At 60.5% G+C, this 228,917-nt stretch carries 221 protein-coding genes, 4 tRNA genes and 2 pseudogenes (1 of these 227 running past the window's edge); 115 read left to right on the top strand and 112 right to left on the bottom strand.

Annotated elements, in window-relative coordinates; all coding sequences use genetic code 11:
* The first annotated feature begins 308 nt into the window (after positions 1-308).
* Positions 309-1,160, top strand: a complete 852-nt coding sequence (locus GRI58_RS08550; RefSeq protein WP_160753183.1) for a GIY-YIG nuclease family protein — start codon at positions 309-311, stop codon at positions 1,158-1,160.
* A gap of 23 nt (positions 1,161-1,183) precedes the next feature.
* On the opposite strand, the gene GRI58_RS08555 is transcribed toward GRI58_RS08550, so the two are convergent.
* Positions 1,184-1,600: a hypothetical protein gene (locus tag GRI58_RS08555; RefSeq protein WP_160753184.1), complete on the bottom strand. Its 417-nt coding sequence runs from the start codon at positions 1,598-1,600 to the stop codon at positions 1,184-1,186.
* Between the two features lie 139 nt (positions 1,601-1,739).
* Between GRI58_RS08555 and GRI58_RS08560 the strand changes: the two genes are divergently transcribed.
* Together GRI58_RS08560 and GRI58_RS15435 are read left to right on the top strand one after the other, a co-directional pair.
* Positions 1,740-1,967 (top strand): hypothetical protein, encoded by a 228-nt coding sequence (locus tag GRI58_RS08560; RefSeq protein ID WP_160753185.1) that lies wholly within the window; start codon positions 1,740-1,742, stop codon positions 1,965-1,967.
* Positions 1,968-2,029: 62 nt separating this feature from the next.
* Entirely contained in the window at positions 2,030-2,353 is a 324-nt protein-coding gene (locus GRI58_RS15435) for a hypothetical protein (RefSeq protein WP_202386899.1), read from the top strand.
* Between the two features lie 164 nt (positions 2,354-2,517).
* On the opposite strand, the gene GRI58_RS08570 is transcribed toward GRI58_RS15435, so the two are convergent.
* The 7 genes from GRI58_RS08570 to GRI58_RS08600 form a co-directional block, all read right to left on the bottom strand.
* Positions 2,518-4,287: a bifunctional DNA primase/polymerase gene (locus GRI58_RS08570; protein ID WP_160753186.1), complete on the bottom strand. Its 1,770-nt coding sequence runs from the start codon at positions 4,285-4,287 to the stop codon at positions 2,518-2,520.
* Positions 4,284-4,604, bottom strand: coding sequence for a hypothetical protein (locus tag GRI58_RS08575; RefSeq protein ID WP_160753187.1), 321 nt, complete (start codon positions 4,602-4,604; stop codon positions 4,284-4,286). The genes GRI58_RS08570 and GRI58_RS08575 overlap by 4 nt, the downstream gene beginning before the upstream one ends.
* Positions 4,601-4,810 (bottom strand): helix-turn-helix transcriptional regulator, encoded by a 210-nt coding sequence (locus GRI58_RS08580; protein WP_160753188.1) that lies wholly within the window; start codon positions 4,808-4,810, stop codon positions 4,601-4,603. Before GRI58_RS08580 ends, GRI58_RS08575 begins: the two co-directional genes overlap by 4 nt.
* A 134-nt stretch (positions 4,811-4,944) precedes the next feature.
* A complete protein-coding gene (locus GRI58_RS08585) occupies positions 4,945-5,625 on the bottom strand; it encodes a hypothetical protein (RefSeq protein WP_160753189.1) in 681 nt (226 codons plus the stop codon).
* 25 nt (positions 5,626-5,650) lie between these two features.
* Positions 5,651-6,805, bottom strand: coding sequence for a tyrosine-type recombinase/integrase (locus tag GRI58_RS08590; protein WP_237452207.1), 1,155 nt, complete (start codon positions 6,803-6,805; stop codon positions 5,651-5,653).
* A gap of 246 nt (positions 6,806-7,051) precedes the next feature.
* On the bottom strand, positions 7,052-7,723 hold the full coding sequence (locus tag GRI58_RS08595) for a topoisomerase DNA-binding C4 zinc finger domain-containing protein (RefSeq protein WP_160753191.1): 672 nt from the start codon (positions 7,721-7,723) through the stop codon (positions 7,052-7,054).
* A 676-nt stretch (positions 7,724-8,399) separates the two neighbouring features.
* Positions 8,400-9,185, bottom strand: a complete 786-nt coding sequence (locus tag GRI58_RS08600; protein WP_160753192.1) for a hypothetical protein — start codon at positions 9,183-9,185, stop codon at positions 8,400-8,402.
* Between the two features lie 142 nt (positions 9,186-9,327).
* Between GRI58_RS08600 and GRI58_RS08605 the strand changes: the two genes are divergently transcribed.
* The 9 genes from GRI58_RS08605 (at position 9,328) to GRI58_RS08645 (ending at position 18,176) form a co-directional block, all read left to right on the top strand.
* Positions 9,328-10,035: a DUF4129 domain-containing protein gene (locus GRI58_RS08605; protein WP_160753193.1), complete on the top strand. Its 708-nt coding sequence runs from the start codon at positions 9,328-9,330 to the stop codon at positions 10,033-10,035.
* Entirely contained in the window at positions 10,032-11,306 is a 1,275-nt protein-coding gene (locus GRI58_RS08610) for a hypothetical protein (RefSeq protein WP_160753194.1), read from the top strand. Before GRI58_RS08605 ends, GRI58_RS08610 begins: the two co-directional genes overlap by 4 nt.
* Complete coding sequence (locus GRI58_RS08615; RefSeq protein WP_160753195.1) at positions 11,296-12,252, top strand: AAA family ATPase; 957 nt, start codon at positions 11,296-11,298, stop codon at positions 12,250-12,252. The genes GRI58_RS08610 and GRI58_RS08615 overlap by 11 nt, the downstream gene beginning before the upstream one ends.
* A 32-nt stretch (positions 12,253-12,284) precedes the next feature.
* A complete protein-coding gene (locus GRI58_RS08620) occupies positions 12,285-13,562 on the top strand; it encodes a DUF58 domain-containing protein (RefSeq protein WP_337190935.1) in 1,278 nt (425 codons plus the stop codon).
* Entirely contained in the window at positions 13,559-14,575 is a 1,017-nt protein-coding gene (locus GRI58_RS08625; RefSeq protein ID WP_160753197.1) for a stage II sporulation protein M, read from the top strand. The genes GRI58_RS08620 and GRI58_RS08625 overlap by 4 nt, the downstream gene beginning before the upstream one ends.
* A complete protein-coding gene (locus GRI58_RS08630; RefSeq protein WP_160753198.1) occupies positions 14,565-15,440 on the top strand; it encodes an RDD family protein in 876 nt (291 codons plus the stop codon). The genes GRI58_RS08625 and GRI58_RS08630 overlap by 11 nt, the downstream gene beginning before the upstream one ends.
* Before the next feature lie 168 nt (positions 15,441-15,608).
* Positions 15,609-16,826 carry a 3,4-dihydroxy-2-butanone-4-phosphate synthase gene (ribB, locus tag GRI58_RS08635; protein ID WP_419957038.1) on the top strand — a complete coding sequence of 406 codons (1,218 nt, stop codon included), beginning with the start codon at positions 15,609-15,611 and terminating at the stop codon, positions 16,824-16,826.
* A gap of 10 nt (positions 16,827-16,836) precedes the next feature.
* Positions 16,837-17,256, top strand: a complete 420-nt coding sequence (ribH, locus tag GRI58_RS08640) for a 6,7-dimethyl-8-ribityllumazine synthase (protein ID WP_160753200.1) — start codon at positions 16,837-16,839, stop codon at positions 17,254-17,256.
* A complete protein-coding gene (locus GRI58_RS08645) occupies positions 17,253-18,176 on the top strand; it encodes an aldo/keto reductase (protein ID WP_160753201.1) in 924 nt (307 codons plus the stop codon). The genes ribH and GRI58_RS08645 overlap by 4 nt, the downstream gene beginning before the upstream one ends.
* A gap of 174 nt (positions 18,177-18,350) precedes the next feature.
* Here GRI58_RS08645 and GRI58_RS08650 read toward each other — a convergent pair whose 3' ends face one another.
* Together GRI58_RS08650 and eno are read right to left on the bottom strand one after the other, a co-directional pair.
* Entirely contained in the window at positions 18,351-20,444 is a 2,094-nt protein-coding gene (locus GRI58_RS08650; protein ID WP_160753202.1) for a M13 family metallopeptidase, read from the bottom strand.
* Between the two features lie 99 nt (positions 20,445-20,543).
* The gene (gene eno / locus GRI58_RS08655; RefSeq protein ID WP_160753203.1) at positions 20,544-21,833 is read right to left on the bottom strand and encodes a phosphopyruvate hydratase; all 1,290 of its coding nucleotides are present in this window, start codon (positions 21,831-21,833) and stop codon (positions 20,544-20,546) included.
* A gap of 166 nt (positions 21,834-21,999) precedes the next feature.
* On the opposite strand from eno, the gene GRI58_RS08660 reads away from it, so the two are divergent.
* The 5 genes from GRI58_RS08660 (at position 22,000) to GRI58_RS08680 (ending at position 24,270) form a co-directional block, all read left to right on the top strand.
* Positions 22,000-22,626 carry a hypothetical protein gene (locus GRI58_RS08660; protein WP_160753204.1) on the top strand — a complete coding sequence of 209 codons (627 nt, stop codon included), beginning with the start codon at positions 22,000-22,002 and terminating at the stop codon, positions 22,624-22,626.
* 29 nt (positions 22,627-22,655) lie between these two features.
* The gene (locus GRI58_RS08665; RefSeq protein WP_160753205.1) at positions 22,656-23,072 is read left to right on the top strand and encodes a phage holin family protein; all 417 of its coding nucleotides are present in this window, start codon (positions 22,656-22,658) and stop codon (positions 23,070-23,072) included.
* The gene (locus GRI58_RS08670; RefSeq protein WP_160753206.1) at positions 23,072-23,392 is read left to right on the top strand and encodes a hypothetical protein; all 321 of its coding nucleotides are present in this window, start codon (positions 23,072-23,074) and stop codon (positions 23,390-23,392) included. Before GRI58_RS08665 ends, GRI58_RS08670 begins: the two co-directional genes overlap by 1 nt.
* 38 nt (positions 23,393-23,430) lie before the next feature.
* Positions 23,431-23,949 carry a hypothetical protein gene (locus tag GRI58_RS08675; protein ID WP_160753207.1) on the top strand — a complete coding sequence of 173 codons (519 nt, stop codon included), beginning with the start codon at positions 23,431-23,433 and terminating at the stop codon, positions 23,947-23,949.
* A gap of 96 nt (positions 23,950-24,045) precedes the next feature.
* Positions 24,046-24,270, top strand: coding sequence for a DUF4170 domain-containing protein (locus GRI58_RS08680; RefSeq protein ID WP_160753208.1), 225 nt, complete (start codon positions 24,046-24,048; stop codon positions 24,268-24,270).
* A gap of 53 nt (positions 24,271-24,323) precedes the next feature.
* On the opposite strand, the gene greA is transcribed toward GRI58_RS08680, so the two are convergent.
* The 4 genes from greA to carA all read right to left on the bottom strand — a co-directional run bounded on the left by greA (position 24,324) and on the right by carA (position 30,051).
* Positions 24,324-24,791, bottom strand: a complete 468-nt coding sequence (greA, locus tag GRI58_RS08685) for a transcription elongation factor GreA (RefSeq protein ID WP_160753209.1) — start codon at positions 24,789-24,791, stop codon at positions 24,324-24,326.
* Between the two features lie 111 nt (positions 24,792-24,902).
* Positions 24,903-28,238, bottom strand: a complete 3,336-nt coding sequence (gene carB / locus GRI58_RS08690; protein WP_160753210.1) for a carbamoyl-phosphate synthase large subunit — start codon at positions 28,236-28,238, stop codon at positions 24,903-24,905.
* Entirely contained in the window at positions 28,238-28,858 is a 621-nt protein-coding gene (locus GRI58_RS08695; RefSeq protein WP_160753211.1) for a carbamoyl-phosphate synthase large subunit, read from the bottom strand. The genes carB and GRI58_RS08695 overlap by 1 nt, the downstream gene beginning before the upstream one ends.
* Positions 28,855-30,051 carry a glutamine-hydrolyzing carbamoyl-phosphate synthase small subunit gene (gene carA / locus GRI58_RS08700; RefSeq protein ID WP_160753212.1) on the bottom strand — a complete coding sequence of 399 codons (1,197 nt, stop codon included), beginning with the start codon at positions 30,049-30,051 and terminating at the stop codon, positions 28,855-28,857. Before carA ends, GRI58_RS08695 begins: the two co-directional genes overlap by 4 nt.
* Before the next feature lie 187 nt (positions 30,052-30,238).
* Here carA and GRI58_RS08705 point away from each other — a divergent pair, with 187 nt between their 5' ends.
* The 10 genes from GRI58_RS08705 (at position 30,239) to GRI58_RS08750 (ending at position 39,350) form a co-directional block, all read left to right on the top strand.
* The gene (locus GRI58_RS08705; protein WP_160753213.1) at positions 30,239-30,691 is read left to right on the top strand and encodes a GatB/YqeY domain-containing protein; all 453 of its coding nucleotides are present in this window, start codon (positions 30,239-30,241) and stop codon (positions 30,689-30,691) included.
* Entirely contained in the window at positions 30,688-31,416 is a 729-nt protein-coding gene (locus GRI58_RS08710) for a hypothetical protein (protein WP_160753214.1), read from the top strand. The genes GRI58_RS08705 and GRI58_RS08710 overlap by 4 nt, the downstream gene beginning before the upstream one ends.
* Before the next feature lie 75 nt (positions 31,417-31,491).
* On the top strand, positions 31,492-33,381 hold the full coding sequence (gene dnaG / locus GRI58_RS08715) for a DNA primase (RefSeq protein WP_160753215.1): 1,890 nt from the start codon (positions 31,492-31,494) through the stop codon (positions 33,379-33,381).
* An 8-nt stretch (positions 33,382-33,389) separates the two neighbouring features.
* Positions 33,390-35,444, top strand: coding sequence for an RNA polymerase sigma factor RpoD (gene rpoD / locus GRI58_RS08720; RefSeq protein WP_160753216.1), 2,055 nt, complete (start codon positions 33,390-33,392; stop codon positions 35,442-35,444).
* 62 nt (positions 35,445-35,506) lie between these two features.
* Positions 35,507-36,097, top strand: coding sequence for a DUF2059 domain-containing protein (locus tag GRI58_RS08725; protein ID WP_160753217.1), 591 nt, complete (start codon positions 35,507-35,509; stop codon positions 36,095-36,097).
* Between the two features lie 63 nt (positions 36,098-36,160).
* Positions 36,161-36,625 (top strand): ribose 5-phosphate isomerase B, encoded by a 465-nt coding sequence (gene rpiB / locus GRI58_RS08730; RefSeq protein ID WP_160753404.1) that lies wholly within the window; start codon positions 36,161-36,163, stop codon positions 36,623-36,625.
* Positions 36,622-37,929: a serine hydroxymethyltransferase gene (glyA, locus tag GRI58_RS08735; RefSeq protein ID WP_160753218.1), complete on the top strand. Its 1,308-nt coding sequence runs from the start codon at positions 36,622-36,624 to the stop codon at positions 37,927-37,929. The genes rpiB and glyA overlap by 4 nt, the downstream gene beginning before the upstream one ends.
* Positions 37,930-37,934: 5 nt before the next feature.
* Entirely contained in the window at positions 37,935-38,153 is a 219-nt protein-coding gene (locus GRI58_RS08740) for a hypothetical protein (protein ID WP_160753219.1), read from the top strand.
* 8 nt (positions 38,154-38,161) lie between these two features.
* Entirely contained in the window at positions 38,162-38,626 is a 465-nt protein-coding gene (nrdR, locus tag GRI58_RS08745) for a transcriptional regulator NrdR (RefSeq protein ID WP_160753220.1), read from the top strand.
* The gene (locus GRI58_RS08750) at positions 38,619-39,350 is read left to right on the top strand and encodes an RNA methyltransferase (protein ID WP_160753221.1); all 732 of its coding nucleotides are present in this window, start codon (positions 38,619-38,621) and stop codon (positions 39,348-39,350) included. Before nrdR ends, GRI58_RS08750 begins: the two co-directional genes overlap by 8 nt.
* Here the strand turns inward: GRI58_RS08750 and GRI58_RS08755 are convergent.
* The gene (locus tag GRI58_RS08755) at positions 39,340-39,654 is read right to left on the bottom strand and encodes a chorismate mutase (RefSeq protein ID WP_160753222.1); all 315 of its coding nucleotides are present in this window, start codon (positions 39,652-39,654) and stop codon (positions 39,340-39,342) included. The genes GRI58_RS08750 and GRI58_RS08755 overlap by 11 nt on opposite strands.
* Before the next feature lie 202 nt (positions 39,655-39,856).
* Here GRI58_RS08755 and rpsD point away from each other — a divergent pair, with 202 nt between their 5' ends.
* Positions 39,857-40,471 carry a 30S ribosomal protein S4 gene (gene rpsD, locus GRI58_RS08760; RefSeq protein ID WP_160753223.1) on the top strand — a complete coding sequence of 205 codons (615 nt, stop codon included), beginning with the start codon at positions 39,857-39,859 and terminating at the stop codon, positions 40,469-40,471.
* Between the two features lie 122 nt (positions 40,472-40,593).
* The gene (locus GRI58_RS15440; protein WP_202386900.1) at positions 40,594-40,764 is read left to right on the top strand and encodes a hypothetical protein; all 171 of its coding nucleotides are present in this window, start codon (positions 40,594-40,596) and stop codon (positions 40,762-40,764) included.
* Between the two features lie 24 nt (positions 40,765-40,788).
* Here GRI58_RS15440 and GRI58_RS08765 read toward each other — a convergent pair whose 3' ends face one another.
* From GRI58_RS08765 to GRI58_RS08810, 10 genes are all read right to left on the bottom strand, one after another.
* Positions 40,789-41,769, bottom strand: a complete 981-nt coding sequence (locus GRI58_RS08765) for a c-type cytochrome (RefSeq protein ID WP_237452208.1) — start codon at positions 41,767-41,769, stop codon at positions 40,789-40,791.
* Between the two features lie 51 nt (positions 41,770-41,820).
* The gene (tgt, locus tag GRI58_RS08770) at positions 41,821-42,951 is read right to left on the bottom strand and encodes a tRNA guanosine(34) transglycosylase Tgt (protein ID WP_160753224.1); all 1,131 of its coding nucleotides are present in this window, start codon (positions 42,949-42,951) and stop codon (positions 41,821-41,823) included.
* Positions 42,951-43,982 carry a DUF481 domain-containing protein gene (locus GRI58_RS08775; RefSeq protein ID WP_337190936.1) on the bottom strand — a complete coding sequence of 344 codons (1,032 nt, stop codon included), beginning with the start codon at positions 43,980-43,982 and terminating at the stop codon, positions 42,951-42,953. The genes tgt and GRI58_RS08775 overlap by 1 nt, the downstream gene beginning before the upstream one ends.
* Positions 43,964-44,731 (bottom strand): ABC transporter permease, encoded by a 768-nt coding sequence (locus GRI58_RS08780; protein WP_160753225.1) that lies wholly within the window; start codon positions 44,729-44,731, stop codon positions 43,964-43,966. The genes GRI58_RS08775 and GRI58_RS08780 overlap by 19 nt, the downstream gene beginning before the upstream one ends.
* The gene (locus GRI58_RS08785; RefSeq protein WP_160753226.1) at positions 44,728-45,672 is read right to left on the bottom strand and encodes an ABC transporter ATP-binding protein; all 945 of its coding nucleotides are present in this window, start codon (positions 45,670-45,672) and stop codon (positions 44,728-44,730) included. Before GRI58_RS08785 ends, GRI58_RS08780 begins: the two co-directional genes overlap by 4 nt.
* Positions 45,673-45,779: 107 nt before the next feature.
* The gene (queA, locus tag GRI58_RS08790) at positions 45,780-46,811 is read right to left on the bottom strand and encodes a tRNA preQ1(34) S-adenosylmethionine ribosyltransferase-isomerase QueA (protein ID WP_160753227.1); all 1,032 of its coding nucleotides are present in this window, start codon (positions 46,809-46,811) and stop codon (positions 45,780-45,782) included.
* A gap of 45 nt (positions 46,812-46,856) precedes the next feature.
* Positions 46,857-47,612 (bottom strand): peptidylprolyl isomerase, encoded by a 756-nt coding sequence (locus tag GRI58_RS08795; RefSeq protein ID WP_160753407.1) that lies wholly within the window; start codon positions 47,610-47,612, stop codon positions 46,857-46,859.
* A gap of 114 nt (positions 47,613-47,726) precedes the next feature.
* Positions 47,727-48,239 carry a pantetheine-phosphate adenylyltransferase gene (gene coaD, locus GRI58_RS08800; protein ID WP_160753228.1) on the bottom strand — a complete coding sequence of 171 codons (513 nt, stop codon included), beginning with the start codon at positions 48,237-48,239 and terminating at the stop codon, positions 47,727-47,729.
* On the bottom strand, positions 48,236-49,141 hold the full coding sequence (locus GRI58_RS08805) for a polyprenyl synthetase family protein (protein ID WP_160753229.1): 906 nt from the start codon (positions 49,139-49,141) through the stop codon (positions 48,236-48,238). Before GRI58_RS08805 ends, coaD begins: the two co-directional genes overlap by 4 nt.
* 5 nt (positions 49,142-49,146) lie before the next feature.
* The gene (locus tag GRI58_RS08810; protein WP_160753230.1) at positions 49,147-49,398 is read right to left on the bottom strand and encodes an exodeoxyribonuclease VII small subunit; all 252 of its coding nucleotides are present in this window, start codon (positions 49,396-49,398) and stop codon (positions 49,147-49,149) included.
* A 161-nt stretch (positions 49,399-49,559) separates the two neighbouring features.
* On the opposite strand from GRI58_RS08810, the gene GRI58_RS08815 reads away from it, so the two are divergent.
* The 4 genes from GRI58_RS08815 to GRI58_RS08830 are packed head-to-tail and all read left to right on the top strand — an operon-like array spanning position 49,560 to position 53,557.
* Entirely contained in the window at positions 49,560-50,210 is a 651-nt protein-coding gene (locus GRI58_RS08815) for a metal-dependent hydrolase (RefSeq protein WP_337190937.1), read from the top strand.
* A 10-nt stretch (positions 50,211-50,220) separates the two neighbouring features.
* Positions 50,221-52,488: a phosphoribosylformylglycinamidine synthase subunit PurL gene (gene purL, locus GRI58_RS08820; protein ID WP_160753232.1), complete on the top strand. Its 2,268-nt coding sequence runs from the start codon at positions 50,221-50,223 to the stop codon at positions 52,486-52,488.
* Positions 52,488-52,895 carry a DUF3052 family protein gene (locus GRI58_RS08825; RefSeq protein WP_160753233.1) on the top strand — a complete coding sequence of 136 codons (408 nt, stop codon included), beginning with the start codon at positions 52,488-52,490 and terminating at the stop codon, positions 52,893-52,895. Before purL ends, GRI58_RS08825 begins: the two co-directional genes overlap by 1 nt.
* Positions 52,892-53,557: a nitroreductase family protein gene (locus GRI58_RS08830; RefSeq protein WP_160753234.1), complete on the top strand. Its 666-nt coding sequence runs from the start codon at positions 52,892-52,894 to the stop codon at positions 53,555-53,557. Before GRI58_RS08825 ends, GRI58_RS08830 begins: the two co-directional genes overlap by 4 nt.
* A 3-nt stretch (positions 53,558-53,560) precedes the next feature.
* On the opposite strand, the gene GRI58_RS08835 is transcribed toward GRI58_RS08830, so the two are convergent.
* Together GRI58_RS08835 and serB are read right to left on the bottom strand one after the other, a co-directional pair.
* Complete coding sequence (locus GRI58_RS08835) at positions 53,561-54,403, bottom strand: Coq4 family protein (protein WP_160753235.1); 843 nt, start codon at positions 54,401-54,403, stop codon at positions 53,561-53,563.
* A gap of 60 nt (positions 54,404-54,463) precedes the next feature.
* Positions 54,464-55,348, bottom strand: coding sequence for a phosphoserine phosphatase SerB (serB, locus tag GRI58_RS08840; RefSeq protein ID WP_160753236.1), 885 nt, complete (start codon positions 55,346-55,348; stop codon positions 54,464-54,466).
* Between serB and miaA the strand changes: the two genes are divergently transcribed.
* From miaA to GRI58_RS08885, 9 genes are all read left to right on the top strand, one after another.
* The gene (miaA, locus tag GRI58_RS08845) at positions 55,341-56,294 is read left to right on the top strand and encodes a tRNA (adenosine(37)-N6)-dimethylallyltransferase MiaA (protein WP_160753237.1); all 954 of its coding nucleotides are present in this window, start codon (positions 55,341-55,343) and stop codon (positions 56,292-56,294) included. The two genes, serB and miaA, sit on opposite strands and share 8 nt — an antisense overlap.
* 94 nt (positions 56,295-56,388) lie before the next feature.
* Positions 56,389-58,140, top strand: a complete 1,752-nt coding sequence (ilvB, locus tag GRI58_RS08850) for a biosynthetic-type acetolactate synthase large subunit (RefSeq protein WP_160753238.1) — start codon at positions 56,389-56,391, stop codon at positions 58,138-58,140.
* A complete protein-coding gene (ilvN, locus tag GRI58_RS08855; RefSeq protein ID WP_160753239.1) occupies positions 58,140-58,655 on the top strand; it encodes an acetolactate synthase small subunit in 516 nt (171 codons plus the stop codon). Before ilvB ends, ilvN begins: the two co-directional genes overlap by 1 nt.
* Positions 58,656-58,668: 13 nt before the next feature.
* Complete coding sequence (gene ilvC, locus GRI58_RS08860; RefSeq protein ID WP_160753240.1) at positions 58,669-59,703, top strand: ketol-acid reductoisomerase; 1,035 nt, start codon at positions 58,669-58,671, stop codon at positions 59,701-59,703.
* A 34-nt stretch (positions 59,704-59,737) separates the two neighbouring features.
* A complete protein-coding gene (locus GRI58_RS08865) occupies positions 59,738-60,847 on the top strand; it encodes a glycosyltransferase (RefSeq protein WP_160753241.1) in 1,110 nt (369 codons plus the stop codon).
* A 180-nt stretch (positions 60,848-61,027) separates the two neighbouring features.
* On the top strand, positions 61,028-62,710 hold the full coding sequence (gene leuA, locus GRI58_RS08870; protein ID WP_160753242.1) for a 2-isopropylmalate synthase: 1,683 nt from the start codon (positions 61,028-61,030) through the stop codon (positions 62,708-62,710).
* A 96-nt stretch (positions 62,711-62,806) separates the two neighbouring features.
* Positions 62,807-64,207, top strand: coding sequence for a PAS domain S-box protein (locus GRI58_RS08875; protein ID WP_160753243.1), 1,401 nt, complete (start codon positions 62,807-62,809; stop codon positions 64,205-64,207).
* A 97-nt stretch (positions 64,208-64,304) separates the two neighbouring features.
* Positions 64,305-65,351 carry an amidohydrolase family protein gene (locus GRI58_RS08880; RefSeq protein WP_160753244.1) on the top strand — a complete coding sequence of 349 codons (1,047 nt, stop codon included), beginning with the start codon at positions 64,305-64,307 and terminating at the stop codon, positions 65,349-65,351.
* A 69-nt stretch (positions 65,352-65,420) separates the two neighbouring features.
* On the top strand, positions 65,421-66,389 hold the full coding sequence (locus GRI58_RS08885; RefSeq protein WP_160753245.1) for an NAD(P)H-dependent flavin oxidoreductase: 969 nt from the start codon (positions 65,421-65,423) through the stop codon (positions 66,387-66,389).
* A gap of 10 nt (positions 66,390-66,399) precedes the next feature.
* Here GRI58_RS08885 and GRI58_RS08890 read toward each other — a convergent pair whose 3' ends face one another.
* The 4 genes from GRI58_RS08890 to GRI58_RS08905 form a co-directional block, all read right to left on the bottom strand.
* Positions 66,400-66,873, bottom strand: coding sequence for an AHH domain-containing protein (locus GRI58_RS08890; RefSeq protein WP_337190938.1), 474 nt, complete (start codon positions 66,871-66,873; stop codon positions 66,400-66,402).
* Complete coding sequence (locus tag GRI58_RS08895) at positions 66,845-67,243, bottom strand: hypothetical protein (protein ID WP_160753247.1); 399 nt, start codon at positions 67,241-67,243, stop codon at positions 66,845-66,847. The genes GRI58_RS08890 and GRI58_RS08895 overlap by 29 nt, the downstream gene beginning before the upstream one ends.
* 42 nt (positions 67,244-67,285) lie before the next feature.
* Positions 67,286-67,717 carry a hypothetical protein gene (locus GRI58_RS08900; protein ID WP_160753248.1) on the bottom strand — a complete coding sequence of 144 codons (432 nt, stop codon included), beginning with the start codon at positions 67,715-67,717 and terminating at the stop codon, positions 67,286-67,288.
* Between the two features lie 115 nt (positions 67,718-67,832).
* Entirely contained in the window at positions 67,833-68,318 is a 486-nt protein-coding gene (locus GRI58_RS08905) for a flavodoxin family protein (protein WP_160753249.1), read from the bottom strand.
* Between the two features lie 80 nt (positions 68,319-68,398).
* On the opposite strand from GRI58_RS08905, the gene recJ reads away from it, so the two are divergent.
* From recJ to GRI58_RS08940, 7 genes are all read left to right on the top strand, one after another.
* Positions 68,399-70,186 (top strand): single-stranded-DNA-specific exonuclease RecJ, encoded by a 1,788-nt coding sequence (gene recJ / locus GRI58_RS08910; RefSeq protein WP_160753250.1) that lies wholly within the window; start codon positions 68,399-68,401, stop codon positions 70,184-70,186.
* Between the two features lie 86 nt (positions 70,187-70,272).
* Positions 70,273-70,347: transfer RNA gene (locus tag GRI58_RS08915), tRNA-Glu, on the top strand.
* Positions 70,348-70,382: 35 nt separating this feature from the next.
* A tRNA-Glu gene (locus tag GRI58_RS08920) sits at positions 70,383-70,457 on the top strand.
* A gap of 102 nt (positions 70,458-70,559) precedes the next feature.
* Positions 70,560-71,732: a sensor histidine kinase gene (locus tag GRI58_RS08925; protein ID WP_160753251.1), complete on the top strand. Its 1,173-nt coding sequence runs from the start codon at positions 70,560-70,562 to the stop codon at positions 71,730-71,732.
* 177 nt (positions 71,733-71,909) lie between these two features.
* Positions 71,910-72,584, top strand: coding sequence for a phosphate signaling complex protein PhoU (gene phoU, locus GRI58_RS08930; protein ID WP_160753252.1), 675 nt, complete (start codon positions 71,910-71,912; stop codon positions 72,582-72,584).
* Positions 72,585-72,652: 68 nt separating this feature from the next.
* A complete protein-coding gene (gene phoB, locus GRI58_RS08935) occupies positions 72,653-73,339 on the top strand; it encodes a phosphate regulon transcriptional regulator PhoB (protein WP_160753253.1) in 687 nt (228 codons plus the stop codon).
* Positions 73,340-73,477: 138 nt separating this feature from the next.
* Positions 73,478-73,861 carry a PilZ domain-containing protein gene (locus GRI58_RS08940; protein WP_160753254.1) on the top strand — a complete coding sequence of 128 codons (384 nt, stop codon included), beginning with the start codon at positions 73,478-73,480 and terminating at the stop codon, positions 73,859-73,861.
* A 17-nt stretch (positions 73,862-73,878) separates the two neighbouring features.
* Here GRI58_RS08940 and GRI58_RS08945 read toward each other — a convergent pair whose 3' ends face one another.
* From GRI58_RS08945 to GRI58_RS08955, 3 genes are read right to left on the bottom strand one after another with little or no spacing between them, the layout of a single operon-like run.
* Positions 73,879-75,093 carry an ExeA family protein gene (locus GRI58_RS08945; protein ID WP_160753255.1) on the bottom strand — a complete coding sequence of 405 codons (1,215 nt, stop codon included), beginning with the start codon at positions 75,091-75,093 and terminating at the stop codon, positions 73,879-73,881.
* A 42-nt stretch (positions 75,094-75,135) separates the two neighbouring features.
* Positions 75,136-76,374: a pyridoxal-dependent decarboxylase, exosortase A system-associated gene (locus GRI58_RS08950; RefSeq protein WP_160753256.1), complete on the bottom strand. Its 1,239-nt coding sequence runs from the start codon at positions 76,372-76,374 to the stop codon at positions 75,136-75,138.
* Positions 76,371-77,885, bottom strand: coding sequence for an acyl-CoA ligase (AMP-forming), exosortase A system-associated (locus GRI58_RS08955; RefSeq protein WP_160753257.1), 1,515 nt, complete (start codon positions 77,883-77,885; stop codon positions 76,371-76,373). The genes GRI58_RS08950 and GRI58_RS08955 overlap by 4 nt, the downstream gene beginning before the upstream one ends.
* Positions 77,886-78,008: 123 nt before the next feature.
* Between GRI58_RS08955 and GRI58_RS08960 the strand changes: the two genes are divergently transcribed.
* On the top strand, positions 78,009-78,311 hold the full coding sequence (locus GRI58_RS08960; protein ID WP_160753408.1) for an acyl carrier protein: 303 nt from the start codon (positions 78,009-78,011) through the stop codon (positions 78,309-78,311).
* Here the strand turns inward: GRI58_RS08960 and GRI58_RS08965 are convergent.
* The 6 genes from GRI58_RS08965 to GRI58_RS08990 form a co-directional block, all read right to left on the bottom strand.
* Positions 78,308-79,534, bottom strand: coding sequence for a class I SAM-dependent RNA methyltransferase (locus GRI58_RS08965; RefSeq protein WP_202386902.1), 1,227 nt, complete (start codon positions 79,532-79,534; stop codon positions 78,308-78,310). The genes GRI58_RS08960 and GRI58_RS08965 overlap by 4 nt on opposite strands.
* Positions 79,501-80,889, bottom strand: a complete 1,389-nt coding sequence (locus GRI58_RS08970; RefSeq protein ID WP_160753259.1) for an NAD(P)H-hydrate dehydratase — start codon at positions 80,887-80,889, stop codon at positions 79,501-79,503. The genes GRI58_RS08965 and GRI58_RS08970 overlap by 34 nt, the downstream gene beginning before the upstream one ends.
* A 12-nt stretch (positions 80,890-80,901) precedes the next feature.
* A complete protein-coding gene (ilvD, locus tag GRI58_RS08975; protein ID WP_160753260.1) occupies positions 80,902-82,623 on the bottom strand; it encodes a dihydroxy-acid dehydratase in 1,722 nt (573 codons plus the stop codon).
* A gap of 74 nt (positions 82,624-82,697) precedes the next feature.
* Positions 82,698-83,432: an N-formylglutamate amidohydrolase gene (locus tag GRI58_RS08980; RefSeq protein WP_160753261.1), complete on the bottom strand. Its 735-nt coding sequence runs from the start codon at positions 83,430-83,432 to the stop codon at positions 82,698-82,700.
* A complete protein-coding gene (locus GRI58_RS08985) occupies positions 83,429-84,241 on the bottom strand; it encodes a 4-(cytidine 5'-diphospho)-2-C-methyl-D-erythritol kinase (protein ID WP_160753262.1) in 813 nt (270 codons plus the stop codon). Before GRI58_RS08985 ends, GRI58_RS08980 begins: the two co-directional genes overlap by 4 nt.
* Before the next feature lie 385 nt (positions 84,242-84,626).
* Positions 84,627-86,276 carry an electron transfer flavoprotein-ubiquinone oxidoreductase gene (locus GRI58_RS08990; protein ID WP_160753263.1) on the bottom strand — a complete coding sequence of 550 codons (1,650 nt, stop codon included), beginning with the start codon at positions 86,274-86,276 and terminating at the stop codon, positions 84,627-84,629.
* 84 nt (positions 86,277-86,360) lie between these two features.
* On the opposite strand from GRI58_RS08990, the gene GRI58_RS08995 reads away from it, so the two are divergent.
* From GRI58_RS08995 to moaB, 3 genes are read left to right on the top strand one after another with little or no spacing between them, the layout of a single operon-like run.
* Complete coding sequence (locus GRI58_RS08995) at positions 86,361-87,134, top strand: uracil-DNA glycosylase family protein (protein ID WP_160753264.1); 774 nt, start codon at positions 86,361-86,363, stop codon at positions 87,132-87,134.
* Positions 87,131-88,846, top strand: coding sequence for a lytic transglycosylase domain-containing protein (locus GRI58_RS09000; protein WP_160753265.1), 1,716 nt, complete (start codon positions 87,131-87,133; stop codon positions 88,844-88,846). Before GRI58_RS08995 ends, GRI58_RS09000 begins: the two co-directional genes overlap by 4 nt.
* A gap of 3 nt (positions 88,847-88,849) precedes the next feature.
* Positions 88,850-89,377, top strand: a complete 528-nt coding sequence (gene moaB / locus GRI58_RS09005) for a molybdenum cofactor biosynthesis protein B (RefSeq protein WP_160753266.1) — start codon at positions 88,850-88,852, stop codon at positions 89,375-89,377.
* A 4-nt stretch (positions 89,378-89,381) separates the two neighbouring features.
* On the opposite strand, the gene GRI58_RS09010 is transcribed toward moaB, so the two are convergent.
* The gene (locus GRI58_RS09010; RefSeq protein ID WP_160753267.1) at positions 89,382-89,894 is read right to left on the bottom strand and encodes a GNAT family N-acetyltransferase; all 513 of its coding nucleotides are present in this window, start codon (positions 89,892-89,894) and stop codon (positions 89,382-89,384) included.
* Between the two features lie 85 nt (positions 89,895-89,979).
* Here GRI58_RS09010 and GRI58_RS09015 point away from each other — a divergent pair, with 85 nt between their 5' ends.
* Positions 89,980-91,065, top strand: a complete 1,086-nt coding sequence (locus GRI58_RS09015) for a PA0069 family radical SAM protein (RefSeq protein WP_160753268.1) — start codon at positions 89,980-89,982, stop codon at positions 91,063-91,065.
* 36 nt (positions 91,066-91,101) lie between these two features.
* On the opposite strand, the gene GRI58_RS09020 is transcribed toward GRI58_RS09015, so the two are convergent.
* The 7 genes from GRI58_RS09020 to GRI58_RS09050 all read right to left on the bottom strand — a co-directional run bounded on the left by GRI58_RS09020 (position 91,102) and on the right by GRI58_RS09050 (position 100,228).
* Positions 91,102-91,389, bottom strand: a complete 288-nt coding sequence (locus GRI58_RS09020; RefSeq protein ID WP_160753269.1) for a GIY-YIG nuclease family protein — start codon at positions 91,387-91,389, stop codon at positions 91,102-91,104.
* Between the two features lie 72 nt (positions 91,390-91,461).
* Positions 91,462-91,896 (bottom strand): DUF1330 domain-containing protein, encoded by a 435-nt coding sequence (locus tag GRI58_RS09025; RefSeq protein WP_160753270.1) that lies wholly within the window; start codon positions 91,894-91,896, stop codon positions 91,462-91,464.
* Between the two features lie 4 nt (positions 91,897-91,900).
* Entirely contained in the window at positions 91,901-93,505 is a 1,605-nt protein-coding gene (locus GRI58_RS09030) for a long-chain fatty acid--CoA ligase (RefSeq protein ID WP_160753271.1), read from the bottom strand.
* A 46-nt stretch (positions 93,506-93,551) separates the two neighbouring features.
* Complete coding sequence (gene dnaE, locus GRI58_RS09035) at positions 93,552-97,022, bottom strand: DNA polymerase III subunit alpha (RefSeq protein ID WP_160753272.1); 3,471 nt, start codon at positions 97,020-97,022, stop codon at positions 93,552-93,554.
* A gap of 797 nt (positions 97,023-97,819) precedes the next feature.
* Positions 97,820-98,299, bottom strand: coding sequence for a glutathione peroxidase (locus GRI58_RS09040; protein ID WP_160753409.1), 480 nt, complete (start codon positions 98,297-98,299; stop codon positions 97,820-97,822).
* A 20-nt stretch (positions 98,300-98,319) separates the two neighbouring features.
* Positions 98,320-98,994, bottom strand: coding sequence for an ABC transporter ATP-binding protein (locus GRI58_RS09045; RefSeq protein WP_160753273.1), 675 nt, complete (start codon positions 98,992-98,994; stop codon positions 98,320-98,322).
* Complete coding sequence (locus GRI58_RS09050) at positions 98,987-100,228, bottom strand: lipoprotein-releasing ABC transporter permease subunit (RefSeq protein ID WP_160753274.1); 1,242 nt, start codon at positions 100,226-100,228, stop codon at positions 98,987-98,989. The genes GRI58_RS09045 and GRI58_RS09050 overlap by 8 nt, the downstream gene beginning before the upstream one ends.
* Before the next feature lie 164 nt (positions 100,229-100,392).
* Between GRI58_RS09050 and purF the strand changes: the two genes are divergently transcribed.
* From purF to GRI58_RS09065, 3 genes are all read left to right on the top strand, one after another.
* Positions 100,393-101,865 carry an amidophosphoribosyltransferase gene (purF, locus tag GRI58_RS09055; RefSeq protein ID WP_160753275.1) on the top strand — a complete coding sequence of 491 codons (1,473 nt, stop codon included), beginning with the start codon at positions 100,393-100,395 and terminating at the stop codon, positions 101,863-101,865.
* Complete coding sequence (locus GRI58_RS09060; protein ID WP_160753276.1) at positions 101,865-102,590, top strand: SDR family NAD(P)-dependent oxidoreductase; 726 nt, start codon at positions 101,865-101,867, stop codon at positions 102,588-102,590. Before purF ends, GRI58_RS09060 begins: the two co-directional genes overlap by 1 nt.
* Before the next feature lie 94 nt (positions 102,591-102,684).
* Entirely contained in the window at positions 102,685-103,029 is a 345-nt protein-coding gene (locus GRI58_RS09065) for a PilZ domain-containing protein (RefSeq protein ID WP_160753277.1), read from the top strand.
* A gap of 5 nt (positions 103,030-103,034) precedes the next feature.
* Here the strand turns inward: GRI58_RS09065 and GRI58_RS09070 are convergent, their stop codons facing one another.
* From GRI58_RS09070 to GRI58_RS09080, 3 genes are read right to left on the bottom strand one after another with little or no spacing between them, the layout of a single operon-like run.
* Positions 103,035-104,207, bottom strand: coding sequence for a serine hydrolase domain-containing protein (locus tag GRI58_RS09070; RefSeq protein ID WP_160753278.1), 1,173 nt, complete (start codon positions 104,205-104,207; stop codon positions 103,035-103,037).
* Positions 104,207-105,445: an SAM-dependent methyltransferase gene (locus GRI58_RS09075; protein WP_160753279.1), complete on the bottom strand. Its 1,239-nt coding sequence runs from the start codon at positions 105,443-105,445 to the stop codon at positions 104,207-104,209. Before GRI58_RS09075 ends, GRI58_RS09070 begins: the two co-directional genes overlap by 1 nt.
* A 38-nt stretch (positions 105,446-105,483) precedes the next feature.
* Entirely contained in the window at positions 105,484-106,878 is a 1,395-nt protein-coding gene (locus GRI58_RS09080) for a cryptochrome/photolyase family protein (protein ID WP_160753280.1), read from the bottom strand.
* A 41-nt stretch (positions 106,879-106,919) separates the two neighbouring features.
* On the opposite strand from GRI58_RS09080, the gene GRI58_RS09085 reads away from it, so the two are divergent.
* On the top strand, positions 106,920-107,693 hold the full coding sequence (locus GRI58_RS09085; RefSeq protein ID WP_160753281.1) for a phosphatase PAP2 family protein: 774 nt from the start codon (positions 106,920-106,922) through the stop codon (positions 107,691-107,693).
* On the opposite strand, the gene GRI58_RS09090 is transcribed toward GRI58_RS09085, so the two are convergent.
* On the bottom strand, positions 107,690-108,736 hold the full coding sequence (locus GRI58_RS09090) for a 2-oxoacid:ferredoxin oxidoreductase subunit beta (protein ID WP_160753282.1): 1,047 nt from the start codon (positions 108,734-108,736) through the stop codon (positions 107,690-107,692). The two genes, GRI58_RS09085 and GRI58_RS09090, sit on opposite strands and share 4 nt — an antisense overlap.
* The gene (locus GRI58_RS09095; RefSeq protein ID WP_160753283.1) at positions 108,733-110,673 is read right to left on the bottom strand and encodes a 2-oxoacid:acceptor oxidoreductase subunit alpha; all 1,941 of its coding nucleotides are present in this window, start codon (positions 110,671-110,673) and stop codon (positions 108,733-108,735) included. Before GRI58_RS09095 ends, GRI58_RS09090 begins: the two co-directional genes overlap by 4 nt.
* 175 nt (positions 110,674-110,848) lie before the next feature.
* Between GRI58_RS09095 and GRI58_RS09100 the strand changes: the two genes are divergently transcribed.
* Both GRI58_RS09100 and GRI58_RS09105 read left to right on the top strand, forming a co-directional pair.
* On the top strand, positions 110,849-111,799 hold the full coding sequence (locus GRI58_RS09100) for an alpha/beta hydrolase (RefSeq protein WP_160753284.1): 951 nt from the start codon (positions 110,849-110,851) through the stop codon (positions 111,797-111,799).
* A 19-nt stretch (positions 111,800-111,818) separates the two neighbouring features.
* The gene (locus GRI58_RS09105) at positions 111,819-112,292 is read left to right on the top strand and encodes an RNA pyrophosphohydrolase (protein WP_160753285.1); all 474 of its coding nucleotides are present in this window, start codon (positions 111,819-111,821) and stop codon (positions 112,290-112,292) included.
* Positions 112,293-112,307: 15 nt separating this feature from the next.
* Here the strand turns inward: GRI58_RS09105 and GRI58_RS09110 are convergent, their stop codons facing one another.
* The 4 genes from GRI58_RS09110 to GRI58_RS09125 form a co-directional block, all read right to left on the bottom strand.
* Positions 112,308-112,820 (bottom strand): hypothetical protein, encoded by a 513-nt coding sequence (locus GRI58_RS09110; protein ID WP_160753286.1) that lies wholly within the window; start codon positions 112,818-112,820, stop codon positions 112,308-112,310.
* A gap of 62 nt (positions 112,821-112,882) precedes the next feature.
* Positions 112,883-114,061 (bottom strand): RsmB/NOP family class I SAM-dependent RNA methyltransferase, encoded by a 1,179-nt coding sequence (locus tag GRI58_RS09115; protein WP_160753287.1) that lies wholly within the window; start codon positions 114,059-114,061, stop codon positions 112,883-112,885.
* The gene (gene guaB / locus GRI58_RS09120) at positions 114,058-115,509 is read right to left on the bottom strand and encodes an IMP dehydrogenase (RefSeq protein ID WP_160753288.1); all 1,452 of its coding nucleotides are present in this window, start codon (positions 115,507-115,509) and stop codon (positions 114,058-114,060) included. Before guaB ends, GRI58_RS09115 begins: the two co-directional genes overlap by 4 nt.
* A 94-nt stretch (positions 115,510-115,603) precedes the next feature.
* Positions 115,604-116,359 carry a 3-hydroxybutyrate dehydrogenase gene (locus GRI58_RS09125; RefSeq protein WP_160753289.1) on the bottom strand — a complete coding sequence of 252 codons (756 nt, stop codon included), beginning with the start codon at positions 116,357-116,359 and terminating at the stop codon, positions 115,604-115,606.
* Between the two features lie 81 nt (positions 116,360-116,440).
* Here GRI58_RS09125 and ypfJ point away from each other — a divergent pair, with 81 nt between their 5' ends.
* Positions 116,441-117,307: a KPN_02809 family neutral zinc metallopeptidase gene (gene ypfJ / locus GRI58_RS09130; protein ID WP_160753290.1), complete on the top strand. Its 867-nt coding sequence runs from the start codon at positions 116,441-116,443 to the stop codon at positions 117,305-117,307.
* A gap of 81 nt (positions 117,308-117,388) precedes the next feature.
* Here ypfJ and GRI58_RS09135 read toward each other — a convergent pair whose 3' ends face one another.
* The 5 genes from GRI58_RS09135 to sdhC form a co-directional block, all read right to left on the bottom strand.
* Positions 117,389-118,990, bottom strand: a complete 1,602-nt coding sequence (locus tag GRI58_RS09135) for a M56 family metallopeptidase (RefSeq protein WP_160753291.1) — start codon at positions 118,988-118,990, stop codon at positions 117,389-117,391.
* Positions 118,987-119,373 (bottom strand): BlaI/MecI/CopY family transcriptional regulator, encoded by a 387-nt coding sequence (locus GRI58_RS09140; RefSeq protein WP_337190939.1) that lies wholly within the window; start codon positions 119,371-119,373, stop codon positions 118,987-118,989. The genes GRI58_RS09135 and GRI58_RS09140 overlap by 4 nt, the downstream gene beginning before the upstream one ends.
* Positions 119,374-119,566: 193 nt before the next feature.
* Positions 119,567-121,399: a succinate dehydrogenase flavoprotein subunit gene (gene sdhA / locus GRI58_RS09145; protein ID WP_160753292.1), complete on the bottom strand. Its 1,833-nt coding sequence runs from the start codon at positions 121,397-121,399 to the stop codon at positions 119,567-119,569.
* A complete protein-coding gene (gene sdhD, locus GRI58_RS09150) occupies positions 121,399-121,785 on the bottom strand; it encodes a succinate dehydrogenase, hydrophobic membrane anchor protein (RefSeq protein WP_160753293.1) in 387 nt (128 codons plus the stop codon). Before sdhD ends, sdhA begins: the two co-directional genes overlap by 1 nt.
* Positions 121,786-121,796: 11 nt before the next feature.
* A complete protein-coding gene (gene sdhC / locus GRI58_RS09155; RefSeq protein WP_160753294.1) occupies positions 121,797-122,177 on the bottom strand; it encodes a succinate dehydrogenase, cytochrome b556 subunit in 381 nt (126 codons plus the stop codon).
* Between the two features lie 110 nt (positions 122,178-122,287).
* On the opposite strand from sdhC, the gene GRI58_RS09160 reads away from it, so the two are divergent.
* The 5 genes from GRI58_RS09160 to GRI58_RS09180 are packed head-to-tail and all read left to right on the top strand — an operon-like array spanning position 122,288 to position 126,685.
* On the top strand, positions 122,288-122,998 hold the full coding sequence (locus GRI58_RS09160) for an SDR family NAD(P)-dependent oxidoreductase (protein ID WP_160753295.1): 711 nt from the start codon (positions 122,288-122,290) through the stop codon (positions 122,996-122,998).
* Positions 122,988-123,872, top strand: a complete 885-nt coding sequence (bla, locus tag GRI58_RS09165; RefSeq protein WP_160753296.1) for a subclass B3 metallo-beta-lactamase — start codon at positions 122,988-122,990, stop codon at positions 123,870-123,872. Before GRI58_RS09160 ends, bla begins: the two co-directional genes overlap by 11 nt.
* Positions 123,862-124,761: a 50S ribosomal protein L11 methyltransferase gene (locus tag GRI58_RS09170; protein ID WP_160753297.1), complete on the top strand. Its 900-nt coding sequence runs from the start codon at positions 123,862-123,864 to the stop codon at positions 124,759-124,761. The genes bla and GRI58_RS09170 overlap by 11 nt, the downstream gene beginning before the upstream one ends.
* Positions 124,740-125,459 carry a DUF2459 domain-containing protein gene (locus GRI58_RS09175; protein ID WP_337190940.1) on the top strand — a complete coding sequence of 240 codons (720 nt, stop codon included), beginning with the start codon at positions 124,740-124,742 and terminating at the stop codon, positions 125,457-125,459. The genes GRI58_RS09170 and GRI58_RS09175 overlap by 22 nt, the downstream gene beginning before the upstream one ends.
* A 53-nt stretch (positions 125,460-125,512) precedes the next feature.
* Positions 125,513-126,685: a Gfo/Idh/MocA family protein gene (locus GRI58_RS09180; protein WP_160753298.1), complete on the top strand. Its 1,173-nt coding sequence runs from the start codon at positions 125,513-125,515 to the stop codon at positions 126,683-126,685.
* A gap of 31 nt (positions 126,686-126,716) precedes the next feature.
* On the opposite strand, the gene ligA is transcribed toward GRI58_RS09180, so the two are convergent.
* Entirely contained in the window at positions 126,717-128,741 is a 2,025-nt protein-coding gene (gene ligA, locus GRI58_RS09185; protein ID WP_237452218.1) for an NAD-dependent DNA ligase LigA, read from the bottom strand.
* A 175-nt stretch (positions 128,742-128,916) separates the two neighbouring features.
* Here ligA and GRI58_RS09190 point away from each other — a divergent pair, with 175 nt between their 5' ends.
* Positions 128,917-129,423: a DUF2165 family protein gene (locus GRI58_RS09190; RefSeq protein ID WP_160753299.1), complete on the top strand. Its 507-nt coding sequence runs from the start codon at positions 128,917-128,919 to the stop codon at positions 129,421-129,423.
* On the opposite strand, the gene recN is transcribed toward GRI58_RS09190, so the two are convergent.
* Entirely contained in the window at positions 129,420-131,084 is a 1,665-nt protein-coding gene (gene recN, locus GRI58_RS09195; RefSeq protein ID WP_160753300.1) for a DNA repair protein RecN, read from the bottom strand. The two genes, GRI58_RS09190 and recN, sit on opposite strands and share 4 nt — an antisense overlap.
* A 191-nt stretch (positions 131,085-131,275) precedes the next feature.
* On the opposite strand from recN, the gene GRI58_RS09200 reads away from it, so the two are divergent.
* Together GRI58_RS09200 and GRI58_RS09205 are read left to right on the top strand one after the other, a co-directional pair.
* Positions 131,276-133,543, top strand: coding sequence for a TonB-dependent siderophore receptor (locus GRI58_RS09200; RefSeq protein WP_160753301.1), 2,268 nt, complete (start codon positions 131,276-131,278; stop codon positions 133,541-133,543).
* Between the two features lie 14 nt (positions 133,544-133,557).
* The gene (locus tag GRI58_RS09205; RefSeq protein ID WP_160753302.1) at positions 133,558-134,241 is read left to right on the top strand and encodes a Fe2+-dependent dioxygenase; all 684 of its coding nucleotides are present in this window, start codon (positions 133,558-133,560) and stop codon (positions 134,239-134,241) included.
* Positions 134,242-134,275: 34 nt separating this feature from the next.
* Here GRI58_RS09205 and GRI58_RS09210 read toward each other — a convergent pair whose 3' ends face one another.
* Complete coding sequence (locus GRI58_RS09210) at positions 134,276-135,076, bottom strand: outer membrane protein assembly factor BamD (protein WP_160753303.1); 801 nt, start codon at positions 135,074-135,076, stop codon at positions 134,276-134,278.
* Positions 135,077-135,409: 333 nt separating this feature from the next.
* On the opposite strand from GRI58_RS09210, the gene GRI58_RS09215 reads away from it, so the two are divergent.
* The 4 genes from GRI58_RS09215 (at position 135,410) to GRI58_RS09230 (ending at position 137,576) form a co-directional block, all read left to right on the top strand.
* Positions 135,410-135,925 carry a DUF2975 domain-containing protein gene (locus tag GRI58_RS09215; RefSeq protein WP_160753304.1) on the top strand — a complete coding sequence of 172 codons (516 nt, stop codon included), beginning with the start codon at positions 135,410-135,412 and terminating at the stop codon, positions 135,923-135,925.
* Positions 135,925-136,155, top strand: a complete 231-nt coding sequence (locus GRI58_RS09220; protein WP_160753305.1) for a helix-turn-helix domain-containing protein — start codon at positions 135,925-135,927, stop codon at positions 136,153-136,155. Before GRI58_RS09215 ends, GRI58_RS09220 begins: the two co-directional genes overlap by 1 nt.
* A complete protein-coding gene (locus tag GRI58_RS09225) occupies positions 136,145-136,900 on the top strand; it encodes a hypothetical protein (protein ID WP_160753306.1) in 756 nt (251 codons plus the stop codon). Before GRI58_RS09220 ends, GRI58_RS09225 begins: the two co-directional genes overlap by 11 nt.
* 373 nt (positions 136,901-137,273) lie before the next feature.
* Positions 137,274-137,576, top strand: coding sequence for a hypothetical protein (locus tag GRI58_RS09230; protein WP_160753307.1), 303 nt, complete (start codon positions 137,274-137,276; stop codon positions 137,574-137,576).
* A 199-nt stretch (positions 137,577-137,775) separates the two neighbouring features.
* On the opposite strand, the gene proB is transcribed toward GRI58_RS09230, so the two are convergent.
* On the bottom strand, positions 137,776-138,939 hold the full coding sequence (gene proB, locus GRI58_RS09235) for a glutamate 5-kinase (protein WP_160753308.1): 1,164 nt from the start codon (positions 138,937-138,939) through the stop codon (positions 137,776-137,778).
* A gap of 111 nt (positions 138,940-139,050) precedes the next feature.
* Between proB and GRI58_RS09240 the strand changes: the two genes are divergently transcribed.
* Positions 139,051-139,929 (top strand): pyrroline-5-carboxylate reductase family protein, encoded by an 879-nt coding sequence (locus tag GRI58_RS09240; protein WP_337190941.1) that lies wholly within the window; start codon positions 139,051-139,053, stop codon positions 139,927-139,929.
* 59 nt (positions 139,930-139,988) lie between these two features.
* The gene (locus GRI58_RS09245) at positions 139,989-141,254 is read left to right on the top strand and encodes a glutamate-5-semialdehyde dehydrogenase (RefSeq protein ID WP_160753310.1); all 1,266 of its coding nucleotides are present in this window, start codon (positions 139,989-139,991) and stop codon (positions 141,252-141,254) included.
* Between the two features lie 546 nt (positions 141,255-141,800).
* On the opposite strand, the gene lepA is transcribed toward GRI58_RS09245, so the two are convergent.
* The 3 genes from lepA to GRI58_RS09260 all read right to left on the bottom strand — a co-directional run bounded on the left by lepA (position 141,801) and on the right by GRI58_RS09260 (position 148,236).
* Positions 141,801-143,618, bottom strand: a complete 1,818-nt coding sequence (lepA, locus tag GRI58_RS09250) for a translation elongation factor 4 (protein WP_160753311.1) — start codon at positions 143,616-143,618, stop codon at positions 141,801-141,803.
* Positions 143,619-143,716: 98 nt separating this feature from the next.
* A complete protein-coding gene (locus GRI58_RS09255; RefSeq protein ID WP_160753312.1) occupies positions 143,717-145,930 on the bottom strand; it encodes a putative bifunctional diguanylate cyclase/phosphodiesterase in 2,214 nt (737 codons plus the stop codon).
* Between the two features lie 53 nt (positions 145,931-145,983).
* Complete coding sequence (locus GRI58_RS09260) at positions 145,984-148,236, bottom strand: EAL domain-containing protein (protein ID WP_202386903.1); 2,253 nt, start codon at positions 148,234-148,236, stop codon at positions 145,984-145,986.
* Between the two features lie 161 nt (positions 148,237-148,397).
* Between GRI58_RS09260 and GRI58_RS09265 the strand changes: the two genes are divergently transcribed.
* The 6 genes from GRI58_RS09265 (at position 148,398) to GRI58_RS09290 (ending at position 155,523) form a co-directional block, all read left to right on the top strand.
* Complete coding sequence (locus GRI58_RS09265) at positions 148,398-149,708, top strand: FAD-dependent oxidoreductase (RefSeq protein WP_160753414.1); 1,311 nt, start codon at positions 148,398-148,400, stop codon at positions 149,706-149,708.
* Positions 149,709-149,804: 96 nt separating this feature from the next.
* Complete coding sequence (locus GRI58_RS09270; protein ID WP_160753313.1) at positions 149,805-151,490, top strand: PHA/PHB synthase family protein; 1,686 nt, start codon at positions 149,805-149,807, stop codon at positions 151,488-151,490.
* 35 nt (positions 151,491-151,525) lie between these two features.
* Positions 151,526-152,386, top strand: coding sequence for an alpha/beta fold hydrolase (locus tag GRI58_RS09275; RefSeq protein ID WP_337190942.1), 861 nt, complete (start codon positions 151,526-151,528; stop codon positions 152,384-152,386).
* Positions 152,387-152,538: 152 nt separating this feature from the next.
* Positions 152,539-154,293 (top strand): N-acyl-D-amino-acid deacylase family protein, encoded by a 1,755-nt coding sequence (locus GRI58_RS09280; RefSeq protein ID WP_160753314.1) that lies wholly within the window; start codon positions 152,539-152,541, stop codon positions 154,291-154,293.
* Positions 154,290-155,297 (top strand): zinc-dependent alcohol dehydrogenase family protein, encoded by a 1,008-nt coding sequence (locus GRI58_RS09285; protein WP_160753315.1) that lies wholly within the window; start codon positions 154,290-154,292, stop codon positions 155,295-155,297. Before GRI58_RS09280 ends, GRI58_RS09285 begins: the two co-directional genes overlap by 4 nt.
* 61 nt (positions 155,298-155,358) lie before the next feature.
* A complete protein-coding gene (locus GRI58_RS09290; RefSeq protein ID WP_160753316.1) occupies positions 155,359-155,523 on the top strand; it encodes a hypothetical protein in 165 nt (54 codons plus the stop codon).
* Positions 155,524-155,574: 51 nt separating this feature from the next.
* Here GRI58_RS09290 and dnaN read toward each other — a convergent pair whose 3' ends face one another.
* The 4 genes from dnaN to GRI58_RS09310 all read right to left on the bottom strand — a co-directional run bounded on the left by dnaN (position 155,575) and on the right by GRI58_RS09310 (position 159,395).
* The gene (dnaN, locus tag GRI58_RS09295) at positions 155,575-156,702 is read right to left on the bottom strand and encodes a DNA polymerase III subunit beta (RefSeq protein ID WP_160753317.1); all 1,128 of its coding nucleotides are present in this window, start codon (positions 156,700-156,702) and stop codon (positions 155,575-155,577) included.
* Positions 156,703-156,857: 155 nt separating this feature from the next.
* Entirely contained in the window at positions 156,858-157,610 is a 753-nt protein-coding gene (gene fabG, locus GRI58_RS09300) for a 3-oxoacyl-[acyl-carrier-protein] reductase (RefSeq protein ID WP_160753318.1), read from the bottom strand.
* A complete protein-coding gene (fabD, locus tag GRI58_RS09305) occupies positions 157,610-158,548 on the bottom strand; it encodes an ACP S-malonyltransferase (RefSeq protein ID WP_160753319.1) in 939 nt (312 codons plus the stop codon). Before fabD ends, fabG begins: the two co-directional genes overlap by 1 nt.
* A gap of 22 nt (positions 158,549-158,570) precedes the next feature.
* Positions 158,571-159,395, bottom strand: coding sequence for an LD-carboxypeptidase (locus GRI58_RS09310; RefSeq protein WP_160753320.1), 825 nt, complete (start codon positions 159,393-159,395; stop codon positions 158,571-158,573).
* A 53-nt stretch (positions 159,396-159,448) separates the two neighbouring features.
* On the opposite strand from GRI58_RS09310, the gene GRI58_RS09315 reads away from it, so the two are divergent.
* Positions 159,449-160,876, top strand: coding sequence for a Mur ligase family protein (locus GRI58_RS09315; protein ID WP_160753321.1), 1,428 nt, complete (start codon positions 159,449-159,451; stop codon positions 160,874-160,876).
* A 13-nt stretch (positions 160,877-160,889) separates the two neighbouring features.
* Here GRI58_RS09315 and GRI58_RS09320 read toward each other — a convergent pair whose 3' ends face one another.
* Positions 160,890-161,840, bottom strand: a complete 951-nt coding sequence (locus tag GRI58_RS09320) for a DUF808 domain-containing protein (RefSeq protein ID WP_160753322.1) — start codon at positions 161,838-161,840, stop codon at positions 160,890-160,892.
* A 206-nt stretch (positions 161,841-162,046) separates the two neighbouring features.
* Here GRI58_RS09320 and rpsF point away from each other — a divergent pair, with 206 nt between their 5' ends.
* From rpsF to GRI58_RS09345, 5 genes and pseudogenes are all read left to right on the top strand, one after another.
* Entirely contained in the window at positions 162,047-162,412 is a 366-nt protein-coding gene (gene rpsF / locus GRI58_RS09325; RefSeq protein WP_160753323.1) for a 30S ribosomal protein S6, read from the top strand.
* Positions 162,412-162,636 (top strand): 30S ribosomal protein S18, encoded by a 225-nt coding sequence (gene rpsR, locus GRI58_RS09330; protein WP_160753324.1) that lies wholly within the window; start codon positions 162,412-162,414, stop codon positions 162,634-162,636. The genes rpsF and rpsR overlap by 1 nt, the downstream gene beginning before the upstream one ends.
* 13 nt (positions 162,637-162,649) lie before the next feature.
* Positions 162,650-163,276: a 50S ribosomal protein L9 gene (rplI, locus tag GRI58_RS09335; RefSeq protein ID WP_160753325.1), complete on the top strand. Its 627-nt coding sequence runs from the start codon at positions 162,650-162,652 to the stop codon at positions 163,274-163,276.
* Between the two features lie 100 nt (positions 163,277-163,376).
* Positions 163,377-164,852: pseudogene (locus GRI58_RS09340) on the top strand (AMP nucleosidase); the annotation flags it as partial.
* A gap of 67 nt (positions 164,853-164,919) precedes the next feature.
* Positions 164,920-165,237, top strand: coding sequence for a PilZ domain-containing protein (locus GRI58_RS09345; protein WP_160753327.1), 318 nt, complete (start codon positions 164,920-164,922; stop codon positions 165,235-165,237).
* Positions 165,238-165,276: 39 nt separating this feature from the next.
* On the opposite strand, the gene GRI58_RS09350 is transcribed toward GRI58_RS09345, so the two are convergent.
* Complete coding sequence (locus tag GRI58_RS09350) at positions 165,277-165,999, bottom strand: response regulator transcription factor (RefSeq protein ID WP_160753328.1); 723 nt, start codon at positions 165,997-165,999, stop codon at positions 165,277-165,279.
* A 479-nt stretch (positions 166,000-166,478) separates the two neighbouring features.
* Between GRI58_RS09350 and GRI58_RS09355 the strand changes: the two genes are divergently transcribed.
* Entirely contained in the window at positions 166,479-166,928 is a 450-nt protein-coding gene (locus tag GRI58_RS09355; RefSeq protein WP_160753329.1) for a MarR family transcriptional regulator, read from the top strand.
* A gap of 19 nt (positions 166,929-166,947) precedes the next feature.
* Here GRI58_RS09355 and rimK read toward each other — a convergent pair whose 3' ends face one another.
* From rimK to GRI58_RS09415, 12 genes are all read right to left on the bottom strand, one after another.
* The gene (gene rimK / locus GRI58_RS09360; RefSeq protein WP_160753330.1) at positions 166,948-167,853 is read right to left on the bottom strand and encodes a 30S ribosomal protein S6--L-glutamate ligase; all 906 of its coding nucleotides are present in this window, start codon (positions 167,851-167,853) and stop codon (positions 166,948-166,950) included.
* The gene (locus tag GRI58_RS09365) at positions 167,850-168,308 is read right to left on the bottom strand and encodes an ATP-dependent zinc protease family protein (protein WP_337190943.1); all 459 of its coding nucleotides are present in this window, start codon (positions 168,306-168,308) and stop codon (positions 167,850-167,852) included. The genes rimK and GRI58_RS09365 overlap by 4 nt, the downstream gene beginning before the upstream one ends.
* Before the next feature lie 2 nt (positions 168,309-168,310).
* Positions 168,311-169,063 carry an alpha/beta fold hydrolase gene (locus GRI58_RS09370; protein ID WP_202386915.1) on the bottom strand — a complete coding sequence of 251 codons (753 nt, stop codon included), beginning with the start codon at positions 169,061-169,063 and terminating at the stop codon, positions 168,311-168,313.
* Positions 169,064-169,068: 5 nt separating this feature from the next.
* Entirely contained in the window at positions 169,069-169,515 is a 447-nt protein-coding gene (locus GRI58_RS09375; RefSeq protein ID WP_160753333.1) for a GFA family protein, read from the bottom strand.
* A complete protein-coding gene (locus GRI58_RS09380) occupies positions 169,512-170,159 on the bottom strand; it encodes a 2-hydroxychromene-2-carboxylate isomerase (RefSeq protein WP_160753334.1) in 648 nt (215 codons plus the stop codon). Before GRI58_RS09380 ends, GRI58_RS09375 begins: the two co-directional genes overlap by 4 nt.
* 84 nt (positions 170,160-170,243) lie before the next feature.
* Positions 170,244-170,879 carry a hypothetical protein gene (locus tag GRI58_RS09385; RefSeq protein ID WP_160753335.1) on the bottom strand — a complete coding sequence of 212 codons (636 nt, stop codon included), beginning with the start codon at positions 170,877-170,879 and terminating at the stop codon, positions 170,244-170,246.
* Positions 170,876-171,901, bottom strand: a complete 1,026-nt coding sequence (locus GRI58_RS09390; RefSeq protein ID WP_160753336.1) for an aspartate-semialdehyde dehydrogenase — start codon at positions 171,899-171,901, stop codon at positions 170,876-170,878. Before GRI58_RS09390 ends, GRI58_RS09385 begins: the two co-directional genes overlap by 4 nt.
* A 109-nt stretch (positions 171,902-172,010) precedes the next feature.
* On the bottom strand, positions 172,011-173,261 hold the full coding sequence (locus GRI58_RS09395; protein ID WP_272916336.1) for an APC family permease: 1,251 nt from the start codon (positions 173,259-173,261) through the stop codon (positions 172,011-172,013).
* Positions 173,258-175,408 (bottom strand): S9 family peptidase, encoded by a 2,151-nt coding sequence (locus GRI58_RS09400; RefSeq protein ID WP_160753338.1) that lies wholly within the window; start codon positions 175,406-175,408, stop codon positions 173,258-173,260. The genes GRI58_RS09395 and GRI58_RS09400 overlap by 4 nt, the downstream gene beginning before the upstream one ends.
* Positions 175,409-175,615: 207 nt before the next feature.
* On the bottom strand, positions 175,616-175,984 hold the full coding sequence (gene rplS, locus GRI58_RS09405) for a 50S ribosomal protein L19 (RefSeq protein ID WP_160753339.1): 369 nt from the start codon (positions 175,982-175,984) through the stop codon (positions 175,616-175,618).
* Positions 175,985-176,358: 374 nt separating this feature from the next.
* The gene (gene trmD, locus GRI58_RS09410) at positions 176,359-177,072 is read right to left on the bottom strand and encodes a tRNA (guanosine(37)-N1)-methyltransferase TrmD (RefSeq protein WP_160753340.1); all 714 of its coding nucleotides are present in this window, start codon (positions 177,070-177,072) and stop codon (positions 176,359-176,361) included.
* 38 nt (positions 177,073-177,110) lie between these two features.
* Positions 177,111-178,022 (bottom strand): LysR family transcriptional regulator, encoded by a 912-nt coding sequence (locus GRI58_RS09415; RefSeq protein ID WP_160753341.1) that lies wholly within the window; start codon positions 178,020-178,022, stop codon positions 177,111-177,113.
* A 96-nt stretch (positions 178,023-178,118) separates the two neighbouring features.
* On the opposite strand from GRI58_RS09415, the gene GRI58_RS09420 reads away from it, so the two are divergent.
* Positions 178,119-179,006: an oxidoreductase gene (locus tag GRI58_RS09420; RefSeq protein ID WP_160753342.1), complete on the top strand. Its 888-nt coding sequence runs from the start codon at positions 178,119-178,121 to the stop codon at positions 179,004-179,006.
* 23 nt (positions 179,007-179,029) lie between these two features.
* On the opposite strand, the gene GRI58_RS09425 is transcribed toward GRI58_RS09420, so the two are convergent.
* The 6 genes from GRI58_RS09425 to GRI58_RS09450 all read right to left on the bottom strand — a co-directional run bounded on the left by GRI58_RS09425 (position 179,030) and on the right by GRI58_RS09450 (position 182,418).
* Positions 179,030-179,314, bottom strand: a complete 285-nt coding sequence (locus GRI58_RS09425; RefSeq protein WP_160753343.1) for a hypothetical protein — start codon at positions 179,312-179,314, stop codon at positions 179,030-179,032.
* A gap of 3 nt (positions 179,315-179,317) precedes the next feature.
* Complete coding sequence (rimM, locus tag GRI58_RS09430) at positions 179,318-179,806, bottom strand: ribosome maturation factor RimM (protein ID WP_160753344.1); 489 nt, start codon at positions 179,804-179,806, stop codon at positions 179,318-179,320.
* Positions 179,807-179,815: 9 nt separating this feature from the next.
* Entirely contained in the window at positions 179,816-180,277 is a 462-nt protein-coding gene (rpsP, locus tag GRI58_RS09435) for a 30S ribosomal protein S16 (RefSeq protein WP_160753345.1), read from the bottom strand.
* Positions 180,278-180,310: 33 nt separating this feature from the next.
* The gene (gene ffh / locus GRI58_RS09440) at positions 180,311-181,756 is read right to left on the bottom strand and encodes a signal recognition particle protein (protein WP_160753346.1); all 1,446 of its coding nucleotides are present in this window, start codon (positions 181,754-181,756) and stop codon (positions 180,311-180,313) included.
* Between the two features lie 154 nt (positions 181,757-181,910).
* Positions 181,911-181,986 (bottom strand) — tRNA-Ala (locus tag GRI58_RS09445).
* A 99-nt stretch (positions 181,987-182,085) separates the two neighbouring features.
* Complete coding sequence (locus GRI58_RS09450; RefSeq protein WP_160753347.1) at positions 182,086-182,418, bottom strand: TIGR02300 family protein; 333 nt, start codon at positions 182,416-182,418, stop codon at positions 182,086-182,088.
* A 115-nt stretch (positions 182,419-182,533) separates the two neighbouring features.
* Between GRI58_RS09450 and aroA the strand changes: the two genes are divergently transcribed.
* The 6 genes from aroA to gloB all read left to right on the top strand — a co-directional run bounded on the left by aroA (position 182,534) and on the right by gloB (position 188,459).
* A complete protein-coding gene (gene aroA / locus GRI58_RS09455; protein ID WP_419957040.1) occupies positions 182,534-183,901 on the top strand; it encodes a 3-phosphoshikimate 1-carboxyvinyltransferase in 1,368 nt (455 codons plus the stop codon).
* Positions 183,898-184,152 carry a CBU_0592 family membrane protein gene (locus GRI58_RS09460; protein WP_160753349.1) on the top strand — a complete coding sequence of 85 codons (255 nt, stop codon included), beginning with the start codon at positions 183,898-183,900 and terminating at the stop codon, positions 184,150-184,152. Before aroA ends, GRI58_RS09460 begins: the two co-directional genes overlap by 4 nt.
* The gene (locus tag GRI58_RS09465; protein WP_160753350.1) at positions 184,149-184,781 is read left to right on the top strand and encodes a (d)CMP kinase; all 633 of its coding nucleotides are present in this window, start codon (positions 184,149-184,151) and stop codon (positions 184,779-184,781) included. The genes GRI58_RS09460 and GRI58_RS09465 overlap by 4 nt, the downstream gene beginning before the upstream one ends.
* Before the next feature lie 87 nt (positions 184,782-184,868).
* The gene (locus GRI58_RS09470; protein ID WP_160753351.1) at positions 184,869-185,501 is read left to right on the top strand and encodes a YSC84-related protein; all 633 of its coding nucleotides are present in this window, start codon (positions 184,869-184,871) and stop codon (positions 185,499-185,501) included.
* 362 nt (positions 185,502-185,863) lie between these two features.
* A complete protein-coding gene (gene rpsA / locus GRI58_RS09475; RefSeq protein WP_160753352.1) occupies positions 185,864-187,567 on the top strand; it encodes a 30S ribosomal protein S1 in 1,704 nt (567 codons plus the stop codon).
* Positions 187,568-187,703: 136 nt separating this feature from the next.
* Positions 187,704-188,459: a hydroxyacylglutathione hydrolase gene (gene gloB / locus GRI58_RS09480; RefSeq protein ID WP_160753353.1), complete on the top strand. Its 756-nt coding sequence runs from the start codon at positions 187,704-187,706 to the stop codon at positions 188,457-188,459.
* Here the strand turns inward: gloB and GRI58_RS09485 are convergent, their stop codons facing one another.
* The 9 genes from GRI58_RS09485 to GRI58_RS09525 all read right to left on the bottom strand — a co-directional run bounded on the left by GRI58_RS09485 (position 188,460) and on the right by GRI58_RS09525 (position 195,936).
* Positions 188,460-189,335, bottom strand: coding sequence for an alpha/beta hydrolase (locus GRI58_RS09485; protein ID WP_202386905.1), 876 nt, complete (start codon positions 189,333-189,335; stop codon positions 188,460-188,462).
* A gap of 81 nt (positions 189,336-189,416) precedes the next feature.
* Entirely contained in the window at positions 189,417-189,965 is a 549-nt protein-coding gene (locus GRI58_RS09490; RefSeq protein ID WP_160753354.1) for a F0F1 ATP synthase subunit B family protein, read from the bottom strand.
* Positions 189,966-189,988: 23 nt separating this feature from the next.
* Positions 189,989-190,474 carry a F0F1 ATP synthase subunit B family protein gene (locus GRI58_RS09495; protein ID WP_160753355.1) on the bottom strand — a complete coding sequence of 162 codons (486 nt, stop codon included), beginning with the start codon at positions 190,472-190,474 and terminating at the stop codon, positions 189,989-189,991.
* Positions 190,475-190,508: 34 nt separating this feature from the next.
* A complete protein-coding gene (gene atpE, locus GRI58_RS09500) occupies positions 190,509-190,736 on the bottom strand; it encodes an ATP synthase F0 subunit C (protein WP_160753356.1) in 228 nt (75 codons plus the stop codon).
* Positions 190,737-190,773: 37 nt separating this feature from the next.
* Positions 190,774-191,532 carry a F0F1 ATP synthase subunit A gene (locus GRI58_RS09505; RefSeq protein WP_202386906.1) on the bottom strand — a complete coding sequence of 253 codons (759 nt, stop codon included), beginning with the start codon at positions 191,530-191,532 and terminating at the stop codon, positions 190,774-190,776.
* A gap of 14 nt (positions 191,533-191,546) precedes the next feature.
* Positions 191,547-191,864, bottom strand: coding sequence for an AtpZ/AtpI family protein (locus GRI58_RS09510; RefSeq protein ID WP_202386907.1), 318 nt, complete (start codon positions 191,862-191,864; stop codon positions 191,547-191,549).
* 171 nt (positions 191,865-192,035) lie between these two features.
* Positions 192,036-192,428 carry a YdbL family probable chaperone protein gene (locus GRI58_RS09515; RefSeq protein WP_160753357.1) on the bottom strand — a complete coding sequence of 131 codons (393 nt, stop codon included), beginning with the start codon at positions 192,426-192,428 and terminating at the stop codon, positions 192,036-192,038.
* Positions 192,429-192,460: 32 nt separating this feature from the next.
* Positions 192,461-192,718 (bottom strand): YnbE family lipoprotein, encoded by a 258-nt coding sequence (locus GRI58_RS09520; protein ID WP_160753358.1) that lies wholly within the window; start codon positions 192,716-192,718, stop codon positions 192,461-192,463.
* 2 nt (positions 192,719-192,720) lie between these two features.
* The gene (locus tag GRI58_RS09525; RefSeq protein ID WP_160753359.1) at positions 192,721-195,936 is read right to left on the bottom strand and encodes an intermembrane phospholipid transport protein YdbH family protein; all 3,216 of its coding nucleotides are present in this window, start codon (positions 195,934-195,936) and stop codon (positions 192,721-192,723) included.
* A 70-nt stretch (positions 195,937-196,006) separates the two neighbouring features.
* Between GRI58_RS09525 and radC the strand changes: the two are divergent.
* Positions 196,007-196,716, top strand: a pseudogene (gene radC / locus GRI58_RS15665) (RadC family protein).
* A gap of 27 nt (positions 196,717-196,743) precedes the next feature.
* On the opposite strand, the gene GRI58_RS09535 reads toward radC, so the two are convergent.
* Positions 196,744-199,542 carry a DUF3857 domain-containing protein gene (locus GRI58_RS09535; protein ID WP_160753360.1) on the bottom strand — a complete coding sequence of 933 codons (2,799 nt, stop codon included), beginning with the start codon at positions 199,540-199,542 and terminating at the stop codon, positions 196,744-196,746.
* Between the two features lie 138 nt (positions 199,543-199,680).
* Between GRI58_RS09535 and purB the strand changes: the two genes are divergently transcribed.
* The 5 genes from purB to GRI58_RS09560 all read left to right on the top strand — a co-directional run bounded on the left by purB (position 199,681) and on the right by GRI58_RS09560 (position 203,263).
* The gene (purB, locus tag GRI58_RS09540; protein WP_160753361.1) at positions 199,681-201,003 is read left to right on the top strand and encodes an adenylosuccinate lyase; all 1,323 of its coding nucleotides are present in this window, start codon (positions 199,681-199,683) and stop codon (positions 201,001-201,003) included.
* Positions 201,004-201,087: 84 nt separating this feature from the next.
* Positions 201,088-201,408, top strand: coding sequence for a lipopolysaccharide assembly protein LapA domain-containing protein (locus tag GRI58_RS09545; protein WP_160753362.1), 321 nt, complete (start codon positions 201,088-201,090; stop codon positions 201,406-201,408).
* A gap of 13 nt (positions 201,409-201,421) precedes the next feature.
* On the top strand, positions 201,422-202,096 hold the full coding sequence (gene pyrF, locus GRI58_RS09550) for an orotidine-5'-phosphate decarboxylase (protein WP_160753363.1): 675 nt from the start codon (positions 201,422-201,424) through the stop codon (positions 202,094-202,096).
* Positions 202,097-202,104: 8 nt separating this feature from the next.
* A complete protein-coding gene (locus GRI58_RS09555) occupies positions 202,105-202,611 on the top strand; it encodes a GNAT family N-acetyltransferase (protein ID WP_160753364.1) in 507 nt (168 codons plus the stop codon).
* 16 nt (positions 202,612-202,627) lie between these two features.
* The gene (locus GRI58_RS09560; protein WP_160753365.1) at positions 202,628-203,263 is read left to right on the top strand and encodes a phosphoribosylanthranilate isomerase; all 636 of its coding nucleotides are present in this window, start codon (positions 202,628-202,630) and stop codon (positions 203,261-203,263) included.
* Positions 203,264-203,311: 48 nt separating this feature from the next.
* Here the strand turns inward: GRI58_RS09560 and GRI58_RS09565 are convergent, their stop codons facing one another.
* Positions 203,312-203,767 (bottom strand): outer membrane protein, encoded by a 456-nt coding sequence (locus tag GRI58_RS09565; RefSeq protein ID WP_160753366.1) that lies wholly within the window; start codon positions 203,765-203,767, stop codon positions 203,312-203,314.
* A gap of 248 nt (positions 203,768-204,015) precedes the next feature.
* Here GRI58_RS09565 and trpB point away from each other — a divergent pair, with 248 nt between their 5' ends.
* The 4 genes from trpB to GRI58_RS09585 all read left to right on the top strand — a co-directional run bounded on the left by trpB (position 204,016) and on the right by GRI58_RS09585 (position 208,409).
* Complete coding sequence (gene trpB, locus GRI58_RS09570; protein ID WP_160753367.1) at positions 204,016-205,254, top strand: tryptophan synthase subunit beta; 1,239 nt, start codon at positions 204,016-204,018, stop codon at positions 205,252-205,254.
* A gap of 211 nt (positions 205,255-205,465) precedes the next feature.
* Positions 205,466-206,257, top strand: coding sequence for a tryptophan synthase subunit alpha (gene trpA, locus GRI58_RS09575; RefSeq protein WP_160753368.1), 792 nt, complete (start codon positions 205,466-205,468; stop codon positions 206,255-206,257).
* Positions 206,254-207,102 (top strand): acetyl-CoA carboxylase, carboxyltransferase subunit beta, encoded by an 849-nt coding sequence (gene accD, locus GRI58_RS09580; RefSeq protein ID WP_160753369.1) that lies wholly within the window; start codon positions 206,254-206,256, stop codon positions 207,100-207,102. The genes trpA and accD overlap by 4 nt, the downstream gene beginning before the upstream one ends.
* A gap of 11 nt (positions 207,103-207,113) precedes the next feature.
* A complete protein-coding gene (locus tag GRI58_RS09585) occupies positions 207,114-208,409 on the top strand; it encodes a bifunctional folylpolyglutamate synthase/dihydrofolate synthase (protein ID WP_160753370.1) in 1,296 nt (431 codons plus the stop codon).
* 4 nt (positions 208,410-208,413) lie between these two features.
* Here the strand turns inward: GRI58_RS09585 and GRI58_RS09590 are convergent, their stop codons facing one another.
* Positions 208,414-210,129: an AmpG family muropeptide MFS transporter gene (locus GRI58_RS09590; protein ID WP_160753371.1), complete on the bottom strand. Its 1,716-nt coding sequence runs from the start codon at positions 210,127-210,129 to the stop codon at positions 208,414-208,416.
* A gap of 173 nt (positions 210,130-210,302) precedes the next feature.
* Here GRI58_RS09590 and GRI58_RS09595 point away from each other — a divergent pair, with 173 nt between their 5' ends.
* From GRI58_RS09595 to rsmD, 3 genes are read left to right on the top strand one after another with little or no spacing between them, the layout of a single operon-like run.
* A complete protein-coding gene (locus tag GRI58_RS09595) occupies positions 210,303-211,361 on the top strand; it encodes an aromatic ring-hydroxylating oxygenase subunit alpha (protein ID WP_237452209.1) in 1,059 nt (352 codons plus the stop codon).
* Between the two features lie 19 nt (positions 211,362-211,380).
* Positions 211,381-212,145, top strand: a complete 765-nt coding sequence (locus GRI58_RS09600) for a pseudouridine synthase (RefSeq protein ID WP_160753373.1) — start codon at positions 211,381-211,383, stop codon at positions 212,143-212,145.
* Positions 212,142-212,711 carry a 16S rRNA (guanine(966)-N(2))-methyltransferase RsmD gene (rsmD, locus tag GRI58_RS09605; protein WP_160753374.1) on the top strand — a complete coding sequence of 190 codons (570 nt, stop codon included), beginning with the start codon at positions 212,142-212,144 and terminating at the stop codon, positions 212,709-212,711. The genes GRI58_RS09600 and rsmD overlap by 4 nt, the downstream gene beginning before the upstream one ends.
* A gap of 636 nt (positions 212,712-213,347) precedes the next feature.
* Here rsmD and GRI58_RS09610 read toward each other — a convergent pair.
* Positions 213,348-213,944 carry a hypothetical protein gene (locus tag GRI58_RS09610; protein WP_160753375.1) on the bottom strand — a complete coding sequence of 199 codons (597 nt, stop codon included), beginning with the start codon at positions 213,942-213,944 and terminating at the stop codon, positions 213,348-213,350.
* A gap of 112 nt (positions 213,945-214,056) precedes the next feature.
* Here GRI58_RS09610 and GRI58_RS09615 point away from each other — a divergent pair, with 112 nt between their 5' ends.
* Positions 214,057-216,363: an ATP-dependent helicase gene (locus tag GRI58_RS09615; RefSeq protein WP_160753376.1), complete on the top strand. Its 2,307-nt coding sequence runs from the start codon at positions 214,057-214,059 to the stop codon at positions 216,361-216,363.
* Between the two features lie 108 nt (positions 216,364-216,471).
* Here GRI58_RS09615 and GRI58_RS15670 read toward each other — a convergent pair whose 3' ends face one another.
* The 4 genes from GRI58_RS15670 to GRI58_RS09635 form a co-directional block, all read right to left on the bottom strand.
* Positions 216,472-217,140, bottom strand: coding sequence for a PEPxxWA-CTERM sorting domain-containing protein (locus GRI58_RS15670; RefSeq protein WP_337190945.1), 669 nt, complete (start codon positions 217,138-217,140; stop codon positions 216,472-216,474).
* Positions 217,141-217,313: 173 nt separating this feature from the next.
* Entirely contained in the window at positions 217,314-218,135 is an 822-nt protein-coding gene (locus GRI58_RS09625) for a sterol desaturase family protein (RefSeq protein ID WP_160753377.1), read from the bottom strand.
* A 52-nt stretch (positions 218,136-218,187) separates the two neighbouring features.
* Entirely contained in the window at positions 218,188-219,609 is a 1,422-nt protein-coding gene (locus tag GRI58_RS09630) for a DEAD/DEAH box helicase (protein WP_160753378.1), read from the bottom strand.
* Positions 219,610-219,742: 133 nt separating this feature from the next.
* Positions 219,743-220,246 (bottom strand): hypothetical protein, encoded by a 504-nt coding sequence (locus GRI58_RS09635; protein WP_160753379.1) that lies wholly within the window; start codon positions 220,244-220,246, stop codon positions 219,743-219,745.
* 257 nt (positions 220,247-220,503) lie between these two features.
* Here GRI58_RS09635 and GRI58_RS09640 point away from each other — a divergent pair, with 257 nt between their 5' ends.
* Positions 220,504-221,943 (top strand): FAD-binding oxidoreductase, encoded by a 1,440-nt coding sequence (locus tag GRI58_RS09640; RefSeq protein ID WP_160753380.1) that lies wholly within the window; start codon positions 220,504-220,506, stop codon positions 221,941-221,943.
* Positions 221,944-222,057: 114 nt separating this feature from the next.
* Complete coding sequence (locus GRI58_RS09645; RefSeq protein WP_160753381.1) at positions 222,058-222,846, top strand: SapC family protein; 789 nt, start codon at positions 222,058-222,060, stop codon at positions 222,844-222,846.
* A 207-nt stretch (positions 222,847-223,053) separates the two neighbouring features.
* Here the strand turns inward: GRI58_RS09645 and GRI58_RS09650 are convergent, their stop codons facing one another.
* Positions 223,054-223,998, bottom strand: coding sequence for an N-formylglutamate amidohydrolase (locus tag GRI58_RS09650; RefSeq protein WP_160753382.1), 945 nt, complete (start codon positions 223,996-223,998; stop codon positions 223,054-223,056).
* Positions 223,999-224,127: 129 nt separating this feature from the next.
* Here GRI58_RS09650 and cpdR point away from each other — a divergent pair, with 129 nt between their 5' ends.
* The 4 genes from cpdR (at position 224,128) to GRI58_RS09670 (ending at position 227,786) form a co-directional block, all read left to right on the top strand.
* Entirely contained in the window at positions 224,128-224,517 is a 390-nt protein-coding gene (cpdR, locus tag GRI58_RS09655) for a cell cycle two-component system response regulator CpdR (RefSeq protein ID WP_160753383.1), read from the top strand.
* A gap of 78 nt (positions 224,518-224,595) precedes the next feature.
* Positions 224,596-224,670, top strand: a tRNA-Val gene (locus GRI58_RS09660).
* Positions 224,671-224,785: 115 nt separating this feature from the next.
* Positions 224,786-226,006 carry an NADP-dependent isocitrate dehydrogenase gene (locus GRI58_RS09665; RefSeq protein WP_160753384.1) on the top strand — a complete coding sequence of 407 codons (1,221 nt, stop codon included), beginning with the start codon at positions 224,786-224,788 and terminating at the stop codon, positions 226,004-226,006.
* A gap of 136 nt (positions 226,007-226,142) precedes the next feature.
* Positions 226,143-227,786, top strand: a complete 1,644-nt coding sequence (locus GRI58_RS09670) for a GNAT family N-acetyltransferase (protein WP_160753420.1) — start codon at positions 226,143-226,145, stop codon at positions 227,784-227,786.
* 24 nt (positions 227,787-227,810) lie between these two features.
* Here GRI58_RS09670 and GRI58_RS09675 read toward each other — a convergent pair whose 3' ends face one another.
* Positions 227,811-228,917 carry the 3' portion of an FAD-dependent oxidoreductase gene (locus GRI58_RS09675; protein ID WP_160753385.1) on the bottom strand. 102 nt of this gene lie beyond the right edge of the window, so the window shows 1,107 of its 1,209 coding nt (coding positions 103-1,209); its start codon lies off the right edge, out of view — the gene reads right to left on this strand; its stop codon occupies positions 227,811-227,813.

The following is a 228,917-nucleotide window of genomic DNA, read 5'->3' on the forward strand; positions in this document are numbered from 1 at the left end:
CGTTAACCGTTCGGAATTTCTTGCTGCCTACCCGTCGTCCGACGAAGCGCGCAGATTAACGCCCTCATCACCCATAAGCCGTCAGACGGGGGTAACCCTTTTCAGATGATTCGACGTGCACTACTTGCCCAAGTTCGTGGTCTGGTACCCATTGGGGACCCAGCGCGCCGACCAGAAGGCATAAAGGCACGCGATCTCGCGGTCTTCCCTCCCCGGATAGCCTCATTCGATATCAGCGGGTCCTATGGGTGCAAACTTCGCGCGACTTTGGCATGTTCGACCAGAGGTAAAAAGTCGTGGAGATGCCAATGCCGTTAAATTTCAACATGCTGCTACAAGACGAAGGCATTCATCCTGACCATGTTCGCCTGCTGCGCCATCAGACAGGAAAGGTTCCAGGTCGAACGCCGTATACGCTATGGCGAGACGATGTTGGGGCATTTCAACGGTATCAATCGACCCAAGACCCCACGCGACAAGCATATTTTGACGCACCCTTCTGGGCCGCCTTCGTGGCGCCTCCTAGCGGCGGAACCCTCTTTGTCGGACTTTATGAGGTTCAATTAATCGGGAAGGTCCCCGTGGGGCAAATCGACCCTCTTACACTTCGCGAGGTTGGTGCGGATAAAGGAATTGGCCCATACGATCAGTATGATTGTCGTCCAGTTCTGGAGCTTTCAGAATACGTCGGTCGACTTTTCGTGCATTGGGGCGACTCTACGAGCTCATTTCGCGCTTGGGTTCAGCGGGCCGAACGTCAAAACAAGGAAATCGTCGAACTAACGAAGGTATTCCAAGAAGAGTCATTCCCTGGGTTCACGAAGTTTATTCGTCCGCTTTCCGAAATCGAAACCATGCCAATTTCGTGGAAAGAAGTGCTGACAGCTAATCGTGGTGTCTATCTTCTAGCGTGCCCGAAAACCCGAGAGCATTACGTCGGTTCCGCATCGGGGGGAGGAGGTTTTCTCGGTCGCTGGCGGGATTATGTCGCGAACAACCACGGCGGAAACGCCGGACTGAAGAGCCGCGACCCGGCCGATCTCCAAGTTAGCATTCTAGAGGTATCGGGTTCCGCTGCGGCCCCTGAGGAAATATTGGCACTCGAAGATTCTTGGAAAGCCAAATTGCTCAGTCGGACGATAGGGCTGAACCGCAATTGATCACGGCTGAACCCCGGGTCCTTTCAGCGAGTCTTGCTCGTTTGGAGTTCCTCTTGTGCAAGAAGCGTTACGGATTTGATCGTATTCCGGACGGCAAACAAGCTGGCATCAAGATCTTCAAACCAGCTATCGTAGCGCGCAGACAGAGCCTTGTTTAATTCATCTGCGTATCCCTTGATGGCTGGATTCAGTAGCCAGAGCTCTCGTCCAACCACGCTCTGCATTCGCGCTCTTGCTTGCCGATAACGAACTCCCCTTTCTTCGCTTGACTCATCGGACGGTTCGCGTCGCAAAGCCTCATCACTCATCCAAGCGTCGAGCGAAGCTTCCATCTCATTAAGAGCCTGCAAGATTGTGCTGTAAGCATCTGCCTTTCTATCCCATACCTTTTCCGACTGGGTCCGCCTCCATGCGAAATGAGAAGTCAACCAAACGGCCATCAGTGTGGCAATTGGGGCAACAATTATAGCTGCTATCGAACTCCACTCAACCATATGCCCTCCATTGTGTTTGGGGTTTTTCCTGACTTCCCCGCACCCATGATCTTATTGGGAAGATGGTCAACGAAAGGAGGCCATCATGTCCGACGACGAACCACTCGACCGGTCGTACTTGTTATCCCATGCCAAGGCGATCTTCCCCGGCGCGGTCGTCGATGTGATCCACACGCTGGACGAAATTATCCATATAGATGTTGATGGACACCGATACACGTTCGAGATCGGCAGCGACGACGACGAATATCTATTCACCGATGGTCAGCGCTCCTTCGCTATCCCACTTATGGAAATCGACTTCGGTTTCTAGGATTTCACCTGACACGCCTTCCGAACCCATCTTACTGGAAATGTCGGTCCCAAACGAAGGAGATGACCGACATGACTATGACCGAACCCGCAAAGCCGACCATTGCGCCGAACGCTGCAAGCAAGTCTGATGCCGCGAAGACTGCAACTGGAAGCAAGACACCGGCGAAGCCCAACGTCAAAATGATCACACTCGACCAACTCGCCCGCGAAATGAAGATGCCTCCCCGCGATGCCCGGATGCTGCTGCGGCTCGCCGCGAAGCAGACCAAGGTATACCCGACATTAGGCAAGGAACATGTCGCAAGGCAGCCATGGTCGTGGGCACCGGGATCGAAGGCGTTGGACGAAGCCCGCAAGGCCCTTTCCTCCACGCCGACCGTTTGAGGGGTGGTGGCATCGGGCGACCGGTGCCTCCCCTCGCCTCTCTCGATCCAACTTTTCCGGTTTTCACGTTTTCAACGACCGGAGCATCATGAAAAGTGCCGGGAGTGAGCGTCATATGCCTCTCCCACCCCGGCGATGAAAACTTGGAAACTTGGAAAGTTAGGTCAATCTGGCGGAAGCGACCAGAACCAAATTTTGCCCTCCTTTGCTGTAATGATGCCGAGCTCCTTCCGCGCCCGGTCAAGGGTGGATGCACTTATCGCCCGCGCTTCAGCTTTCGACTTTAGGATAGCCGCCGCCTTAGGGCCGGCAGCCAGCACCTCAAGCAAGTACGCCTTAGCGACTTCTCGCTCATCCTGATCAGGTCCGCGCGTGGAAGCCTCGCCTGAAAAGAAGTCATCGGCGGAGATGTCGGTGAATTTCTCGAAGCCGATTACAGGCTGCTCTCCTTTGCGCCCATCCGCGTCCCCCATTGTGAACAGCATGGATTGACCTCGCTCGAAGTTGGTCTTCATGTGGAATACGATGAAGCCCCGGACGCCATCGTCGCGTCGGGCAAGGCCAAACTGGTTGCGCGAAATTCCCACGAAGTCGGTTGAGCCCAACCCCTTCTTCATAGCTTTGTCTTGAGCGCCCTTGCCGAAGTGGCGGACGCAGATAATCGCGCATTTTCGGTTCATCGCAATTTCGGCCAATCGTGCCATGAACTCGCGCACATCGATATTGCTGTTACCATCCACGCCAGACATGAAGGCCTGTATGGGGTCAAGAATGACGAGGCGCGGCCGCTTTTCTGCTATTTCGCCGTCCATCCACTCGACCATTTCCGACGTAAGCTGGAACTGGCGCGATTGAATGAAAACGCGCGATAGGTCCGCGCCGTTCGCTTCCAGCCGCTTCTTGATGACTGCGCCGGGAAGATCCTCGAAATTGAAGAGGAAGCAATTGCTAGGTGGAAATCGGTCGCCATTGGGTAACCTGTCGCCACGGCTTAAGCGCGAACAGAGCCACACCCCTAATTGGCTTTTGCCATCACCGGGATCACCATCCAGCAAGCCTAGCGTGCCAAGGCAGATGTAGGGATACCAGAGGAATTCTAGTTGCTCCTCCGGGATTTCCGAAAAAGGGACGATCCGAGGCGGTGCTTTCACCGGATATCGCGCAACGCTGCGCGCTATCTGCCTGACCTCGCGATCTGGCAATGGTGTCTCCGACATGGTGCGGTTCAACGTCTTTAAAGTCTCTAGGACTGCCGGTTGGGGTACGCCCTTGCCATGCATGTATCCCGCAAACTGCGTCATGGTCGAATTGCGTAACCCGACCGGGATCGGCCCACTTTCGCCGGTGGTTAGCGGCTCTTCGCGATGCGCGGTGATGCTCGCAATGGAGGACGGCAATCGGGCAATCGGTTCATCCTCCCAGAGCATATAGATTGTGCCCGAGGCGTGAACGGACGACGGCCCCACGACATAGCAGCCGGGACCGCTTTTCACGTCCAGCTTTGATCGAGCAGCGTTTCGGGCAGGCATTTCGCCAAGAAAGTAGAAGTGAAATCCTCTCTCTGTTTTTACGGTCAAAGTCGGTGGTGGATGATGACTGGATCGGAACGCTTTAAGGGCTTCCTTGCTGTCACAGTCGATCACAGCCAGCCCCTCGGTCGCCACGGCATAATTCATGTCTGGGTGCTTCCGATGCCAGCGCCGAATTGTCTTCAGGCTTGTTGTTGCGTCCTTGACGCCGTGGGGGACCAGAGAACTGATCGGGTGCTTCCCTACGCTCACGCATTCGTGATTGCCGCAAGTGCAACACCCATCAACAACGCCATGGATCGGCAGGACAGAAAAATCCTGCGCTGCAAACCATTTCATCATCGCTAGAACGCTCGCGCGCTGATCAAATTTCACGTCGATGATTTCGCTTGATAGAGTACTCACCGCTGGTCTCCCCTTCCACGCGACGATCGCTTCTTCGGCATGGCGGCCAGCGCATCCGATCTCCGCTCGAAGTGAAATTTGACCTCCCCTTCTCCGATGCTCTGCTCGATAAACTCCGCGATCAGCGCTGGGTGTATCCTTGCTTCTGCGACACTCAGCCCCAATCGATTGTCGAAATTGAATTCAGCCTCGTGTTCCGGCGAAGAGAAGTGAATCGAAACGTAGCTGGTTGTCACGTAGCCGACGATCTCGATGAAGAAATCGCCGTCCTCGCCTCGCTCTGTGAAAGTCGGGCCCATTGCTTTGTCGGACATCATGCCTCTCCCCGCTCTTCAGCAAGCTTGGCAATGTGCTCGTTAATTTCCGACGCGAGCCATGCGACCGAATGTGCGCCGATACGCAGCCGCTTGGGAAATTGACCCGCAGCTTCCAGCCGAAGCAGGGTGGATGGTGAAAGATTAAGGCCGAGGCGTGGCAAGTCCTCCCGCGTCAGCAAAATCTTGTTTGTATTCAACGCCGTCATTGTGAAGTCCTTTCCTTGTCGTCAGTGACGGCAAATTATTAGGACCACACAGCGAAGAGATTCTACCAAGTCGAATGAACGCGAGGTGGCAAAACACCATATGGTGTTCATGGCATGGCAGAGCGGCTCAATGTTCAGTCGGTGGCGTCATCCTCCGGCGGAAGACCGATCAATCCTCGCAGCATATCGGAATAGCTGAATTGTGGATCAGGGGGTGTCGGATTGCGACGTTCGTCCACCTGCTCTTTAATTAGGCGATCGAGCTGTTCGTCCTCCCCGGTGATCTCTTTATAGATCGCGCGAATGAGGTCTGGATAAACGCCATTAAACCCCTTCGTTTCCCTATCATACGTTCCGCGACGGGGTTTGAGGTCGGGTAGCGCCCGCTCCAACGCATCCACCGAAGCCGCCACGATATGATGCCGGATCAAAGCGCCGTGAGGCAGGTCCAATCGCCGGTAAGTTACAAGCATGAGAGCGACATGCTGAGCCAGCAATTGGAGGTGGTCGAGATGCCTCGCCACCTCATCGAGGTCAGGCATCAGGTCCGGGTTCACCTCCTGCGGCCATAATGACAGCATAGATCGGTTATCCGGATGCAGCGCGGCATTGAGTTTCATCAACGGGTTGAGAACCTGCGTATCGAGCCATTCAAGGCGCTGGGAGAGCGAGTCCTTAGACGGCGAGCGATCAAGTTCGGATGGAGTGATCGAGATTACGCGGCGATATTCCCGTCCAAGGGGAACAAGCACGACCTTGAGTCGGGCGACGGCATCAGCATCATTGGCAACGCCAGCGATCTCAGCGATCCGCATTATGGCGTCGTCACCGAATGGCGCTTCACTGTTCCCCGTTAAGTCGTTCAAGCGTTTGCCCCCAAACCTCCATCGCTTCTACTTTGTCCTTATCATAAGCATGGCGATTATATACGGCTGCAACGCCCGAAATAATGCCGCTGACGTGGTTGAGGATTTTTTCGACGACATGAGGCGCAACATCTTGACGAGCCATGCCCGAAGCGGCGGTCCGGCGCAGGTCATGCCAGCGCCAATTCGTCGTCTGCGAACCTTCTGACAGGCGGCGTAGAGCCTTCGAAAACCCGCTTATTGGCGACTTTCGCGTGGTGGTGAACACATAGTCGCAATCGAGGAAACGCGGCACATCTTCAAGGACTGCAAGGGCGAAGGCGCTCAGCGGTACGACATGCGCCTTGCCATTTTTCGATCTCTCGGATGGGATCACCCACGTTTTCGCGTCGAAATCGATTTCGCCCCACCGCATTTCTGCCAATTCACCCCGACGCTGGGCTGTCGCCAATAGCAAGGGCGCGAACTGCCGGAATGGATAAACATCGTTACGACATGCCCGCAATACACGGACAATCTCATCATCCTCTAAAATGCGCTCGCGTGAAATCTCCTTGGTCGGCGGCTTCAACCCAACAATTGGGCTCGCCTCGACAATGCCGCGCTCAACACACCAATTGAACAGCTTGCGAATGTGCGAAAGAATACGATTTGCCTGATAGTTCGAGCCGCGAGCGAGAGCCGCGTCCATCATCTCCAGGACATCAAACCGCTTGATTTCGCGGATATCGCGCTGTCCGAATGGGGCGATGAATTCCCGCTCCAAGATGCGGTCTGCCTCGCGCCAGCTTTTGTTGCGCGGTTGGGCATGCAGACGGATGAATTCCCGGCAAATGCACTCAACCTTCATGTCGGCCGTGCGCCTGCGCTTGGTTGGGTCGATACCTTCATCGACTTGACGAAGGATATCGATCGCCTTCTCGCGTGCCGTTGCCAGTGAAATGCGCGGATAGACACCAAGCTTCATGCGCTTTTGCGCGAGGCCATACCGAAACTTCACGGTGAAGACCTTTTGTCCATGCGCCGACACCCGCACACTCATACCGGGGCAGTAAATGTCGTGAACCTCGTAGCGCTTCGGCTTGGGTTTCAGAGCATCAAGTGACTTTGACGTAAGCGCTTGTCGCATGTGCCATCCTTTCGAATGGCAATTCAATAATCACGGAAATCAGCCAATCTCAAAGAAATTCCTCGCACATGATCGACCTAAATCAGCAAAGTGCAGCATGGTCCGAATTGACGAGGCCGCGCTACACCGGGGGTGCTTTGGATCGAGAGAAAGCACTCGCAGTCGGACCAGATGGCGCGACACTGATTCTGGGTTTTGGGGACGCATTCGATTTCGTGGAACCGGGTTTCGTGCCTGCTAATCGCGTTACACCGAGCAAGAATAACGGCACTTCGGGAACGTGGAGCAACCGAGGAACTCCCCGAACTTACCGTTTCGTTTGACCAAGTGGCCCGTGCAGCCCGATTGCGGACATGTTTGCACGGGTGATGACTGATCGAAGAGGTTAGGCTGTGGCCGCGGGCTCCGCGTCGGCTTTTTCTGGTACTTTTGGCGCTTGAATTCCCAAGGGTGAACATTGTCATCGTAGGCCCAAATGCCACGCCTGTAACGTTGAGCGTCATCGAGTGCATCGAAGTAGCTGGGATCAGGCTCGTACCGATCCAAGACCCAAGTCCAGCCATTGAGGATCATTTCAAGTTCAATGTTCCTCATCGCGCCAGTTCGTTGGTCGTCCGCAAGGTAAGGAACGCAAACGATGCGCCCATGCCTGTCGACAACACCCCCAGTGTCCATCTTAAGGAGCACGACCAACTCGACCCATCGGTCAGCGATCAACGAGGTCAGAAATTCCTTGGACTCTTTTCCGCCGGGCTGCTCAAGTTCAGGTGCATCAGTAAATCCGAGGCGAACAACAACCTCGCATGCCTTTTGTAGCTGCGTGTTCCAGAGCATGGTTTTGAAGCCGTCGCCGTCGAATACCTTCAGTACCGGCGCACGAATGGTTTCAGTACCGGGCTCTTCAAAAGCGAACAGCAATCACCCATCCCTTCGCAACTCGCTTGTGAATTTCTCACTTGCGACCGTTCTATGCAATGACGGAGGTTTAAGAACGCCCCCACGTCTTTTTCATACGAGCTTGAACCTGACAAACCCGACTTATGATGTTATGGATGCCGCTGTTCTCGTCTGCGCCTTGCCGAGAAAATTCGCCCAACAATCTGGTACCCAGAAATTCACCGGTCTTCCGTATGGGTATCGAGGGGGTATCGGGCGCCCAATCTTGCCTGCTTGGACATGAAGCAATTTGCTTGGGAATCAGCGGGTCTTAGATACGGTTTTGTGTTCCCCAAGACGCAAAGTGACGCAAATTGATAAGGTATAACAAGAGCTTAAGTCACGCTCTTAATCAGCGGGTCCTAGGTTCGAGCCCTAGTGCGTCCACCATTTTACAATAGTTCAGCTCAATCTTGCCGATTTCGAAACGAACAACTTTCGATATTAGGCGGATAGGATAGAATTTTCCCCTGGACGATTGAGCTTTAGCGTGCCGACTGCTCATCGCACCGGGCGCGTGCGTGACATCATAGCCTTGGCACGTAGTCCCCATAGTCATGATCGAGGTTGCGGCACGCGTTGTCAGAACTCGTATAATTAAGATCGTTGACAGGTAATCGCTTCGCAGATCGCAATCATGCTCAAAGAGTGCTGGGCGTCAGGCGAAGACATCCGCCAGCGCTGTGCCCGACGGCCCTTCCTTCCATGTCAACAACTCGACGTAGAGAGAGGTTTGAGCCGTGCTCCACACCGTCATAACAATTGTCGACATGAAGAGACTGAAGATGAGGAAGCTTATGGGGAGGTGACCCTGCTCCAATTGGGACAGGCCACTGAAACCGGCCAGCCCAAATGCGATCCCGGTGAAAATCCAGTACACGATGACTATGATAGCTTCGACCGCGAACACTTTCCAACGCGCCCCTTTGGTAAGCGCACGGCTTCTTGAAAAGGCACCGAACACACCGGTCTTTTCATGCACCAACGCCGGTGCAGCAATGGCCCACATACAATAGAGCATCACGCCTGGGACAATCAGCAAAATGAACCCCAGGCCCACACCCAAGCCCATGAGGATGGCCAACCCTATAAGTGGTAGAATAGCACCAAGGCCCGTCCGTATGCACTCACCGAAACTGGCCTTATGACCATGTGTGTGCGCGATGGTAGCCCGCACCAAAGCGCCTTGGACCAGAGATTGAAGCACGATCGAAACGATCGCCCCGATAATCGCTAGGCCGACCACGCCCAGTTGCTGATAGTGGGTTATGGCACCCCCACGCCAGGACATATTAAACCAGTTGAAAACGACCGAGGGGAGTCCGCCGAAAATCAGCGCTATTCCGAACATTACTACCGAATTGTCTGCCAAGACCGAGAAGGTCCGGCTGAATACGCGTCCGATTGAAACCTGCTGATTGTCTTCGATTGCCTGCGTTGCCATCCCTGCGCCCCTTTTTCCTTATTTGGATGGCAGATTAAGACCATTGCGATTTTTGTCCAGCGTCATTCTGCACCATTGCACATGACGGTAAACCGGTTAGTTTCATGCGCCTAAGGGGTCGTAACAGGGGTTGTCGATACACATGGCCGTGCCATCCGGTCTTGAGCTCTCGGGGGTGTCCGACCCGCGCTTCGCCGCAGCACACCATGCTCTGGTGAGTGATAACGCAGTGCAGTTCGATCTCCAGAAGGCGCTTCCTCCCCCACAACCTCCACAATGGTTGTCGACACTCGGTCATTGGGTCGAAGACATACTGAAGCCAATCGGTCGCTTCTTCGAATGGCTGACCAACTTCATGCCGAATGCTCCGGTCGCCCGCCTATTGTTGTGGCTTGTCATCATCGCGATCGTCAGTGCGGCCTTGTGGCTCATCATCAACCGTCTCCGAGGCAAACCGCTCTGGTCAAAACGTGCACACGCTCAGCACGATGAACCAGGAGTAGCGAATGAAAGCGATTGGGTGCCAGACCGGAATGCCGCAATCGACTGGCTTGCCGAAGCCGACCAATTGGCCGCAAACGGTGCCTTTGCCGAGGCGATACACCACCTTTTGTACCGAAGCATCGAGGATATCGAGCACCGCCGTCCTGAGCTTGTCCGACCGGCTTCAACGAGCCGTAATCTCGCGGCTGCAAGCGCGATCCCATCGGAAGCGCGAGCCGGTTTCGGGCAAATCGTCGCGCTTGTGGAATGCAGCCTGTTTGCAGCCAAATCGGTCAATGAGGCTGATTGGGTAACAGCACGCGATGCCTATCACGATTTCGCCATCGCACGAGCTTGGCAGGTATGAGCGATATTGGCCCAAACTCAGGCGACAGAGGAATCTTTTCGGTCGCCACTGTCGCCATCCTACTGGCGATCGGCATTGCAAGCTTTTTCGGAGCGCTGTTGCTAGGCGCTTACGCGCCCGTTCTTCGCCAGAGTGGAGGCGGCGGTGAACATGCCATGTCGCGTTCCGCAGTAGGCTTTGCCGGTATAGTCCGACTCGCCTCCGACATGGGTCGCAATCCAGAAATAATTCGGCAGCGATCCCGCTGGATGAATGCGCAGTTGGTGGTGGCCACGCCAGAATCCGCTTCCATTCCCATCGGCAACCTCCTGACAACGAGACAATACAAGACGACACTGCTGGTGTTGCCGAAATGGGAAACCGTTGCGGATGATGGTCATCGCGGCTGGGTTCGCATCAAAGGCCTGCTGCCGCGAAGCGAACCGGAAGGCGTTCTCGCGCCGGGGGACGATTACACCATCGCAAGGCGCGACAAGTCAGTGGGTCAACTGACGAATGCGGCTGATATACCGGGAAAGATCGTTTTTGCCGCACCCAAGCATCTTCAAGTCATTACGAGCTACAAACCTGGGGGAAGTTCTTCCACGTCATCCTCATCCAACGCCGATGATGATGCCCCGCTGCCGCAAAAGTTCGAACCATTGATCACAGACGGTAAGGGTGGAACTGTACTTGGAAGATTGGGTAATCTCTACATTCTGGCGGACCCGGACCTGATCGACAATGCCGGGCTGAAAGACGAGCGCAATGCAGCATCGGCGCTCATGTTGCTCGACTGGCTCAACCGGTTGCACCCACAGTCGATCGGGTTCGACGTTACGCTCAACGGCTTGGGCGGCAGTCGCAACTTGCTCGAGCTTGCTTTCGGGCCACCTTTCCTCGCGGTAACATTATCGCTGCTCGCTGTGGGCCTGCTGCTCGGTTGGCAGGCAATTTGGCGTTTCGGGGCCGCACAACAGCGTGAACGCGCAATTCCCTTCGGAAAGGCTGCATTGGTCGAGAACGGGGCGGCTCTGATCCGCAAGGCCCGGCGAGCCAGGCACTTCGGCGGCCGATATGCCACCGTGATTCAGGAACAGGCGGTGAAGGCGTTCGGAGTTCCCGCGCGCATAAACGGTGACGCGATCATCTCCTACCTCGACGAAATCGACGAACACAATCGCTTCTCGGATCTGGCCTTCGCGGCACAAGAAGCTGGGGACGAAACGGCAATGCTCGACGCCGCACAGGCGCTCTATAGATGGCAACAGGAGAAACTGGGTGACACTTGACGAAGTCAAACAACTGACGAGGGACATCCGGAAGGAAGTGGGCAAGGCAGTCGTCGGTCAGGAAAGGACTGTCGATCTCCTTCTGACCGCACTGCTATCGGGCGGACACGTGCTGCTCGAAGGGCCGCCCGGAACTGCCAAGACGTTACTGGCAAACAGTTTTGCCGAAGCGGTCGGAATGCGTTTCGGTCGCATCCAGTTCACACCCGACCTGATGCCAGGCGATATTATCGGCGCCAATCTTTTCAACTTCCAGACCTCGACGTTTACTCTCACCCGAGGGCCGATCTTCACCGAAATGCTGCTCGCGGACGAGATCAACCGCACACCGCCCAAGACACAGGCAGCATTGCTAGAGGCCATGCAGGAACGAACCGTCACAATCGACGGCGAGAGCCTGCCCTTGGGGGACCGCTTCACCGTCATCGCAACGCAGAACCCGATCGAGCAGCAAGGAGTCTACCCCCTGCCCGAGGCACAGCTCGATCGTTTCCTGTTCAAGCAATTGGTCGATTATCCTTCGCTCGAAGAGGAACAGCGGATCATTGCCGCACATGGCCATGTCGGTGATCGTATGCGTCCGGAGGCATGGGGTGTCGGGCAAATCACAAACGCGGAGTCTGTCGGACAAGCGATTGCCGCCGTTCGGGAGGTCAAGCTGGTCGATGAGGTGGTCCATTATATCGCAGCGCTAATTCGCGGCACCCGCAGCGTGGCTGAGCTTGAAAACGGCGCGAGTCCACGTGCTGGAGCCCTGCTTGCTGGCGCTGCGAGAGCATGGGCGGCAATGAATGGCAGGGATTTCGTCGTTCCCGACGATGTGCAGGCGCTCGCCCCCGCACTTCTGCGACATCGTTTGATCCTGTCCCCGGCCGCGGAGATTGATGGGCGACAGGTTGAGGACATCCTCGAAGCTATCATCGATTCCATTGAGGCGCCGCGTTGATATATCCCACCCGCCTAGCGATCCTGGCAGCATTGGCTGGAGCGCCAATCGCTCTGGCCATTGCCGGATTTCTTCCGGGGCTGTGGTATATCGGGCTTATCTGGTCCTGCGCGGTGGTGTTGCTCGTAGTCGCTGATGGCGCGCTGGGTCCTCGCCCCGCCGCGGCAACAGCCGAAATCGAATTGCCCGGGACTGTTTCGGTCGGTGCCGCTTTCGAGGCCCTCGCCAAAATGCATTTCGATGCCGAGCAAGCCCCATCTTCAGTAGAGATCGCACTTGGCATGGCGTCGATTCTAGAAGCCAACAAGAATGTAGAGATCGTCCAGATCAATGAACGCAACGGAACGGGTCATTTCGAACTCACTCCCTTGCGACGGGGTACGGCGCATTTTCCCCGTATATGGATAAGATGGAGGGGCCCCTTCGGCCTGACCTGGAAGCAGCGGGTGATTAACATAGATGCTGGGGTGGCGGTTCTGCCCGATATCGAGACGGCACATCGCCGCGCTGGCGAAATCTTCCGTCGCCATGCCCTCCAGGGGTTACTACTGCAAATTGATCGTGGTGACGGAACAGATTTCGATACGCTGACCGAATACAAGCCGGGCATGGACAAGCGCGCAATCGACTGGAAGCAATCGGCGCGTCACATCAAGTTGCACGCAAAGGAATTCCGTACCGAACGCAACAACCAGATCGTCTTTGCGATCGATGCCGGACGCCAGATGTCGGACCCGATCGCCGGGCTTCCGCGACTTGATCGTGCCGTTTCCGCAATGCTCCAGAATGCATGGATTTCTCTCAAGCTCGGTGATCGCGCAGCATTGTTTTCGTTCGATTCCCTCCCTCGTCTGGCAAGCGGCTTTGTTGCCGGAACCCGTGCCTTCGGCGAACTCCAACGGCTTGCTGCGCAAATCGACTACAGTAGCGAAGAACCCAACTACACGCTCGCCCTTGCGACCTTGTCACGGCGTCTCAAGCGCCGCTCGATGGTTGTGCTTATTACCGAATTCACCGATCTTACAGCTGCCGATTTCCTGATCGATGCAGTGTCCCGCTTGATGCACAAGCACCTTTTGATGATCGTGGTGCTGCGCGACGAGGACCTTGAAACATTCGCTACACACGAGCCTGTAAGCACTGATGACGTTACCCGGGCCGTGACCGCCGCCGCACTTTTGCGTGAACGGCTGCTGGTACTCACTCGTTTGCGCCATCTCGGAGTCAACGTCGTAGAAAGTGAACATGATCGCCTCGGTGATCGCATCACTGCCGCGTATCTCGATCTCAAACGGAGAAACCTGCTGTGAGCACTCCCGTCGGATCCGATGTTATATATCTCAACACCACACGGCTGCGGCTTGCTTGCGAGGCGGATTGGGACCGGCTGGATCACATTGTTAGCCTGCTGGAAAAGAAATCCGCCAAATCGCTCGACGACGACGATCTGCTGGCGTTGCCAGTGCTATATCGCGGGGCGCTATCTTCCCTGTCGGTGGCGCGCGAGACTTCACTCGATCGCTCGTTAGCCCGCTACCTCGAACAGCTGTGCACCCGTGCCTACTTCCAGATCTACGGGGTAAAGGTATCGGGCTGGCGACAAGTCGCGAACTTCTTTGCCGACGGATGGCCCGGTGCTGTACGCGATATATGGCGCGAAACACTGGTCGCCCTGTTGCTGACCGTGCTTGGAACCCTCTTGGGATATTTTCTCGTACGCGGTGATCCGAGCTGGTTCTTCGACCTCATGCCAGGAGGGATGGCACAGGGGCGCGATCCCACAGCCTCTGTGCAGGCACTCTCCAAAACGTTGTATGATCCGGGCAAGGAGGGGTTTCTCGGGATATTCGCCACAGCGCTATTCACACATAATTCGCAGACAGCGTTATTCGCCTTCGCACTGGGTTTCGCGTTCGGGCTACCGACCGCCATGCTGCTTATCTATAATGGCGTATTGCTGGGGGCGCTGTTCGCCGTTTTTGCCTCCAAGGGCCTTGGCGCGCCATTTGCATCCTGGATCATGATCCACGGAACCACTGAGCTGTTTGCCATCATGCTGGCAGGTGCGGCCGGATTTCGTATCGGCACTGCAGTGGCCTTTCCCGGCCCTCTCGCCCGTCTCGACGCGGCTGTGCAGGCAGGCAGGACCGCTGGCTTGGTCATGCTCGGTGTGGTCGCAATGCTACTCGTGGCGGGTATCCTCGAAGGTGTCGGTCGGCAGACGATCCTCGTCGACTGGCAACGCGCCGCAATCGGTTCCATCATGCTCTTTTGCTGGTTGACTTATTTCTATCTACCTCGGCGGCACAATCATGATCGGTAAGGCAAAATCCCCACGCCGAAAGCGAAGTACGCTGAAACGCAATTTCGTCACGCCTGAAGGTGTCGACCTCCAACTCACACTGGGTTCGGCGGGCGAACGCGCGGGTGCGTTTCTGATCGACCTGATAATTATGTTCGCAATCCTGATTGCAGCAAGTCTTATCACTGCCGCTCTCTTCAATGGCTTTGGTAGCGCTGCTGATCCGGTGTTCGCAATCATCTGGCTGCTCGGTTTCTTCATCCTGCGCAACTTCTGGTTCACTCTGTTTGAGATGGGCGGTCAAGGCGCTACGCCGGGCAAACGCCTTATGGGTTTGCGTGTGGTCGCACGCGATGGTGCGAGACTGAGCGGGGCGGCGGTCGTCACACGCAATGCCTTGCGCGAGATCGAGATTTTTCTGCCATTCTCGCTGCTGGCAGCAACCGGAGTAGAGGGAAGCAATACCGATGCCTATATCTGGGCAGCTCTCTTATGGAGCGGATTGTTCCTGTTCCTGCCACTGTTCAATCGCGACCGATTGCGGGCCGGCGACATGCTGGCCGGCACCTGGGTGGTCCAGGTTGTCAAAAACGATCTGGCGTTCGATCTCACCGCAGCCACGAGCGAACGGCAGCGCACCCACTTCACCGACCAAGCGCTCGATCTATATGGCGAATTCGAACTTCAGACTCTGGAAGACGTCCTGCGAAGGAACGATCCCGAAGCAATCCGTATCGTCGCCCAGACTATCCGCAGCAAACTTTCATTGCCGGATGACGGAGACGATTATAACTTCCTGTTCGACTATTATGCCGCCCTCTGCGCGCGCCTCGAAAAAGGCATGATGCTCGGGAAGCGTCGGGCTGACAAATTCAAAAATGCATGAGTAGGTCAGACGATACCACAGGAAGGAATGTTAGCGTCAAGTGTACACAAATCGTCGATTGCTGTGAGATTGATGTGACTTCAACCCTCGACATCACATTTCGATGTGATACACTTGGGTATGAGCACAGTAATTGAACGCGTTCGCGCATTGGTCGCGAATGAGACCATGACACGCAGCGGCCTCGCGCGCGCAGCAGGCCTCCACGCCAACACATTGCGCGACTGCACCGACGAGTCATGGAACCCGACGACAGAGACACTCGCCAAGCTCGGCCAGTTCCTCGAGCAGCATGACGACAGTCCCGTTCTCGTCGGGATCGAGGAGATTATCGACGAGGCACGCAATGGCCGAATGTACGTCCTTGTCGACGATGAAGATCGCGAGAATGAGGGTGACCTCATAATCCCCGCACAGATGGCCACGCCTAACGCCATCAACTTCATGGCCACTCATGGTCGCGGATTGATTTGTCTTGCGCTTGATCGCAAGCGTATCGATGCCCTCGATTTGCAGCCGATGAGCCGCAACAACGGCGAATCCATGCAGACGGCATTCACTGTTTCGATCGAAGCACGAGAAGGCGTGACGACAGGTATTTCCGCCGCGGACCGGGCTCGCACAATCGCCGTGGCGATCGATTCCGCTAAGGGTCCGCAGGACATCGTGTCGCCAGGACACGTATTTCCCCTTGCCGCACGTGATGGCGGCGTGCTGGTGCGCGCCGGTCATACGGAGGCAGCAGTCGATATCTCGCGCCTCGCCGGCCTTAACCCCTCGGGCGTGATCTGCGAGATCATGAACGAAGATGGCAGTATGGCGCGGCTCGAAGACCTTATCGCATTCGCGCGCCGCCACTCGCTCAAGATCGGGACGATCCGCGACCTGATTGCCTATCGGATGCGCAACGATCATCTTGTCGAACTGGTTAGCGAGAGCTCGCTGGCTTCCGACTATGGCGGTGACTGGCGCGCGATGAGTTATCGCAGCAAGGTTTCCGGTGCTACCCACGTGGTGCTGCAGAAGGGTCATGTCGATCCTACCGAACCAACGTTGGTGCGAATGCATGCGATTTCGATCTTCGACGACGTCCTGGGACAGACCGGTATACGTAAACGCCAGTTGCAACGCTCGATGGATGCGATCGGCGAAAACGGCACAGGGATCGTGGTCGTTATCATGGGTAACAGTCCTGAGGGAATCCATGCTGAAATAGGACGCCGCCCCCACCCGGATGGCGAATTACGCGATTACGGCATCGGCGCGCAGATATTGGTCGACCGGGGGGTCAGCGAGATGATCCTTCTCACCGACAGCGAGCGCACGGTCGTTGGCCTTGAAGGTTATGGCCTCAAGGTCGTAGGCCGCCAATCCATTCCAGCTTGAGGAGCCTGCCATGGCCCAGTTTCTTATCGTCGAAGCACGTTTCTATGCGCATCTCAACGACCAACTTATCGACGGGGCACGCAGAGCGCTTGAGGCGAAGGGACATTCGGTCGAGGTGTTGACCGTCCCGGGGGCGTTGGAAATACCCGGTGCCATTGCACTCGCTGCTGAAAGTGGTCGCTACGATGGCTTTGTCGGCATTGGCGCAGTGATCCGTGGGGAAACCTATCACTTCGAGATCGTTGCAGGGGAGAGCGCGCGTGGGATCATGGCGCTGACCATGGACGGCATCGCTATCGGCAATGGTATCCTTACTGTCGAAAACGAGGCGCAAGCCCAAGTCCGCGCCGATCCCGCGCAGAAGAACAAGGGTGGCGAAGCGGCCGAAGCGGCCATGGCGCTGCTCGCACTACGGGATAAATTTGCATGATGAACCACCCTGCCCTCGCCGGACTTCCCCTCGTCCTTGGCGGCAATGTATTTGGCTGGACCGCCGATAAGAATACCAGCTTTGCCGTACTCGACGCATTCTACGAAGCCGGAGGGCGGATGATCGACACCGCCGATGTCTATTCGGCCTGGGCCGATGGCCACAAGGGTGGAGAATCGGAACTCGTACTGGGCGAATGGCTGGAGAGCCGCGGCGTGCGCAAGGACATGCGTATCCACACCAAGACCGGGATGCTTGGCGACAAGGAGCTCTATGAGCCCGCCCGTGTGCTCCAATCGCTCGACGCCTCGCTCGAACGGCTGCGGACCGATTATGTCGATCTGTACTATGCACATCGAGATTATGAAGAACTTACGCCCGACGCTATCGTGTCCGCCTTTGACGGGGCGGCCAAAAGCAAGAAGGTGACATCGCTGGGCGCGTCGAACTTCAGCGCCGAGCGACTCAAGGCGATGCTTGATACCGCAACAGAGCTGGGTGCGGCCCCGTTCAGCGTTCTGCAAAACGAATATAACCTTGTCAGCCGCGACGGCTTCGGACCTGATTTACAGGATCTGTGCAAGACGCACTCCATCCCGATGCTACCCTATTTCGGTCTGGCGGCCGGGTTCCTGACGGGGAAATATCGCAAACCGGAAGACTTCGAGGAAGGTGCGCGAGGCTCCGGGGTCAAGAAATTCCAGGAAAAGGGCGCGAACGTGCTCAAGGCTATGGACGCGATTGCGGATGAAACGGGTGCGAGCCATGCGGCCATCGCGCTTGCATGGTTGCGTGAGCAGCCTGCAATCGGCGCGCCGATCGCCAGCGCGCGCAAGCCAGAACAGCTCACCGACCTGATCGCCTCGACCAAACTCGATCTCAACGATGCGCAGATCGGGAGGCTATCCGACGCGCTCTAGAGGCGTTCGAAAAACTGCGCGAAGGCAAAACAGGCGCCGCGACGGACCATTGGTCATGCGATGGCGCAGTTACCCAATTGTCACCGCCCACTTGAGCGATCCGCCCGGCAAAACATCACCATCTGTCAGTTCGTTGCAAGGGAGGCTGGATATCCCGCCTCCCTCGCCGCGCGATCAGTAAATCGTCACGCGCTTGTCTGGCGCGAGGTAAAGCTTGTCGCCTTTCTCCACGTTGAAGGCCTTGTACCACGCATCCATGTTGCGCACTGTCAGCGCGCGATACTGTCCCGGCGCGTGCTCATTGGTGACAACCTGCTTGCGCAGCGCGGCATCGCGCATCTTGGTGGCCCAAGTCTGCGCGAAAGCGAGGAAGAAGCGCTGGTCGCCGGTGAACCCATCGATCACCGGTGCGGGCTTTCCGTTCAGCGATGCGTGATAGGCTTCATAGGCGGCAGTCAGGCCAGCCAGATCCGCAATGTCCTCGCCCAGCGTCAGCTCGCCATTGACGTGCAGGCCGGGGAAAGGTTCGTACTGATCGAACTGCTTGGCCAGCGCCTGACCGTTCTCCTTGAACTTCTTCTTGTCGGCATCGGTCCACCAGTTGCGCATGGCGCCGGTGGAATCGAATGCCGCACCGTTATTGTCAAAGCTGTGGCTGATCTCGTGCCCGATCACCGCACCGATCGCGCCATAATTGTAGGCAGGGTCGGCCTTGGGATCGAAGAACGGCGGTTGCAGGATTGCTGCTGGGAAGTTCAGCGCATTCTGAACTGGCAGGTTCACCGCATTGACGAGCTGGGCATTCATCCACCACTCGCCCTTGTCCTGCGGCTTGCCGATCTTGGCGAGCTGCTGTTTGTAGCGAAGCATTTCGGCGGCCTGCTTGTTGGCATAGGCGCTGTCTGGGGAGACCTGGAGCGCGGAATAGTCCGTCCATTTGTCGGGATAACCTACTCCAACGGTCATGCCCGTGACCTTGGCCTTGGCTTCTTTCTTGGTCGCCGGGGCCATCCATTTGATCTGGTCGATATGGTTAGCGAAGGCCGTCTTGATATTCGCCACCATTCCCTGAATTTCAGCCTTTGCGGAGGCGGGAAAATACTTAGCGACATACAGCTTGCCGAGTGCATCACCCATGTCCGTATTGAGCGCGGCAATCGCACGCTTTGCGCGCGGACGCTGTTGCTCGGTGCCGGTCAGTTCCTTGCCGTAGAAGGCAAAGTGCAGCCGGTCGAGTGTACCGGGCAGCACGTCGGTGTTTGCGTCGATCTGGTGGAAGACGAGCCAGTCTTTCCACGCATCGAGCGGCTGCGAAGCCACCAGTGCGGCAAGCTTGGGAATGGCGGTCGGGTTATAGGCATCGAACTTGTCGACCTGACCGAGCTGCGCGGCATCGAAGAAGGTCTTCCAGTCGAGGCCCGGGGCCTTCTTGGCGAAATCCGCCTGCGTCCAGAGCTGTGAAGCCTTAGTCCAGTCGTTGCTTTCCTCGCGGCTTGCATGCGCCTGTGCGATTTTCACTTCCAGATCGTATATCTTCTGCGCCTTGGTGGCAGCATCGGTAATGTTCGCAGCCTTCAGCAGGTTTTCGATGTAGCTGCGATAGTCCTTGCGGTAACTCGCCATCTTGGAATCGGACGACAGATAGTATTCGCGATCCGGCATCCCCAGCCCGCCCTGCAGGATATAGGGCACAACGTCGCCGCCCTTGAGCGCCTGCGTCACAAACACGCCGAAGAGGTTTGGCGTCTGGAAGTTAACCGCATTGAGGGGATCCACATCCGCGCGGATCTGGCTACCGAGAACTTTCGCAAGCTGCGTCTTGTCGGTGATCGCATCGAATTTCGCGAGTGTCGGCTGAACCGGGGTCATGCCGGCGGTATCGATCGCCTGAGTGTTCATATAGGCATCGTAGAACGCCTTGACCTTCGCAGCGTCAGTGCCGGTCGCGGGTGTGGATTTCTCGATCTCGCCGATCAGGCTCGCAAGTTCCTTGTCGGTCTTCTCGCTGGCGATCCAGAACGCCCCAATGCCAGACCGGTCGGCCGGGATCTGGGTGTTCTTCATCCAGGTGCCATCGGCGTAACTGTACCAGTCGTTGCCCGGTTTGACCGACGTATCCATCCAGTCCTTGCGAATGCCAAGTTCAGTGCCGGGCTTCGCTTGCGTTGCTTCGGTTGAAGCGGACTGATCCTTGGGCTGGCTGCAAGCAACGGGACCAAGCAGAATGACGCTGCTCGCAAGCAGCGTGGCGGTAAGACGGCTTTTCATTTTATTCTCCCGAAGGGTCTCAAGCGGCAGGCACTAGTGCCTGTTCCTGCCGCTCAGATGAACGAAGTTGGCCAGAGTGCCAGTGTCAAACCAGGTGAATCAGGGGCGTTCGAGCGCGCCGAAGCAGGCTTTGCCGATATACAGCGCGCTGTCGCCCAGTTCTTCTTCGATACGGATCAGCTGGTTGTATTTCGCAAGCCGGTCTGAACGCGCAAGCGAACCGGTTTTGATCTGCCCGCAATTGGTTGCCACTGCGAGATCGGCGATCGTCGAATCCTCGGTCTCGCCCGACCGGTGGCTCATCACTGCCGTGTAACCGGCGCGTTGGGCGATGCTGACCGCATCCAGCGTTTCGCTGAGCGACCCGATCTGGTTGACCTTCACCAGCAGCGAATTGGCGATGCCTTTTTCAATGCCCGCCTTGAGGCGCTTGGGGTTGGTCACGAAATTGTCGTCACCGACAAGCTGGATGGTCGCACCGATGCGGGCCGTCAAAGCTTGCCAGCCTTCGACGTCATCTTCGGCCATACCATCCTCGATCGAGCGGATCGGGTAATCCCGGCACAGGCGGTCGAGGTATTCGGCCATTTCCTGCCCATTGAGCGTGAGGTTTTCCCCCGAGATAACGTATTTGCCGTCCTTGAAGAATTCCGTGGACGCACAATCGAGTGCCAGTGCGATATCCTCGCCGGGCTTGAACCCGGCTTGCTCGATCGCTGCCAGAATAACGTCGAGAGCGTCGCGAGTGCTGGCGATGTCTGGAGCAAATCCGCCCTCGTCGCCGACAGATGTCGACAAGCCCTTTTGCGCTAGGCCCTTCTTGAGCGTGTGGAAGACCTCCGAACCCCAGCGCACCGCATCGGCCAGCGTCGGCGCACCGACCGGCATGATCATGAATTCCTGAATATCGATCGGATTGTCGGCGTGTTCGCCTCCGTTGATGATGTTCATCATCGGCACCGGCAGGACATGGGCCGAAACGCCGCCGATGTAGCTATACAGCGGCAGTCCACGCGCATTGGCCGCCGCCTTGGCGACTGCAAGGCTGGTGCCGAGGATAGCGTTGGCGCCGAGCTTGCTCTTGTTGTCGGTTCCATCCAGCGCGATCATCGCAGAATCGATGTCGCGCTGATCTTCAGCATCGAGGCCGAGGATCTGGTCGGCGATCGCACCGTTTACCGCATCGACCGCCTTCAACACTCCCTTGCCGAGATAGCGGCTCTTGTCCCCGTCGCGCAGCTCCACGGCTTCGTGCGCGCCGGTCGACGCGCCGGAGGGCACCGCGGCACGACCGAAACTGCCATCGTCAAGCAGAACGTCGACCTCTACAGTGGGGTTTCCCCTGCTATCGAGAATTTCGCGAGCGTGGAGATCGATGATGGCGGTCATTGGGGGCTGCTCCTGGCGAGTGTTGTAATCATGTATAACACCCCTAAATTAGGTGTCGGCGGCCATCTATGCCGCGGAACATAGACGTGCAAGTTGCGTTGCAAACGATAAGGATGGAAAGCAGCGAACCTTGTGTGTGACATATCCGGGAAGGGACCAAATTCAAATGGCGGAAAAGACAGAGACCCCGAAACCGAAGAAGCGTACCGCGAGCACGCGCAAATCCGCAGCATCCAACACCCGGCCCAAGGCCAGCAAGGTAAAGGAAACAACTGCCATGACTGATACGATTACCCCACCAGCCCCCGTCACCGATCACAAGGCCGAGGCGAAGTCGCGCTTCAATGCAGCGCTGGAAGAAGCCAAGGCGGGTGCCGCCGCACTGAAGGCAGAGGCAGGCGATCGCGCCAGTGCCTATCGCAGCCAGGCGCGCGGGAAGAGCAAGGATTTGTCGAAGGACGCCAAGGCTTACGCAGACGAAGCGAAAGTGCGCGGCAAGGAACTCGCGACCCAGGGCAAGGGCAAGCTCAGCGAAGGGCTGACCGCGCTTGGCCAGACCGTGGCCGAGAACGCGCATGTCGTGGACGAGCGACTGGGCGCAAAATACGGCGATTATGCTCGGAGCGCATCACGCAGCTTGAAGGAAACCGCGACCAAGCTCGACGGCAAGAGCGTCGAGGAACTGGGTGAAGACGCCAGGGAGATGGTTCGCAAAAGCCCTGCCACGGCAGTCGGTATTGCTGCAGTGGTAGGCTTCATGCTGTCGCGCCTGTTCACCCGTTCGCGTCGCTGATTGCGCAGGATAGGGACAGGTTCGGGGGCGTGACACGACCGCAGGATTTAGACAGATCGGATGTCAGGCAGGTTCCGCGGGATCTTTCTGACGCACGCCAGGACAGCGATGGTTCGGAAGAGCCATCGCTGGCCGAAGACGTGTCGGCATTGTTCGATGATGGCAAAACCTATCTGGAAGCCGAGATCGCCTTCCAGAAAAGCCGGGCCGGATTTGTTGGCAACAGGCTCAAACGTGCCGGGGCGATCGGGTTGGTCGCACTCGGCCTTCTGCATCTGGCTGGGATCGCGTTGACCGTTGGCCTTGTCATCGCGTTGTCGACGTTGGTCGGACCATGGTTCGCGACGGCTATCGTGGTGATCGCCTTCGCCGGTCTGGCGATACTCCTGCTGGCGAGGCTGCGCGGTCTGTTTGCCGACATCGGCTCCGCTTTCGAGGAACAGTGATGACAGATTTGCGCCATCGCATGTTGGAAGACAGGCTGGTTCGCGATTCAGCCCGCGCGCTGGTCAAGGCCGATATCGAGAATCTGCGAAGCGACCTCGCTCAAAAGAGTATCGGAGAACGCGCATTTGGGCGCATCGCTGATGGTGCGATCGACGTTTATGACGAAGCCGTGGAAGTGGCAGCCGATCACAAGGGCGCACTCGCGGCCATTGTCGCAGCTCTCGCGATGTGGTTCGCCCGGCATCCCCTGATCGCCATGTTTTCTGACCCGGATGATGAAGAATTCGGCGAGTCAGGCACGGAACAAGATCACGCGTAAAGCCGTTCCGATAAAGAACCCGAACGCGGAGACTATTCATGAGCGAAGAAACTGGAACCAAGATCATCACTGACGAAGAACGTCGCGAGGCGCTTCGTCAGAAAATTGCCGCGAGCGAAGAACGCAATGCCCAGCGCACTTTTGCCGATCAGGCTAAGGAAGCTGCCAATACCGCGCTCGATTACGTTCGGGAAAACCCGCTCAAATCGGTTGCCGCTGTGGCACTGGGTGCTTTGGCCATCGGGGCGATGACCCGTCGTGGGCGCAATGTTGCAACCAATGCGGGCAAAAGGACGAGTAAGTTTGCGGCTCTCGCTAGCGATGCAGCTATTGCTTATACGATGAGCCTGCTCGACGCCGCCGGCGATGCGGTCGAAACCGGGCAACATAAAATGGCCGATTTCAGTGACACTGTGGGGGACAAGGCGCGCAAATTTCGGCGCTTTTCCGCCAAGGAAGCTCACGAGGTGAGCGACCAGGTGAACAAAGTGGCCCGCAAGACCGGCCGCTCGACGCGCAAGACGATCAAGGATCTGCGATCGCGCCTGACGCATTAATTGCGGCAATTGTCATATTTCGCGGCGCGATGGGGTTTTCCTGTCGCGCCGCGTTCCCTATGGGCCTGCTGATTCCTCCCCATTCAAGGTTCAATCATGCCCGAACAAAAACAATTGCTCCATCTGGTGATGGGCGGCCGTGTAACGGACCCGCGCAGCCTCGAATTCGAAGACCTCAAGGCGATCGATATCGTCGGAGTGTTTCCTAACTACTCAAGCGCTCTGGAAGCATGGCGCGGAGCGGCGCAGCGGACGGTCGACGATGCAGAGATGAAATACGTCATCGTGCATCTTCACAAGCTGCTCGAGCCGGACGAATAGTAATGGCGCAATTAGAGGCGGTCTTGTTCGGCCCGCCTCTAATTGCGTTCAGTTCAGATGAATTCGATCTTTTCGACGAGATAGAACTTGTCGCCCGACGGAACGGTCACCTCGATCTCGTCCTCGACCTGCTTGCCGATCAGTGCCCGCCCGAGCGGTGAGTTATAGCTGATCCGCCCATTGTTCGCGTCTGCTTCAGTCTGGCCGACAATCTGATAGCGCACCGGCTTGTCGTTCTCGTCTAGCAAGGTCACCGTTGCGCCAAACACAATGCGGTCGCCCGAAAGCGTCGTCGGATCGATGATTTGCGCACGACTTACCTTGTCTTCAATGTCAGAGATCTGCGCCTCGATCTGCCCCTGGCGTTCCTTGGCCGCGTGATATTCCGCGTTCTCGGAAAGATCGCCATGCGCGCGCGCTTCCTCGATCGCGTCGACCACCTTGGGGCGTTCCGCACGTAATAGCTTCAAATCAGCCGTCAGCTTTTCATAGCCCTCGGCCAGCATGGGCACCTTTTCCATGGGCGTATATATCCTTTTCTGTCCCCTCGCCTCCCGGGCAATTCGCCGCCGGGCCGCTTCACGAGCAGCGCCGATCAGGCAGAATGTCGGGAGTGAGTGTTAATCTGGTTGTCAGCTATAATAGTCTTGCAATGAACGCACTTCAAGCTGGCTTGGCGCAACGTCCACGATTGCCCTGGCTGCAGCGACCGATCCTGCAGCGGTTGTGTAGTAAGGCAACTTCTTTTCGAGCGCTGATGCCCGGATCGATTGCGAGTCGAGCAACGACTGCCAGCCCTCAGTGGTGTTGAAGATCAGCGCAATCTCGCCATCGATGATCGCATCGACGATGTGTGGACGCCCCTCGGCAACCTTGTTGACGCGCGTAACGGATAAGCCGCGCTCCTCAAGATATTTTGCCGTCCCCCCGGTCGCCACGACGGAGAAGCCATAGTCGATCAGTTGGCGCACGGCAGGTTCGATCACCGATTTGTCGCTGTCCTTGACCGATACAAACAACGTGCCTTCGCGCGGCAGTTCCATTCCTACCCCGATCTGAGATTTGAGAAAGGCGGCAGGGAAGCTGCGATCGATCCCCATCACCTCGCCCGTACTTTTCATTTCCGGCGACAGCACCGGATCGGCGCCGGGGAAGCGCGCAAACGGGAAAATCGCTTCCTTTACCGCCATATGATCGGCGGGGACGACGAACGGTTCGAATCCATCAAGCTTTTCGCCAGCCATTACGCGCGCAGCGATCTTGGCCACAGGGCGACCGATGGCTTTGGCCACGAACGGCACGGTGCGGCTCGCGCGCGGGTTAACCTCGATCAGATAGACCTCGGCGCCGTTCTCGCCTTGCTTGACCGCAAACTGGACATTCATCAGCCCGCGCACCTTGAGCGCCACGGCCAGCTCGCCCGCCTGCCGTTCCATCTCGGCCACGACATCATCGGGCAGGCTGTAGGGCGGCAGGGTACAGGCGCTGTCGCCTGAGTGCACACCGGCTTCCTCGATATGCTGCATTACCCCGGCAATGCGTACTTCGCTGCCATCGCTGATCACATCGACATCGCATTCGATCGCATCGCGCAGATACTGGTCGACCAGCACCGGGCTGTCGCCGGACACGTTGACGGCGGTGTTGATGTAATCGTCGAGCTGCGCCTCGCTGTCGACGATTTCCATTGCTCGCCCGCCCAGCACATAAGACGGACGGAGCAGAACCGGATAACCGATAGTGCGGGCCACCGCCGCAGCCTCGTCGCGGCTCTTGGCGATTCCGTTGTCCGGCTGCTTGAGGTTGAGCTGCCGCACCAGCTTGGCAAAGCGTTCCCGGTCCTCGGCCAGGTCGATCGCATCGGGGCTGGTGCCAAGGATCGGAATGCCTTCGCGTTCCAACGCGGCGGCAAGCTTGAGCGGTGTCTGTCCGCCAAGCTGGACGATCACGCCAACCAGCTCGCCTCGGGACTTCTCGACCCGCAGAATCTCGAGCACGTCCTCTTCCGTGAGCGGCTCGAAATACAGCCGGTCCGAGGTGTCGTAATCGGTCGACACAGTCTCCGGGTTGCAATTGACCATGATCGTCTCGAACCCGGCTTCACTCAGCGCGAAGCAGGCGTGCACGCAGCAATAGTCGAATTCGATGCCCTGCCCGATCCGGTTCGGGCCGCCGCCGAGGATCACGATCTTCCTACGGTCACTGGGTTCGGCCTCGTCCTCTGCCTCACCGAAGCTGGGCGCTTCATAGGTTGAATACATATACGGCGTCACCGCTTCGAATTCCGCGGCGCAGCTGTCGATGCGCTTGAAAACGGGCAGCACCCCGAGTTTGTGGCGTAGCTTGCGCACCTCTTCCTCGCTGGTCGCACCAGCCATCGCGCGCAGGGCATCGTGCAGCAGGCCAGAGCGGCGCGCCTGCGTTTCGGCAAGTCCGCCCGCCACACCGACCGAGCGCACCGCAAGCGTTGCGAGGCGTTTGTCGGAGAAACCCATTGCCTTCAGCCGCCGCATCTCTTCGGCCGTATTGGGCAGTCCGTGATGCGCGATCATGCTCTCTTCATAAACGATCGCCTCGATCTGGCGCAGGAACCAAGGGTCGAAGCCGGTGACCGCCTGAATGTCCTCGACGCTCAGCCCTTCCCGGAACGCCTGGGCGATGCGCAGAATGCGGTCGGGCGTCCGCTGCGACAGCGCGGCGGTGATGACATCGCGCGCCTTGCCTTCCAGCTCCGTTACGCGGTTGAACCCGTCAAGTCCGGTTTCCAGCCCGCGCAGCGCCTTCTGCACGCTTTCCTGGAAACAGCGACCGATGGCCATGACCTCGCCCACCGACTTCATCGCGGTGGACAGCTCCGCCTTGGCGCCCTTGAATTTCTCGAAGGCGAAACGCGGAATCTTGGTGACGACGTAATCGATGGTCGGCTCGAAGCTGGCGGGCGTTGCTCCCGTGATCTCATTGGTGATCTCGTCGAGCGTGTAGCCGACCGCCAGTTTCGCCGCGACGCGGGCGATTGGGAAACCCGTGGCCTTAGACGCCAGTGCGGATGAGCGCGACACGCGCGGGTTCATCTCGATCACGATCAGCCGCCCGGTCTTGGGATCGACCGCGAACTGGACATTGGAACCGCCGGTTTCCACCCCGATCTCGCGCAGCACGGCGATGCTGGCCGAGCGCATGATCTGGTATTCCTTGTCGGTCAGCGTCAGCGCCGGAGCGACCGTGATCGAATCCCCGGTGTGGACGCCCATCGGATCGACGTTCTCGATGGCGCAAATGATGATCGCGTTGTCCTTGCGGTCGCGCACCACCTCCATCTCGTATTCTTTCCACCCAAGCAGTGATTCCTCGATCAGAACTTCGGTGGTGGGGCTGGCATCGAGTCCGGAGCGGACGATGTGTTCGAATTCGGCCTTGTTATAGGCAATCCCCCCACCGGTTCCGCCGAGGGTAAAGCTTGGGCGGATAATTGCCGGAAGGCCCGTGTGCTCGAGCACCGCGAAAGCCTCGTCCACCGTGTTCGCGACACCGCTGCGTGCACTTTCCAGCCCGATGGCATCCATCGCCTTGCGGAAGCGCTGGCGGTTTTCGGCCTTGTCGATGGCATCGGCCTTGGCGCCGATCATCTCGACATTGAACTCGGCCAGAACGCCCATTTCTTCCAGCTTCAGCGCGCAGTTGAGCGCGGTCTGCCCGCCCATCGTCGGCAGCAAGGCGTCGGGCCGTTCTTTCTCGATGATCTTGGCGACGATGGCCGGAGTGATCGGTTCGATATAGGTCGCATCCGCCATCTCCGGGTCGGTCATGATCGTGGCCGGGTTGGAGTTGACGAGGATGACACGATAGCCTTCCTCCTTCAGCGCCTTGATCGCCTGCGTCCCGGAATAGTCGAACTCACAGGCCTGGCCGATGATGATCGGGCCGGCGCCGATGACGAGGATGGATTTAATGTCGGTGCGTTTGGGCATCAGGCGCCTTCACTATCGGTTGGATCGGCCATCTGGTCGAGGGGGATTGCGGGAGGGAGATTGATCGCCAACGCAGTATAGCGATGGACGTAGGAGAGGAAGTCGGGCTTGCCGGAAAGCTTGTCATGCACAAACCGGCACTGGCGGCGGATATCGACGATCTCGGCATTCGTGCGCACCGCAAGATAAGTCAGCACGTAATCCTGCGCACGGTCGCGCGTGTGGCCGATCAGGTCGATCCGGCGCACATCGTCACTCCATTGGCGATTGCGGTCGGTATCACGCTCACCCGCTTTGCGACGGCTGCGCTGCTCTTCCTTGACGATGGTATCGAGGTCGAACCCGGCGGTACTGTAAGGGCCGATGGCAGCAGTGACCTTGCAATCCATGCGGCCCGCGACGGGCTGCTTGTCGGTGCCGAACAGCACTGGCCGCCAGAAGCTGACGATTGGGAGGCCCTGCGCCGTCTCAGTTCGTGTCACAGAGCCATCGCCGACGAATACGACGCCGGGAATAAGCTCGGCGGTCTGGCGCTGCGGGGCTTGGGCGACGACTCCGGTTTCCGCGAGCAGAACTGCCCCGATAGCTAATAGATATTTGCCAAGTCGGGTGAGTGTCACCCCAACATCTCCACGAACTTCTCGAACAGGTAGAAGCTGTCCTGCGGGCCGGGGCTCGCTTCTGGGTGGTATTGCACGCCGAACGCCTTCTTGCCGCTGATCGCGATGCCGCAATTGCTACCGTCGAACAGCGAGACGTGGGTTTCCTCCACCCCCTGCGGCAGTCTTGCGTTGTCGATGGCGAAGCCGTGGTTCATGCTCGTGATCTCGACGAGACCGGTGCTCTCACCCCAACCCTCGCCCACCCGCTGGACCGGGTGGTTCGCGCCGCGGTGGCCCTGATGCATCTTGGCGGTGGTCGCGCCCGCGGCGAGACCGAGCATCTGGTGGCCAAGACAGATCCCGAACAGGGGAATATCGCGTTCGAGCAAACCCTTTATCACCGGCACCGCATAACTTCCCGTCGCCGCCGGATCGCCCGGCCCGTTAGAAAGGAACACACCGTCAGGTTTAAGCGCGAGGATATCATCCAGCGATGTCCGCGAAGGCACGACCGTCACCTTCGCCCCGGCCTGCACCAGATTGCGGAAGATATTGTCCTTTGCGCCATAATCGATCGCGACGACATGGGGCTTGTCCGCCCCGCCCTCGGTCTTCCACGAAGCGCGCGCGTACCCCTTGCCGAGCGTCCACTCGCCGCCGCCCCACTCCTCGGGTGCAGAGCGCGTAACCTCGGGCACCAGGTCGAGCCCTTCGAGCCCGCCCCAGCCTGCTGCCTCCAGCTGCAATGCCTTGAGGTCGAACTTCCCATGCGGATCATGCGCAACGACCACATTGGGCGCGCCTTCGAGCCGAACCTTGCGGGTCAGCGCGCGGGTATCGACACCCGAGATACCGATCTTGCCCTGTTCTTTCAGCCAGTCGGAAAACTCCGCCTCGGCACGGAAGTTGGAATGGCGGGTGATGTCCTGCCGCACCACACAGCCGACCGCGCCCAGCCCCTTGCTCTCGACATCCTCTGCATTGGCGCCGACATTGCCGATATGCGGAAAAGTGAAGCACACCACCTGCCCGGCATAGGACGGGTCGGTCATCACTTCCTGATAGCCGGTCATTGCGGTGTTGAAGCACAATTCACCCACCGCCTGACCGCTTGCGCCAAACCCCCTTCCCCAGACCACGCTACCATCGGCAAAGACGATACAACCAGTCGCGCCGGATGGTTGCGCGTGCGAAGAGGCGGACCGGGCCATTGGGCACTCCGTATCAAAAGGACTCAGCGATGTGTGCTAAGGCACGGCGGCTAGAGCGCAGAGGCCGCCGCGTCAACAGCGCAACAGGCGATCGGCACAGATCATGCGACGAACCCTTGGCTTTACGGCCCGTGTGTCTATTTAGGAGGCCAACGCCAAGTTCACTCTTTCTCCCAGCGGAAACATAATGATCAGGGATACAATCAAGACCGAAACCATCGCTGCCATGAAGGCAGGCGACAAGGACCGCACGGCAACGCTCAGGCTGATCGGTGCAAAAATCAAGGATCGCGATATCGAGCTGCGGACGACCGACGCAAAGCCGGAAGACGATGCGCTGGTCACCGATGTGCTGGTGAAGATGGCCAAGCAGCGCCGCGAGTCGATCACTATGTATGACGATGGCGGCCGCACCGAACTGGCCGATCAGGAACGGCGCGAGCTTGCTGTGATCGAGGAATTTCTCCCCAAGCAGATGAGTGAGGAGGAAACCCGCGCAGCGATCGCAGCGATCAAGGCCGACCTCGGCGCAGACGGCATGAAAGACATGGGCCGCGTGATGGGCGCACTCAAGGAAAAGCACGGCGCGAGCCTCGATATGAGCCGTGCCAGCGGTTGGGTGAAGGAGGCGCTCTCGTGAAGCGTCTGGCGCTCTTTGCGCCGCTGATCCTTGCCGGCTGCTCGTCCCAGCCTGCACCGACACAAACGCCGAGCGCGACACCAACGGTTGCGGCACCGCGCACACTGGTGGCTGCCGACTACGATCACAGCGCTCTGGGCGCGAAGATCGATCTCGGCATCGCACCCGATGAGGAACTTCCGATCAAGGATGCGCAGGGTAAGCAGATAGCGACCCTGCTCGCTTCTGTCGCATGTCCGCAGGATTCAACGCAGTGCGTGCCCAAGGATATGCCCAAGGGCACGGTCTACACCTATCTGTTGACGATCACTCCCACTCCGCCTTCGCTTGGTTCCCCAGAGCCGATCGCTCCTTTGGAAACGGGCGCTGCGAGCACCACACCGCGCGCAGAGAACCCACCGGTGCTGTTCCGCCTGACGCGCGCTGCCACTGGTTTCAACGGCGCGGTAGGCTATTCGCATAGCCAAGCGCTTGATGCTCTTGGCTCCGAGGACGCGATTACCGTCAATTACGATACCGACGAGATCATCTGGCGGGTGACCGATGGTTCTGGCTGGGAAGCGGGAATGCCGATCACATTCTGGTGGCAATCGACAGTGCCACCCACTGGCACAGCGAAGGCCTATCACCTCGAAATCGGCGGACATAGCGCCGTTGTCGATGCGCCATTCCCACCGCCACAGGCAGCGAGCGGTACAAAAAAGGACGCTGCCAAAAAGCAATAGGCTGGCTGGCGGGGTTCGAGGTAAACGAGCCAGCCCGACGCTTGCCCAATATGCTGCTTAGCGTAGACTGACGATATGGCGCTTTCTCCTCAATGGCTGGATCAGCTCAGGAGCCGTATCACCCTGTCGGCGGTGATCGGGCGGAACGTGCGCCTTCAGAAGGCAGGCCGGGAGTTCAAGGCATGCTGCCCGTTCCATGACGAAAAGTCCCCCAGCTTCACGGTCAACGACGCAAAGGGATTTTACCACTGCTTCGGTTGCGGGGCGCATGGCGATGCGATTCGCTGGCTGACCGATCACCAGGGCATGGGCTTCATGGATGCGGTGAAGGAACTCGCTGCCGAGGCGGGCCTGGACGTGCCTGCACCCGATCCGCGTGTCGCCCGCCAGGCGGAAAAGCGTGCGAGTCTGCATGATGTGACCGCCGCGGCGCAGGAATGGTTCGTCGGCAATCTGCGCTCCGCCGATGGCGCGACCGCGCGCTCCTATCTCGAACGGCGCGGCATCACGGATGCGACGATCCGCGAATTCGGCTTCGGCTTCGCACCTGACAATCGGCAAGCGCTCAAACCCGCTCTTTCGCAGTTCGAGGAGCCGATGCTGGTCGAATCCGGAATGCGGATCGCGGTTGACGACAAGGAGCCCTACGACCGCTTTCGTGGGCGGCTGATGCTGCCCATTCAGGATGCGCGCGGGCGAGTTATCGCTTTCGGCGGGCGTATCCTCGATGCCGATGGCAATGGCCCGAAATACCTCAATTCGCCCGACACGCCGTTGTTCGACAAGGGCCGCACTCTCTACAACCTCCATCGCGCTGCGCCTGCCGCGCGCAAGTCCGGCCGGATCGTGGTGGTTGAAGGCTATATGGACGTTGTCGCACTGGCGCAGGCGGGCATTGCCGAGGCCGTCGCACCGCTGGGGACTGCACTGACCGAACACCAGCTCGATCTGCTATGGCGGCAGGTCGAACGACCGATCCTGTGCTTCGATGGCGATGCAGCGGGCCAGCGCGCAGCCATGCGCGCGATCGAGCGGGCATTGCCGCTGCTACGCCCGGCCCATTCGCTCGGCATTGTACAGCTTCCAGCAGGCGTGGACCCTGACGATCTGATCCGTGAGCAAGGGGCAGTTGCGATCGAGCGCCTGCTCTCCGAACCGATGAGCCTGCTCGACGCGCTGTGGCATTTCGAGCGCGATGCACAACCGCTCGCTTCGCCCGAGGCCAAAGCTGGTTTGAAAGCACGCCTGATGGATCATACCGACACCATCGAACATCCCGATATCAAAGCCTTGTATCGCCGTGAATTGCTTGAGCGTTTTTCGGCCTTTGCATTTCCTCCTCGAGAACGAAAACCGTGGCAACCTTCTCAGCGACGTGGCGGCACCACAGCAGATATATCCGCTCTTTCCACCGATGCCGCTGCAAGGTTGCGACGCGCAATCGAAGGTGGTTCGCGTGACGGGTTTACCTTCGCGGTGCTGAGCGGACTTGCGCGACTGCCCGATCAGGTCGCGCGGCACGAGGAAGCTCTCATAAAGCTTGCAAGGCGAGACAGAAATATCGCACCGGCAATCGATTCGTTGATTGAAGCATCCGAATCGCTTGATTCACGCGACAGTTCGCCCATATCGATGGAATTCGGCCTTCCCGCCCCACCGGAGAAATCCCATTTCGCCTTCCTTGATGAAGGCACCGACCCGGGTGATGCGCGCGAGGAACTGGCTGAAGCCGTGTCGTTGCTGGTCGAAAGACCGGCGCTTGAGGCTGCGCTGGTTGCAGCCACAAAGCGTTTCGAGCGCGATCCGGAAGGCTCCATCGCTGAACAGGGCAGGTTGCGCGAGCGGCTTCTCGCCCTAAATGAAAGGGTGAAGCTTTTTGGACGCAGCCGTGCCGCCATGGCTCGCCCTGCAAATTTAACGCATACGGCGGATACTGTCCCCGCCGATGCCGCTGAAACGGAATGACTCGACTGATGGCCACCAATTCCAATACTGCCGAAACGGACGACGCGCCGCTGATCGACCTCAACGAGGCATCGGTCAAGAAGCTCATCGCCAAGGCAAAAAAGAAGGGGTACGTCACCTATGACGAGCTCAACAATGCCCTGCCGCAGGGCGAGATGAGCTCCGACCAGATCGAGGATATCCAGTCCGCGCTGTCCGACATGGGCGTGCAGATCGTCGAGAACGACGAGGAAGCCGAAGCTGAAAGCGAGCCCGACGGCGAAGTTGACGAGATCGGCGGCTCGAGCGACGACGATGATGGCTCGGGCAGCGAGAAGGCGTCCGCTCGCAAGCCCACTCCTACAGCTGCCAAGAAAACCTCAACCGGCGATAGGACCGACGACCCGGTTCGGATGTACCTGCGCGAAATGGGCGCGGTCGAATTGCTCAGCCGCGAAGGCGAAATCGCCATCGCCAAGCGGATCGAGGCCGGGCGCGACATGATGATCATGGGATTGTGCGAAAGCCCGATCACTTTTCATGCCATCATCCACTGGTCCGAGGCGCTCAACGACGGCGAGATGCAGCTGCGCGAGATTCTCGATCTCGACGCGATGCTTTCCAAGGAGCCTCCGGCCGACAAGCTTGCCGACGATGCCGAGGAGGATGACGATGACGGCGAGATCTCGGAAGAGACCGCCGGTCCGACCATTCGTGACGACGATGAGGACGAGGACGAGGATGACAGCTCGGACGACAACGAGGACGGCGAAGAGGGTAGCTCGCGGCGCCGCGATGATGACGAGGAAGAAGACAACACCATGTCGCTCGCGCAGATGGAGGCGGCACTCAAGCCCGACGCCATCGAACGCTTTGCGCGTATAACCGACCTGTTCGGCAAGTTCGAAAAGCAGCAGGCAGAGCGCGTGGACGTGCTGGGCCGTGGTGACGCTTATCCGGCAGCCAAGGAAAAGAAATACGAGGAGCTGCGCGAACAGCTCACCGCAGAGGTTGAAAGCGTCCAGTTCCATGCGACCAAGATCGAATTCCTGGTCGACAACCTCTATGCCTTCAACCGTCGCCTGACCGCTCTGGGCGGCCAGATGCTGCGCCTTGCCGAACGTCACAAGATCAAGCGGATGGATTTCCTCGATGCCTATATCGGCAACGAGATGGACGACAGCTGGCTGACTGATCGGGTGAAGAAGGACAAGAAGTGGGCTGCCTTCGCCGACAAGGAAGCTGACGCGATCGAACGCATCCGTCAGGAAATTTCCGACATCGGCGCGCAAACCGGCATGGCGCTCCCAGAGTTTCGCCGCATCGTCAACATGGTACAGAAGGGTGAGCGCGAAGCGCGCATCGCCAAGAAGGAAATGGTCGAGGCGAACCTGCGTCTGGTGATCTCTATCGCCAAGAAATACACCAATCGCGGCCTGCAATTCCTCGATCTGATCCAGGAAGGTAATATCGGCCTGATGAAGGCGGTCGACAAGTTCGAATACCGCCGCGGTTACAAGTTCAGCACCTATGCGACGTGGTGGATCCGGCAGGCGATCACCCGCTCGATCGCCGATCAGGCGCGCACCATCCGTATCCCGGTCCACATGATCGAAACGATCAACAAGCTGGTCCGCACGAGCCGCCAGTTCCTGCACGAGGAAGGCCGCGAACCGACGCCGGAAGAAATGGCCGCGCGTCTGTCCATGCCGCTCGAAAAGGTCCGCAAGGTGATGAAGATCGCCAAGGAGCCGATCTCTCTGGAAACGCCAATCGGCGACGAGGAAGATTCGCACCTCGGCGACTTTATTGAGGACAAAAATGCGATCATCCCAGTGGATGCAGCAATTCAGGCCAACCTGAAGGAAACCGTCACCCGCGTGCTCGCCAGCCTCACCCCGCGCGAGGAGCGCGTGCTGCGGATGCGCTTCGGCATCGGCATGAACACCGACCACACGCTGGAAGAAGTCGGCCAGCAGTTCTCGGTCACGCGCGAACGTATCCGCCAGATCGAAGCAAAGGCATTGCGCAAGCTCAAGCACCCGAGCCGCAGCCGCAAGATGCGGTCTTTCCTCGACCAATAGGCGAATTTCCCCTAGGGCGCGGGCGACACTGAAACTTTGGCCGCATCCCCCAGGAGGTAATATTGTTCCGTAAAACCATGCTCGCTGCCCTCATCGCAACGGCAGCGCCTGTTGCCGCGCACGCACAGGCGGCCCCTGCCACAGCAAATCAGTCCGCCAAGATGCAGGAAGCGAGCGCGATCATCGCGATCATGTTCCCACCTGCGGAGCGCGATCAAAAAATGCATGACATGCTGACCAACATTACCACCCAGATGAAGAACAGTATGGGGCAGTTGGAGAGCGTGGGTGATCCGGGCCTTAAGGCCATTATCGATCGCTTCGTCGATAACGTGCCGGACAAGCTGATGCCGACGGTCCAGAAGTATTTCCCATCCATGTTGGAAGCGCAGGCAGAAGCCTACACGCATGAATTCTCGCTCGAAGAGCTCAAGCAGATCCACGCCTTTGCGATGACTCCGGCGGGCAAGCATTATTTCAGCAAGATGACCGATTTGCTTAAGGATCCGGCGGTCGCAAAGGCGAATGAGAGGTATTTCGCAGCCCTGCAAGGTCTCCAGCAGCAGGAAGCGATGGAGCTGCGCAAGGAAATCATGGCGTATCTGAAGGCTCATCCAGACGTCGCAAAGAAGCTTGAGGCCGGTCGAAAGTAATCCGTCGCGGATGCTCATCAATGCGGGGTGGCGAGAATCGTCACCCTGCACTATGTGCGCGACATGCGTATTGCCATCGCCTCCGACCACGCCGCTATCGAGCTCAAATCCATCCTGCGCGAGTGGATGATCGAGGAGGGGCATGAAGTCGCCGATCTCGGACCGGACGGCAGCGAGAGCGTCGACTATCCCGATTATGGTTACAAGCTCGCGGAAGTGATCGCCGAAGGAACCGCTGAAGCAGGCGTCGCCCTGTGTGGCTCGGGGATAGGCATTTCCATGGCCGCCAATCGCAACCCCGCGGTGCGCTGCGCGCTGGTGTCGGAGCCGTTGTCCGCCGCACTCGCGCGTGAACACAATGATGCCAATGTTATAGCGATGGGTGCACGCCTCACCGGGCGCGACATGGCCATCGCCTGCCTCGAAGCCTTTCTCACCACCGAATTCGCCGGTGGTCGCCATCAACGTCGGGTCGACAAGCTCGGCACTCCCCCCATCCTCAGCGACAGGATCGAACCCCACCAATGAGCAGCAGGCCCGCAAACGATACCGCGCCGGACGGCTTCTGGACCGACAATCTCGAACAGGCCGACCCTGAAATCTTCGGCGCGATCCGCGATGAACTTGGTCGCCAGCGCAGCAAGATCGAACTGATCGCCAGCGAGAATATCGCCAGCACGGCCGTCCTCGAAGCGGCAGGCAGCGTCTTTACCAACAAATACGCCGAAGGTTATCCGGGCAAACGCTATTACGGCGGATGCGAATATGCCGATGTGGTCGAAACGCTGGCTATTGAGCGCGCCAAACAATTGTTCGGCTGCAACTTCGCCAATGTGCAGCCCAATTCGGGCAGCCAGATGAACCAGGCGGTGTTCCTTGCCCTGCTCCAACCGGGCGACACCTTCATGGGGCTCGACCTCAATTCGGGCGGACACCTGACCCACGGATCGCCTGTCAACATGAGTGGCAAGTGGTTCAATCCCGTCAGCTATGGCGTGCGACAGGACAATGAACTGATCGACATGGACGACGTCATGGCGATCGCCAAGGAACACAAGCCCAAGCTCATTATCGCTGGCGGTACGGCTTATTCGCGGGTGTGGGACTGGGCCGCCTTCCGTAAGGTTGCGGACGAGGTTGGCGCCACTCTGATGGTCGACATGAGCCATATTTCGGGGCTCGTGGCTGGCGGCGCGCACCCCTCGCCCTTCCCGCACGCGCATGTCGTTACCACCACCACGCACAAAAGCCTGCGTGGCCCGCGTTCGGGGGTGATCCTGTGGAACGACGAGCAACTGACCAAGCCGCTCAACATGGCTGTTTTTCCCGGCCTTCAGGGTGGCCCGCTGATGCACATCGTCGCTGCGAAGGCGGTAGCCTTCAAGGAAGCACTCGCGCCCGAATTCAAGCTCTATGCGAAGGCAGTGGTTGACAACGCGCGAACACTCGCTGCCAGCCTCGAGGAAAATGGCCTGCGCGTCGTTTCCGGCGGGACAGACAACCACTCGATGCTGGTGGATCTCTCTGCCAAGGACGTGACCGGCAAGGATGCCGAAAAGGGCCTCGATCGAGCATGGTTGACCTGCAACAAGAACGGCATCCCGTTCGACAAACGCAGCCCATTCGTCACCAGTGGCATTCGCCTCGGTACGCCCGCAGGCACAACGCGCGGTTTCGGCACAGCGGAATTCCGCACTATCGGCAAACTGATCGCCGAAGTCGTAGAAGGGCTTGCCAAGAACGGCGCTGAGGGCGATGGCCAGATCGAAGAAAGCGTGCGTAGTCGGGTCACTGAACTATGCGATCGTTTTCCGGTCTATCCGGGGATGTAAGGCAAATGGACGAGCGTAATCCAAAGCGCAACGACTGGGTCGAGGACGCCAAGGTGGAAATTTCCGGCATGGCCAAGGAGGGTATGAACCACCCTTCGACCAAGCCTGTTCTGGCTGGCGCCGCCATCGGAGCGCTTGCTGGCGCTTTGCTGCCCGTCATCAGCCTGCCTGTCGGCCTGGTGGCTGGCGCAGGCTTTGCGTTCTACAACCGGATCAAGAAGTAAAACCCTGAATGCGCTGCCCTTTCTGTGCCCATGACGATAGCCAGGTAAAGGACAGTCGCCCCACGGAGGACAATGCGGCGATCCGCCGCCGCCGCCAGTGCGGGCGTTGCGGCGCACGCTTTACCACCTTTGAGCGTGTCCAGCTCCGCGAGGTCACGATCATCAAGTCCGAAGGCCGACGAGAAACCTTCGAGCGCACCAAGTTGGAACATTCCGTCGCGCTCGCCTGCCGCAAGCGTGGAGTGAGCGCGGAACAGATCGACCAGCTCGTCAGCGGTATCCAGCGCCAGCTCGAAACGGGCGGCGATGTGGAAGTGCCGTCCAAGAAGATCGGCGAACTGGTGATGGGAGGGCTGCGCCAGCTCGACACCGTCGCCTACATCCGCTTCGCCTCGGTCTATCGGGACTTTAGCGAGGCGCGCGATTTCGAAGAATTCGCGAGCACCGTTCAGGATGCCGCGCGCGATGAGTGACGTAAGCGAGGACACCAAGCCGGTAATCGTGCTCGTGCGCCCGCAGTTGGGCGAAAATATCGGCAAGGCGGCGCGTGCCATGCTCAATTTCGGACTGACCGAAATGCGCTTGGTCGAACCGCGCGATGGCTGGCCCAATCCTGCCGCTGGGCCCGCAGCTTCGGGCGCCGACATCATTCTCGAGCGCGCGCAGGTCTGTTCCAGCACCGCCGAGGCTGTCGCCGATTGCGCTCATGTCTATGCGACAACGGTGCGCAAGCGCGGAGTGACCAAGCCGGTTCTGACGCCCGAGGAAGCTGCGCGGGAGATCCCTGCCCAACCTGGCCGCTCGGCAATCATCTTCGGCCCCGAGCGGTCGGGGTTGGAGACGGAGGATGTCGCGCTGGCACGGGCGATCGTTACCGTGCCGATCAATCCCGATTTCGGTTCGCTCAACCTCGCCCAAGCGGTGATCCTGCTGGCATACGAATGCTCGAAACATGCCGATCTTGTCCAGCCCACGCAGGAAGAGCTGTTACCCCCTGCCCCGCAGGAAGAGCTGGAAGGCTTGATCGCGCATCTCGAAAGTCTTCTGGAACCGCGCGGCTACTTCCGACCTGAAACGCGCCGCGAGGCCACGAGCCGTACCTTGCGCACCGTCCTGACAAAGCCGGCCTGGAATCACCTCGAAGTGCGCACCTTGCGCGGTGTGCTCTCTGCACTGGAACGTCAGATCAAGCCCTGATCCGTCCCCATTCGTCCATTTCATAGGCGATCGATGCTTCGACCAAATCATTCCATATTTGGGCCAACGCATCGGCAGGAAGGCCCCGCTTGTCGGCGTCTCGGCGCGCATTTTCGATGACTTCGGCCTTGCGCCCCTCATCCCGCACCGCGCCACGCTGTTGCTTGATCCTTGCAGCGGCGCGCATATAGCCGAACCGGCGGTCCAGCATCTCCATCAGTGCGCGATCGGTGGCATCCACACCTGCGCGAACCTCAGCCATCGTTGCACAATCGTCTGGAAGTCTGAAATCGGAATCGTTCATGCTGCGCTCCTGCCCGCACACGACGCTCAAGTCGAGCGCCTATCGCATGTCTTGACCTGAAGGCCGAACCTGCTAGGGCGCTCGCTCGCGAATTGGTCCCGCACCCCGGTGAAGCGGTGGCCGCGCATGGCAGTGCCATGCGGTGCGATGCCGGGTTGAATGGCGAACCATTGGGGTTCGTCCTGCAAATTGGAGAAGACTTATGTCGAAGCGCAAGAGCGCCAAGTACAAACTCGACCGCCGGATGGGTGAAAACATCTGGGGCCGTCCGAATTCCCCCGTCAACAAGCGTTCCTATGGCCCCGGCCAGCATGGTCAGCGCCGCAAGGGGAAGACCAGCGACTTCGGTCTCCAGCTGCGCGCCAAGCAGAAGCTCAAGGGCTATTATGGCGACGTGACGGAAAAGCAGTTCAAGCGCACCTACACCGAAGCGTCCAAGATGAAGGGCGACACCAGCCAGAACCTGATTGGCCTGCTCGAGCGTCGTCTCGACATGATCGTCTATCGCGCCAAGTTCGCGCCTACGATCTTCGCCGCTCGCCAGCTGGTGAGCCACGGTCACATCCGGGTGAACGGTGTGAAGTGCAACATCGCCAGCCGCCGCTGCGACGTGAACGACGTCATCAGCCTTGGTAGCAAGGCAAAAGAAATGGCGCTGGTGATCGAAGCGCAAGGCCTGCCCGAGCGTGAAATTCCCGACTATGTCGCACCCGACGGCACCGACAAGGTGAGCTTCACCCGCGTGCCGCAGCTCGACGAAGTGCCTTACCCGGTCACCATGGAACCGAACCTCGTGGTCGAGTTTTATTCGCGCTGATTTCAGCGGCTTAATAAGACAGAAAAAAGGGCGGTCCAGCGGGCCGCCCTTTTTTTATCCATTCGTCGCATAAGGCACTGCTTGGAAGGAACTTTTACCGTCCTGCGCGTTGCTCAAATAGTATGATCCAATATCGTTTCATCACCGCAAAACAGCGTGGCAAATGGTACAATACGCTGATCGAAGCGCAACGCTTCGCAAGCAGGATCGGCGCAGGCTTTCTCGACGCGGCCGGCAATTTCGTGGCCTACCGCGGAACGGTGCTGGAAATGCGCAGTGTTCCGCAACCTTGAGACCGATCGAACATACCAAAGAGGCTATGGCGTCCCATCACCCAGCAAATCGCCACCAATAGTTTGCCCGTAGTAATCTCCCGACGCATGAAACTTCGACCGCGTTTCTGCAACCGACATACCTTTCTGTCGTGGGTCGGCCGGGCGTTCGTGACTATCGAGAAAAGCGGCAACATTCCACGCTTGCTGGTCGGTTAGCGAATTGCCCATGCCGAAGGGCATATTGGCTTTGACGAAGCCGGCGGCGTTTGCGACTTTGGCCATGCCCGCTCCCCAGTTGAACGAACGATCGCCCCATAGCGGAGGATAGAGATAGCCGCCCCTGGGATCAGGCGTTCCCTGCCCATTGGCACCGTGGCAACTGGAGCATTGTTCATCGAACACTTTTGCGCCCCTTGCTGGATCATATTCAACCTTCGCCAGCTTGGGGTAACCCCTGCCCTTCATGTCCGCACCAGTCGGAGCGCCGGTCGCGAGCCAGGCGAAATAGGTTTCAAGATCGCGATAGATATCGTCGCCCGGCGGGGGAGGCGTGCCAGCTGGTGAAGCCTGCGCATTCATCGAGTAGATGAAGCACCCCCTGATGCGATCTTCCATTGTGTTGATCTTGCCATTCTTGTCTCGCCACGCCGGATATCGGACCCAGGCTGCCCACATCGGCGACGCGTCGGCCTTGCGACCACCTTCCAGGTGACAGTTAGTGCAATTGAGCCCGCTACCAGCATAGCGCCGCGTATATATCTGGGTCTGGCGAAAGATAGCCTCACCGCGGCGGACTGCATCTCCCTGCGGCCCGGACGGGATGGCGGTTTCGGGAGGCGGGGAGAACATACCCGCGCTTGCAGTGCCAGCGGTAACTTCGGGTGGAATGGTGACTGCCGCGTGAGGTTGATCCCGTTCGCTGGCTATCACGATCGCCCAGAAAAGCGCGAGTGTGCCTAGAAAAACTGTGGCGATCTGCCAGGTCGGGGCACCGTTTCGATCATGCTTGCCGTTTGTGACCATGGCACAGCCTCCTTTGATGGAGGCACTTTTGTCATCTCGGCTAGCTATGCCTCAAGCTGAAAAATAGCTGCGCCTGAAGTCGCTCGCAAAGACTGCAAAGTTATTGGCAGCAATTGCATCGCGCATAGCCTGCATCAGCTGCTGATAGAACGCGATGTTGTGTTCGCTCATCAACATTGCCCCAAGGATCTCGCCGGCTTTGATGAGATGGTGGAGATAGGCGCGCGAATAAGTTGCACAGACCGAACAGGAGCAGCGCGCATCGAGTGGTTCGGTGTCCTCGGCAAACCGTGCATTCCTCAGATTGAGCGGTCCCATCCAGGTAAACGCTTGCCCATTGCGCCCCGACCTGGTGGGCAGCACGCAATCGAACATATCCACGCCGCGCTCCACCGCGCCGACAAGATCATCGGGCTTGCCCACGCCCATCAGATAGCGCGGCGCGTCCTCTGGCAGCATATCCGGCGCGGAATCTAGCGTGGCGAACATCGCCTCTTGCCCCTCACCCACTGCCAACCCGCCGATCGCATAACCGTCGAAGCCGATTTCGCGCAGCGCATCTGCCGATCGTTGGCGTAGCGTCTCGTTGAGTGCTCCCTGCTGGATGCCGAACAGCGCGGAGTTTGCGGCGTGTTGCCCCCCGGCATTGAAGGCGTCGCGGCTGCGCTTCGCCCAACGCATCGACATCTCCATGCTTGCCTCGATCTCGGCCAGCGGTCGGTCGGCGCGCGGGCATTCGTCGAAGGCCATCACGATGTCACTACCGAGCAGCAGCTGGATCTCCATCGAACGCTCGGGCGAGAGCATGTGTTTCGACCCATCGATATGGCTGCGAAACTCCACCCCGTCTTCAGTCAGCTTGCGCAGTTCGGACAGGCTCATCACCTGATATCCGCCGCTGTCGGTCAGGATCGGACGATCCCAGTTCATGAATTTGTGCAATCCTCCAAGCCGTGCCACTCGCTCGGCCCCCGGGCGCAACATGAGGTGATAGGTGTTGCCGAGGATAATATCCGCTCCGGTCGCGCGCACCGTCTCGGGCTTCATCGCCTTCACACTGGCCGCCGTACCCACCGGCATGAAAGCTGGCGTGCGAATGTCACCGCGCCGCATGGCGATGCGCCCTGTCCGTGCGCGTCCGTCAGTCGCCGTGACGGTGAAATGAAACCGTGGAGCAGACATCAGAAGCCGTAAACGAGCGTCACTCGCGAAATGGTGTCGGTCTTTTCCGCTCCGACCGGCGGGTTGCTGTCGTAGTTTATCTGATAGGTGAACTGGGTGCTGAACTTGGGCGTGATCTTGGCTTCAAGGCCGGTGGTGAGCGCTACAGTTGTGGTCGAGGAATCGAAGATAACGGTTCCGCTGCTGGCAGAATCGGCAACCAGATTGGAATTTTGGGTAAACTTCAGTGAATCCGCCAGCTTCCAGTCGAAGTCATAGCCGATTAATCCGGCAAGTCGTGTCTCACCTCCGCCACCGGCAGTGTACTCGGTTCGCCGAAGTGCGGGCCCAGCCTTGATTGACAGATTCATGTTGTTCGACTCGATGAGCTGATAGCCGACACCCAAAGACGTTGAATATCGAGCGTCAAAACCCTGAAAGGTGTCCCGCTCGAATTGGGCGAGACCATAGGCGAAGAAATTGTCGCGAATATCGTAACGTGGTTCGTAAAGAGCATTGTAACGCTCGCGCGTCGTAACTCCGTCAGAACGTTGGTAGTCAACGCTCGCCGAAATGTGGTGAGTCCAGTCGATCCCGGTGCGCTTGAGATCGATCGCCGCACTGATACCGATCGTGTCACTATTGCCGGTGGAGCGCGATCCGCCGAGTTGTCCTCTCCCCTTCCAACGATCAAAAACACTGGCGTGGCGAATGAGCAGTTCCTTGCGCTTTTCAGCCAACTTCGCGGCGTGTTTCTGGTCGGCCAGAAAAGCTGCGTTTAGAGCATCGATCTCGTCCGCCTCGGTCGGATTTGTTTCTTTTGCCAGGTCGATCACGGTGGCGACCTTCTTCGCATCGCCGGTTGCGATCGCCGCATCTATCATTGCACGAACGGGTGCAGGAATTTCGGCGAGTGCGGGCGTTGACGCAGCAAAGGTGGCGGCGACCGCCAAAATTGTCGATTGAATGCGCATAGCCTTGCGATAGCGATTTGAGGTCAGCGGATAAAGACCGTTGCCGTTCAACTCGTCGATCAATCCCTCAATCGCCACCCGGTCTTGAAGATGATCGATATTACCGTCACGCAAACCGCAAGGAACACAAATGTAATTCCGAGCGATATTCCGAAATGAACATCGGCCTGTCCGTAGAACGTCCATCTTAGTCCGCTGACGAGATAAACGATCGGGTTGAACAGCGCCACCGTGCTCCAGGGTTTGGGCAACATGTCGATCGAATAAAATGTTCCGCCGAGGAACGTCAGGGGGGTGAGGAACAATACCGGGATGATCCCGAGCTTTTCAAAACTGTCGGCCCAAACGCCCAGAATGAATCCGAACAGCGAAAAGCTGGCTGCGACCAGCATGATGTAGACCACAGCCAGGAATGGATGAGCGATGTGATACGGGACGAACAGCCGCGCAGTCGTCAAGATAATCGCGGCGAGGATCAGGCTCTTGGCCGCAGCAGCACCGACAAAGCCGATCAGCGTTTCAGCAACGCCAACCGGTGCTGAAAGCAGTTCGTAGATCGTCCCGGTAAACCGCGGCATGTAGATCCCGAAACTGGCGTTGCTGGTCGTTTCGCCCAGCAAGGTAAGCATCACTAGTCCGGGTATGATGAAAGCGGCGTAATCGACCCCACCCAAGGCCGGCATCCGTCCGCCAATCGCGGCTCCGAAGACAATGAAATAAAGCGATGTCGTCAGCACCGGTGCCAGGACCGATTGGAAGGCGGTGCGCAGAAAGCGCATCAGTTCACGCGTGAAGATTGACCATGTGCCACGAAGGTTCAAGCTCATACCGCAGCCTCCTGCTTGCCGAGAAGCGAGACGAAAATATCCTCAAGGCTGCTTTCGTGGGTGTCGATGGCGACGTAATCGATTCCTGCCGTCGTCAATGTCTTGGTCAGCTCGGCAACTTCGGCCTTGCCCTTGCCGGTCCCATCGCCCCCACGATAGCATAGTGCCGTCCCCTCTCGTTCCAGTTCGACTGGAAAGCGCGCGATGATCGCAGGTATCTCGCTCATCGGTTTGGCAAGCGTAATATGAGCCTCGGTCCGACCGAGCCGCTTCATCATCGCGTCTTTTTCATCGACCATGAGCAAGTGGCCCTTGTTGATGATACCCACCCGGTCGGCCATTTCCTCGGCTTCTTCGATGTAGTGCGTGGTCAGAATTATGGTGACGCCCCTTGCGCGCATTGCGTCGATCTGGCGCCACATATCCTTGCGTAATTCAACATCGACACCGGCAGTCGGCTCGTCGAGGAATAAGAGATCCGGTTCGTGCGCAAGCGCCTTGGCGATCAGGACACGGCGCTTCATTCCACCCGACAAAGCGCGGATCTGCTCTTTGCGCTTGTCCCACAGGCTGAGCGAACGCAGGACTTCCTCAAGCCGCGCCTTGTCCGGCGGCAATCCAAACAGCCCGCGCGAATAGGCAATCGCGTGCTCGACCGGCTCGAACATGTCGGTCGCCAGTTCCTGTGGCACCAGCCCGATCCTGCGGCGCGCCTTGCGCCAATCTTTTGCCAGATCGTGCCCAAACGCTCGCATGGTGCCGGAGGTTGGGCGCACGAGCCCACACACTGCGCCGATCAAGGTCGTCTTGCCTGCCCCGTTTGGACCCAGCAGGGCGAAAATTTCGCCCTTGCGGATGTTGAGATCGACTGAATCGAGCGCCTTCAGCCCGCCGGAGTAGACCTTGGTTAGGCCTTCGAGTTCGAGAATGGGATCCGCCATAATGCCCAATTAGGTAGCTGATGGCGCTGAGTCACGATCGGAATGCGTTGCGAGCGAATAGCCACCCTACTTCGTGATCGCTGAGACCCGTAGGAAGCCGACAACGTTCAGGGGAGCAGCAACGAGGAATCACCATAAGAGTAGAAGCGATACTCATGCTCAATGGCGTGAGCGTAAACTTCCTGCATTCGCTCCCGCCCCATCAGGGCACTGACCAGCATGAACAAAGTCGATCGGGGCAGGTGGAAATTGGTCATCAGTCCGTCGATCGCGCGAAACCGATAGCCAGGTGTAATGAAGATATCCGTATCGCCGGCAAAAGGCTGGATCGTGCCGTCTTCACTGGCTGCACTTTCCAGCAGGCGGAGGCTGGTGGTGCCCACCGCAATCACGCGCCCGCCGTTGAGGCGCACGGCGTTGAGCCGATCAGCCACGCCGGAATCGATCCTACCCCATTCGGAATGCATGACATGGTCGTCGGTATCGTCGGCCTTGACGGGTAGAAATGTGCCCGCCCCTACGTGCAGCGTCAGTGTTTCGCGACCGATACCGGCTTCGTCCAGGGCAGCGACCAGTCCGGGTGTAAAGTGCAAGGCGGCTGTAGGCGCTGCCACCGCGCCATCCTCACGCGCGAAGTACGTCTGGTAGTCCTCTCGGTCAGCATCATCGGTCACTCGTTTGCCTGCGATATAGGGCGGCAGGGGCATGGTCCCGGCACGTTCCAGCAGGACTTCGACCGGTTCGTCACCAGCGAAAGAAAGTGTCCAGCTGCCGTCAGAATGGCGTATTTCCGCCACCGCTGCAACGCCGTGCCCGAAGTCGATCGCGTCACCGGTGTGCAATCGCTTGGCATTGCGGATAAAGGCCTGCCAGCGCCTGAGATCGATACGCTTGTGCAGAGTCGCGCCAATCTTCGCGTCGCCCCGCCGCCCTTCCAGCTGTGCGGGAATTACGCGTGTATCGTTGAACACCAGCACATCGCTGGGGTTCAGCAGGGCGGGCAAATCGTGGACATTGGCATCGACGAAGGGAGACGTGGCACCACGAGCCACCAGCATCTTCGCGGCGTCGCGCGGACGCACCGGACGCAGAGCGATACGTTCTTTCGGAAGCTCGAAATCAAACAGGTCGACGTTCATGGCGCCGCGCCTAGCGGTGCAGCACACCGATGAACAGAGCCCAAACTACTGCGGTGAGGAGTCCTCATCATCCGATTGCTGACCATCCGCCGCGCCGGACTGATCCGAAGCAATCGGCGCATTGAGATCGCTCGCGGTGATCGGCTTGGCGGTGCCGGGAGCCGGGGCCGGCGGCGGAGCCATGTTCTGATCGGCGAGCGAGGCCTGGACAATACGGGTCGGATCCGTCGGCGGCTCACCGCGATGAATCTCATCGACCGCAGCCATATTGTCGATCACGCGACCGAAAACCGTATAATGCTTGTCGAGAGCGAAACGCGGATAGAACATGATGTAGAACTGGCTGTTCGCGCTGTCATCGCTGGCAGCGCGCGCCATCGCCACCGTACCGCGCAGGTGTGGCTGCGGATTGAACTCGGCCTTGAGATCCGGAAGCTTCGATCCGCCTTGGCCGGTGCCGGTGGGATCGCCGGTCTGCGCCATGAAACCGTCAATCACGCGGTGGAAGATCACGCCATTGTAGAAACCTTGACGCGTCAGCGTCTTAATCCGCTCGACCGCATTGGGGGCCCATTGCGGCATCAGCCGGATGGCAACACGCTGGCCATTCGACAGGTCCAGCAGCAGGATATTGTCGCGATCGTCCTGCATGTTGTAGTCGATTGGCGCATATACGCCCTTGCCGTTTTCCGCAGTAGCAGTCGCAGCCGGAGCAGCGGCAGGCTTGTCTTTCGCGACAGCGGCGATCGGGGACAGCGTGAGCGCTGCAAGGGTAACGAAAGCGAACGAGGCCTTGAACATCGGGTATCCGTCGAAATTGGGGGGCTCAGTCACGAGCGTCTAGCCGTGAGGGGCTGTCACTGCAATGAATAGCTGTCGCTCGTCCCCAGCCATGCAAAAACTCCTGCACGACAATCAGTAGTCTCCCAATTGCCCTTTCGCGGCCACCCGGCGATTGACGTCGTCCTTTACAGCAGCACTGACGAAGGGGCTGATATCACCGCCGAACAGCGCGATTTCCTTGACCAGCTTGGACGCGATCGGCTGCAAGGAGACATCCGCCATCAGGAACATCGTCTCGATATTATGGTCGAGCTGCTGGTTCATACCCGCCATCTGATATTCATATTCGAAGTCCGCCACGGCGCGCAGCCCGCGGATCAGGACATTCGCTCCTGTCTTTCGGGCAAATTTCACCAGCAGCGCGTTGAACCCGACCACCTCGACATTGTCGAGCCCGAGACCTTGGACCTCTCGTTTAACCATCTGAAGGCGTTCGTCGGTCTCGAACATCGGATTTTTCGAAGGATTGGTCGTCACACCGATGATGAGCCGATCGACCAGTTTCGATCCGCGGCGGATTATGTCGGCATGGCCGAGAGTAATCGGGTCGAAAGTGCCCGGATAAATCCCGATGCGTTCACTCACCTGTCTCTCTCCACGATAAACCGCGCCAGCGCGGTCAGCAGACTGGCGTCCTCTCCATAGGAAGCCAAAATCCCGATCGCCTGCTCGACCAGCATATTCGCTTGCGAGCGCGCCTTGTCTGCACCCATCAGCGAAACGAAAGTCGCCTTGCCCTGCCCCTCGTCCTTGCGCAGCGCCTTGCCTGCCAGCGCTTCATCGCCCTCCACGTCGAGCAGGTCGTCGGCGATCTGAAAGGCCAGCCCGATATCGCGAGCATAGGCGCGCAGATGGGTGCGTCCTTCCGGCGCCACGCGTCCCAGGATCGCTCCCATCTCGACACTGGCTGCAAGTAGTGCCCCAGTCTTCAATTGCTGGAGCCGAGTAATCTGCCCCAGATCAAACTGTTCCTGTTCGGCGACGATATCCATCATCTGGCCACCCGCCATGCCGTCATGCCCGCTTGCTTTAGCAAGGGTTGCGACAAGTTCAGACCGAACGAAAGGATCGCTGCTGGTATCGCGGTGACAAAGAATATCGAACGCCAGCGCGTGGAGCGAATCTCCGGCCAGCACAGCGGTCGCCTCGTCGAATGCCTTGTGCACGCTGGGCTTGCCGTGGCGCATGGCATCATCGTCCATGCATGGCAGATCATCGTGGATCAACGAATAAGAATGGATCGCCTCTATCGCGCAGGCTGCGTTGATTGAACTGGTTCGCGAAACGCCGAACATATCCGCCGTCGCGATCAACAGCAGCGGCCGGACACGCTTTCCCCCACCGATCGTGGCATGGCGCATCGCCTCTACAAGACGGCGTCGCGCATCGTCGGGCACCGGGAGCCACGCGTCAAAAGCGCTATCGATATCGGACTGGACCCGCGCCAGCGCGTCTGTCAGCAAATTATCGACGAGCTCCCCCGACATGGAGTTCACGAAGCCGCGTCGAACGGTGTGGTGCCAGCTGGCTTGCCATCCGGGCCGGCAACGATCTTCTCGATCCGCGCCTGCGCCGCGTCGAGCCGTGCCTGACAATGCAAGCGAAAGTTCTCTCCACGCTCATACAGCGCGATGCTCTCATCGAGCGGCACCTCGCCGCTTTCCAGTCGCTTCACGATGCCTTCCAGCGCGCGCAGCGCATCTTCGAAACTCATCGTGGCGATATCGTCAACTGCGTCGGTCATCGGGATCAAGCATTGACCGGGCGCGTGCGCTGGGTCAAGTTGCGAGCTGTGTCGGGCGGGGCGATAATGGGGATTGAAGGTATTCTGATTGGTGGTTTCGACACCAGACGGCGGCCAACGGGACCGGGCCGTTGTTCATAGGTCATTTCGCCTCGGCTTTGGTGGCCCGCGGCCTCACCGAGGAAGCGCCCAAACTCGGCACATTGTTCGTCGCGGCGCAGCTGGTCGATATCGCGTTCTTCACTTTCGTGATCCTCGGCGTGGAACATATGCGCATCGTTCCGGGCATTACCGCGATGAACCCGATGGATCTTTATTCCATGCCTTTTACCCACAGTCTGCTTGCCAGCGCCTGGTGGGCGCTGGCCATGGCTGGATTTCTGATGCTGAAGCGTCGCAATGCCGTCGCCGCGCTATGGGCAGGAATTGTGGTGCTGTCGCATTGGGTGCTAGACCTGCTGGTTCATCGCCCCGATCTGACGCTGCTCGGCACACCGCCGAAGCTGGGGCTGGGCTTGTGGAACTATCCACTGATCGAAATGCCGCTGGAGATCGGCATCACCCTGCTTGCGTTCTGGTTCTACATGCGCCGCACGCGCGGGCCAGTTGGCCCACCGCTGATCCTGCTGTTTGTGATGTTCGTGCTTCAGGCGATCAACTGGTTCGCTCCCGAACCGACCGCCTACAGCATCGCGATCCCGCTCAGCGCGCTATTCGCCTATGCGGTGCTCATAGCGTTAGCGAGTTGGGTAAGCTCGACAAGATGGCATAGACGCGAAGTGGGACTGGCAGTGCCGACCATGCGCCGCTAAAGGCGCTTCCATGCTAGCTGAGTCCCCCACGATCACCCCGGATATCGTTGAACAGCACGGTCTGAATCCGGAAGAATACCAACGCGTGCTCAACGCCCTTGGTCGAGAGCCCAATCTGGTCGAGCTCGGTATCTTCTCGGTCATGTGGTCGGAGCATTGCAGCTATAAAAGCTCACGCTTCCATCTCAAGAAGCTACCGACCGAAGCGCCGTGGGTAATCTGTGGGCCGGGCGAGAACGCTGGCGTCATCGATATCGGCGATGGACAGGCGGCCATCTTCAAGATGGAGAGCCACAACCACCCGAGCTACATCGAACCCTATCAGGGCGCAGCCACAGGCGTCGGCGGCATCCTGCGCGATGTCTTCACCATGGGCGCGCGGCCCGTCGCCAACGCCAATGCGCTGCGTTTCGGGCGGCCAGACCATCCCAAGATGAAGCATCTCGTCAAGGGCGTGGTCGCGGGCATCGGCGGCTACGGCAATTGCGTGGGCGTGCCGACCGTGGCGGGCGAAACCAATTTTGACGCCGCTTACGATGGCAATATCCTCGTCAACGCGATGACCGTGGGCGTGGCCGATGCAGAGCGCATTTTCTATTCAGCGGCAACCGGGGTGGGCAACCCGATCGTCTATGTCGGCTCCAAGACAGGGCGCGACGGTATTCACGGCGCCACCATGGCCAGCGCCGATTTCGGCGAGGACAGCGAAGAGAAACGGCCCACCGTGCAGGTCGGCGACCCGTTCACAGAAAAGCTGCTGATCGAGGCGTGCCTCGAATTGATGGCAACCGATGCCATAGTCGCGATCCAGGACATGGGTGCGGCGGGCCTCACCTCTTCCAGCGTCGAGATGGCGAGCAAGGGCGGCGCCGGCATTCGGCTCGACATGAACGCCGTGCCCTGTCGCGAAGAAGGCATGACGCCGTACGATATGATGCTGAGCGAGAGCCAGGAGCGGATGCTCATGGTGTTAAAGCCCGGCCGTGAGGGCGAAGCGGAAGCGATCTTCCGCAAGTGGGAACTCGATTTCGCAGTAATCGGTGAAGTGACCGATACGGGTCGCATGGTGCTCGATTTTGACGGCGAGACGGTGTGCGACATTCCGCTTGGTCCGCTGGCCGACGATGCTCCGGAATACGAGCGCCCCTATCTCAGCCGTTCGGAATATAGGAACTGGGCCCAGATAAAGTCAGTCGAATCGCTCCCCAAGGACTGCGACATCGGGGCGGACCTGCTCAAGCTGATGCGCTCACCCGCCTTCGCCTCGCGCCGTTGGATATGGGAGCAATACGATCGGCAAGTCGGTGCGGACACCATGCAGACAGGCGGCGATGCCGGGATCGTGCGGGTCCATGGGACCGGCAAGGCGTTGGCAATCACCACCGATTGCACTCCGCGCTATTGCTATGCCGATCCGCTGGAAGGCGGCAAGCAGGCGATCGCCGAGGCTTATCGCAACCTGAGCGCGGTCGGTGCAAGGCCACTGGCGGTGACGAACTGCCTCAATTTCGCCAATCCCCAACGCCCAGAAATCATGAGCCAGCTGGTTCATGCACTTGAGGGCATGGGAGAGGCTTGCCGCGCGCTCGACTTCCCGATCGTGAGCGGCAATGTCAGCCTCTACAACGAGAGCAAGGCCACCGGAGGCGGATCGGCGATCCTGCCCACTCCTGCAATCGGTGGGGTCGGACTGATCGAGGATAGCAGCCGAACCGCAGGCATAGCCTTCGCGGGCGAAGCGCACCGCCTGCTGTTGATTGGTGCCGATCCGGACTCGGCTCCGGAGCTGGGGTGTTCGAGCTGGCTGGACATCTGCCATGGCCGCAGGGAAGGATTGCCGCCGAAGGTCAACCTTGACGCTGAGCGCAAACATGGCGAATTCGTCCGTGAACTGATCGGTCAGGGACTGGCATCTGCCGTGCACGACGTTTCGGACGGTGGAATTCTGGTTGCGGTGACCGAAATGGCACTCGCGTCCGGCATTGGTGCCCGCCTGCATACGACCGCGTTCGAAGACTATGTCGATGCGGAAAAGCTGCAACACGCGTGGTCGCTCTTTGCCGAAAATCAGGGACGTTACGTCGTCAGCGAACCGCTCGGCTCGGACGCAGTCACCACGCTGGCGAAAAAGCAGGGCATCGGGTGCTGCTTCATCGGCTGGACCGGTGGCGACAGCGTGGTGATAGCGCCCAATTGCGAAGAGACCATTGCCGAAGTTTCGCTCGACGAGCTGCGTGACGCCCATGACAGCTTCTTCCGTGACTGGATGGAGAACTGATGTCAGCGGGCTATTCCGGCACGCCGCTCGCCAGGAAGCTCGACCTGCGTGACGATCAGCGCGTTTGGTTTGCTGGAATGCCGGACGATGTCCGCGACGAAATCGACGAATACGCGCTTGATCTGATATTTGTCGCCGATCCGGCGGAAGGGATCGATGCCGCGCTTATCTTCATCACCGAGCGATCGCCTCTCGAGCGGCATCTCGCCAGCCTGCGCCATCAGATTGCAGCCGACGGGCTGGTATGGGTCAGCTGGCCCAAACAGGCAGCGAAGGTTGCGACCGACATTACCGAAGACACGATCCGCGAGATCGCGCTGCCGCTCGGGTTGGTCGACACCAAGGTTTGCGCCGTCAACGATATCTGGTCGGGCCTCAAGCTGGTGATCCGCAAGGAGTTGCGGTGAACGAGCAAGCCTTCCCCCCGTTGCCTCGCCATAGCGACGAAGAACGCATCGCTCGCGCCCGTGCCGCTTTTGAGCGCCTGTCCACTCGCCGCACCTGTCGGGCCTTCGCCGACACGCCCGTTCCCCGCGAGGTCATCGAATATGCAATCCGCACCGCCGGAACCGCCCCATCGGGCGCCAACCATCAGCCGTGGCATTTCACGGCTGTATCGTCACCGGAGATCAAACGCGCCATCCGTCTTGCCGCCGAAGAAGAGGAACGCGAGTTCTATGCGACCCGCGCGAGCGAGGAATGGCTCGCCGCCCTCGCCCCGCTCGGCACCGATCACGACAAGCCGTTCCTCGAAATCGCGCCCTGGCTGATCGTCTGCTTCGCGCAGCGCAAGGGCGGGATCGAGGAAGATGGCAAGGCGTCCAACTATTACGTCACGGAAAGCGTCGGGATCGCTTGCGGATTGCTGCTGGCGAGTTTGCAGGAGGCTGGGCTGGCGACTCTGACGCACACGCCCTCGCCCATGGGTTTCCTGCGAGATATTTGCGGGCGGCCTGCGCATGAAAAACCGCTGATGATCATTGTCGCCGGGCATCCTTCACCCGATGCCACGGTCACGGAACACGCAATGCGAAAGAAGCCTCTGGAGCAGATTTCCAGCTGGCTTTGACGCTCAGGCCGCTTGCAGTTCCGGGGGCGTAGCCAGCAAATCAAACGGATCGATCCCGCGGGCCTGCCAATATTCGTGGCACTTTTGGTAGGTTGCCGGCGGACGGATGTTGAACGTCCGACGCACTTCTTCGAGCGGACGCGCAAGCAGTTCTCGGATCGGCATCTCGGCGACGCGCGGGCAAGCCTTGCCCAGCTTCTGTCCCTCACGCACCGCCGCCACAACAGGCGCCCCATGCGCGTGGTGCTTGCGCATATGGAAAGCGCCGGCATAGGCGATGAAGATATTGCCCAGTCCGCCGTTCTGCCCGTGCGTGAAGGCCAGCACGCATTGTTCGCCAAGCGCATCGCGGCTGTAGCCGGTCAGCACATGCAGCAGGTCGTGCGTGTCACGATATCGGTTGATGTACCATTCGAACAAATCGCCATACTTCGGACGATCGCCGAGAAACTTGTCATACTCCGCGACCAGCCCGGCGGCAGTCAGCCCCTGACTTTCCATGAAATGGAGATAAGCATGGGCGACGCTGTTTTCGGGCAGCCTGCGCAACGCATCATGGTCATCGAGCAGATCGGGCAAGTAGGGCTCGCTAGCCCGGATGCGCTGCCCTTCTTCGCTGAGCGCGAAGCGGCGCGCACGCGGTTCGAGATCGCGTGATGGGAGCGACTCGAAAATGCGGAACACCTCCTCGGTGTTTTCCTTGTCCTTGAGCAGCTCGCGAAAATGATGCCACGCCTTGAGCGGACGCATTTTCAGATGTTGACGATCGGGATGGAACACCAGCGTTCCATCAGGCCCGGTTTCGACGGATTTTCCCGTGCTTCCTGCAAAACTGCTTTCGCTCATCACTGCCATCCTTACTGACAACGATGTCAGTATAGGTGCAGCTGAGCGACAAATCCAGTCCTAACTGGCGACCCACTCGCTCTTGGGGATGCCCAGCAGGCTCAGGACCGATGTGAGATCCCCGCGCTCGATCCAGCCATCGGCAGCCATGCGAGCCTTTGGCTTGGCTCGGTATGCCAAACCATAGTCGGCCGCCGCGATCATCGGAATGTCGTTCGCGCCGTCGCCCATTGCCAGCACACCTGCGGCAGGGCCGAGATTGTCGGCTTCCTCCCGCAGCGTCGCAAGCTTGGTCGACGCATCGCTGATCGGTCCGGCCAGTTCTCCTGTCAGACTGCCGCCCGCCACGCCAAGGCGATTGCCTACCACCCGCTCGAAACCGATCATTTCCGCCACAGGATCGGCAAAGTGATGGAAGCCGCCTGTGACCAGCACACACCGACACCCCTTGGACTTGAGCGTCTCTACCAACACCCTTGCACCGGCGACCGGTTCGATACGCTCGCTAAGGCACCGCCCTATTGCGGACTCATCCAGTCCGCGCAGCAACCCCACCCGCTCTGCCAGCGCCGTGGGAAAATCGATCTCGCCCTGCATCGCCCTTTCAGTAATTGCAGCGATCTGTGGTTTCAGATTGGCGAAATCCGCCAATTCGTCGATGCACTCCTGCCCGATCATGGTGGAATCCATGTCCGACACGAACAGTCGGGGAATTTCCACCGCATCCTGGGTTACCAGCAGGTCACTGGGCTTGAAATGCGCGTCGAGAACCTTGCGCAACACTGCGGCATCGCCATCCGGCAGCATGATCTGGAGAACGTCGCCGCAGAAATCGAGCATGGTGGCCGCGGCTACCCGCATACCCTTGACCTCCAGCGCTTCGCTCGCAGCGTCGAGCTTGCTTTCCAGTCCCTCCTTGTCTGCTATCAACCTTGCGATGAGCACCAGTAATTCTCCTGAGAAAGCGCCGCTCGCGCTCATCGCAGGGCCGACTGCGAGCGGCAAGAGCGATCTGGCGGTTGCGCTGGCGCAGCGGCTGGAAGCCGGTGGCCGACGGGCAGTGATACTGAACGCCGACAGCGCGCAGGTCTATGCCGACCTCTGCATCCTATCGGCACGCCCTACCCCAGAAGACATGGGCGGGATCGAACATCGCCTGTTCGGCACCTGGGATGGGGCTCAGCCGTGCTCGGCAGCAGATTGGGCGCAGGCTGCACGCACCGAGATTGCTGCGCTTCACAAGGAGGGCGCCGTTCCGATTCTGGTGGGAGGAACCGGGCTTTACCTGCGCACCTTGCTGGAAGGTATCGCGCCCGTGCCTCCCATCGATCCGGAAATCCGCGCTACGGTGCGCGCGATGGATCAGGGCAGCGCGCATGAAGCGCTTGGAAAAGAAGACCCGCTTGCGGCAAGCCGTATTGCGTGGGCCGATCAGGCCAGGACTATGCGGGCGCTGGAGGTCATCCGCTCGACAGGCCGCCCGCTCTCCGAATGGCAGAAACGCAAGAGCGGTGGGATCGGAGCCTTAGTGGCCCTTCATCCGCTGATCCTGCTGCCTCCACGCGCGTGGCTCTACGAAAGATGTGACCGGCGATTCGCGGCGATGCTGGATGGCGGTGCAGGGCAGGAGGTGTCTGACCTGCTCGATCGCAATCTCGATCCCGATCTGCCGGTGATGCGCGCCATAGGAGTGCGCGAGATCGCCGGATTGCTCGCGGGCAATCTGACCGCGGATGAAGCACTCGCCGCTGGCCAACAGGCGACGCGGCGTTATGCGAAAAGGCAATACACATGGTTCAGCCATCAACCGCCCAAGGAATGGTTGTGCAGCGAGTCTGAAAATTGTTCATTTCAAGACTATTTTGTATCTTTATTACGCCAAACGAGTTGACGAAGCAGTTTTACGCTGCCAATAGGGGCTGCAGATCGGCCCGCGCGTAACCCCCGCGCCGGGCCGATTTGATTGAAACGAAGGAGTATTTTCCGTGTCGAGTGAGCGCAGCGGCGCAGCCATCCTGATCGAGACCCTGGTCGAACAGGGCGTCGAAGTGGTTTTCGGCTATCCCGGTGGCGCTGTCCTGCCGATCTACGACGAGCTCTTCGCAGAGACGCGCATCCGCCACATCCTCGTCCGGCACGAAGCCGGTGCCGCCCATGCAGCCGAGGGTTACGCCCGCTCGACCGGCAGGCCGGGCGTCGTTCTGGTCACCAGCGGTCCGGGCGCGACCAACGCGGTCACGGGTATAGCCGATGCCTATATGGATTCGATCCCAATGGTGGTGCTCACCGGACAGGTCCCCACGGCACTCATCGGCACCGACGCATTTCAGGAAGCCGACACCGTCGGCATAACGCGGCACTGCACTAAGCACAATTATCTCGTGACCGATCCAGAGGATCTGCCCCGGATCATCCGCGAAGCCTTTCGCATTGCCACGAGCGGGCGGCCCGGCCCGGTGCTGGTCGATATTCCCAAGGACGTGCAGATCGCGCTTGCATCGGTTTCCGAAGAACGGGACGCAACTCCCCTTCCCTCGCACAGACATCAGCCTCGAATTGAGGGAGATGCCGACGAAATCTCGCAGGCGATCGCGATGCTTGCCGCTGCCGAAAGGCCCGTTTTCTACACAGGTGGCGGCGTTATCAATTCAGGACCCGAAGCGTCCGAGCGGCTGCGCCAGTTGCAGCATCTGACCGGCGCACCCGTCACCAGCACGCTGATGGGACTCGGAGCCTTCCCGGCGAACCATCCCGACTGGCTGGGGATGCTTGGAATGCACGGCACATATGAAGCCAATATGGCGATGAACCGCGCCGACCTGATCGTTGCCATCGGCGCGCGATTCGATGATCGTGTGACAGGTCGTCTCGACGCCTTCGCGCCCCACGCGAAGAAAATCCACATCGATATCGACCGCGCAAGCATCAACAAGATCGTGCCCGTCGACCTTGGCATCCAGGGTGATTGTGCGCGCGTTCTCGATCAGTTGATCGATGCGTGGGGATCGCGCAAGGCGCGCGATCTGGGCGAATGGAAAGCTCGTGTCATGGGTTGGCGTGCGCGCGAGTGCCTCGCTTATCCAGAAAACCGCGAAGCAATCATGCCCCAGAAGGCTATCGAGCGGTTGTTCGCGCTGACCAAGGATCGCAACCCGATCATCACCACGGAAGTCGGCCAGCATCAGATGTGGGCCGCGCAATATTTCGGCTTCTTCGCGCCCAACCGCTGGCTCACCAGCGGCGGTCTCGGGACGATGGGATACGGCCTGCCCGCCGCGATCGGCGCGCAGCTCGGCAATCCAGGCGATCTGGTGATCGACATCGCTGGCGAAGCGTCGATCCAGATGAACATTCAGGAACTCGGCACCGCCAGCCAGTATCGCCTGCCGGTCAAGGTGTTCATCCTCAATAATGAATATATGGGCATGGTCCGCCAGTGGCAGGAACTGACCTACGAAAGCCGCTATTCGAACAGCTATTCCGATAGCCTGCCCGATTTCGTGAAACTCGCCGAAGCCTATGGCTGGAAGGGTATCAGGATCGAGGACGAAGGCTCGCTCGACGCCGGAATTGAGGCGATGCTGGCGCATGACGGCCCGGTGATCGTCGATTGTCTGGTGGCCAAGGACGCCAATTGCCTTCCGATGATCCCGAGCGGCGCGGCGCATACTGAAATGCTGCTGCACGGCGATCTGGTCACCGGGGTCATGGAAGACGAAGCGAAGGCGCTGGTATAATGAAAATGACCCAGGCCGCAGGTGAGCGGCACGTTCTCACCATCGAGGTCGACAATGAGGCCGGGATTCTCGCCAAGATCGCAGGGCTGTTTACCGCTCGCGGATACAACATCGACAGCCTGACCGTGGCCGACATCAGTGAGGATCACGCGGTCAGCCGAATCACCATCGTCACCAACGGGCCACCCCCGGTGATCGACCAGATTCGCGCCCAGCTTGAACGGCTGGTGCCGGTCCATCAGGTGACCGACCTTACCGAGCAAGGCGCGCACGTCGAGCGCGAGCTGGCGCTGGTCAAGGTTGCCGGGACGGGTGACAAGCGGGTCGAAGCCTTGCGCATCGCGGAGCTGTTCCGCGCCAAGGTCGTAGACACCACCACATCGAGTTTCGTGTTCGAGATTACCGGGACGACCGAGAAGATCGGCAGCTTCCTCGCGCTGATGCGAGAGTTGGGGCTGGTCGAGGTCGGTCGCTCGGGAATCGTCGGAATGATGCGCGGCGTTCAGGACGCCTAACAGAGGAATGGAAATGCAGGTTTTTTACGACAGCGATTGCGACACCGATCTGGTCAAGGACAAGAAGGTCGCGATCGTCGGCTATGGAAGCCAGGGCCACGCCCATGCGCAGAATTTGCGCGATTCCGGAGTGAAGGATGTCGCCATTGCCCTTCGCGACGGATCGGCCAGCGCCAAGAAGGCCAAGGACGCCGGTTTCGAGGTCAAGAGCGTTTCCGACGCCGCCGAATGGGCCGACGTCCTGATGATCCTTGCCCCTGACGAGCATCAGGCGGCGATCTATGCCAATGAAGTTTCGGGCAAGATGAAGCCCGGATCCACCCTCGCCTTCGCGCACGGCCTCAACATCCATTTTGGCCTGATCGAGCCGCCAGCGGACGTCGATGTCATCATGATCGCACCCAAAGGCCCGGGGCATACTGTGCGCAGCGAATATCTGAAGGGTGGCGGCGTCCCCTGCCTCGTCGCGGTGCATCAGGAGAGCACTCAGTCGGGAGGCAACGGCTATGCAAAGGCGCTCGCCCTGTCCTACGCCAGTGGCGTCGGCGGCGGGCGTTCGGGCATCATCGAAACCACGTTCAAGGAAGAATGCGAAACCGACCTGTTCGGCGAGCAGGCGGTGCTGTGCGGCGGGATCACCCACTTAATCCAAGCCGGGTTCGAAACGCTGACCGAGGCGGGTTACGCTCCCGAGATGGCCTATTTCGAATGTCTCCACGAAACCAAGCTGATCGTCGATCTGCTTTATGAAGGCGGCATCGCCAACATGCGCTATTCGGTCAGCAACACTGCCGAATATGGTGACATCAAGACCGGGCCTCGGATTATCACGGACGAAACCAAGGCGGAGATGAAGCGCGTCCTGAACGACATCCAGTCGGGCCGGTTCGTGAAGGATTTCGTGCTCGACAATCAGGCCGGCCAGCCCGAGCTGAAGGCAAGCCGCAAGGCCGCAGCCGCACATCCGATCGAGCAGGTCGGCAGCCAGCTGCGTGCGATGATGCCGTGGATCGGCAAGAACAAGCTGGTGGACCGCGCGAAAAATTGACCCCTCGACCGGGTCGGGATAGGCGGGCCGGATCGTGCCAGCCCGCCATATCCTGATCCCGATCCACGATTTCTCCGCCGGCGGGACCGAGCTGATCGCCTTTCGTCTTGCGAGCCATTGGCTTGCCACCGGGCGTCAGGTCACCATTCTCGCAGGCGCGCGCGACGGCCCGATGATCGAGCGGGTGCCACAAGGTGCCGCCGTCCATGTTCTCGACCCTGAACGCTCGCGCTGGCGCTTTTCCCGCGTCAGGCTCGGTGCCCAGATGGCCCCCGATGTCGCACGGATTGCGCCCGACCTCGTGTTCATCCCCGGCAATTTCCATTTCGGCCTCGCCCGCGCGATCAAGGCAGCGGTCCCGCAGACCAAGATCATCGGCAAGATCAGCAACCCGCTGGTCGGCGCACCATTCGACCATGGCGCGCTTGCAGCCGTGGCCCGCCCCGTTCTCAAGACGATCACTGCCGGGATCGACTGGTTTGCAGCCATGTCGCCCGGTCTGGCGCAGGATCTGCAACGCCAGCTCGGCCATGCGCGCGTGTCGACACTTTATGATCCGAACATTCCCGACGGCCCCCTGCCCTTCATACCCCACCCGCCCCGCAATGGCAGCGAGCCACTGCGCCTGCTCGGGATCGGGCGGCTCGAACCGCAGAAGAACTGGCCGTTGGCATTCGAAGCCATTGCGAAAATCCGCCAGCAAACCCCGGTCACGCTGCGTATATTCGGGCAGGGTCCGGATCGTGCGCAGCTCGAACAGAGAATTGCTGCGATGGACCTCAGCGACGTGATCGATCTGGCCGGCTTCACCGACAGGCTTGCCGAGGAATTCGCCCACGCCCATGCGCTTCTCATCACCTCTCATTTCGAAGGTGGCCCAGCGGTCGCCGCCGAAGCACTGGCGCACGGACTGCCAGTCGTCGCCACCGATTGCTCGCACTTCCTGCGCGATCTGATCGACGATCCGACGTTGGGCACTCTGGTGTCCAAAGGCGATGCTGCCGCACTTGGCAAAGCCGCTATCGCGCAGACGTTGCGCAACGGGCCAACTGATGAGCTGGTCGCGCGCAAACTCGCACCCTTGCGCTTTGGCGCCACGGCAAAGGCCTATCTCGATTGCTTCGACCGTGTGTGCGAGGGATAATTTAGCAAAGCGGCGCTTGCACTGACGATAATTTTAGGCAATTGAGCAGGCCATGAAACGCAACGGACTACTTCTGCGACTTATCCGCCCTTGGGCGTGACCTGAGCGTGCCTGCGGGTGCGACGGGCGCATCCAAGGGCTAAACCGCCACGCCGCAGCCATTCCGTTTCGAGATAGCCCATGTCCATGCTCAGCAATCCCGCGCAGAAATACAGCGCTTTTCCGCAGGTCGATTTGCCCGACCGCCAGTGGCCCTCCCGCCGTATCACCACCCCGCCCCGCTGGCTGTCGACCGATCTGCGCGACGGCAATCAGGCGATTGTCGATCCGATGGATTCGGCCAAGAAGACGCGCTTTTTCGATTTGCTGGTCGAGGTCGGCCTGAAGGAAATCGAAGTCGGTTTTCCCAGCGCCGGCGAAACCGAGTTCGACTTCATATCCGGCCTTGTTCGCTCGGGCCGCGTTCCTGACGACGTGCTCGTACAGGTCCTCACCCAAAGCCGCGAGGATCTGATCCGCACCAGCTTCGCCAGCCTCGAAGGCGCGCGCGCGGCAATCGTCCACCTCTATAATGCGGTCAGTCCGGCATGGCGCGAGATCGTGTTCGGTATGACACCGAAGCAAGTGATCGGCGTCGCCGTCGCAGGAGCCAAGGTGATGCGCGACGAGGCTGCCAAGCGGCCTGAGACCGACTGGCATTTCCAGTACAGCCCGGAAACCTTCTCCACCGCCGAGCTCGATATAAGCCTCGCGGTCTGCGAGGCGGTGATGGATGTGCTCCAACCGACGCCAGTCCACCCGATAATCCTCAACCTGCCCGCAACTGTCGAGGCGGCAACGCCCAATATCTACGCCGACCAGATCGAATATTTCATCCGCAATTTGCCCAACCGCGAAAGTGCGGTCATCAGCCTGCACACGCATAATGATCGTGGCACGGGGGTCGCTGCTGCCGAACTGGGCCTGATGGCCGGGGCCGACCGTGTCGAAGGCTGCCTGTTCGGCAATGGCGAGCGCACCGGCAATTGCTGCCTCGTGACGATGGCGCTCAATCTTTACACGCAAGGGGTCAACCCTGCGCTCGACTTCTCCGATATCGATCGGGTCATCGAGACGGTGGAATATTGCAACGAACTGCCTGTGCATCAGCGCCACCCCTACGGCGGCGAACTGGTCTATACGGCGTTTTCAGGCAGCCATCAGGACGCGATAAAGAAGGGTTTCGCAGCCCGCGAAACGCAGAACGATACTGGCTGGCGCGTGCCCTACCTGCCGATCGACCCGGCTGACCTCGGGCGCAATTACGAAGCTGTGATCCGGGTCAACTCGCAAAGCGGCAAAGGCGGGTTCGCCTGGGTGCTCGAACAGGATCAGGGCCTCAAACTGCCCAAGGCGATGCAAGCCGATTTCAGCCCGCACGTCCAGCGGCTCGCCGATGAACTGGGGCGGGAGCTGACGGCAGAGGATATCTGGCAGGCGTTCCGCAAGGCCTATCACGTCAAGACCTATCCCAAGCATTTCCAGCTGCTCGACTACGAGGAGCGCCGCAGCACCGATGGCACAAGGTTGTTCAGCGGAACGATTGCGGTCGCCGGGCAGCAACAAAGTGTCAGCGGACGAGGCAATGGTACGATCTCCTCGGTCATCGCGACCTTGCGCGATTCCTTCGATCTGGCGCTCGAAATCGTCGATTATTCCGAACATGCCCTGTCGACCGGATCGGACGCACGGGCGGCGGCCTATGTGCTTGCCGCCTTGCCCGATGGTCGGCGTGTATGGGGCTGCGGCATCGACGAGGATGTTGCGACCGCTGGCGTGCGCGCGGTGCTGAGTGCCGCCAACGGGGCGGTCACCGTGGCTTGAGCGATGGCCAGGCGATGCTTCGGCGGTTTCGGTCTGCTCGGATTAAACTTTCGATATCCGCTCGTTGCCAAGAATAAAAAGTGCTAATCGGCGAATATGGACGCTTCGACCAGACCTCCCCTGAGCGCGGCACATCTGTCTGCGATCGTCGAAAATTCGTCGGACGCGATCATCTCCATCGATCTCGATGGCCGGATCGAAAGCTGGAACGCCGCTGCACAGCGCATCTATGGCTGGTCTGCCGATGAGATGGTCGGTCGCAACGTATGGCCGCTTATACCAGAGGATCGCCGCGATGAAGAAGCGGCAATACTGGAGCGTGTGCGCAACGGCGACCTGGTCAGTCGATTCGAAACCTTGCGTCTCGGCAAAGGCGGTATGGAAATTCCCGTCTCGGTGACGGTGTCCCCGATCCGCAATGCGGACGGCCTGGTAATCGGTGCCTCGAAGATCGCCAGCGATCTGCGCGAACAATATGATCTGAGGCAAGAATTGCTGCAGAGCCAGCGGCACTTCGCCGCACTCGCACAGAATATTCCGCAGCTTGCGTGGATGGCCGACAGCAAGGGATGGATATTCTGGTATAACCAACGCTGGTACGATTACACCGGCACCACGCTGGAACAGACGCAGGGTTGGGGCTGGCGTGATGTACACCACCCGGACCATGTCGACCGTGTGGCCCAAAAGGTCCAGCACTCGTGGGATACCGGCGAACCATGGGAGGACACTTTCCCCCTGCGCGGCAAGGACGGCAATTATCGCTGGTTCCTGTCACGTGCCCAGCCAATGCGCGACAAGGATGGCAAGTTGGTGCTGTGGTGCGGCACCAACACCGACATTACCGAGGAGCGCGAAGCAAACGAGCGCATCCGCATGTTAATGCGCGAGGTCAATCACCGGGCACGAAACATGCTGTCGACGATACAGGCGATCGTCCATCGTTCTACCAAAAGCGCCAATCCCGAGCTCGAAGCCTCGATCATCAATCGGATCGGAGCGCTGTCTGCCAATCTTGATGTCTTGTCCGAAAGCAGTTGGGCAGGTGCGGATGTTACCGCGGTCGTTCGGTCGCAAATCGAGCATCTCGCCGAGAAAAAAGCGCAAGTGACGATCAAAGGCAAGGATGGGATAGTCTTCAAGCCTGCCGTAGCGGAGGCCTTGGGGTTGGCGATCCACGAGCTCGCCACAAACGCCGAAAAGCACGGTTCGCTGTCTGTCGCCGGGGGCGGCGTCATCGTCGACTGGCGGACCGAATCAGGAGATGACGGCGATATGTTCGTCCTTGACTGGACCGAGCACGGGGGGCCGGAAGTGGTGCCCTCCGATCATGAAGGATTTGGGTCGATCATTCTGAATCGCTATCCGCGCATGGTCATGCAGGGCATGTCCAAGGTCGATTTTGCGCGCGACGGATTGCGTTACACACTTCGCGCTCCTTTGGCGCGAATGCTCGCCAATGGTCTCGATATCGCCGGGAATCCCGTGTCAGCCTGATCGAGGCGGCTTCGATCATCACCCGGCTCTAATCGCAAAAGACGCTTGCCCTCCTTCCCATCCCGATGACACAACGACCGGGAGAGGAGCGCTGACAATGCCTGAAGAGATACTCGAGCCCGACCTGCCGATCGTCGATCCGCATCATCATCTCTGGGACTTGCGCCCGATGATGCCGAGCTTTCCCGAGCCACGACACGACTTCATCGAAGCGCTGGTGGATGCATCCTACTATACTTTCGACGCGCTCCAGGCCGATACGCATTCAGGTCACAATATCGTCGCCACCGTATTCATGGAGTGCGGCGCATTCTACGACGCTGCTCGCGATGACGCGATGAAAACGGTCGGCGAAGTCGAATTCGTCAACGGTGTTGCAGCGCAGGGCGCGAGCGGGCTGTATGGCGAGTACCGTCCCTGCGCGGGCATAGTCGGCCATGCCGATCTGACGCTCGGCGATGCGGTCAAGCCGGTGATCGAGGCGCTGCTGGCTGCGGGGAATGGCCGTTTCAAAGGTATTCGACATTCCGGAGCCTGGGACGAGGATCCAACCGTGCTCGGACCGCCCTTTCATGCTCCGCAGGATCTCTACGGCGCGGACGATTTTCGCAAGGGCTTCGCCGCCTATGCCGAGTTCGGTTTGACCTTCGATGCCTGGGTGCTGGAACCGCAATTGCCCGATGTCATCGCACTGGCGCGTGCCTTTCCTGACCAGCAGATCATCCTCGATCATTGCGGAACGCCGCTCAACATCGCCAGCTATCGTGGGAAGCTCGACGAGCATTACGACCGCTGGCAGCGCAACCTGCGCGAGCTGGCGCAATGCGAAAACGTCAGCGTCAAGCTGGGTGGGCTGGCGATGGCGTTTTGCGGGATGCCGGAGAACGGCCCTGCCGCTGGCATTGGGTCTGAGGCGCTGGCCGCGATGTGGCGTCCCTATATCGAAACCTGCATCGAAGCGTTCGGCCCTCAACGCGCGATGTTTGAAAGCAATTATCCGGTCGATCGCTGGGGTGCGTCCTATCCGGTGCTGTGGAACGCGTTCAAGCGGCTGGCTGCGGGAGCGTCGACCGACGAAAAGCGCGCCTTGTTCGCGGCGACGGCGGCGCGGACTTACGACATCGAACATATCCTCCCATCATAATCGCGCTCGACAACGCTTCGGCAAGCCGATAGCGATCAGTCAAGTTTTATAATGAAACGGAGTTGACGGATGCCCTTGCCTGCACCTTTTGATCGCCTGCGCCTGCCCGTGATTGGGTCTCCCCTGTTCATCGTCTCGGGGCCGGAGCTGGTGATTGCGCAGTGCAAGGCGGGCATCGTCGGCAGCTTTCCCGCTCTCAATGCCCGGCCGCAGTCGGAGCTCGACGAGTGGCTGCATCGCATAACCGAAGAACTGAGCCAGCATAATCGCGACAACCCAGATCGCCCCGCCGCGCCTTTCGCGGTCAACCAGATCGTCCATCGTACCAATGATCGGCTGGATGCGGATATGGTGACCTGCGCCAAGTGGCAGGTGCCGATGCTGATCACATCGCTCGGCGCACGCGAGGAGATTTTCGAAGCCGCCCATGACTGGGGCGCGATTGTCCTGCACGATGTCATCAACAACCGCTTTGCCCATAAGGCCATCGAGAAAGGCGCGGACGGGCTGATCCCGGTTGCCGCTGGCGCTGGTGGCCATGCCGGAACCTTGTCACCCTTCGCGCTCATGCAGGAAATTCGCAGCTGGTTCGATGGTCTGGTGGCGCTGTCGGGCGCGATCGGACATGGGCGTTCGATCCTTGCTGCGCAGGCGCTTGGCGCCGATTTCGCCTACATCGGCTCGCCCTGGATCGCGACCGAGGAAGCCAATGCCGTGGAAGGCTACAAGAAGGGTATAGTCGAGGGTAGCGCGGACGGGATCGTCTACACCAACCTCTTCACCGGCGTACACGGCAATTACCTGCGCTCCAGCATCGAAGCCGCCGGAATGGACCCCGAAAACCTGCCGGTCAGCGATCCCAGCAAGATGAATTTCGGCAGCGGCGGCAACAGCAAGGCCAAGGCGTGGAAGGACATCTGGGGATCGGGACAGGGCATCGGCACGGTCGAACGGGTCGCTCCGGTCGAAGAAACCGTGGCGCGGCTGGAGAGCGAATACAACGCCGCCAGAGAGCATCTCAGGCAAGTCGCCTTCTAGATGCAGCGCATTAAGCTGCACATGCGGTCCACAACTCTTCGGCGAGAGCGTCAAGCAAGGTGAAGTCCTGCCCCGCCCCCAACGGCTGATGACGATTGAGTATCAACGGCACACGCTCGTCAAGCAAGCGTCGCCTCAAGGCCTGTTGCAACAGGGCGATCCGCATAACGGCCGTTTCATCCGCAAGCGTACGCCGCCGGCTGCGACAAACAGACCAGTTCCCCTCGATCGTCCCGAGCCGATCGAGGACCATGTCATTGTAGCTGCGATGCGGCCCGGGATGGAGTGGCAATCCGGTGCGCACGGCCGTAAGGTCGCACGCCGGAAGCAACACCCCGTTGCGTCGGAAATCGTCGAAGCCGATGCGTCGTTTACCGAGCGATGCGAACATCCGTTCAAGCCCCGCGTGACGCAGCGCCTGTCTCGGTATCAGATGGTGGCGCTGTAAAACCGGATCATGGCCCGGAGCGCCGCGCCGGTTCACCGCCCGGAAGGGCAGATGCATTGCCGTCTGTATCAATCCCGCTCAACGCGCCCGCCGGCACGTCACCCTCGATCTCCGAGACATGCAGCCGCCTGCCATCAGGTGTCGGCCTCAAGCACAAAGGCACATTGTCCGGCCAAAGAATATGTCGTTCGTGCTCGATCCCGTTCTGGTTGACCAGATAGTCGATCAACCTCACAGCCAGACGTGTCGCCCGGGGACGATCGCTGGACAGCGCGGGATCGATTTCGATCTCACGCCCGGTGAAGAACGCCAGTCCATCGCTTGCCAGCCCGCCATCTTCCGTCGCAACAACACCAGTCAGCCCAAGCGCGTGGAACGCGCTGCCCTCCAGCCATTGCCTGACCATCTGGCTGAAAATTCCTCGTCCGACGGCACTTGTGGAAGGCTGTCAGACCACCGCGACCGCCCCCTCGATCTGCTCCAGCAATGCCTCAGCCATGCCCATCATCGCCCGAACGACAGGTATCGCACTGGCCGCCCCGGATAGATGCGGGCCTGGCCCGATGACGATCGCCTCGCACGACGTGATATCATTCTCGCCGATGCCAAAATGATGGCGCAGGCCCGGCCAGCAGACGCTTTGCAGCGGAGCGAGCCCGAGCACGTCGAACGTCACTCCATCGACCAGCAGTTCGAGCCACGCCTCGCCTGGATCGTCCGGTGACAGGGATTCGCGCGGATCATGGCTGACGAAGCCATGTCCGGATCGGTCCACCGCCTGCTTTATCGCATCGCTCTCGGGCCTTGTCCCAGGGCGAAAAAGCGGGAACAGGCAAGCGCTGCTTGCCTGGCCAATACCAGTGTCCTGCGATCCAGCCATCGTGGTGATCGTCCATTCCCCCCCCAAGGCATGTAGGTTTGCAGATTCATGCGCTGCGAACAATAGGCTGCAATTCTATCCCATGCGTTTACGGCATGGTGACGGGTGCAAATCGTCAGAACAGATTGAGTTTCAAGCCTTCCGCCAAGGCAGCGCCCAATTCCCGGCAGCGATGCAATACGTCTTCACCGACCTTCTTGGGCGCAAGAATCGCGTCCTTGGTCTGGGCGTCGAAATTGACGATCATCGGATCGCTCACCCGTCTGAGCCGCCAACCGGTCGCGATTCGGTCGAGCTGACGTTGCGCACCCTCTCCATCCGATCCGGCAGCAATGATCGTGGCATAGGCCCGCCCCTCGATTTCGCCGAGCATTGGGTAGTAAAGCCGATCGAACATTTCCTTCATCGCCCCGCTGAGAGCAGCGAGATTTTCCGGTCCGACGAAGAGATAGCCCCGCGCTGCCAGCATCTGCTCCGCCTCAACCGCATCGACGGGCCGCAGCAGCGCCGAATGCCCCGCCCCGTCGCTGGCAGCGCGCGCCATCGCTTCGCTTGCGCCGGTGCGGCTATGCCAGGCGATAAGGAGTGGCGGCTTGTCCATTACCCAAGCATCCCTTCACCCTGTCGATTGTCAATGCTGCTGCGCTTTTAACCGGAGCCCCCTCGGGCTACGGTAATGTCATGGTTCCAGAACTGGTACAGGATGCCCTTGGCGTTGCCCGCTCGATCGGCGGCAAGCGCTGGCGATGGCGCGGCGGCAATATGGCGCTCGGTCAGAACGGGGCGACGCTCGATCACGATATCGTTACCCAATTGCTCCTGTCGCGAGGGGTGCCGGCCCATGATCTGGAGCGTCATCGCGAGCCGACTTTGCGCGGTTTCCTGCCAGATCCCGCATTGTTCGCCGATATGGAGGTCGCTGCCGAACGGATCGCGCAAGCGGTGCTGACCGGCGAGAAAGTTACGGTTTACGGCGATTATGATGTCGATGGAGCGACCAGCGCCGCATTGCTGATTCGCCTGCTTCGCATGTTGGGCCTCCCCGCAGACTATTACATTCCCGACCGACTGCTGGAGGGCTATGGCCCGTCGGGAGAAGCGCTGGTGGCTTTGGGCGAACGCGGATCGAGCCTCGTCATCACGGTCGATTGCGGTGCGATGGCGCATGAAGCGCTGGCGCAGGCAAGCGATGCCGGGATCGACGTAATCGTGGTCGACCATCACAAATGCCCTCCCGACCTTCCGCGGACGGTCGCCCTGGTTAACCCAAATCGGCTCGACGAAAGCGACGAGGCTGCCGCGCATGGTCATCTGGCGGCAGTCGGTGTCGCATTCCTGCTTGGCGTTGCCCTGGTGCGCAAATTGCGCGACCGTGGCTTTTTCAAGGGCCGGAGCGAACCGCAGTTGATCGGTCTACTCGATCTGGTTGCATTGGGGACTGTGGCGGACGTCGCCGCGCTCCACGGCCTCAACCGCGCATTCGTGTCGCAAGGGCTGAAGGTCATGGCGCGGCGGAACAATATCGGTCTGGCCGCACTGATCGACGCGAGCCGCCTGAAGCGGAGCCCGCAGTGCAGCGACCTCGGATTCGCGCTCGGCCCGCGTATCAATGCGGGCGGGCGCGTCGGTGAATCGACGCTCGGGGTGCGGCTGCTCACCACCGAAGATCCTGACGAAGCACGAACGATCGCCGAGCAGCTATCGGCGCTGAACGAGGAACGTCGCGCCGTAGAAGCCGAGGTACAGGAAGCAGCCGAAGCCCAGCTCGAATCGCAGCACAATCGATCAGTTCCGGTGCTCTGTGCGAGCGGCTGGCATCCCGGAGTAATTGGAATAGTCGCGGGGCGGATCAAGGAAAAGACGGGCAAACCCTCTCTGGTCGTCGCGCTGGATGCAGAAAGCGGCATCGGCAAGGGTTCGGGACGTTCGATCAGCGGCGTTGATCTTGGGGCGGCAATCATCGCCGCGCGCGAGCAAGGATTGCTGATGGCAGGCGGTGGCCATGCCATGGCTGCGGGAATCACTGTCGCTCGAGACAAGATCGACGATTTTGCCGAGTGGCTGGACGAGCGGCTGGCTTCGCAGGTTGCCCGCGCCTCTGCCGAGCAGGAGACGTTGCTCGATCTTTCCGTGACGCCCGGTGGCCTCACGCCTGAACTGGTGGCGGCTCTCGATGGCGCCGGACCCTATGGAGTGGGTTGGCCCGCTCCACGCGTTGCCGTTGGCCCGGTGCGGTTGGTGCAATGCGATATCGTCGGACACGATCACGTTCGCATCATCGCCGCCGGTGAGGACGGAGCAAGCTTCAAGGCGATTGCCTTCCGCGCGGCGGAAGGCGACCTTGGCCAAGCTCTGTTGCATAGCGCGCGCGGACGGCGGTTGTGGCTCAGCGGGCGGGCCAAGATCGACGATTGGGGCAACCGTCCCAAGGCCGAACTGCACGTCGAGGATGCCGCCTGGGCTGACTGAGCAATGCACCATGTTGCGGATGCAGGGTTGACGCGATCAGCACCGCAACCTAATGGGCGCGCCTTGCCAACGCCCGGCAACGGCATGGCCCCTTCGTCTAGCGGTTAGGACGCGGCCCTTTCACGGCTGAAACACGGGTTCGATTCCCGTAGGGGTCACCATCTTTATCCACGGGATGGTGGCAAAATTCTGGCAAGGCCCCTTCGTCTAGCGGTCAGGACGCGGCCCTCTCACGGCTGAAACACGGGTTCGATTCCCGTAGGGGTCACCACGAAATCCACAACTTCTTTCGATCCCGGCGGCCAGCTCATGCGGTTCCGCTTCGAGTCCGCACTGGAACTCCCCATCGTCTCGCTCTAGTCAGTTGGCGTATATGGAGCCAGAACCTCTCAGGTGGGTAGGAATCATCCTCGCGATCGGCGCAATCGTGGCTCTGCTTCACGCGGTAGGCACCCCAGTTTTCGTCATTGTGTTAGTGGGCCTGATCTGGATTCTCACATTGTGGCTGGCGAGGTCGCAGCCGGAGCAGATCGTGGTCAGGCGGCCTGCGGAATTCACCATAGATCGCCTGTCGGAGCTGTTTGAGGATTCAGAAACGCCGGTGCTGATTACGCGCCACAACCGCGTGATTTTCGCCAATGCATCGGCCAGAAACCTATTCGGCACACATTTGCTCGAACAGGATGCGCGAATGGCCTTGCGCCACCCTGAAGCCGTTCGGCTGATTGAAAGTAAGAAGAGTGGCAACGCCTTTGTCACCGGGCTGGTCCGCAGGCGCGATGTGTGGGCGATCAATCGCAAGGCACTCCAGGACGACATGGGCATTCTGGAGTTCATCAACCGCACGTCCGAAGCAGACATCAGCCGCGCCCATACCGATTTCGTTGCCAACGCCAGCCATGAGCTTCGCACGCCGCTGGCATCGATAATCGGCTATGTCGAAACTTTGCAGGAAGATGGCGGCAGCCTCGATACCAAGATCGCCACGCGTTTTCTCGACACCATATTGCGGGAAGCCCAGCGTCTCCAGAGCCTAGTCAGCGATCTCATGTCGCTTTCACGGATCGAAGCCGAAAAGCATGATCTGCCGGAAGATCGCATCGCGCTCGGGCCGCTGGTCGAACGGGCGACTCGCGATGCCGCAGGTGTCGACGGGGTCGAGCGGTTGACGATAGCTATCGAGGGTGACGCGAGCGTTCGCGGAGATACCCAACAGATTGAGCAACTGGTCCGCAATCTGGTCGATAATGCGCTGAAATATGGCGCATCCGGTGGCCCGGTGACTGTCAAGCTTCAGGTCCAGAAGCCCGGCCGTGCACGCCTGACGGTGAGCGACAGCGGCGATGGAATTCCCGCCGAACACATCCCGCACCTGACCCGGCGTTTCTATCGTACCGATCCGGGGCGCAGCCGCGCTTCAGGCGGGACCGGGCTGGGTCTGGCGATCGTCAAACATATCGTCGAACGGCATCGCGGTAGGCTGTCGATCGATAGTACGCCGGGTCACGGAACCAGTGTGCACGTAACCCTGCCAACAGATCTGTGATGCGCGTGCTATCGTTAGGGCTTGAAGGAGATAATATCTTCCGTCCGGACGATATGAAATCAGCTTCCCCACGGTCGCCATTCCGTCTTGTTCGCAGCCTTGGATAAACTCACCATCGCCTAATTCCGGCAATCGGGTTAAGGCGATGGCAAACGACATAGTAATGGGACTCAACGGATGAACATGGACCATACGATCAAGGCCTTCGATGAAGACATCACGCGACTGCGTGGCTTGATTGCGGAAATGGGTGGCCTTGCAGAAGTCGCGGTGCAGAATGCAATGGATGCGCTGGTTCGCGGCGACGATGAACTGGCTGAAAAGACCATGCGCGGCGACCGTAAGATCGACGCGCTGGAAAGCGAAGTCGACAAGCTGGCGATCCGCGTCATCGCACTACGAGCCCCGCTGGCGGACGATTTGCGCGAAGTGGTTGCTGCGCTCAAGATTGCGGGGGTTGTCGAGCGGATCGGTGATTATTCCAAGAATATTGCCCGCGCGAGCCGCGAGATCGGCCCGTTCCGGCGTCATTTCGAACCGCTGACGCTGCTCCCAGCGATGGCTGACGTCGCCAGTGAAATGGTCCATGACGTGCTTACCGCCTACGCTGCACGCGATGCGCAACTGGCACTTGAGGTGATCGCGACCGACCAGCGGGTCGATGCGTTCTACAATTCGATCTTCCGCAACCTCGTCAGCCACATGACGGAAAACCCATCCACCATTACCAGCGCTGCGCAATTGCTGTTCGTCGCGCGCAATCTGGAACGTATCGGCGATCACGCCACCAACGTCGCCGAAATGGTGCATTTCGCCGCGACCGGGCAATATCCGGTGGATCAGGACGACTGACATAAAAATGTAGCCGAGTAGTCATAATGCAGTCTCCATCGACCAATCGAAAGCACGAGGACTCCTCATTGGCTGCTGCGAAACTGCTTCTCGTCGAAGATGACCCGGCTCTGCTCGAGCTGCTCGAATATCGTTTTCGCAATGAAGGTTACGACGTCAGGGCCACCGCCGACGGCGATGAAGCGCTCATGCTCGCAAGCGAGGAGAGCCCAGACCTGGTGATTCTCGACTGGATGATCGAAGGCACCAGCGGAATCGAGGTCTGCCGTCGGTTACGGCGCGACAAGGCAACGGCTCATGTGCCGATCATCATGCTGACCGCCCGCGAATCGGAAGATGATCGGATTCGCGGACTGGATACCGGCGCCGACGACTACGTCACCAAGCCATTCTCTCCGCGCGAACTGATGGCACGGGTAGCGGCGGTAATGCGCCGTATCCGCCCGGCCCTGGCAGGCGAAATGCTGGAAGTCGGTGATATTGCGCTCGATCCGGTCGCGCACAAGGTCAAGCGACGTGGACGCGAATTGCAGCTTGGCCCGACCGAGTACCGCCTGCTCAAATTTTTCATGGAAAGCCCCGGGCGCGTGTTCAGCCGCAGCCAATTGCTCGATGGCGTATGGGGCACGGCGAGCGATATCGAATTGCGGACCGTGGACGTACATATCCGCCGCCTTCGCAAGGCGATCGATATTCCGGAGGCAAAAGATCCGGTAAGAACGGTGCGATCGGCCGGCTATTCCTTCGAATCCTGACCGCGCAGTGCTGCACATTCCCCTTCGCGATCAATCGCAGCGTGACCAATTATGGTTAAGCCACACCCCATCATGATCGGTCGGGTAATTTTAAGCCGATTCATCCATTGTTGCGAAGTAGCCAGGAGATGAAATCGCGTGGTTCTTGCGAATGCCGAAATTCAAGATCCCGTCGAGCGCCGTCGATTTCGGCGATACACGGTTGATCAGCCGGCCCAACTCAGGCTGACCGGCGGCGATCGCAGCGGCAGATTGAGCGACTTGTCCGAAACCGGTGCCCGGTTCGAAACCGCCAGCCCCCCGATCGAGGGTGTAAGCGGTCTGCTGGTGTGGAGAGATCAGGAACAGCGGTGCACTGTCATTTGGGCGAGCGAAGGACGTTGCGGGATACGCTTCGACCGCCCGATCCCCAAGCGCGTCGTCGATGAGAGCGTCCTGATAACGCCGGGCAAGCCCAGCAGCGATGCCAATTTCGGGAAAATCCCTTTCGACCAGAAACGGTCCGCTTTGAGACGGCGGTAGAGTTCCGACCTGAAAGCTCAGGCTTTCTCTTCTGGCTGCTCGCGCGTTTCGAAAACCTCGATCATGCGCTTGAGCAAATGGCGCAAAACCTGCTCCTGATCTTCCAGTCTCTGCTCGAGCCGATCGATTCTGGAAGCAACTTCCTGCGCAGGCGCTTGCTCGCGCAATTCATCAAATTCCCGGCGTAACTTGCTGAAAGTCTTGTCGCGCTGAACAAAGGCTTCTTCTATCGCTACCAGCTGCGCTTCGGCCAGACCCGATCCAACCCCATTCTCAGCAGGCGAGGATGAAACTTCTGCGACATCGCCTTGGCGTTCTTCGTTATCTGCCACGACTTCGCCCGGAACCCCCTTGTCCACGTCTCGATCCATTTCGTCCTCCACCGCCCCTTCGGTTGCCGCCAACATTTCGCCGTCCGGCGTAACGTCCGAAAATTCGTGCAAGACCACCTCAAGCAAATCGCTGTTCAGTATCTCCATTTCCCGATCTGCACCATGCTCAAGCAATCGCGTCATAATGCGATTGATGGCTTCGGGATTTCCGGCGGTCGCTTCATGCAGCTGTCCAGCTATCGAAGGCGCCAATACCGGCCCCCCTTCCCAGCCCGCCCACTTCAGGCGGCCATCGACATAGGGTTCGATCTCATCGACCATCAATCCGTCGAGCGTGTATTCGACCGTCAGCCGCTCGCGCAGTTCGCCAAGCCCCTCGATTTCGGCAATTGTCTCGGCAAAATCGAGGCCACCGGTCAAGACCATCTGCACCAGCGGCCGATCGCCCAAGCGCAGACGCCCCAGCTCTTGCAGTGCGAGCAGGCCGTCTTCTCCTGCTGCCTGCGCATCGTCGGCAAGCACCAATACACGCGAGCCCCGTCGCGCCTCGTCCTGACAAAACAGATCCAGCGCCGCAAACGGGCTTTCCGAATGTGTTTCCGGATCGTCGAGCGCAAATCCCTGTAGTACGCCTTCCAGCATCCCCTGAGCGCCCAGTTCGGCTACCGAAAGCATAGCCAGCGTCACCGCTTCGGCTTCGAGCTTGTCACGCAGGTGGAGGAGCAAGCTCGACTTGCCTGCTCCCTTCGAACCGGTGACGAGGACAACTCCCCCGCCCTTGTTCAGCCCATGGCCAATCGTCGTGATCGCCTTGCGGAAGGTCAGGCCGGGGAAATATTCAACTGCGTCGATATTTGCCTCGAAAGGGCGACACGACAGGCCATAGAATTGCTCATACATCAGTGGGCACCCTCTGATCGATCCGAACGCGGAAGGCCCGCATCATACCATCATTTCCGTGGCCGGTCCGTGGCCAAGAAAGGCGCTGGGCGACGCGCTCGCACCATAGGCCCCTGCGCAGAACACCGCCACGACATCGCCCACGTTTGCGCGCGGCAGTTCGGCGCGGTCGGCGAACCGGTCCAGCGGCGTGCACAGGCATCCAACGACATTGGCCACTTCTTCCGGCGCCGCAGAAAAACGGCTCGCAATCGCCAGCGGATAATTCCGCCGCACCACCGTCCCGAAATTACCCGATGCAGCGAGCTGGTGATGCAGGCCACCGTCGGTGACGAGGAATGTCTCGCCCCCACTTTCCTTGCAATCGACAATCCGGGTCAGATAGACGCCTGCCTCACCCACCAGGTAACGGCCGAGTTCGATATGGAATTCGGTTTGAACGAGATTTGGCAGCGGATTGTCCAGCTTCTCACCAAGTGCAGCACCTACGGCATCGATATCGAGCGGCCTATCACCGGCAAAATAGGGGATGCCGAAACCACCACCCAGATTGAGACGCGTCAGGCCGACTTGTGCATCGGTTGCAAGTCGGTCGGCAAGTGCAAGCGTGGCGGCTTGCGTTTCGATCACTGCTTCAGCGTCAAGCGCCTGACTTCCGGCAAAGATATGCAACCCGCGCCATTCGCAGCCCGCTTCCACGATACGCTTGATCAATGCCGGTGCTCTTACGGCATCGATCCCGAAAGGCTTGGCGCCGCCTCCCATTTTCATGCCCGACCCCTTGAGCTCGAAATCGGGATTGACGCGAACCGCAAGCCGCGGGGCCACGCCAAGCCTTTCGGCAATGGCCAATGCCCTGTCCGCCTCTCCCTCGCTCTCAAGGTTGAGCGTAACTCCGGCTGCAATCGCTGCTTCAAGTTCGTCTTTGCGCTTGCCCGGTCCGGCGAAGCTGACACGGCTCATGTCTATCCCGGTGGTCTGGACCATGCAAAGCTCGCCGCTCGAGGCGATATCGAGTCCATCCACGAGCTTCACCATAAGTTCAAGTATCGGCGAAAAGCTATTGGCTTTTATGGCATAATTTATCTTGAGTTGCTGCGGCATCGCCTCGCGCAAGCGTGCCATGCGAGTTTCTATCAGTTGGCGTGAATAGACGAAGAGCGGGGTTTCGCCCGCAGCTTCGACCAGCGCACTTGCGGTCTTTCCACCGACCGCAAGCTGCCCGTCGATGGTCTCGAATCCATCCGGGATCGGTCCAAGCGGCTTGGCATGGGTCGTCATGCGTCGATCTCTTTAGCCAGTGCTGCGCGATCGATCTTGCCATTGGGGTTCAAGGGCAGCTCCTCACGCCAGAAAATGGTGCGCGGCTGCATGAAGTTCGGCAGTTCGCTAGCCAGCGCCTTAGCCAGCGCGTCTTCGTCTGGCCGGATGCCGGGTGCACTTCTGACAAACAGCACCACCGCCTGTCCCAGTCTTTCGTCCGCGGCGCCGAGGGCCACAGCATCGGCGACCAGACCGGTCGCCACCGCAGCATCCTCTATTTCCTGCGGGCTGATGCGATTACCTGCACTCTTGATCATGGCGTCGCGTCGCCCGACGAAATATAGCAAACCGTCCTTGCCGCGGATCACCCGATCACCCGACCACACCGCTGTGCCTCCATACTTGCTGTGCGCTGGTGCGGGCCGGAACCGTTCAGCTGTCCGTACGGGATCCTGCCAGTATCCCTGCGCAACCAGTGGTCCACAGTGGACAAGCTCGCCTTCCTGTTCAGCTGGGACTGGACCACCCTGCTCATCAACGACCAATATCTCGGCAAAGGGGATCGCTCGCCCCATCGAGGTAGGATGCGCATCGACCAGAGCCGGGTCGAGATACGTCGATCGAAACGCTTCAGTCAGGCCGTACATCGGATAAAGGTCGACATGAGGAAATATCCGTCGGAGGTTGGTTACCAGCTCCGTGGTGAGAGCGCCCCCGCTATTGGTCAAGCGACGCAGGGCGCCACGTGCCTCGTCGGACCATTCGATCGCAACGAGTTGCCACCAGAGCGGCGGAACGGCAGCGAGCGTCGTCACCCTGTGCCGCGCGCAAGCTTTCGAGACGTCGCGCGGGAGCAGATAGTCGAGCGGAATAACCCTGCCGCCGGCGTACCAAGTGCTCAGCAACTGGTTCTGGCCGTAGTCGAAAGACAGCGGCAGCACGGCCAGCGTAACGTCATCGTCGGCAAGCTTGAGATACTGGGCCACGCTGACGGCCCCCAGCCACATGTTCGCATGGCTCAGCATCACGCCCTTGGGTTTGCCGGTCGAGCCTGAGGTGTAAAGGATCGCGGCGAGAGTTTCGGGGTCCCTGTCGGATGCACCTGGTCGCTGCGGACAGGCCCGCGACTGCGCGATGGCGTCCACTTCCGCAATCACCTCGCAGTTTTCAGGTATGTCGGCATTCTCCAGCGTCGCCAGACGCGCTTTCGTCCCCAGCAGCAGCCGCGCCCCGCTATCCGCCAGAATATAGGCGACCTGCGCACGCTTGAGCAGTGGGTTGATCGGCACATGCACGAGGCCCGCTCGCGCTGCCGCCAGCGGCAAGAGGCAGGTCAGCTCGCCTTTCGCGGCCCAGCTGGCAACCCGCTCGCCCTCCTCGCAGCGCGCCGCCAGCCAGCCAGCCAAACCCGCGACCCGCTCGTCGAGCATGGCATAGCTCAACACCTCTCCACGCAGCACCAATGCCGGTGCATCGGGGTGCCCCATCAGCGCAAGATGGTCGATCGGATGAGGTGTGGCATAATCCATCGGCTATGCGCTATCGAGCGCGCAGCGTGAAAGCGCAAGCGTCACCGCGACTTGCGCCGCATTGTTGCTGTGGTAAGGCGCGCTTCCCCATCAACTTGCGGGATCCGCCAAGAGACGATGCCGATGAATGCCGATACTGTCAGCCAGAACGCCACAGGGCCATCGCGCGCCGAAGTCGACCAAGCCCTGAGGGCAATTCTCGTTGACGTGCTCAGTCTCGATCCCGAGAACGTGGCGGACTTCACCGTGGATACCGGCCTGTTCGGCCACTTGCCCGAACTCGATTCCATGGCGGTAGCGACCCTGCTCACCGAAATGGAAGATCGCATGCGTATCACGATCGACGACGACGATGTCGAAGGCGAGATGCTGGAGACCTATGGCGGGTTGCTGGCGTTTGCAGAGGCCAAGTCGATCGCAGGCTAGCGCAGGAACAGGCTGGTCAGCTCGACATGCGTCGACCAGCGGAATTGGCCCACGGGCCGCAATTTCTCAAGCCGGAACCCTGCGTCCACCAGCACCTTGGCGTCACGCGCCCAGCTTGACGGGTTGCAGCTGATATAGGCCACACGGTCGAGGGTGCTGTCGGCAATGGCTGCGATCTGCTCGCGCGCACCAGCACGCGGGGGATCGAGCAGGACCGCACCGAAGCGATTCAACTCTTCCGGCTGGAGCGGATTGCGAAACAGATCGCGGTGCAGCGAGTGGACCTGCTTCGCTTGCGTGGCAGCCGCCACCTTGCAGGCGAGATGCGCATCGCGCCCAGCCTCAACTGCAAGAACCCGGTTCGATTGAGACAAGCCGAAAGCAAATGTACCCAGACCGGCAAACAGGTCGGCGACCACTTCGGCTGATCGGCAGAAGTCCTGCGCGTCGTGCAACAGCACTGCCTCCCCATCCGGCGTCGGCTGGAGGAAAGCTCCGGCGGGAAGCGGCGTCGCCACACCTGCCAAGGTCACCGTGACGGGCTGTGGTTCCCACAGAGTTTCCGGCCCATATCCTTGATCGACTCCGATCCGGGCAAGACCATGATCGCGCGCAAAATCGAGGAATGCCTCGGTCGGTCCCAGCCCATCGATCGCCATATTTTTCAAGGCGCAATCAATGCCCTGATCCGTCATCGTCAGAGCGATGTCGATGGGGTTCTTGCCGCCCCATTGCGCGAGCAAGGCGCGCAGCGGAGCAACGAGCGCGAAAAGGTCGCGATGGAGAATATGACATTCGGCCAGATCCACGATTCGGTGGGAACTCGCCGCGCGGAAACCAAGCACAGCTCCCTGAGCGGTCTTCAAACCATGCAGGGTCGCACGCCGCCTGCTGTTCGGCGGGGAAAGATGCGTCTCAAGCAGCTCTCCGACTGTGACGCCCTGCCCTTCGGCCGCGTGCACGACGCGCTCGGTGACGAACTGGCGTAGCGAAGCTTCATCGGCGTGCTGCAATTGGCATCCGCCGCACTCGGAAAAGTGGCGGCACGGCGGGGCGACGTGATGCGGGCCGGGTTGCAACTCGCCATTGTCGAGCAAGACGTCGCCGGGGGCGGCACGCGCAACATGGCGACCATCCGCCGTGACGCCATCGCCCTTGGCAGCGATGCGTTCGATCACTCCGGACGCCCTCACAGGAAATGCGCCAGCGCGCGGTTGACGCATGACGCCAGTCGACTGGCCGTGAACGACGGACCCGCCAGCGCAGCGGCATAGGAGTGAAGCCAAACGCCCTCCTCTGCCGCACGCGCGGGATCGCCATGTCCGGCAAGGCGCGAGGCGATGATGCCCGCCAACACGTCGCCGCTGCCAGCGACCGACAGCCAGCTCGACCCGCGCGGGAAGAACGTCAGCCGCCCGTCTGCGCATGCCAGTACCGTGTCAGGCCCCTTGGCGAGGATAGCCGTGCCGATGGCGTCACGCAGTCCCGTTGCCTGTTCGACCTTGCCTTCCGCCGTGACGTCGAATGCCTTGCACAGCGCTGCCAGTTCGCCTTCATGCGGCGTCAGGCAAATACGGGACGCATCGACGCCTTCGAACATGTCAGCGTCGAGCAGGTGCAACGCATCGGCGTCGATCACGGCGCAAGCCCTGGCGTCGAGCACCGTGGCAAGCCGCTCGCGCGCCGCATCGTCACGCCCGAGGCCGGGTCCGACGAGCATCGCCCCGATGCGCTCGTCCGACAAAGCCTCGCCAAGCGCGCTCGTCGACACCACCAGATCGGGTGGAGAGCAGGTCGGCGAAGAGTCGCTGAGCAACTTCACATAACCCGCTCCAGCGCGCATCGCGGCCTCGCACGCAAGCAGAGGAGCGCCCGGCATTGCTCCTGCAACCACGGCGAGCAGGCCGCGCCTGTACTTGTGGCTGTCAGGTGCGGGCGCTGACAGCAGAGGTCGGTCCGAAAGAGTGACGTCATCATGGTCAAGCGCCAGTCCGATATCGACGAGCCGCTTTTCGCCCATCGCCGCACAGCCGGGCATCAACCAATGCGCGCGTTTCCAAGCGCCGAGCGCCAGAGTCAGGTCGCATTGATAGGGCGCAGCCAGCCATTCGCCGCTGTCGCTCATCACACCACTCGGCACGTCTATTGCGATCTTGAATGAGGAAGACTTGCCAAACTGCTCTAATAATTCTGCAAATTGACCTTCGACTTTTCGAGAAAGCCCATATCCGAACAGGCAATCGACCAGAATTGGGTCGGTAAGCGTGGCAGCAACGTCGACAGGTCCGGCGTAGCTGGCGCGCGCCTTAGAAGCGGTCTCGGTGGTGGGATCGACCGGGGCAACCACCCTGACAGCAAGCCCGCTCTTACGCAGCGTCTCGGCGATCACATATCCATCGCCGCCGTTGTTACCGGGGCCGCACAGGACCGTCACCGCCCTGCCTCCAGCGACGCGTGCAACCCATTGCGCCGCGCCCTCGCCCGCGCGCTCCATCAACTCCCATTCGCTGACGCCAGAGGCCATCGCGGACTGTTCGGCGGCGCGCATCTGCGCGACGGTCAATACCGCCGTGCTCATGCCGGAACGCCCTCAGATATCGGCGAAGATATGCGTTTCCTTGGCCGCGCCCGGATGGGTAACCGCACCCTTGGAGGCAGGGCCGACATTCTGCGAGAAACGCCACAAGGCTCCGGACTGATAGTCATTCTGGCGCGGCTGCCACGCCTTGCGTCTTTCGTCCAGCACCGAAGGGGCGACATCGAGGTCAATCGTGCCCTGCTCGGCATCGATCACGATCATGTCGCCATCCTCGATCAACGCAATCGGCCCGCCATCGGCCGCTTCCGGCCCTACGTGACCGATGCAGAAACCTCGCGTGCCGCCCGAGAAACGCCCGTCGGTGATCAGCGCGACCTTTTCGCCCATGCCCTGCCCATAGAGCGCGGCGGTTGTGGCGAGCATTTCGCGCATTCCCGGGCCGCCCTTCGGCCCTTCGTAGCGGATCACGATCACGCAGCCTTCGGCGATGTTGCGCTCCTCGACCGCACGGAACGCGTCTTCCTCGCATTCAAACACGCGCGCCGGGCCGGAGAACGTCAATCGCTGCATCCCGGCGACCTTCACGATCGCGCCATCGGGGGCCAGCGTACCTTTCAGGCCCACCACTCCCCCGGTCGGGGTAATCGGCTTGGAAACATCGTAGAACACCTTCTGGTCGGGGTTCCAGGTGATCTCCTCGATATTCTCGCCCAGCGTCTTGCCGGTTACAGTCATCGGATTGGGATCGAGAAAGCCACCATCGAGCAGCGTCTTCATCCCCATGTAAACACCGCCCGCCTCGTGCATATCCTTGGCAACATAGCGCCCGCCGGGCTTCAGATCGGCGATATAAGGCGTCGACTTGAAGATCTCGGCAACATCGAACAGGTCGAACGCGATCCCCGCTTCATTGGCCATCGCGGGCAGATGGAGCGCGCCATTGGTCGATCCCCCGGTCGCCGCGACGACGCGCGCGGCATTTTCGAAAGCTGCCCGGGTGCAAATATCGCGCGGGCGGATGTTCTTCTCCAGCAGGGTCATCACCTGCCGTCCGGCAGCAAGCGCGATCTCCTCACGCGATTTGTAAGGAGCTGGTGCCATATTGCTGTTTGGAAGCGATAATCCGATTGCCTCGCCAACGCATGCCATGGTGTTGGCTGTAAACTGACCACCGCAAGCGCCATGGCCCGGACAGGCAACCTTCTCCAGCGCAGTCAATTCTGTGAGGGGGCAATTGCCTGCTGCATACTGCCCCACCGCCTCGAATACGTCGACCACTGTCACGTCTTCATCGTGGAACCGCCCGGGCAGGATCGAGCCGCCGTAGACAAAGATGCTCGGCACATTGAGGCGCAACATCGACATCATCATGCCCGGCAAGCTCTTGTCGCATCCTGCAAAGCCGACCAGTGCATCATAGCAGTGCCCACGCACCGACAGCTCGACCGAATCCGCAATCACCTCGCGGCTGACGAGCGAGCTTTTCATTCCCTGATGCCCCATGGCGATGCCATCGGTCACGGTGATCGTGTTGAAGCGGCGCGGCATACCGCCACTCTCCGTCACACCCGTCCGGCAAATGTCCGCCTGCGCGTTCAGTGTCGTGTTGCATGGGGCACTGTCATTGCCCGCGCTGGCGATCCCGACGAAGGGGCGCGCGATTTCTTCCTCGGTCAGCCCCATGGCGTAATAGTACGACCGGTGGGGTGCCTTTTCGGGGCCGACTGAAACGTGACGGCTGGGCAGGCGCGATTTATCGAAAGTCTTGGTCATTGGGGGCTTCTCCGTATCCGAAGCCCATTGCGCGCACGCGGTTTTGTTTCAACCCTTATCCGCAAAAGGAAATATTATTTTCCTTCAAGCGCGAGCAACACGCGCCCGGCAACATCAGCGATCATCGAGGCCCAACGCGCCTGCCCCGCTTCGTTGACGATGAGATCTTGCCGCACTTCAATGGTGCAGTAAGGTATGCCAGCCGCCTCGGCGTGGCGATCCATGGTGGCATTGAGTTCCTTGCCCGAATAGGGTTGGTTGTCGCCGACGTTCACTCCCTGCTCGCCGAACAGGCGGATGGCGTGGCGCGCAGCGCTATCGTCCTGATTGTAGAGCAGACCCACTTCCCACGGACGCTCCTCGTCGCTCGTGGCAAGGCTTGGGGTAAAGCTGTGCAGGGCGAGAATGAGACCCGGTTGGGTTTCCTTCAGGAATTCAGCAAACGCAGCATGATAGGGGCGATGGAAGCGGTCGAGCCGCATCTCCAGATCCGCCCCGATATTACCGGGAATAAGGTGGCCATCGCTGGTTGTCGGCACGACTGCACGATCGTCCTCATTTCGGTGGAGGTCGCAGACCAGGCGGCTGACGCAGGCGATGTGCGCAGGCATGTCGTGACGACGCGCGAGGCGTTCCGTCAGCCCCTCCACCCCGATATCGACTGCGATGTGCTCGTTCAGCAACGATGGATCGATGCCGAGCGGAATATCGTCGGGCACAGAGTTGGAAGCATGGTCGGCAACACACACGATGCCGCCGGGGCGGGCAAATTGGCGGGAGATCTGGCGAAAGACCACTTCCTCATTCATCGCAACGCTCCGCTCATCTGCCACCACCCTTTATATGTTTCCGCCAGCCGCTCAGCGGCGGCATCTCTCGCTTGTTCATCAGGGTATAAAGCAAAACATGTCGCCCCCGAACCGGACATACGCACGAGATCGGCCCCGGTTTCATCAAGTGCTGCCAGCACACCGGCAATCGGCGGGCACAGGCTGATCGCGGGCGCTTCGAGATCATTGCGTCCGGTCATCGCAACAGCGCGCGCATCGCCTTCCGGGAGCGGTCCAAGGTCGCGCCCATCCCAATGCTTGAACACTGGCCCGGTGGCCAGCGGGACACGCGGGTTGACCAGCAGCACCGGCGTTCCGGCGAGGCTGTCGTCGGCGGGTTCCAGTTCGGTCCCGGTCCCGCGTCCGATGCACGTCCGGCTTTCGACGCAGGCGGGAACATCCGCACCCAGCTTTGCCGCCCGATCGCGCCAGTCCTCCGGCAGACCGTGGCGGTCGCTGATCATGCGGAAAATCGCCCCGGCATCGGCCGAACCGCCGCCCAGACCAGCCGCGACGGGAAGGTTCTTCTCGAGCGTGATGTCTAGCCCATCGGGATGCGGTAATGCGGCCAGCGCAAGCGCGACAAGATTGCCGAAAGGATCGTCGAGACCGCCCGCGAACTCACCCAGGACCGTCAGACCGTCGTGGTCCGCCACCCGCGCGGACAGAACATCGCCCGCGTCGACGAACGCGAACAGGGTCTCTAACTCGTGATACCCGTCATCACGCCGCTTGCGGACATGCAACGCTAGGTTGATTTTGGCGAAGGCGGTTTCGGTTATCACCACTATTCCCTGAAGTTACAAATAGATGATTTTGGTTTTCGATCGGATTTGGGAAGACACCTCCAGTGAGGCTCGATTAATTTTTCGCGGCTGCAACATAATCGACAATCGATCGTTGTGAATGGTGCGGCGCGGTAGTGCTGCAAAACAGGACATTGACTGTGCAGACCTCAACTATAATCGGATATCTTTTCCTCGCCATGGCCGTGCTGATCCTCATCGGCACGTTTTACGCAGTTCGCAAATATGCTCCGAACCGAGTGTATGCCCGAAAAGTGCGGGACGACCGGATCAGGCAGCGCGCAGCCAGAGAGTCCCTGAAGTCGAGCTAGAGCCGGCCGGCTAGGTAGGCCGCAACAGACGTGAGTTGCAGCCTACCCGCGCCCAATCACATATTCGGATAGTTGGGTCCACCGCCGCCCTCAGGCGTGGTCCATTCGATATTCTGGTTGGGATCCTTGATGTCGCAGGTCTTGCAGTGGACGCAGTTCTGCGAGTTGATCTGGAACTTCATCTCGCCGGTATCCTCGTCCTTGAGCCACTCGTAGACACCCGCCGGGCAATAACGCTGCGAGGGGCCGGCATAGACCTCGTACTCGCTGGTATATTGCAGCTCGGGATCTTTCAGCTTCAGGTGACAAGGCTGATCTTCGGCGTGGTTGGTGAAGCTGAAGGCCACATTGGTGAGCCGGTCGAAGCTCAACACGCCGTCGGGCTTGGGATAGTCGATCGGCTTGTAGAGGTCCGCGCGTTGCAGCGCCTCGTAATCGCGGTGATGCTTCATCGAAATCGGCAGGCCGATCTTGAGATAGCGCATCCACATGTCGATCCCGGCGAGGATGGTGCCGAAATCGGCGCCATATTTGGCCACAGCCGGTTCGGCATTCTGAACCTGCTTCAACTCCTTGGCGACCCAGCTTGCGCGCAGCGACGTGTCGTAATCGGCCAGTTCGGTCTTTTCCTTGCCGTCGCCGATTGCCGCCGCCGCTGCTTCGGCCGCCAGCATACCGCTCTTCATCGCAGTGTGGCTGCCCTTGATCCGCGGGACGTTGACGAAACCTGCCGCGCAGCCGATCAGCGCGCCGCCCGGGAAGGCGAGCTGGGGTACGGATTGCCAACCACCCTCGTTGATCGCGCGTGCGCCATAGGCCACGCGCTTGCCGCCTTCGAGGATCGCAGCGATTTCAGGGTGGTGCTTCCAGCGCTGGAATTCCTGATAGGGCCGCACATAGGGGTTCTTGTAGTCGAGCGCGGTCACGAAGCCGAGCGCGACCTGATTGTTCGCCTGGTGGTAAAGGAAGCCCCCGCCCCAGGTGTCGCTTTCCGATAGCGGCCAGCCCTGTGTGTGGATCACTCTGCCCGGCACATGCTTTGCGGGATCGATGTCCCACAATTCCTTGATCCCGAGTCCATAGACCTGCGGCTGGCAATCGGCCTCCAGATCGAACTTGGCCTTCATCTGCTTGGTCAGGTTGCCGCGCGCACCCTCGGCGAAGAAAGTGTACTTCGCGAGGATTTCCATGCCCGGCTGGTAATCGGGCTTGTGGCTGCCATCGGCGGCAATGCCCATATCCTGCGTCACCACGCCGGACACAGCGCCATTCTCGTCGAACAGCACCTCGGCAGCGGGGAAGCCGGGGAATACCATGACCCCCAGCCCTTCGGCCTGTTCGGCCAGCCAGCGGGTGAGATTGCCGAGCGAGCCGGTATAGCAGCCGTGGTTCGACATGAATGGCGGCAGGAAAAACTCGGGCATCGAGCCCTTGCCGGTCTTGGTCAGCGTCCAGTGCTGGTTGTCGGTCACCGGCACTTCGGCCATCGGGCAATTCTGTTCGCGCCACTCGGGCAGCAACTCGTCGAGTGCCTTGGGATCGACCACTGCGCCGGACAGGATATGCGCACCGATCTCGCTGCCCTTTTCGAGCACGATCACTTCCAGCGCGTCGTTCAATTGCTTCAGGCGGATTGCTGCTGCCAGCCCCGCCACTCCCCCGCCGACAATGACGACATCGCAGGGCATCGATTCGCGTTCGCTCATTTCCGTCTCATTTCGTCGTTTTTGTCTGTAGCAATGCCTTGATTGCGCAGGCGCGACAGGTCAAGACCTGTGGTGGGATCGATAATGAGCGCACCAACCGCCTTGGACAGGGACAATCATGGGCTTGCCGCGGAATACGCGGCCGCTCTCGCGTGGTGGCGCGAGGCTGGTGTCGATCATGATTTCACCGACGAGCCGCAAGGCTGGTTGAGCGAAGAGGAACCGCCTGCGCCGGGGGTTCCCCCGCCCCGGACCGTTCCGCGCCAACCCGAAACCGACGCACTCGAACGCGCGCTTGCCCCTGCTCCGGCCCCTTCTATTGCTCCCTCGCGCGAGGCGTGGCCCGATACGCTGGAAGCTTTCGCGCAATTTTGGCTCCACGAACCGTCTATCGAGCCCGGTGCGCTGTCCGAACGCGTTGCGCCGCGCGGCGCTGCCGAAGCTCAGGTAATGGTGATCGTCGGTCAGCCCGAAGAGGGTGATCGCGAAGTCCTTCTGGCTGGCGCACAGGGTAAAATGCTTGCGGCAATCCTGCGCGCTATCGGCGTCGATGACAGCCAGAGCTACATTGCAAGCGCCCTGCCACGCATTACGCCGCTACCCGACTGGAGCATGCTGGCACAGGCGGGGTTGGGCGAGCTGACCCGCCATCACATCGGGCTGGTCGCGCCCGAGCGTGTGCTGGTCTTCGGGCGCAGCATGGCGCCGCTGTTCGGCGGTGAGGCAGGCCCGCAATTACTCGCTGTTAAGGATAATGAGATACCTCTCCTTATCGCACCCGCACTCGAAACGCTGGCCCGCTCGCCCGGGCAGCGGCAGAGATTCTGGACCCATTGGCTGAACTGGACGCGCCGATGAAAAAACGCACCTTCTTCGCCGGATTGCTGGCGGCGATTGCGCTCCCGGTAGGGGCCAATGCCAGCAGCCTGAGCGTCAACTATTTCACCCGCGCCACCTCGGCAGCGGTGCCGCAATTGCTCTCCGACAGCGACCGGACCTATTACACCTCTCTGTTCGGCGCGATTGATGCCAAGAACTGGGATCAGGTCGAAGTGCTGCTGGCCCAGCGGCAGGACGGGCCACTGCAGGGGTTTGCCCTCGCCAGCTATTTCCTCGACGCCAGCAGCCCGAAAATCCCGCTCGAGCGACTGACCGACTGGTTGCAGAAATATCCCAACCTGCCGCAGGCGGCGCAGATCGCACAGCTTGCCTACAAGCGCGGCCTCACCACATTCCCAGCCCTGCCCGTTGCGCAGCAATTGCAGAGCCAGCCCGGCCTGACCCGCCGTAGCCGACCGCCGAGCGTCAATGACGGCACAATGCCCGCTGATATCGCTTCCCAGATCACGCAGAAGATCGTTTCCGACGATCCCGATGGAGCGCGCCTGCTGCTCGATGGCGTGGATGCGACGCTGTCACCGCAGGCGCGCGCCGAATGGCGACAGAAGGTGGCGTGGAGCTATTACATCGAGAACCGCGACGCCGAGGCCTATGCGCTGGCTCGCACCGTAACCGATGGGTCCGGTCCGTGGGTGGCAGAAGGCGAATGGGTCGTCGGCCTGTCTGCATGGCGGCTCGATGATTGCCGGGATTCGGCGATCGGGTTCCAGCGCGCCGCCGCCTCCACCTCCGATCCTGAGCTGATTGCCGCCTCGCGCTATTGGGCATCGCGCGCGCTGATCCGTTGCCGCAAGCCGGACGAAGCAGCCAAGCAATTGCGCGACGCGGCCCGTTATGACGAGACCCTTTACGGTATGCTCGCCCTCGAACAGCTTGGCGTCCACTATTCGGGCGAGTTCCGCAAACCCGACCTCACCTCTGACGATTGGCGTCGGCTCTCCAACGACGAGAACGCCCGTGAAGCCGTGATGCTGGCCGAACTTGGCCGCACCGCAGATGCGGAAACCGCGATCAAATATCAGGCGCGTATCGGCAACCCTCGTGAATTCGACGCGCTTGCACGGCTTGCCCGCGCGCTCGGCCTTGCCGGGGCGCAACGCTTCATGGCCTATAATGTCCCGCGCGGGGCCAAGCCCGATCCCAGCCTGCGCTGGCCGATCGCCAGCGAAGCTCCGCGTGGCGGATGGCGCGTCGATCCTGCGCTCGCCTTCGCACATGCGCTCCAGGAATCGAGCTTCCGACCTGACGCCGTGAGCCAGGCCAATGCCATCGGCTTGATGCAAGTGCGCCCGATCGCCGCGCGCGAGCACGCCGGGGCGATCAATCTCGACGCGCGCTATGTCGACCTCAAGGACCCCTCGACCAATCTTGCGTTGGGTCAGCAGACGCTGCAATCGCTCGCCGATGCCAACGCCACGGGCGGCACGCTGCCCAAGGTCATGGCCGCCTACAACGCCGGCCTATCGCCGGTCACTCGCTGGAACCGCGAGGTCAATGACATGGGCGATCCGCTGCTGTGGATGGAATCGATCCCCTATTGGGAAACGCGCGGCTATGTGAACATCGTCATGCGCAACTACTGGATGTATTTGCGGCAGGCAGGCGCCCCTGCGCCGAGCCGGGTGACGCTGGCGGAAAACGCCTGGCCCCAATTCCCCAAGGAGCGCTGACCCATGGCGATCGACGAAAGCCGGACCTTCAAGCCGATCCGCATCGCGCTGCTGACCGTGTCCGACACACGCACCGCTGCGGACGACACATCGGGCGATATCCTTGCCGAACGCATTGAAAGCTCCGGGCACGAAATGGTCGCGCGCGAAATCAGCCGCGACAGCGTGGAGCAGATCGCCGCCCACCTCCACCGCTGGATCGATGACGAGAATGTCGATGCGGTCGTTACCACCGGCGGCACTGGCCTGACAGGCCGCGACGTAACGCCCGAGGCGCTCGACCGCGTCAAGAGCAAGGACATTCCCGGCTTCGGCGAATTGTTTCGGATGCTCAGCTATAAGACGATCGGCACCAGCACGATTCAGAGCCGCGCCTGCGCGGTGCTGGCGCGCGGCACCTATATCTTCGCTCTGCCCGGCTCGAACGGCGCAGTGAAGGACGGGTGGGACATGATTCTCGCCGAGCAGCTCGACAGCCGCAATCGGCCCTGCAATTTCGTTGAACTGATGCCGCGCCTGCGCGAACGCTGATCGGCTAGATATCCCGCGCGAGGATGATGTCCTCGTCCGCATGGTCGCCGACCATGAAGGCATAGGGTCCAATCTCGCGAAAGCCCTGCCTTGCGTAAAATGCCCGCGCGCGGTGGTTTTCGGTGAAGACCGAGAGGTACAGCGTTTCTGCCCCGCGAGCGCGCGCTTCGGCGAAGGTCCAGTCCATCAATGCGTCGGCAACTCCGGTCCCTCGCGCACTGGGCAAGAGATAGAGCTGGCACAACTCGGCCGCCGGTTTCTGCGCCTCGACCGGCAGTCTCAACGGTCCAAGCTTGGCGTAGCCGAGCAGCGCGCCTTTGAGCTCGGCCAGACGGATAGTGTAGTCGGGGTCCGCCATCTGCGCGGCGAATTTGCGCGCTGTGTGGTCAGCAAGAAAACTCGCCAGATCCTCGGGCCGGTAAAGATGCCCGAATATCTCGGTAAAGGTAGCGACAAACAGGTCGGCGATCCTGTCCGCATCATTGATTGCTGCGTCGCGATAGGTGATCGGTTCCATCGACCGCGGACATAATCGCAAGTGTGTCTCGTGGCCAGTACGATGGTCATTGAATCGCACCTATGTTCTATATATGTTCTCCACAATGGAACGCCGATTCGAACCTCCTGTCGACGGTCGTGGAGCGCAGTCTGTCTCTGTCCCGACGCGTTTTGGACTAGCCACGCGAGAGGCCGACGGGGACTGGCGAGACTATATGGAGATGCTGGAAGGGCCGCCGGTCAAATTGCGCACCAGCGTTGTTGAAGAGCATCCCAAGACCATCCTCACCTTCAACACCTCACCCGACATCGGGTTTGACCGCTCGATCAATGCCTATCGCGGGTGTGAGCATGGCTGCATCTACTGCTTCGCGCGCCCGAGCCACGCGTATCACGACCTCTCACCGGGTCTGGATTTCGAGACCAGGCTGTTTGCCAAGCCGAACGCCGCGCAATTGCTGCGCGCAACGCTGGCGAAGGCGAAATACACACCGCGCCCGATTGCGATGGGGACCAACACCGATCCCTACCAGCCGATCGAGAGCCGCTATCGCATCACCCGAAGCGTGCTCGAAGTGTGCCTCGAAGCGCGCCACCCGGTAACGATCACGACCAAGTCCGACCGGGTGCTGGCCGATCTCGACCTGCTGACCGAGCTTGCCGAACACAGCCTGGTGGCGGTGGCGGTTTCGGTAACGACATTCGATCCAAAGCTCTCGGGAAAGCTCGAACCGCGTGCAGCCGCGCCAGCCAAGCGGCTCGCAGCACTTGGGAAACTGGTCGAAGCTGGCGTGCCCGCGCATTGCTCGGTCGCGCCCGTAATCCCTGCGATTACCGACGAGTTCATGGAGGAGATAGTCGAACGCGCCGCCGCGCTGGGCGTCGGCTCATGCGGGTGGATTCCGCTCCGCCTGCCTCACGAAGTCGCCCCGCTGTTCCGCGAATGGCTCTCGGTCCATTTCCCCGAACGCGGCGACAAGGTGATGAGCATCGTCCGCTCGATCAGGGGTGGCCGTGACAATGATCCCGACTTCTTCACCCGCATGAAACCGAGCGGCGTCTGGGCCGACCTGTTCCGCGCGCGGTTCCGATTGGCGTGCAAGCGGGCGGGATTGGAGAAGCCGAATTTCGAGCTGGATTGCAGCCAGTTCAGGCGACCGAATGTGGGTGGGCAGCTGCGGTTGTTGTGAACCGAATCGTCATCCCAGCGAAAGCTGGGATCGCACTCAGGCTAGCACTACATCAAACAAGTCACGCCACTCACAGTTGTTTGCTTCGATCAATTCGATCTTCCAAGCACGCTTCCAGGCTTTCATTGCTTTTTCGCGAGCGATCGCACCAGTGATCGACGCATGATTTTCGATCAGAACAAGACGATCGAGGCCGTAACGACGACAAAATGCAGAGCCCTGACCTGCGCGATGTTGCGCCATTCTGGCCGAGAGATCCGCAGTGACGCCGATGTACAGAACCCCGTGAGGCTTGTTGGTAAGGATGTAGGTCCAAGCGCTCATGGCCGACGGTTACCTAATGGCCAGCGATCCCAGCTTTCGCTGGGATGACAGAAAAAGAAAGTGAGCCCATCCTCACCCAAACCCATCGCCACCCGCGCCCGGCTTGAACCGCACCAATCGGCTATCGACCAGCGCCGCGGTGCGGTTCACCACCGCCTGCTGGTACTCAGGGTCCTTGATCATTTCGAAGAACGCCGCCGCGTTGGGATACTCCGCCACAAAGCCATCGTCCCAGCGCATTTCCTCGGGACCGGTGACGACCGTCTGGAACGCGCCGCGCCACACGATCCGCCCGCCCACGCGGCGGAAGATCGGGCCGCTCGCCTTACCATATTCCTCGTAAGCGCGCCGTCCGGTCCAGCCCTTGTCGGCATTGGCGTGGCCCGCCGGATATTCCGCCAGCTCGCGATATTGCAGCAGGTTGAGCATGTGGATCGGCTCATCGCGGGGCAGATCCTTGAACGCCTCAAAATTGGCGCGGCTGGGATCGATATAGTGTTTTGTCATGGTTTCAGGCTTCCAGTCGATAATCGCTGAACTGTTCGCGCAGATCCTTCTTGCTGATCTTGCCGGTGGCGGTGTGGGGGATCTCGTCGACGAACTCCACCGCATCGGGCAGCCACCATTTGGCGACGAGTGGCTTGAGATGCTCGATGATCTCACCCCCGGTAACATCCGATCCGGATTTGCGGACCACAAACAGCACCGGGCGCTCGTCCCACTTGGGGTGCGGCATTCCCACAGCAGCCGCCTCGGCAACCGCGGGGTGCCCGACAGCGGCATTCTCCAGCTCGACCGAACTGATCCACTCGCCGCCGGACTTGATCACGTCCTTGGTCCGGTCGGTCAGTTGCAGCGTACCGTCGGGGTGGATGATGCCGACATCACCGGTGTCGAACCAGCCATCGGCATTGATCGCGTCCTGCTCCGCCTTGAAATAGCGCTTCACCACCCACGGTCCGCGGATTTGCAGTGCGCCGCTGCTCGCTCCATCACGGGGAAGCTCGCTGGTCATGTCGTCGAGGCTGACCGTGCGCAGCTCGACCCCGAACGGCGGGCGACCCTGCATCTGGATGACATCGACCTGCTCGACAAAGCTCTTGTCGTTCCAGTCGCACGTGGGCGAGCCTACGGTGCCGATCGGGCTGGTCTCGGTCATCCCCCAGGCATGGGCGACGCGGGTGCCGTTCTTCGTCAGCCGTTCGATCATGAAGCGCGGCGCAGCCGACCCGCCGATGATTGCCTGTTTGAGCTTGGGCAGTTCGCGCCCGGTCTCGTCGACATGCTGGAACATCGCCAGCCACACGGTGGGAACACCGGCGGAATGGGTCACGCCTTCGTTTTCGATCAGGTCGCACAGAACCTGCGGATCGTTGACCGCCGAATAGACGAATTTCACCCCGGTCATCGCGCCCGCCCAGGGGAGGCCCCAGCTCGCCGCATGGAACATCGGCACCACCGGCAGCATCACGCTTTGCGCGTCGAAGTCGAAACCGGACGGCTGGATCCCGGCCCATGCGTGCAGCATGGTCGAACGGTGCTCGTAGAGCACGCCCTTGGGATTGCCGGTGGTGCCGCTGGTATAGCACAACATGCACGGATCGCGCTCGTCGACCTCGGCCCATTCGGCCTTGCCATCATGCGCATCGATCCAGTCCTCGAACGCGATTGCGTCCGAACCTGCCGGGGGATCGAAGCAAATGTAATGCTCGACCGTCGGCCACGATTTGCGCATCTTGTCGATGATCGGCTGGAACGCCGCATCGTACAGCATCACGCGGTCTTCGGCGTGATTGACAATGTATTCGAGCTGGTCGTCGAACAGCCGCGGATTGATCGTGTGCAGCACGCCGCCAACGCCGGTTGCTCCGTACCAGCTCACCAGATGGCGCGAATGGTTCATTGCCAGCGTGGCGATGCGGTCGCCCTTGGCAATCCCGGCGGCTCGCAGTGCCTGCGTCATCTTCAGTGCATCGCGGCGAATGCCGGCCCAGTCGGTACGCGTCTCGCTGCCATCCGCCCAATGCGTCACATGCTCGCGCGCGCCATGTTCGCGCGCGGCATGATCGATCAGATGATGAACGACCAGGTCCCAATCCTGCATCGCACCAAGCATAGCCTTACTCTCCTCGTCCCCTCTCCCCCTCGTGAGGGAGCCCAAATCAGGCGACGAGTTTCAGGTGTGAGCCGCCTCGCCGCGTTGTAAGCTCCACTTTGGCAAGACCGGGCACGCTTGCCAAGCGCTCAGCGAGCTCGCCATCGAGTTTGAACGACCGGCCGAGGCGCATTGTCGGCTCGATGGCCGTGCCGGTACGCAAGGTCGCCAGCACTTCACCCGTGCCACCGCCATCGCCCAGCTCCAGTTTAAGCGCATCGAGCGCGGCAACATCCTCGATCTCGAGCGTCAGCAGCATCCGCGCGCTCGCCGTTACCTTGTCGAGCGGGGTACCCCCGCGCACAGTGATGCGCGGCGGTTCATCCGGGCTCGGGCTGTCGAGCTCGACCTGCAACAGGATGCAGGTCCCCTCCTCCGCCCAGCGGACGAAGCTTTCGACAAGGCTTTCTTCAAAACAGGCCGCGCTGAACTGACCCGAGGCATCGGAGAAATCGGCGCGAATGAACGGCTTGCCGCGCCGCGTGGTCCCCTTGTTCACCTTCTCGACCATGGCCGCCATCACCGCGCTCGACCGCCCGCCCGCAGGCGCACCGCCGGTCATCAGCGACGCATGGCTGCGCGCGCCATTGGCAGAAGCGACATCGCGATAGGCGGCGACCGGGTGGGCAGAGAAAAAGAAGCCGAAATTCTCGCGCTCCTTCGCCATCATATCGGATCGCGACCATGGCTCGACCTGCTTGAGGCGCAGCGTATCTTCCGCCTGATCCTCGCCACCGAACAAGCCATGCTGTCCGCTCGACCGCTCGCGCTCGGCGGCATCGGCCACCGCCAGCAGCAGGTCGGCATTGGCGTGGACGGTTGCACGGCATGGCTCGAACTCGTCGAGCGCACCCGAAGCCGCCAGTGCCTCCAGCCCCCGTGAATTGAGTGCACCCTTAGGCAAGCGAGAAAACAAATCTTCAAGGCTGGTGAACAGCCCGCGCGCCTCGCGTTCGGAGACGATCGCCTCCATGGCTTTCTCGCCGACATTGCGAATACCGGCCAGCGCGTAGCGCACGGCATAGCCTTCGTCGGTCTGCTCGACGGTGAACTCTGCCTCGGAATGGTTCATGCTCGGCGGTGCAATCGCGATCCCCGCGCGGCGCGCATCGTCGACGAAGACCGCCAGCTTTTCCGACTGGTGCATGTCGAAACACATCGCCGCGGCGTAAAATTCTTCCGGATAATGCGCCTTGAGCCACCCCGTCTGATAGGCGAGCAAAGCATAGGCGGCGGCGTGCGATTTGTTGAAGCCGTAGCCTGCGAATTTGTCGATCAAGTCGAACAGCTCGTTGGCCTGTTTCTTGTCGATACCGGACACGTCCTTGCAGCCATCGACGAAACGTTCGCGCTGGGCGTCCATCTCGGCCTGCACCTTCTTGCCCATCGCGCGGCGCAGCAAATCGGCATCGCCCAGCGAATAGCCCGCGAGGATCTGCGCGGCCTGCATCACCTGTTCCTGATAGACGAAGATGCCGTAAGTTTCGGCAAGGATACCTTCGAGCTTGGGGTGCGGGTATTCGATCGCAACCTCACCCGCCTTGCGCTTGCCGAACAGCGGGATGTTGTCCATCGGGCCAGGGCGATAGAGCGAGACGAGCGCGATGATGTCCCCGAAATTGGTGGGCTTCACCGCCGTCAGCGTGCGCCGCATCCCTTCCGATTCCAGCTGGAACACGCCGACCGTATTGCCCGCCTTCATCAGTTCGTAGACCGCCGGGTCGTCAAGCGGCAGCGCGCTGAGATCGATGGTGACGCCGCGCTTTTCGAGCAGGTCGACGGCCTTTTTCAGCACCGACAGCGTCTTCAGCCCGAGGAAGTCGAACTTCACCAACCCGCTCGATTCGACATGCTTCATGTCGAACTGCGTCACCGGCATATCCGAACGCGGATCGCGATAGAGCGGGACGAGTTGCGCCAATGGACGGTCACCAATCACCACGCCCGCCGCGTGGGTCGAGGAATTGCGCGGGAATCCCTCCAGCTGCATCGCCAGATCGACGAGCCGTTTTACCTCATTGTCGTTGTCGTATTCGTGCTTGAAATCCGCCGCCCCGTTGAGCGCACGCGGCAGGCTCCACGGATCGGTCGGGTGATTGGGCACCATCTTGCACAGCCGATCGACGTGGCCGTAACTCATCTGCAGGATGCGCCCCGTGTCGCGCAGCACGGCGCGGGCCTTCAGTTTTCCGAAAGTGATGATCTGCGCGACGTGATCGTGGCCGTATTTGGCCTGCACATAGCGGATCACCTCGCCGCGCCGGGTTTCGCAGAAGTCGATATCGAAGTCCGGCATCGAGACGCGTTCGGGGTTCAGGAAGCGTTCGAACAGTAGGCCGAGCTGGATCGGGTCCAGATCGGTGATGGTGAGCGCCCAGGCGACAAGGCTGCCTGCACCCGAACCACGGCCCGGCCCGACCGGAATATCGTGGTCCTTGGCCCATTTGATGAAGTCGGCAACGATCAGGAAGTAACCGGGAAAACCCATCTGGTTGATGATCCCGACTTCGAAATCGAGCCGGTCGAAATAGGTCTTGCGATCATCGTCAGAAAGATCGTCATAGCGCGACAGGCGCGCTTCGAGCCCCTTGCGCGCGTCTTCCTCCAGCATCCGCGCTTCGCCTTCCAGATCGCCCGCAAGGCTGGGGAGGATCGGCTTGCGATAGGGCGGCGCGAAGGCGCAGCGCTGGGCAATGACCAGAGTGTTGGCGGTGGCCTCGGGCAAATCGTCGAACAATTCGGCCATCAGGCTAGCGCTCTTGACCCAGCTTTCCGGGTTGGACCTTGCGCGCTCCTCCGCATCGATGTGCGTTGAACCGGCAATGCACAGCATGGCGTCATGCGCCTTGTACATATGCGGTTCGGCGAAGTTGGCGGGGTTTGTCGCCACCAGCGGAAGGTCGCGCGCACAGGCCAAGTCTATCAGCGCAGCTTCGGCTGCATCCTCCACCGGATTGCCGCGCCGAGCCAGTTCGACATAGAGCCGCTGCGGAAACAGCGCTTCCAGCCGGTCGAGCAAAGCTTGCGCATGGCTCGCCTGTCCCTCAGCAAGCAACCGGGTTACCGTACCCTCGCTCGCCCCGGTGAGCGCGACAAGGCCTTCGGTGTGTCCTGCGAGGTCGTCCAGCCTGACATGCGGTTCGAATTCGAGCGGACGGTCGAGATGCGCCTTGCTGACCAGGTGGCAAAGATTGTCATACCCCGCCTCGTCCTGCGCATAGAGCGGCAAGTAATCCACATGCCTGCCTTCTTCGTCCCGCGCGATGCCAAGCAGCGTCCCGATTATCGGCTGCACGCCTTCGTCCATGCAGGCCTTGGCAAACATGACCGCGCCATACAGCCCGTTGCGGTCGGCAATGGCGATAGCGGGAAAGCCCCGCTCCTTGGCGAGCTTCGCCATCGCCTTGGGCTCGATCGCGCCTTCGAGCATCGAATAGGCGGAGAGGACGCGCAGAGGAACGAAGGGCGAGAATGGCATGGTGCCAAGCTAGGTATTCTGGAACGATTCGTGGAGTTGTGGCGGCACGAATTTGTCCACAGGGGGCAACCTAATGGCGGTTTTCAACCTTGGGCATTTTTGACACGAATGTCTGGTGAGTTGGGGAAAGCGGAAGTGGGGGTCAAACAGCATCTGGAGCACGGTTCGACCAGCATCCTTTCAGCGATGTTTCTGATTCCCTCCACCAATCTACGAACGGCCCTTTGTAAGCTCTAACCTTCAGGCTTGCGCCGTATCCTGCCACATTCGTAGAAGGTCCACTCACCTCGACCAGTGGCGTGTCAGAGACAGTAGTCATGTGCATGTGCTTCGGATCGCCAAAGCCCTCTGGCCGAATAGTAGCCAACGCTTCCAGCGAGCGGAGCAGCGCGGGGCACGCCGCACCATCAATCCAGTCGTGAACAGTAGTGGCTGTCGCGACGCAACCTTTACCCGGCACAGTTCGTCCGCACCAATTGCTATCTCGCCTAATGCGTTCGGCCGTCCATAGGGGATGTTGAGCCGACACTGAAAAAGTGACTGTCTCGTCGACCCACATGCCCAGACCACCCCCGCGCTGCACCACTCGATAGGTCGAGACGACATCTTCACCACTCGCCACTGTCGAACTCAGCGTAGCCGTTGCAAATATGACCAAGAGATGTAGGCGCATTAGTTGGTCTCCACCGTCACTTAGCGAAGCTAATCGTGTCCACCTATGTCCGCAATGTTGTGATTAGCGGAATGTCGGCTTTCAGGGCTCCCATTGCGCTTCCTGCCGTTGCCGTTCGCGCAGCTTACAAAAGCTTCTCGATATCCTTGGCAATCGCCTCGGGCTTGTCGGTCGGGGCGTAGCGGCGTACCACATTCCCCTCGCGGTCGATCAGGAATTTGGTGAAATTCCATTTGATCGCCTTGGAACCCATCAAGCCCGGCGCCTCTTTCTTCATCCAGTCGTAGAGCGGGCTGGCATCGCCTCCGTTGACGTCCACCTTGGCCATCAGCGGGAAGGTCACGCCGAAATTGACCTTGCAGAATTGCGCGATTTCGTCGGCGTCGCCGGGTTCCTGATGGCCGAACTGGTTGCAGGGAAAGCCCAGCACCTCGAAACCGCGATCCTTGTAGCTCTCGTAGAGCTTTTCCAGCCCGTCATATTGCGGGGTGAAGCCGCATTTGCTGGCGGTGTTGACCACCAGCAGCACCTTGCCCTGCTTTTCGGCCAGATCGAGCGGCTCGCCGCGATTGGTGGTGACTTTGAAATCGGCAATCGTGGTCATCTTCATTTCCCCTCGCGGGACTATTCGAGCAGCCCCTCGTGCAACCGTACCACGCGGTCCATCTTGCGCGCCAGCCGTTCGTTGTGGGTCGCAACCAGCGCCGCACTGCCCTCGCCCCGCACCAATGCGAGGAACTGACCGAGGACCTTCTCCGAAGTGGCCTCGTCTAGGTTGCCGGTCGGCTCGTCGGCGAGCACGAGCTGCGGGCGGTTGGCGAGTGCGCGAGCGACGGCTACGCGCTGCTGTTCGCCGCCTGAGAGCTGGCTGGGCCGGTGGTCCAGCCTGTGCCCGAGCCCCAGCGCGGTGAGCAGTTCTTCCGACCGCAACTCCGCCTCTGGCCGTGGACGTCCTGCAATGAGCTGCGGCAGCACGACATTCTCGCGCGCGTCGAAATCCGGCAGCAAGTGGTGGAACTGGTAGACGAAGCCGAGATAATCGCGGCGCAGGCGAGTACGCTCGGCGCTATTCGCCGTTTCCGCCGCATTGCCGGCCAGCGCGATCTTGCCGCTGAACCCGCCTTCGAGCAGGCCGACCGCCTGCAGCATGGTCGATTTACCAGAACCGGACGGGCCGAGCAGCGCGACGATCTCCCCCGGCATGATGTCGAGATCGACACCGCGCAGCACCTCGATCGTCACCCCGCCCTGCTGGAAGCTACGGGTCAGGCTCTTGAGCGATACGACTGGCTCACTCATAGCGAAGCACCTCCACAGGATCGGTACCGGAGGCTTTCCATGCCGGGTAAAGCGTCGCGAGGAAGCTCAGGCCCAACGCCAGCAACACGATCATCGTGATTTCAACCGGATCGGCCTTTGACGGCACGCTCGACAGGAACCGCACCTGCGGATCCCACAGGTCCTGATGCGTGATATGGCCGATCAGTGTGACGATCCCCTCGCGGAAATACAGCACAACCGAACCAAGGATCAGCCCGGCAACCGTCCCAATCGCGCCCACGGTGAACCCGGTGGTGACGAAAATCTTGAGCAGATTGCGCCGTGTCGCGCCCATGGTGCGCATGATCGCGATGTCGCGCGTCTTGGCGCGGACCAGCATGACCAGGCTCGACAGGATATTGAAGGCTGCGACCAGCACCATGAAGCTGAGCGCAAATCCCATAGCCACCCGTTCGACCTTGAGCGCCTCGAACAGCGAGGAATTGATCGTCTTCCAGTCGGTCACCACCGCCTGCCCCGAAAGTTCGCGCTGAACAGGCGCCAGAATCTGGTCGACCTTGTCGGGATCGTCGACCTTGACCTCGATCGCGCCGACAGAATTGCCCATCATCGTCAATGTCTGCGCATCGGCCATCGGCATGATCACGAATTTCTCGTCGTAGTCGTAGATCCCGACCTCGAAGATCGCGGCGACTCTGTATCCGACCTGTCGCGGGACGGTGCCGAAAGGAGTCGTTCGGCCCAGCGGATTGATGATGGTAATGGTATCGCCCAACCGCAGCCCGAGATCCTGCGCGAGCCGAGAACCGATCGCGACATTGCCCGAATCCGGCGTGAGTTCGGAAATGTTGCCCGCGATCACCTTGTCCTTGAGCCTGGCAATGTCGGCCTGAGTGTTCCCCCGTACCAGCACGAAGCCAGCGCGGCCGTTATAGGTCGCGAACAGGGGTTGTTCTATCAGCGGCGTCGCCTGAGTGACGCCCGGTGTCGCCTTGACGTCCTTGAGCACCTGCTCCCAATCGGTCAGCTTCCCGCCATAGGCCTGCACGATAGCATGGCCGTTCAGACCAGTGATCTTGTCTAGCAATTCGGCACGAAAGCCGTTCATCACGCTCATCACGATCACCAGCATGGCGACCGACAGCATAACGACGCCAATCGAGATGCTGGCGACGAGGGCGATGAACGCCTCGCCTTTGCCCGGCAACAAATATCGTTTGGCGATCGTCCATTCGAAAGGGGAAAGGATCAAGGCGGTTTTGCTCGCTTTTCTCAGGGAATAGACTGTCGAAGTGGTGGGGCTTTAGGAAGGCTGAGCTTACCACGCAATGAAATTGCGCCGATCTCTCACCCTTGTAATCCGGCTGCAACATCGCCATTGGCAGCAATAGGCGATCGGGCGGCACCCGCGAGGACATGAACTACACACATCCTTTCTGCGACGCGGACGGCGACAAGCTGCGCGAAGAGTGCGGCGTATTCGGTGCGATCAACGCCACCGATGCAGCCGCTGCAACGGCTCTCGGCCTGCATGCGCTCCAGCATCGCGGGCAGGAAGCGGCAGGAATCACCAGCTACGACGGGCAGGAATTCTACACCCGCAAGGGCGTGGGCCATGTGGCGGAGAATTTCTCCAGCCAGGAAGCCATTGCCGAACTGCCAGGTTTCATGGCGATGGGCCATGTGCGCTATTCGACTACCGGCGGCTCCGGTGTCCGGAATGTCCAGCCGCTCTACGCCGATCTTGCGAGCGGCGGCTTTGCGGTGGCGCACAACGGCAATATCTCCAACGCCGCCACGCTGCGCGCCGATCTGGTGCGACGCGGGGCGATCTTCCAGTCGACCAGCGACACCGAGGTCATCATCCACCTCGTCGCCACGAGCCGGTATCCGACCATCGTCGACCGGCTTGTCGATGCGCTGCGCCTTCTGGAAGGCGCCTATGCGCTGATCGTGACGACGCCAGAAGGCATGATCGCCTGCCGCGACCCACTGGGTATTCGCCCGCTGGTGATGGGCAAGATCGGCGATGCCACTCTGTTCGCCTCCGAAACGGTCGCCTTCGATGTCGTAGGCGCGGAAACCGTGCGCGAGATCGAACCGGGCGAACTCGTAAAGGTCGATTTCGACGGCAATGTCGATTCGATCCATCCGTTCGGCAACCACAACGCGCGCCCCTGCATCTTCGAACACGTCTATTTCAGCCGCCCCGACAGCGTCTTTGCCGGACGGAGCGTCTATGACGCGCGCAAGGCCATCGGCGAGGAACTGGCGAGCGAGTCGCCGTGTGAGGCCGATCTGGTCGTCCCGGTTCCTGACAGCGGTGTGCCTGCCGCAATCGGCTTTGCCCATGCGTCAGGGATCCCCTTCGAACTGGGTATCATCCGCTCACACTATGTCGGGCGGACCTTCATCCAGCCATCGGACGGCGCGCGCCATGCCGGGGTCAAGCGCAAGCACAATGCCAATCGCTCGCTGGTCGAAGGCAAGCGGATCGTGCTGATCGACGATTCGATCGTGCGCGGAACCACCAGTATGCAGATCGTCGAAATGATGCGCGATGCGGGTGCAAAAGAAGTGCATTTCCGCGTTGCCAGCCCTCCGACCGCACATAGCTGTTTCTACGGCGTTGATACGCCCGAGAGGTCGAAACTCCTCGCCGCGCGCATGGAGCTGGAACCGATGCGCGAATTCATCAAGGCCGATAGCCTGGCCTTCATTTCGATCGACGGACTCTATCGCGCGGTCGGCGGAACGCAGCGCAACGGCAAGTGCCCGCAATTCTGCGATGCCTGCTTTACCGGTGACTATCCCACCTCGCTGACCGATCTCACTAATCGCGAAGCGAAGCTGGCACAGCTTTCACTGCCGGTCGACAAGGTCGCGTAATGACGGGCGAAACCGGAGCGCTCGCGGGCAAGACCGCGCTTGTGACCGGCGCCAGCAGGGGTATCGGCGCGGCTTGTGCGGAAGCCTTGGCCAAAGCGGGCGCCCATGTCATCCTGACCGGGCGCGAAGTGCGCGCGCTGGAAGCGGTCGAGGACCGTATCCATGAATTCGGCGGAACGGCAACTATCGCCCCAGTAGACCTGGCCGAAACCGATGGCATTGCCCGCCTCGCAAGCGCCATTGCAGGACGCTGGGATACGCTCGATATCCTTGTGATTTGTGCTGCTTACATGCCCCCTTTGACACCAGTTGCGCATATCGATGGCAAGCAATTTGGGCAGGCTATCACAGTCAACGTGCTTGCCACGCAGGCGCTTCTCGCTGTGTTCGATCCCCTGCTCAAGCGCTCCACCGGTGCGAAGGTGATCGGGTTGACGAGCAGCGTGGGTGCAACGCCACGCGCATACTGGAGTGCCTATGGCTCGACCAAGGCGGCGTTCGAGAACTTGCTCGATAGCTACGCCGAAGAAGTCGGCAACATCTCCCCGATCCGCGTTGCCATCGTCGATCCGGGCGCAACCCGCACCGCCATGCGCGCCAAGGCCTATCCAGGTGAGGATCCGCTGACGGTGAAGGAGCCGTCGGTTGTCGGAGCAAGGATTGCCGATCTGGCTGGCGAGGATTTCGCGAACCGCCATCGCGAGCGCGTCGAAACCGAATCTTAACCGATTCCGACTACTGAATTCTTACGCTAATGCGCGAAATAAGTTTCGCACAGGCGCATGAAGCGCACTGCGTCAACCTGTCGGGAATCTAATCATGAGCTACATGACCAGCGACCGTTACAGCTTCGCAGCACAGGAAGATCGTTGCGCGCCGCGCACCAAGCTGACCATTCCGGGGCAGCTTCGCGCTTCGGGCGGTCGCGCGTTTCAGACCGTGGTCAACGATTTGTCGATCTCCGGTTTTTCAGCCGCAGCGATCAACCGGATGCATGAAGGACAGGTCTGCTGGCTCACTCTTCCCGGCCTCGAATCGCTCCAGGCACAGGTCGTCTGGTGGGAAAACTGTCAGGTCGGTTGCGCCTTCACGGAAATGCTGAGCCCCATTGTCCACGATAATATCCTCGCCCGCTACTCGGGCGAAGGCGCTTACCGCAGCTGAGCAGTTCAACGCTTGGTCGCGTCGATCAGCGTTTTCCACAAGGCCCGGCGAGCGGCAGTCAGCCCATCGCCCGTTGCCGTCTTGTAGTCCGAGACAACTGCCACGACGAGCCGCTGGCTCGGCACGATGGTGATATATTGCCCAAAAATCCCGATCGCGCCGAAATTGCCGTCGGGATAGGTCCACCATTGATAGCCGTAGCCATAGCCATCATCGAAATGCACCTCGGGCGATCCGGCCTTCGCGAACCAGCCTTTCGGCACTGATGGCTGCCCGCCCTCCATCACCCATTGCCCCATCCGGGCATAGTCGGACAGGCGGATCGAGAGGCAACAGCCGCCGATATTGCTGCCGGTCAGGTCTGTCATCCAGAACAAGGGCCCTGCAAAACCTGCCGGATCGACGATCTTCTGCTTGGCATAAGCGGCGAGCGACTGGTGCGTGGCCGCCGAAACGATATCGCCCAGCAATCCCGTTTCGAGCGTCTTGTAGACCCATTTCGTTCCCGCCGGAGCCTCACGCTTCAGCGTTTTGGCATAAGTGATTTCCTGCGTTTCGCCCGGCACCGGCTTGGTCGCCAACATCTGCGCGACGTCGCTCTTGGGATCGGTGTAGTCCTCGTTCCATTTCACGCCCGATGTCATCGTCGCGATCTGCTCGATAGTGACGCCATCGTAGGCGCTGCCCTTGAGTTGTGGCAGGTATTTGGTCACCGGATCGGACAGGCTGGTAATATAGCCGTCCTTGATCGCCGCCCCTAGCAGGGTCGAAGTGAAGCTCTTGGCGACCGAAAAACTGGTCCAGCGCTGTTTCGGACCAAAGCCGAGCCGGTAATGCTCGTAGCGGACCTTGCCATCCTGAAGCACCATGATCCCGGCGGCGTTCATCTGCTCAAGATAGCCGTCGACCTTGGCAATCGTCGCGGCATCGAGTGGCTCACCCTTGGGCAGCTTGCGAACATGCGGCGCGGGCGCGACCTCCAGCCCGGCGTAGAAATCCTCCATGTGGCGGAAGCGATCGGTGCGGGTCGCCTGATTCCAGAACAGCACTCCAGCATCGGCCATATCAAGCTGTTTTGCCGGTTTGGTCGCGACGGTGAGGCTCGGACCCGCATCACCTTGCACGCTGGCGCAGGATGCCAGCGACAATGCCCCGAGCGTAGCAATAAATGTTTTCATTATCCGTCCTTTGTCAGCGTGACCTGATGGACATCGATACCTTTGCCCAGGAAGCCGCCTTCGCAATACATCAGGTAATAGCGCCATAGTTCGATAAAGGTCTGATCGAACCCGGCGGGAAGCCGTTGCTCCTCCACCGCAAGGTCGAAATTCTCGCGCCACTGCCTGAGCGTGCGGGCGTAATCTTCCCCGAAATCGCGTTGGTCGCCCCAGCTCAGTCCGTTCTGGCGCGCCATTTCGCGGAATTCGGAGGTGCGGATCAGCAAACCACCGGGAAAAACACAGGCCTGGATGAAATCGGCACTGTCGGCATAAGCGTCGAACAGGTCGTCGCGCATGGAGATATACTGGATCGCCGCGCGCCCGCCCGGTTTGAGGTTGCGGGCGATGCAATCCATGAAATCGGGCCAGTATTCGCGCCCCAGCGCCTCGACCATCTCCACGCTGACAATCGCGTCATACTGACCGAAGGTGTCGCGATAGTCCTGCTTGCGGAAATCCGGGCCGGGGTGATGTTCGCGCGCCCACGCAAGCTGCTCGTCCGACAAGCTGATGGCGTTGACCGCGCTGCCCCGGTAGTTGAGAAAGCCCGCCAAGCCGCCCCAACCGCAACCGATTTCCAGCACGCTTTCAGGCTCGCCCAGACGCTTTGCCAAAGCGTCCCATTTGCGACGTTGAGCCGCTTCCAGATCATCGCCCTCGCCCCAGATGGCTGAGGAATAGCTCATCGTCGGATCAAGCCAGGCGGCATAGAAGTCATTGCCGAGGTCGTAGTGTGCAGCGATGTTCTTCTGCGCGCCGGAATGCGTGTTGCGGTTGACCAGATGCGCCAGCTTCAGCGCCGTTTGGTACCGCCCCTTAGCCCGCGCCGTGTCCCCCAGCGCCGAAGCGTGCTGCATGAACAGCGCAAACAGCGGCACCGGGTCGGGGCTCGCCCATTCACCCGCCACCCATGCCTCATACCAGCCGACAGAACCTCCACTGGCAAGCCGCACCAGCGCGTTCCAGCTGTTCAGTTCAACCGTGCATTCGAATCCGGCCGCGCGTCCGCCAAGCGTCCGGTGCGATCCATCGGGCAGGCGTGCATGAAGCGCACCCGTCACCAGCGCGGCGTCGATCCGGTCGATAATCTTGCGAAATCCCGGCGCTGCGAGGCGTGATACAAGCCCTGTTCCGGAGGCAAACCTCCGACCGGCCTCGATCAGGCCTTGCCCCCTTTTTCTCGTCAGTACGTCCATTTCGTCGCGCTATGCGACGAGCGGCGACAGCTTTCAAGTCACCCCTGCTTGGCGTCGTTATAGGCAGACAAGGCCCGCTCACGCGCTTCCCTGTGCCCGATTATCTTTTTTGGGTATTTGCCTCGCTTGTGGTCGGGGGGGTCATGGATATCTTCATCGCCGAACTCCGCCAGTTCGGGCACATATTCGCGGATATAGTCGGCGGCATCGAACTTCTCGCTCTGGGAGAGCGGCGCCATGATTCGCACGAACATGTTCGAATCGACACCCGTCCCGCTGATCCATTGCCAATTGACGCCATTGTTGCCGTAGTCGGCATCGACCAGCGTATCCCAGAACCACTGTTCGCCGAAGGTCCAGTCGATCAGCAAGTGCTTCACCAGGAAGCTGGCCGCGATCATCCGCACACGGTTGTGCATCCAGCCTGTCTGCCACAATTGCCGCATCCCTGCATCGACGATCGGGTATCCGGTCATGCCGCGCTGCCACGCCTCCAGCTCCTCCTGAATGATATGCCCACGGTTGGGATTGCGCCACAGGCCGGAATAGCCATCGCGATAGCTCTTGCTCGGATAGTCCGGGAACTGGCAGATCAAGTTCTGCGCGTAATCGCGCCAGATCAGTTCCTTCTCAAAGGTGCGCCAGCCCTGCCCTCGCCGCCCGGAGAGCCGGTGCCAAACTTGCGCCGGACTGATCTCGCCGAAGTGGAGATGCGGAGAAAGGCGGCTCGAACCATCGCGCGAAGGGAGGTTCCTCTCGTCATCGTATTGGGCGACATCATCCGCCCATTCCGCAAGCCGCTCGTGCGCCGCCTGCTCGCCGACGTTCCAGAAATCCGCGATCCCGCCGGACCAGTCGGGTTTGCTCGGCAGCAGTCCCCAATCGCTCAAACTGTCGCTTTTCGGCCATTTATCTGGCGAGTGGATCGTCTCCGGTTCCGGCAGGCAATCGCGTGGGGGGAAGCGCTCCAGCATCGCCTTTGAGAAGGGCGTGTAGATTTTGTAGGGGTCGCCCGAACCCGTCGTCACAGCGCCGGGCGGCAGCAGATAGTTGCCGTCATGAAGGCACAATTCGCAGCCATCGGGCAGCGCCTCATCCAGCTTGCCCTGCGCTTGGCGCCACCAAGGCTCGTAATGGCGGATGGCGTGGACCGCGCCCGCGCCGCACTCGCGGGCGATTTCGCAAAGCTGCTCGACCGCATCGCCGCGCCGCAGCACGATTTGCGAATGACGCGAGCCAAGGCCTTTGGCGAGACTTTCGAGCGAATGATGCAGCCACCAGCGGCTCGCACCGCCATACGCGTGACTGCGCGCAGCCTCATCATCGAGAACGAACACGGGAATGACCGGCCCGGCGTGCGCCGCGGCATAGAGGGCGGGTTGATCGGCGAGGCGCAGATCGCGCCGAAGCCAGACAATTTGCGGTGAACTCATATCTTGCGGAACGTGGGCGATACCCACACAGTTCCTCTCCCATGCATCAGAAACACTCCGACTATGTAACGCCAACAGAGCCGCCGATACCAGCAGGCGAAATTCACTTGCCGGAACGCGGCTTTGCCATCGACCGGCGCAAGGCGCTGGCCGTGTCCCTCATCTGCTGGTGCGTCTGGGGCGCGATGGTGTCGCTGGTGACGCATCACCGGCTGGAGGCATTCGATGACGCGGGCCTGTTGTGGTTTCGCAGCGGCACCCAGCACCAGATACTGGGCAGCCCGCGTATTCAGGAGGCCGTGCGCGATATCACTGCGCTGGGCGGCGTCCTGCTGAGCACATTGACTACCCTGGCTGCCGTCATCGCCCTGCTGTTCCTGCGCTTGCGGCGCGAGGCATTCCTGTTCTCCATGACCGTCCTGCTCGGCTGGGGCATCAACAATGCGATGAAGGCGCTGGTCGGTCGCGCGCGGCCCGAACTGGTGCCGCACCTCGCCATCGCCGACGGGTTGAGCTTCCCCAGCGGGCACAGCTTCGCCTCCGCGATGATCTTTATTGGCATGGCGCTGGCCTTCGCGCCGATGAGCCGCCGCCATTCGGTGCGCTACACCATCATCGGCAGCGCCATGATAATCTCGCTGCTGATCGCGTTCAGCCGCGTGCTGCTGGGCGTGCATTACCCCAGCGACGTGATTGCCGGATGGTTCGGCGGCGCTGCATGGGCCTTCCTCGCCGAAGCAGTGCTCTACAAGCCGGCGCGTGCTGCAGCAGACAGCGACACGGCCGACAGGCTCGATCCTACGACCGCAGCCTAGACCGGATCGGCAGCGGTCCCGCTGACTGTCCAGGTCTGCCCACTGCCGAGCAGCTTGACCAGATCTGCGGTCTTGCCGGTGGTCGCCCGCTCGCGCTCCTCGATCACGCCGCTTTCGAATGTCGGGCGCAGATCGTCATAGAGTACGCCGAGCGCCATCGGGAACGGCCCGAACGGCATTTCGACCAGCATATGCGCGATTATGCGATTGGTGACGTCGTGGACGATGACGCCCGCCGCTTCCCAGTCGCCGTCGGCAACCTCGACCACCTTGAGGCAGAGCTCGTCGCGGTCGAGCGTGAGGCCTTGGCGGCCACCCGCGAACAGCATCGGCTCGCCATTTTCCAGCCAGAGCTGACGATCCTCGGCGCCCTTGGGGGCGGCAAAATCGTCGAATACGTCCTTGTTATAGACGATACAGTTCTGGAAAATCTCGATAAAGGCCGCGCCCTGGTGTGCGTGGGCAGCCATCAGCACTTCGGGCAGCTTCTTCGACACATCGAAGCCGCGCGCGACGAAACGAGCACCGGCGCCAAGCGCAAAGGCGGCCGGGCGCGCCGGATGGTCGACCGAGCCGAGCGGGGTCGAGGGCGAGCGCGTGCCTTCACGGCTGGTGGGCGAATATTGCCCCTTGGTGAGGCCGTAAATCTCGTTGTTGAACAGCATGATCTGCATGTTCACGTTCCGCCGCAACACATGCATCAGATGGTTGCCGCCGATGGACAGTCCATCGCCGTCGCCCGTCACCAGCCAGATGTCGAGTTCCGGATTGGCAAGTTTGGCGCCGGTCGCAAAGGCAGGTGCCCGGCCATGAATGGTGTGGAAGCCGTAGCTTTCGATGTAATAGGGAAAGCGGCTGGAACAGCCGATGCCGGAAATGAAGACCGTCTTTGCCGGATCAGCCCCCAATTGCGGGAGTGTGCGCTGCACTGCCTTGAGGATCGCATAATCGCCGCAACCGGGGCACCAGCGCACCTCCTGGTCGGTTTCCCAGTCCTTGAGGGTGGTCGTCACCATATCCTTGGGGGAGGTCATCTCGTTCATGGGTTCACCGCCTTCGGGCTGGGCAATTGCTGGTCATTGGCGTCGACTTCTTCGCCGCCCGCATCGCCGGGCTGGCCATCGAAGTAGCTCGCGATCGCGGCTTCGAGTTCCGCGATCTGGAACGGTTGGCCGCTGGTCTTGGTCAGCGGCTGGGCGTCGACGAGGAACTGGTCGCGCAGCACGGTCTTGAACTGGCCGGTGTTCATTTCCGGCACCAGCACATGGTCGAACCCGCGCAGCAGGTCACCGAGGTTGCCCGGTAGCGGCCAGATATGGCGGACGTGAATATGGCTGACGTCCAGTCCCTTCTCGCGCGACCGGCGCACCGCCTGATGGATCGGCCCATAGGTTGAGCCCCAGCCCACCACCGCCAGCTTGCCAGAGGTATCGCCGAGCGCGACGTCCTGATCGGGCACGGCGATCCGGTCGATCTTGGCCTTGCGCGCATCGGTCATCGCTTGGTGGTTGGCGGGCGAATAGTCGATATTGCCGGTCAGCTCGTGCTTCTCGATCCCGCCGATGCGGTGCATCAGTTCGGGCGTGCCGGGCTTGATCCAGGGGCGCGCGCCCTTGGCATCGCGCTTATAGGGCAGCAGATTGTCGCCATCGTTCTTCTGCTCGAGGAATTTGGCAGGAAACGGCGTGAAGCCTTTGGGATCGGGGACTTTCCATGGCTCGGCGGCATTGGCGATATAGCCATCGGTCAGCAGCATGACCGGGGTCATGTATTCGACCGCGATGCGGCACGCCTCGATCGCCACTTCGAAGGCATCGGACGGGCTGCGCGCGGCGATCACCGGCATCGGCGCATCGCCATTCCGACCATAAACCGCTTGGTAGAGATCGCTTTGCTCGGTCTTGGTCGGCAGGCCGGTCGAGGGGCCACCGCGTTGCGAATTGACGATCACCAGCGGCAATTCGGTCATGATCGCCAAGCCCATCGCCTCGCCCTTGAGCGCAATACCGGGACCGGATGAACTGGTGATGCCGAGGCTCCCTGCGTAACTCGCCCCGATGGCGGCGCAGATCGCAGCGATCTCGTCTTCCGCCTGGAATGTGGTGACGCCGAATTCCTTGAGCCGCACGAGGTGATGAAGGATCGCCGAGGCGGGCGTGATCGGATAGCCGCCGAAGAACATCGGCAGCTCGGCCAGCTGCGCACCGGCAACCAGCCCCAGCGAAACCGCCTCTGCGCCCGTCACCGTGCGATAGAGCCCCGGTGCGCTCGGCACAGGGGGCATGTGCAATTGCTTAAGCGGACCGGAAATTTCCGCCGTCTCGCCATAGGCGTGGCCCGCATCGAGCGCTGCGATGTTGGCGTCGGCGATATCGGGCTTGCTCTTGAACTTGGCCTTTAACCACTGGTGGATTGGCTCGCGCGGACGGTCGAACATCCACAGCGCAAGGCCCAGCGTCCACATGTTCTTGCAACGCAGCGCATCCTTGTTGCCGAGGCCAAACGGCTTCACCGCCTCGATCGTCTGTGCGCTGATGTCGAACGCCAACACATCGAACTTGGCGAGGCTGTCGTCCTCCAGCGGATTGACGTCGTATTTCGCCTTATCGAGATTGCGCTTGGAGAATTCGCCCGTGTCGGCGATCACCAAGCCACCCGGCTTCAGAGCGGGGAGGTTCACTTTCAGCGCCGCCGGATTCATCGCCACCAGCACATCGGGCGCATCGCCCGCAGTGTTGATCGCGCGGCTGCCGAAGTTGATCTGGAACGCCGAGACCCCGAACAGCGTGCCTTGCGGCGCGCGGATCTCGGCCGGGAAGTCCGGGAAAGTGGCGAGATCATTGCCCGCCAAGGCGGTGGACAGGGTAAACTGCCCGCCAGTGAGCTGCATTCCGTCGCCGGAATCGCCCGCAAACCGAACCACTACGGTTTCAGGAGTTTCTTCCGCTTCGAGCGGGGCTTCGACCTTCTGGGTCGCCATTGGCATTCCTCATCGCGCGCCCCTCAGGCGCATATGTCGCAACAGGTGAACGCGGCAGCTAGGCGTCACGCCAGCACGCTTCAATCAAGTTTTTTCTCGCTACGCCCAAAATCGCGCATGGAAAACCCCGCGCAGCACGCTAAGTTCGGGTTTGAAACCCATGGGAGAGAGAAAAATGGCCGCCACCGAACATTTCGTTCGCGAAGATGTCCGCGGATTCCTCAATATGCTGGAACAGCTTGGACGCCCCGGTGTCGAAGAACTACCCGTTGAAGAAGGACGCGAAGGGATGCGGGTCATGGGCCAGATGGCCGAAGCCGACCCGCGCGATCTCGCCGTCATCAAGGATGTGACCTGCCCCGGACCCGCCGGCGATATTCCGCTGCGCTTCTACGACAAGCGCGAAACGCGCGAACCCGGCCCCTGCGTGGTGTTCATCCACGGCGGCGGCTTCGTGATCGGCGATATCGGCGTTTATCATTCGCTGTGCACCGAAATCGCAGAGCAGCTCGACCTTCCGGTAGTATCAGTCGAATACCGGCTTGCCCCCGAACACCCCTTCCCCGCCGCGCCCGACGATTGCGAGGCCGCGGCTCGATGGATCGCATCCTCTCCAGCAGCGCTTGGGCGCGAGTTTACCGGACTTGTCATCACCGGCGACAGCGCGGGCGGCAACCTCACCATCGTCACCACCAACGCCTTGGCTAACGACCCGGCGGACGTTCCGGTCATCGTGCAGGCGCCGATCTATCCGGTTGCCGACGATATCACCAAGCACCAGAGCCTGCGCGATTTCGGCGAAGGCTTCCTGCTGACGTCGGCGACCATGGGCTGGTTCACCATGCAATATGCCGGCGATGCCACCGACCCGAGGCACACGCCGATGGTGGGCGATTGTTCGAACGCGCCGCCGACCGTGGTGTGCACCGCAGGGCTCGATCCGTTGCGCGATTCGGGTCGCAATTATGCCGCGCATCTCATCCAGCAGGGGACCGAGGTCTGCTATCTCGAATTCCCCGGTATCATCCACGGATTCACCACATTGCGCAAAGCCATCCCCAGCGGGCAGAAGGATCTCGACGCCTTCCTCGCTGCGGTCAAATTGATGCTGGAACGCGCGCGCTGAACCGGGCATTGGCATCAGTATGAAGGAACTCGGATATCGCCCCTGCGTGGGCATCATGCTGGTCAATGCCGACGGTCAGGTTTTCGTTGGACGCCGCATCGACAACAAGGAAGGCGACTGGTGGCAAATGCCCCAGGGCGGCGTCGACAAGGGCGAAGACCTTCGCGAAGCGATGTACCGCGAACTGGGCGAGGAAACCGGGATCGTGCCCGGCAAGGTTTCGATCATCGGCCAAATGGACGAGCCGATTCGCTATGACTTGCCCGACGAATTGATCGGCAAGCTATGGAACGGGAAATATCGCGGCCAGGAACAGGTGTGGTTCTGCGTTCGCTTCAACGGCACCGACAAGGACGTCGATCTGGAAGCGCACAACCCGCCCGAATTCTGCGACTGGAAATGGGTCGCGCCCGACCAGCTGCCCGAACTGATCGTGCCGTTCAAGAAGCGCGTTTATCGCAGCGTCGTCGAAGCGTTCACCGCCTTGATCTGAGAGGCAGCAGGCCGGTCAGTTGGTAGCCGGTTGCTTCTCGGCCTCCGGCGCTTTCGTATCATTCGCCGCGACGTATTTCACTGGACCCTTGGCAATCGCGGCGGCGAGCTGCTGCGCCGGGGCACAGGCATCCTTGCCGCAAGCCTTGCGGACTTCCGCCAGATTGCGCTGCGCTTTCTCGATCGCGCCCTTTTCCGCCAGTGCCTCGCCCTCGCCGGCCAGCGCTGCGACATTGTTGGGCTCGCGCGCCAGCGCCTGTCGGTAATAGCGAATGGCCTTGCCCTGAAGCCCATTGGCCCGCGCCGCCTCGCCCAGCTTGAGCAATGTCGGCGTATAGCCCGGATCGACGGTCAGCGCGGCTTCGAAAGCGCTGACCGCGCCTTCCTTGTCGCCTGCCTGCAAGGCCTGATCGCCTTGTGCGATGAGCGCTGCGGCTCCGGGTACTGGCGCTCGCGGCGAACCGAAACCGACACTGGCGGTGACGGCAAGGGCAAGCGAAAGAGCTGCGGCGGCAGGGGCGAAACGCATGAGTGTCTCCAAGCGATGCGAACGTGTTTGGTCAGCCGGATTGGCCATAATCGGCGTGGCTATCACGGTTGAACTGCACAGGCGATGAAAAAACCGTCGGTGCCGTCATGGAAGGGGGTCAGCCGAGTTCCGCTGTCGCGCGGCACACCAAGCGGCAGCGACAGGGCTTGCGGTTTGAAGGCAATGTTATCGCCGAGAAACCTGCCGAACTGGGCCGCCCCTTCCTCGTCCAGCAGCGAACACACGACATAAATCAACCGTCCGCCCGGCTTCAGCAGGTGCGCGCCTAACGTCAATAGTTCGCGTTGAGTCGAGCAAAGTCTGGCGAGACTGGCGTCGGTCAGACGCCAGCGCGCTTCGGGATTGCGGCGCCATGTGCCGGTGCCGGAACATGGGGCATCGATCAGCACGGCATCGGCCTGTCCTGCCACATCGGCCAAGGCCTCTGTCTCCTTGCCGGGATCGAGCAGGCGCGCTTCGATGATGTCCGCACCTGCCCTCTCGGCACGCGGAGCCAGCCGGGACAGCCGCGCCCGATCGGTGTCGCTGGCAATCAATCGTCCGCGATTTTCCATGGCAGCGGCAAGCGCGAGGGTCTTGCCGCCCCCTCCTGCGCACAGGTCGACGATGATTTCACCGGGTTGCGCGTGAACAGCATGGCAGGCGAGCTGCGAGCCTGTGTCCTGAATCTCGATTCTGCCATCGCGATAGGCATCCCATTGTTCCACCGGCGTGCCTGGTACGAGTCGCAAGCCATTGGGCGCATCCGTCTGGGTGGCAGCTTCCGGCAATTCCAGCCCTTCGCGCTGGACCTTGAGCGTGTTGACCCGCAAATCGAGCGGCGCACGGTCGAGCAGCGCCTCCGCCTCGGCCCCTGAAATGCCAGAGGCGGCCAGCCGATCGACCAGCCATTTGGGTGCGACACCCCCAGCAGCAGCCCGTTCGCCCGCATCGATCGGTCGCGGACCATAGGTCGATCCGTCGAACAAACCCGCCAGCTCGCGGTCTTCTTCCGCGACGCGAAGCATGGCCTCCCGGCCGGAAGATGGGATCGGCCCGCAAGCGCGGATAGCGCGATAGACCAGTTCGCGGATGGCACGACGGTCTTTCGAGCCAGCGAAACGATGCGACCGGAACCAGTCGGCAAGAATGCGATCGGCAGGCGCGGCTTGCGACCGTGCCGCCAGAACGATCAGGTCGAGCAGTTCGATGGACGACTGGACACGCGCCGCAGGTGTCATCGCGGGTAGTTGGGAGCCTCACGCGTGATCGCAACATCATGCACATGGCTCTCGGTCAGCCCGGCATTCGTGATCCGCACGAATTTCGCGTTCTTGCGCAGATCGTCGATCGATGCGCTCCCGGTGTATCCCATCGCCGCCTTGATCCCGCCGACAAGCTGGTGAACGACCGCCGAGGCCGGACCCTTGTACGGCACCTGCCCTTCGATCCCTTCTGGCACCAGCTTCTGCGCCGATACGTCCTGCTGGAAATAGCGATCGGCGCTGCCGCGCGCCATAGCGCCGACCGAGCCCATCCCGCGATAGCTCTTGTAGCTGCGCCCCTGGTAGATGAAGGTTTCGCCCGGCGCTTCGTCGGTCCCGGCGAGCATTGATCCGATCATCACGCAGCTCGCTCCGGCGGCCAGCGCTTTCGCGGCATCGCCGCTCGTGCGAAGACCACCGTCGCCGATCACCGGCACACCGGATTTTTCCGCTTCCGCCGCACATTCCATGATCGCGGTCAGCTGCGGCACTCCAACGCCTGCGACGACGCGGGTGGTGCAGATCGACCCCGGCCCGATCCCGACCTTGATCCCGTCCGCCCCGGCATCGATCAGCGCGCGGGTCGCTTCGGGTGTGGCGACATTGCCTGCGATCACCTGAACCGAATTGCTGAGCATCTTGACCCGCTCGACCGAGCGGGCGACGTCCTTGTTGTGACCGTGTGCAGTGTCGATCACGACCACATCCACTTCCGCGGCAATCAGCGCTTCGCTCCGTTCGAAACCCTTGTCTCCAACAGTCGTCGCAGCAGCCACGCGAAGGCGGCCATCCTCATCCTTGGTCGCAGACGGATAAGCGACCGCCTTCTCGATGTCCTTGACCGTGATCAGGCCGACACATTTGCCTGCACCATCAACAACCAGCAGCTTCTCGATCCGGCGCTGGTGCAGCAAACGCCGCGCTTCCTCCTGATTGGTGCCGAGCGGAACCGTCGCGAGATTCTCGGTGGTCATCAATTCGCGCACCGGCTGGCCAGGGTTCTCGGCAAAGCGGACGTCGCGATTGGTGAGGATACCTGCGAGCTTGCCTTCGCGGTCGGTGACCGGAATACCGCTGATGCGGTGCTGCAGCATCAGCGCCTGCGCCTCGCCCAGTGTTGCGTCGGGGTGGATGGTGATCGGGTTGACCACCATGCCGCTTTCATATCGTTTGACCGCGCGCACGGCGGCGACCTGTTCCTCGATCTCGAGATTGCGGTGAAGCACGCCGATCCCACCCAGTTGCGCCATGGCAATCGCCATGTCCGCCTCGGTCACCGTGTCCATGGCGCTGGAGATCACCGGAATATTGAGCTTGATAGCTCGCGTCAGCAGCGTCGACGTGTTCGCCATCGAAGGCACGATATCGCTTTCGGCGGGACGCAGCAGAACGTCGTCGAAGGTAAGGCCGAGAGGGATGTCCATGGGTGCCACTTTCTTGCGCGCGGGGAGATTCGTGGCGGCCCATGTAACCGCGGATTGTGCGATACGCTAGGGGGTGATGGCCCGAGCGGGTCGTTTACTCCGCCGTCCAGCCTCCGTCGACGCTCCAGTTGGCGCCGTTGACGTTCTGCGCCTCGTCGCGACACAGGAATACCGCGAGCGCACCGATATCCTCTGGCTGGACGAACTTCTTGGTCGGCTGCTTGGCCAGCAGGACGTCGTTGATGACCTCCTCGCGGCTCATCCCGCGCGCCTTCATCGTGTCGGGGATCTGGTTTTCGACCAGCTGGGTCCAGACATAGCCGGGGCTGATCGCGTTGACCGTCACACCGTATTCGGCAACCTCCAGGGCTGCGGTCTTGGTCAGGCCCGCAATACCATGCTTGGCAGCGACATAGGCGCTCTTGAACGGCGAGGCGACGAGCGAATGCGCACTGGCGGTGTTGATGATCCGCCCCCAGCCCGCCTGCTTCATATGCGGTATCGCGAGACGCATGGCATGGAATGCCGCAGACAGGTTCAGCGAGATGATCTTCTCCCAGGTAGCTGCGGGAAAATCCTCGATCGGTGCAACATGCTGCATCCCGGCATTGTTCACGAGGATATCGATCGGCCCGATATCCGCCATCATCTGCTCGATAGCGGCGATATCGGTGAGGTCGGCGCCTGAGTGATCCGCCCCGAGTTCGTCTTTCAGTTTCGCGATTTCCGCGTCGTCACCAAAGCCGTTGAGGACGATGGCCGCGCCATGCTCGTGGAGCGCGCGCGCAACCGCCAGACCGATGCCCGATGTGGAGCCGGTGACAAGTGCGCGTTTTCCGTTGAGAAACATTTAGACCTCCGAGCGTTTTGACTGCATTCTCGCAACGTCATCGCCAATGCACGGCGCGCGGTCAATCGAGAGGGGACTGACATGCGACTTAATCCGTTCAATACCGATAATATCCGTGTGCGCTCTGCCGGTGGCGGGGGAAGAATGCCGGGAGGCCGCGTTGGCGGCCTTGGCCTTGGCACCATCGTCATCGCCGCAATCGGCTATTTCGTCTTCGGCCTCGATCCCTCGCAGACCATCGGCGTGGTCGAGCAGGGACGACAGGGTGCGCAGACACAGCAACAGGCGACCAGCCCGCAGGACGAGCAGGCGCTGTGCACGGCCAACAAATACGCCACCGAGACCTGCAACGCGCTCCAATCGCTCAACCAGACATGGCAAGCTGTGTTCGAGCAGCAGGGTGTCGGCCAGCGCTTCCGCCAGCCCGAACTCGCGTTCGAACCGAACACGAGTTTCAGCACCGGATGCGGGCCGGGCAGCCCGGACATGGGTCCATTTTATTGTCCCGCCGACGAAACAATCTATATTGGCACGCAATTCTACGACCAACTCGCGAACCAGTTGGGCGCACCGGGTGAGTTCGCGCGCTATTATGTCGTCGCGCATGAATATGGGCATCACATCCAGGCTTTGACCGGAGTGGCCGAGGCCGTCGCCCGCGCGAAGCAACGCGATCCGCGCAATGCCAACCGCTATCAGGTGGCGATGGAATTGCAGGCCGATTGCTATGCCGGGGTCTGGGCGGGCAAGAACCGCCATCTGATCGAACCGGGCGACATTGAATCCGGGATGCGGGCAGCCAGCCAGATCGGTGACGATACGCTGACTCAAGGTCGGGTGAGCCCCGACAACTTCACCCATGGCACCAGCGCCCAGCGCAGCGCGGCGCTCAAGCTCGGCCTACAGGGTGACGACCGCAAATGCGACGCGATCCTCGATCAGGCATAGGCGCATGGAAAAGGCGGCGATCGGCTGGGGGTTCCGATCGCCGCCTGCCCATCCCGTCCGGACGGGGGTAACTGAAAACCGTCAGCTCTTTTCCTTCAGGCCCTTCATTGCCTCGTCGATCGAGCGCAGGGCTTCGGCGCGCTCGCTGTCGCTCATCGACTTGTGGCGCTTGATCTCGGCTCTTGCGGCGACCATCGCATCATGGGCCTTGGCGAGAGCGGCGGTCTGGCACACAAACATCCGGGTGCGACCATCGCTGGTGGTTTCGGTCTCTGCCACTTCGGTCTGGCCGGAGCGGCATTCGATCCTCACGTCCGGTGCGGCATCCTTGCTTTTGGCGAAGGCGATGCGGATCTCCTTCTGGACCCGCTTCTGCATCTCGCCGTTCTCCGCCATCTCGGCACGGATCTCGGCAGTCTTTGCACCGACCTCGGCCATCTTCACCTTGAGTTCGGCGCGATCGGCCTCGGTCATCGTATCCTTGGAGTGCCAGACCTGCTCTTCGACCTTGCGCTTGCCGTCCTTGTCGACGGTCACGGTACGCTCAACCCTCACCGTCTTGTGATCCTTTCCGTCATGCCATTCGGGTGCGGCAGGCGGTGCCGGAGGAGCGGGAGGCACCGGAGCAGTTGCGGCCGTTGGAGCCAGGGGAGCTTCGGGCGCCATCGGCGCTTCAGGAGCGGCGGGCGCTTCAGGCGCCGCCGGGGGTTGCGGCGCTTGCGGCGCGGCCTGGGCTTCGGCATAGCTGATCGAAGCGGTCAGCGGCAAAGCCAGCGCGGCCCCGCCAATCAGCACCCGGCCCAGCAGGCGGCGGCGTGGAGTGATATCGGACATGGACAAATTCCTCAGGCGTTGAACGATGGATTTGTCGCCCAGCACGGGGCACGCCATGGCGGCGGCCAGCGGCGGGCGGGATGAAAAGCTCTTCACTCCGGCATAACAGGCGATGACATTGGCATAGGCGGCGCGCTGGTCGGGCGAGCGATGCTCGACCACGCGGGCGTCGCAAGCCGATTCCTGATCGCGCCGCATCGCACGCCAGCCAAACCAGCCGAGCGGGTTGAACCAGTGCAGCGCAAACAGTGGCTGGACCAGGAAGTTGACCAGCAGATCGTGCCCGCGATGGTGCGAGAGTTCGTGATCGAGCGCGAGGTCGCGCGCCAGCCGATCCTCACCGGACATGAACCCGACCGGCAGGGCAATCACCTTGTCGAACACGCCGAACGCCACCGGACCTTCCGCAAGCGGTGTTTCGACCAGACGAACCTTGCCGATGTCCCCGACCGGGCGCGAATTGTTTAACATCTGGCGACGGAGCTGGAAATATTGCTGGAAACGGCGCGCAAGGAAGATCGCTGTGCCTGCGAGCCATAGCGCCACCAGCCAGAACCCGTAATCGAACGACGAAGTGGTGTGCACCTGAGTCGTCGGAACCTGCGCAGCCAGCGCCACCATGTCGCTCGGAGCGAGATTTTGCGGCATGGCCACCGCCTGCGCCGCCTCGGCTGGGCGGAGCCACGCCGGGAGCACGATGGGCGGCATCACCAGTCGCACGAACGGAATTGCCCAGAGCATATAAGCGTAGCGCGGGCCAAAACGCCGGGACACAGGACGTCGTATCAGAAGGACGAGCGCCATCAGCACTCCGGTCCACAGCAGTGTTTCGAGCAGAAATTCTCTCATGAGCGCAGCTCCCTCAGCAGCTTCTCGATTTCAGCCAGATCGTTATCGTCGAGCGCTTCGTTCTCGGCGAGTTGGGCGAACAGCGACGCGGGGCGACCGCCGAACAGGCGATCGACCAGGCGTTTCGATTCCTGACCGACATAGTCGGACCGTGCGATGGCGGGAGAATAGAGGAAGCGCCGACCATCGGGCTCGGTCGAGACGGCCCCCTTGTTGACGAGCCGCGACAGCAGCGTCTTGACCGTCGGCATGGTCCAGTCCCGCTCGCGGCAGACGCGGTCGAAGACATCAGATGCGCTCAGCGGGCTCTGGTCCCACAAAGCTTCCATGACGGCGTGTTCGGCTTCGCTGATTGCGCTGGAAGGTGCTGACTTGCGGCTCACGCGTAACTACTCCCGTAATCTTCTGACTACGTTTGTAGACTTATCGATTACGAGTGTAAACCGTCATTCCCGCCCTTCCTTGTCGTTGGACGGATCGCTCATGTCATTTGTCGAGTGAGAGTGCGGTGCAAACCGCTGTCGGCGATGGCGGGGGCGAACCGGCAGTTGTGCCAGCCCGCCCTCACCAGCCGGATCAATAAACCCGCTTCTTGGGCTTGATGTATTCCATGTCGTCGGTGAGCGTATATTCGTGCACCGGACGATAGTTGAGCGTTACCGCACCGCCGCTGCCGCCCCATCCGGTGAACCACGCGAGAGTGTGCTTCATCCAATTGGCGTCGTCGCGGTCGGGGAAATCCTCGTGCGCGTGGGCGCCGCGGCTTTCCTTTCGCGCTTCGGCGCTCGCCATGGTGACATTGGCCTGCGCCATCAGATTGTCGAGCTCGAGCGTTTCGATCAGATCCGAGTTCCAGATCAGCGACCGGTCGGAGACATGCACATCCTCCAGCCGCTTGTTGATCGTGGTCAGTTCCTTCACGCCTTCGGACAGACCTTCGCTGTCGCGGAAAACCGCAGCGTGCTTGGTCATCGCCTTCTGCATTTCTTCACGGATCTTGGCCGTCGAAGCCTTGCCGTCGGCCTTGCGGAAATGGTCGAGACGGGTGAGCGCGAAGTCGAGGCTGCCTTCCGGCAGTTCGTCATGCGCAATACCCGGCTTGATGATTTCCTTGAGACGATGCCCGGTCGCACGTCCGAACACGACGAGGTCGATCAGCGAGTTCGAGCCGAGCCGGTTGGCACCATGCACCGAAACGCAGGCCGCCTCGCCCACGGCGAACAGGCCGGGCACGGTCTTTTCCGGATCGCCCGCATCCCCGGCGATCACCTCGCCGTGATAGTTCGTCGGGATACCGCCCATGTTGTAATGCACTGTCGGCACCACCGGCAGCGGCTGGCGGGTCAGGTCGACACCGGCGAAGATCTTGCCACTCTCGGTAATTCCCGGGAGCCGCTCGGCGAGGATCTTGGGATCGATATGGTCGAGGTGGAGGAAGATGTGATCCTTCTCATCCCCGACGCCGCGGCCTTCGCGGATTTCGAGCGCCATCGAGCGGCTGACAACGTCGCGGCTGGCGAGATCCTTCGCGCTCGGCGCGTAACGCTCCATGAAGCGCTCGCCTTCGGAATTGGTGAGATAGCCGCCCTCGCCGCGCGCGCCTTCGGTAATCAGCACGCCCGCGCCGTAAATGCCGGTCGGGTGGAACTGCACGAATTCCATGTCCTGCAGCGGCAGGCCAGCACGAAGCACCATGCCGCCACCGTCGCCGGTACAGGTGTGAGCAGACGTAGCGGTATAATAGCAGCGGCCATAACCGCCGGTCGCCAGCACCACCGCATGGGCGCGGAAGCAGTGGATCGTGCCATCATCGAGGCACATCGCCACCACGCCGCGGCACTTGCCGTCTTCCATGATCAAATCGATGGCGAAATATTCGATGAAGAAGTCCGCGTCATACTTCAGGCTCTGCTGATAGAGCGCGTGGAGCATGGCATGGCCGGTGCGGTCGGCGGCGGCACAGGTGCGCTGGACCGGAGGCCCCTCACCCATGTTCTGCATGTGCCCACCGAAAGGGCGCTGGTAGATCGTGCCGTCCTCGTTGCGGCTGAACGGCACGCCCGCATGCTCCAGCTCGTACACCGCCTGCGGCGCTTCGCGGACCATATATTCGATTGCGTCCTGATCGCCGAGCCAGTCCGATCCCTTGACGGTATCGTACATGTGCCACGACCAGTGATCGGGCGTGTTGTTGCCCAGCGATGCAGCGATGCCGCCCTGCGCGGCGACGGTGTGGCTGCGCGTCGGGAACACCTTGGAAATGTTCGCGGTCCTCAGGCCTGCCTCGGCAGAACCCATGGTTGCGCGCAGGCCCGATCCGCCCGCACCCACGACCACTACGTCATAGGTGTGGTTGACGATCGTATAGTCCGACCACTTGTCGGAAGTATTGGCTTCGGTGTTCGCCATCAGGCGGCTCCTAGAAATGCGATGCGAGCGATGGAGATGAGACCGAAAGCGGCCCCTCCGAAAGCTGCGAAATTAAGCAGGACGATCAGCGCAAAGCGGCTACCGCTCTCGTGGACATAGTCCTCGATCAGCACCTGTAGCCCGAGCCGCGCGTGCCAGAAGACCGAGATCACGAGCAGCGCCAGCGCGGTCGCGGTCAGCGGGCTCGCCACCCATTGCGCCACCGTGCCCTGATCGTAAGCCGGCAGCAGCATCAGGCTGACCACCAGAAACAGCATGAGGATGAAATTGCCGATCGCGGTGAAGCGTTGCAGCAACCAGTGATGCGCGCCGTGATGGGCGCTGCCGAGGCCTCTGACGCGGCCGAGTTCGGTTCCGTTACCCATGAGCTACGCCCCTATTTGGTGAGGATGATCGCCCAGAAGGCGACGGTGAAAAGAACGCCCAGCACCGGCGCGGCGATGGACCAGGCGCGGTTGGCCTTGAGTTCGTAACCCGCACCGATGTCGAGCACGAAATGCCTGAGGCCGCTCATCAGGTGACTGAAGAACGCCCAACTCAACCCGACCAGCACGACCCAGCCGATGGGCGTCGTCATGACCCCGACAAATGTCTGGTAGGCTTCGACACCCGAAGCGAGCGCGCCGAGCCACCACAGCAGCACGGCCAGGCCGACGATCGCCAACCCGTCCCCGGTGACACGGTGAAGGATGGAAATGAACATTTGCGGTGCCCATTTCCAGATTTGCAGGTGAGGTGAGAGCGGTCTTTCGGCCATCGCGCAATCCGGTTCGTTTGTCTTACAGTGGCCCCCACTTAACGGGTCGTGCGCAAGAGGCAAGGAGCGCGGGGTCGACAAGTGACGCAAATTTGCGAATAGCACTTGCCATGACCTGCATTCTCCTGACCGGATCGAGCCGCGGAATCGGCGCTGCGGCGAAGCAATCGCTGACTGAACGCGGGGTGCGCGTCATCGGGCAGGCGACATCCGCAAGCGATGACGAAACGCTTGCCGCCGACTTCGGCGATCCGCTCGCGCCAAAGCAATTATGGGATGCGGCGATGGAATTGTCGGGTGGTGCTATCGACGTTCTGGTGAACAACGCAGGATTGTTCATAGAAAACCCGATCGACCAGTCCGACATCGAATGGCTCGACAAATGGGAGGATACGCTACGGATCAATCTGACTTCCGCTGCGCAACTCTCGCGCTTTGCTGTCCAGCACTGGCAAGAGCGCGGCTGCGGCGGACGGATCGTCCATGTCGCCAGCCGCGCGGGGCACCGCGGCGATTCCCCGGCGCATTGGCACTATGCGGCGAGCAAGGGCGGAATGCTGGCGCTGCACAAGACCATCGCGCGCGCCTATGCGAGTGAGGACATTCTCAGCTTCGCGATCACGCCCGGTTTCACCGACACGGCCATGGCGGGAGACTATCTTGAAAGCCGCGGCGGGGACGGGTTGCTGGCGGACATCCCGCTTGGCCGGGTGGCAACACCCGAAGAAATCGCGTCCATCGTCATCTTCTGCGCGCTCGACGCCCCGGCCAGCATGACCGGCGCGACCATCGATGCCAATGGAGCCAGCTATGTTCGTTAGTATCCTTGCCGCCGCTTTGGCCGCCACTGCGCCCGCGACAGGTGATGCAGGCACGCAGCAGCCGGTCGATCCCGCAAGCTGGGCCAACGTCTGCAAGCCTTGGGACGAGTGGAACAAGCCCGCCCCTCCCTATCGCATTTATGGCAATACCTATTACGTCGGCACCTGCGGCATATCCGCGATTCTCGTGGTCGGCGACAAGGGCGCGATCCTGATCGACGGCGGACCGTCCGATGCGGGCAAATTGGTCGCGAAGAATATCGAGGCGCTCGGGTTCAAGCTTTCCGACGTCAAGATCCTGCTCGAAACGCATGAGCATTTCGACCATGCGGGCGGACTTGCCGAGCTGAAACGGCTGACCGGTGCAAAAATGCTCGCATCGCCCGATGCGGCCAAGGCGCTCGAACAAGGCGGCCCCATTCCGGAAGATCCGCAATTTGAGGAACATGGCACTTTCCCAAAAGTCGCCGTCGACGGTCTCATCCGCGATGGGGAAGTGGTGCGGCTCGGCAATCTCGCCTTGCAAGCACATGCAACGCCCGGTCACACGACTGGCGCGCTGAGCTGGAGCTGGAAAGCCTGCGATGGCACGCGCTGCCATACGGTCGCCTATGTCGACAGCCTGTCCCCGGTCAGCAGCGATTCCTACCGTTTTTCGGACCACCCGGCCTATCTTGCTACATATCGCAAGAGCATCGCGACGGTAGCCAAGCTGCCATGCGATATCCTGCTGACCCCGCATCCCTCGCAAAGCGACATGGTCAAGCGTGCCGCAATTGGCTCCATGCTGGGAGGGTACACTTGTGCGCAACGCGCGAAAGATCTGACCAAGTCACTCGATGAACGCCTGGCGAAGGAAGCCCATGGCAGATAGCTGGAAAATCACCGGTTTTGCCTCCAAGGCGGAGGTGCAGGCCGCGCTGCTGGCGCATGACGAGGTCGAGGAATGGGACTTCGACATGGTCATTGCCGGGCGCGAAGTGGCCGAGGACCGTCTGCTCGAATGGGTCATCGAGGTCTGGCTCCCGCGCGAGCCGACCGCAGCTGACAAACGCGCCGTTGCAGCGCTGTTTGCCGATAGAGCGCCCGAGCTTTCGACCGAGAAACTGCCGCCGACCGACTGGGTGATCGAAAGCCAGAAGGGCGTCGATCCGATCAACGCGGGGCCATTTCATGTGCGCACACCCGAACATCCCGCCAGTGATGACGCCGTCAATCTGGTGATCCCCGCCAGCCAGGCTTTCGGAACCGGACAGCACGCGACCACCGCAGGATGTCTCGCGATGCTCGCGCTGATGCGGCGCGAGGGCGTGATGGTGCGCAATGCCGCAGATATCGGCACCGGCACCGGCCTGCTGGCGCTCGGCGCGCTGAGACTGTGGCCGAGAGCGTTGATGACGGTATCGGATATCGATCCGATCTGCGTCGGCGTGGTCGAGGATAATGCCGCGCTCAACGGTGCGACAATCGGCGCAGGTCGCGGAGAAATGCTGATGGTCGTCACCGATGGCATGGCGGACCCCGTGCTGAAGGCGCGCGGTCCCTACGACCTGCTGATCGCCAATATCCTCGCGCGCCCGCTGATCGAGCTGGCACCCGATTTCGGCAAAGCTGTGAGTGGAGGCGGACATATCGTCCTGGCGGGCCTGTTGGCGACGCAGGAACACGCCGTCCGAAGCGCCTATCGCCGAGCCGGATTCCGCCTCGCGCGGCGGCTGGTCAATGGAGACTGGTCGATCCTGTGGCTGCGCAAGCGGCGCTGAGGGTGCTTAAGCAGCGCATCGCGATCCAGCTGTTGGGATTTGCGCTCACCGTCTCCATTCTTGCCACACTCGTGTTTTTCGTCGGCGGTTGGATCGCCAGCAGCATTCCGCGCAATCCCGACTGGCGCGAGCCCGAGACCGGGATCACGATCCTCGTTGCAGACAACGGCCTCCATACTGAACTGGTCCTGCCCATCGTCACGCCGGAAGAGGATTGGCGGCAGACTTTTCCGGCGCTGTACCTGCCGCGCGACGACGGCCAGTATCCCACCCATGTCGCCATCGGTTGGGGGGAGAAAGATGTGTTCCTTCACACGCCGACCTGGTCCGATCTCAAACCCGCGACCGTCTGGCACATCGCCATTCACGGAGGTTCGGCCATCATTCGGCTGACGCCTTTCGTGCGCCCCGCGCCCGATCGCTGGTATCGCCCCCTGCGCCTTCGCCCCGACGAATACCGAAGGCTGGTGCGCAGTATCCTCGGCTCGCTTCCGCCCCTGCCGCTGGGAAGCCCACGCCAATCCTATCGCGGCTTCGACCCATCCGCCTTCAACTACGACGCGCTGGGTCGCTACACCTTTGCCAATAGCTGCAACCAGTGGACCTCGAACCAGCTTGCAGCAGCAGGCGTGCGCACAGGATACTGGACGCCCTTTTCGGGCGGCGTGATGAAGTGGGTGCCTCAAACGGATCCGTGACATCGCTTCGGAATCATGCATGATAACGCTACCAGAACAACAGGGAGGATGGGATGCGCAAGGAGGGAACGTCGGACCTCGATCGACGGAGTATTCTTGCCGGGTTGGGCGCTGCGGCATTTGCAGCATCCGCACAGCAGGCTTCGGCCCAGACAGCCAAGGGCCAGCCACTTATCGGCAATCCTGTTCTTCCTATTCCGATGGGCGAACGAATGCGCTGGGCGATCGTCGGTCTTGGCAGCTTCGGAGTCGGACAAGTCATTCCCGGTTTCGTGGATGCCAATGCCTCGCGCATGACGGCGTTCGTCTCCGGCAATCCCGATAAGGCGAAGATGCTCGGCGAGCGATACGGCGTTTCGCGCTTCTATGGGTATGACAACTTCGACGATATCGCCCGCGACCCAGAGATCGACTGCGTTTACATCGTCCTGCCGGTCGGGTTGCACGCCGAATATACGATCCGCGCGCTCAAGGCTGGCAAGCATGTGCTGTGCGAGAAGCCGATGGCTAGCACGGTCTCCGAATGCGAAGCCATGATCGCCGCCGCCAAGGCCGCCGGGAGGCAATTGGGGGTCGCCTATCGCGTGCATTTCGAGCCGACCAATATTGCAGCGAAGACTATCATCGATGCAGGTGAGATCGGCCCGATCCGCAACATCCGTGCCGACCACGGATTTCAGGCCGACCCTTCGTGGCCGCCTCATAAATGGCGCCTCACGAAAGAGCTGGGTGGTGGTGGATCAATGTACGATATCGGCATCTATGGTCTCAACACATCGCTCATGATGCTGAAGGGTGACGAGCCGGTTTCCGTCTCAGCGGTCTATGCCTATCCGCGAGAGGATCCGCGCTTTGCCGAAGTCGAGGGCGGCATCGAATGGCGGCTGATGATGGCGAGCGGCGCGGTGGTGAGCGGATCGAGTTCCTATTGCTATGCGCCGTATCAGAGCTTCCAGCACTACATGGCCGACAAGGGCGCGCTAGAGATGGAACCGGCTACCACCTACTATGACAATCGCCTCGTCCGGCAAAGCGGGGGACCGCCTAGCACGGTGGGGACCGGCAATCCGATCACGCAGTTCGCTGGCCAGATCGACGCTTTTTCTAGCGCCGCGCGCGCGAACAAGCCGCATCGAACACCCGGTGAAATGGGCCTGCGCGATATCCGCCTGATCGCCGCAATGTATCGCAGCGCTGACCGCAACGGGGAAGTGCTAGCGTTGTGAGAGCTAAGCCTGGGCTCATAATCGGGTCGCCCTAGCCCGCCGCCGCGACGATCTCCGCCCAGGCGGCTTCGTCGATCACCTCGATGCCCAGCTCGGCGGCCTTCTTGAGCTTGCTCCCCGCACCCGGCCCGGCGACTACGAGGTCGGTCTTGGCGCTAACCGAGCCAGCGGATTTCGCGCCCAGCCTTTCAGCCTGCGCCTTGGCCTCGTCACGGCTCATGGTTTCAAGCTTGCCGGTGAACACCACCGTCTTGCCGCTGACCGCGCTGGCCTGCGTTTCGACGACGTATGGGGGCGGAGAGACTTCGGAGAGCAAGTCGTCCCACACCTTTTTGTTGTGATCCTCGTGGAAGAAATCGCCCAGCGCCTCGATCACCGCCGGGCCGATCCCATCGATGCTTGCCAGTTCATTCTGCGCCGTCTCGTCCCCGTCCCGCGCCTGTTCCGCCATCTCTCTCAGGAGCGGTAATTCGTGAAAACGCTTCATCAGGTCGCGCGCAGTCACCGCGCCGACATGGCGAATGCCGAGCCCGAACAGCAGCCGCGCTGCATCAGGGGAGCGCTTCGCCTCGATGGCGGCGAAAAGATTGTCGACCGACTTCTCCTGCCAGCCATCTCGTCCGATCAACTCGTCGCGATGGGTGTGCAGGCGGAAGATGTCGCCCGGCCCATTCGCCAGCCAGCCCAGCTCCATGAATTCGGCGATGCTCTTCTCGCCCAGTCCCTCGATATCGAGTGCCCCTCTACTGACGAAATGGCGCAGGCGTTCGAACTGCTGCGCATGGCAGATCAGCCCGCCCTGGCAGCGGACATCGACTTCGCCTTCTTCGGCCACCGCCTCGCTGCCGCAAACCGGGCAATGGTCGGGAAACTCAAACGCCGGGCGATCCGCGTCGCGGGTGAGATTGTCGACCACTTGCGGGATAACATCACCCGCGCGTTGCACCACGATCCGGTCACCCGGACGCACGCCGAGCCGGGCGATCTCGTCGCGATTGTGCAGTGTCACATTGGTCACGGTAACCCCGCCCACCAGCACCGGGGCGAGCCTGCCGACCGGCGTCAGCTTGCCCGTTCGCCCGACCTGAATGTCGATCGCCTCCAGCGTCGTCTCGGCACGCTCGGCGGGGAATTTATGCGCCAGCGCCCAGCGCGGAGCCTTGGCGACGAAGCCGAGCCGCTGCTGGTAATCGAGCCGGTCGACCTTGTAGACCACGCCGTCGATTTCATACGGCAACCCCTCGCGCGCCTCGCCGATCGAACGATAGTGATCGAGCAGGCCCGCCACGCTTTCGACCCGCTGGAAGAGGCGGGACAGCGGGAAACCCCAGTGTGAGATTTGCTGCATCACCTCGAATTGGGTGTCGCCCGGAACCGCGCTCGCTGCGCCCCAGCCATGTGCCCAGAAGCGCAAGGGCCGCGCTGCCGTGACGCTTGCATCCTTCTGCCGCAAGGACCCCGCCGCCGCATTGCGCGGGTTCGCAAACAGCTTTCCGCCATGCTCCGATTGTGCAGCATTGAGTGCGGTAAAGGCCTGTTTTTCCATATAGACCTCGCCGCGCACCTCGAACACATCGGGATGGCCCGAGCCGTGCAATTGCTGCGGAATATCGGCGATATGCTGTACATTGGCGGTGACATTCTCACCTACCTGCCCATCTCCGCGCGTCGCGGCCTGCACCAGCTTGCCATGCTCGTAACGCAGCGAGCAGGAGAGCCCGTCGATCTTGTCTTCGGCGGTAAAGCCAAGCGGCGCATCCTCAGCGAGTGCAAGGAACCGCCTCACCCGCGCGACCCATTCCTCGACTTCCTCCGCTGCAAAGGCATTGTCGAGGCTCATCATGCGAACCTCGTGCGTCACCTTGCTCAGCGGCGAGGCGGAAATCTCGAACCCCACCCCCTTCGATGGACTATCCGCACGAACGAGGTGCGGATATGCCGCTTCGATCGCGGCATTGCGCCGGACCAGCGCATCGAATTCCTGATCGGTAATCTCCGGCGCGTCCTTGGCATGATAGAGCCGGTTATGGTGCGCAATTGCCTTCGCCAGACGCATCAGTTCATTGGCGGCTTCGGCTTCGGACAGATTGGCAAGATCGGCAGGCAGGTCGGACACGCAATTGGGCCTTTTTGGTAAAGCAGTTTGGATGCGCTATGCCCTAGCTGACCGGCGCCGCAAAGGGCCGACAGGACGGGTCGCAATCGCGGGGGATAGCAGGAGGGGCTTATCCATGATCGACCGTTATTTGAAATCGCTGTTTTCGCTGGCACTGGGGGTGATGGCACTCTTCTACGTCGCCCACAACATCGCCAATTGGGCGGCGGCAGAGCAGTTCTTCACCTACACCACAGGGCGCGTCGGGCATGAAGCCTATCCGGTGGATTTGCTGCCCGTACCTAGCGCGCCGATGATCTGGGTGGCGATGCTGCTGGTATTCGCGCTGGAACTAGGCGCCGGGGTGATGCTGGTGCTTGGCGCATTCACCCTGTGGCGCGCACGCACCCTCGACGATGCGAAATTCGAGAGGGCCAAGCTGTTTTCGAAAATCGGCATCGGCTGCGCGGTGCTGAACTGGTGGGGCCTGTTCCAGGGGCTGGCCGTCGCGGGTTTCCAGCTGTGGCAGGCGCCGCTGGGCGCAGGGCCGTTCTACGGATCGTTCTTCTTCGGCGCGATGAACATGATGCTGCTGATCTATCTCAGCCAGCGGGACAACGCATCCACGCCGTTTAGGGATTAAACTCCTTCGAGCAGCCGGTTCGCCTGCGCGCGCGCTTCGTCGGTGATATCCGCACCGGACAGCATCCTGGCGATTTCTTCCTTGCGCTCCGCATCGTCAAGTTGGCCGACCGAGGTGCGCGTCACCACGCCGTCGCTGCTCTTGGCGATCAGGTAATGGATGCGCCCGCGTGCGGCGACTTGCGGCGAGTGGGTGACGACCAGCAATTGGCCATCGTCCGCCAGTCGCGCCAGTCGTTCGCCGATGGCGTTGGCCACCGCCCCACCAACGCCGCGGTCGATTTCGTCGAAGATCACCGTGGCCGCCCCGCCCTGTTCGGCCAGCGCGACCTTGAGTGCGAGGATGAAGCGGCTCAACTCCCCGCCGCTGGCGATCTTGATGAGCGGGGCAAAATCGGCACCGGGGTTGGTGGCGATCAGGAATTCGACCGCGTCCATGCCATGCGCGCCCCAGCGGTCTTCCGGCAGCAGGGTAACGCTGGTGCTGAAGCGTGCGGCGTCGAGCTTGAGCGGCGCAAGCTCGCTTGCCACTGCCGCATCGAGCCTTTGGGCGGCTTCGACGCGCCTCTCGTGAAGCACTTTGGCCGACTTGCGATAGGCATCGCCCGCCTCTTTCGCGGCGGATTCCAGCGCATCGAGTTCCGCCTCGCTCCCCTCGATGCTTTCGAGCGTGCGACGGAATTCTCGCATCTTTTCGGGCAGTTCATCGACTTCGCAGCGGTGCTTGCGCGCCAGCGCGCGTAGTTCGAACAGGCGCGTTTCTGCCGCGTCGAGCGCCTGCGGATCGAATTCGAGCGCTTCGGCGGCCTGTTCCAGCTTGGCCTCGGCCTCGCTGGCCTCGATCACCGCGCGGTCGAGCGATTCGAGCGCTTCGGCCAGCAGCGGATGCTCCTCCCCGATCCGGTCGAGCCGCCTTGCCGCCACGCGGAGCGCGGCGAGCGGCGAATCCGAACCCTCCCACAAATGGCGCAGCTCCTCGAGATCGCCCGCCAGCTTCTCACCCTTCTGCATGGAGGCGCGCGTTTCGGCGAGACGTGCTTCCTCACCCGCCTTGGGTTCGAGCGCGGTCAGTTCGGCCAGATGCGCCAGCAGCAAATCCTGTTCGGCCTTGGCGGTTTCGACCGAGTTGCGCGCGTGATCGAGTTGCACCACGGTTTCCTGCCACCGGTCCCAAGCGGCATGAACCTTCTCGGTCTCGCTGCCAGCGTAGCGATCGAGCAGTGCGCGATGGCCGCGCGGATTGACCAGCCCGCGGTCGTCGTGCTGGCCATGCAGTTCCACCAGCAGTGGAGAGATTTCGCGCAGCAGGGCGACGCTGACCGGCTGGTCGTTGATCCAAGCCTTGCTGCCGCCGTCCGCCTTCAACTGTCGGCGGATCACCAGCGGCTCGCCGGGTTCGACGAGAATGCCCGCCTCGTCGAGCGTTTCGGCCATCATCGCGGGAAGCTGGGCGAATTCGAAACTGGCAGTGACGCTCGCGCGCTCCTCGCCGCTTCGCACCAGCGCGGTGTCTGCCCGGTTGCCCAGCACCAGCCCCAACGCATCGAGCAGGATCGATTTGCCCGCCCCGGTTTCGCCCGTCAGCACGCCCAGCCCACGGCGGAAATCGAGGTCGAGCGCCTCGATCAGCACGATATTCCGGATGGACAGGCGACTTAGCATCTTGCGCTGATCCCTAACCCAATTGTCCTGGTGCGTCACCCACATCGGATACGGATGTGAACCGAAACTTCGTGTCGCCGAAAGCCTGGCTCCATGACCTGCCATATTCTTTTTGCGAGTGATTATCACTTTCATTGACTCATCGCGAATCATTCGCAATAAGCGCGCCGACACCGAACAGAGGGATCGACGTGACACATCTGAATACCACCAAATCCACCGCCAAATCCGCGAACAAGCGCCGCATTGCTGCCGGTTGCCTGCTCGCGAGCGCCATGGGTGCTGCTTTCGTTCCCGGCGTTGCCCATGCGAAGGGTGCGGCAGCGGGCGACGGCCCCGATATCGTCGTCACCGCCCAGCGTCCCGGCGACGCCAATCCCAACGCCAACCCGCAAGCGCCCTACAAGGTCGACCGCTCGGCGGATTCGCGTTTCACCGAACCGGTGCGCGACACGCCCAAGAGCGTCACCATCATTCCCAAGGAAGTGATGCAGGACATTGGCGCAAACAGCTTTCGCGAGGTCGCTCGTTCCACCCCCGGCGTGACGCTCGGCACCGGCGAAGGCGGCAATGCCTTCGGCGACCGCATCTTCATTCGCGGGTTCGAGGCGCGCAACGACGTCTATATCGACGGGCAGCGCGATCCTGGCGTCTCCAGCCGCGAGATCTTCGCTGTCGAGCAGGTCGAAATCGTCAAGGGCCCCTCCTCTGCCTATCTCGGCCGGGGCACCACCGGCGGATCGGTCGGGCTGGAGTCCAAGCGCCCCAAGACCGGCGACAATTTTCTTGTCGCGGATGGCACGGTGGGGACCGACAACCTCTATCGCGCGACGCTCGACGGCAATGTCGAACTGGCCAACAGCCTCGCGGTGCGGGTCAATGCGCTCTACCACACCGCCGACACGCCGGGTCGCGACTACGTCTACAGCGACCGGCAGGGTCTGGCCGCCGCGATAGGCTGGCGCGCTTCATCCAAATTCTCGATCGGCGCCGATTATTACCACCTGCGCAGCAACGGGATGAGCGATTACGGCCTACCCTTCGATGTGACCACCAAGAAGCCGTTCGCGGTCAATCCGGACAATTTCTACGGCGCGGTGGGCCGCGACTTCCTCCACAACAGCGCCGATATCGGAACCGTTGTCGGTGAATGGAAACCGATCGAGAACCTCAGCATTCGCAGCCAGACGCGCTATGGCGAGGTCGGCAACGCCTATGTCGTATCGGTTCCGCGCGCGCCCGACACTTCGGCTGCCGATCCGGCGGACTGGACGGTGAGCACCGGCACGCCGCAGCGCAACGCCATGTCGCGCTACATCGGCAATATCACCACCGCGAATGCCGAATTCGCCACCGGCAGCGTGAAGCATGAGCTTTTGATGGGTGGCGAGTACAGCGACGAACGGATCACCAACCGCCGCTTCGCCTTCCCCGATTTCATCGAGGATGGGAACGGCAACCAGTCCCCCGTTCCCAACGGCTTCACCCTCAACCTGTTCAACCCGAATGCGGTTCTTGGCTACACCATTCCGGCAGTGATCGACGACAGTTCGCCGCCCGCAGTGACGCAGGTTGAAAGCTTCGCCGGCTTCCTGATCGACACGATCAAGTTCAGCCCCAAGCTGCAATTGTTGCTCGGCGGAAGGCTCGACATCTTCACCATCTCCAGCACCGGCACTGGCCGCAGCGGCCCCTATTCCGACAGCGCGAGCTACAGCTTCTTCAACAGCCAGGCGAGCCTGCTTTATAAGCCGATCGAACCCGTGAGCCTGTACGTCAGCTTCTCGACCTCCTCCAATCCGAGCGGCGAGCAGCTCGATTCGACCAGCCCGACCTATGGCGGCCTCGTCGGCGTCGCCAGCCTCGAACCGGAGCGCAACAAGGCGTGGGAAGCGGGCGCGAAATGGGAGGTATCGAACGGCCATCTGTTGCTGACCGCCGCCGCCTTCCGCATCGACAAGGACAACGCCCGCGAGAACCTTGGCGGTGGCAATTACGCGCTGGTCGGCAAGCTGCGCAGCCAGGGCTTCGAACTTGGCGCGAACGGCAACATCACGCCGCGCTGGTCGGTCTTCGGCGGCTATACCTATCTCGATGCGACCATTATCGACAGCGCCGATCCCGCCAACATCGGCCTGCCTTTCGCCAATGTGCCCAAGCACAGCTTCTCGCTGCTGTCGACCTATGCGGTCACCGACAAGTTCACGCTCGGCGGGCAGGCGTTCTACCGCAGCCGGATCTATGGCGGCACCGAGGGAGCGAACGAGAATTCGGTGCCCGGTTACTGGAAGTTCGATGCGGTCGCGCGCTACAAACTCAATGACCGGATCGAATTGCGCGCCAATGTGCTCAACATCTTCGACAAACGTTATTTCGATGCGATCTATCGTTCGAGCGCGCCTTTCGCCTATGTCGCGCCGGGACGCTCGGCAACCATGAGCGTCACGGTGACGATGTAGGAGCATTTGTTGCGATGATGCTGGTGATCCCCGATGTACTGCCCCGCGCGCAGGCGCTTGCCCTGCGAGAGGAGATCCTTGTCGCCGACTGGGTCGATGGCAATGTCACCAGCGGATCGGGGTCCGCCAGCGTCAAGCGCAACCGCCAGTTGCCAGAGGAAAGCGCCGTCACCCAGCGCGCGCAGGAGGTAGTCAGCGCCGCATTGGTGGCCAACGCGGTCTTTCTCTCCGCAGCCCTGCCCAAGACGATCTTCCCGCCGCTGTTCAATCGCTACGGCGGCGGAGAAGAATTCGGCCTGCATGTCGACAACGCCATCCGCGTCCACAACGCCAGCGGCACGCGCATTCGCACCGACCTGTCCTGCACGCTGTTCCTGACCGACCCGGACGATTACGATGGCGGCGAGCTGGAAATACAGGGCAGCCTCGGAACCATGCGGCACAAGCTGCCGGCCGGGCACGCCTTGCTCTACCCCTCCACCACGCTGCACCAGGTCACGCCGGTTACGCGCGGCGAGCGGGTGTCATGCTTTTTCTGGTTGCAATCGCTGGTGGGAAGCCATGCCGAGCGCGAAATGCTGTTCGAGCTCGACCAGAGCGTGCAGGCACTCAGCGCGGAACGCGGCAAGACCGACGCCGAGGTCCTGCGCCTGACTGCGCTCTATCACAATCTGGTGCGCCACTGGTCGCAGGCCTGACGCCCGCGACACCGGCAACGCAATCGAGCAGCGATCAGTTCGCCGCGACTTGCGGCGCGTGCTTCTGCATGAGGCCGTAAGCGCGCTCGTACCACTTGCTGCCGGGATAGTTGGCGCCCAGCACCGCGGCGTATTTCTTGGCCTCGACCGGAATGCCCATCGCCAAGCTCGTTTCGACCAGACGATACAGCGCTTCCGGCGTGTGGCTGGTGGTCTGGTAATTCTTCACGACATTATGGAAGCGGATGTCGGCGGCGATCCAGTCGCCAGTTTTCTCGTAGAAGCGCCCGATCTCCATTTCCTTGCCCGCAAGGTGATCCTGAACAAGGTCCATCTTGAGCCGCGCGTCGGTGGCGTATTTGGTGTTCGGGAAGCGCTTCTGCACTTCTTCGAGCGCATTCTTGGCCTGTAGCGTGATCTTCTGGTCGCGATCGACGTCGCTGATCTGCTCGTAATAGCACAGCGCGATCAGGTAATAGGCATAAGGCGCTTCCTTGTTGCCCGGATGCACCTGCAGGAAGCGCTGCGCCGCACCGATCGACTTGTTGTAATCGCGCGCGACGTAATAGCTGAACGCGCTCATCACCTGCGCACGACGCGCCCACGGCGAATAGGGGTGCTGGCGTTCGACCTCGTCGAACAGGGCCGCTGCGACCTTGGGCTGACCCGAATCGAGCTTGTCCTTGGCCGCCGAATACAACGTGTCCACATCGCGCGCGACATAGGCTGTGTCCTTGACCTTGCCGGAACCGGCGCAACCGGCGACCAGCAGGGGCAGAAAGCACAGGGCGAGATGGCGACGGGCGCTGGCCCAGCCGGATTTCGTGACGGTCATGGGGCGGCCTATAGCCATCGCTCCGCTGAACGCCAAGTGAAGTTGACGAGCGAGCTGTGCAGGAACGCGCCTTTTCCAGCGATGTTTGCGCGTGACGCGCTGACGGCAGGGATAACTGCCAATGAACACCCCGAACGCTTGCAGATTTGCGAAGCATCGGCTCGCTAGCCGAAAGTGGCGTGGTCGACGCCCAATATCCCACAGGAGTAACGTTCGATTCCGATGCACGATGATATTCGAAATCTAAGCAATATCGATATTCAATAAATTTCTTGACGCCAAGCTGAGAAGTTTTCATATCGATAAACAATATCTCAATCATCGAGAATCGATATGAAATTGAATGCCCTCAAATTGTCGCGTTACTTGGTTATCGTGTTGTACTGGCTCAACATCAACCTCGCGATCGCCTTTGTGGTTGCGCTGGCCTGGTTTGCGTTCAGTCCGCACTGGATCGAATCTGTCCTGACCCTGAAATACGGAGCAGTCAGGGCGACTGCCGCTTTGGATCTCATACGTGGCGCATTGGCGTATGGCGTGGTGACCGCGATTCCGGTTGGAATGCTACTCGGCATGCTCTTCCAGATGATCGAAACGGTGCGAGAAGGCACGCCATTCATCGCGATCAATGCTCGCCGTTTGCGCCTGATGGGCTGGCTCGTACTCGCCCTGCAGTTGGCCGACCTCGTGCTGCCGTGGATGAGCATTTATGCGCACAAGCTGAGCGTGGATTGGGTCGATTCGACACCAAACATCATGGGCTGGCTGATTGCGCTGCTGCTGTTCGTGCTCGCGCGGATCTTTGCCGAAGGAGTCGCCATGCGCGACGATCTGGAAGGCACCGTCTGATGCCGGTTCTGGTGCGGCTCGACGAGCAACTGCACAAGCAACGTATGACGCTTACCGAACTATCGGAACGCGTCGGCATCACGCTTGCCAATCTCTCAATCCTCAAGACCGGCAAGGCCAAGGCGGTCCGCTTCTCCACACTCGAGGCGATCTGCCGTGTTCTGCAATGCCAACCCGGCGACCTGCTGTTTTTCGAAGACGACGAAGGGGAAGCACACCATGTGGACTGATGTGAAATCGATCTATCGCAGCGCATGGGCGTTCATGCTGGCGTGCCCATTGCTGTTCCTAGTCCCGGTAGTGGTCGAAATGGCACAGCACCTCGCCGAGATACACACTGGTATGTATGACAGCATGGCAAGCGCCCGAGCGGTGGCGGATTCGCCGCTGAGGATGGGGTTTGCGGTGGCCAAGATCATCGGCGTTATGCTGCCCAGTTACTGGTTCATCCGCTACCTCGCTCATGGCAACGATCCGAAGGCCGCACGCACGATCCAACCGACAGGACTGGCACTTTGGGGGATAATCTTCGCGCTCAACATCGCGATATCGCTCTATTCCCTGTTCGGCCCTGCGCTTGGCACCATGCTCGGGCTATCGGGAAAGGTCGGGACATATTTCGGCACCGCCCTGTCGGCGGCATGGACGATTTTAGGCGTTTACCTCGTCGCATGGATAGTCGCATGGACGCTCGGCAATTTGGCAATCGGTCCGCTGCGTTCGCTCAGGATCATGCATGGATATTTCTGGCGCACGGTCTTCTATATGCTGGCCGGGGTCATGCCGCTGATGGTGGTGCATTACGCGCTCGGTTATGGCGCGATGGGGCGTCCCGCATGGCTTATGTGGCCGATGATGATCGTCGATGTCTGGGTGGTGGGGCTGCTGGCGCTTACCATGACCGCGCCCGCTTGGTACGGCGCATCGCGCGCTGCTGAGGCCAAGGGCGTCGCACTTATGCCCACAAAAGCATGATAGAGATGACTTTGGCGAATTCGTTGAATATTCCAACTGGAGGTGAAGTCAGGTGACCAGCCACGGCATAAATGCTGTGTGAAGCTGATATCTTGCATTCGTCATGCTGAACTTGTTTCAGCATCCATATTGCCCCCAATTCCGACACACCAAGCCGAAGAATGGACCCTGAAACAAGTTCAGGGTGACGCTCATCACAATTGTCCAAAAAGTTGTCGTGTCCCGAAATTCCAGTTTCTGGCTAAAATCGTGAAAAGCTGCCGTTCACGTGAACGACTGACCGCTATCGGCTATGCAACTGCATTGCAGGAACGGCAAGAATGTTGGGGGAAGCTGACATTGCCGAAGTGCGCTGCGTGAAATATCATAGGCCATGGCAATTCGAATGCAGATGGTTGGCAGGGGCGCGGCGACGCGCTTGTGTTTTCCTGATTATGAGGATGGCTCACGCCTCGAAGAACTGACCTCACACATTGCAGCCGCGCTCTGCACGAATGCCCTCTACTCGGGAAACAATCCGTTAGAACGTCTGATCGGCTTTCATGCTTACCCGGAAGAGTTTGCTCTGTGGTGGGACGGCTTCACCTGCGAACTGGGCTGCACCGTACCTTGTGGCGTCGCGATGGAAACTGTGGCCGATCATTTGATCGTCAGCGGCTCGTTCGAAGTGGTCTGATCGCGCCGAATACGATGTCGGCAATGTCGGCGTTACCTTACAGGCAGCTTTGCGGCCATGAATTGCAGATAGCAGTCGCTCAAACTTGACCAAGCCGTCGAAAGTTGTGCGACAATAATTCGCATCCCTATCGCCGCCCTGCGCCGTGGACACGAAGCGCGATAATGCTTATCGCGAGGAAACCTTCGGTTCGAAGCGACTAGCCCGCCGCCTTGACCTGCTCCTCCACGCCCTCAGGCGAATCCCATAGCAGGTGGCGGCTTTCCAGCATCACAAGGTTCTTCGCCCGGACCACTTCGCCCTTGGTGCGATAGCCCAGCAATTGTTCGGCTTCGAGATGCGGATTGACCGCGAGCACGCGCAATTCCTCGGATGAGAAATCGGTCAGGCCGCGCGCCCGCTCCACGTTTTCGCCATCGTAGATATGCAGCACGTCGCCGCGCGCGAAATCGCCGTCGATGGCGAGGATATCCTCGCGCATGATCGAGCGGTCGCGGTCGCTCAGCGCATCGGCAAGATCGTTCGAAATAGCGATGCTGCCGGCGCGTTGCAGGCGGTTGGCGATCCATCGTTCCCAACCCGATGTCGGCGCATCGTGTGCGATAAAGCGCGTGCAGCGCCGCTCGCCATCGAGAATGCTGGTCAGTGGGTTATCCGGCTCGCCATGCGCGATATAGGTGGTGCAACCGGCCTCCTGCGCCATGTTGGCGGCCATCAGCTTGGTGGTCATGCCGCCGGTGCCCAGCGCGCTCTTCCCCTTGGTCGCTTCCATGAAGGGCGCAACATCGGTGACCTCGGAGATGAACTTGGCGCCCGGTTCGTCAGGATGGCGATCGAACAGCCCATCGACTTCGGTCAGGATGATGAAATCCTTCGCGTCGACCATCTGGGCGACCTTGGCCGCCAGGCGGTCGTTATCGCCCACGCGAATTTCCTCGGTGGTGATCGAATCGTTCTCGTTCACGATGGGCATCACCCCCGCCTCGATCAGCCGGAAGACGGTGTTGCGGGTGTTGAGGAAGCGCCGGTGATGTTCGAAATCACCGAGCGTCAAGAGCACCTGCGCGATCTCAAAACCGAATTCATGGCCGATATGGCGATAGGCATTGAGTAGCAGCGGCATCCCGCAGGCGGCTGCCGCCTGCTTGTCACTGACCCCGGCGGTCTGCGGCGTCTCGCCAACAGTCTTGAGGCCGAGCGCGACCGCCCCGGAGCTGCACAGGATCACATTGATCCCGCGCGCGCGCAGCCGGTCGATATCCTCGAACAGGCGCTGCATGAAACCATAGCGCGGCGTCAATCGCTCGCCATTGGCGACGAGGCTGGAGCCGATTTTTACAACGATGTTATGCGGTTGGGACATAAGTGGAAACTTTGTCAGCTAAAATCATTGGTCTTGTATAGGGAGGGATGTTGCATTGCACAACCGTCTGGCCAAAATTGCCTGGTTGTGATATAAAAGAACAAATCAAGCGTGACGACACCTTGCGAAGCATTGAAACGCTCATCGGCAAACGTCAATGAACATCGGTGGAAAGCGCGACACAAATATTCAAGGGGAAAAAATATCTTTAAGAAAATTCTACTTATCGGATGCGGCAAGATGGGTGGAGCTTTGCTCGAGCACTGGCTGTCGGGCGATGAGAATTTTACTATTGTCGATCCTTTTCTCGAAAAGGCACCCAATGGCGTGCGGTCGGTGAGCGATCGGGCCGCGATCGCGGACGACACTTTCGATGTCGTCATTATCGCGATCAAGCCGCAGATGATCGACGAGGTTCTGCCCGATTACCGCCCGATGCTGGCGGAGGGTGGCTATGCCATGTCGATTGCGGCGGGCGCATCGATCGCGCGCATCGCCGCGCTGCTGGGTGGCGCATCCGTCATTCGCGTGATGCCCAACCTGCCCGCCGCCGTCGGCAAGGCGACCAGCGGGTTGTGCGCGGCGGACAACGCCACTGACGATCAGATTGCCCACGCCACCGACATGATGGAGCGCGCGGGAACGGCGGTGGCGGTCGACAGCGAGGATATGCTCGACCGTGTGACCGCCGTGGCCGGATCGGGACCGGGCTATGTTTTCGAAATCGCCCGTGCCTATATCGCCGCCGCGGAGGATCTGGGCTTCGATGCCCAGCAGGCGCGCACGCTGGTGCTCGGCACGATGGAGGGCACGATTGCAATGGCGCTCGCCCATTCCGATATGTCGCTCGAGGATCTGCGCAATTCCGTCACCAGCAAGGGCGGGACGACTGCGGCGGGTCTCGACGCGCTGAATGGCGATGGCACCGTTTCGGGCAAGCTGCGCGATACGGTCCGCGCCGCATACGACAGGGCGGTGGAGCTGCGCTGAAACGCCAGGCTCCCGCCCATGGACTGAACACACGACGGGCACAGTCCCGGAGGACAGATATGAACGACCAGACACTCGACCCGACCATCCACATCCATGAACTCGGCAGCCGCGCCAAGGCGGCGGCGCGCGGGCTCGCAACGGCATCGACCGAGGCGAAGAACACCGCGCTTGTCGAAGCCGCCAAGGCGCTGCGCGCTGCGATGCCGGAGTTGATCGCGGCCAACGAACAGGACGTCGCCAGCGTCGCGGGCAAGAAGGACGATGCGTTCATCGATCGCCTGCGGCTTACCGAAGACCGTATCGAAGGCATGGCAACGGCGTTGGAGGATATCGCGAAACTGCCCGATCCCGTCGGACGCAAGCTCGCCAGTTTCGACCGGCCCAACGGCCTGAAGATCGAGCGCGTCGCGGTGCCCATCGGGGTCATCGGCATGATCTATGAATCGCGCCCCAATGTCGGCGCGGACGCCAGCGCGCTGTGCCTCAAGAGCGGCAATGCGGTGATCCTGCGCGGCGGTTCGGAAAGCCGGAACTCGACCCGCGTGATCGTCAAGGCGATGCAGGCCGGGCTCAAGGCTGCGGGGCTTCCCGAGGATGCGGTGCAGACCGTCGGCACGACCGACCGCGCCGCCGTCGCCGCGCTGCTCAAGGCGGACGAATTCGTCGACCTCGTGATCCCGCGCGGCGGGCGCGGGCTGGTCGAGCTGGTGCGCGACCAGGCGAGCGTCCCCACCCTCCTCCATCTCGACGGCAATTGCCACAGCTACGTCCACGAAGCCGCCAACCTCGACAAGGCGGCGCAAGTCATCCGCAACGCCAAGCTGCGCCGTACCGGCGTGTGCGGCGCGACCGAAAGCATCGTGATCGACCGCGCGGTGGCCGATAAGGCCGTCCCGAAGATCGCCGAGGCGATGGGCGCGGATTGCGAGCTGCGCGGCGATGCCGAAGCGGTCGCAATCGACGCCCGTCTCAAACCCGCGAGCGAGGAAGACTGGGACACCGAATATCTCGGCCCGATTGCCAGCGTGAAGATCGTCGACGGGCTCGATGATGCGATCGACTGGGTGGACAGCCACTCCAGCCACCACACCGACGCCATCTTCACCGAGGACGCGGACGCGGCCCGCAAGTTCATGACCGGCATCGACAGCGCGATCCTGATGCACAACGCCTCCACCCAGTTTGCCGACGGCGGCGAGTTCGGCATGGGCGCCGAGATCGGCATCGCCACCGGCAAGATGCACGCGCGCGGGCCCGTCGGGCTGGAGCAGCTGACGAGCTTCAAGTACCTCGTGCACGGCGACGGGCAGATCCGGGAGTAGTTTTTGTTGCGCCCTCAAGCGCCGGGCGCGGGCCATCCGGCCCGCTTGGCCTTCCTCGCATAAGCTCGGGCGGCCGGTCGGCCTTGCACTCGCCTTCGGCTCGCGTTTGGTACTGAACCGGGCCGACGCCCAAGCGCCCCAATCTTTCGGTTCTACTTCGACGGGTTGATCGCTCACATCCACAAGGAAAGCAGTGAACGAGAAGTCGACGAACTCGGACCGATGTTCATTGGGAATCGGGAGGAGCTTGCAGTAATAACCGTGCCCTTCGAGAACTCTTGGCAGCGTGAGAACTTGGCCGAGCTTATGCGGGAAGCGGAAACCCGTTGGCCCGAGAGATTGGCGAGGATTCCTGGCTTCGATTCAAAGGTAATCTAATGACCTATGATAAGGTCCTAACATTCGTCACTCGGGAACCCGCCGCGGCAAAGCCGCGTCGTCGAAGGGCTCGGCTCGGCAGCGGCTCGCCGGCCCCCGGCCGGAATTACAGCCTCTCACTTCTAGCTTGCCGTTTGCTGCGCAAACGCCGGCGCTAAGCGCGGGGCTTCATTCCTCCCCCATCCGCAACGCGGCAATAAACGCTTCCTGCGGAATGCTCACATTCCCATACTCCCGCATCCGCGCCTTGCCCTTCTTCTGCTTCTCCAGCAGCTTCTTCTTGCGCGTGATGTCGCCACCGTAGCATTTCGCGGTCACGTCCTTGCGCAGTGCGCCGATGGTCTCGCGGGCGATCACCTTGCCGCCGATCGCGGCCTGGATCGGGATCTTGAACAGGTGGCGGGGGATGAGGTCTTTCAGGCGCTCGCACATGCCGCGCCCGCGCGCCTCGGCAACGCCGCGGTGGACGATCAGCGATAGCGCGTCGACCGGCTCGTTGTTGACGAGGATGTTCATCTTGACGAGGTCGCCCTCGCGCAGGCCGATCTGCTCGTAATCGAAGCTCGCATAGCCTCTGGAGATCGATTTGAGGCGGTCGTAGAAGTCGAACACCACCTCGTTCAGCGGCAATTCGTAGCTCACCTGCGCGCGGCCGCCGACGTATGTCAGGTCGGTCTGGATGCCGCGCCGGTCCTGGCACAGCTTGAGGATCGCGCCGAGATATTCGTCGGGCGTGTAGATGGTGGCCTTGATCCACGGCTCCTCCACGCTCTCAATCCGGTTGACGTCGGGCCAGTCGGCGGGGTTGTGGAGCATCAGCTCGCGCGCCTCGTCCGTCCGGCTCTTGCTGAGCTGGAGGCGGTATTCGACGCTGGGCGCGGTGGTGATGAGGTCGAGGTCGTATTCGCGGCTCAGGCGTTCCTGGATGATTTCCAGGTGCAGCAGGCCGAGGAAGCCGCAGCGAAAGCCGAAGCCCAGCGCGGCGGAGCTTTCCATCTCGTAAGAGAAGCTGGCGTCGTTGAGGCGCAGCTTGCCGATGCTCTCGCGCAGTTTCTCGAACTCGGCGGCGTCGACCGGGAACATGCCGCAGAACACCACCGGCTGGACTTCCTTGTACCCGGGCAGCGCCTTGACCGCCCCGCCCTTCGCGAGCGTGATGGTGTCGCCGACGCGGGCCTGTTCGACTTCCTTGATCTGCGCGGTGATGAAGCCGATCTCGCCCGGGCCGAGCTCGGGCAAATCGGTGCGCTTGGGGGTGAAGCAGCCCACGCGGTCGACGAGGTGCTCGGTCCCGCCTTGCATGAATTTGACCTGCAGGCCCTTCTTGATCGCGCCGTCGAGCACGCGCACGAGGATGACCACGCCGAGGTAGGGATCGTACCAGCTGTCGACCAGCAGGGCGCGCAAGGGGGCGTCGCGGTCGCCGGTGGGAGCGGGAATGCGGGCGACGACGGCTTCAAGCACGTCCTCGATCCCGATGCCGGACTTGGCGGAGGTAAGCACCGCGTCGCTGGCGTCGAGGCCGATGATGTCCTCGATCTCGGCCTTGACCTTGTCGGGTTCGGCGGCGGGGAGGTCGATCTTGTTGATGACGGGGACGATTTCGTGGTCGTGCTCGATCGACTGGTAGACATTGGCCAGCGTTTGCGCCTCCACGCCCTGTGCGGCGTCGACCACCAGCAGCGCCCCTTCGCAGGCGGCGAGGCTGCGCGAGACTTCATAGGCGAAGTCGACGTGTCCGGGGGTGTCCATGAGGTTGAGCTCATAGGTCTCGCCGTCCTTGGCAGTGTAATTGAGGCGGACGGTCTGGGCCTTGATGGTGATGCCGCGCTCGCGTTCTATGTCCATGTTATCAAGGACTTGCTCGCTCATCTCGCGCTCGGTCAGACCCCCCGTGGCTTGGATCAGCCGGTCCGCGAGCGTCGACTTGCCATGATCGATATGAGCTATAATACTGAAATTTCTAATATTTTTGAGGCTAGTCATACAACTTTTCGCGAGCGTTGGGATATAGGGCGCAGACGCGCGCCTTGACGCGCCGCCTTAGCGGCACGCGTGCGCTTCTCCAAGCTTTCGCTTTGCTGCTATCGTCCCGATTGCTTCGGCGCATTGGCCGAGAGCGAGAATTGCGGGAAGGTGACGGGCTGCTCCCCGGGTGCCGTCTGCCCTGTAAACTTGCCCGCTGATAGCGCCTGAAGCGGCACACCCGCAGCCGCCAGCGCGTATGGACTGACGCGGTGGCGTGTTACGAGGCCACCCGCACCATCATCGACCAGCTCCTGCTCGAACTCCACACCTTGGGTATCATCCATCACGCGTTTGACGGTGCATACTGCCAGCTGACCCTGTCCGAAATCGAGCACGAACTGGATGCCGACCGGAACACCCTCAAGTCCCTGGATCATCGCTCCGCTACGCGACAGATTGCGCAGGGTGACATCGTAATAGTGGTCCTCGTGGATCAGGCCGATCTTGCGGAATACAGTACGGCGTCCAGCTCTCTGGCTACCGTTATCGGTGGGCGGGATAATCCAGGTGCCGCCGTCGAGAGCGACGGTCACCTCGTCTACCGACAGTGCTTTGGAAAACACGAAGCCGGAGATCATATCCACATTGAGCTGCTTGAGCTTATCCAGAAGCGGCAAGGCGTGGACTCCGCTCGCGCAGGTTTCCATTCCCATGGCGCCGGCAAGCGTCGCAATCGCGCTGACCATCTCCATATCGCCCAACTCATCGCGCATCGTCGGATCGAAGAAATTGCCACTGATCCTCAACGCGCTGAGCGGCGCGCGCCGCAAATAGCTCAGTGAGGTAAACCCGCTGCCGAACTGATCGAGCGTGAGGCGCACGCCCAGCTTGAACAATGCCGCGAGCACCTTGTCCACTGCAGCTGTATCCGCCTGAAGGATCGATTCAGCCAGATAGAGCTCCAGCCTCGCAGGATCGAGACCGCTCTTTTCCAGCACTTCGGCGATAAAGTCGACGAAGCCATTGGCGAGAAACTGCACCGGCGAAATGCTGATCGAAACACGCAACGCCTCGGGCCAAGCCTGCGCATCCTCACACGCCCTGTGCAACGCCCACTCGCCGATCGGAATAATCAATCGGCTTCCCTCAGCCACGGGCAGGAACGTCTCCGGCTCGACCCGGCCACGCTCTTCTTCCTCCCAGCAGTAGCGCGCTTCAAGCGCGACAACGCGATTGTCCTGGGTCGCAACGATCGGCTTGTATTCCAGAGTAAACTGCCCGGTCTCGATCGCCTCGGCCAGATCCTCTTCCATCCGCTTGCGCAAATTGCCTTCGTGTTCGAGGTCTGCGCCATAGAAACGGAATTGACCGCGCCCGCCATTCTTCGATGCGTAAAGTGCAAGGTCCGCGGCGCGGGTCAGCTCGTCGCGCTCCACACCGTCGTAGGGTGCTATCGCGATGCCAACCGAACAGCCGATGATACAGCGCCCTTCCTCGACAGAATAAGGCTGCGAAAGCATCGTGATGATCTTTTTGGCGATCTCTCCCAGATCTCCGCGATCATCCATGTCAGGGATCAGAACCTGGAATTCGTCGCCGCCGAGCCGACCCACTTCTCCGCGCCCGGCAACTGCGCTCGTCAACCGCTCTGCGACTTGCTGCAGCAGCTGGTCACCCGCTGCGTGGCCAAGTGTGTCGTTGACCTGCTTGAATCGATCCAGATCGAGCATCATCAAGGTGCAGGCACGCTTTGCGCTGCGGAAAGCGGCCAGGGTGGAGTTTATCCGCTGTTCCATGCGGTGGCGGTTGGCTAGTCCGGTGAGCGAATCAAACTGTGCGAGACGTGATGCCTCTTCCTGGCTGCGGAACTCCTCCGTGACATCGATTGCGCCGCCTCGAAAGCCAACAAACTCATTCTGCTCATTGTAAAGCGGACGCCCGGAAAGCCGCAGCACGAGGTCGCTGTTTTCGTCGGCCGCTTCGACAGTCAGGTTCCAGAAGGCCTTTCGTGTTCCCAGCTTGAGCCCGAGGGAACGACCGTCCCCCTCGCCCTTGGCCAAACGCAAAAGGGTCTGTAGCGGCTTCCCATGGGCATCGCTGTTTCGTCCCAGCTGCTCCACGATTCCGGGGCTCAGATAGACGACGCGCCCCTGTGCATCGGTTCCCCAAAACCAGCTCAGACCACCACGTTCCAGCTCATCGAGAATCGCCAAACGATCCGTGTTGGACAACATCGGGCCGTCGTTGGCTTCCGCCGATTGCGGCTGTGCGACTTCATCCGTCGCCGCACGACGTGATTTGAACAGGTCAGAGAAGGGCATCGCCCCCATGCTGAAGTGACTCCGAGGCAATCGTTTGGTAAACCTTGGCTAAGCCCAAATGGTTATTTTTGGACTAATGTCTCATCGCAGAACTCTTCGGCGGCGGGTGCATTGATGGCATCCCCAAACCTACCCGCAGAACGATCGGTGTTTTGCACCTCAACGAACTGTCGCTTCATGGATGCCATAGGGCCAGCCAGCTGGCTGTAAGCATCTTGAGAGAGCGCCGCGAGTGGACGGCCTGCTGCTTCGATCGCATAGGGCGATACGCGGTGGCGAGTGCATAGCCCGTCTGCGCCATCGCTGACCAAAGGCGTTTCGAACTCCAGACCCTGAAAGGCACCTTTTGATCGCCTGACGACGCAAACGGCGAGCTGGCCGGCGCCCAAATCCAGAACCAGTTCCGTGCCTACTGGAACATCCAGCAGTCCTTCGATCGCGGCCCCGGTTTTGGAAAGGTTCTTCAGGACGGCTTTGTAGCGGCAATCATCGTGAATAACCCCGACGCGACGGAACTGCGAGCGACGATCGGCGCGGAAGCGCGGCGGCCCCTTGGCTTCGAACTCGATATGCTCCTTATCGAGCCGCTTCATTACATCGGTTTGACTCATAGCCGGCGAGAAGATGAAGCCCTGAACGTGGCTGGCTCCGCGCGATTTCACGAGTTCCAGCTCGTCGAGCGTTTCAACTCCCTCAGCAACCGTCTCCATTCCCAGCGCTTCGGCCAGATTAACGATGGCACTCAATATTTGAGGGTTGTTGTTGCCTGCCTCCGTCGCCCCGCGCACGAAACTCCGGTCGATCTTGATCTTGTCGAATGGGGCGCGCTGAAGATAGCTGAGCGACGAATAACCCGTCCCAAAGTCGTCCAGCGCTAATCGGACACCTAATCGCTTCAGCTCTTCGAACATCGCATGTGTGCGCTCGGCGTCGGCCAAAAACACACTTTCGGTGAGTTCGAGTTCCAGGCGCTCCGCCGCCAACCCGGTCGAGCGAAGCGTTCGAGCTACCAGCTCGCAAAAGTCATCGCGACCGAATTGCAATGCGGAAACATTCACCGCCACCCGCAGCGGCACCTTCCACAACGCGGCCTCTTTGCAGCAACGCTGGAGAATCCATTCCCCCAGCTGGTGGATCAACCCGAGATCTTCTGCGATCGGTATGAAGGTTTGCGGCGGGACCATCCCGCGTTCCGAATGGTTCCAGCGAATGAGCGATTCCATGCAGGTGACCTTGTGCGTGGCGCTGGCGATGATCGGCTGGTAATTCATTTCCAGCTCGCCCTTTGCCAAGGCGTCGCGCAAGTCTTCCTCAATCTGGCGGCGCATCTGTGCGCCGACCTTCAGGTCGGCGGAGTAAAAGCGATAATGCCCCCTGCCGCCACCCTTGGCGGCATAGAGCGCCATATCGGCTGCACTGATCAAAGCACCGGAGTCGATCCCATCATAGGGCGCCGTGGCTATGCCGACGGACGTGCCGATCACTGCCCGGTCCCCGCCCAACGAATAGGGCTGAGAAATCATCTGGATCACGCGCTGCGCCAGTTCGCCCAGATCGCCGCGATCCTCCATGTCAGGTAGAATGACGAGGAATTCGTCGCCACCTAGCCGCCCGATGGTCCCACGCTTTTCCAGAACGGTTTGTAGCCGCATCGCGACCTGTTTGAGCAATTCGTCGCCGGCAGGATGGCCTAGCGTATCGTTCACTTGTTTGAAGCGATCGAGATCGAGCATCATCACAGCACAGGCGCGTTTAGCGTCGCGATACGCCGTCAGCCTCGTCGATAGCTGCGATTCCAGGCGATGACGATTGGCAAGGCCGGTGAGCGAATCGAAATGCGCCAGTCTTTCTGCCGATAGCTGCATCTCGCGAGCTTCGGTTATGTCCTTGGCGCTGCCTCGATAGCCGGTGAATTCGCCATTGGGATTGAAGTAAGCTTTGCCGGAAATTTCCCACCAGACCTGCTTGTCGGTGTTACGCAGTTTTACCGGCAAAGCGTTGATCGAAGCATTTGCTGCCAACAGAAACGGCAGGGTACGCTGGGCTTTCCTGGAGCTTTCACCGGAGTCGGATTCGAAGATTTCGTTCAAAGGCTTGCCAAGCACGGCCTCGGATGCCCAGCCTGCTTCACTCAATGCACTTCCGGAAATATAATTCAGCTGGCCTTTGCCATCGGTAGCCCAGAAGCATCCAAGACCCAAGCCTTCGAAACTTTCCAGTAGTTCCACGCGCAACGCCAAATCGTCTCGCGCCCGCGGTGTCGTGGCGACAAAACGTTCAGACGTCTCCGCCGCTACGCGCGAAAAAAAACCCAAGATCGCACTCCAGACTTGCACGGCACGGAGCCGGGCGACTCAATCCTTTCCGCGTTAGCGGGAAATGGTTGTCGAATGGATAACCAAGGTTTTCTCGCAAAGTGGCAAGCTTGCGCGACTGATCGTGCTGACGCATGATCCGCTTGAAGGAGCGTGTAGCGATGCTGCAGATCGCAATAATCGGTTCCGGTCCGGCGGGGTACTACACTGCCGAGGCCGCACTCAAACAGTGGGGCGACGATGTTGCGGTAGACGTCATCGACTTCCTGCCCGTGCCGTTCGGCCTGATCCGCACTGGAGTGGCGCCCGATCACCAATCCATCAAGGGAGTGGCGCGGCGATACGAGAAGACGGCGCTGTCTTCCAATGTTCGGTTCGTCGGCAATATTCGCGTGGGCAAAGATGTGACGATCGGCGAATTGCAGGACCTCTACGATACCGTAATTCTGGCCACCGGAGCACCCCTTGATCGCGTGCTTGAAATTCCCGGCCACGATCTGGGAAATGTCTTCGGGAGTGCTGCTTTCGTCGGATGGTACAATGGTCATCCCGACTTTGCCGAGCTTGGTCCGGATCTGTCGGGTCGCCATGCCGTAGTCGTGGGAATGGGCAATGTCGCTCTGGATGTGGCACGGATCTTATCGAAGAACCGGTCCGAATTCGCTGGATCGGATATCGTCTCTCATGCGCTGGAGGCGCTGTCTTCATCGAACATAGAGACGATCACGGTGCTTGGTCGGCGTGGACCTCATCAGATCATGATGACACCAAAGGAATTAGGAGAGCTCCTGCGGCTTGAACGCGCCAGTCCACGCGTCGACCCCGCCGATCTGCCGCCAGCGGGCGACGATGCAATCCTCGAACCGGGGCTGCGCAAATCTGTCAATCTGTTGCGCGAGTTCGCTGGCATTCCGGAGGGAATCCGCGGCGAAAAGCCCATCGAAATCGACTTCGATTTTTATGCCAGTCCAAAGGCCCTCCTCGGCCAAGACGGAAGCGTTCATGCCGTCGAGGTGGAACGCACAACCGTGGCGGCGGGCCGCGCTGTGGCAACGGGCGAAGTGTATGAGGTGCCTGCTGATCTGGTTGTTACCTGCATAGGGTATCGCTCTTCACCTATCCCGGACGTTCCGTTCGATGGGCGGGCAGGGAAATATGCGAACGAAAGCGGGTTCATTCTGCCGGGTCTGTATTGCGTCGGTTGGGCCAGGCGGGGGCCGTCCGGCACAATCGGGACCAATCGACCGGACGGATTTTCCGTGATCGAGCGCATTGCCAACGAGGTTGCACCTGAAAGATCGAAGCAAGGCCGCGTTGGACTCGATAAATTGGCCAAGGAACGTGCTCTGGACATCGTCACCTTCCGGGATTGGCAAAAGATCGAAGCTGCCGAGGAAGCCGCCGCGCGCCAGGATGCGCCCCGTGAAAAGTTCATCGACATCGCCAGCATGATTGCCGCCGGCAGGAGTTGATCTTCAAGATCTGGTTGCGAGCTTGCCAGCGAGCCGTAGGCGTTCCATGATCCTCCCAAACTGCACAAAGGCAGTTCGCTTGGGAGATGGCGGCACATGCCGAAACTGGAAGACGAAGCCGTGCAGCACACGACCGCACTCGGACCGCTGATCGGTCTGACGCGCGAGGACATTTTCGGGGCTGTGGCCGTGCTATTGCGTGAGACCGCCAGCAATCCAGCCCGTCTGATGCGCCATGGACAGGACATGGGGTCGGAAATGATCAAGATCCTGTCCGGCAAAAGCGACCTTGCGCCCAACCCAAAGGACAAACGCTTCACCGATCCGGCATGGCGCTACAACCCGTTCATGCGGGCAGGCGCGCAATATTATCTGGCCGTACAGAAGGGTATGGCGGCGTGGTTGGATGAACTCGAACTCGACGAGTTAGAACGCGATCGGGCGAGGTTCATCTCGACCATCGTTATCGATTCGCTTGCCCCCACGAACACTCTGGCAGGCAATCCCACCGCGCAGAAGCGCCTGATCGACAGTGGTGGGCTGAGCCTGATCAAGGGACTGAAGAACGCTTATCAGGACATCGTCCACAACAAGGGCATGGTCAGCCAAGTGGACAAGCGTCCATTCAAGCTGGGCGAGAATATCGCGACCAGTCAGGGGGCTGTCGTGTTGCGAACAGAGATGATGGAATTGATCCATTATGGTCCGACGACCGAGAGTGTCCATGCGATCCCGCAGCTGACCATTCCGCCCCAGATCAACAAGATGTATATCAACGACCTCAGCCCGGAAAAGTCGGTCGTGAAATACCAGCTCGACAATGGCATCCAGACATTCGTCATCAGCTGGAAGAATCCGGTCAAGGATCAGGGCCATTGGGATATGGCGGATTACGTCCGTTCCTGTCGCGAAGCGATCGATGCGGTGGCAGAGATAACCAGATCGAAAAGCGTCAACATATCGGCTGGCTGTTCGGGTGGGCAGACCGCTGCCGTGCTCGCCAGCCAAATGGCCAGTGACAAAGACGTCAGGCTGGGCGCGCTGACGCTGATGGTATGCGTTTTACACCCCAAGCAGAACGATATCGAAGCTGGCAGCCTGATTTCGGCCAACGGCCTCGCGCTGGCCCGCAAACGCGCCGACAAGGCCGGAATTGTCAAGGGAGACGACCTTGCGCGTGGGTTCGCATGGTTGAGACCCAATGATCTTATCTGGAACTACGTCATCAACAATTACTTGCTCGGCGAAGATCCACCAGCATTCGATGTGCTGTTCTGGAATGCTGACGCAACCAATCTCTCAGCCAGTCTGATGGGCGATTTTCTTACCCTGTTCGAGACACTCGCCTTCACGAAACGCGGCGAAGTCGAGATGGCCGGCCACCAAATCGACCTGTCAAAGGTGAAAAGCGATCTTTTCATCCTTGGCGGGGTTACCGATCACATCACTCCCTGGAAGGCAACCTATCGATCGACGCAACTGTTCGGATCGAAAGACGTCACATACCTGCTCAGCCAATCCGGTCATATGCAAGCAATTCTCAACCCGCCAGGCAATCCCAAGGCGAAGTATTTCGTCCGCAAGGGTTCAAAGAAGCTTCCGCCCACCGCGGACGAATGGATTACCGGTGCCGAAGAAGTTGCAGGAAGTTGGTGGCCGTTCTGGATGGAATGGTTGCAGAAGCGTTCCGGTAATCTGGTGCCTGCACCAGTGGCAACCGGAAACGAGCAATATTCGCCGCTGGACCCTGCACCCGGCAGATACGTTATGGAACCATGCTGATACTTTCCTTCAGCGATCATTCCGAAAGGGTTTGAGTGACTTCGAAAGCTTCGCAAGCTGAAACGGCTACCTTCTCAATAGAGAAGATCGGCGGCCGGACATTGAGGGTCGCGCACTGGCGGCTCGACATGCCATCGGAGCACCCACCGATCCTGTTTTTCAATGGAATTGGGGCCAACATCGAAGCCGCCGCGCCGCTCGCGGAACGCTTGACCGAGCGCGGTTTCATCATGTTCGACATGCCCGGAACCGGCGAGAGTCCCGATCCGGTAATCCCATATAACCCGGTGACCATGGCTTGGACGACCAGCGAACTGCTCGATCATTACAGCATCGACCAAGTCGATGTCATGGGCGTCAGCTGGGGTGGTGCCATGGCGCAGCATTTCGCGCTTCAACATTCTGCGCGGACGCGCCGACTGGTGCTTGCCGCTACGACACCGGGAATGCTGATGGTGCCGGGAAATCCGGCTGCCCTCAGCAAAATGGCAGATCCCCGCCGCTACATCGATCCCGAATTCATGAGTGAACACTTCACTACGCTGTATGGCGGGATGGTCGAAGGTTCAGCCGCCAAACAAAGCCATATCGCACGGCTCAAGCCGCCATCGCCACGGGGGTATCTCTACCAGCTGATCGCCATGCTCGGCTGGACCAGTCTGCCCGCCCTGCCCTTCCTAAAGAAGGAAACGCTGGTGATGATGGGCTCGGACGACCAGATCGTGCCGATCATCAACGGCCGTATCCTGGCCGCCATGATACCCAATGCAATTTTGGAGATTTTTGACGGAGGCGGGCATCTGTTTTTGCTGACCCATACCGAGGAGAGCGTCGTCAAATTGCGCGCTTTTCTCGACGCTGCAGTGACAACCGACAAACAGCGTAAGGCGTCCTGAGCCAGCTATCACGGTCAATCGTTGCCGCGCAGGTAGCGATAGCGTCGGGCTCTCAATCTTCCCTATGAGCGGAAGACGGTTCTTGCGATTGCTCGCTGGACTCGTGAGTTGCATTATGAGACCTTCCTTGGCGGAGAGAGGAGACCAAAAAAATGGCTCATTATGACCTGATTGTTCGCGGCGGCACGATCGTCGATGGCACCGGTAATGAACGCTTCACTGGCGATGTTGCGATCAGGGACGGGTTGATCGTTCATGTCGGTGAAGTGTCAGGCGACGCGGCGGAAGAAATCGACGCCACTGGCAAGCTCGTGACTCCCGGTTTCGTGGACATCCACACGCATTACGACGGGCAGGCGACGTGGGATCAGGAAATGGCCCCTTCGAGTTGGCACGGCGTCACCACCGTCGTTATGGGCAATTGCGGGGTCGGCTTCGCCCCTGCCGCACCGGACCGACACGAGTGGCTGATCGGTCTGATGGAAGGCGTCGAAGATATTCCCGGCACCGCCCTTGCCGAAGGAATGAGCTGGGAATGGGAGACCTTCCCGGAATATCTCAATGCGCTGGAGAAACTGCCGCGTACCGTCGATGTTGGCACCCATGTTCCGCACGGCGCGGTGCGCGCCTACGTGCTGGGCGACCGCGAGCAGCCTGGCGCGGTTCCGACCGACGAGGATATCGAGGCGATGGGCAATATCGTCGAGGAAGGCGTGCGCGCCGGGGCGCTGGGCTTTTCGACCAGCCGCACCGTGATCCACAAGTCAGTCGATGGAGAACTCGTACCGGGCACCACCGCCACCGCCGAAGAATTGATTGCCATCGGTCGCGCCATGGCTCGTGCAGGTCACGGCGTCTTTGAGATGGCGAGCGACCTCAAGCGCGAGTGGGATGAATTCGGTTGGATGGGCAAGCTCAGCCGCGAAACCGGCCTTCCGGTGACGTTCGCCGCGCTGCAATCGATCGCCAAGGAGTTGTCGCTCGACGAGCAGATTTCGACCATGCGTGCCGAAAACGACAATGGTGCCAACATCGTCGCGCAAATCGCGCTGCGCGGGAATGGCATCGTCATGGCATGGCGCGGCACGGTCCACCCGTTCCGGTTTCGCCCCTGCTGGATGGCAATCGATGCACTGCCATGGGAGGAACAGAAGGCCAAACTCCTCGACCCCGCGTTCAAGGCGCAAATGCTTGCGGAAAGCAATGATTTCACCACCGCGCCGAAAGACATTGCACAACTGGTTTTCGCCATTTGTCTGGGCTGGAAGCTCCAGTTCGAAATGGACGAGGATTTCGATTACGAACCGGATGAGGATGCGAGCATTCAGTCACGCGCGGAAGCTGCTGGCATGGACCCGCAGGAATACGCCTACGACCTGCTCTGCCGTGACGATGGCAAGGGCTTCATCTACCTGCCTATCCTCAATTACGCCGACGGCAATCTCGACTTTCTCGAACCGCTTCAGAACGCGGACGATACGGTCAATTCGTTGAGCGATGGCGGCGCGCATTGCGGTACCATTTGCGATGCAGCCAGCCCCACTTTCATGCTCCAGCATTGGGTGCGTGATCGTAAGCGCGGTGGACGCATTAGCCTTGAAAACGCGATCAAGCGCCAATGTCAGGACACCGCTCGGTTGTATGGGCTTGAAGATCGCGGTGTGATCGCGCCGGGATATCTCGCCGATCTCAACGTAATCGACATGGAACAGCTCAAGCTCGGCAAGCCGTGGCTGGCCTTTGACCTGCCCGCAGGCGGCAAGCGCCTGCTACAGAAAGCTGAAGGCTATGTTGCGACAATCAAGACCGGCACCGTGACGTTTCGCGATGGCAAATGGACCGGAGCGACACCGGGTGGACTGATCCGCGGCCCTCAGCGCGCCGAACTGGCAGAGGCCGCCGAATGAAGGCTGTCCGGATCGGCCAGCCCGCGAAGCTCGATACGCTCCACGTCGTCGATATCGACGATGCGCCCGCGCCCGGCCCAGGCGAAATCCGGGTGGCTCTCAAGGCCAGTTCGCTGAACTATCACGATTATGCGGTGGTCACAGGAATGATCCCGGCGGCTGCCGACCGCATTCCGATGTCAGATGGTGCGGGCGTGGTGGAAGCGGTCGGCGACGGCGTCAGCGAGTTTGCGGTCGGCGACAGGGTCGTCAGCGCATTCTTCCCCGATTGGCACGACGGCGCGCCACCGCGAACCGCCTTTACCCGTGTGCCGGGCGATGGTCTCGACGGCTACGCGCGCGAGGCGATCACCGCGCCGAGCCATTGGTTTACCCGCGTCCCGCAAGACTATTCCCATGCCGAAGCGGCAACGCTGACCTGTGCAGGTTTGACGGCCTGGCGCGCGCTGTTTGTCGACGATGCAATAAAGCCAGGCGACACTGTGCTGGTGCAGGGCACAGGGGGCGTGTCGATCTTCGCACTGCAGTTCGCCAAGGCAGCGGGTGCGCAAGTGATCGCGACCAGTTCGAACGATGCCAAGCTGGAACGGCTCAAGCATTTGGGCGCGGACCACCTCATCAATTATCGCGATGAGGAGGCCTGGGGCGCGAAGGCGCTGGCGCTGACAGGCGGACGCGGGGTCGATTGCGTCGTCGAGATCGGCGGCGCGGGAACACTCGACCAGTCGATGATGGCAACCCGCGTCGGCGGCCACATCGCTCTGATAGGAGTGCTCGCGGGATTTGCCGGGCCAGTGCAGACGGGCTTGCTCATGGCGAAGAACCTGCGCGTTCAAGGCCTGACGGTTGGCAGCCGATCACAGCAACTGGCAATGATCGCCGGGATCGAAGCCAATGGCATCAAGCCGATCATCAGCGACAGCTTCCCGCTAGACAAGCTCGCCGACGCTTTCCGTCATCAGGAAAGTGGCCAGCATTTCGGGAAGATCGTGGTTGAGATTTGACCGAAAAGCCGGTTAAGGGGTCCGCGCTCTGGAGGGCAACAACAAATATAAGGATATCCTCTTGAGCAAAACTGCAAGCGCCACCTACGCAGCAGTCGTGATGGCCGTGATCGTGGCTGTCGACTACCTGTTCCTGCGGAACTTTTTCCTGGCGCGACTAGCGATCGACGTCACCATTGCCGCGATGTTTGCGGCGCTCTACTTCATCTTGTCGAACCGCAAATGATCCCTGGCAGATCTGTCGCCGGAGCCTTGCAACGCCCCGGCTCAGGTTCCATCACACCCGCATCGGCATCAGCACATATAGCGCCGGGGCATTCTCGTCCTTGCGGATCAGTGTCGGCGCTCCAGCGTCGGCGAGGTGCATTTCCACAATGTCGCTGTCGATCTGGCTGAGGATGTCCTTCAGGTAGCTCGCATTGAAGCCAATCTCGAAGCCATCGGCAGCGTAATCGGCGGCGATTTCTTCGCTGGCCGTGCCATTGTCGGGACTTGTGACGGTCAGCGTGACCTTGTCCTTGTCGAGGCCCATCTTCACCGCACGGGTCTTTTCCGTGGCGATCGTCGCCACGCGGTCGACACCGGCATAGAAGCTCTTAGGATCCAGCTTGAGCAGCTTGTCGTTACCCGTCGGGATGACCCGCGAGTAATCCGGGAAGGTGCCGTCGATCAGCTTGCTGGTCAGCACCACCCCGCCCTCGCCGCCAAGCGCAAAGCGGATCTTGCTCGCCGAAAGATCGACCTGGACATTGCCGTCGAGCGCTTCCTCGAGCAGCTTGCGCAGCTCCGCAACGGCTTTGCGCGGTACGATGACGTCGGGCATCCCTTCCGCGCCATCGGGACGCGGCAGGGTAAAGCGTGCGAGCCGGTGGCCATCGGTCGCAGCGGCCTTGAGCACCGGTCGGTCCTCATCCGAGACGTGCAGGAATATGCCGTTCAAATAATAACGCGTTTCCTCGGTCGAAATCGCAAAGCGCGTGCGGTCGATCAGCTCGGCCAGCGTGCGGGCAGGCAATTCGAAACTGGTCGGCAAATCGCCTTCCACGATCACAGGGAAATCGTCACGCGGCAATGTCGGCAGCTGGAACCGGCTGCGTCCGGCCTTCACCGTCATGCGATTGTCCGCCGTTTCTAGGCTGACCTGGCTACCATCCGGCAGCTTGCGCGCGATATCGAACAGCAGGTGCGCGGAAACGGTGATGGCACCGGGGCTCTCCACGCTGTCTGCGCTCATATGCTCGATCACCTGTAAATCGAGGTCGGTCGCCATGACTTTCAGCGCGCCGTCGGTGCTCGCCTCGATCAGGACGTTGGAAAGAATGGGAATGGTATTGCGGCGTTCGACCACCGACTGCACGTGGGAAAGACAGCGCAGCAGCGTCGCGCGTTCGATTGTGGCCTTCATGAGTGCGTCTCTGTCCTCCTGAGGCACCGAGAGGGCCGGAATCGCCCCCTAAGCGCCGGAATGTCGTGTTCGACCTTAACGGTGCAGCCCGAACGGGCAAGACTTGAACCTTCAGGTAATGGATTCCTTGGGGATAAGCCTGCCCAATCAGCCGATCAGGAGAACATAGCCATGCCACCGTTAACGTGGAGCGTCTGCCCGGTGACGTAGGATGCTTCCTTGCTGGCGAGATATGCGACGGCAGCGCCGATCTCTTCGCCCTCACCCATCCGGCCCATCGGAATGCGCGCATTGAGCACCTGCTTCTGGGCATCGGGCAAAACATCGGTCATCGCCGTGCGGATGAATCCCGGAGCGACGCAATTGACCGTCACTCCGCGGCTGGCGATTTCCTGCGCGAGGCTCTTGCTCATGCCGGTGAGACCAGCCTTGGCGGCCGCGTAATTCATCTGGCCGGGATTGCCGGTCGCCCCCACCACGCTGGTGATCGAGACGATGCGCCCAAAGCGCGCTTTCATCATCGGCTTCGCAGCGGAACGCATCAGCCGGAACGCGGCTTCGAGGTTGATCGCGATCACCTGCTCCCACTCATCGTCCTTCATGCGCATCGCAAGGTTATCACGCGTTATGCCAGCGTTGTTGACGAGTATATCGAGCTTGCCCAACGTATCGATCGCCGCCGGAACCAGTTCCTCGACCTGAGTGCTGTTCGACAGGTCGCAGGTGACCTCCACATGATCGCCACCGCTCTCGGCATTGAGCTGGTCGCGGAAAGCTCGCAATTTGTCGCTGTTCGATCCCGAAAGCGCGAGCCTTGCGCCCTGCGCGGCAAGCGCCTGGGCAATAGAGGAGCCAATCCCGCCGCTGGCCCCGGTAACGAGTGCGGTCATACCGGTAAGATCGAACATCAGCTGAGCTCCTTGGCGAAGACTTCCATGTCTTCCATGGTGACAAGGCTCGTGACGGAGGCATCGGCCACGGTCCGCCCGACCATCGGGCCGACGACCTTGCCGCCGATCTCGATGAATTGTTCGACACCATCGGCGGCCATTGCCAGCACACTCTCGCGCCAACGCACCCGACCGGTGACCTGCTCGACCAGCAGCTCGCGCTCGGCATCACCGTCTTCCACCTTGGCGGCAGTGACATTGGCGTAGAGTGGGACTGACAGCGCTCCCGGCGATGTCTGCCCCAACGCCACACCCATGCGCTGGGCGGCGGGCTTCATCAACGAACAATGGAACGGCGCCGATACCGACAGCTTGATGCCGCGCTTGATGCCATGATCCTTGGCCATCGCGATGGCGCGATCGATGGCCTGGGCGTGACCCGACAGCACGACCTGTCCAGGATCGTTGTCATTGGCAATCTCGCAAACCTGATCTTCGGCAGCGGCTGCGGCCAATGCCTGTGCCTTGTCGATATCCGCTCCCAGCAAGGCGGCCATCGCGCCGACGCCGATCGGAACCGCATCCTGCATCGCGATTCCGCGCAGGCGCAACAGCCGGGCGGTATCGGCAATCGAGAAGGCGCCCGCTGCGCAAAGCGCGCTGTATTCACCGAGTGAATGCCCAGCGACGCATCCCGCCACCTTGTCCAGCTTCACGCCGAATTCGCGGTCCAGCACCCGCAGCGCAGCCATGCAGTTGGCCATGATCGCCGGCTGCGCATTAGAGGTCAGCGTCAGTTCGGATTCAAGCCCTTCGAACATGATCGTTGAGAGCTTCTGCGACAGCGCATCGTCGATTTCCTCAAACACTGCGCGCGCACTGGCACTGTTTGCGGCGAGGTCGGCGCCCATGCCGACTTTCTGGCTCCCCTGCCCGGGGAAAATAAAAGCTTTCATCAAAATCTCCTCACGGGCGCGCTTATGCCCCGTGCGCAGTGTCCGCAAGACCGAAGGGGACAATCCGGTTGTTCGCATCGTGACCGATTTGTGCGCGACCAAGATACGGTATGCCCGACCGCTCACACCAGAACCGGACAATTTGCTCCGGCTCGGCGCCGAAAGAGCGGTCGTTTTCCGGCACCTCGCTGATCGCTCCAAGCCGCAATCCAGCGACCTCTGGCAGGTTCTGGGTGACGTGGAAAAACAGCCTGTCGACAGCATACAGATGCTCAGCAACCTCCTCGACCATTACCACATGTCCGGTCAGGTCGGGCATCAATTCGCTACCCTGCATCATGGCGAGCGTCATGAGATTGAATGCCACAGTCGGGTGGTTTCTAAGCGATGGCTCCAGCCCATCGTGCTTGCCCGCAAGCCAGTCGAGCGCGCGCATGATCGCGGCCTCGCCTCCCTCTCGACGGATATCGCCCACCAGCGGGCCGTGCGCCGGATGTCCAAACCCGTGCCGATAGAGAGCGCCGAGGAGGAAGCCCGTGTCCGAATATCCAAGATAGCGCTTTTTCTTGGCCGCCGCATTCATCCCGGCGATGGCGTCCGGTGCGATACGATTGGAACCGTAACCGCCCATCGCAAACCAGACCGCATCGAAGCCGGGATCGTTTGCGCAGTCGAGAAACGCCGCGAAGCGCATCGCATCGCTGCCCGCGAAATGCCCGTCGTTAGCGAAACACTGTGGATGAAAATGAAGCTCGACGTCGTCGCGGGATGCCGCAATTTTGCTGACTGCTTCAGCGCGTTCAGGCTCAAGTCGCTTACCCGGCGCGCAAATGGCGATTCTGGTCATTCATGCAGCTAGCGCGCTTGTCATCGCCTACACAACTGCATAGCGAACGAACCATGACGCATATGCCCTCGCCCGAAGAGCTGAATTCGCGCCCGTTTTTCTTTGTCGGCATTGGTGGATCCGGCATGCTGCCACTGGCGCAGATATTGCGCGGGCGCGGCATCAGCGTCTCTGGATCGGACCGCAGCAACGACCAAGGGCGGACACCGGAAAAGTTCGCAGCGCTGGAGGATGCCGGCTGTGCGCTGTTCCCGCAGGATGGCAGCGGTGTGACCAGTGCCGATCAGATCGTCGTCGCCTCCGCAGCAGTGGAAGACAGCGTTCCGGAAATCATCCGCGCCAACGAGCTCGGCTGCCTCAGGATGACGCGCGCCGAACTCAATTCCATCCTGTTCAACACCAGCGGCGCGGGCATTGCGGTGGCCGGAACCAGCGGGAAATCGACAGTGACGGCAATGCTGGGCTGGATCCTCGAAGCGACGGGACGCAAACCAACGATCATGAACGGCGCGGTGATGAAGAATTTCGTCACTGCCGAAGGCCCCTTCGCCAGCGCGGTGGTCGGAGGACAGAGCCTCTATCTGAGTGAAGTCGACGAAAGCGATGGCTCGATTGCGTTGTATCGTCCGGCAGTCGGAATATTGCTCAACGTCAGCCTCGATCACATGGGTATGGATCAACTGCGTGCATTGTTTGCAGCCTATCTCGAGCGAAGCCGTATCGCGGTTATCAATGCAGACGACGCCGAGGCGCTGGCGCTGCTCAAACACGCAAACAAAACAATTACGTTCGGCATCGAACAAGGCATGGCGCAGATTGGGATCATGAGCGGCTCGATTGCCGAGGGGCCGACGCAGCAGGCAGCAATGGTGGTCGATCGGCATGACGACTCCAAGCACGCGCTGCGCCTTCCACTGCCCGGTCGACACAATTTGTCGAACGCGTTGGCAGCGATTGCGGGTGCGGCCGCGAGCGGAGTACCGGTTGCGGATGCGGTGGCCGCCCTTACCGAGTTCAAGGGACTGGCACGCCGTTACGACATCGTCGGAACGACAGTCGGTTGCATAACAATAATCGACGATTTTGGACACAACCCGGAGAAATGCGCGGCGACATTGCGCACGCTGAAAGGCCATCCAGGTCGCGTGCTCGCCTTCTTCCAACCGCATGGCTACGGCCCACTGCGGCAGATGGGGGCAGAGCTTGCCCAGACCTTCGCCCGCGAACTCGGCGCCGACGATCTCACCATCATCTGCGACCCGGTCTATTTTGGCGGCACAGTCGATCGCAGCGAAGGCAGCGGACGGATCGTCCGCCTGATCGAGGAAGCAGGGGGCTCGGCAGAGTATATTTCCAACCGCAAGGCAGTGGGTGACAGGCTGGTGAATCTCGCCCTTCCCGGTGATCGTATCGTCATCATGGGCGCTCGAGACGACACTTTGAGCGCGTTTGCGCGGGATATCTTCGAACGGTTGAGCTGATACAGATGAACTCTCAGTGGGCTTCGCCGCCAATGCGCAGCAATTTGTGCAACACGAATACCAGCACGAACCCCACTGCGAGGCCGACAACCGCCGAAATTGCGGCATAACTCGCCCAGCCCAGAACGCCGGCGAGCGCGCCGGTCGCGTGTTCAACCGTGTGCTGAATGCCATGCGCCCAATGCGCCGGAGCAGCAACGCCGAGTACCTCGACCCCGTGCAGCAATATTCCGCCACCGACCCACAGCATGGCAATGGTCCCGACTAAGGAGATGGTCGTCAGCAGGCGTGGCATGGCGCGGAGCAGCCCCCGGCCAATCGCCTGCACAATACCCGACTTTCGCTCCGCCAGCGCAAGGCCGATATCGTCCATCTTCACGATCAGCGCCACCGCGCCATAGACGACCAGCGTGATCAGAATTCCAACGATCGCAAGCGCTACGGCGCGGACCCAGAAAACCTCCGTAATCGTGGCGATCTCGTTGAGCGAAATCGCCATGATTTCAGCCGAAAGGATCAGATCGGTACGGATCGCGCCTTGGGTGCGTTCCTTTTCGAACTTCTTCGGATCGCTGATCGGTTCCTCCAGAGTCTCTCCATGTTTGGCGCCTCCGAGTTTCTCGATGACCTTTTCCGCTCCCTCATAGGACAGGTAAGCGCCACCCAGCATCAGGATCGGCGTAATGGCTTGCGGCAACAGCCAGCTGAGCAGCAGGGCTCCGGGCAACAGGAACACGAGCTTGTTCTTCAGGCTACCGAGCGTGATCCGCGCGATGATCGGCAATTCGCGATCGGGAGTGATCCCGGTGACGTAGGACGGCGTCACCGCCGCATCATCGATCACCACGCCCGCCGCCTTGGCGCTGGCGCGGCTGGTGGCGACGCCGACATCGTCGATCGACGCGGCCGCTGCCTTGGCGATTACCGCCACATCGTCTAGCAGCGCAAGCAAGCCTGCGGACATTGAACAGCTCCCCATCCTGCCGCAAGATTGTCGGCAATCCCCGCACTGCCCGCTCTCTGGGAAAGGGACAAGGCTTGCTTTTCGCATGGATCGCGTTATGTGCACGCCTTCCCTGCCTTCCGGGCCGGGAAACGAAGAAGGCCGGAGGGGCTCCGCGATGGGCGCGGATCAGCCAGCGATCGGCAGAAAGTGAAAGGACCGGAAACATGGCTCTTTACGAGCATGTATTTCTGGCGCGTCAGGATCTGAGCCAGGCTCAGGTCGATCAGCTGGCCGCCACTGCAACCGAGATTATCGAGGCTAATGAAGGCAAGGTCACCAAAGTGGAGACCTGGGGCCTGAAGAACCTCGCCTACAAGATCGACCGCAATCGCAAGGCGCATTTCGTGATGCTCAACATCGACGGACCGGGTTCGGTCGTCGCCGAGCTCGAGCGCCAGACCCGCATCAACGAAGACGTGATCCGTTACCTGACCGTGCGCGTTGAAGAGCACGAGGGTGGCCCCAGCGTGATGATGCGCAAGAACGAGCGCGATCGCAAACGCCGTGAAACCCGAGAGGAGCGCGACTGATGGCCCGCCCGTTTTTCCGCCGCCGCAAGTCCTGCCCGTTCGCAGCCAAGGACGCGCCGAAGATCGATTACAAGGACGTACGTCTACTTCAGGGGTTCATCTCCGAGCGTGGCAAGATCGTACCTTCGCGTATCACCGCCGTCAGCGCTAAGAAGCAGCGTGAACTCGCCAAGGCGATCAAGCGCGCGCGCCACCTGGGCCTGCTGCCCTATCTCGTAAAGTAAGGGGAGAAGACCAATGGATATCATTCTCCTCGAACGCATCGAGAAGCTCGGCACCATCGGCGACGTCGTGTCGGTCAAGGACGGCTACGCGCGCAACTTCCTCCTGCCGCAGAAGAAGGCGCTGCGCGCCAACGATGCGAACAAGAAGGTCTTCGAAGCCAATCGCGAGCGGCTCGAAAAGGAAAACGCCGAGCGCCGTACCGAAGCCGAAAAGCAGGGTGGCAAGATCGACGGTGCCGAGATCGTGTTGATCCGCGCTTCGTCGAACGCAGGCCAGCTCTACGGTTCGGTCAACGTGCGTGACATCGTTTCCGGCCTTGCCGATCAGGGTCACGAAATCGACAAGAAGCAGGTCATCCTCGGCCACCCGATCAAGACCATCGGGATGCACGAAGTTACCGTGGCGCTGCACCCCGAGGTGCACGTCAAGGTGAAGGCCAATGTCGCCCGTTCGGACGACGAAGCCGAGCTGCAGAGCCAGGGTGTCGACGTCCTCGCGCAGATGTTCGAAGACGAGCAGAAGCAGATCGAGGAAATGGCTGCGACCAATCGGATCGATCCGACCCTCGAGCCCGGCGAAATTCCCGAGGAGCTGTTCGAAGGTTCCGATGAGGGTGCCAAGGAAGAAAGCGCCGAGTAACGACGACTTCCTCACCAAACGCTTAAGAAAGGGCGCGGGCGGCAGATGCTTCCCGCGCCCTTTTTACAAAGGCCCGCACGCGTGCCAATAGAGCGCGACACACCAGAACAGAGCTGAGAGAAAGGAACAACCAGCCGTGGAAACGATCGAAACAATCCTCGACAAGCTGGAATTAGTATATGACGCGGCGGTCGCTCGCCTGCGCGAGGATGTGATGGCATTTGGCCATGATCGATCGGTGCCGGCGCCCGAGCGTCGGCGCGACGGCTCCTATGCCTACCCTGAACTCAGACTTCGCTTCCGTGGTGGCGAACAACCAGAGGAACGCAGTCGCGCCTTCGGACGCCTGAACGCGCCAGGCCTTTATACCACGACCATCACGCGCCCCGCCCTGTTCCGCGACTATCTTTCCGAGCAGTTGCGCCTGATCGAAGCCAATTACGAAGTCGAAGTTGAGGTCGGTTCGAGCGCCCAGGAAATCCCTTTCCCCTACGTGCTCGACGGGGAGGCGGGAGCCGAACTGGCTGGCGTGGATCCCAATCAGATCGCCCGGCATTTCCCGTCGACCGAACTGGCCGACATCGGTGACGAATTGGCCGACGGGATTGACATCGCCGATCCCGAAAAGCCGATTCCGCTGTCGCTGTTCGACGGATTGCGTACCGATTTCAGCCTGGCGCGCCTCGCGCACTACACTGGCACCAGCCCCGACCACTTCCAACGCTTCGTGCTGTTCACCAACTATCATCGCTATGTCGATGAATTCGTCGATTGGGCGGGCCAGCAGCTCGGGAAGGACGGTTACTCGGCACTTGCGGGCGCAGGCGGCATGTGGCTGACCGAACGGCAGGACAATGCCCGTGGGCAATTGTCCGACACAGCCTGGCGCCGCCACCAGATGCCCGCCTATCACCTGATCGGCGAGAACCGCAGCGGCATCACCCTGGTCAACATCGGCGTCGGCCCGTCCAACGCCAAGACAATCTGCGATCACCTTGCCGTGCTGCGGCCCGAAGCCTGGCTGATGATCGGCCACTGCGGTGGCCTGCGCCCGAGCCAGAAGATTGGCGACTACGTGCTCGCCCACGCTTATCTACGCGACGATCATGTGCTCGACCCGGTATTGCCACCGGAAATTCCCTTGCCCGCAATTGCCGAAGTTCAGCAAGCACTCGCCAAGGCATCGGAAATGGTGTCAGGTGAGCATGGCAGCGATCTCAAGAAGCGCATGCGGACCGGGACGGTGGTAACCACCGACGATCGGAACTGGGAACTACGTTATACTCAGTCGGCGCGCCGTCTCTCGCTCAGCCGTGCCGTCGGCATCGACATGGAAAGTGCCACTATCGCCGCGCAGGGCTATCGCTTCCGCGTCCCCTACGGGACGCTGCTATGCGTCAGCGACAAACCCTTGCACGGCGAGATCAAGCTCCCCGGGCAGGCTAACAAGTTCTATGAGGAAGCAATTGCCGCCCATTTGCAGATCGGCGTGACAACCTGCCGCTTGCTGCGCGATGAAGGACCGCGACTTCATAGCCGCAAGCTGCGCGCATTCAACGAGCCACCCTTCCGCTGACATGGCCTCGGCCAATTACCCAGTTTCATGTTAGCCAAATGTCAATTCCGGCGAGATATCGGGAAGCATGAACCTGCGTCGCGAAGCACGATACACGCTCAAATCATACGGTCGTTACCGCCGCGGACACGGGCGCGCCTATAGTGTTCAGTTCGAAGATATCTCGGAATTCGGGTGCCGTTTTCACGATCTGATCGGGCGGCTGGCTCCAGGTGACCGACTCACTCTCCGGATCGGCGAATTCGGCCCGATTGGTGCGCACGTCAAATGGAACGACCGACGGATAATCGGCATCGAGTTCGATCAACCGCTTCATCCCGCCGTGCTCGACCATATTAATCAATTTAATCAGGCTGAAGAATCGCAAATTCTGCGCGCTGAATAAATAACAAACTTGTATAAACGGTGCCGCAAGTTGCCTTATTCAGGCGGCTACCTTGGGGCACATATTCTCATCCAGCTCACAGGTGTCGACCGTCACGTCACAGCTCAGCAGCCGGCTTTCCAGTGCAATTCTAATTGCTTCGGAAGTGCTGCGCGCGTCTAGCTTTAGCAGCATATTGGAACGATGAATGTCGACAGTTCTCGGACTGACACCGAGCAAACGAGCTATCTCCTTGCTGCTATGTCCTTCGGACACGCATTGCAGGACCTCTACCTCGCGTGGAGAAAGGCCTTTCATGCGCCTGGCAGCATGGGCCTGACGGACATGAAGATTGGAAAGAAGCGAGCGATATCCTTTTGCGCCCACTATCCCCTTCTCGATATGATCGTGCGTGAACGGCCACTTGAGATAATCCACAGCGCCGCTTCGCATTGCTGTCACTACACGCTCATGACAGACGTCAACAGCATAACCGATAACACAGAAGCTACCGGTTTCCATTGCAATGCGACTAACCTGCTCGATCAGGTCACCAGAATCGATCACGAAGACGAAATGCAGGTCGCTCAGCCTGAGTCGACGCAAATCATCTGCTGTTTCGCACGGCTCCACATGCTCAACTACGTCAGATAGAAAAAAGTTGATGGACGCGCGCCGACGAACGTCAGCATCGACCACCGCAATTCTCGATTGCGAAGGCAATTGGTTTCCCCCCAATAGCAGATACTCCACAGTAATATGTGGCGCTTCCAGAATCGGCAATCGAGATCGAATCCGTTTTCGTATCTGTCGCCAGAGGTTCCACCCGGTGCGAGACAGGAAAATGCACCCATATCGGATTTAGTCGCACCACTAATTCACGATCGCATGGGATACGGCGGAAACTATGCCCTGCCTCTATATATCGGGCACCATAGCCATCAACCCGCCCGGATCAGAAAATAAGCTAATTTCAACACAATTTTCGATCAAACCATTTCGTCCTTTGACTTTCCACCATGGCGCACATTAAAGATTTCACCGAAGCATGTGCATTTTCATTCAGATGAAACCATGTCTTTGAACGAAAATCTTGTTAGTGGATGTGGAAGACGGAGAGGGGGTTTTGAAGCGCAGTCGCTGCAGTCATAAGAATTAATAATATTTGACGCGCTGTAATGAATAATGGTCGCAAATAGGAGTTGGGGATGAAACGCGCAGGGGGTATCGAACCGCTCGAGCTTGCAACTATCGGAATACAGATGTTGCGGCTGGCGCGCGGCCTCGCGCTCGATGAGCAAACTGGCTCCGGGTCCGGCATCAACAAGTTGGGGGAGCTCTTTGCGAGCCTCGCGCGTGACGAAATCAATGAACGCCATGCGCGCAGAAAGCAGTTCGGTGTCGACCTGTTCGGGGAACCTGCATGGGAGATGCTCCTGAATCTGTATATTGCGAAGGTCGACGGTAAACCTCTCGCTACGAAGGCGGTGCTGGCCGCCTCTGGCTCGCCAACAACGACTGCTCTAAGGCATTTGAGCGTACTGGAGCTCAAGGGGTTGATTGCACGCAACACGTCTGAAGAGGATCAGCGCGTAGTTCTGATCGAACTGACGAAAAAAGCCTATTCGATGTTCCAGACCTATTTTCTCAACCGACTGGAGATGCAAGACAAAGCTCTAGTCGGACAGGACACGTCGAGCCAAATCTTGTGAACCTGTCACCGGGTTGAAATCAGCCCGCACCCTTGGTCTTGGTTTTGCCGACCTTGGCGTTGTTGGCGATAAAATCGATCACCATACCGGCAACATCCTTGCCGGTGGCCTGCTCGATTCCCTCGAGACCCGGTGAGGAATTGACTTCCATGATAACCGGGCCGTGATTGCTGCGCAGCATATCGACGCCGCACACATTCAATCCCATCCGCTTGGCCGCACGCACGGCGGTTGAGCGCTCTTCCGGGGTGATCTTGATCAACTGCGCGCTACCGCCGCGGTGAAGATTCGAACGAAAATCGTCCGGCGCGCCAGTCCGTTTCATTGCAGCGACGACTTTCCCGCCGATAACGAAGGCCCGGATGTCGGTACCGCCGGCTTCCTTAATGAATTCCTGTACGAGAATATTGACGTTGGCGCCCCGGAATGCCTCGATGACGGACTTCGCGCTCGCCTCGGTTTCCGCCAGCACCACGCCGATACCCTGCGTCCCTTCCAGAAGTTTTATCACCACAGGAGGGCCATTGACCGCCTTGATGATCTCCGATGTCTGTTTGGGGTCGTGAGCAAAAGCGGTCAGCGGCAGTCCGAGCCCGTGCTTGGCGAGAATCTGCATCGAGCGCAGCTTGTCCCGACTGCGACCGATTGCAACACTCTCGTTAAGCGGCCAGCAACCGCGCATCTCGAACTGCCGGAGGATCGCCAGGCCATATTGCGTGATCGACGCACCGATACGCGGAATGACGGCGTCATATCCGATTGCCGGTTCGCCGTTGTAGAACACCTGCGGCCGATGGCTGGCGATATGCACCGTGCAGCGCAGCGTGTTGAGAATATCGAGCTGATGCCCGCGTGTCTCGGCCGCTTCGACCAGACGGCGATGCGAATACAGCTGCGCATTGCGGGCCAGCATCGCGATTTTCATTTGAGCAACCTTTTGCGTTCCGCGGCATCCGACTGAAGATAGGAGCGGCCGCTATCTACCATGAATCGGCCCCTTAATGCGGTGCGTCCGACGAGGATAGGGAATTTCATGTCCGACCGGTCCGCCAGGCTGAATTCCGCGGCGAACTCCGTTTTGCCCAGACGCAGCCGGGTCTTGATGATGAAGCGATCCTGCCCCTCCCCGTTGGAGCTGACCACGGTCCGGCGCCCGACACGCGGCAATTCGCAGACGACGGGCTCGCTGAGTCCGAGTCCGATATCGAGCAGGAAGCGTAACCAATGTTGTCCGTCGCGCTGGAAGCGCTCGATCTCGGTCGCGTGCAGACTCGACGTGCGCGCACCGGTGTCGATCTTCGCCGGGATGCGATGCGTGGTCAGCTTTGGCAGGGCGATCATCTCGCGCCAACCGACTGCTTCGAGTGGACGCCGGACCACGCTCAGGCTGGACCAAGCCAGTCGGCAATGGCCCGACCGAGATCGGGTTTGGTGACCGAACCCATATGCGTGCCGGGTACTTCGGCATAGGTGGAATCTGGCAAAAGGTCGGCAAGCTCCTCGGCCGAACCATTGTCGCGGTCCTCGTCTCCGCAGACCACCAGTGTCGGCATGGCGACATTGGCAAGCTGCGCCAGATCGAGATCGGGCATGGTGTCGAGCAGCAGCCGCGCCGCGACCCGGTCGGTGCCCTGCGATTTGAGAAATTGCATCGAGAACCACGCCGGATCGGTATGAGGGATATTTTCGAACTCGTCTATGACCCGGCGGAAGTGCGCTGCGCGCTTCTCCCACTCGCCCAGCCCTGCCGTTCCCATCCCGCCCACGATCAGCCGCGCCGGAGCAAGTACACCCTGCGCAACAGCGTGCAGCGAAGTGCGCGCGCCCAGCGAAAATCCGCCCAAATCATAATCCTGAATACCGAAGTGTTCGATGAGAGCGGCCGCATCGCGCACCAGCACATTTTTCGGATAAGCGTCCGGTGCGTGGGGTGCCTCGCTTTCGCCATGCACCCGAAAGTCGAGCATCAGGACTTCATAGCCACGATCAGCGATAAGCTGCGCATGGCCCCATTTTATCCAGTTCATCTGAGCATTGGAAAACAACCCGTGGAGCAGCACCAGCGGCCGCCCTGCCCCCAGCCGGTGCAGTGCCAATCGCGTGCCATCAAAGCTGTCGAAATACTCCGTTTTCAATTCACTCACTTGGGAACCTCCAGCCCAGCCGCCTTCCAGCGCTTTGCAACGCTATCGGTGGAGGCGCTGTAGTGGCGCGGCAGATCGCGCGTGTCGAGCCATGCCTCGTGAATGCCTTCCGCTCCCGCATGGGCAACCGGGCGGAAGCCGGATGGATCGTCGAAGCTGCCCACGGTCAGGTCGAAACCGCCACCGCCGTCGCGAAACGCAAAGCCCAGCGGCGTGCCGCAATGCGAACAGAACGGACGACGAGCAATCGGTGAGCTGTCATACCAGTCGGGTTCGCTCAACCAAAGTATCTGGTCGGCCTTTACCTCGACAAATGCAGCCGCAATCCCACCAGTCGCCTTCTGGCACATCCGGCAATGGCACCAATAAGCATCATCGCTTGCCAGCTCGACCTCATAACGCACGCGTCCGCACTGGCAGCCGCCGGTCCTCTTATGCGTCACCTCGGTTCCAGCCCCTTCTGCTCCATGCGCCATTTGGCCACCGCAATGCGATCCTGTCCAAAAAACGGCTCGCCGTCGAATACCAGAGTCGGTACGCCCCAATGCCCCGCTTGCTCGAGCGCGTTCTGGTTCTCCGCAATCTCGGCATCGAGCGCTTCTGCCTGCTCGACAACCTCAGTGTCGAGCTCCGACAGATCGAGACCGGCGCGCTGTGCGGCTCCAGCAAGATGTTCGCCTTCATGCCAGCCGTGCGTTCCGCCCCAAATCAACCGAGCAGCTTCATGCGCGAATGCCAGCCCCTTCCCACGTCGTGCAGCCGCCTGTCCCAACCGAGTAATCCGGCGGATATAGGGCTGCTCTGCCGCAATCGCGCGCGTGGACATGTCCTGCACGATGGGATCGGGACGCGGAGGACCGAAAGCTATGCCTTCGAATTGCGCCACACGCAGCACATCGAGCAATGTGTAGCGCAGCCAATTCGGATGGTTCCGTTCGAAAAAGTCAGGCTCCCGGACCGCCAGGGGATAAACCGGGCGCAACGCAATCTCGATCCGGTAGTGACGGCTAAGCTCGCGATAGCGACCCATCGCGAGGTAACTGTAGGGCGAACGAAAACTGAAGAAGAGATTTGCGGACAGCATCATGGCGCAAATCGTACACCGGCCAGCTTCGGCAGGCCATAGCAAGCACGACGGCACTGCGATCGCGAAACAACGCGGCGCCTTACCTCACCGGAAAATGCAGTTGGTTCCGGCCCACAATGCCGCCACAGTCTGTGGCGGAGTCCCTGAATCGAACTTGCCGTGAATCTCGCCAAAGCTGAATTCGGGGATCGAACTGACTTTCGGAAAGCTCAACTTGTGGAGCTTTTCCAAGGCATCGCGGGTCATGCCGATACCAACCCCCCCAACCGTGGCGAATCCCGGCGCATCGTCGCTATCCGTTGGAAACACACCCCAACCGACGAACTTGCCGTTCTGGAAGTTGAGCGAGAGAGGCCCGTAGTTGCTGAAATCGATCTGCCCGGCGGGACACTCGTCATTGCTGTCCTGCGCGGTCGGCTGCCCCAGCACAGCGGTTACCGCCGCATCGGCCATCGCCCGCGGAACGCCGAAGGCGAGCAACGACACACTGCTGTTTCCGGGGCTGGCGAACTTCAGCCCCTTTGCATCCAGCGTGATCGAAACCGGTGGCGTGACATCTGTAGCGGCAGGGGCAGGCGTCGCCGTACTGGCCTGCGTTACGGGGGACGCACTGGCTTGTCCTGCCGGATTGCCCTGATCTGCAGAAGCATCCTTGTGCGACACCGAACAGGCAGCCAAGCCGCACGCGCAAAGGACCGCGACAAGATTACGCAAGCTCATCCCTTCTTAAGGCATTCACGACCGAGAAGTTCCGCAATCTGAACCGCATTCAATGCAGCACCCTTGCGCAGATTGTCCGACACGCACCAAAGCGAAAGGCCATTGTCGACGGTCGGGTCTTCACGCACGCGACTGATATAGGTTGCGCTGTCGCCAGCGGCCTCAACGGGGGTGATGTATCCGCCATCCTCACGCTTGTCGATGAGCATGCAGCCCGGTGCCTCGCGCAGGATATCCTGCGCCTGAGTGGCCGAAATCTCGTTCTCGAACTCGATATTCACCGCCTCGGAATGACCGACGAACACCGGCACGCGCACACAGGTGGCGCTCATCTTGATCTTGGGGTCGAGGATCTTCTTCGTTTCGACCACCATCTTCCATTCTTCCTTGGTCGAGCCATCATCTAGGAAGACATCGATGTGAGGAATCACGTTGAAAGCGATCTGCTTGGTAAACTTTACCGGCTCCAGCGGATCGCCGACGAAGATAGCGCGGCTCTGCTGGAACAGCTCGTCCATACCGGCTTTGCCTGCGCCGGAAACTGACTGATAGGTCGAGACAACCACGCGCTTTATCTTCGCCGCATCGTGCAGCGGTTTGAGCGCGACGACAAGCTGCGCAGTTGAACAGTTGGGATTGGCGATAATGTTGCGCTTTGAATATTCGTGGATCGCTTCCGGATTGACCTCGGGTACGATCAGCGGAATGTCCGGGTCCATGCGATAGAGCGAGCTGTTATCGATCACCACGCAGCCAGCCGCAGCCGCCTTGGGCGCGTATTCCCTGGCCGGGCCGGAGCCTGCCGCGAACAGCGCAATATCCCAACCCGTGAAGTCGAAATGCTCGATATTCTTGCATTTGAGCATCTTCCCGGTGTCACCGAATTCGACCTCAGAGCCTTGCGAACGACTGGAAGCAACAGCTGCAATCTCGTCGCAGGGAAATTCCCGCTCGGCGAGCACTTGCATCATTTCGCGCCCGACATTCCCGGTCGCGCCAACGATGACCACGCGATAACCCAATTGCATTCTCCTGCTACGTTTTGTGCTGCTGCCCTAGCGGCAGAGACGGGCCAAGCCGAGATAATTCCACTTCACTCGCATCAAGTCGCAGGTGCAGACACCGAAAACTTTAGATGATGCTTCCAAAGTGAAGCGCAAGGGTCGGCGCTGTGACAGCGTTGCCGACCGCCCCGACCAGATAAAGGACAAGCATAGTCGCGCCCGCGAGTGACCCGATCAGACCGACCAAAGCTATCCAGCGCGGCCCGGTTCCGCGGTGCCATGCAATGATATTCACCAGAGCGAAGATGGTCAGAAAAACAAAACTGCCACCTTCCACCAGCGCCTGAATTCCGCCCACCAAAGTAAGCACCATGGCCGCACCCGAAATCACCAATGTTCCAAACCACGGTACGCCGTCTTCGTCCTTGCGGGCGAATAGCGTCGGCATCGCACCTTCGCTCGCAGCATGTTCAGCGAGACGGGCGGTCGCGAAAATGGTCGCGTTGATCGCCGAACCTGCAGAAAAGGTCGCAGCAATCGATACCGCGACGAAGCCGGCTACGCCCAATGCCTCACGCCCGGCAACAGCCAGAGCAACCTCCTCATGCCGGACGATTGCGGGTGCCCCTGCGAGCATCACCGCCCCCAGTGCGACCATAATATAGGTCAGCGTCGTCACCACGATGGCCGCAGGCATGGCGATACGGATCGTGCGCGAGGGATGGACCATCTCGTCGTAATCGTAGCTCAGCAGTTGGAAACCTTCATAGGCCATGAACACCACACCCATGCCCACCAGCGCACCGCCCAGCCCCACTGGCTGGTCGCGATCAAGCACGAGTTGCTGTGGATTCCAATGCGCCAACCCGAAAACGGCCAGGCCAAGCAGGATCGCCAGCTTACCCCATACAGCCACCTTCTCCAGCACAGTCGCTTCATGCGCACCGATAAGGTTGATGCCAGCCAGCACTGCAATGGCGACAATACCTGAGGCCAGCTTTACCCATTCGGGCGCCCCGAAGACATAGGCGGCATACGACCCGAAGGTCACCGCATAAACCGAGACGGTGAAGATATAGCCGATCAGCAACGCCCATACGGTGATGCGCGCCGCCCGGTGCCAGCCGATTTCCTGAAGAAAGGTATAGGATCCACCCGGCTCGTCGAACTGCCGGGTCAGCGTAGAATAAGAATGACCTGAGGCAAGTGCGACCACCCCTCCGATCAGGAAGCTCAGCCAAGCCCATTCACCCGCGACCGAAATCACCACGCCGAGCGTAGAGAAAATTCCCCCACCGATCATTCCCCCAACAGCCATCGCCCAGGCTCCGCCGAGCCCGAGGGAGTGATTCTGGGATGGAGTCTCACCCTCGCTCATTCAGGTGGCGTCACTCCATGGGCGGCGAGGAAATTCATGATCGTGTGCCACAGATGCGGACTGACCTTGGGGCCGCCCACGCCATGGGTTTCGCCTGGATAGAACATCATTGAGAACGGCTTGTCGGCGTGCTGGAGCTTGGCCGCCAGTTCGGTCGAATTGGCGAACACAACATTGTCGTCGCTCATGCCGTGAAGCAGCAGCATCGGATCGTCGATCTTCTCCGCCGGGAGCAATGCGCTGGCCTTGCCATAGGCAGCCTGATCCGTCTTCGGATTACCCATGTAGCGTTCGGTGTAAGCAGTGTCATAAAGCTCCCACCGCGTTACAGGAGCGCCAGCAATCCCTGCAGCATATAGGCCCGGATCGGCCTCAAGCATTCTCAAGGTCATGTAGCCGCCATACGACCAGCCATAGATCGCGATCTTGTCCGGATCGACGAATGGCAAAGTCTTGAGATATTCGGCGCCGACCTTCTGATCGGCGACTTCAGGCGTACCCATGTCGTGATAGATCGGCTTTTCGAACGCCACACCGCGATTGTAACTTCCGCGGTTGTCGATCTCGAACACGATATAACCCTTGGCGACTATCGCCTGCTCAAGCGGGTTGTTCCAGCCCTTGGTGACGGTCTGCACATGCGGGCCGCCGTAGTGCATGAAGAACACCGGATAGCGCTTGCCCTTCTCCATCACCGGTTTGATCATCCGCCAATGAAGTGTCTGCCCGTCCTCCGCCTTGAGCGTGCCGAATTCCTCAGGCCGCTGCTCGTCCTTGTACGGCGCATAGGGGTGGTCGCCCGTCACCGCGTTTTCGGAAATCCATGTCAACCGATTGCCGGACTCGTCGGCGAGATATGACTGCGGTGGCTGCGTCTCGGATGAGCGCGAGACCAGCAGAGTGCGTGCCTGCTTGTCCATGCTGGCATTGTTGACGAAGGCTGGATCGGTCAGGCGTTTTGGCGCGTCGGGATGCGCAAGATCAATCTCGTAAACCTGCGTTGCCAGCACATCGTCCTTGTTGGCGGTGAAAAACACGCGTCCGTCCTTCTGATCGACTCCGTCGAGCGATGTCACCACCCACGGCCCCCTTGTAAGCTGGATGAACTTGCCATTCTTGAAGTGATAAAGGTGGCCAAATCCATCACGTTCCGACCACCACACCAGGCTGCCATCGTTCAGCCACTTGTAGTTGCTGGTAAGGTTGATCCAGTGCCCCTTCGCGGCATTCTCGGTGAACAGCACCGTAGCCTTGCCGGTCGCGGGATCGACACTGAGCATGTCGAGCCGGTCCTGCACCCGGTTGAGACGCTGGACGTACAGAGTCTTGCCGTCCTTGGCCCAGTCGACACGGGCGAGGTAGAAGTCCTTGTCACTGCCGAGATCGACTTCGACCTTGTTGCTCCCGTCCGGGTCCATCACCCACAAAGAAACGAGCGCATTGGGCGTCCCTGCCGCCGGATAGCGTTGATGTGTGACCGTCGACGCATCGGCACCAATGGCAAGGCGCGTCACCACATCGACAGGAGCCTCGTCGAACCTTTCGACCGCGATCCGCTTGTCCTGCGGTGACCACCAATAGCCGGCCAGTCGATCCAGTTCTTCCTGCGCGACGAATTCAGCTTCGCCCCAGTGAACCGTATCGGAAGCTTCCTCTGGCGTCACCGGTTTCGCTTCTGCGCCACCTACCGCTCCGATCCACAATCGGCGATCGCGCACGAAAGAGAGGAACTTGCCGGTCTGCGACAGAGCAGGATTGAGTTCGCTCTCCGGCGTATTGGTCAGACGATGGACGGTGCCGTTGAGCCCAGCGAGATAAAGATCCCCATCGATCGGGACGAGAATCGATTTGCTGTCCGGACTCCAGAAATACGTCACGATCCCCTTGAGCTTGCCGATGCGCAGACGCTCGCGTTGCATCTTCTCCGCCTCGGACAGGGCCTGCCCGGTGCCGACCTTCTGGCTGTCGACCAGCATCGACCATTGCCCGTTCTCGCGGTTGTAACCCCATAAGTCGTAGCGATCCTTGTCGTCCGCGCGATTGCGCAGGACAGTCAGCCACTTGCCGTCGGGCGAAAGCTTCACCCCGCGCGGTGCTTCGCCGCTGAGGCTGGGGCTGGCAAAGACGCGTTCGAAAGTAAGCTTCATGGGTGCGCGATCCTGTGCGTGGAGCGGAGCGGTCAATGCAACGGCGGCAACGGCTAGGGTGAAACGACGCAAGACTTTGAACTCCCCGGATTTGAATTTCCGGGAGCAATGCCGCCTTGAACCAATGCTCGCAAGTAGGATGGGAAAAAGAAAAGGGCGGCGCTCCCTTCGGAGGCCGCCCTTCCCTATATCTCGGTCGTGCAAGCTTTACGCCTTGGGCGCATTCTCGCGACGCTCGGCGATACGCGCCGATTTACCCGTGCGGCCACGCAGATAGTACAGCTTGGCACGCCGCACGATACCACGACGCACCACGGTGATGCTGTCGACGATCGGCGAGTAAAGCGGGAAGACGCGCTCGACGCCCTCGCCGAAGCTCATCTTGCGGACGGTGAAGTTCGAACCCATGCCGCGGTTCGAACGGGCGATCACCACGCCTTCGAAATTCTGGACGCGCTCACGGGTGCCTTCGACAACCTTCACGCCTACGCGCACCGTATCACCGGCACGAAATTCGGGGATGTCCTTCCCCAGGTTCTCGATAGCCTCAGCCTCGAGCTGTTGAATCAGGTTCATCTGCCTGTCCTCAAATATCCACCGCGCGCCAGAGGCAGGTCAGACCCGAGCGTTCCTGTAACGCCCCCAAAGGTCTGGCCTGCATAACCGTATATCGTCTTCGCCGCGTTGCTTGCGCTACGCAGCGATTTCCGCGTGATCCCCCGATCGCAGCAATTCAGGGATAACGCCCCTTCCAAATTGAATGGCAGGGTTATGACCTGCCCGGAATCCGGACCGTCATGAGTCGCGCGCCCTAGTGCGAAACATCTGCATTTGCAAGGTGAAATGAGTTCCGATCGAAGACCGGGTCGTCGACCGACCATTACCCCTTTTCGTTCAGATCGAAAACGGAGGAAATTGGCGAATTCCGATATTGCCTAGCCTGCACCGACTCAGTCATCAAAACCATCCGTATCACTGCCACCAAAATAAGCCTTCCAAAGGTCCGGGCGGCGTTCGAGGGTGTCCGCCTGCGCTCGCTCCCGGCGCCAGTTTGCAATTCTGGCATGATCTCCCGATCGCAGGACTTCGGGTATCTCGCGCCCATTCCACAGCGGCGGACGAGTGAATTGCGGGTGTTCCAGGAGACCATCCTCGAAGGACTCCTCAATTCCGCTGGCCGATGCCCCCATCACGCCGGGCAGCAGGCGAATGCAAGCGTCGAGAATTGCCAGAGCAGCCGGTTCGCCGCCCGACAGCACGATGTCTGCGAGACTGACTTGCTCGATTTCGGGCCGCGCATCGAAGAAGCGTTCGTCAAAACCTTCAAAGCGACCGCATACGAATATGGCGCCCGGTCCTTGGGCGAGGTTCCGAATGCGTGCCTGCGAGATCGGCTTGCCACGCGGTGTCATCGCAAGCGCGGGCCGACCATCGGCGACGCTGTCATAGGCAGCGGCCAGCACATCGGCCTTCAACACCATACCTGCGCCGCCACCAGCTGGCGTATCGTCGACCGTGCGATGTTTGTCGGTGGCAAAATCGCGAATCTGCACTGTTTGACAGTTCCAGTCGCCGCGTTCGAGAGCTCGCCCGGCGAGTGATATGCCGAGTGGTCCGGGAAACATTTCCGGATATAGCGTCAGGATGGTGGCTGCGAATGTCATGCTTCGGCACATGCGGTCCGTTCGGCCAATTGGCAAGATCAGGCCTTGGGATGCGGCCTGCGCCGAACGAAATCGATGAATGCCCGTAGCGGCGGTGGGACAAGGCGGCGCCCCGGATAATACAGGAATGGACCTGAAAACTCCGGCCACCAATCTGCCAGCACCGGTTCGAGTTCGCCCGATTTGAACAGCGGCTGTAACCAGTCCTCGAAGAGATAAACGATCCCCCCACCGGCAACCGCAGTTTGCACAACAAGCTCAATCCCTGCCCCTATAGTAACTATCATCGGTCCATCAGGGTCAACGAACAAGGTCTGACCGTCCTTTTCGAACTCCCACGTCGGCATGGACCCGCTGGCAAACCGTCCGCGCAGGCATGAATGGCGCAGCAGGTCGGCAGGAACTTGCGGTAGTCCCTTTCTATCAAGATAGGATGGTGAAGCGGCAGCGGCGAAGCGTTGGCGACGCGGGCCAATCGGAATCGCGATCATATCCTGCTCGAGCCGTTCCTCATACCGGATCCCGGCATCGCAGCCTGCAGCTACAACATCGACGAAGCTTTCGTCGATGTTGAGATCCAGCGTGATATCGGGGTGTGATGCAAGAAATTCCGGTACAATGTCCATCAGCGCCGAGCGAACGACACTGAGCGGGACATTGAGCGTCAGCTTTCCAGCAGGTCTCCCGCGCATATCTTCCAGCACGTCGAGGGCCGCGCTGACTTCGCCAAGCGCAGGGTCGAGCCGCTCGAACAGGCGACGCCCTGCCTCGGTCGTAGCCACCTTGCGAGTGGTACGGTTGAGCAATCGCATACCGACGCTTTCTTCCAGCCGCTTCACGGCATCGCTCAGCACCGATGCGCTTTGCTGACCGCTGACCGCCGCAGCCCGAAAGCCACCAGCCCTTACAACCGCAGCGAAGGCCGCAAGATCACTATAGTTCGCTCTCATTGTTCGATAATCCGTACAGGGTGTAAGACAAAGAGGCAATTATCGAACGCTAGCTTCTGCCCATATTGTGGTTCGCAGATCTACAGGAGCATCGCCATGAACAACGTGACCATAACGCCATCGTCATCCATCGTTGCCAGCGGAACATACACGCTGGGCGACCGCAAAGTGCACCGCATGGGATATGGCGCGATGCAGCTTGCCGGACCGCATGTCTTCGGTCCGCCGAAGGATCGCACTGCCGCACAGGCGGTTCTGCAAGAAGCCATCGCAGTGGGCATCGATCATATCGATACCAGCGACTATTATGGCCCCCATGTCGTTAACGGACTGATCCGCGAGACCCTCGCCCCCTACCCCACACAGCTCACTATCGTGACCAAGCTTGGAGCCCGCAGGGACGACCACGGCAATTGGCTACCATGGAACGATGCAGAGTCGCTTGAACGGGGGCTGATGGACAACCTGGAGCATCTTGGCGTCGATCAAATCGAAATCGCAAATCTGAGGCTGATGTTCGGAGAATCGCCGACCGAAGGCGATTTCATACCGATGCTGGAGACATTGATTAAGCTGCGCGACAAAGGTCTCTTGCGCCATATCGGTATAAGCAACGCCTTGCCCGTTCAGGTGCGGGAGGCGCGTGAAAGAACCGAAATCGCCTGCGTCCAGAATCATTACAATCTCGCGCACCGCGAAGACGATGAACTGATCGACGAGCTCGCGCAGGCAGGCGTGGCCTATGTCCCATTTTTCCCTCTGGGAGGTTTTACCCCTCTCCAGTCGGACGCACTGCATGAGGTCGCAAGGGATTTGGATGTCAGTCCGATGCAAACGGCGCTCGCCTGGTTGCTACAGAGAAGCGAAAATATCCTGCTGATACCGGGCACGTCCTCGGTGGCACATTTGCATGAGAATATCGCCGCAGCCGACATTGATCTGCCAGATGCTGCGCTTGAAAAGCTTAACGCCATCGCAGGATGAGAGACCGGGGGGCTACGCCGGATCTATTTCTTACGTGGCCCCTCGAACCATCGAACCGCCGGTATGCCGCCGATTATTGCGAGCACGACTGCAATCGCCAGCACCCATACCAGTGCCGCCACACCCGCCATATGCGACGCTTTTGCGAAGGCCGGACTCATCACGGCGAACGCTCCGACAAACGGTGCAAGGCGTCTACGCCAACCTTCAACCATCGCCGGAGCATAGCGCTTCATCAGCATGGCTGCGCAGGCTGCCAGCGTGCCGGACAGCAACGTCAGAACGACAAAGCCGATGAGATAGATCACCGCCTATTCCTCGGCAAAGTCGGCGCTGACCACCAGCAGAGTGTCATCCCATTCGGGCACCGCAACCGGCGTCAGCGGCACCATGAATTTCTTGCCGTTGGGCCTTTCGATCTCGACAACATCGGTTGCGCCGAAATTTTCGACGGCGCACACCCGTCCGACCGTCTCGCCGTCGTCGGTGACTGCGGTCAGACCGATGAGATCGGAATGGTAGAATTCGCCATCGGCCAGCGGCGGAAGCGTGTCGCGCGAAACAGCCAGGAGCGTACCGCGCAGCGCCTCGGCTGCATTGCGGTCGACAACCTCGGTAAGGCGCGCGATTGCGCCTCCTTTGTTGTCGCTGCGTATCTTGGCGAGCGACAACGCGCCGTTATTGAAGCTCTTTTGCGATTTGAGACTGTCCAGCCCATCGCCGAACAGCTTCAGGCGCACCTCGCCCGTCACACCATGCGCGCCGGTAATGACGGCCAGCGTGACGGGCTTGGTGGACATGGAAGGTGCTTAGCCTTCGGTCTTTTCTTCGGTGCTCTCTTCAGCGGGAGCCTCTGCCGGAGCTTCCTCAGCGGCAGCTTCTTCAGCAGGTGCTGCGGCTTCGGCTTCAGCAGCCTTCTTGGCCTCTTCTGCCTCTGCCTGCTTGGCGGCACGCTCTTCAGCGCGCTCCTTGGCCTTCTCGCCCGGTTCCGCCTTCTTCGGGTTGCTGCGCGCAGCGCGTTCCTTGATGCCGGCCGCGTCGAGGAAGCGGGCAACGCGGTCGGACGGCTGAGCGCCGACGCCGAGCCAGTAACGCGCACGATCCTCGTTGATCTTCACGCGCTCGCCGCTGTCCTTGGCGAGCAGCGGGTTGTAGGTCCCGATCTGCTCGAGATACTTGCCGTCGCGCGGGCTGCGCGTGTCCGAAACTACGATACGGTAATAAGGACGCTTCTTGGCGCCACCGCGCGAAAGACGAATTGCAATTGCCATGTGAACTTACCTTTCCAATCTAAAAAACTGAAATCACTTCTTTTTCATTAAATCTTGCATATTCGGCGGGATTGCTCCGCCGCCAAGGCCGGGCAATGAAGGCGGTGCACCGCCTCCGCCACCAGCGCCGCCCATTCCGCCACCGCCAAGCAGCGCGCCGAGCCCCTTGAGCCCGCCCATCTTCTTGATCTGCTTCATCGCTCGGGACATTTCCTGATGCATCTTGAGCAGCTTGTTGACGTCCTGCACCTGCGTGCCCGACCCTGCCGCCACGCGCTTCTTACGCTTGGCATTGAGCAGAGCGGGATTGGCGCGTTCCTTGACCGTCATCGAACCGATGATCGCATCCATGTGGACGAGCACCTTGTCATCCATGCCGCTGGCCGCCATCGCCGCCTTGGCCTTCTTCATGCCCGGGATCATCCCGGCGAGCATCCCCAGCCCGCCCATCTGCTGCATCTGCTTGAGCTGCGTGCGCAAATCGTTGAGGTCGAACTGCCCTTTCGCCATGCGCTTGGCGAGGCGTTCGGCGTCCTCTTCCTTAATCGTCTCGGCGGCGCGCTCGACCAAGCTGACGACGTCGCCCATGCCAAGAATGCGACCCGCAACGCGCTTGGGATCGAAGGTTTCCAGCGCATCGAGCTTCTCGCCAGTACCCGCAAACTTGATCGGTTTGCCGGTGACATAGCGCATGGACAGCGCCGCACCGCCGCGCGCATCGCCGTCCATCCGGGTCAGCACCACGCCGGTGAGCGGGACTTCGCCGCTGAAGCTTTGCGCGACATTGACCGCGTCCTGCCCGGTCAGGCTGTCGACCACCAGCAGCACCTCGGTCGGCGCGGAAACGGAGGCGACGGCCTTCATCTCGGCCATCAGCGCTTCGTCGACATGCAGGCGACCGGCGGTGTCGAGCAGCAGCACGTCGCTCGATTGCAGCTTCGCCGCTTCCATTGCGCGGCGAGCGATATCGACAGGCTGCTGCCCCTGGATGATCGGGAGCGTGGCGACTTCGACCTGCTCGCCCAGCACCGCGAGCTGTTCCTGTGCCGCCGGACGATTGACGTCGAGCGATGCCATCAGCGCCTTCTTGCCATGCTTCTGCTTGAGGAAGCGCGCGATCTTGGCGGTGCTGGTGGTCTTACCTGAGCCCTGCAGACCGACCATCATGATGACGACCGGCGGCTTGGCGTTGAGGTTCAGCCCTTCGGTTTCCTCACCGCCGAGCATTTCGACCAGCTCGTCATTGACGATTTTGACCACCTGCTGACCCGGTGTGACCGAGCGCAAGACGTCATGGCCGATGGCCTTTTCGGTGACCGCATCGATGAACCGACGCACGACCGGCAGCGCGACATCGGCTTCGAGCAAGGCGATGCGAATCTCGCGCATGGCATCGCGCACATCCTGTTCGGACAGCGCACCCCGGCCGCGAAGGCGGTCGAACACATTGCCGAGCCGATCGGACAGATTGTCGAACATCGCGTTCTACTCCTCGCCATCTTCGAGAAATGGCGCCAAATGCCAAAAACGCCGGCGGACGAAACCTCGTCGGCCAGCGTGCGAATTCCGAATCAGAATCCGACTTTGTCTTTTTCCGCCCGGCAGGCCCAAAGCGGCCCGATAGACGGTGAAATGGTGGAGCCGAGGGGGATCGAACCCCTGACCTCTACAATGCCATTGTAGCGCTCTCCCAGCTGAGCTACGGCCCCGTTCCATTTTTTGACCAACCGGGTTGGGCCCCGACCGACCTCGCCTTGCAGCAAGGCTGCGCGCCTTATGAGCAGCGCGCAGCGATGGCAAGAATTAAATCAATGATCGTCGTCGTCGTCGTCACCCGAAGTGGTCACGCCCAGATCGTCATCACCGCCCAGATCGACGTCGTTATCGGGGGAATCGTCGTCATCGTCGACGTCGATGTCCTCCAGATCGTCATCGGCAAGGTCGCTATCCGCCTCGCCTTCCTTCTTTTTCTTCTTGTCGTCTTCCTCGAAGGGAATCGGCTGCTTCGACTTGAGCACCGGCTCTGGGTACCATTCCTCACCGCATTCGATGCAGGTGACGGGTTCGTCCTTCGTCAGATCGTAGAAACGGGTGCCGCATTTCGGGCAGGTCCGCTTGGTGCCCCATTCAGGTTTGACCATTTGTAATCCTTGGCTTGTTGCCCCCGGCAGTGCGCCGCGGGGCCGTGAATTCGTAAAAGACTTGATGGGAACCTGCAGGGCAGGATTCAACAGCGCGCGCGCCTTGCCAGAAGCGATTGCCACTGTCAAAGCGCCGCACGCATCGCAACCCTTCGATACAAGAGATCGTGTGACCTCCTTTCGCTTTCAACCCTCGCGCCCGCTGACCGGCCATATTCGTGTGCCCGGCGACAAGTCGATCAGCCATCGCTCGCTGATGTTCGGTGCGCTCGCCCTCGGCCGCAGCCGCATTTCCGGCCTGCTTGAAGGTGAAGATGTGCTTGCCACCGCTGCCGCCTTGCGCGCGATGGGCGCAACGATCGAACGCGATGGCGATGACTGGCTGGTCGATGGCGTGGGCGTCGGCGGGTTGCTGCAACCGTCCGCCGCCCTGGACATGGGCAATTCGGGCACCTCCACGCGGCTGCTGATGGGCCTTGTCGCGAGCCACGCGATCACTGCGGTATTCACCGGCGACGCGAGCCTCTCACGCCGTCCGATGAACCGCGTGATCGACCCCATCAGCCTGATGGGCGCGCGCTTTGAACCTAGTCCGGGTGGAACGCTGCCGCTGCTGTTGGAAGGCATCGAACCTGCCGTTCCGGTGACCTATCGCCTGCCGGTCGCCAGCGCGCAGGTGAAGAGCGCGGTTTTACTGGCTGGGCTGAATACTCCAGGCGTCACCACAGTGATTGAGCCTGTCCCTACCCGCGACCATACCGAGCGGATGCTGCGCGGGTTCGGCGCGAGGATCGAGGTCGGTAAGGAAGACGGCGAACGCGTTATTCGCGTCCATGGCCGCAGCGATCTCAAGCCCTGCGATGTGATTGTACCGGGCGATCCGTCCTCCGCGGCGTTCTTTGTCGTTGCTGCGCTGCTCGTGCCGGGCAGCGATCTCGTGATCGAAAATGTCGGCCTCAATCCCACCCGAGCCGGTCTGATCGAGGTGCTGCGCGCGATGGGCGGCAATATCAAGGAACTGGATCAGCGCGAAGTCGGTGGCGAACCCGTGGCCGATCTCAGGGTCCGCCATTCGGTTCTCACCGGAATCAGCGTCGACCCCGCCCTCGCCCCCAGCATGATCGATGAATTCCCTGTGCTTTTCGTCGCTGCCGCCATGGCCGAGGGTCGCACCGTCACCAGTGGGCTCGAGGAACTGCGGGTCAAGGAAAGCGATCGCCTTGCCGCGATGGCCGCTGCGCTCACCGGAGCAGGTGCCCAGATCGAGGAACGCGAAGACGGGCTGGTTATCGATGGCACCGGAGGCGCGCCCCTGCGCGGCAGCGCCAACAGTCGAACCAAGACCCATCTCGACCATCGCATCGCCATGGCGATGGCAGTCGCGGGCCTTGCCAGTAGTAACGGCGTAGAGGTGGACGACACCGCTCCCATCGCCACCAGCTTCCCCAATTTCATGACTTTGATCGAAGAGGCCTGCACATGACTGACTGGGCGACATTTGTGGGTTTCGGCGGCATGATCTGCATTATCGCCGCCTATGCCTATCTCACCTGGCGTGACACGCCGAACCCGTTCGTACTGCACTTCACCAATTTGGCCGGTGCAGCACTGCTGACCGTTTCCCTGCTGGTGCACATGAATTGGCCAAGCCTCGTGCTGGAAGGTTTCTGGGCAGCAATTGCACTTTGGGGAATCGGTAAGGCACTTCGCGAGCGCAAGGCAAAAAGCACGTGATTGTTGCCGTCGACGGGCCCACCGCATCGGGCAAAGGCACTATCGCCGCGGCGCTTGCAGCCTATTTTGGCTTGCCCCACCTCGACACCGGGTTGCTGTATCGCGCCGTCGGGCGACAAGTGTACCTCGACGGGGGCAATCCCGACGAACCCGACGATGCGTTGGCCGCCACACGCTTTCCCGAAAGCTTGCTCGACGATCCGCAACTCCGCAACGAGGAATGCGGCGGCCTCGCGAGCCGGGTGTCAATTCATCCTGCAGTACGAAAGGCGTTGTTCGAGCGCCAACGCGCCTTCGCCACCGAGTCCGGTGGCGCGGTGCTTGACGGGCGCGATATCGGAACGGTCATCGCACCCGATGCCGATGTGAAGCTGTTTATCACAGCCAGCGTGGATGCGCGCGCGCAGCGTCGCTATCGCGAAATGCAGCAACGCGGCATCGCGACAACGCTCGCCGAAATTGCCGAAGATTTGCGCCGTCGGGACGAACGCGATTCCTCGCGCGACACTGCCCCGCTAACGATCGCGGGGGACGCCATCGTCATCGATACCAGCAAGCTCGACCGCGCTCAGGCAATCGACAACGCGATCAAGGCAGTGAACCGCAAAATTGGCGGCCAGCTGAAATAGTATTGAAATTGTGGCGGAACTTTGTCCGCCCTTCACGGGTTGTCCTCCCAGCATCCGATAGTGTTTGCTCGCAATGGAGACCCTGAAATGAAACGCGTAAGTATTCTTGCTCTCGTCAGCGTCGGCGCACTCGCCGCCTGTTCGCAGCAGCCCAACAACACATCGCCCTCACCCACCCCAACCGTAGCCAGCACCGATCAGACCGACAACTTGTCGCTCGACCAAAAGGTCACCGCGACCCTCGACAAGTGCAAGCAGGTCCAGGCAAGCTGCGGCACCGGTGACGTGGCCGGCTATTTCGTATTTCCCGACGTAACCAATATCGCACTGGGCGTTGGTGGCGCTGGCGGTGAAGGCGCGCTGGTCGAAAACGGCAAGATCACCGGCCATTACAAGATGGGCGAAGGCAGCGTCGGTCTGCAGGCAGGCGTGACCGCCGCGTCCTACGTCTTCAAGATCAAGGACAAGACTGCGCTCGACAAGTACAAGAAGGATGGTCAGTGGAGCATCGGTGCCGGTGCTGGCGTGACAGTGGCCAAGGCTGATGCGAATGGTCAGGGCCAGGCCGACAATGCCAAATCCGTGCTTTATGTCTTCAATTCGGAAGGCCTGATGGGCGATGCCAAGGTCGACGCAATGAAGATCTGGCGCTCCGACGATGGCGATATGAAGGGTTCGGACACCATGGCTACGGACAGTTCGACCGGTTCTCACAACTGACACGTGTAGCGACGATCAATGTCTCAAGACGGCCGGCCCCCTTCGGGTCGGCCGTTTTCACACCAGGCTTGCGTGGGAGGCGCTCGACGACCGTCCTCTCTCCAATGCTTGCTTTTTGGAACCTGATAGACTAATTGCGCGCCCGTCCGATGGACCGGCAATAGGTTCCAGGGCAGGCTTTCGGCACGGTCGTCTTTTTGACAAGGGGCATTTTCGTCCCACGTTGCCGCACTCTTCTGCCTCCCGTTCCCGCCAGTTCTGAAGATGCCCGCGATGGCATTCGGCTCCGCGGGCAGTCTGGCCACAAGACCCCGGGAAACAACCCGGTGGCCGGAAAAACGTGAAGTAGGATTACCAACCACATGGCAACTGCAGCCAATCCGACGCGCGACGATTTCGAAGCGCTTCTCAACGAACAACTCGGCGATGCAGCCGACGGCGGCTTCGAAGGCCGTGTCGTCAAGGGCACCATCACCGCAATCGAAAACGGCTTTGCCGTCATCGATGTAGGCCTCAAGAGCGAAGGCCGCATCGATCTCAAGGAATTCATGCGCGGCGAAGACGAGCACGGCCTGTCGGTCGGCGACGAAGTCGAAGTGTTCGTCGACCGCGTCGAAAACGCCGACGGCGAAGCGATGCTCAGTCGCGACCGCGCGCGCCGCGAAGCCGCCTGGGATAAGCTCGAAAGCGAGTTTGGCGAAGGCAAGCGCGTCGAAGGCCGCATCTTCGGTCGCGTCAAGGGCGGCTTTACCGTCGATCTCGATGGCGCCGTGGCCTTCCTCCCCGGCTCACAGGTCGATATCCGCCCCGTGCGTGACGTCACCCCGCTGATGGATGTGCCGCAGCCGTTCCAGATCCTCAAGATGGACCGCCGCCGCGGCAATATCGTCGTTTCGCGCCGCGCCGTTCTGGAAGAAACGCGCGCCGAACAGCGCAGCGAACTGATCGACAAGCTGACCGAGAATCAGGTGATCGACGGTGTCGTCAAGAACATCACCGACTACGGTGCCTTCGTTGACCTGGGCGGTATCGACGGCCTGCTGCATGTCACCGACATGAGCTACAAGCGCGTCAACCACCCCAGCGAAATGATCGAGATCGGCCAGACCGTAACCGTCCAGATCATCCGCATCAACGAAGACACCCAGCGCATCAGCCTCGGCATGAAGCAACTCGAGAGCGATCCGTGGGATGGCGTCGCCGCCAAGTATCCGGTCGGCATGAAGCTGTCGGGTCAGGTGACCAACATCACCGAATACGGCGCCTTCGTCGAAATCGAACCGGGCATCGAAGGCCTGGTCCACGTTTCGGAAATGAGCTGGACCAAGAAGAACGTCCATCCGGGCAAGATTGTCTCGACCAGCCAGGAAGTCGAAGTGATGGTGCTGGAAGTCGATTCCGAGAAGCGCCGCATCTCGCTCGGCCTCAAGCAGGCCCAGCGCAACCCGTGGGAAGAGTTCGCCGAGAAGCATCCGGTGGGTGCCAAGGTCGAAGGCGAAGTCAAGAACGCCACCGAATTCGGCCTCTTCATCGGGCTCGACGGCGACGTCGACGGCATGGTCCACATGTCCGACATCGCATGGGGCATTTCGGGCGAAGATGCGCTGGCGCTGCACCGCAAGGGTGAACAGGTCGAAGCGGTCGTGCTCGATGTCGATATCGAGAAGGAGCGCATCAGCCTCGGCATGAAGCAGCTCGAAAAGGGCGCTCCGACCGAAGCGGGCGCATCGGGCGCGCTGCGCAAGAACCAGGTCGTCACCGTCACCGTTCTCGAAGTGCGCGACGGTGGGCTTGAGGTTCAGGTTGGCGAAGACGGCGCGACCGGCTTCATCAAGCGTTCGGACCTCGGCCGCGACCGCGACGAGCAGCGTCCCGACCGCTTCCAGGTCGGCCAGAAGCTCGACGCCATGGTAATCGGTTTCGACCGCTCCAAGAAGCCCAACTTCTCGGTCAAGGCGCGTCAGATCGCCGAAGAGAAGGAAGCGGTGGCACAGTTCGGTTCGTCCGACTCGGGTGCGTCGCTGGGCGACATCCTCGGCGAAGCGCTGAAGAAGAAGGGCGAATAAGCCACTCGATCGTTATCGATCACAGATACACGAAAGGCCCGCTTGCTCTTCGGAGCAGGCGGGCCTTTTCCTTTGCGCGACCGACGCGTAGGTTCTTGCGGAACAAGTGCCAAAGGCCCGGTGTTGAGGAGATACCATGCTTGAAGTCCACCAGTTCCCCTGCCTGTCGGATAATTACGGTTATCTCCTGCACGATACCGAGAGCTGCCAAACCGCTGCAATCGATACGCCCGACGCGAGCGAATATCTCAAGCAGGCGGCAATGAAGGGCTGGGAGATCACCCATATCTGGAACACCCACTGGCACCCCGATCATGCCGGTGGGAACAAGGATATCGTGGCTGCCACAGGAGCGGTGGTTGTCGCCCCGAAAGAGGTCGAAAAGCTGTCCGCGATAGATCGCGTTGTCGCGCACGGGGATGTTGTCATGCTGGGCGAGTACGAAGCGCATGTTATCGACGTATCGGGCCATACCGATGGCCATATCGCCTACCATCTCCCCGAAGCCGATATGGCTTTCGTTGGCGACAGCATCTTCGCGCTGGGGTGCGGACGGATGTTTGAAGGCGAGCCGGAGCAGTTCTGGAACAGCCTGCTGCGCATTCGTGCACTGCCGCCCTATACTATGCTCTACTGCGCGCACGAATACACGCAGGCGAACGCCAGATTTGCGCTCCACGCCGATCCCGACAACACCGAACTAAAGCTCTACGCCGGGCAGATAGACCAGCAGCGTGAGAAAGGCCTGCCGACCGTTCCGACTGTCCTTGATCGCGAAATGGCAACCAATCCCTTCCTGCGCGCCGACGATCCCGCGCTGCGGGACCGCTGGGGTGGATCGTCACCTGTCGAAACCTTTGCCGCCCTGCGCGCGGCCAAGGACCATTTCTGACTATTTGCCCCTGCGATGAAGCAATCCACGATCGGTCATCCAATCCGTGATCCTGTCCGGCCAGTTACGTAGCGAGACCATCGGCGTTGATTCGCCCATATTGTAGGCGTGCCCACCGGCCGCATACAGGTGCAGTTCGGCGGACGCATTCGCCTTGCGATAGGCTTCCATCAAGTCGATCACGGGCTGCGAACAGCAGGTGTCATCGCTTGCAGCGGATAACAGAAGTGGTGGCGAACTGCTGGTGATATGCTCATCAGCCTTCATCGGTCCGGGAAAGACCAATATTCCAAAGTCCGGGCGCGCTGAAAGTGCGTCCACCGCATCGCCATTGCCGGGAGGGGGCACTGGCGCGCTAAGCAATGTCATCCGCGCCAGCTCCCCACCGGCCGAAAATCCAATGATCCCTACTCTATGTGGATCGATACCAAATTCTTGCGCACGAGACCGGACCAATCGGACCGCGCGTTCCGTATCCTGCCTACTGTTATCGATCGTCCACGGCTGATCCTTTTGGCGCGATAGCCGATAACGCAACACAAACGCGGCTACGCCGCGTTGGGTGAACCATCTTGCGACGTCGGCCCCCTCGGTTGTCGTGACGAGGAACTCATGTGCCCCACCCGGCACAACGATTACCGCTGTACCGGTCTCCCGTCCTGGCCAAGGCGCGAAATAGGTGATCGAGGGATTGTTGACCGACTTGGTCCAGTAGCTCGCGCTTTCCTCGGGAATTGCAGCGCGGTTCTCGAAACCAGGCACACCGCCGTCCCATAGGTTGATCCGTTTTCCGGGATCATCTGGCGCCTGGCTCAGTGCAGCAGAGCCCAATATGCCGGCAAGAGCCAGCATGACAATCGCACACCACCGAAGCATCCCGAACTCCCTGTTGTCTGACAACTAGGTGACTCGGAAAGACTTTGCGGTCAAGTTTGCTTTGTTGGGGCAATCCCCGGCTCAAATGCCGGAAATGATTTCCTCGGACAGCTTGCGATCCGATGCCTCGTCATAGGTATCGGCGATCACCTGGCGCGAAGCGCTTGTCGCGGCATGGGCGGCCTCGTGACGCAACGCATCGAGCGCAGCGCGTTCGGAAGCGGCGATTTTCTCTTCTGCCATATGCGCACGGCGCTGGATCATCGCGCTGGTGTCAGCCTCAGCGCGGGAAATGATTTCCTCTGCTTCCATGCGGGCGTGCTCGAGCATCTTCTCGGCATCCTTGGCACTCGCGGCCAACTTGCCTTTCGCTTCCTCAAGCATGGCCTGCGCTTCTGCTCGGATTACCGCTGCTTCGTCAAGCACGCGGCGCTTGTCCGCGATCTGCTTGTCGAGCGCCTCACCGATCCGCTTCGGGAGTTTTCCCAGCACAAAGGCCAGGACAAGGAAGATCGTGATCGAGGCATAGACCCAGCCTTCGACGCTCAGGCCGAGCAGAGTCGGACCATGTTCGCCATGTTCGGCTGCGCCACCGGCGGGGTGTTCGACCGTTGCGGTGAGTTCGCTCATAATGCGGTCCTCTTGCTATCCGATCAGCGGGCCATGGCGGCATCGACCGCCTTGGTCACCGCACTTTCGGACGGCTGTTTGCCGGTCAACCTGGTAACGATTGCCTGAGCACTCTCGCTTGCGACCTTGCGCAGCTCACTGCGCGCGTCTTCGCATGCCTTGGCAATACGTGCCTCGGCGGCATCGGTCTTACCTGTCGCCTCAGCCTCTGCCGCGGCCAGACGGGATTCACTCGAATTGGCCGCCTCAGCCTTGGCCTCCCCGATCCGGGCGAGAGCTGCCTCGCGATTGCGTTGCAGCTCCGCCTTGATCTGCTCGGCCAGCGCGTCAGCCTCGTCCTTGGCTTTGCGGGCCGCGGCGAGATCGCTGTCGACCTTGGCCTTGCGCTGGTCGATAACCCGCGCCAACCGCGGCAAGGTCGACTGCACGATCACGAAATACAGGATCGCGAAGGCAACCACGAGCCACACCATTTGTGGCAGGAAATTGGCCGGTTCAAATTGAGGCATGGGTCAGGCTCTCTCGGAGTCTCGAGCGGTCGGCTCAGCCCGCGAAAGCGAGGTAAAGCGCGACAACGGCGGCGATCAGGCCGAGCGCCTCGACCACGGCGAAGCCGAGGAACAGGCGGCCCGAGATACGCGGTTCGGCTTCGGGATTGCGGAACGCACCGAGGAGGTGCGAACCGAAGATGTAGCCCACACCGATACCGGCGAGACCGGCACCCATGGCGGCAAGACCGGCACCGATGAATTTTGCTGCTTCTGCGTCCATTTTGAAAAACCCTTTAGTCGAGAATGGTGGAAAATAATCAGTGAAGGTTGATCGCGTCGTTCAAATAGATCGATGCGAGCAGTGCGAAAACATAGGCCTGGATCAGCGCGATCAGCAGTTCGAGCGCGGACAGCGCAACGTTCACTGCGAGCGGCACGATGCCGAACACATAAGGGATGAGATCGAAGGAACCGAGCGCCACGACGAAGGTCGCAAACACCTTTAGCAGCACGTGTCCGGCCGTCATATTGGCAAACAGCCGGATCGCGAGCGTGAACGGACGCACGAAGAAGCTGACAACCTCGATCGGCATGATGAACAGCGCAAGCGGCCACGCCATCCCCTTGGGCCAGAAGAAGGTGAAGAAGTGGAAGCCGTGGTTGATGAGCCCGACGAGCAATACGACGACGAACACGATCAGCGCCAGCGCCAATGTCACCGCGATATGGCTGGTCGGGGTGAAAGAACCCACCCACGGGATCAGACCCAAGAGGTTACAGGCGAGGACGAACACAAAGACCGAGAAAATCAGTGGGACATAGGCCTTGCCCTTGGGACCGACGTTCTCATCGACCACACCCACGACAAAGTCGTAAACGTATTCAAGCGCAGCCTGCCAGCGGCCCGGGATCACTTCCGGCTTCATCGTTCCGATGATTAGGAAGATGGCGATGCCGCCGAGCGCTACGAGCATCCACAGCGCGGAATTGGTGAAAGACACGTCGAAACCCGACACGCTGAGAGGTTTCAGCGTGTGGATCGCGAACTGTTCCATCGGATTGTTGGACGCTGCCATGGTCGCTTACCGGCCTATTGCTTGTCGTTGGTGAAATCGGTGTCGAACTGATTCGACGTGGTGATTGCCCGGCGCAAGCCGGCAGCAAAGCCAAGACCGATAAATACGATCATCAGCCAGGGAGCGGTTTCGAGCCACTTATCGAGCAACAGCCCGATCAACGCGCCGACAATAACCGACCCGACAAATTCGATGCCAACCGCCCAGCCGCGCGTTTCCGCGCGCCCTTCGGCCGCCGTATGCGACTGATAGGCACTGCGCTGACGCTCTTCAGCTTCGGCGATGCGGCGATCGAGATCGTCGCCGGAATGCTGATCGTTACTATCGGCCAAGACCCATCCCGCTCCGGTTAAAATGCAAATCAGGGTGATTGATATGCACAACCGGCCCTACCCGCTGAAGGGGCCGAGCCGGTGCGGTGCTCCCTTAGTCGTAGGGGTGGTTGCGAGTCAACCGCAAGAGGAGTGATTTCGCGCGCTTGTTACAGGCTTGCCACGTGTCAATCACGCAGGACAGCGCGGGTCACGCTCGGGCGCGGCGCTGGTGCGCGTTTTCCAGCTTCCGTCGGGTGCCTGATACTTTTCCCCCGGCGAGGTCGCGAGAATCGCCTGGCATCCGGCGGCGAAGGCATATTCCTCGATCGTCGCATTCGCTGCCTGAGCCTTCTGCGTATAAAGAGCACGACGCTTGATGTTGATATCGTTGACAATTGCCGTGAGTGCAGGCGTCGACGAACCGACCACTCCGAGATAGCCGTCCATCTTTTCGCCAACTTCGCCAGAGGACCGAGCCTTGGCATAGGCCGGATCGCGCTGCGCCATGGCCGGAGCTGCAAGGCCTGCCACGCCAATAGCCATCGCAATGCCCGCGAGAAGAGGTTTGCTGGTCCTGATCATGTCAATTACCTTATCCTTGATCATCGTCTGTTTCAGAAGATGTCCTTGTTCTGCTCCACGGTGTTACCCGCATCCTTCGCCAGACGGTAAATCACTTCCTGGCGAATATTCACGTTCAATTCGATCACGATCGGCTTATCCGGCGCCTTGACCGTGATACATCCCGACAGGGCGAGCGTCGCGAGGCCCGTTGCCGCTGCTACCGCCCCCCTGCCTGTGAGAGCGGCGCGGCGGGGCTTGCTCCACCCGCCAGCGCCACTCTCGCAGCTCGTCGAAACCTGCCCTGTCATAGTTATTTCTCGCTTTCCTTGTGCTGAATGGTCCCTTTATCCGGGATTATGTCAGACGGAGCCACTTTCGGCTTCACATCGTCACCGCGTGTCGATTCTTTCAACCGTGTTCCATCATCGGTTACCAACCCGAGTTCGCGGGGATCGCGTACCGCAGCAGGATCGCGCAGTGATTTGAGCGAGGTGATGAGCTGATAGAACGGCGCACGGACATTGATGCGGAATTGCAGCGGTAATTTGGCCAGCTGGCGCGTGATGAAATTGTTTTTGGTGCCCTGGCCCTGATGAACGCCGTCGAAGCGCACCCTGGTGACGATCTCACCCGTCAGCGGCCCATCCATTTCGACCTCCATCTTGTCGTAATTGAGGCTGCGCAGCGCATTGAATGCGAAATTGGCGATGGGCGAGAGGTCCTTATAGGTCAGGTCGCCAACATAGGCGACGTTGCCTCCCGGTTTGCGCGAGGTCAGCAGGCCGCCTTCGATCCGCCCGTTACCCGACGCGTCAAAGACGATCGGTATCGTGCCATCGAAGGTCCCGGTTGCGCCTATGTTGCCCAGATTCATGTAGTTCACGAAAACCCCGGCATCGAGCGCGGCGACATCGAAGATGTAGCGGCGTTCTTCCTTCACACCGAAGTTCAGATCGACCTTGCGCAGGGTCAGCCTGCCGCCCATGAATGGCCAGCTTCCCCCTTCGACCGCCAATTGCTTTGCATCGGTAAGGTGGAAGCGCACCACCCCATCCTTCACCTCGATCCCCGGATTGACCGTGGCGATATGGATCGTCTGGTCGGGCGCTGTCGTAAGTTGCAGCAGATCCGTGAAATGGATCGTGCCGCTGGCGCCGGTGACCGGACCGAAAGCGGCGGCGAAATTGAGATCATCGGAGGAAAACTCGCCGCTGCTGGTAATCTTCCCATCCCGCCAGGCGATCTTGCCGCTGCCGGTGATCTTCCCATCGACATTGGCCACCAGACCCTTCGCCAGCGGGGTAATGGTATCGGGCTGCAATTTGTCATCGAATGTCAGTCCGGCGAGCGTCAGATCGGCGTGCCCGATCCCGTTCGACAAATTGTGGCCGATGGCTAAGCCCGTCACCACTCTCCCGGTGCCAGGATCGCGCAAATCGGCGTGGGCTTCGATTCTGTTGTCCGCCAATACGAGATTGGCATCGCGTGCTACCAGTGTTTCGAAACGGCGGGGTTTCTGGCGATCGTCGAGCTTGAAGCCGGCGCCGGACAGCGTCAGCCGCCCGTCATGGTATCGCCACTCGCCGCTGGCATCGGAAAGATCGAATGGGACCGCATTCAATTTAACCTCGGTACCCGCAAAATGGCCCGTGAGGTCCGTCCCCAGCTGAGCGTCGACATGGTCAATATCGAAGCGACTCGCCGTGCCCTCCGGACCCAGCGTCACTGCAATCTGGCTGGCAGTCATCGTGCCGGGATAGGCAAAGCCGATCGGACCGCTGGCGAGCTGAATAGGCGTTTCGCCAAGCTTGCCGCCCAGATCGAGGCGCGGCGTTCCCGCAGCAATGGTTGTCTGGCCATTTGCCCGCTCGAGAATAGCGCGTCCCGGCTCGGGGCACAGGCGCAGATCATGCCGGTCCAGTTCAAGTGTGGCCAGTTCGAGCCTGTCGAACGAAGCGTCGATACACTTGGTCCACATCGACAGCCGCCCGCCGCTGACATAGCGACCATCGACAGGAAGTGAGAGATTGCGTGCCGATCCCCCCGGCAGTGCACCAGTCATCGACACTCGACCTACAAATCCAAGCGCACCGCCCTTGCCACGCGCCAGCGTCAGGGTCGGAATAGCCAACGAAGCATCGCCGGCAGAGTACGGTTGCATGGTCATGCGGAACGCGCGGTGGCCGTTCGACAACTGCTCCATCCGACCGTTGATGTGCGGGATTTCACGTCCGTCGGTCACCAGATTGCCGCTCAATTGCAGCGGTGAAGAGCCATTCACGGACATCTGCACGCGCGACAATGCCATGAGCCGCTCGCCGCTGCGACCACGCATTTCCGCTTTCGGCACGATCAGCGTGGTGCCGCCATGCGAACGGCGCAAGGTCAGATCGGCCACCAGTGCGCTGCCACGCGATTCGCGCATCAGCCCTTGGGCGAACTTTCGCATGATCGGTGCCAGCAGCGTCCCCTGTCCGGTCTGCGCAAGATCGGACAGGCCACGCTGCATGGCCGCGCCCGGCCGCAGGCTGTTGCCCTCCAGCGTGCTGTGCATTGTCAGACGCGAAAGATCGGTCGACGCCTGCGACGAACCATCCAGCGTCACGAGAGCGGCCTTCGCCTGGGGCATAGAAACGCCGTGCAGGGCTACGGTATGTTTGAGTTCCAGCGCATCGCCGCGCCATGCCAGCCGCAGGCCGAATTCCGCGCCATTGGCATGGACGTCGGCGTATTTGAGGTCGTCGGCGGTGATCGATGCCTGGCCATTGACGGCAGCGAAGGTTTCATCGCTGGAAAGCTCGAGATTGGTGTCGCTGTTCCCGATCGCAATGTGCGAAGCAGCACACGCAAACGACGCCATTCTCAGCGGCCCGGAAAACTGCGGAGCGCCGGATTTGGTCGAAACAGCGCCAAACAGGCTGACGTTCTGCGCCGCACAGTCGCGGAACTTGAGCTGCGGCGCGGCGATCGCAAGCGTCCCCTGAAAGCCGTTCGACAGCTTCCCTGCCCCTTCGAGCTTGATCCCCAACGGGCCATAGTCGGTCACGACCAGAGCCCGGCCATCCTTTACGACGAGGTCGAGATCGGGAAAACCCGGCGGCTTTCCGGTCTTGCGGTAGATTGCCTTGTCGAGGCTGCCAAAGCTGATTCGTCCCCCCTTCTGGACGCCGTAGAGCCGTGGCTTGATGAGCGTGATCGAACCGATTGTCGGTGCGCCGAGACGGTAACGCAGCCGAACCTGCACCTGCTCGACCGTGAGGTCAGGTCGCGCCGGATCGCCGATCACCAGATGGTCGATTATCTGCAGTCCGGGGGTAACCTGGCGCAGATCGTAGCGCCCCGTGAGGCCATAGCTCCTGAGCTGGCTCGCTATGGTGTTGTCGGCAATACGGTTGCGCTCGATCCACGCCCCGCCCAGCGCCGCTACCAGCACGAGCGCGATTCCGGTGGGCAACAGCACCCGCTTGCGCCGCCAGCGCCTGCGAGCCTCGGTCGGCTGCGGTTCGTATTCTTCGACCCCGGTCATCCATCCCCGCTTGCGTGCCAATCGTTGGAAAGGCAAGGCAATCGCATTCAACGCGGCAGGGGGATTTAGGTTGCCGACAGCAAAATCGAGCGGGCAGGCAGTTACTGGCCTCAAACCCGGCACGGGCCACCGCGCGCGACTGAGGCAAAGATTGCTGGCGGGAGGTTCCGAAGCGCTGGCGGATTACGAGTTGCTCGAATTCCTGCTGTTCGCCGGAGTTCGCCAAGGGGACACCAAACCGACCGCCAAGGCGCTGATCGCGCGGTTCGGTTCGCTCGCTGCGGTGCTGGACGCCGATCCGGCAGCATTAATGCAGGTGAAGGGAGCGGCGAAGCGGGTGCCGCTGCACTCAAGAGCGTTTCCCACGCTGCCCGGCGCATTGCGCGTGGCAAGGTTCAGGATCAGCCGATGCTGTCGAGTTGGCAGGCCCTGCTCGACTATCTCGCGATCGATATGGGCAACGTCAACCACGAGCGGGTGCGCGTGCTATACCTCAATGCCCAGAACCGCCTGATTCTGGACCATGCTGCCGCCGAGGGCACGGTCGACGAAGCCGCGATCCATCCTCGCGAGGTGATCCGCAAGGCGTTCGATCTCGGTGCGACCGCGCTGATCCTCGTCCACAATCATCCGAGCGGCACCGCCGAGCCGAGCCGCGCGGATATTGCAATCACCAATCGCATTGCCGAAGCGGGGCGACTGCTGGGCGTGACCGTGCATGACCACGTCATCGCCGCAGGATCGCACCATGTGTCGCTGCGGGCGAAGGGACTGCTCTGACGCCCCTCGCCCGCGACGTCACGCAAATCAGGCCTTGGGCTTGATCCCGAAGCGCTCGAAATAGGGGCCGATCGCTCCGTAAAGCCGCTTTGCCGCTTCGATGTCGCGCTCCCCCGACACCTTTTGGCCCTGTTCGGTTGCGATCACCCCGCGCAGATAAAGACTGGTCGATTGCGACGGCGTACTGATGAGCGCCGCCTGGAGATCGGCCAGCGCCGCATCGGTCTTGCCCAGGCGATAGTTGACCAGAGCGCGGCTATCGAGCACGCCAGACGCGTAATCCGCCGCCTTGACCGCGCGATCGCAGGTCGCGCCGGCGTCTTTCAGTCGATAGTCCCAATTGCCCATGTACCAGCATTCGGCATTGAGGACGCTTGAATCGCCGGGTCTCGCCGTTTCAGCTTCATCCAGCAGCGCCCATCCCTCATCCTTTCGTCCTGCTTCTCCAAGGATGTTTGCGCGTGCAATCAGCAGCTTGATCCGGTCATCTCCCGACAGGTCGAGGTCTGAGAGCATGGCCAGCGCCTCATCGGATTTGCCCTGCCACGACAGAATATCGGCAACCGCTTCGGCATACACGGGCGTGCCCTCAACGGCGTAGGCCTTGCGCGCGTCAGCCAGCGCACCCGCCACATCACCCATTTGCTGGCGAAGCGACGAGCGCTTGGAATAATTATCTGCGCTTGGTTCCAGTTCGATCGCCTTGTCGTAATCCGCCAGCGCAAGCTTGAGGTCCGGCCCGTCGGTATAAAGCCCCCCACGCATGACCCAGCGCCATGCCTCGGTCGGGTCCTGTGCGATGACCTCGTCATAAGCCGGTTTGAGCATGGCGATACGGCGCCGCGCATCCTCCGGCGAGCGTTCCCAGTATCGCACCGGGTTTTCGCCCGTCCGCAGCACAGGGTCGCCACCCGCCAGACGCGATGCCTTGGCCCGTTCCTGCGCAAGCTGACTGACCGGTATTTCCGTGGGAATGGTGACGGTGGAATCTTCCACTCGCAGAGTGTCGCCGGAAAGCTTGCTTTGGCGATGGACCCGCGTTCCAGCCACCACCTCGTCTACCGTGCCGAGGCCGGTAAGTTCATATTTGGTCTTGTCGGCTGGAAGCAGATAGGTGACATCGTAGGCGATGCCAAAAGGTCCACCGACGGCATAAGGTATATCCTGCCACGCCGCGCGCGCGCGATCGGGCGCGAAATCGGAACCGGTGCTGGGCAGATTCAAAGCCAGCTTTCCGCGGCTGCGCTCGAAATCGAAATCGGAATTGAGCAGCCCCTTGGCATGGATCGTGGCGATCCCGGACTTGTCGTCGTATGAAAGGCTGGCATCATATACGAGCCCATCGCCGATCAGGTTCTTGACGTAGCTCTGCACATATTTGATACGTCCGCGGGGATCGGTTTCCTTCACGTGCGGGCGGACGCCAGCGCCCATTTGCCCGCGAACCTCGATCGTCGCGTCATAAAGCATGGGCAGGTCGATGCCGGGACGGTAATCATAGGTGACCTTGACCGTCTGGTCCTTCGCCGTCGGCCATCTTTCGGTCATCTTGACAAGATCAGCCCCGCCATCGCGGATCGGCAAGGCATAGGCGAAGGGCGGCACCTCTGCGATTGTCGCCAGACGAGTGCCCGCGTTGGTCCCGTCGAGCCAGTAATCCTCACCTCCGATGACTGCGTGAACGATCATGTGATCGAAATCGCCGGGCATCGGCAGCATGACCGAAACCGCATCGCCATTCTTGCTGCGAACCAGCACCGCCTCTGCCTCGATCCCCATCTGGCGCAGCATGGCGAGCAGGAGATAGGACTTCGCCTTGCAATCGCCGTAGCGATCATCCCACGTCTGTTCGGGCGATTGCGGCAGGTAGTTGCCGCCGTTCATGCCGTTCATCAGATAGCCGGTCTGATCCTGCACCAACTGCAACGCATCGGCAGCCCGCGCCAGCGGATCGCTGCTGTGCTGCTCGATCAGGGTGACTTGCTTGGCGAGCGCACTGCCCGGTGCGATCGTTCCCTCGGTACGAAAATGGGGCGCCATCGCCCGGGACACGTCCTTCCAATCGGTGAAGCTGGTCGCCTGGATCAATGGCGGAAGGGTGAAGCGCGCCGGGGCATTCTTGGGCTGATCTTCTCGCTTGGGGATTGGCAAGGGAATGTCGATGATCTTGTAGCCATCGGCATCGACCAGAGGTGGCGCATCGAAATTCGGCCCGGTACGCCACTGCATCTTGGCGTCCTTCGGCCAGGAAATCCTGATTCGACCGAAACCGACCTTGGCCGGCTTGGGAATCAGGACATTGGCGAATTGCATCTCGTCACCCAGCGCCTGATCGCGCTTGGTGATCGTCTGGCTGAACCTCAGGACATCGCCCACTTTCAGCCCCGGCACCGCCAGCGACGCCGTGAGCGAGCCATCGAGGCTGCGCTTTTCCAGCTCCTTCTCCCGCCGCAGAACGTCAAAGCGGGTGCCTTGCGCCAGCAAATCGATGATCTGGCCATGGCGATATATCTCGAGCCGGTGAACGATAAGGTCGCCCTTGTCCGGCAGCCAGCTCAATTGCAGCGAGCCAAGCTTGGTCAGCGCTTCGGGGTTTTCGATCTTGTAGGCGATATCGCTGTAATTGCTGACCACCCCGCCTTCCATGCGGACCTGCTCGTCGAACACCACCAACGGCTCGTGCGAGGCGACCGCCTTGTCGAAATCGACCGGTGCAACCCATTTTTCGACTGGCTGATAAAGCACCTTGTCGCCTGCCTGCGCCGCAGATGGACACACAAGCGCAATGGCCGCCAGACCGGCGCCGAAAAGCAATTCAGATTTCAAGAGATTTCCCCCGACCGCATTTGCCCCACAACCTACCGTTGTGCGTCGGCTTTGCAAGCGCACTTGGGCAGTGGCCTTGCCAATTCTTCCCGCGCCGCTTAGCCGCGCTGCAACCATCTCTTCCCATCGGAGTATTCAATGGTCCCGCGCTATGCCCGTCCTGCAATGACAGCCCTGTGGGAGCCGGAAGCGAAATTCCGCATCTGGTTCGAAATCGAGGCCCACGCGACACAGAAGCTGGCGGATCTGGGCGTAGTGCCGCAAAGCGCACCCAAGGCTTTGTGGGACTGGTGGGCGACGAATCCCAAGATCGATGTTGCCGCGATCGACGCAATCGAAGCGGTCACCAAGCACGACGTAATCGCCTTCCTTACATGGGTTGCCGAACAGGTCGGCGAGCAGGCGCGCTTCATGCACCAGGGCATGACCAGCTCCGACGTGCTCGACACGACACTGGCCGTGCAACTTGTACGAGCGAGCGACATGCTGCTCGAAGACCTCGACGGCCTGCTGGCGGCGTTGAAGACTCGTGCTGTGGAGCACAAGCATACGCCCACCATCGGTCGCAGCCATGGCATCCACGCCGAGCCGGTGACGTTCGGGCTGAAGCTGGCGCAGGCCTATGCCGAATTCGACCGCTGTCGTACGCGGCTGGTGGCCGCGCGCGCCGAAATCGCAACTTGCGCGATTTCGGGCGCGGTGGGCACTTTTGCCAATATCGACCCCGAGGTCGAAGCCTATGTCGCCGAGAAATTGGGCCTGACACCCGATCCAGTCTCCACGCAGGTCATCCCACGCGATCGGCACGCGATGTATTTTGCAACGCTGGCAGTGATAGCCGGGTCGATCGAGCGCCTCGCGGTAGAAATCCGCCATCTCCAGCGCACCGAGGTGCTCGAGGCAGAGGAATATTTCTCGCCCGGGCAGAAGGGCTCAAGCGCCATGCCGCACAAACGCAACCCCGTGCTCACCGAAAACCTCACCGGACAGGCGCGCATGATCCGCGCCTATGCCCTGCCTGCGCTCGAGAATGTCGCGCTGTGGCACGAGCGCGATATCAGCCATTCCTCGGTCGAACGCTTTATCGGACCGGATGCCACGATCACACTCGACTTCGCACTCGCGCGGCTGACCGGCGTGGTCGAAAAGCTGCTTGTCTATCCGGAACGGATGCTGGCGAATATGGATCGCATGGGCGGGCTGGTGCATTCGCAACGCGTGCTGCTCGCATTGACGCAGGCTGGCGTGAGCCGCGAGGATGCCTACCGGCTCGTGCAGCGCAACGCGATGAAGGTCTGGGATTCGGACGGCAAGCTGCAATTGCTCGATCTGCTCAAGGCCGATCCCGAGGTTACCGCCGCTCTGTCGGAAAGCGAGATCGAGGCCAAGTTCGATCTCGATTATCATTACAAGCACGTCGATACGATCTTCGCCCGCGTGTTCGGGCAGGATGCCGCTTAGCGCACTGGACGCGGAACGCGGCCACGCCTAGCGTCGCGTCGCAATCTGGAGAGATCGGTAAGATCGAGGGAAAGGACCGTATCGATGCAATTTGTAAGAATGCTCTTCTGGGTGCTGGTGCTTGCGGCGCTGATCATTTTTACCGCGTTCAACTGGACCTCGGTCGAAGTGCGAATCTGGACCAATCTGGTGCTCGAAACCAAGGTTCCCGCGCTTGTCATCATCGCTTTCCTGCTCGGGCTTGTGCCGACTTGGCTGCTCCATCGGGGCACCCGCTGGCGGCTCAAGCGCCGCATTTCGGCGCTGGAAACGGCGGCGCGTACCAATGCCGCCAATGCCGCCACGAACACGCCTCCCCCGCCCGTCGAAACGATCCGCGCGGAAGACAAGCCCAACTTCAACTGATGATGAGCCGCCCATGAGCAATCCTGTCTATCTCGCCCTCGATCTCCCCCAGCTGCGCGACGCGCAAGAGCTTGCCGGGAAGGTCAAGGCGCATATTGGCGGTATCAAGCTGGGGCTGGAGTTCTTCTGCGCCCATGGTGCGCATGGCATCCATACGATGGCGAGCGTCGGCCTGCCGATCTTCCTCGACTTGAAACTGCACGACATTCCTAACACCGTCGCCCGCGCGATGCAGGCGATCCATGTGCTCGAACCGGCCATCGTCACGGTTCATGCCAGCGGCGGGCGCGCGATGATGGAAGATGCCAAGGCAGCGGCGGGCGAACACACCCGTGTGGTCGGCGTCACGACACTCACCAGCCTCGACGACCGCGATCTTGAACGCACAGGCGTGAGCGGGAGCACTCACGATCAGGTGCTGCGCCTGGCGGAACTGGCTCAGGCCGCCGGGCTCGACGGGATCGTATGCTCGGGGCAGGAGGTGAAGTCCGTTCACGATCAATGGCATGACGGGTTCTTCGTGGTGCCCGGCCTCCGGCCTGCCGGTACTGCCAGCGGGGACCAGAAGCGCGTGGTCACGCCGCGTCAGGCGCGCGACGACGGGGCCAGCGTGCTGGTGATCGGACGGCCGATCAGCCGCGCCGAAAACCCGCTCGCAGCAGCGCTCGAGATCGAATCAACGCTCTAGGGGCTGTCATGAGCCTGGAGTTCCGGCCTGCCCGCGCGGACGATCTGATCCTCCTCCACCCGCTGATCGAGCGTGCCTATCGCGGAGACACCGCGCGGCAGGGCTGGACGCACGAAGCCGACCTGCTGAGCGATTCGCGTACAGATCGCGCCACGCTCGAGGCGATCCTCCGCGATCCTGCGCAAGTGTTGCTGATGGCGCTTGAAAATGAAGCGCCGGTCGGCTGCGTCAACATTGCCGACCGGGGCGACCGCCTCGCCTATCTCGGTTTACTGTGCATCGAGCCGCTGCGACAGGCCGAGGGGTTCGGGCGCCAGCTTATCGCAGCCGGAGAGGATCACGCACGCAACGTCTTCGGCTGCACGACGATCGAAATGACCGTGATCGAACAGCGCCGCGAACTGATCGCCTATTACCAGCGGCGTGGCTGGCAGATCACTGGCGAGCGGCGCGACTTTCCGATTTCCCTCGATCCGCCCTATTTCATGACGGTGCTGGCCAAACCGCTCGGCTAGCCTCTATGGGATCGCCATGCCTGACCAGCTGATCAAGATATGCGGGCTTTCGACGCCCGAAACCATCAACGCCGCCGTTGAAGCAGGGGCGAGCCATATCGGCTTTATCCATTTCGAGAAGAGCCCGCGCCACCTTTCGCTGGACGACGCCGCGCGGCTGCGGCGTCATATTCCCAGCGGCGTCAAGCTGGTGCTGGTGACCGTCGCGATGCAGCCCGAACCGCTCGAACGCGCGATCAACGCGATCAAGCCCGATGTGCTGCAATTCCATGGCGGGGAAACCGCGCAGTGGATCAAGCTGGTCAAACAGATGATCGGCATCGAATGCTGGAAAAGCTTCGGACTGCGCGACAAGGACACTTTCGTCGAAGCGAAGACCTTCGATGGCATCGCCGACAGGCTGCTGTTCGACGCACCTGCGCATGAACTGCCCGGTGGCAATGGCCTGGCATTTCAATGGGATCTGCTCGACAGTTGGGAACCCTTCATGCCCTGGGCACTGGCCGGTGGACTGAACCCCGACAATGTGGCCGAAGCGATTCAGCGCACCGGAGCGCCGCTGGTTGATGCATCATCCGGCCTCGAAACTGAGCCGGGCGTCAAAAGCATCGAGAAGATCGAGGCATTCTGCAAAGCTGCGTTGGCGGCATAGAAAAAGGGCGGCCTCCAACGGAAGCCGCCCCGATATTCTGAGATTGGATCAGAAGTGGATGCCGACGCCAACGGTTGCGGCATTGGTATCGATCGCACCATCATTGTTGAAAAAGTGCTTGTACTCGACGCGCCCGTAAATCGGGCCATAGCTCTTCTCGACGCCCGCGCCGATGTCGGTCCCATCGGGACCCTGGCCATAGTTGTAGCCGCCGGTGGCATAGACCTTGAAGCCGGGCGACACCTGCGTACCAATGCGAGCGGAAGTGCCCCAACGCGCATCGGAATCGCTGATCAGAACCTTGTCGATCGATTGTTCGACGCCGATGAAAACCGGACCCTTGTTCCAGTCGTAACCGACCGATCCGCCAGCCAGCGCCTTGCTCGGCAGACCATCGCTCCAGCCAAGGCCGGTGTGAATGTCGATATGGCCTTCACCCGCCCATGCTGGGGCAGAACCCAGAAGCGCAATCGCGGCGGCGGTGGCGGCAAATGCTACACGCATAATTTATTCCTTTAACAATAGTATGTTACCGATCTTTCGGTCGCGTCGAGCTAGGTCTTCCTTTCTGTCGATGCGCTGAACGAGGGCGGGTGGCGTGACACCACTTCGATTGATTTCTAGAACGAAAACAATGCCTCAGTACCTCGCATGACATTGTCGCAAGCGGTCGTGATCAAATTTCATACCGCTCGTGCCAACCCCGGAAACACTGGACACTTCCAAGTGCCAATGCCAATCGCTTTGCCAAGATGAGCACCTCGACACCGACCACTGCCGCAATCGGCACCAACAGCTATCGCCAGATGCCCGACGCGCGCGGACATTTTGGCGATTACGGCGGACGCTATGTCGCCGAAACGCTGATGCCGCTGATCCTCGAACTGGAAAAGGAATACCGCAAGGCGCAGGCCGACCCGGCGTTCAAGGCGCAGTTCGACGATCTGCTGGAACATTACGTAGGCCGCCCCTCCCCGCTCTATTTTGCAGAGCGGTTGACCGAGGCGCTGGGCGGCGCGCAGGTGTGGTTCAAGCGTGACGAGCTCAATCACACCGGCGCACACAAGATCAACAATTGCATCGGGCAGATCCTGCTCGCCATGCGGATGGGCAAGACGCGCATCATCGCGGAAACCGGTGCGGGCCAGCACGGCGTAGCCACGGCCACCGTCTGCGCGCGCTTCGGCCTGCCTTGCGTGATCTACATGGGCGCGACCGATGTTGCGCGGCAGCAGCCGAACGTGTTCCGCATGAAGCTGCTCGGCGCAGAGGTGGTGCCCGTCACCAGTGGCGCGGCGACGCTCAAGGACGCGATGAACGAAGGGCTGCGTGACTGGGTCGCGAACGTCCATGACACCTTTTACATCATCGGCACGGCGGCTGGCCCGCATCCCTACCCGGAACTGGTGCGCGACTTCCAGAGCGTGATCGGCAAGGAAGCCCGCGCGCAGATGCTTTCCCGCATAAACCGCCTGCCCGATTTGCTGGTGGCGGCGATCGGCGGCGGGTCCAACGCACTCGGACTGTTCCACCCCTTCCTCGACGATCCCGAGGTGAAGATGCTGGGCGTGGAAGCGGCGGGATACGGCCTCGACGGCGACCAGCACGCCGCCAGCCTGCTCGGCGGCTTTCCCGGCATCCTCCACGGCAACAAGACCTATCTGTTGCAGGACGAGGACGGCCAGATCACCGAGGGCCACTCGATTAGCGCCGGACTCGACTACCCCGGCATCGGCCCCGAACACGCGTGGCTGAAAGACATGGGCCGGGTCGAATACACCGCCGTCACCGACGACGAGGCCCTCGACGCCTTCCAGTTGCTCTGCCGCACCGAGGGCATCATCCCGGCGCTCGAACCCAGCCACGCCATCGCGGCAGTGGCGAAGCGGGCAAAGGAAATGGATCGCGACCAGATCATCCTCGCGAACCTGTGCGGGCGCGGCGACAAGGACATCTTCACCGTGGCCGAGAAGCTGGGAGTGGAGATGTGAAAACGTCTCTCGCCAAAGGCTTCTGTATCGCTTTCTCAGCGTACTTTGCATTCCTTCTATTGTTTTCGACATTGGTTGATCGAGTTTGGCCGGGCGATTCCGTGGGCGATCGATCATTCCTCGAATCGCTGATTCAGCACACGCCCTTCACTTTAGGAATCGCGCTGGTCATCGCCGCTTTCGCCACACTAAGACGTTGGGCTCTTATGAAATGACCCGCCTCTCCAACGCTTTTGCCAAGCGTCACCCCGCCCTCGTCTGCTTCCTCACCGCGGGCGATGGCGACACTTCAGCCAATCTCGACGCGCTGGTCGCAGGCGGTGCGGATGTGATCGAGCTGGGGATGCCTTTCACCGATCCAATGGCCGATGGTCCTGCAATCCAGGCGGCGAATCTGCGCTCGCTCGGCGTCAGCACGACGACGGCGGACGTGTTCGCCATCGCCAGCGCCTTCCGCGAACGCCACAAGGACGTTCCGCTGGTGCTGATGGGCTATGCCAACCCGATGGTGCGGCGCGGGCCGGAATGGTTCGCGGACCAGTGCAAGGCGGCTGGCGTTGACGGCGTGATCTGCGTCGACATTCCGCCTGAGGAAGACGAAGCACTCGGCCCCGCCCTGCGCGCAGCCGGGATCGCGCCTATTCGGCTCGCAACCCCCACCACCGATGACAAGCGGCTGCCCGCCGTGGTCGCGGGGAGCGAGGGCTTCCTCTATTACGTAGCGGTCGCGGGCATCACCGGAATGCAGCAGGCGGCAATCGAATCGATCCGCGCCAATGTCGCGCGCATCAAAGCCGCCACCGAAACCCCGGTCGCGGTGGGATTTGGTGTGAGAACCCCCGAACAAGCCGCGGAAATCGCAGAAGTTGCGGACGGCGTAGTGGTCGGCTCCGCGCTGGTCGAGCTGGTTGAGAAATACGGGCACGATGCTCCGCAGCACCTGCGCGCGCTCACGGCAAGTCTTGCCAAGGCGGTGCATTCGGCGGCAAAGGCAGCGGCATGAACTGGTTTACCCGCGTCCGCAATTCGCTGCCCTTCGTCCCCAAGCGTACCACCGACGATACGCTGTGGATCAAGTGCCCTTCCTGCCAGGAGATGATCTTTGCGCAGGAATATCACGAGAACCTCGACGTGTGCCCGCGTTGCGAACATCACGGGCGCATCTCCGCCGACACGCGGCTGGCGCAATTGTTCGATCCCGGCTTCAAGATCCTCCCTGCCCCGGTTGTGAAGGAAGACCCGCTTAAGTTCCGCGACACCAAGAAATATACCGACCGGCTGAAACAGGCGCGGGCCAAGAACCCGCATAACGACGCTTTCACCGTCGCCGAGGGCAAAGTCGATTCGATCCCCGCCGTCATAGGGGTGCAGGATTTCGGATTCATGGGCGGCAGCATGGGCATGGCGGTCGGCACCGCCTTCTGTCAGGGCGCGGAAAAGGCGCTGAAGAAGAAATGCCCCTATGTCGTGGTCACCGCGGCCGGTGGCGCGCGGATGCAGGAAGGCATTCTCAGCCTGATGCAGATGCCCAAGGCGACCGTGATGACCCGGCGTCTGAAGCAGGCGGGCCTGCCCTATATCGTGATCCTGACCGATCCGACCACGGGCGGCGTCACGGCGAGTTATGCCATGCTCGGCGACGTTCAGATCGCGGAGCCCGGTGCCTTGATCGGCTTCGCCGGACAACGTGTGATCCAGGACACGATCCGCGAGCAATTGCCTGATGGCTTCCAGCGCGCCGAGTATCTGCACAAGCACGGCATGATCGACATGGTGGTCCATCGCAGCGAACTGAAAGCGACGCTGGCGACCGTGCTCGATTATCTCGCGCCCAAGAAGGCGGCCTAAGAGGCACTGAGATGCGGGATTTCGCCCGCTCCGACGACGCGCAGGTACAGCGCCAGCTCGATCGGCTTGGCTCGCTCAGCGTGCCCGAGGGGCGGCTTGGCCTTACCACCATCCGCGCAATGCTCGAACGGTTGGGCAATCCGCAGGATCGGCTGCCTCCCGTGTTTCATGTCGCCGGGACCAATGGCAAGGGATCGACCTGCGCCTTCCTACGCGCGATGCTGGAGGCGGATGGCAAGCGCGTCCACGTCACCACCAGCCCGCATCTGGTCCGCTACAACGAGCGTATCCGCGTTGCGGGGGAGTTGATCTCTGACGCACGGTTGGCGGAATTGCTCTCCGACGTGCTCGATCTGGGTGGGGACCTGTCGCCCAGCTTCTTCGAAGTGACCATCGCCGCAGCCCTCACCGAATTCGCCCGCATTCCCGCCGATGCCTGCGTGGTAGAGGTCGGCCTGGGCGGACGCTTCGATGCGACCAATGTGCTGGCCCCTGACGTCCTTGCCGCCTGCGGAATTGCCGCATTGGGAATCGACCACGAAAGGTTCCTGCTCGCGCCCGAGGCTGGCACGCCATCCGACCCACTCGCCCGCATAGCGTTCGAGAAAGCCGGGATCGCCAAGCGCGGTGTACCGCTCGCTACCCTTGCCTATCCACCCGCACCGGCGCAGGAAATCGAACGCGCCGCCGACACGGTGGGCGCCGAACTGCTCATGCGCGCTCGCGACTGGGACGTTCACGCAACCGCGGTCGGCATGGAATATCGGGACTGCCATGGCACACTGGTGCTTCCACACCCGACTCTGCCCGGATCACATCAGGTGGAAAACGCCGGACTGGCTCTGGCGATGCTGCGCCACCAATCGCGTATCACCATGGACGGCGGAGCCTTTTCCGAAGGCCTCATATCCGCCCGCTGGCCTGCCCGACTTCAGCGCCTCGCTACCGGGCCGCTGATCGACAATCGCGAGGTCTGGCTCGATGGCGGCCATAATCCGAGCGCTGGTGAAATGCTCGCCCAACATTTCGCGGGACAGCGCTTGCATCTCATCGTCGGGATGCTCGCCAACAAGAACCCGCTGGCTCTGATCGAGTTTTTGCAGCCAAGCCTGGCCAGCATAACGGTCGTGCCAGTGCCGGGGCACGAGCATCATGCCGTTGAAGCGTTCGGTCCATATGCTCGAGCCGCCGATGGTGTGTACGAAGCCTTGTCTGCGTTACATGACGACCGGCAACCCATACTCATTGCAGGATCGCTCTACCTTGCGGGAGAGGTCCTGCGATTGAACGGCGAAATGCCCGACTGATCGCTCAGTCCTGATGGACGACGTCGGGCGTAACCGTCCCGCTCGATGCACCCATCTTGACCTGCCGCCACCATTCCAGCGCGACGAGGCCGACTGCGCCGATGCCGATCCAGGTAGTGAAGATGAACACCGCATAATAGCCTTGCTGCTGGATCATCTGCCCCAATGCACCGCGCCCCAGCGTGCCGATCAGCAGCGTCAGAGACGACAGCAGAGCATATTGCACCGCGCTGTATTTCTTCGACACGATCGAGGACATCCACGCGATATAGGCCGCGCCCGCGATGCCGATCGCAAGGTTTTCGCCACCGATCGTCACCATCAGCTTAGCCAGTTTCTCGTCTCCACCGAATTGCGTGACCAGCCAGCTGAAGCCGCTGTTGTCTGCCACCAACCCTATGAAATGGCCGCCAATTGCAAGGTCGGCGTAGAGCAGATTGGTCACAGCCGCGAGAATGCCACCGATCATCAACGTAAACATTCGCCCAAGGGCCGTCAGCATCCAGCCACCCAGCGCCAGTCCCAGGATGATGGCCCCAATTCCGAAGATCTTGGACGCAACCGCCACCTGATCGTTGGTATAGTGAAGATAGCCGAGATAGAACGGGTAGGCGAAGCTACCCCAGATGGCGTCGCAGATGCGATAGGTCAGCACCACTGACAGGATCAGCACCAGGGACCAGCCCAGCCGCCCCACAAATTCAACCAGCGGCAGCACCAGCGCGCGATAGAGGTGGTCCATGAAATAGGCGCCCCCCTTTGCCGCCGGCGCATCCTCGGTGAGCAGATTGACACCCTTCTTTTGCTGTGCGGCAAGCCAGCCGGCAATCAGGGCTGGCAGAACGATGGTCGCCACAATGATCCATGGCCCCCAGTTGAGCGTAAACGCCGTTGGGTCGGGTCGGTCCGCAGGCGGCTGGGTCAGCGAGAGCACCATGAACACCAGCACTGCACCGATTGCCAACGCCCACAAGACACCGACAACCGCCAGCGCACGATAGCGTACTGCAGGGACGATCTCGCCTGTCTTGCGCAAGGCGCGGACCTGCTCGTCGCCCTCGCCCGCTGCATCGCCCATCGCCGAATCAGCGATTGGTGCAAACAGCCCGATGGCACCGATCCCGAGCAGGATTGCGCCCATGATCAAATAGGTTTGCGGCCAACCGATCCGCTCGGCAATGATCAGCCCGATCGCACCGCCGACCAGAGACGCAAGGCGGTAACCCATTTGGTAGATTGTCGAGAGAATATCGAGCGGCGCTTTCTCGTCCGCCACGTCGATACGCCACGCGTTGATCGCGATATCCTGCGACGCCGAAGCGAACGCCCCAATCCCAGCGAGCAGCGAGAACCAGCCAAGCTGCGTTTTGGGTTCGAGCAGGCTCAATGTGACGAGAATTGCACCGAGCAACAATTGCATCGGCACGATCCATTGCTTGCGTTTGCCCAGTTTGCGGAGGCCGGGAATATCCACCTTGTCGATCAGCGGCGACCACAGGAACTGGAAAGCATAAGCAAGCCCGATAAGCGAGAAGACGCCCATCGTTTCCAGATCTACATTCGCCGTCGTCAGCCAGGCGAACAGCGTTCCGAGGAACAAAGCGAAAGGCAGGCCGCTGGCGAAGCCGAACAGCAGCATGAAGCCCGTCTTGCGATTGGTCAGCGCCTGACCAAGCACGCGCCAGCTACTTGGACCCTTTTTCGCTTTTGTTCCGGCCATTCCCTAGCGTCCTTTTCTAAGACCCGATTTTTTGCGACACTAGCGGCCTAAGCTGAACGGGAACAGTCGGCATGAGAGAGGCTTCCACGATATCACCACAGGCCCTGCCAACCGCAGGACAGCACGCTTTAGCGCGGCTTGTCGCGTCTGGCGGCGAAGGGCGCAGCGCACAAATGAATAGCGTCCCAGCCTCGGTCTATACCGATCCAGAGCATTTCCAGCGCGAACGGCGCGCTCTCTACGATCGATTGCCGCAGATTCTAGTCCCCTCCGCACTGTTGCCGGATAATGGCATGGCTCTGCCGCATGACGCCACCGGACGACCGCTGCTCATCACGCGCGATGCCGAAGGCAAGGCGCATGTGTTCCTCAATGTCTGCCGCCATCGTGGAACGCGGCTGGTCGAGGGTGCAGAAACGCAATGCACCAAGAAGCTGGTATGTCCTTACCACGCGTGGACCTATGCGGTGGATGGACGTCTACTCGCACTACCCCGACCTGACACATTCCCGGGCCTCGACAAGAACACCATGGGTCTGATCGAACTGCCCTCGCTCGAAGCTGGCGGGCTGATCTGGTTCGCTCCGCAAGAAGTTGCGGACTTCACCTATGCACGCGCGCTGGGCGAGGACATGGACGCCTTTGGTACACCGCACCACGTGTTGTTCCGGCGCAAGACGCATGAGGTTCGGGCGAACTGGAAGCTCATCATGGATGCCTTCCTCGAAAGCTACCACGTCACCCGCCTACATGCGAAAACCATCGGGCCGTTCTTCAAGGACGGGGTGACGGCGGGGGACATGATCGGGCCTTTCGCGCGCTCGGCTGTCGGTCGCCTTGAGGAGATGGAGGGCGTCGACCTCACTGATATGGCGGCGCTGCGCCGGGTCGTGACATTCGCTTATCAGCTCGTCCCCGGCGCGCTCATCATCCCCAGCCCGGACTATATCAACGTCATGGTCATGATGCCTCAAGCGCATGATTTTACGCTGGTCGAGGATTTCATGCTGATCCCGGAACAGCCTGCGACCGACAAGGCGCGCGATCATTGGGAGCGCAGTTGGGCGCTGCTCGACGGAGGTGTGTTCGCGAGCGAGGATTTCCGGGCAGCCGAACTGGGGCAACAGGGATTGTCGACTGGCGCAATCCCCGAATTGACGCTCGGAACGCTGGAAGGAGGCATACGGCGCTTTCACGAGACGATCGAGGAGGCCTTGCGCGCCGCCGATTGAGCGCCTAGCCGCTCGCTCCATGTCCGACAGACTTCCTCCCGAAGGCGATCGCATTGCCAAGCTGCTCGCGCGCGCGGGCATCGCCAGCCGCCGCGAAGTCGAGCGGATGATCGCGGACGGTCGCGTAGCGCTCGATGGCAAGGTGCTCGACACACCTGCCGTAAAAATGGGTAACCTCAAGGGAGTGACGGTGGACGGCAAGCCCGTCGCTCAGGCCGAGGCGGCACGTCTATTCGCCTTCCACAAGCCATCCGGCCTCATTACTGCCGAGCGCGACCCGAGAGGGCGCCCGACAATCTACACCGCGCTGCGCAATGCCCTGCCGCGCGGAGCGCCACGACTGATGCCCGTCGGGCGTCTCGACTTCAACACCGAAGGCCTGCTGCTGCTGACCAACGACGGCGAATTGAAACGCGCGATGGAATTGCCCTCCAGCGGCATTCCGAGGACCTACCGCGCCCGCGCTTTCGGCGAAATCGCCCAATTGCATCTCGACGAACTGATCGAGGGCGTGACGATAGAAGGCGTGCGCTATGGCAGTATAGAGGCCGATCTCGAACGCTCGACCGGGCGCAACCGGTGGATCACACTGACTTTGACCGAAGGTAAGAACCGCGAGGTGCGGCGGGTACTCGAACATCTCGGCCTCAAGGTGAATCGGCTGATGCGAATCGCTTATGGACCCTTCGAACTGGCTGACCTGCAGCGTGGACAAGCGATCGAAATTCGCCAGCTTGAAGTCGAACGCTTCCGCAAGTCGCTAGGTCGGAATCCACGCGGATGAGGATTATCGCAGGCGAATGGCGGGGCCGGACGATTGCGGCACCGCCGGGCGATGCTACTCGCCCAACATCCGACCGGACACGCGAAACACTGTTCAATATGCTCGCCAGCCGTCTGGGTACGTTCGAGGGCCTAAGCGTCGTCGACCTGTTTGCGGGATCGGGCGCGTTGGGGCTGGAAGCGCTTTCCCGAGGCGCAGAGAGCTGTCTGTTCGTTGAGCAGGAGAGTGCTGCGGTGAAGGCGATCAGGAACAATATTGAAAAGCTGGGCGCCGCAAGGCATTCGATCGTGCAAACCGGATCGGTCTTCAGCCTCGGTCCGGCAAAACTGCCGCATGACTTGATCCTGCTCGATCCACCGTATGGTTCGGGAGCGGGCTCGGTGGCGCTCGACCGGCTTGCGAGACTTGGCTGGATCGGTTCGGGGAGCTGGATTGCTCTGGAAACGGGGCGCAGCGAGGCCATCGACCTTACACAATTCGAAACGATCGCCGAACGAACTATCGGCAAGGCGAAGCTCAACTTGCTGCGCCTTGCCGATCGGACTGCGTCCACGGCCCTCGATTAACGCCTTGGCGGTGAGCCCGGCTCATCGGACGGCTTATGTTTCTTGTGAGTCATCGGCTTGTCCGGTGGAGTTTGTGTGTCTGGACTCATCGCGTCGGGCGTGGGCGACGCTTCAGGTGCCGGTGACGCGTCGGGTGCCGGCGTGGCGTCCATAGGCGTAGCGTCTGGAATTGTCGCATCCGGCTGAGCCGCGTCAGGCGGGGTCGCCGGTGTCGAAGATTGCGGGGAGTCCGGCGGCTGCGATGCAGTGACCGGCTGAGGTGCGATCTGTGCAATCGCCGGTGTCGCCAAAAGAACTACTGCTGAAATCGGGAATAAAAACTTACGCTGCATGGTTGGTCTCCTTCAATTCAAACCATGCGCGACGAACTGCCTGCCATTTATCAATGCCCCACAGACACATATCGATGTGGGCCGCTGATGCGATTCCTACAATCAATTCGCTATTTCATCGCCGCTACAAAAAGGCGTTCGGACGGAAAATGTGCTCAAAATAAGGCAGATCGCTTTGCCGCATAAGACTCACGAAGTTGCGGGGCGCTGATTGTCGAAGGGCGGAGCAACCATGGTAGCCCCGCCCCCGATCCTGGCGCTGCGAACAAACCGCGACGGCCTGCGCGCACCGGATGAGACCGTATCAATCGCCCGGAGTAGTATCGCTGGCAGGCTTGCCCGGCCAGTAGTCGAGAGGCTTGGTGCCCTTGTGACCTTTCTGCCATCCATTGATGCAACCGTCCTGTTGACCCTTCTTGCAAATCGGCAGGTCCCCACTTTCCATGGCCGACGAGTTGGCACTGCTATTGGCGGGCGTCGGTTGAACAACCTCGCTCTTGACGAATTGCATATTGCCCGAGGTGGATGCAGCGGTGCTTGCGCTCATTGTATCCGTTGCAGCGGTTGCTCGCGCACCCATCTGCGCTTCGATCGCATTCCAGGCGGCCTGCTGCTGGGCGGGGGTCAGGGACACGATCTTCGTACGCTGCCCATCCGTTAGAACCCACCAGCCCTTTTGCTGAGAGGGAGTAAGTGTCCAGTAGTAGGTCTGAACCTCGACTGGCCAAGCATCATATGCAGCCTGCTGATCGGCCGGCCATGAATCATGGGCAGCCTGCTGATCAGAGGTCATTGCGGAAGTGGATGCTGTAGCCGTCATATCGGTATTCGTGTCCTGCGCCATCGCAGGGAAAGTGGCGAGTGTCAGCGCAGCGGCGCCGGCGAGTAGAAGGGTACGCATAGATTTCGTCTCCATCGTGTATTCCAAAGCGCATAACGCAGATGACTTGGCGATTGTTCCGAGCTTGCCCTTGCGTCGCCGTGAAGCGTTCCTTAATTGTTCGCATGATCCAATGAGCACTCCCGACACCTTGCCCTCCCCCTCCGACCGTGCGGATCTACCTGCCTACGCGCAGCGACTCAACGAACCGCAGACCGAAGCCGTGTTGACGACCGAAGGCCCGGTTCTGATGCTGGCGGGCGCCGGCACGGGCAAGACAGCGGCGCTGACAGCCCGGCTCGCGCATCTCATCGCAACGCGGCGCGCCTGGCCAAGCGAAATCCTGTGTGTGACCTTCACCAACAAGGCCGCCCGCGAGATGCGCGAGCGCGTCGGCCGTCATATCGGTGATGCAGTCGAAGGAATGCCATGGCTCGGCACTTTCCATTCGATTGGCGCAAGAATGCTGCGCCGCCATGCCGAACTGGTCGGGCTGCAATCGAATTACTCCATCATCGACACCGACGATCAGTTGCGACTGCTCAAGCAGTTAATCCGAGAGAACGATATTGACGAGAAACGCTGGCCGCCACGCCAGCTCGCCGGACTGATCGACCGCTGGAAGAACCGCGGGCTCAACCCGGAAGACCTCGATGCGGTGGAGAACGAAGCCTATGCCAATGGGCGCGGGCAGCAGTTCTACAGGCTGTATCAGGAGCGGCTGAAAAGCCTCAACGCCTGCGATTTCGGTGATTTGCTGCTGCACATGCTCAACATTTTGCGGCGGCACCGCGACGTTCTCGAACAATACCAGCAGCGCTTCAAATATATCCTTGTCGACGAATATCAGGACACCAATCAAGTCCAGTACCTTTGGCTGCGACTGCTCGCTCAGGAGCGCAAAAATATTTGCGTGGTGGGAGACGACGACCAGTCGATATATTCATGGCGGGGGGCAGAAGTCGCCAATATCCTCAAGTTCGAGAAGGATTTTCCGGGCGCCAAGGTGGTCAAGCTGGAGCAGAATTACCGTTCCACGCCGCAGATCCTCGCGGCCGCTTCCGGCCTGATAGATGGCAATAGCCAGCGGCTCGGCAAGACCTTGTGGACCGAACTTCCAGCAGGCGAGAAAGTCCGGGTCATCGGTGTGTGGGATGCGCCCGAGGAAGCGCGGCGCGTCGGCGAGGAAATCGAGCGGATGGAACGAGAAGGCGCTCCGCTGGACCAGATCGCCATCCTTGTACGCGCACAATACCAGACACGCGAGTTCGAGGATCGCTTCATCCAGCTCGGCCTCAGCTACCGCATCGTCGGCGGATTTCGCTTCTATGAGCGTACCGAAATCCGCGATGCGCTCGCTTATCTTCGGGTTATCGCCCAACCGGCCGACGATCTCGCTTTCGAACGCATTTACAACCAGCCCAAACGCGGCCTCGGCGCGAAGACGCTCGAAGCGATGCAGCGTCATGCGCGCAGAACGCAGGTCCCCTTGGCCGCCGCATCGCTCGACCTTGCAGACAGCGACGAGCTACCCGCCCGGGCGCGCAACACACTGACCGGTCTCCTCGCACAATTCGTCCATTGGCGCGAACAGGCTGAACAGGAGGCACCCGCCAATCTGCTCCGCATGGTCCTGAACGAAAGTGGATATGATAACATGCTGCAAAAGGAGCGCAGCGGGGAAAGTGCTGGACGGCTTGAAAACCTGTCCGAGCTTGCGCGCGCAATGGAGGAATATGACACGCTGACCGACTTCCTCGAGCATGTCAGTCTGGTGATGGATAACGACGCACGCAACGATGGCGAAAAAGTCACCATCATGACCATGCATGCAGCCAAGGGTCTGGAATTCGATCACGTATTCCTGCCCGGCTGGGAGGAAGGCGTGTTTCCCTCGCAGCGTTCGCTCGATGAGGGCGGGCTTGCAAGCCTGGAGGAGGAGCGCCGTCTCGCCTATGTCGCGATCACCCGCGCGCGGCGGCGCTGCACCATTCTGCACGCTGCCAACCGCCGGATTTTCGGCCAATGGACGAGTTCGATACCGAGCCGCTTCGTCGAGGAATTGCCCGATGAGGTCACCAATCGCGAAAGCACGATGAACGGAGGCGCGTCGCTCTGGCGCGCCAACTGGTCGGAAAACGAAGACCCATTTGCGCATGTCGCCCGCGATGCACCAGCCCGCGGTTCGACCCGCGGCCCAGGTTGGCAAAGGGCGCTGTCGGGGGGTTATGATGCCACGCCCAAGCGCCTTGCCGAACCAGGGCGGAGCGCTGCCAGTTTCGCTGCCAAACCACGCAGTGACGTTGCAATCGGTGCGCGCGTTTTTCACGAAAAGTTCGGATACGGCACCGTCACCGACCAAGAAGGCAACAAGCTGGAAATCGAGTTCGAGCAGGCCGGGACCAAACGGGTGATCGACAGCTTCGTCAAACTCGCCTGAACAGCGCCATCATTGCGAAAGCGCCCCCGCGATCATGAACCGATCGCGGGGGCGCTTGCAAAAATTTCGATAACCACCCTGCCATCACCGGCAGAAGCGGCCGTAGGTTCAGGCAGCGAAAGTCAAACGCTGCGGCTGGCGGCGTCGCAGAGTACCACCGATGAAACCGAAACCGACGATCATCAGCGCCCACACGGCTGGCTCTGGAACTGCAGCGACCGAGCTTTGCGTGAATTCGACGCGAAGGCCAGTGGGATTGCCACTTCTTTGAGCCGTGTTCTCAACGTTAAACGTCAGAGTGTTGAGCCCAGAGACAAAGCCACTCGCCGCCGAAAAATCAGTCCAGCGATCGTAGGTTCCGCCAGTCGCCGCAAGTGCAACGCCATTGAGCATGATCGAATTGACCAAGTTGTCAGCTGCGAACCGTCCCGCGAAAGACGCGGTGGAAGGGTCGAAACCGGTAAGATCGAAGTTCAGGCCATAGCTATAGAAGCCATTGCTCGAAGGATCGTAACTTTGGTTGCCGTTGGCGGACGGTGTCAGCCAAAGCGATGTGCTGTTGTTTGCGAGCCAGTTACCGTTGACCGAAGCTGAATCATACGCGGTGTTGCTCGCAGCACTCGTCAGCGTCCAGTTCTGATCGACGCCACCCGGCGTTGCAGTGGTGCTGCAATCGGCAGTCTGGCCAGTATTACAAAGGCCTGCGATGTCGGCGGCATTTGCCGAAGAGCCGATAAGCATGGCTGCTCCGGCTGCAGCGATATAAAATGTCTTCACTAAAGCGATCCCTCTTCGACAATGGCGCTACGGGTCAATATGACCGGCACGGTTAACTCAAAGTCAATAATTTGCCTTTGGTTCCCGAAAATTCACAATGATTTCATACTGTCTCGTAACGGTACACTCTCGTGTCGAGCCTCCACTGCGAAATGCGGAATACCGCGTGGCGTTCAGATGATCGCTTCCCCCGGCTCGGCGGCTCTCGAATCCGTCCTATAGCGACGCTCCCAAGGACGCGCGAGTTCGCCCCACAATCCGCGACTGCCTTCGGCTATTCCGGTCGCACAGTTGATGTGGGGCGCTGGATCAACATAGGTGCCGAACAAGCGATCCCAAACGGTGAGCATATTGCCGTAGTTCGATCCCATCAACGCTTCGTCGCGAACATGATGGAGGCGGTGGGCGGCCGGAGAGATCAGCACATGGCCGAATGCACCCAATGTCCAGGGTACATCGGCATGGATAAAGTAGCTCCACCAGCTACGCAGAAGATTGGCGCCGATTACAGCCCATACGGGAACGCCGAGGATCAGTATAGGAAGGTTGTCGAGCAGCATCTCGATCAGCTTACCGACCGGATGTTTGCGCAGCACGGTCAGCCAATGAATCTGCTCATCTGCGTGATGCGTTGCGTGGAAGCGCCACAGGGCTGCATCGTGCTCCAGCCGGTGTCGCCAATAGGCTCCAAATTCGATCAGCAGCAGGGCGGCAACAAGAGTCAGTGGCTCTGGAAGACTGAGCCAGAATGCAGGCAGGAACGGTGCGACCGGCACGACCGGAGCTACCGCGGCAACGGGAACTGCCATGATCGGCGCCAGAATAATATAATTGACCACCACCAACCCAAGATTGGTCGCCGCTTCGCTTCTGCATCGCCGTATCGCCGCCAGCAATCGCTGCCGCTTGGTCAGAGCTGCCAGCAAAGCGAAAACGAGCGCTAGTGGCCACAAGGTCGTGAACACACCGCGCGCTGTGGCGAGATAAATCTCCATGCGCAGCTTTTGGCGCATTTATGGCAAAGAAAGCGTTAAAAGCGAGCGCGTATCAGCTCAGCGCGGAGACACCGAGAAATTCGGGCATCGGCCCATTCCATTCGCCAGCAGGTGTTGGTCCCTCGTCGTCGCCACGTTTGGCACGGCGCGGCCCACGTTCACGATCATTGCCTTCATCGGCAGCCTTGCGTGATCGCGATGTCGATTTGCGTGGTGCCTTCGTCTCCTCAGTTCCGGTCTCATCCGGACGGATTTCTTCGGATTTCGTTTTGCGCGGCCGCGACTTGCGTTGCCTTTCCGGCTCCGCCCCACTTTCGCTTTCGGATGCATCTCCGGCCTGCTTCAGCTCGACCCGTACATCGCTTTGTCCGAAAACCGGTATACTCAAGCCAGTGAGCTTCTCGATGTTCTCGATCGCCTCTGCATCCTGACTGGTCACGAACGTGAATGCGCGGCCCTTGGCTCCCGCCCTTCCCGTCCGACCTATACGGTGGACATAATCGTCCGGGTGCCATGGCGTATCGAAATTGAAAACGTGGCTTACGCCCTTCACATCCAGGCCACGCGCGGCGACATCTGAAGCGACCAGAATGTTGATGTCCCCCGCCTTGAACCGCTCAAGTTCACGGTTGCGGCTGGTCTGATCCATGTCGCCGTGGATTTCACCACTTGCGAAACCGTGACGACGCAGGCTCTGGTTGACTTCCCGCACAGTGGTCTTGCGATTGGCGAACACGATCGCCGTCTCGACCAGATCGTGATTGAGCAACCAGCGTAGCGTCTCCCGCTTCTGTCGGGTCCCGACCTTCACCTTGAACGCGGTGATATCGGAATTGGTCGACGCAGCGCGGCTGACCTCGATCCGCTTGGGATTGTTGAGAAACTTCTTAGTCAGCTTCTCGATCGGCGGTGGCATAGTCGCAGAAAACAGCATCGTCTGCCGGGTCTCGGGCAGTTTCGAGCAAATGAATTCGATATCGGGTATGAAGCCCATGTCGAGCATCCGGTCCGCCTCATCGATCACCAGCAGTTCGCAGCCGTTGAGCAGAATCTTGCCCCGCTCGAACAGATCCATCAGTCGGCCCGGCGTGGCAATCAGAACATCGACACCTTCATCGAGCGCCTTTACCTGATCGCCCATCTGAACCCCGCCGATCAGCAACGCGAGGGTAAGATCGTGGTTCTTGCCGTATTTCTCGAAATTCTCCGCCACCTGCGCAGCGAGCTCGCGCGTGGGCGCAAGGATCAGGCTGCGGGGCATCCTCGCACGGCGGCGACCGTGACTGAGAATGTCGATCATCGGCAACACGAAGCTGGCCGTCTTTCCAGTTCCGGTTTGCGCGATTCCGATGATGTCTTTCATCATCAGCACCGGCGGAATCGCTTCGCGCTGGATGGCAGTCGGCTCGGTGTAGCCGGCAGAGTCCACTGCTTTAAGCAGTTCAGGTGACAGGCCGAGGTCGGCGAAGGTCATGCGTGGGTTCGCGCCAATCGTTGCAGGTGATCGGAAATGCCCGCTGCGCGCGGGCCGCCCAGCAGGAGAAGTTGCCCTTCGCCCAAAGACCCCGGAATGTCAAGATTTCCGCGCGCTCTGCTCCGGCGATTAGCTAGCGGTCGCCCTCCGGTACCAACAGGTGGACCGCCGACACAGCGCAACGCATTCCACTACGCGCAAGAAGCTTGTCGCGACCGACACACAATTTGCCGTCCTTGTTATGCGCAATATAAAACCCCGAATAGAAATCACGGGCAGAACATCCGCGTTCGAGATCAGCTGAAATCAGCCGTCGATCGCGCATGAACAGCAGCAATCGCGTGTCTCCATCCGGCTGCACCCCGGAGATGTCGGCAATGTGAATGCAACGGTTCATGCTCCGTTCGACATAACGGGGCGGACCAGTGTCCTGTCGTTCTATTCTCATCAGTTCCTGGCGTTCGCGACTTGGGTGCGGAACTACCCTGATAATGATGTGCTGTTCGATGCGTACCTGGTGCACGACGGGTGGATAGATCGGACTGTCAAAGACATGCCAGACGGTGCGATCACCGGTTGCCGCCCACATGTCCCGGTCGAGACGCGCACCGACGTTCGCGACTACCGGTTCCGGCACGAGATTGGACGTTGGCCCGGCGGGACCGGACCACCCAAAGGCCAAAAGTAAGGCGGATAAGCCGAGCATAACAGATTAGATCGCCGTCCTCCCGTCGAAGCGCCGAGCATCGGTAACAAGGGATGAGAAGTCCTCCACCTTGAATTACAACCACTTGCCGCTCGCGCTTGAATATCGGCTTAATTTTCTGGCCTATCCCAATCAACGATGCAAAGCGCACTGTCGTTTTTCCATCCGACTGTGGCATATCCGCCGCCATGACTGATGCGACTCTACAAGATCCCGATTTCGCCCAAACCGCCCACGCGCTGCTTGGTGACAGGGGCTTCACATCCGATCCGGACTTGCTCGACCCGTGGCTGACCGACTGGCGCGGGCGCTACACCGGACGCGCCTGCGGCCTGGCATCGCCGGCTAACACGCAGGAATTAGCGACGCTGGTAAAACTCTGTGGCAAGCAAGGCGTGGCGATCGTTCCGCAGGGCGGCAACAGCGGTATGGTCGGGGGTGCCACACCCGGTCGATCGGGAAACGAAATCATTCTTTCGCTGCGTCGAATGAACGCCGTCCGGTCGTTCGATCCGGAATCTAAGACGATCACATGTGAAGCCGGTATGGTGCTCCAGACATTGCACGAAACGGTAGAGACCAAAGGCATGCGCTTTCCCCTGACGCTAGGCGGCAAGGGATCGGCAACAGTCGGTGGACTTGTCTCGACCAATGCCGGGGGCACACAGGTGCTGCGCCACGGCACGATGCGCGCGCAGGTGCTCGGGCTGGAAGCTGTGCTCGCCGATGGCAGCGTGCTTGATACCTTGACCCCCCTGAAGAAGGACAATCGCGGCTTCGACCTCAAGCAATTGCTGATCGGCTCGGAAGGCACGCTCGGCGTAGTCACCGCCGCCACGCTCCGACTGTTGCCACAGATCGGCACGCGTATCGTCGTTTGGGCTGGACTCGATTCGATCCAATCCGCACGTCGGCTGCTGCTGCATTGTGAGGAACGCGGCAAGGATGCGCTTGAAGGTTTCGAGGTGATCCCGTCACACTCGCTTGACGCAGTGCTCGATCATTTGCCGGCCGCGCGCGCCCCGTTGGCGGACAGACACGCCTGGTATGCCTTGATCGAGCTTGTGTCGGATCGCGCGAATGACACGGGATTAGCGCATTTGACAGAAGGCATGCTCGCCGAGGCACTCGATAAAGGATTGCTGGCCGACGCAACCATCGCCGCGAATGAGACGCAGGCCGAGGCGTTCTGGCTCCTGCGCGATTCCATCTCCGCAGCGGAGCGCGCGATAGGTCCAGCAATGCAGCATGACATCTCGGTACCGGTGGACCGGATGGCTGATTTCGTCGAGCAGGCAATCGAGATTGTGGAACGGAAATTTCCACGCTGCGAGGCGATCGCTTTCGGTCATTTGGGTGATGGCAACGTCCATTTCCACGTCCTCGCGCCGCCGGGAGCCGACCGCGCATCGTGGGAGGCGCAAGACGCCAAGGAGATAAGCGCCTTCGTCTACGATCTCGTCACTCAATGGGGCGGTTCGATCAGCGCGGAACATGGAATCGGTCAGGACAAGGTCGCGATCTTCGAGCAACTGGGCGATCCAATTGCTTTGAACGTCCTCCACAAGGTCAAACAGGCGTTGGATCCCGACGGGTTGCTCAACCCCGGAAAGCTGTTGAAGGCCTGAGCGTCGGGCGCTTGCGCCACCGCCGTTGACCGCCTAAAGGCGCTGGCTTGCGTGTCCTGCACCCATGTGCTGGGGCACATGCCCAGACATCCTTAAGCTAGTCGGAGACGATCGATGGCGAGCGCGCCGCAACCAAGCCTGCCCCTATTTTACAATGATTTGATGCCGCTCAACAGCCGCGATCACGGCAACTGGCGTTCGCGCCCGATTGAAGCGGCCGATTTCCTCAAGGGACAGCATGCGATCCCGCTGACGGTAGACGAATTCGTCCAGGCGCAACGCAGCCTGCCGATCGTGTTCACCACTGGTGAGAATCCTTTGCCGCTGGCGCTGATGGGCCTGAACGAAGGCGTGAACACTTTCGTCGACGACTCCGGCAAGATCAACGATCCGGTATATCTCCCCGCCTATATCCGCCGCTATCCCTATATGCTGGCGAAGCTTAGCGAAGATGCCGACGAACTGTCGTTGTGCTTCGATCCGACCTGCGCAGCCATCGGTGCCTATGACGAGGGCAACAAGCTGTTTGGCGAAGATAGCCAACCGAGCGATCTGACTAAGAGCATCCTTGAGTTCTGCGAGAACTTTGAGCAAGCCGGGCAGCGCACCCAGACTTTCATTAAGGAATTGCAGGAGCACGGGTTGTTGATGGATGGCGAGATTGCCATCAGCACCAACGAAAATCCGGACCAGCCGTTCATCTATCGTGGTTTTCAGATGGTCAATCAGGACAAGCTGCGCGAAGTAAAGGCTGACCAGCTCGAGATCTGGAATACCAGTGGCTTCATGATGCTGGTCCACGCCCATATTTTCTCGCTGGAGCTGATGCGTGACATTTTCGCCCGCCAGGTTGGACAGGGCAAAGGCCCGCAAGCCAACAGCGGCCAGATGCCTGCCATCTGACGCCTGCGACAAACCGAGACAAATTTACGGCGCTCGCGAAGCCATTTTGATGGTTTGCCCAGTTGAAATCTTTCGCAAGTCAGCCCATCTTTGAGTCAGCCGAGCAGCTTCCCTCATGGTTTGCTCGGCGGTGCACGCAAGTGCACTTCCTCCCTGAACCTTGGCCACCTCGTGCGATAAGCGCGGGGTGGTTTTTTATGTGCCAGATTATTCGGCAGCCTGCCTTATGGTATCGCCGTCACCCAGCCGGGCAACCTCATCCGCGAGCGAACGGATAGTTTTGGCGAGCAGCCGCGCAACAGTGCCGAGCCGTGGCCCCGGCCGCTCCAGACGCGCGTCGAGATAGGTCGACCGGCACACCTCAAGCTGCAGCGCGTGAATCCCGCGTTTCGGAGCAGCATGGCAATCGAGCACGTAGCCACCAGCATAGGGCCGATTGTGTGCTATCCTGCGCCCGGCTTCGCCAATCTCGCTCAGAACCAGCGCGGACAGGATCGGATCGCAGGATGCACCGAACCTGTCGCCCAGCACGAATTCGGCTGGCTTGGCGTCGTTCGGACCGGGCCTGAGCGGTGGCATCGAATGCAGGTCGAGCAACAAAGCCGCTCCCCAACGGTCGCGCAAATTTTCCAGTACCTTCGAAAGCGCGCGGTGATACGGTCGGTGGATACCGGCAATGCGCGCATCCAGCTGATCGCGCGGCAATGGCGCTTTCCAAAGTTCCCCGACCCCCGGGAGGCGTCTTGGCACCAGTCCCAAGCCGCTACGCGCACGCCGGTTGGCTAGAGAATTCGTCGGAGTCTTTGTGCCATGCCTTGTGACCATGCCCCAATCGATGTCGTCAGGTGCGCGGTTCAGATCGAGCATTGCACGCGGAGCCTTGGCCATGAGTAATGGCGCACCAGTCAAACGGGCAATTTCCCGTCCCAATGCATCGGCATACCGATCTTCCAGCCGCGGCGCCGTCCATTCCGGCTCCCGCATCGATTCCAGCACCGCCCCTGGATAGGCGCGGCCCGCATGGGGGACGGCAATCAGCAGCGGAAGGCTGTCTGAAAGCTCAAGCGAAAACGCCGGACCATCGCCGCCCGGTATGTCCCCCCGGCTCCTGGGTTCTACATCGCTTTCGTCATCTTGAAGTGGTTCGTGCATCGTTAAAGCCCATGCTGAACGCACCGGGCTCCACTGTCAAAGCGAATGCGCTTTGTGTCCTGTACTGGCTCATTTCGAATGCTTTACAACGCAAGAGATTTTTTAACCGAAATGCGCTAGGGAGCACCTATGACAAATACCTTCCGCGCCCGAATCCTGCTTGCAGAAGATGATGAAGCCATGCGCGCCTACCTTGATCGCGCGCTGACCAATGCCGGTTTCCATGTCGATTCGGTCGATCGCGGGACGGCGGCAATTCCGATGCTGCAGGATAACGAATACGATCTGCTGCTGTCCGACATCGTCATGCCGGAAATGGATGGTATCGAACTGGCTCAGCGCTGTAACGAGATCAGTCCGGCGACCAAGGTAATGTTCATTACAGGTTTCGCTGCAGTAACGCTCAAGGCGAGCCGGGAACAGCCGCAGGCGAAGGTGCTGTCCAAGCCGTTTCACCTGAAGGATCTGGTCCTCGAGGTCGAGCGCGTACTCGACGATCGACTGTCCGCTTCACTTTAGGCATACAGGACTTGCACGGGTCAAGGCTGGTCGCTAAAGGGCGAGCCTGACCAGTTTGAATGGGCAATTCGATGGTGCGGGCGTATAGCTCAGTGGTAGAGCACTATGTTGACATCGTAGGGGTCGCAAGTTCAATCCTTGCTACGCCCACCATCAGTTTATGAAGGCCCGCCAATGCGCGGGCCTTTTGCTTGTTCGGCCCCTCCCTTGCGTAGGTGACTTGCTCTGCTAAAGCCGCGCCAAACGCAGACGAGAGCACAGGACAACCATGCAGAAAATCAAGGTAGCCAACCCCGTCGTCGAACTCGATGGCGATGAAATGACCCGGATCATCTGGGAATGGATCCGCGAGCGACTGATCCTTCCCTATCTCGACGTCGATCTCAAATATTACGACCTGTCGATCCAGAAGCGCGACGAGACCGACGACCAGATCACCGTCGATGCCGCCAATGCCATCAAGGAATACGGCGTTGGCGTCAAATGCGCGACCATCACTCCCGATGAAGCGCGCGTGGAGGAATTCAGCCTCAAGAAGATGTGGCGTAGCCCTAACGGCACGATCCGCAACATTCTGGGCGGTGTGGTCTTCCGCGAACCGATCGTGATCGACAATGTACCGCGCCTGGTGCCCGGCTGGACCGATCCGATTGTGGTCGGCCGTCACGCGTTCGGCGACCAGTATCGCGCCACCGACACACTGATCCCGGGTGCTGGCAAGCTGCGCCTCGTGTTCGAAGGGGAAGACGGCAAGAACATCGATCTCGACGTGTTCGAATTCCAGTCCAGCGGCGTCGCCATGGCGATGTACAATCTCGACGATTCGATTCGCGATTTCGCCCGCGCCAGCTTCAACTACGGTCTCGATCGCAAGTGGCCGGTGTACCTCAGCACCAAGAATACGATCCTCAAGGCCTATGACGGGCGCTTCAAGGACCTGTTTCAGGAAGTGTTCGACGCCGAATTCAAGGATCAGTTCGAGAAGGTCGGCATCCATTACGAACACCGCCTGATCGACGACATGGTCGCCGCCGCGCTCAAGTGGAACGGAAAGTTCGTCTGGGCCTGCAAGAATTACGACGGCGACGTCCAGTCCGACATCGTGGCGCAGGGCTTCGGCAGCCTGGGCCTGATGACCAGCGTCCTGCTCAGCCCCGACGGCAAGACCGTGGAAGCCGAGGCTGCACACGGGACCGTCACCCGCCACTATCGCCAGCACGAACAGGGCAAGGCGACCAGCACTAACCCGATCGCCAGCATCTTCGCTTGGACGCGCGGCCTGATGTATCGCGGCAAGTTCGACAACACGCCCGATGTGGTGAAATTTGCCGAAACGCTGGAAAGGGTCTGCGTCAAGACGGTCGAAAGCGGCCAGATGACCAAGGATTTGGCGCTGCTGATCGGTCCGAACCAGAACTGGCTGACCACCGAGCAGTTCTTCGAGGCAATCGTGAACAACCTCGAAAGGGAAATGGCCAGTTGGGCTTGACCTGCTCGCCCTGAAGGATGGTTTCATGGCCCCGCCCGTCCTAGCGACGCGGCGGGGCTTTTGATTCCGGCACGATGGTGACGCAGATGCGTTGCTCGCGTAGCAACAATCACTGATGCACAGAAGGAGTCGTCCCATCGCAACGAAGACCAAGGCCCGGCTGGAAGTTCGACAGGCAAAACTGAAAGATGTGCGCGCGATCGCCGATCTGATACGTCGCGTGTATACCGAACTGCCACCTTACACTCACGGAGAATTGCGCGGCCAGCTGAACAATTACCCTGAGGGCTGCTTTGTCGCAAAGCTGGACGGCAAGCTCGTCGGCTATTGCGCCACCATGCGGCTCGACGAGCATGTCGCCATGGCCGACAGCAGTTGGGAAACGATCACCGGAAACGGCTTCGGCAGCCGGCACGACCCGACCGGTGACTGGCTCTACGGCTATGAGATGTGTGTCGATCCCGATGTACGCGGAACGCGGATCGGGCGTCGCCTATATGAGGAACGTCGCGCGCTGGCCGAACGCCTCGACCTCACGGGAATTGTCTTCGGCGGCCGGATGCCGGGATATGCCCGGGCGCTGCGCCGCAAGACTAATCGCGCCGAAAGCCCGCAGGATTATCTGCAGATGGTCCTCGACAACAAGATCCACGATCCGGTGCTGCGTTTTCAGCTGGCCAACGGATTCGAACCTCAGGGCATCATCTCGAACTATCTGCCCGAGGACAAGCAATCCAAGGCGTTCGCGGTGCGGATGGTGTGGCGCAATCCCTATGTCGACAGCGATGCCCCGCCCAAGCATCGCCTGCCCCGCGATGTCGAAAGCGTGCGGATCGCGACCTGCCAGTTGCAGGCACGCGCGGTGAGCGGGTTCGACGAATTCATGCGCCATGTCGAATATTTCGTCGACGTCGCATCCGATTACGAATCGGATTTCATCGTCTTCCCGGAAATGTTCACCCTGATGCTGCTGTCCGCCGAGGAGCGCGAGCTCAGCCCGCTTGAAGCGATCGAAACGCTCAGCCGTTACACGCCCAAGATTCGAAAACGCCTTTCCGAAATGGCGCTCAGCTACAACATCAACATCATCGGAGGATCGCACCCGACACGAATGGACGATGGCGACATCCATAACGTGGCCTATGTGTGCCTGCGGGACGGTTCGATCCACGCGCAGGAGAAGATCCATCCGACCCCAAACGAGGCATATTGGTGGAACATCAAGGGGGGCGACAGTATTGACGCCATCCCCACCGATTGCGGTCCTATAGGGGTGCTGATCTGTTACGACAGCGAATTTCCCGAACTCGCCCGCCGATTGGTAGATGAAGGGGCGCGAATCATCTTCATCCCCTTCTGCACCGACAGCCGACAGGGCTACATGCGCGTACGTTATTGCGCGCAGGCGCGCGCGGTGGAAAACCAATGCTTCACCGTGCTGTCCGGCAATGTCGGCAATCTGCCCAATGTCGCCAATATGGACATCCAATATGCACAAAGCTGCATCCTGACGCCGTGCGATTTCCCGTTCGCGCGCGACGGAATCGCCGCCGAAGCGAGCGAGAATGTCGAGACGCTGACCATCAGTGACGTGAATCTGGCAGATCTGTCATGGGCACGCGCGGAGGGAACGGTCCAGAACCTCGCGGACCGACGTTTCGATCTCTATCGCATCGAGTGGGACAAACGCGTGGGTTCCGCCCCAACCCATATCTGGGAAGAGCGTAGCAATAGCGACAGCCCCGCTCCGCATGGTCGCCCAACACCTGGCGGCGGGTGAACCGCGCAGAATTCGTCCCGTCGTCTAGGCGGCGGGACTTTCGAGACGCACAGGATCGAAGCCCAGTCCGATAATCCTTCCCGGAATGCGCCGGAGCATTGGCACCGCGTTTAAAACGCGCAGCGGCAATGGCGGCCTCTTGAACGGCTCGCTCCGCATGAGCACCGGCTCGACCACCCTACTTTGCGCAAACTGCTGCAAGCCTTGCATTCTCCTCACCGCACGCCGGCGGCGGTGCTGGACCTCGCCGAGCACCGGATCGGGATTTTCGCCCCGCGCGAGTGGTCCAGCAAGGACATTCGCCGCCATGACCGCATCCTGCACGGCGACGTTGATCCCCACCCCCCCGATCGGGCTCATCGCGTGGGCGGCGTCGCCAATCGCTAGCAGACCCGGCCGGTGCCAACGCGTCAGGCGGTCAAGGGCAACGTCCAGCAGTTTGACCTTGTCCCAATCATCGATCCCGGCAATCGACCGCTCCAGATGGGGGAGCAGATCGCGCAGCCCATCTCGAAACGCTGCGATGCCCTGCTCTCGCACCGCATCGGCCTGGCCTTTGCGAAATACGTAAGCGCATTGGAAATAGCTGCTGCGATCGATCATCACGAGGAACTTGCCGGGCTTTATGACACCGAAACTGTCCCCACTTTGGTTAACGTCCGTCTTTTCCAGCCGGAACCAGAACACATCCATCGGTGCCCCGAGCACCTCCAGCGGCAGTTCGGCCTGTTCGCGCAGAATCGACCGCCGCCCGTCGCAGGCGATCACCAGCCGCGCGGGCAAGTCTTCGCCATCGGCGGTTTTCACCATGTCGACGCGTCTCGTCTCGTCGTAACCCAGCCCGGTCGCCTCGCATTCCATGCGCAGCGCAAAATGCGGATAGCGTGACGCCTTTTCCGCGACAAAATCCAGCAAGTCCCATTGTGGCATCATTGCGATATAGCTCGCAGCGACCGGCAACCCTTTGAAGTTCGCTACCTTCATCTCGCGTCCGGCGATGCGCACAGCGATCTCGTCGATCCGACTGTGATCGATCTCCAGCAGTTCATGGAGCAGTCCAAGCTGGTGAAATATCTCCAGCGTCGAAGGATGGACGGTGTCGCCCCGGAAATCGCGCAGGAAATCCTTGTG

The sequence above is a fragment of the Qipengyuania algicida genome, assembly GCF_009828025.1.
GTDB classification, from domain to species: domain Bacteria; phylum Pseudomonadota; class Alphaproteobacteria; order Sphingomonadales; family Sphingomonadaceae; genus Qipengyuania; species Qipengyuania algicida.

Excerpts from the sequence above, each read along its gene's own strand:
- GRI58_RS08785 (WP_160753226.1), bottom strand. The coding sequence starts at position 45,672 with ATGGCGGATCCCATTCTCGAACTCGAAGGCCTAACCAAGGTCTACTCC.
- GRI58_RS15440 (WP_202386900.1), top strand. The coding sequence starts at position 40,594 with ATGATCCAATATCGTTTCATCACCGCAAAACAGCGTGGCAAATGGTAC.
- GRI58_RS09170 (WP_160753297.1), top strand. The coding sequence starts at position 123,862 with ATGGCAGATAGCTGGAAAATCACCGGTTTTGCCTCCAAGGCGGAGGTG.
- GRI58_RS09320 (WP_160753322.1), bottom strand. The coding sequence starts at position 161,840 with ATGTCCGCAGGCTTGCTTGCGCTGCTAGACGATGTGGCGGTAATCGCC.
- rplI (WP_160753325.1), top strand. The coding sequence starts at position 162,650 with ATGGATATCATTCTCCTCGAACGCATCGAGAAGCTCGGCACCATCGGC.
- GRI58_RS09190 (WP_160753299.1), top strand. The coding sequence starts at position 128,917 with ATGATCGACCGTTATTTGAAATCGCTGTTTTCGCTGGCACTGGGGGTG.
- leuA (WP_160753242.1), top strand. The coding sequence starts at position 61,028 with ATGTCCATGCTCAGCAATCCCGCGCAGAAATACAGCGCTTTTCCGCAG.
- GRI58_RS09590 (WP_160753371.1), bottom strand. The coding sequence starts at position 210,129 with ATGGCCGGAACAAAAGCGAAAAAGGGTCCAAGTAGCTGGCGCGTGCTT.
- guaB (WP_160753288.1), bottom strand. The coding sequence starts at position 115,509 with ATGGACATCCCTCTCGGCCTTACCTTCGACGACGTTCTGCTGCGTCCC.
- GRI58_RS09380 (WP_160753334.1), bottom strand. The coding sequence starts at position 170,159 with ATGATGCTGTCCGCAAATCTCTTCTTCAGTTTTCGTTCGCCCTACAGT.
- GRI58_RS09115 (WP_160753287.1), bottom strand. The coding sequence starts at position 114,061 with ATGACACCTGCGGCGCGTGTCCAGTCGTCCATCGAACTGCTCGACCTG.
- gloB (WP_160753353.1), top strand. The coding sequence starts at position 187,704 with ATGCTTGAAGTCCACCAGTTCCCCTGCCTGTCGGATAATTACGGTTAT.
- GRI58_RS08905 (WP_160753249.1), bottom strand. The coding sequence starts at position 68,318 with ATGGACAAGCCGCCACTCCTTATCGCCTGGCATAGCCGCACCGGCGCA.
- purB (WP_160753361.1), top strand. The coding sequence starts at position 199,681 with ATGGTCCCGCGCTATGCCCGTCCTGCAATGACAGCCCTGTGGGAGCCG.
- moaB (WP_160753266.1), top strand. The coding sequence starts at position 88,850 with ATGGCGATCGACGAAAGCCGGACCTTCAAGCCGATCCGCATCGCGCTG.
- ilvD (WP_160753260.1), bottom strand. The coding sequence starts at position 82,623 with ATGACCAAGACTTTCGATAAATCGCGCCTGCCCAGCCGTCACGTTTCA.
- GRI58_RS09460 (WP_160753349.1), top strand. The coding sequence starts at position 183,898 with ATGACTGACTGGGCGACATTTGTGGGTTTCGGCGGCATGATCTGCATT.
- sdhC (WP_160753294.1), bottom strand. The coding sequence starts at position 122,177 with ATGGCCGAAAGACCGCTCTCACCTCACCTGCAAATCTGGAAATGGGCA.
- GRI58_RS09355 (WP_160753329.1), top strand. The coding sequence starts at position 166,479 with ATGTTGCGGCTGGCGCGCGGCCTCGCGCTCGATGAGCAAACTGGCTCC.
- GRI58_RS09010 (WP_160753267.1), bottom strand. The coding sequence starts at position 89,894 with ATGGAACCGATCACCTATCGCGACGCAGCAATCAATGATGCGGACAGG.
- GRI58_RS09650 (WP_160753382.1), bottom strand. The coding sequence starts at position 223,998 with ATGCACGAACCACTTCAAGATGACGAAAGCGATGTAGAACCCAGGAGC.
- sdhA (WP_160753292.1), bottom strand. The coding sequence starts at position 121,399 with ATGGCGAACACCGAAGCCAATACTTCCGACAAGTGGTCGGACTATACG.
- GRI58_RS09450 (WP_160753347.1), bottom strand. The coding sequence starts at position 182,418 with ATGGTCAAACCTGAATGGGGCACCAAGCGGACCTGCCCGAAATGCGGC.
- fabG (WP_160753318.1), bottom strand. The coding sequence starts at position 157,610 with ATGTTCGATCTTACCGGTATGACCGCACTCGTTACCGGGGCCAGCGGC.
- GRI58_RS08600 (WP_160753192.1), bottom strand. The coding sequence starts at position 9,185 with ATGGCAACGCAGGCAATCGAAGACAATCAGCAGGTTTCAATCGGACGC.
- GRI58_RS09180 (WP_160753298.1), top strand. The coding sequence starts at position 125,513 with ATGCGCAAGGAGGGAACGTCGGACCTCGATCGACGGAGTATTCTTGCC.
- GRI58_RS09595 (WP_237452209.1), top strand. The coding sequence starts at position 210,303 with ATGAATAGCGTCCCAGCCTCGGTCTATACCGATCCAGAGCATTTCCAG.
- GRI58_RS09230 (WP_160753307.1), top strand. The coding sequence starts at position 137,274 with ATGGCAATTCGAATGCAGATGGTTGGCAGGGGCGCGGCGACGCGCTTG.
- rpsP (WP_160753345.1), bottom strand. The coding sequence starts at position 180,277 with ATGGCAATTGCAATTCGTCTTTCGCGCGGTGGCGCCAAGAAGCGTCCT.
- GRI58_RS08705 (WP_160753213.1), top strand. The coding sequence starts at position 30,239 with ATGATCAGGGATACAATCAAGACCGAAACCATCGCTGCCATGAAGGCA.
- GRI58_RS09520 (WP_160753358.1), bottom strand. The coding sequence starts at position 192,718 with ATGACAGGGCAGGTTTCGACGAGCTGCGAGAGTGGCGCTGGCGGGTGG.
- GRI58_RS09105 (WP_160753285.1), top strand. The coding sequence starts at position 111,819 with ATGAAGGAACTCGGATATCGCCCCTGCGTGGGCATCATGCTGGTCAAT.
- GRI58_RS09125 (WP_160753289.1), bottom strand. The coding sequence starts at position 116,359 with ATGTTTCTCAACGGAAAACGCGCACTTGTCACCGGCTCCACATCGGGC.
- GRI58_RS09585 (WP_160753370.1), top strand. The coding sequence starts at position 207,114 with ATGCGGGATTTCGCCCGCTCCGACGACGCGCAGGTACAGCGCCAGCTC.
- GRI58_RS09495 (WP_160753355.1), bottom strand. The coding sequence starts at position 190,474 with ATGCCTCAATTTGAACCGGCCAATTTCCTGCCACAAATGGTGTGGCTC.
- rimK (WP_160753330.1), bottom strand. The coding sequence starts at position 167,853 with ATGAAAATCGCGATGCTGGCCCGCAATGCGCAGCTGTATTCGCATCGC.
- GRI58_RS09525 (WP_160753359.1), bottom strand. The coding sequence starts at position 195,936 with ATGACCGGGGTCGAAGAATACGAACCGCAGCCGACCGAGGCTCGCAGG.
- GRI58_RS08575 (WP_160753187.1), bottom strand. The coding sequence starts at position 4,604 with ATGATGTCCGACAAAGCAATGGGCCCGACTTTCACAGAGCGAGGCGAG.
- rpsR (WP_160753324.1), top strand. The coding sequence starts at position 162,412 with ATGGCCCGCCCGTTTTTCCGCCGCCGCAAGTCCTGCCCGTTCGCAGCC.
- dnaE (WP_160753272.1), bottom strand. The coding sequence starts at position 97,022 with ATGCCATTCTCGCCCTTCGTTCCTCTGCGCGTCCTCTCCGCCTATTCG.
- purF (WP_160753275.1), top strand. The coding sequence starts at position 100,393 with ATGAACTACACACATCCTTTCTGCGACGCGGACGGCGACAAGCTGCGC.
- pyrF (WP_160753363.1), top strand. The coding sequence starts at position 201,422 with ATGAGCAATCCTGTCTATCTCGCCCTCGATCTCCCCCAGCTGCGCGAC.
- GRI58_RS08945 (WP_160753255.1), bottom strand. The coding sequence starts at position 75,093 with ATGTATGAGCAATTCTATGGCCTGTCGTGTCGCCCTTTCGAGGCAAAT.
- GRI58_RS09220 (WP_160753305.1), top strand. The coding sequence starts at position 135,925 with ATGCCGGTTCTGGTGCGGCTCGACGAGCAACTGCACAAGCAACGTATG.
- nrdR (WP_160753220.1), top strand. The coding sequence starts at position 38,162 with ATGCGCTGCCCTTTCTGTGCCCATGACGATAGCCAGGTAAAGGACAGT.
- lepA (WP_160753311.1), bottom strand. The coding sequence starts at position 143,618 with ATGACTAGCCTCAAAAATATTAGAAATTTCAGTATTATAGCTCATATC.
- GRI58_RS09205 (WP_160753302.1), top strand. The coding sequence starts at position 133,558 with ATGATGCTGGTGATCCCCGATGTACTGCCCCGCGCGCAGGCGCTTGCC.
- GRI58_RS08740 (WP_160753219.1), top strand. The coding sequence starts at position 37,935 with ATGGACGAGCGTAATCCAAAGCGCAACGACTGGGTCGAGGACGCCAAG.
- GRI58_RS08835 (WP_160753235.1), bottom strand. The coding sequence starts at position 54,403 with ATGAGCGAAAGCAGTTTTGCAGGAAGCACGGGAAAATCCGTCGAAACC.
- GRI58_RS09545 (WP_160753362.1), top strand. The coding sequence starts at position 201,088 with ATGCAATTTGTAAGAATGCTCTTCTGGGTGCTGGTGCTTGCGGCGCTG.
- GRI58_RS09285 (WP_160753315.1), top strand. The coding sequence starts at position 154,290 with ATGAAGGCTGTCCGGATCGGCCAGCCCGCGAAGCTCGATACGCTCCAC.
- GRI58_RS09310 (WP_160753320.1), bottom strand. The coding sequence starts at position 159,395 with ATGACCAGAATCGCCATTTGCGCGCCGGGTAAGCGACTTGAGCCTGAA.
- GRI58_RS09470 (WP_160753351.1), top strand. The coding sequence starts at position 184,869 with ATGAAACGCGTAAGTATTCTTGCTCTCGTCAGCGTCGGCGCACTCGCC.
- GRI58_RS09485 (WP_202386905.1), bottom strand. The coding sequence starts at position 189,335 with ATGCTTCGGTGGTGTGCGATTGTCATGCTGGCTCTTGCCGGCATATTG.
- GRI58_RS09245 (WP_160753310.1), top strand. The coding sequence starts at position 139,989 with ATGAACGACCAGACACTCGACCCGACCATCCACATCCATGAACTCGGC.
- GRI58_RS08585 (WP_160753189.1), bottom strand. The coding sequence starts at position 5,625 with ATGCGGATCGCTGAGATCGCTGGCGTTGCCAATGATGCTGATGCCGTC.
- GRI58_RS08555 (WP_160753184.1), bottom strand. The coding sequence starts at position 1,600 with ATGGCCGTTTGGTTGACTTCTCATTTCGCATGGAGGCGGACCCAGTCG.
- GRI58_RS09315 (WP_160753321.1), top strand. The coding sequence starts at position 159,449 with ATGACGCATATGCCCTCGCCCGAAGAGCTGAATTCGCGCCCGTTTTTC.
- GRI58_RS08925 (WP_160753251.1), top strand. The coding sequence starts at position 70,560 with ATGGAGCCAGAACCTCTCAGGTGGGTAGGAATCATCCTCGCGATCGGC.
- GRI58_RS08895 (WP_160753247.1), bottom strand. The coding sequence starts at position 67,243 with ATGGTCAGGCAATGGCTGGAGGGCAGCGCGTTCCACGCGCTTGGGCTG.
- GRI58_RS08750 (WP_160753221.1), top strand. The coding sequence starts at position 38,619 with ATGAGTGACGTAAGCGAGGACACCAAGCCGGTAATCGTGCTCGTGCGC.
- ligA (WP_237452218.1), bottom strand. The coding sequence starts at position 128,741 with ATGCGTCTGGCGAAGGCAATTGCGCACCATAACCGGCTCTATCATGCC.
- ilvN (WP_160753239.1), top strand. The coding sequence starts at position 58,140 with ATGAAAATGACCCAGGCCGCAGGTGAGCGGCACGTTCTCACCATCGAG.
- trpB (WP_160753367.1), top strand. The coding sequence starts at position 204,016 with ATGAGCACCTCGACACCGACCACTGCCGCAATCGGCACCAACAGCTAT.
- GRI58_RS09400 (WP_160753338.1), bottom strand. The coding sequence starts at position 175,408 with ATGAAGCTTACTTTCGAACGCGTCTTTGCCAGCCCCAGCCTCAGCGGC.
- GRI58_RS09065 (WP_160753277.1), top strand. The coding sequence starts at position 102,685 with ATGAGCTACATGACCAGCGACCGTTACAGCTTCGCAGCACAGGAAGAT.
- proB (WP_160753308.1), bottom strand. The coding sequence starts at position 138,939 with ATGTCCCAACCGCATAACATCGTTGTAAAAATCGGCTCCAGCCTCGTC.
- GRI58_RS09085 (WP_160753281.1), top strand. The coding sequence starts at position 106,920 with ATGCATCAGAAACACTCCGACTATGTAACGCCAACAGAGCCGCCGATA.
- purL (WP_160753232.1), top strand. The coding sequence starts at position 50,221 with ATGCTAGCTGAGTCCCCCACGATCACCCCGGATATCGTTGAACAGCAC.
- glyA (WP_160753218.1), top strand. The coding sequence starts at position 36,622 with ATGAGCAGCAGGCCCGCAAACGATACCGCGCCGGACGGCTTCTGGACC.
- rpoD (WP_160753216.1), top strand. The coding sequence starts at position 33,390 with ATGGCCACCAATTCCAATACTGCCGAAACGGACGACGCGCCGCTGATC.
- GRI58_RS08610 (WP_160753194.1), top strand. The coding sequence starts at position 10,032 with ATGAGCGATATTGGCCCAAACTCAGGCGACAGAGGAATCTTTTCGGTC.
- GRI58_RS09020 (WP_160753269.1), bottom strand. The coding sequence starts at position 91,389 with ATGAGCGCTTGGACCTACATCCTTACCAACAAGCCTCACGGGGTTCTG.
- GRI58_RS09215 (WP_160753304.1), top strand. The coding sequence starts at position 135,410 with ATGAAATTGAATGCCCTCAAATTGTCGCGTTACTTGGTTATCGTGTTG.
- GRI58_RS08580 (WP_160753188.1), bottom strand. The coding sequence starts at position 4,810 with ATGACGGCGTTGAATACAAACAAGATTTTGCTGACGCGGGAGGACTTG.
- GRI58_RS09255 (WP_160753312.1), bottom strand. The coding sequence starts at position 145,930 with ATGGGGGCGATGCCCTTCTCTGACCTGTTCAAATCACGTCGTGCGGCG.
- GRI58_RS08950 (WP_160753256.1), bottom strand. The coding sequence starts at position 76,374 with ATGACGACCCATGCCAAGCCGCTTGGACCGATCCCGGATGGATTCGAG.
- sdhD (WP_160753293.1), bottom strand. The coding sequence starts at position 121,785 with ATGGGTAACGGAACCGAACTCGGCCGCGTCAGAGGCCTCGGCAGCGCC.
- GRI58_RS09135 (WP_160753291.1), bottom strand. The coding sequence starts at position 118,990 with ATGAGAGAATTTCTGCTCGAAACACTGCTGTGGACCGGAGTGCTGATG.
- GRI58_RS08960 (WP_160753408.1), top strand. The coding sequence starts at position 78,009 with ATGAATGCCGATACTGTCAGCCAGAACGCCACAGGGCCATCGCGCGCC.
- recJ (WP_160753250.1), top strand. The coding sequence starts at position 68,399 with ATGGTTCCAGAACTGGTACAGGATGCCCTTGGCGTTGCCCGCTCGATC.
- trpA (WP_160753368.1), top strand. The coding sequence starts at position 205,466 with ATGACCCGCCTCTCCAACGCTTTTGCCAAGCGTCACCCCGCCCTCGTC.
- GRI58_RS09210 (WP_160753303.1), bottom strand. The coding sequence starts at position 135,076 with ATGACCGTCACGAAATCCGGCTGGGCCAGCGCCCGTCGCCATCTCGCC.
- rpsD (WP_160753223.1), top strand. The coding sequence starts at position 39,857 with ATGTCGAAGCGCAAGAGCGCCAAGTACAAACTCGACCGCCGGATGGGT.
- GRI58_RS08795 (WP_160753407.1), bottom strand. The coding sequence starts at position 47,612 with ATGTTCAAGGCCTCGTTCGCTTTCGTTACCCTTGCAGCGCTCACGCTG.
- rpiB (WP_160753404.1), top strand. The coding sequence starts at position 36,161 with ATGCGTATTGCCATCGCCTCCGACCACGCCGCTATCGAGCTCAAATCC.
- GRI58_RS09490 (WP_160753354.1), bottom strand. The coding sequence starts at position 189,965 with ATGAGCGAACTCACCGCAACGGTCGAACACCCCGCCGGTGGCGCAGCC.
- GRI58_RS09610 (WP_160753375.1), bottom strand. The coding sequence starts at position 213,944 with ATGCGTACCCTTCTACTCGCCGGCGCCGCTGCGCTGACACTCGCCACT.
- GRI58_RS08675 (WP_160753207.1), top strand. The coding sequence starts at position 23,431 with ATGAGCGAAGAAACTGGAACCAAGATCATCACTGACGAAGAACGTCGC.
- cpdR (WP_160753383.1), top strand. The coding sequence starts at position 224,128 with ATGACAAATACCTTCCGCGCCCGAATCCTGCTTGCAGAAGATGATGAA.
- GRI58_RS09560 (WP_160753365.1), top strand. The coding sequence starts at position 202,628 with ATGCCTGACCAGCTGATCAAGATATGCGGGCTTTCGACGCCCGAAACC.
- GRI58_RS09025 (WP_160753270.1), bottom strand. The coding sequence starts at position 91,896 with ATGACAAAACACTATATCGATCCCAGCCGCGCCAATTTTGAGGCGTTC.
- atpE (WP_160753356.1), bottom strand. The coding sequence starts at position 190,736 with ATGGACGCAGAAGCAGCAAAATTCATCGGTGCCGGTCTTGCCGCCATG.
- GRI58_RS08660 (WP_160753204.1), top strand. The coding sequence starts at position 22,000 with ATGGCGGAAAAGACAGAGACCCCGAAACCGAAGAAGCGTACCGCGAGC.
- GRI58_RS09395 (WP_272916336.1), bottom strand. The coding sequence starts at position 173,261 with ATGAGCGAGGGTGAGACTCCATCCCAGAATCACTCCCTCGGGCTCGGC.
- GRI58_RS09095 (WP_160753283.1), bottom strand. The coding sequence starts at position 110,673 with ATGGCGACCCAGAAGGTCGAAGCCCCGCTCGAAGCGGAAGAAACTCCT.
- GRI58_RS08825 (WP_160753233.1), top strand. The coding sequence starts at position 52,488 with ATGTCAGCGGGCTATTCCGGCACGCCGCTCGCCAGGAAGCTCGACCTG.
- GRI58_RS08805 (WP_160753229.1), bottom strand. The coding sequence starts at position 49,141 with ATGTCGGGGGAGCTCGTCGATAATTTGCTGACAGACGCGCTGGCGCGG.
- GRI58_RS08645 (WP_160753201.1), top strand. The coding sequence starts at position 17,253 with ATGATGAACCACCCTGCCCTCGCCGGACTTCCCCTCGTCCTTGGCGGC.
- GRI58_RS08605 (WP_160753193.1), top strand. The coding sequence starts at position 9,328 with ATGGCCGTGCCATCCGGTCTTGAGCTCTCGGGGGTGTCCGACCCGCGC.
- ffh (WP_160753346.1), bottom strand. The coding sequence starts at position 181,756 with ATGTTCGACAATCTGTCCGATCGGCTCGGCAATGTGTTCGACCGCCTT.
- GRI58_RS08995 (WP_160753264.1), top strand. The coding sequence starts at position 86,361 with ATGAGCGCACCAACCGCCTTGGACAGGGACAATCATGGGCTTGCCGCG.
- ypfJ (WP_160753290.1), top strand. The coding sequence starts at position 116,441 with ATGCGACTTAATCCGTTCAATACCGATAATATCCGTGTGCGCTCTGCC.
- GRI58_RS09000 (WP_160753265.1), top strand. The coding sequence starts at position 87,131 with ATGAAAAAACGCACCTTCTTCGCCGGATTGCTGGCGGCGATTGCGCTC.
- GRI58_RS09030 (WP_160753271.1), bottom strand. The coding sequence starts at position 93,505 with ATGCTTGGTGCGATGCAGGATTGGGACCTGGTCGTTCATCATCTGATC.
- ribH (WP_160753200.1), top strand. The coding sequence starts at position 16,837 with ATGGCCCAGTTTCTTATCGTCGAAGCACGTTTCTATGCGCATCTCAAC.
- GRI58_RS08765 (WP_237452208.1), bottom strand. The coding sequence starts at position 41,769 with ATGGTCACAAACGGCAAGCATGATCGAAACGGTGCCCCGACCTGGCAG.
- GRI58_RS09600 (WP_160753373.1), top strand. The coding sequence starts at position 211,381 with ATGTCCGACAGACTTCCTCCCGAAGGCGATCGCATTGCCAAGCTGCTC.
- dnaG (WP_160753215.1), top strand. The coding sequence starts at position 31,492 with ATGGCGCTTTCTCCTCAATGGCTGGATCAGCTCAGGAGCCGTATCACC.
- GRI58_RS08630 (WP_160753198.1), top strand. The coding sequence starts at position 14,565 with ATGATCGGTAAGGCAAAATCCCCACGCCGAAAGCGAAGTACGCTGAAA.
- GRI58_RS08550 (WP_160753183.1), top strand. The coding sequence starts at position 309 with ATGCCGTTAAATTTCAACATGCTGCTACAAGACGAAGGCATTCATCCT.
- GRI58_RS08875 (WP_160753243.1), top strand. The coding sequence starts at position 62,807 with ATGGACGCTTCGACCAGACCTCCCCTGAGCGCGGCACATCTGTCTGCG.
- rplS (WP_160753339.1), bottom strand. The coding sequence starts at position 175,984 with ATGAACCTGATTCAACAGCTCGAGGCTGAGGCTATCGAGAACCTGGGG.
- GRI58_RS09615 (WP_160753376.1), top strand. The coding sequence starts at position 214,057 with ATGAGCACTCCCGACACCTTGCCCTCCCCCTCCGACCGTGCGGATCTA.
- GRI58_RS08755 (WP_160753222.1), bottom strand. The coding sequence starts at position 39,654 with ATGAACGATTCCGATTTCAGACTTCCAGACGATTGTGCAACGATGGCT.
- dnaN (WP_160753317.1), bottom strand. The coding sequence starts at position 156,702 with ATGAAGGCCACAATCGAACGCGCGACGCTGCTGCGCTGTCTTTCCCAC.
- GRI58_RS09100 (WP_160753284.1), top strand. The coding sequence starts at position 110,849 with ATGGCCGCCACCGAACATTTCGTTCGCGAAGATGTCCGCGGATTCCTC.
- GRI58_RS09110 (WP_160753286.1), bottom strand. The coding sequence starts at position 112,820 with ATGCGTTTCGCCCCTGCCGCCGCAGCTCTTTCGCTTGCCCTTGCCGTC.
- GRI58_RS09565 (WP_160753366.1), bottom strand. The coding sequence starts at position 203,767 with ATGCGTGTAGCATTTGCCGCCACCGCCGCCGCGATTGCGCTTCTGGGT.
- GRI58_RS09645 (WP_160753381.1), top strand. The coding sequence starts at position 222,058 with ATGGCGAGCGCGCCGCAACCAAGCCTGCCCCTATTTTACAATGATTTG.
- greA (WP_160753209.1), bottom strand. The coding sequence starts at position 24,791 with ATGGAAAAGGTGCCCATGCTGGCCGAGGGCTATGAAAAGCTGACGGCT.
- GRI58_RS09045 (WP_160753273.1), bottom strand. The coding sequence starts at position 98,994 with ATGAGTGAGCCAGTCGTATCGCTCAAGAGCCTGACCCGTAGCTTCCAG.
- phoU (WP_160753252.1), top strand. The coding sequence starts at position 71,910 with ATGAACATGGACCATACGATCAAGGCCTTCGATGAAGACATCACGCGA.
- GRI58_RS09385 (WP_160753335.1), bottom strand. The coding sequence starts at position 170,879 with ATGAGCTTGCGTAATCTTGTCGCGGTCCTTTGCGCGTGCGGCTTGGCT.
- rpsF (WP_160753323.1), top strand. The coding sequence starts at position 162,047 with ATGGCTCTTTACGAGCATGTATTTCTGGCGCGTCAGGATCTGAGCCAG.
- GRI58_RS08955 (WP_160753257.1), bottom strand. The coding sequence starts at position 77,885 with ATGGATTATGCCACACCTCATCCGATCGACCATCTTGCGCTGATGGGG.
- GRI58_RS09160 (WP_160753295.1), top strand. The coding sequence starts at position 122,288 with ATGACCTGCATTCTCCTGACCGGATCGAGCCGCGGAATCGGCGCTGCG.
- GRI58_RS08810 (WP_160753230.1), bottom strand. The coding sequence starts at position 49,398 with ATGACCGACGCAGTTGACGATATCGCCACGATGAGTTTCGAAGATGCG.
- ribB (WP_419957038.1), top strand. The coding sequence starts at position 15,609 with ATGACACGCAGCGGCCTCGCGCGCGCAGCAGGCCTCCACGCCAACACA.
- GRI58_RS08670 (WP_160753206.1), top strand. The coding sequence starts at position 23,072 with ATGACAGATTTGCGCCATCGCATGTTGGAAGACAGGCTGGTTCGCGAT.
- GRI58_RS09345 (WP_160753327.1), top strand. The coding sequence starts at position 164,920 with ATGAACCTGCGTCGCGAAGCACGATACACGCTCAAATCATACGGTCGT.
- GRI58_RS08980 (WP_160753261.1), bottom strand. The coding sequence starts at position 83,432 with ATGAATGAGGAAGTGGTCTTTCGCCAGATCTCCCGCCAATTTGCCCGC.
- GRI58_RS09420 (WP_160753342.1), top strand. The coding sequence starts at position 178,119 with ATGAACAACGTGACCATAACGCCATCGTCATCCATCGTTGCCAGCGGA.
- GRI58_RS08590 (WP_237452207.1), bottom strand. The coding sequence starts at position 6,805 with ATGCGACAAGCGCTTACGTCAAAGTCACTTGATGCTCTGAAACCCAAG.
- recN (WP_160753300.1), bottom strand. The coding sequence starts at position 131,084 with ATGCTAAGTCGCCTGTCCATCCGGAATATCGTGCTGATCGAGGCGCTC.
- GRI58_RS09625 (WP_160753377.1), bottom strand. The coding sequence starts at position 218,135 with ATGGAGATTTATCTCGCCACAGCGCGCGGTGTGTTCACGACCTTGTGG.
- GRI58_RS09015 (WP_160753268.1), top strand. The coding sequence starts at position 89,980 with ATGGAACGCCGATTCGAACCTCCTGTCGACGGTCGTGGAGCGCAGTCT.
- GRI58_RS09270 (WP_160753313.1), top strand. The coding sequence starts at position 149,805 with ATGCCGAAACTGGAAGACGAAGCCGTGCAGCACACGACCGCACTCGGA.
- GRI58_RS08880 (WP_160753244.1), top strand. The coding sequence starts at position 64,305 with ATGCCTGAAGAGATACTCGAGCCCGACCTGCCGATCGTCGATCCGCAT.
- GRI58_RS09225 (WP_160753306.1), top strand. The coding sequence starts at position 136,145 with ATGTGGACTGATGTGAAATCGATCTATCGCAGCGCATGGGCGTTCATG.
- queA (WP_160753227.1), bottom strand. The coding sequence starts at position 46,811 with ATGAACGTCGACCTGTTTGATTTCGAGCTTCCGAAAGAACGTATCGCT.
- carA (WP_160753212.1), bottom strand. The coding sequence starts at position 30,051 with ATGGCCCGGTCCGCCTCTTCGCACGCGCAACCATCCGGCGCGACTGGT.
- GRI58_RS08965 (WP_202386902.1), bottom strand. The coding sequence starts at position 79,534 with ATGCGTCAACCGCGCGCTGGCGCATTTCCTGTGAGGGCGTCCGGAGTG.
- rimM (WP_160753344.1), bottom strand. The coding sequence starts at position 179,806 with ATGTCCACCAAGCCCGTCACGCTGGCCGTCATTACCGGCGCGCATGGT.
- GRI58_RS09415 (WP_160753341.1), bottom strand. The coding sequence starts at position 178,022 with ATGAGAGCGAACTATAGTGATCTTGCGGCCTTCGCTGCGGTTGTAAGG.
- GRI58_RS08970 (WP_160753259.1), bottom strand. The coding sequence starts at position 80,889 with ATGAGCACGGCGGTATTGACCGTCGCGCAGATGCGCGCCGCCGAACAG.
- GRI58_RS15435 (WP_202386899.1), top strand. The coding sequence starts at position 2,030 with ATGACCGACATGACTATGACCGAACCCGCAAAGCCGACCATTGCGCCG.
- GRI58_RS08650 (WP_160753202.1), bottom strand. The coding sequence starts at position 20,444 with ATGAAAAGCCGTCTTACCGCCACGCTGCTTGCGAGCAGCGTCATTCTG.
- GRI58_RS09075 (WP_160753279.1), bottom strand. The coding sequence starts at position 105,445 with ATGGACGTACTGACGAGAAAAAGGGGGCAAGGCCTGATCGAGGCCGGT.
- GRI58_RS08560 (WP_160753185.1), top strand. The coding sequence starts at position 1,740 with ATGTCCGACGACGAACCACTCGACCGGTCGTACTTGTTATCCCATGCC.
- GRI58_RS08900 (WP_160753248.1), bottom strand. The coding sequence starts at position 67,717 with ATGGCTGGATCGCAGGACACTGGTATTGGCCAGGCAAGCAGCGCTTGC.
- GRI58_RS09505 (WP_202386906.1), bottom strand. The coding sequence starts at position 191,532 with ATGGCAGCGTCCAACAATCCGATGGAACAGTTCGCGATCCACACGCTG.
- fabD (WP_160753319.1), bottom strand. The coding sequence starts at position 158,548 with ATGAAAGCTTTTATTTTCCCCGGGCAGGGGAGCCAGAAAGTCGGCATG.
- GRI58_RS09280 (WP_160753314.1), top strand. The coding sequence starts at position 152,539 with ATGGCTCATTATGACCTGATTGTTCGCGGCGGCACGATCGTCGATGGC.
- miaA (WP_160753237.1), top strand. The coding sequence starts at position 55,341 with ATGAGCACCAGTAATTCTCCTGAGAAAGCGCCGCTCGCGCTCATCGCA.
- GRI58_RS08990 (WP_160753263.1), bottom strand. The coding sequence starts at position 86,276 with ATGAGCGAACGCGAATCGATGCCCTGCGATGTCGTCATTGTCGGCGGG.
- GRI58_RS09070 (WP_160753278.1), bottom strand. The coding sequence starts at position 104,207 with ATGAAAACATTTATTGCTACGCTCGGGGCATTGTCGCTGGCATCCTGC.
- GRI58_RS09090 (WP_160753282.1), bottom strand. The coding sequence starts at position 108,736 with ATGAACGAGATGACCTCCCCCAAGGATATGGTGACGACCACCCTCAAG.
- accD (WP_160753369.1), top strand. The coding sequence starts at position 206,254 with ATGAACTGGTTTACCCGCGTCCGCAATTCGCTGCCCTTCGTCCCCAAG.
- bla (WP_160753296.1), top strand. The coding sequence starts at position 122,988 with ATGTTCGTTAGTATCCTTGCCGCCGCTTTGGCCGCCACTGCGCCCGCG.
- GRI58_RS08885 (WP_160753245.1), top strand. The coding sequence starts at position 65,421 with ATGCCCTTGCCTGCACCTTTTGATCGCCTGCGCCTGCCCGTGATTGGG.
- GRI58_RS09555 (WP_160753364.1), top strand. The coding sequence starts at position 202,105 with ATGAGCCTGGAGTTCCGGCCTGCCCGCGCGGACGATCTGATCCTCCTC.
- GRI58_RS09515 (WP_160753357.1), bottom strand. The coding sequence starts at position 192,428 with ATGATCAGGACCAGCAAACCTCTTCTCGCGGGCATTGCGATGGCTATT.
- ilvC (WP_160753240.1), top strand. The coding sequence starts at position 58,669 with ATGCAGGTTTTTTACGACAGCGATTGCGACACCGATCTGGTCAAGGAC.
- tgt (WP_160753224.1), bottom strand. The coding sequence starts at position 42,951 with ATGTCTGCTCCACGGTTTCATTTCACCGTCACGGCGACTGACGGACGC.
- GRI58_RS09265 (WP_160753414.1), top strand. The coding sequence starts at position 148,398 with ATGCTGCAGATCGCAATAATCGGTTCCGGTCCGGCGGGGTACTACACT.
- rsmD (WP_160753374.1), top strand. The coding sequence starts at position 212,142 with ATGAGGATTATCGCAGGCGAATGGCGGGGCCGGACGATTGCGGCACCG.
- GRI58_RS08680 (WP_160753208.1), top strand. The coding sequence starts at position 24,046 with ATGCCCGAACAAAAACAATTGCTCCATCTGGTGATGGGCGGCCGTGTA.
- GRI58_RS08780 (WP_160753225.1), bottom strand. The coding sequence starts at position 44,731 with ATGAGCTTGAACCTTCGTGGCACATGGTCAATCTTCACGCGTGAACTG.
- eno (WP_160753203.1), bottom strand. The coding sequence starts at position 21,833 with ATGACCGCCATCATCGATCTCCACGCTCGCGAAATTCTCGATAGCAGG.
- GRI58_RS09080 (WP_160753280.1), bottom strand. The coding sequence starts at position 106,878 with ATGAGTTCACCGCAAATTGTCTGGCTTCGGCGCGATCTGCGCCTCGCC.
- rpsA (WP_160753352.1), top strand. The coding sequence starts at position 185,864 with ATGGCAACTGCAGCCAATCCGACGCGCGACGATTTCGAAGCGCTTCTC.
- trmD (WP_160753340.1), bottom strand. The coding sequence starts at position 177,072 with ATGACATTCGCAGCCACCATCCTGACGCTATATCCGGAAATGTTTCCC.
- GRI58_RS09630 (WP_160753378.1), bottom strand. The coding sequence starts at position 219,609 with ATGACCTTCGCCGACCTCGGCCTGTCACCTGAACTGCTTAAAGCAGTG.
- GRI58_RS09060 (WP_160753276.1), top strand. The coding sequence starts at position 101,865 with ATGACGGGCGAAACCGGAGCGCTCGCGGGCAAGACCGCGCTTGTGACC.
- GRI58_RS09665 (WP_160753384.1), top strand. The coding sequence starts at position 224,786 with ATGCAGAAAATCAAGGTAGCCAACCCCGTCGTCGAACTCGATGGCGAT.
- carB (WP_160753210.1), bottom strand. The coding sequence starts at position 28,238 with ATGCCCAAACGCACCGACATTAAATCCATCCTCGTCATCGGCGCCGGC.
- GRI58_RS09040 (WP_160753409.1), bottom strand. The coding sequence starts at position 98,299 with ATGACCACGATTGCCGATTTCAAAGTCACCACCAATCGCGGCGAGCCG.
- GRI58_RS09640 (WP_160753380.1), top strand. The coding sequence starts at position 220,504 with ATGACTGATGCGACTCTACAAGATCCCGATTTCGCCCAAACCGCCCAC.